Raw genomic sequence first — 227,275 nt, forward strand, 5'->3', positions numbered from 1 at the left:
GCGACGCCGGCCTGACCGGCCGCAAGATCATCGTCGACACCTACGGCGGCTACGCCCGTCACGGCGGTGGCGCCTTCAGCGGCAAGGATCCGAGCAAGGTCGACCGCTCGGCCGCCTACGCGATGCGTTGGGTCGCCAAGAACATCGTCGCCTCGGGTCTGGCGACCAAGGCCGAGGTCCAGGTCGCCTACGCGATCGGCGTCGCCCGCCCCGTCGGCTTCTACGTCGACACGTTCGGTACCGAGACCGTCCCGGTCGACACCATCCGCGACGCCGTGCTCGAGGTCTTCGACCTGCGTCCGGCCGCGATCGTGCGCGACCTGGACCTGCTGCGTCCGATCTACGCCGCGACGGCCGCCTACGGTCACTTCGGCCGCCCGGGCCTGCCGTGGGAGAGCACGGACCGCGCCGACGCCCTGCGCGCGGCAGCCGGCCTCTGACCGGAGTGAGTCCCGCCCAGCGGCGTGTCGCGAGAATCCTCGTCGACACGCCGCTGTCGCATCTGGACCGCCCGTTCGACTACGCCGTCCCCGACGACCTCGAGGTCGTGGCGGGGTGCCGCATCAAGGTGCGGTTCGCCGGGCGCCTCGTCGACGGCTACGTGCTCGAGCTCGCCGACGACACCGCCCACGAGGGCAAGCTGGCGACGATCGCGAAGGTCGTGTCGCCCGAGCCGGTCCTGACGCCCGAGATCGCGCGGCTGGCCCGTGACGTGGCCGACCGGTACGCCGGCACGATCGCCGACGTGCTGCGCCTGGCGATCCCGCCGCGGCACGCCCGCGCCGAGGCCCATCCCGGCGGTGCGACGCCGCCCGAGCCGCCCGACATCGGTGACGCGTCGTGGCACGCCTACGTGCACGGCGCGGCCTACGTACAGGCGCTCGCGGCCGGCCAGTCGCCCCGCGCCGTCCTCAACGCCCTGCCGCGCCACGAGCCCGAGCGCGCCGTCGCCGAGGCGGTGTCCGCCGTCGTCCGGGCGGGCCGCGGCGCCGTCGTCTGCGTGCCCGACGTGCGCGACGTCGCGCGCTGGGACGCAGTCTTCGCCGAGGCGCTCGGTCCCGGCGCCCACGTGACCTTGACCGCCGCCGACAAGCCCGCGGCGCGCTACCGCAACTTCCTGCGCGTGTCCCGCGGCGAGGTGCACGTGGTGTTGGGGACCCGAGGCGCCGCCTACGCGCCGGTCCACGACCTCGGTCTCGTCGTGATCTGGGACGACGGCGACGACCTGTACGCCGAGCCGCGCGCTCCCTACCCGCACACCCGCGAGGTGCTGCTGACCCGCGCCGTCGAGACCGGTGCCGCCGTCCTGATCGCCGGACACGCCCGCACGGCCGAGGCGCAGTCGCTCGTCGAGCAGGGCTGGTGCGCCGAGATCGTGGGCGACCAGCCCGCCCGCCGGCGGGAGTGGCCCGTGGTCGACGTGACCGACGGGACCGAGCACGGCGCCGCGCCGGCACGGCTGCCCGCCGCGGTCTTCGAGATGGTCCGAGCCGCTCACGGCCCGGTGCTGATCCAGGTGCCGCGGCGCGGCTACCGGACCTCACTGGTCTGCGACCGCTGCCGCACCCCGGCCCAGTGCCCCGCGTGTGCCGGACCGCTCGTGCAGCACCGTGCCGACGCACCCCTGGCCTGCCGCTGGTGTGCCACGACGGTGGCGCAGTGGCAGTGCGGCGAGTGTCACGGCACGCGGCTGCGCGCCCCCGTGGTCGGGCAGCTGCGCACGGCGGAGGAGTTCGCCGCGGCGTTCCCCGGCCGCGCGATCGTCACGTCCGGCGGGCAGACGGTGCTGGACCGCATCGAGCGCGACGAGACGGCTCTCGTGCTGGCCACTCCCGGAGCCGAGCCGGTGGTGCCCGGCGGCTACGCCGTGGTCGTGCTGCTCGACACCTGGCTCATGCTGGCGCGCGACGACGTCCGGGTCTTCGAGGAGTCGCACCGGCGGTGGTTCAACGCCCTCGCGCTGGCCGCGTACGGCGCCCGAGCGGTCGCGGTGGGCGACAGCGGCATTCTGCAGGGACTCGTGCGCGCCGACCCGGCGGGTGTCGCGGCGCGCGAGCTGGCCGACCGCGCCCAGACCCACCTGCCTCCGGTCGGTCGGCTGGCCACGGTCGACGGTCCCGCAGACGTCATCACCGGGCTCTCGACGCGCGAGTGGCCGCCGTTCGTCGACGTGCTGGGTCCGGTCCCGGTCGAGCCCGGCCGCGACCGACTCATTCTGCGCGTGCCACGACGCGAGGGCCTGGCGCTGGCGAAGGTCCTCAAGGGCGTCGCCGGCGAGCGCAGCGCGGCCAAGGAACCGCCCGTGCGGATCCAGGTCGACCCCGTCGCCTTCTGAGCCCCGGGTGCCCACGACCTAGACTCGGCGGGTGAAGATCGTCTTCGCCGGCACGCCGGCCACCGCAGTCCCGACGCTCGAGGCGCTCGTCGCCAGCCGCCACGAGGTCGCCGCCGTCATCACCCGTCCCGACGCGCGCGTCGGCCGGGGACGGTCCCTGCAGCCGTCGCCGGTCGCCGTCGCCGCCGAGGCCCACGGCATCCCCGTCCTGAAGCCCACGTCGACGTCCGACCCCGAGTTCCTCGACGAGCTCGCCGCGACCGAGGCGCGGGTGGGCGTGATCGTCGCGTACGGCGCGCTGCTGCGCCGCGACGTCCTGGACGCGCTCGAGTTCGGCTGGATCAACCTGCACTACTCGGTGCTGCCGTCGTGGCGCGGTGCCGCGCCCGTCCAGCGGTCGATCATGGCCGGCGACGAGGTCACCGGCGCCACCGTCTTCAGCCTCGTCGAGGCGCTCGACGCCGGTCCGGTGCTGGGCACGATCACCGAGCGCATCCGCGAGGACGACACCACGGGCACCCTGCTGGGCCGGCTGTCGGACCAGGGAGCGCGGCTCGTGGTGGACGTGGTCGACCACATCGAGGACGGCGACATCGGCGCAGTGAGCCAGCCCGAGGACGGCGTCTCGTACGCCCACAAGCTCAGCACCGAGGACGCCCGCATCGACTGGCGGCGTCCGGCGTTTGCCATCGACCGGCACGTGCGCGGGTGCACTCCCGCGCCGGGCGCCTGGACCGAGGTCGACGGCGCCCGTCTGAAGGTCGGGCCGCTCACGATCGCCGAGGACTCGACGCTCGAACCCGGTGTCGCGGCGATCGGCAAGCGCGAGGTGCGCGTCGGCACCGCCACCACGGACGTGATCCTGGGAGAGGTGCAGCCGCACGGCAAGAAGGCGATGAACGCGGCCGACTGGGGCCGAGGACTCGGCGGAGCCACGGAGGTGGTGTTCGCATGAGCAACGCCATCACCGATCCCCGCGAGGTCGCCTTCGAGGTCATGTCGGCGGTCCGGACGCGTGAGGTCTACGTCAACCTGCTGCTGCCGACGCTGCTGGGCGGACTGTCCGAGCGGGACGCCGCGCTGGCCACGGAGCTGACCCACAACACGATCCGCAACCAGGGCACGTACGACGCGATCATCGACCGCGTCGCGACCGGCACGGTCCACCCGGCGGTGCGCGACGCGTTGCGGCTGGGCACCCACCAGCTGCTGGCGATGCGCGTGCCCCCGCACGCCGCCGTGGACACCACCGTGAACCTGGTCCGTCGCCGGATCGGGCACCGGCCCGTCGGGTTCACCAACGCGGTGCTGCGCAAGATCGGGCAGAAGGACCTCGGCATGTGGATCAACGAGGTCACGGCAGGGCTGAGCCGGCTCGACGCGCTGGCCGTCCGGTACTCGCATCCCACATGGGTCGTCGAGGCGCTGGAGCAGGCGGTCGGTGCGGACCAGCTCGAGGACCTGCTCGAGGCCGACAACGTGCCGCCGTACGTCACGCTGGTCGCCCGCCCGGGCCTCGTCGACCCGCGGTCCCTGCCCGGTGAGACGGGACAGCTCAGTCCGTACGCCCGGGTGATGACCGGTGGCGGCGACCCCGGCTTCGTCCCGGCCGTGCGCGACGGCCGCGCGGGCGTGCAGGACGAGGGCTCGCAGATGGTCGCGATCACGACCGCCGAGGCCCCGATCGAGGGCTACGACACCCACTGGCTCGACCTGGCTGCCGGTCCCGGCGGCAAGGCCGCCCTGCTCGGCGCCCTCGCGGCGCAGCGCGGGGCCACCCTGGTCGCCAACGAGATGCAGCCGCACCGGGCCGAGCTGGTCCGTCAGTCGGTGAAGGCGCTGAAGAACGTCGAGGTCACCGTCTTCGACGGCCGCGAGGGTCCGTGGGAGGAGGAGTCCTTCGACCGCGTCCTGCTGGACGCCCCGTGCACCGGGCTCGGCGCGCTCCGCCGGCGTCCGGAGGCCCGCTGGCGTCGCAAGCCTGAGGACGTCCCCGAGCTCGTGACGTTGCAGCGCGAGCTGCTGGGCCGCGCTGTCGACCTCGTCCGTCCGGGCGGCGTCGTCGGCTACGCGACGTGCTCGCCGCTGCTGGCCGAGACCCGCGAGGTCGTGGACGCTGTTCTCGCGGACCGTCCCGATCTCAAGCTCGAGTCCGAGCACCACTGGTGGCCGCACACCGACGGCACCGACGCGATGTACCTCGCCATCGTCCGGCGCTCCTGATCTCGGTACCCTCGCCCCATGCGCATCACCCCGAGCCTGCTGAACGCCGACTTCGCGAACCTGGCGGGGGAGGCGGCACGGATCCCCAGTGCCGACTACCTGCACATGGACGTGATGGACAACCACTTCGTGCCGAACCTGACGCTCGGCGCTCCGGTGATCGAGGCGCTGGCGAAGGCGGCCCCGCAGCCGATCGACGCGCACCTCATGATCGAGGAGCCCGACCGCTGGGCCCCGCAGTTCGTCGAGGCCGGGGCGTCCAGCGTGACGTTCCACGTCGAGGCAGCCCAGGCTCCCGTACGGCTCGCTCGTGAGATCCGTGCCCAGGGTGCGCGTGCCTCGATGGCGCTCAAGCCCGCGACGCCGATCGAGCCCTACGAGGACCTGCTGCCCGAGCTCGACATGGTGCTGATCATGACCGTCGAGCCGGGATTCGGCGGCCAGAAGTTCCTCGACCTGTGCCTGCCCAAGATCCGTCGCACCCGCGCGCTGCTCGACAAGGTCGGCGGCGACATCTGGCTTCAGGTCGACGGGGGAGTGTCGCTGGAGACCATCGAGCGTTGCGCCGAGGCCGGCGCCGACACGTTCGTGGCGGGCTCCGCGGTCTACGGCGCGGACGACCCGGGCGCGATGGTCGAGCGTCTGCGTGAGACGGCCGCCGGCGCTTGTCACTGAGCCGGTAGACTCTCCGCAGAACGAGCTAACGCTCGCGTGCTCCGGGGTCGGTGAAAGTCCGAACCGGCGGTGACAGTCCGCGACCCGAGGCCCTCCGGGGCTGAGGTTGAACCGGTGGAACTCCGGTACCGACGGTTAAAGTCCGGATGGAAGGTGCACGCTGCTCGGGCGCGACGCGTCCGAGCCGTCCCCGGTGTGTCGTGAGCCCGACCGCAGGGGGCCCGGTGGCCAGTCAGACCGAGATCGACGCGATGCGTCGAGCGATCGACGCCGCACGCACGGTGGGCCGCACGCTGCCCAACCCTCCGGTCGGCTGCGTGCTGCTCGCGCCGGACGGCACCGAGCTGGCGGTCGGCGTCCATCGTGGCGCCGGCACCGACCACGCCGAGGTCGACGCCCTCAAGCAGGCCGGCGACCGGGCCCGCGGCGCCACTGCCGTCGTGACGCTCGAGCCCTGCGACCACACCGGCCGGACCGGCCCGTGCACCCGCGCTCTGCTCGACGCGGGTGTCGCCCGGGTCGTCCACGGCTCCAGCGATCCCGCGGAGGGCGCCGGGGGAGCGAAGGCGCTGATCGACGCCGGGGTCGACGTCGAGAGTGGTGTCCTGGTCGACGAGACCGACGAGCTGATCCGGTTCTGGGCCTTCCGTCACGTCCACGGCCGGCCGTTCGTGACCTGGAAGTACGCCGCCACCCTCGACGGGCTCAGCGCGGCGCCGGACGGCACGAGCCAGTGGATCACCAGCCAGACGGCACGCCGCGACGTGCAGCAGTTCCGGGCCGAGTGCGACGCCATCATGGCGGGCACGAACTCGGTGTTGACCGACGATCCCCGGCTCACGGTGCGCGATGACGACGACCGGCCCCTGCCGTACGACCGCCAGCCGCTGCGGGTCGTGGTGGGGGAGTCGAAGATCCCGCAGTACTACCGCGTCCTCGACCGCGTGGCTCCCACCCGGCTGATCCAGTCCCGTGACCCGCACGAGGTACTGGGCCTGCTGAACGAGGCCGGCATCCACCACGTGTGGCTCGAGGGCGGACCGCGTCTGGCGGGCGCCTTCTGGGGCGCAGGCCTGATCGACCGCGTCATCGGCTACCTGGCGCCGGCGATGCTCGGCTCCGGCCGTGCCGCGCTCGAGGGCGAGGCCACGACGCTGGCGGACATCCGCCCCATCGCCATCACCGACCTGAGCATGGTCGGCCCCGACATCCGCATCATCGGCACGCCCGGCCGGGCGCCCAGAGAGGACATGGACTGATGTTCACCGGACTGGTGGAGGAGAAGGGCACCGTCGTGGCCCTGGACGACCTCGGCGACTCCGTGAGGATCACGATCCGCGGACCCGTCGTGACCTCGGACGCCGCCCACGGCGACTCGATCGCCGTCAACGGCTGCTGCCTGACGGTCGTCGACCCGACGCAGGACACCTTCAGCGCCGACGTCATGCGCGAGTCGCTCGACCGGACCAGCCTGGGCGACCTGACGCCGGGCGCCGAGGTCAACCTCGAGCGCGCGATGCAGGCCGGCGCCCGCATGGGCGGCCACATCGTCCAGGGACACGTCGACGGCACGGCGACGTTGCTGGACCGCACCCCCAGCGAGCACTGGGAGGTCGTCCGCTTCAGCCTGCCGCCCGAGCTCGCCCGCTACGTCGTCGACAAGGGATCGATCACCGTCGACGGCACGTCGCTCACGGTCGTCGAGGCCGGCGACGACTGGTTCAGCGTCTCGCTGATCCCCACCACCTTGGCCGACACCGTGCTCGGCACCCGTCAACCCGGCGACCGCGTCAACCTCGAGGTGGACGTCATCGCCAAGTACGTCGAGCGGCTGCTCGAGAAGGGAGCTCACGCATGAGCGAGCAGTACTCCGGAGTCCGCCTCGACAGCATCGAGCGCGCGATCAACGACATCCGCGAGGGCAAGGCCATCGTCGTCGTCGACGACGAGGGCCGCGAGAACGAGGGCGACATCATCTTCGCCGCATCCAAGGCCACGCCCGAGCTCATGGCCTTCCTGGTCCGTTACTCCAGCGGTCTGGTCTGCGCGCCGGTCACCGGCGAGATCCTCGACCGGCTCGCGATCCCGCTGATGACCCCGCACAACCGCGACCGGTTGCGTACCGCGTACACGGTCTCGATCGACGCCCGCGACGGCGTCACCACGGGCATCTCGGCCTCCGACCGCGCCCGCACCTGCCGCGTCCTGGCGGACTCGGCGACCGAGCCGTTCGAGATCACCCAGCCCGGCCACATCGTGCCGCTGCGCGCGAAGGCCGGGGGAGTGCTGGAGCGTCCCGGTCACACCGAGGCCGCCGTCGACTTCGCCCGCCTCGCGGGCCTGACGCCCGCGGGCGTGATCGGCGAGGTCATGAACGACGACGGCACGCTCAAGCGCGCGCCCGAGCTGCGCGAGTTCGCCGACGAGCACGGGCTGGCGCTCGTGTCGATTGCGGATCTGCAGGTGCACCTGCGGCTGCACGAGTCGCAGATCGACCGCCTCGCCGAGACCCGGCTGCCCACCGAGTTCGGCCAGTTCCGTGCGCTCGGGTACCGCGACCGGATCGACGGCGCCGAGCACGTCGCGCTGGTCCACGGCGACCCCGGCACCGAGGACGTGCTGGTGCGCCTGCACTCGGAGTGCCTGACCGGCGACGTCTTCGGCTCGCGCCGCTGCGACTGCGGACCGCAGTTCGAGGCGGCGATGGCCGCCGTCGTCGCCGAGGGCGCGGGCATCGTGGTCTACCTGCGCGGCCACGAGGGCCGCGGGATCGGCCTGCTGCACAAGCTGCAGGCCTACGAACTGCAGGACGAGGGCCAGGACACGGTCGACGCGAACCTCGCGCTGGGATTCGGCGAGGACGAGCGCGACTACGCCGCGGGCGCCCAGATCCTGCGCGACCTGGGCATCACCTCGGTCCGGCTCATGACGAACAACCCCGACAAGTCCACCCAGCTGGAGCAGTACGGCGTCAAGGTCGCCGAGCGTCTCCCGGTGGTCATCGCGCCCACCCCCGACAACCTGCGGTACCTGCAGACCAAGGCCGCGCGCATGGGTCACGACCTGCCCGACCTGCACATCGACGAGGAGAGCTGACATGGCCGGACACGGCGCCCCCGAACTGACGGTCGACGGGGCCGGCGCGAAGGTCGCCATCGTGGCGTCCAGCTGGCACACCGAGGTCATGGACGGCCTCGTCGCCGGTGCCGAGCGCGCCCTCAAGGAGGCCGGGGTCAGCGACCCCACGCTCGTGCGCGCCGCCGGCTCGTTCGAGCTGCCGATCATCGCCCAGGGCTGCGCGAAGGCCGGGTACGACGTGGTGGTGGCGCTCGGCGTCATCATCCGCGGCGGCACGCCGCACTTCGAGTACGTGTCGGCCGCGACCACCGACGGACTGTCGCGCGTCGCGCTCGACACCGGCGTCCCGGTGGGCTTCGGACTGCTCACGTGCGACGACGAGCAGCAGGCGCTGGACCGCGCCGGACTGCCCGGATCGAACGAGGACAAGGGCCGTGAGGCCGCCGAGGCGGCGCTCGCGGCATGGGTGACCCTCCGGGGTCTGACCCCTCGCCGATAGGATCGACGCGATGAAGACGTTCGATGGCCTGTTCGCGGAACTGTCCGAGAAGGCCGCCACCCGCCCCGAGGGCTCCCGCACCGTCGCGGAGCTCGACGGTGGCGTGCACGCGATCGGCAAGAAGCTCGTCGAGGAGGCCGCCGAGTCGTGGATGGCCGCCGAGCACGAGGGACCTGCGCGTGCGGCCGAGGAGATCAGCCAACTGCTGTACCACGCGCAGGTGATGATGATCGCCGCTGGCATCTCGCTCGATGACGTCTACTCACACCTCTAGGAACCACATGCTCAAGGTCGCCGTCCCCAACAAGGGGGCCCTGTCCGAGGCTGCTGCCGAGATGCTGGCCGAGGCCGGCTACCGCCAGCGCCGCAACGCCAAGGACCTCGTCTGCGTCGATGCCGACAACGACGTCGAGTTCTTCTACCTGCGTCCGCGCGACATCGCGATCTACGTCGGCGAGGGCACCCTCGACGCCGGGATCACCGGCCGCGACCTGCTGCTGGACTCCGGCGCCAAGGCCGACGAGGTCATGACGCTGGGCTTCGCCGGCTCGACGTTCCGCTTCGCGGCACCTCGCGGCACGCTGACGTCCGAGGCCGAGCTGGCCGGTCGTCGCATCGCCACCTCGTACCCGGGCATCGTCCGGGCGCACCTCGAGACCCTGGGCATCGACGCCCAGGTCGTGCGCCTCGACGGCGCCGTCGAGACCTCGATCCGGTTGGGCGTCGCGGACGCGATCGCCGACGTCGTCGAGACCGGCACCACGCTGCGTCAAGCAGGGCTCGAGGTCTTCGGCGAGCCGATCCTGCAGTCCGAGGCGCTGATGATCACGCGGTCCGCCGCCGAGGCTCCCGCCGGCATGGAGGTCTTCCGCCGTCGCCTCGAGAGCGTCATCGTCGCGCGCACCTACGTGATGATGGACTACGACATCCGCGTCGAGAACGTCGAGAAGGCCGTCGGCCTCACGCCCGGCATCGAGTCGCCCACGGTCTCGCCGCTTCATCGTGAGGGCTGGGTCGCGGTGCGGGCGATGGTTCCGCGCGACGCCAGCCAACGGATCATGGACGACCTCTACGCCCTCGGCGGTCGCGGCATCCTCGTCACCGACATCCTGTCGTGCCGGATCTGATGGATATGACCACGCGCCGCACCTTCCGTCCCACCGGTGTCATCGTCGTGATGTGGGCGATGGTGGTCGTGCTGACCGTCATGGCCTTCGTCATCGGCACCCGACTGCCCGAGGGCTACCAGTTCCGCACGTCCGAGACGGTCACGATCGGCGCGCTGATCTGCGCCGTGGCGATCTTCGCGCTGGCCTGCACCCTGAGCCGGGCCAGCGGCGACGAGGAGTCGCTGACCTTCGTCAACGGGTTCCGCAAGCACGTCCTGCGCTGGGACGAGATCGCCGTCATCTCGATGCGCGCCGGTGCGCCGTGGCCCACCGTCGAGACCAAGGACGGCCGGCGGCTGCCGGTGTTCGCGATCCAGGGCAGTGAGGGCGGCTCCGCGCGCGACGCGGTGTCGTGGCTCGTCGGGCACCTGCGATGAGCGTCCACGGCGGAGGCCGTTCGCTCGCCTCGCCGGCGTTCCCGGACGACGACGGCTCGACCGATCCGACGCTGGACCTCACGGACGACACGACCGTGCTGGCGACCCTCGGCACGGCCCGGGTGTTCGTCCCCGTGGTCGCGGTGCTGGGGGAGCAGGCCACCGACGGCAGCGACAAGAACTCCGACATGGCCGCGGTGCTGATGACCGGAGCCGACGGCCGCACCGCCCTGCTGGCGTTCAGCTCGATCGAGACGATGACGCGCTGGAACCCGAACTCGCGCCCCGTCCCCGTCTACGGCCGGGACGCCGCGCGTGCCGCGATCTCGGAGGGCGCCTCGGCCCTGCTGCTCGACCTGGCCCAGCCGTCGTTCAGCGTCGTCGAGACCGAAGACCTCGAGCACCTCGCCGCCGAGCACGTCCTCGTCACGACGCCCGCCGGCACCGCCTGGGTCGAGCCGGCCTAGTCCTGATCGATGCGCGTGGCCGGCAGATTGACGAGGTTCACGTCGGCCTCGTACGTGATTGCCGAGGCCGGTAGACCCGCGAACCGCGCGAGCTCCCGCTGCTCGTCCTGACTCGGCACATCGGCGGTCACGCCGACCCGCACGCCCGATCCGTCCGAGTTCACCGAGACCTCCGTGAGGCCGAGGGCTCGACCCTCTGTCGAGTCGGCCAGCCTCCGCGCCACCTCCTGCAGCTCGGAGCGGGTGTAGGCGGCTTGGGACGTCGCGACGATCCGGATGCCCCCTGGAGTCTCGGCCGCGTACTCCGTCACCCTGGCCGGTACCGACCCGTGCCATCTGGCGGTGATGACCTTCTGGTCGGCGATCTCGGCGATGCTGGAGGGAGGCGTCGCATGGGAGGCACCCGCTTGGGCGACGCCGAACCCGCCGGCCGCCACGGCGAGAGCGCCAACGGCGAGCGAAGTCATCGTGCGAAGAGCGCTCATGGTCAGGTCAGCTGAACAGGTCGCCGATGATGCCGCCACCGCCGCCGGAGGACCCGCCGGACGAGCCGCTGGCGCCGCTGTCCCACTCGCTCGGCTGGACGACCACGAAGCCCTGACCGTGGTAGCGGTACTGGAACGCCTCGCCCGATCCGCCGCGCAGCATGGAGCGCACGTTCATCGAGTTGACCAGCTGCGGCTGCAGGTGCGACGACCAGGCGACCGCCGCGTTCACGTCGACGTGGGTGGGCTGCTGGGCGCAGTCGAGCACCACCGGCTGGCCGACGGCGTGCAGCGCCACGGTCCCGGTGCCGGAGAGTTCCATGTTGAACAGGCCGCCGGCCATCATGCTGCCGGCCTTGACCCGCTTGATGTCCCACTTCAGGGACGAGTCGAACGCCAGCAGGTTGCGGCCGCTGACGCTGAGCGCGTCACCGGTCAGCTGGACGAGGAACACGTAGCCGGCGGTGTCGGCGAAGAAGACCTCGCCCTGACCGGAGACCCGCATGAGCGGCACGTCGTCGCCGCTGACGGCCTTCTTCAGCAGGCGGCCCATCGAGCCCGCGCTCTCGTGGTTGAACGTGACCGCACCCTGGTACGCGACCATCGCGCCCTTGACGGCCAGCACGTCGTCACCGAGGGAGACGCGCAGCATCTGGGGGTTCTGGACGACGAAGCGCTCGTTCGTCTGCTTCTCGAGGTTGGCCTGGCTGAACAGTTCGCTCTGCATGGGCACAGCCTAGGGGGCGTCAGCCGTCGAAGTGGTGCATGTCGGAGCGGCCGTACGACCAGCGGAACCCGTGCTTGCGCATGAGCTTCACCACGGGGTCCGACGAGCTGCGCCACGTGACCCGTGCCGGACTGGCGTGCGTGACGAACCATTTGTTCGGGACCCACCCGCCGGAGGAGCGGAACGGGTTCTCCCACGGGTTCACGTCGATGGCGCGGCCGGAGGCGTGCGGGCTGCGCACGGACCGGCCGACGACCTTGCGGCAGTTGAACCCCGAGGTGTTGTCCGCCCGCATCGACTTGCGGTCGTCGGCGCCCTTCAGTGACTTGGACCAGCCGAACCGGTCGACGCGGTACATGTGCCGGATCGGGTGCCGGCCCTTGAACATGGCGGTGAAGGCGCGCGCGGTCTTGCCGGCGACCTTGCGGTGGACGACGATCTCGCCGCGCCGCACGTACCCGTCGAAGGCCCAGTAGTTGACCCGCACGATCCGCAGGTCCGAGCGGCCGACGGGGCAGCCGGCGTGCCAGCTGCGACCCTTCATCGACTTCCAGACCGAGTCCGAGAGCTTCGAGATTCTCGCATCGGCGGCCTGACGGGACGCCCGGGGCTGGGCCGGGAGGCTGCTGGGCCGGGGAGCGCCCCGGGGGAGCACCACCTTGGCGCCGGGCGGGACGTTGTCGAGAGCCCTGGTCGGCGACGTCGCCCGGGCGTAGGTCCGGGTTCCGGCGAACCGCAGCCGGTACCGGCCGTCGTCACGGGGCGCGAAGGTGACCGAGCCCGTTCCCTTCCGGACGCTGATCGTGCGGGCCTTGCGCCAGGTCTTCGTTCCGGCCTTGCGGAACTCGAGCCGCACGGATCCCGTGGGCGCCGGGCCGTGGGCGGCCCGCCAGGTCGCGACGAAGCGCGCCTTGCGGTGGTCGACGACCCGTTTCGGACTCTGCAGCCGCAGGGACGTGGCGATCGCGGTGCCCGTGACGGTGGCCGTGCCCGAGGTCGCCACGACCGCTCCGGCCGCATCGACGACCTGCAGGCGCAGCCGCACGGGATCCACCGCGGTGCGCACGCGCACGGTGACGCGAGGCCCGTCGACGCTCAGCGCGCCGGTTCCCTCCAACCGCACGGTCGCACCCTGCGGCAGGTCGGCAGCCGTGCCGGTGAGGGTGACGTCGGTGCCGATGGGACCCGAGGCGCTGGCACGAGCCCACGCGATCGAGGGAGCCGCAGGCTCCTCGGCCCGTGCCGTCGCCGCAGAGCCCAGCACGAGTGCGCCGAGCACGGCGGGCAGGACGAGTCGACCGGTCCACCGCGCGATTCCCGGGGTCACGGGCTCAGGGTAAGTCAGACACGCAGGGGAGTGCGATTTCCGTTGGGAAGGATCTGGCTGCTAGCATGGTTGATCGAAGTGGAGGTCACTCCCACCTGCCGGGTTTTTGATCCGGGGGTCACCCATTGCGGGTCGTCTCTGACGATCGTGCGGTGTGCGGCACCGTAGGGTGCGTGTGGTGACTTTCGCTTCGACGGAGGTCACCTTTTTTCGTGTCCTCCACCACCGATCTCAGGAGGATCCATCAGCACAGATCTGCGCGTCAACGAGCGCATTCGCGTACCCGAGGTCCGGCTCGTCGGACCCAGTGGTGAACAGGTCGGCATCGTTCGTATCGAAGATGCCATGCGCCTGGCTGCAGAAGCCGATCTCGACCTGGTCGAGATCGCGCCCCATGAGCGCCCCCCGGTGTGCCGTCTCATGGATTTCGGAAAGTTCAAGTACGAATCGGCGCAGAAGGCTCGCGAGTCCCGTCGCAACCAGACGAACACGGTCATCAAGGAGATGAAGCTCCGCCCCAAGATCGACCAGCACGACTACGCCACGAAGAAGGGCCACGTCGTGCGGTTCCTGCAGGCGGGCGACAAGGTCAAGATCACGATCATGTTCCGCGGCCGCGAGCAGCACCGTCCCGAGCTCGGGTACCGGTTGCTGCAGAAGCTGGCTGCCGACGTCGAGGATCTGGGCTTCATCGAGTCCAATGCGCGCCAGGACGGCCGCAACATGACGATGGTGCTCGCTCCGCACAAGAAGAAGTCCGAGGCGCAGGCCGAGGTCAAGGCCGCCAAGGCCGTGACCACCGCCGCGCGTGAGGCTGAACGCGAGGCCGAGGCCGAGGCCGAGAAGGCGCATCGCGAAGAACACAAGAAGACCGCGACGGCGAAGAAGCCCCGTCGTCGCTCCGAGAACCTCGACCCAGACATGGAGGCATAACCGTGCCGAAGTTCAAGCCCCACTCGGGCATGAAGAAGCGCATCAAGGTCACCGGCAAGGGCAAGCTCCGCCGCGAGCAGACCAACCGCCGCCACCTCTTGGAGGTCAAGTCCTCGACCCGGAAGCGCCGCCTCGCCGGCACGACCGAGGTGTCGAAGGCTGACACCAAGGCGGTCAAGAAGCTGCTCGGTCTCTGAGCGCCCCACCCCCCAAAGATTTGAAGGAGTAACACTGTGGCACGCGTCAAGCGTTCAGTGAACGCGCAGAAGAAGCGCCGCGAAGTCCTCGAGCGGGCCTCCGGCTACCGTGGCCAGCGCTCGCGGCTGTACCGCAAGGCCAAGGAGCAGGTCACCCACTCGCTGGTCTACTCGTACAACGACCGCAAGGCTCGCAAGGGCGACTTCCGTCGTCTCTGGATCCAGCGAATCAATGCCGCGGCTCGCGCCCAGGGCATGACGTACAACCGCTTCATCCAGGGCCTCAAGGCCGCCGAGGTCGAGGTCGACCGCAAGATCCTCGCGGATCTGGCCGTCAACGACATCGCCGCGTTCAACGCTCTCGTCGAGGTCGCCAAGGCGAACCTGCCCGAGGACGTCAACGCCCCCAAGGCCGACCAGGCCGTCTGAGCTCCGGCTCAAACTCTCACTCGTGGCGAGCCCCGGCGATCTCACCGTCCGTTCCGGACGGGTCAAGGTCGCGCGGCGGCTCGCCACGCGTGCGTTCCGGGTCAAGACCGGCGAGTTCCTCGCCGAGGGACCCCAGGCCGTGCGTGAGGCTCTCGCAGAGCCCGGCGTGGTGATCGAGGTCTTCGCGACCGTCGACGCCACCGAGCGGTACCCCGAGCTCGCGGACATGGCCGAGACGTGGCACGTCGTCACCGACGACGTCGTCGCCGAGATCGCCGACTCCGTCACGCCCCAGGGCCTCGTCGCCCGCTGTCACTCGGTGCTGACCACGATCGAGGACATCCCCGAGGACGCGCGCCTCGTGCTGGTCTGCGCCGAGATCCGCGACCCGGGCAACCTCGGTGCGGTCATCCGCTGCGCCGACGCGGCCGGGGCCGCCGGCGTCATCGTCGCGGGCGAGAGTGTCGACCCGCTCAACCCCAAGGTCGTGCGCGCCACCGCCGGCTCGCTGTTCCACCTGCCGATCGCGGTCGAGGACGACGTCGAGGCCGTCATCGCCGAGCTGCAGTCCCGCGGCGTCCAGGTGCTCGCCGCCGACGGCGCAGGGGAGACGGGCCTGTTCGACGCCGATCTCGACCTGACGGCGCCCACCGCCTGGATGATGGGCAACGAGGCCCACGGACTGCCCGACGAGTGGTCCGCGCTGGCCGACCGGGTCGTCCACGTGCCGATCCTGGGCCGGGCCGAGAGCTTGAATCTTGCCACCGCCGCAGCGGTCTGCCTCTACTCCTCAGCCCGCGAGCAGGGTTAGGCTCTGGCCCGTGCCCTCAGACGAGTACCCCGACGGCATCATCGTCGCCGACGCCGACGGGCGGGTGACGTACGTCAACGAATGGATCAAGTACTGGGCCCGCGCCGAGGGCGACGAGATGCTCGGCATGCATCTGAACGACGCCGTGCCGTTCGACGATCTCGCGGGCAACAGCTGGTTCGACTCGGTCCACCCGTACGACGGGCTCGCGATCCGCACCCGCATCAGCGAGGCGTCCTGGTACTCCCCGCGTGGCAGTGAGTACCTGATCACCGCCGCCCTCGTGCGCGACCGCCCGGCCGGCAAGGTCATCAAGGTCGTCGTCTCGGTCCGCAACGCCCGCGTCCGCCTGCAGCGCGACCGCGAGAAGTCCGACATGGTCGCCACCGTCGCCCACGAGCTGCGGTCCCCGCTGACCGGCATCAAGGGGTTCACGGCCACGCTGCTGAGCCGCTGGGACGCGTTCACCGAGGAGCAGCGCCTCTTCATGCTGCAGACCATCGATGCGGACGCCGACCGGTTGAGCCGCCTCATCACCGAGCTGCTCGACGCCGCCCGGATCGATGCGGGTCGCCTGTCCCTGCGCACCGAGCCCGTGCGGCTCGACGAGCTGGCCACGCGGGTCCTCAAGTCGGTGTTCTCCACGGCGGACGACGTGCCGACGCCCCGGGTCATCGGCGATGTCCCGGTCGTGTGGGGCGACGCCGACCGCGTCACCCAGGTGCTGACCAACCTCATCGAGAACGCCATCCGCCACGGCGAGGGCCTGCGCGAGGTCGTGATCTCGCCGGAGGGTCGCGGTGACACGGCGGGCGTGGCCGTGCGCATCGTCGACAACGGTCCGGGCATCCCGGAGGAGTCGCGGGTGCGCATCTTCAGCCGGTTCTGGCGCTCGGGTCCCGGCGCCGGCAGCGGCCTGGGCATGTTCATCGTGCGCGGTGTCGTGGACCAGCACGGCGGCTCGATCTCGATCGAGGACGCCGACGGCGGGGGAGCCTCGATCTGCGTGTGGTTCCCGGTCAACGAGCCGGACTCCCTGACCTCCTGACCCGCCGATAGACTCGAGGGCGTGTCTGCGCCCAATTCCGACTACGACCCGGTCGAGGTGACGCCTCTGCGCGCCGACGAGGTCGAACGCATGCGTGACGAGGCCCTCGCGGCCATCGCCGCGGCCGACTCCCTCGACGCCATCAAGCAGGTGCGCATCGACCACACCGGCGACCGCTCGCCGCTGGCGTTGGCCAACCGCGAGATCGGTGCGCTGCCGCCTGCCGCCCGCAAGGAGGCCGGCAAGCGCGTCGGCCAGGCCCGTGGCGCCGTCAACCAGGCGCTGGCCGCCCGCACCGCCGAGGTCGAGGCCGTCGAGTTCGAGCGTCGCCTGGCCGCCGAGACGGTCGACGTCACGCTGCCGACCGACGTCGAGCCCGTGGGGGCCCGTCACCCGATCACCACGATCCAAGAGCACGTCGCCGACATCTTCGTCGCGATGGGCTGGGAGGTCGCCGAGGGTCCCGAGGTCGAGGCCGAGTGGCTCAACTTCGATGCGCTCAACCTGGGTCCGGACCATCCCGCCCGCACGATGCAGGACACGTTCTGGCTCTCGCCGGAGTCCGCGGCGATGGTGCTGCGCACCCACACCTCGCCGGTGCAGGCCCGCACGATGCTCACGAACGAGCCCCCGATCTACATCGTGTGCCCCGGCCGCGTCTACCGCACCGACGAGGCCGACGCGACGCACATGCCCGTCTTCCACCAGGTCGAGGGCCTGGCGATCGACAAGGGCCTGTCCATGGCGCACCTCAAGGGCACGCTCGACCACTTCGCGCGCGCCATCTACGGCACCGAGATCACCACCCGGTTCCGCCCGTCGTACTTCCCGTTCACCGAGCCCAGCGCCGAGGTCGACCTGCTCTGCTACGTCTGCCACAACGATCCGGCCGAGGTCGCCTCGTGCCGCACGTGCGGCGGCGAGGGCTGGGTCGAGTGGGGCGGCTGCGGTGTCGTCAACCCGCGCGTCCTGATCGCCTGCGGCGTCGATCCCGAGGAGTACTCGGGCTTTGCGTTCGGCATGGGCTTGGACCGCACCATCACCAGTCGTTACGACATCGCCGACCTGCGCGACCTGTGGGACGGCGACGTTCGCTTCACCGAGCCCTTCGGAGTTGGTCTCTGACATGCGTGTCCCCGTGGAGTGGCTGCGGTCACTCGTCGAGTTGCCCGATGCCGTCACGACGGAGCAGTTGGCCGATCGCCTGACGATGTACGACCTCAAGCTCGAGGAGATCGTCGGCGGCGGCCTGTCCGGCCCGCTGACGGTCGGCCGCGTGCTGGCGATCTCGCCCGAGGAGCAGAAGAACGGCAAGACGATCAACTGGTGCCGCGTCGACGTCGGTGCGCACAACGAGCCGTCGGTGCCCGACGCCCCCGGTGACGACGTGCCCTCGCGCGGCATCATCTGCGGCGCGCACAACTTCGGTGTCGGCGACCTCGTCGTCGTGTCGCTGCCGGGCACGTACCTGCCCGCGCTCGGCTTCGAGATCGGCTCGCGCAAGACCTACGGCCACGTGTCCGACGGCATGATCTGCTCGACCACCGAACTCGGTTTGGCCGAGGACGAGTCGACCGCCCACGGCATCGTCGTGCTCGAGCCCGGCTCCGCGGAGCCCGGCGACGACGCGATCGCGCTGCTGGGCCTGGCCGACCAGACCCTCGACCTCGAGGTGAACCCCGACCGTGCCTACGCGCTGAGCCTGCGTGGCGTCGCCCGCGACGCCGCCCTGGCGTTCGACGTGCCGTTCACCGACCCCGCCGACCGTCCCGTGCCGTCCACCGATGCCGCGGCCTACCCGGTCCGCGTCGAGGACCCGATCGGCTGCCCCGTCTTCACGACGCTCGTCGTCGAGGGCATCGACCCGTCCGCGAAGACTCCGGCGTGGCTGGCCAAGCGGATCACCGACGCGGGCATGCGTCCCATCTCGTTGACCGTCGACGTCAGCAACTACGTCATGCTCGAGCTCGGTCAGCCGAACCACTGCTACGACCGCGCCAAGCTGAGCGGCGACATCGTCGTCCGCCGCGCGCACGAGGGCGAGACCCTGCGCACGCTCGACGACGTCGACCGCAAGCTGAGCACCGACGACCTCCTCATCACCGACTCCGCGGGCCCCATCGGCCTGGCCGGCGTCATGGGCGGCGACCGCGTCGAGATCGACGCCACCAGCACCGACGTCGTCATCGAGGCCGCGCACTTCGACCCCGTCACGATCTTCCGCACCCAGAAGCGCCACAAGCTGCCCACCGAGGCCGCCAAGCGGTTCGAGCGTGGCGTCGACCCCGAGCTGCCGCTGCGCGCCGCCACCCGGGTCGCCGAGCTGCTGGTCGAGTTGGCCGGCGGCACCCTGGTCCCCGGCGCCACCGTCGTCGGCACCGCTCCGGAGCGGAAGCCGGTCACGTTCTCGACCGAACTGCCCGCCCGGATCAGCGGCCTTCCGATCACCGCCGAGCAGGCGCGTGACACGTACGAGCGCAACGGCTGCCTCGTCGAGGTGGCCGGTGACCGGTTCACCGTCACGCCGCCGTCGTGGCGCTTCGACCTGAACGACCCCTACGACTTCGTCGAGGAGGCGCTGCGCACCGCTGGGTACGAGAACGTCCCCTCCGTGCTGCCCACGCCGACCGGCGGTCGCGGACTCACCCGCTCGCAGGAACTGCGGCGCCGAGTCGGCCACGTGCTGGCCGGTGCCGGCCTCGTCGAGGTCACGACGCTGCCGTTCGTCGGCGACGCCGACCTCGACCGGCTCGCGCTGCCGCAGGGCGACCCGCGACGCGACCTCGTCCGCCTGGCGAACCCCCTGTCGGCCGAGGAGCCGGGCCTGACCCCGACGCTGCTGATCGGCCTGCTGCGCGCGGCCTCGCTCAACATCGGTCGCGGTCACGACTCCGTGCAGATCAGCGAGATCGGCCGTGTGTTCCACCCGCGTTCCGGCGATGCCGTCGCGCCCATCTACGGCGTCGACCGTCGTCCGACGGCCGAGGAGCTGGCTGCCCTCGACGCCGCCCTGCCCGAGCAGCCGCGCCACGTCGGCTTCGTCCTGGTGGGCGAGCGCGAGCGCTCCGGCTGGTCCGGCCCCGGCCGACCCGTCGCCTGGACCGATGCTCTGGAGATCGCCCGGCTCCTGGCCCAGAACCTGCACGTCGAGCTGACGGTCGAGGCGGCGCAGTTGGCGCCGTTCCACCCCGGCCGCTGCGCGCAGCTGAGCGTGGGGGAGCAGGTCGTCGGTCACGTCGGCGAGCTGCACCCCAAGGTCGCCGAGGCGTACGGCCTCCCGGGCCGGGTCGCCGTCGGCGAGCTCGACCTCGATGCGCTGATCGACGCGGCGCCGCTGGTCGGCCCCAAGCCCGACTTCTCGGCCTTCCCGGTCGCGAAGGAGGACTTCGCGTTCATCGTCGACGAGGCGCTGCCCGCGGGTGAGCTGGAGTCGGTCATCGCCGGTGCCAGCGACCTCTTGGAGTCGGTGCGACTGTTCGACGTCTACACGGGCGACCAGGTGGGCGAGGGCAGCAAGTCCCTGGCCTTCAAGGTGCGCCTGCGTGCGGATGACCGGACGCTCACCGAGGCTGACATCAAGGCTGCGCGCGACCAGATCGTGGCGGCTGCCGCGACACTCGGAGCGCAGCTGCGCTGACCGGCACCCGGGTGGTCGGTCTGGTTACATGGCACCATGACCGACCACGAGCGCGTTCGGACCGAGCATGACCTGCTGGGGGAGCGCGAGGTACCGGCGGACGTCTACTGGGGAGTGCACACCCTGCGCGCCCTGGAGAACTTCCCGATCACCGGTGTGCCCATCGCCATCAGCCCGTACCTCCCGCAAGCCCTCGCGGCGGTGAAGGAGGCGGCGGCCGAGGCGAACCACGACCTCGGCCTGCTGGACGACGAACGCCATGCGGCGATCGTGCAGGCCTGCCGCGAGATCCGGGCCGGCGAGCTGCACGACCAGTTCGTCGTCGACGTCATCCAGGGTGGCGCCGGCACGTCGACGAACATGAACGCCAACGAGGTCATCGCCAACCGGGCGCTGGAGATCCTCGGGCACCGCTTCGGCGACTACGACCGCCTGCACCCGAACGAGCAGGTGAACCTGAGCCAGTCGACGAACGACGTCTACCCGACGGCCGTCAAGATCGCGGTCATCAACGCGACGTACGACCTGATCGACTCCATGGGTCGCCTCGAGGACGCCTTCGCCGAGAAGGCGGTCGAGTTCCACGAGGTCCTCAAGATGGGCCGCACGCAGCTGCAGGACGCCGTGCCGATGACGCTCGGCCAGGAGTTCGGCACCTACGCGCTGATGATCGGCGAGGACCGCGAGCGCCTGCGCGAGGCCGTCCTGCTGCTGCACGAGATCAACCTCGGTGCCACCGCGATCGGCACCCAGCTCAACGCCCCGCAGGGGTACGTGCCCCGCGCCCGCGAGCACCTGTCGCGCATCACCGGCCTGCCCCTGCGCACGGCCGTCGACCTGATCGAGGCGACGCAGGACTGCGGCTCCTTCGTGCAGATGTCCGGTGTGCTCAAGCGCGTCGCGGTGAAGCTCTCGAAGATCTGCAACGACCTGCGTCTGCTGTCGTCCGGCCCGCGTGCCGGCCTCGGCGAGATCAACCTGCCCGCGCGCCAGGCCGGGTCCAGCATCATGCCGGGCAAGGTCAACCCGGTCATCCCCGAGGTCGTCAACCAGGTGGCGTTCCAGATCATCGGCCACGACGTCACGGTGTCGATGGCGGCCGAGGCCGGACAGCTGCAGCTCAACGCCTTCGAGCCGGTGATCTGCTACTCCCTGTCGGCCGGTCTCTACCGGCTGCGGATGGCGATCGAGTCGCTGACCGAGCACTGCGTCCGAGGGATCACCGCCAACCGCGAGCACCTCGCGGCCGAGGTCGCCAACTCCGTCGGCCTCGTCACGGCCCTGAACCCGTACCTGGGCTACCAGACCGCCACCGAGCTGGCCAAGGAGGCGTTGCTCAGCGGGCGCGGCGTCGCCGAGCTCGTGCTGGAGAAGGGCCTGCTGCCCGCGGACGAGCTCGAGCGGATCCTGCGGCCCGAGACGCTGGCCCATCTGGGGCCCAAGCCGGCGGACCGCTCCGGCGGCGTCTGAGGCCTCGCGGGGTGGCCGCAGCGTGCGTGTACGCTGTGGCCATGACCACATCGGTGATCATCATTGGAAAGCGCGTCTGAAGCACCATCTCAGACGCGCCGCCTCCCGTACCCGGGGGGCTTTTTTTGTGAACGAACAGTGTGTGGAACGAACAGAGCAGGACAACCATGAGCACGAGCTTCGGCAAGCACGACCCGGCGGACTTCCACGTCTATGACACGACGCTGCGTGACGGCGCCCAGCAGGAGGGCCTGAACCTCTCCGTGCAGGACAAGATGGCCATCTCCCAGCATCTCGACGAGCTGGGCGTGGGCTACATCGAGGGCGGCTGGCCCGGCTCGAACCCCAAGGACACCGAGTTCTTCGCCCTCGCGGCCAAGGAACTGGACCTCAAGCACGCGACCCTGGCCGCGTTCGGCTCGACCCGCCGCGCCGGTGCGGTCGCCGCCGACGATCCGCAGGTCGCCGCGTTGCGCGACTCCGGCGCGTCCGTCGTGACCGTGGTGGCCAAGAGCCACGACCAGCACGTGCTCCGCGCCCTGCGCACCACGCTGGACGAGAACCTCGCGATGGTCCGCGACACCGTGACCCACCTGCGCGAGGAGGGCCAGCGCGTCTTCCTGGACTGCGAGCACTTCTTCAACGGCTACATCGACAACCGCGATTACGCGATCGAGGTCGTGCGCACCGCCGCCGAGGCGGGTGCCGAGGTCGCGGTGCTGTGCGACACGAACGGCGGCATGCTGCCGCACTGGGTGAACGAGATCGTGGCCGATGTCCTCGCCTCGACCAACATCCGCTTGGGCATCCACGCCCACAACGACACCGGCTGCGCCGTGGCGAACTCGATCGCCGCCGTGCAGGCCGGCGCGACCCACGTGCAGGGCTGCATCAACGGCTACGGCGAGCGCACCGGCAACGCCGACCTCGTCACGTGTGTGGCGAACCTGGAGTTCAAGCTGGGCATGAGCGTCATGCCCGAGGGCGTGCTGGCCGATGCCACGCGCATCTCGCACGCGATCAGCGAGATCACGAACTACCCGCCTGTCGCCCGTCAGCCGTACACGGGAGTGTCGGCGTTCGCGCACAAGGCCGGGCTGCACGCCAGCGCGATCCGGGTCGATCCGGACCTGTACCAGCACATGGATCCGGCCCTGGTCGGCAACGACATGCGGCTGCTGGTCTCGGAGATGGCCGGTCGCGCGACGATCGAGCTCAAGGGCCGCGAGTTGGGCTTCGACCTCTCGGGCGACAACGAGCTGCTGACCCGCATCACCGACCAGGTCAAGAAGATGGAGCAGGACGGCTACACGTTCGAGGCGGCCGACGCCTCGTTCGAGCTGCTGCTGACCGAGGCGGTCACCGGCGTGCGCCCGGCCTACTTCGACGTCGAGTCCTGGCGCGTGATCGCCGGCTCCGCCGGTGACGGTGGTGCCGAGGCGATCGTCAAGGTCGTCGCCGGCGGCCGCCGGACCGCCGTGGTGGGCGAGGGCAACGGCCCGGTCAACGCGCTCGACCACGCATTGCGTCAGGCAATCGAGCGGATCTACCCCGATGTCGCCCAGTTCCACCTGATCGACTTCCGCGTGCGCATCCTCGACCAGGGGCACGGCACGGACGCCGTGACGCGCGTGCTGATCGAGACGACGGACGGCAAGAGCTCGTGGGTCACCGTGGGGGTGGGGCCGAACATGATCGAGGCCTCCTTCGAGGCGCTCGTGGACGCGCTGACCTACGGTCTGCGCTCGCACGGGGTCGAGACGCCCTAGTCTTCGGCGCATGAGTGACGCGCTGCAGGGGTTGAGAGAGCTCGCCAGGGTCGAGGTCGAACGCGACGGTCTGCAGCAGCAACTGCAGGCAGCCCGGCAGCAGGTGGACGAGGCGACCCGCCGTTACGTGGACGCCGCGGCGAAGCTGGAGCAGGAGAAGTCGGACGTCGCGGAACTCGAGTCGTTCTCGATGGCCCGCATCCTGGCCGGGCTGCGCGGCACCCGCGACGTCGACCTGTCGCGTGAGCAGGCCGAGTACCTGGCCGCCCAGTACGCGACGTCGGATGCCGAGGCGCGCTTGGCTGCTGCGCGACGTGAGGTCATCGACCGCGAGACACGGCTGGACGCGATCGGCGACCTCGAGGCTCGCCGCGTCGAACTGCTCAACCAGCGCGAGCGAGAGCTGGCGGCCGATCCGGGATCGCTCGCGGTCTCGACCGAGTTGACCGAGCTCGCTGCCCGGCAAGGGGGCCTCGAGGCCGAGGTCGTCCAGCTGCAGGAGGCGATCACCGCGGCAAGCCAGGCGAGCGAGGCGCTCCGTGAGGCGTCTCTCCACCTCGGCAACGCCGGCAGCTGGGCGACGTACGACACCTTCTTCGGCGGCGGGCTGGTGGCCGACCTCGCGAAGCACAACCGTCTGGACAAGGCTGGTGAGCTGATGCATCGGGCGGACGCGGCGCTGGCGCACCTGTCGGCCGAGCTCGCTGACGTGCGCGTCGACGCGGTCGGGTCGGTGGGTGTCACGGAGCTCGCCCGCACCTTCGACATCTGGTTCGACAACATCTTCAGCGACCTGCAGGTCCGGGGTCGGATTCACGACGCGGCGGCTCGGGTGGACGGGTTGCTGCGGGACGTCGAGTCGGTCGGGCGCGATCTGACCAGGCGGCTGGCGGATGCCGAGCGGTCCGTGAGCGCGGTGGAGGACGCGCGTCGCGATCTGCTCGTCACGTGAGCGAGGCTGACGCGGGCATCGCGTACTGCTCGCTCCACTGAGCGGGCGGAGCGAGGTGGCGCTCGGCGAGGTGGCCGTGCGACTTCATGTTGTGGTGCTTGCGACACAGGCACCGCAGATTGTCTCCCGAGGTCTGGCCGCCGGAGTCGTAGGCGACGGCATGGTCCTGATCGGTCCCCGAGGCGGGAGCACGACACCCCGCAACTCTGCAGGTGCCGTCTCGCCATCGGAGCGCCTGACGTAGATCCTCGGTGGGTCGATATCGCAGGACCGTGGTGTCGAGCACCCGACCCCTCGGGTCGAGGACGAGCCGGCGGAACAGCGTGTGCTCGGACTGAGCCAGTTCGCGGACCCACTCGCTGCCGATCGGCTCGCCGTCGAGCGCGATCCCGGGCCCGTCGGTGAGCCCGATCAGATCGGTGGCCGCGATCGAGATCGCGATCTCGGCGCGGACGTCGGTCCCCGTGCCGGTGCAGGACGTGAGCCAGTGCGCGACCAGGTCGGCCTGCTTCTGGTCGCGGGTGCGGCGGTCCCGCTCGTCGGTCTCGGGGTCGATCGCGGGCAGTGCCTTGGCCGCCCGTCGGAGCCGCTCGCCGACGGCGATGGCGACGCCAGTGGGCAGGAGTGCGTTCAGCCAGGAGGTGCCGTCGTCGTTGTGGGTGATGGAGACGCGCCGCTCCTCGAGGGCACGCGCGCGCTCGATTGCGGTCTGCTCGGGTTCGAGGCGCTCCCGCAGGCGGCGTAGCCACGAGCGCAGCTCACCGACGGTGTGGGTGGCGGCGTACTGGACCGCGGAGCGGGCAAGAGCGAGCCAACTCTCGGCCCTGGTGAGGCGTTCGGCCGTGTAGGCGATCGCGCTGGCCCGGCCAGCGTCGAGGTCGCCACGTCCGAACGCCTCCCACACCTCGGGTGTCCGCTCGCGGAGGGTTTCGGTCTCGGAGACGATCGCCCACACGTGACGCTCGGTGACCCGCAGGGCCTGGGCGATCTCGAGCGTGACCTCGCGCCGGGCCAACTCCTTGCTCAGGACGATGTCGTCGGAGCGATCGATCTCGGCGACCCGGCGGTCGTGATGCCGGGCGATCAACTGCCACTCCGCGAACTCCGCGATCGCCCGGGCGCGACGGACCTCGTCGAACGCACCAGCCGTGGTCTCGAAGTTCATGCACCCAACCTAGTGGGCGCCACCGACACTTCCGATGGGCCGCTGCATCAGCCCTTCGACGTCTCAATCGGCGGTCATCGGTGGTGAGGATGCCGGAGGCGTTGACGGACGATGCGCTGGATCATGATCGGATACGCGTGAAGTGGGAGACCGACCAGAATGATCTGGACGGCTCCGGCGACATGCGCTGTGCCGACAGCCGCCGCGGCCAGCAGAAGCGTCGCCACTCCCGCGATGATGTGCCCCGTTTCGGAGAGTTCTGTGCCTCGGAGCAGGCGAGTCCGGCGTGTGTGACCCTCACCGTGTTCACGCGGGCTGTCGATGACCGAGTTCCAGCCGATGCGTCCGAGTAACCGACGCAGCGCGTCGGCCCCGAGCAGTGCATGGATTCTCGGTTCCGCGCTGCTGACCGCGTATCGGCGGCGTGCGGTGTCGACGAACAGTGGCCCCGCGAGCAGTCCCAGGAAGGTGAATCCACCCTGTACGACCACCGCGTAGACGATGTGGTCCGGCCCGATGAAGCGCCATCCTGTGACCGCCAGACCGGCCGCCACGATGGCGCCGATCGCAGCCGCCACGCCGGGTTGAGCAGCTGTCTCGCTCGTTCCCTCGCCGCGCGATCTCACACGTCACAGGCTAGTCGTGAGGCTGAACGGCTCCGGCGCGGATCAGGACTTCTGGAGGGCCTCGGCGAGCATCACGATGATGCCGCTGGGCCCGCGGACGTAGGTGAGCTTGTAGATGTCCTCGTAGGTCGCGACCCCGCGCAGCGGGTGGCACCCATGCCGCGCGGCGATCTCGAGGGCCTCGTCGATGTCGTCGACGGAGAAGGCCACGCGGTGCATGCCGATCTCGTTCGGACGGGTCGGCTCGGTCTCGATCGGGTCGGGGTGGATGTACTCGAACAGCTCGAGGCGGCCGTGGCCGTCGGGCGTCTGGAGCATCGCGATGCGCACGCGGTTCCCGTCGAGGCCGACGGCGGTCTCGGCCCACTCGCCGCTGACGGTGTCACGACCGAGTTCCGTGAGCCCGAGGTCGGTGAAGAAGGCGATGGCGGCGTCGAGGTCGCGGACGGCGATGCCGACGTTCTCGAGCGTGATGGGCATGCGTGAACACTAGGCAAGACAGGAGTCGGAGGCCATGGCCCGAAGCGATCCCAGCGTCATCAGCATGTGGAATGAACGACGATCTTCAGTGCCGGAGGGAAACCGGTCCAGGTGCGGGAGCAGGCGGGTCCAGTTACTGGGGCCGAGTCACTCACGGTGTGTCTGGTTGCGGCGCGTATGCCAAAGCTGCCGACGATTCGGCCGGCGTGCCACTCGGGCCTACCCGTCGAGTCCGTCCGAAGCTGCAATCGATCGGTCGGGGGCCTCATCGCGAACTGCGAACTGGAGGCGCTCGGACTCGGGAAGCATCATTGACTGCGCCAATATCGCTGCGAACGCCTCGAGGTCGGGCGTTCCGATCTGAGGCGAGAAGAACCACTCGTGATTCTTCACGCGCGTAATGAGATCGATCCTGCTTTCCTGAGACTCACCCTCACCCGCGATGGCTCGTACGTAGCGAACCTCGTCGAGCCTGGTGTCGTCTTGGAAGACAGCTTCCTTGAAAAACTCGGTCGTGCCACCAGTCAGGATTCGACGGTCGGTGACGGCGACCATGACCCGGTTCGGGTCCTTGTCGAGAGTCGAGCCGATCTTCTCCTTCGCCGCGCTCACGACAGCACCAACCCTGCCATGGGCAGGGTTCTCAGCAGCCAAACCGATGGCGCGTAGTTGTTCGTCGGGTTCCAGCAACCAGCGCAAGAGCTCCCAGTACGGTTCAAGGACCACGTCCGGTGGAGCACACACCACTTCAGGTCTCTCGAGAGGTGCCGAAGGCGCGAGAAACGTGTCCCCCAGTGGGGCGATGGCTTCGAGGACGCTCGACGCAAGCTTTCGAGTGGTGTCGATGTCTTTTCGCTTCGAAGACAACTTGAGCGAGCTGGGTCCCGGCATCGCGACGATGATCCGTAACTCTCGCGTGAGCGAACCCAACAGGGTCGCAATGTCGTCGAGGTCGGAGGTGAGCTCGCGCTGAGTGTTCTCGACGATGGACTCGAAGTGCTTTGCTTCGGCGGGGTCTGTTGCGCCCGCCTCTCGCGCGACGGCACCCGCGAGCGCTTGGAATCCGGTCCACGCCTTCACTGCAGCCAAGAGGGCGAAGGCGTCGAACGCGATCGTTTGCGCATTCGACTGCAGGAACTCCCGCCGCTGGCGAACGTTCAGTTCGGTGATCTTCCGAAGATGGTCCTCGATACTTGAACGGTACTTGTTGCGTTCCGTACCTATGTCAGTCTTCTTGCTCGCGATCGTGTCCCACAGTGACGCAGGCACTGAACCTGCGATCTGAGCAGCTTCGAGCGCCTGGTCGACGGACTCGATGAGACTCATCAGCCGCGCTCGTTCGTCTCGGCGGTTGCTCTCGATCACGCTTTGCGTCAGATCGATGTTCCTCCGGACTAGTGCGCTGACCTCGTTCAGTTGAGTCTGTAGCGCAACCATCGCGAGGGCGGGACCGAGCGCGACGGCCGTCTGGGCAACGCTTACACCTGCCGCGGGAGTAAATCGTGCTTGGGCGAGCGTTTTTGTCGAACCTTTCGGGAGCAGGATGGTTCCGAGGTTCTTGCCGTCCTTGACCGCGAGCCGCCCGCCTGCATTCAGCAGGGCTCGGCTCTCCTCCGAGAGTCGGTAAAGCCCCTGCATGCTTGCGGCGCCCTGAGCGAGGTTTCCACCCACCGTGGCGGCGGTACCTGCGGCCGCAACGACGCTGGCGATGTGCGTGTGATCGCGCGTTGAGAGCAGCCCCGTGTTCAGTCGTTCGAGGGAGTTTTCCAGCTCCTCGGGGAGCTCACCGAAAACGGCAACGACGTTAGGGAGCACCTCGACGAGTTCCGGTGCCGTCTCGTTCGCCCGCGATTCGTCTTCGTTGGGAAGCCCCGGTCTACCGGGGCCGGACTCCTGGCCATCGATAGGCTCATCGGTGCCGTCCGAGACGTTCTCGGGCATTTTGTCTCCTGGCGAGTCGGGTGGTGCGGCGGTGCCCGGACGGTCCGTCACCCTGCAGGGAGTGTAGATCTCCGCGGCCACCCGTTTGAGGCAAACGACGAACGACTAACGACCGCAACGTCTCACGGCTCGTGGTTGGCCAAGCGTTCGCTGGGCTCGCACGTGACGTGAATCCAGCCCTCCCTCCGCGCTGCAGCGGCGTCTTCGCCAGGCGGGGGGATGGTCAGGTCGAGATCGCGTGCTCGTGCGACGAGCGCACACACTACGGCGTCGCACACGTCGTCGCTCTTGAAGAACCTTGAGACCAAATCCTGGTCTGCGGTCAGGAACGGAAAGTTCGACTGCAAGGCGGGCCACGCAAGCTTCGACTTGCCGAACTCCCAAGCCGAGAGCGCTGCTGCGGGATAGGTCTCGCACACCGTTCCGTCCGACCCGGACCGATCGACAGCGACACCGAGACGAAGCAGTTCTGCCTCAACCAGCACCCACATGGCAGCGGTCGCCCCGAGCATCTGGAACGACGCGGGGAGCGGACGAGTTCTGATCGCAGGATGTTCCGTGAGGAACCGGTCGGTGCGTCGTTGGGCGACCTGCTTGGTGCGCCAGACGCTCCAGTCACCCGGGCGAGGCAAGTCATCATCGGGCAGAGGCTGGTCGTGCCGTTTCGCCATCAGAGCGACGAACAGATCCGGCCATCCGAATGGGACGTCGACGGCCCAGGTGCTTTCCCGGTGCTCAGCGATCAGTGGTGCGATGGCGATGGCTTCGAGTGGGTGACGCACGTCGACAACCCGAGCCTCACCTGGAACTGACCAGTCGATGGCGACGGCCGCGGTCTTCTTCTTGTTGGTCGAGACGTCGAGGCCCCAGGTCACGTGGTTCACCGGGACATCCTCGCGTGGATCTCGGTCCGAGAGCCGTGGTTCGGACGAATGAGTTCGTCTGGGTTGCGTCCTTGCAGAGGACCAGAGCATGGAAACCTGAGCGGTGCGTCGCGTGTCGTGGCAGACCGTGTCAAGCATGGGAGGCGTGGGGTCCGGAGGGACGTGACGATGATGTCGTTCACCCCTTCGCCCTCACATGCCGAGGGCGAGAAGTCCACGGTGGTCGACTGGAGTCGAGAGTTGCGGCGTCCACGGACGTCTGCCGGAGGCCCTGCACATCGCGCGCCAAGCATTGGCGGACGGTGATGCCGCCGAAGCCGCGAGCCGTGACGCGTTTTCGTTCTGTCACGGGTTCTGCACCGCGCTGACGCAGCACCACGAAGGTGAGGACCGCCTGCGTCGACAGTCACCTCGAGGGTTTCGCCGCCGTCATGCAGTCGCACCTCCGCTACCAGAGCGACAACTGCTGGTGGTGCTCGAAACCCTCGAGTTGGATGCGCAGGTCGACGCAGTCTTCGGTCCGCTGTGATGGAAAGGTGGGGGAGTGATGGACGAGTACACGCTGATCGAGTCGGCCCCCGACGTGACGGACTACCTCCACCTGCGGCGCGCGTCGGGGCTCACGCCCAAGTCGCTCGAGCAGGCCCGACCGGCGGTCGCGGGAGGGTGGGCCGCCTGCCATGTCCGGCACTCCAGTGGCCGGACGGTGGCGATGGGGCGCGTCATCGGCGACGGTGGCTGGTACTTCCACATCGTCGACATGGCCGTGCTGCCGGACCACCAGCGGCGAGGGCTCGGTGATCGTGTCCTCTCGCATCTGCTGGACGTGATCCGCCGGGACGCCCCTCCGGGTGCCTACGTCTCTCTGATGGCCGATCCGCCGGGGCGACGACTCTACGAGCGTCACGGCTTCGTCGAGAGTGCGCCGCACTCGGTCGGGATGGTGCTGGCCCCGGGGACCTGACCCTCGTCTCGTCAGGTGGCGATCAACGGCGGATGAGCCGCGTCCACCGGGACGATGTCCCGACCCAGGGGCCACAGCGAGACGGGGATCAGCTTGAAGTTCGCCAGGCCCAGCGGGATGCCGATGATCGTGATGCAGAGCAGAGCCCCGGTCACGGCGTGCCCGATCGCGAGCCACAAGCCCGAGAAGATGAACCAGATGACGTTGCCGACCCCAGAGCCGACGCCGGCGGTGGGCTTGGTGACGACCGTGCGCCCGAACGGCCAGAGGGCGAACAGGCCGATCCTGAACGACGCGATGCCGAACGGGATGCCGATGATCGTGATGCACCAGAGTGCTCCGGCGACCATGTAGCCGAGGAACATCCAAAAGCCCGAGACGACGAGCCACAAGATGTTGAGCAGTAGTCGCATGGTTCCCCCACGTGAGTTCGGACTCTCAGAATCTCACGCATGAGGTCGATTCAACCGTAATAGGTGGCGATCAGCTGGCCGTCGAGCTCGTGCACGCGGACCGGCAGGCCGTAGATCTCCTCCAGCAGTTCGGGGCGCATGATGTCGGCGGGAGACCCGCAAGCAGCGACGGTGCCGTCGCGCATCGCGACGATCGTGTCGGCGTAGCAGGACGCCACGTTGATGTCGTGCACGACGACCACGACGGTCCGGCCCAGTTCGCGCGCGGCGTCGCGCAGGCGCCCCATCATCGAGACGGCATGGCGCAGGTCGAGGTTGTTGAGCGGCTCGTCGAGCAGGACGACGTCGGTGTCCTGGCACAGCACCATCGCCACGAACGCCCGCTGACGCTGACCGCCCGAGAGCTGGTCGAGGAAGCGGTCGGCGAGGTGGTCGAGATCCAGGTAGTGCAGTGCCTTCTCGACGTGCTCGAGATCGTCGGCCGTGGGCCGTCCCTTGGAGTGCGGGTAGCGGCCGAAGGTGACCAGGTCGCGCACGGTGAGCCGGATGTCGAGGTGGTTCTCCTGGCGCAGCACCGCCATGCGCTTCGCCAGCTCGTCGCTGCGGGTGGTGGCCACGTCGAGGCCGGTGACGGTGACGCGGCCTCCGTCGGCGGTCAGCAGCCGGCCCACGATCGAGAGCAGGGTCGACTTCCCGGCGCCGTTCGGTCCGATCAGCGCGGTGACCCCGCCGAGCGGCAGGTCCAGGTGCACGTCGTCGACCACGACCGTGCGGCCGTACCGCTTGGTGACCCCCTCGGCGCGGATGGCGGGGTGGTCGGTGTCGACGCAGGCACGAGTGTCGGCGGCGGGCGTGAGGGTCATGCGAGGTTCCTCCTGGCGCGACGGATCAACAGGGCGATGAAGGTGAGGCCGCCGACGAGCTCGATGACGACGGACAAGGTGGTGGTCACCTCGAGCAGGCGCTCGAGCACGAACTGCCCGCCCACGAGGCAGATCACGGCGGACAGGCCGGCCATCGGCAGGACGACGGCGTGCCGATGGGTGCCGGCCAGCTGGTAGGCGAGGTGGGCGACGAGCAGGCCGAAGAAGGTGATCGGGCCGACCAGCGCCGTCGAGCCCGAGACGAGGACGGCGACGAGCGCCAGCACCCGCGTGGTCTCGCGGCGGTGGTCGACGCCGAGGCTGGTGGCCGGTCCTGCTCCCAGAGCGAGCACGTCGTAGACCCGCAGCCGGCGGACCACAAGAACGGTGGCGACGGCGACGACCGCGGCGGTGACCCACACCAGGTCCTCGTCGACGGTGGTGAACGAGGCGAACATCAGGTTCTGCAGCACCTGGAACTCGCTGGGATCGATCAGTCGCTGGAGGAAGGCCGCGATGCTGCGGAACAACGTCGCGAAGACCATGCCGACCAGGATCAGCACGTGCAGCTCGTAGCGTCCGGACGAGAACAGCCAGCGGAACAGGGTCAGCGCGAAGCCCAGCATCAGCAGCGTCTCGAGGACGAACTGCAGGCGCGTGTCCGTGGCGTTGAGCAGCGAGGCGGAGAACGCGAAGACGACGACCGTCTGGACCAGGACGTAGAGCGCGTCGAACCCCATCAGTGCCGGGGTGAGGATGCGGTTGCCCGTGACCGTCTGGAACAGCACGGTCGACAGGGCGATCGCCCAGCCGACCAGGACCAGCGCGACGAGGCGCCGCACCCGCAGCGGCACGACGAAGTCGGCGTAGCCGTGAGTGTCGGCGAACAGGAAGCCCGCGATCACGGTGAGGGCGATGGCCCCGGCGATCGCGACCCGGGTCCACGGGTTCAGTCCCGGGGAGACCCGGGTGGCTGTCTCAGTCGGCACGGGGAGCACTCCTCAACAGCAGGAACAGGAAGAAGCCCGCGCCCAGCACGCCCATGACGGTGCCGACGGGGATCTCGTAGGGATAACGCACGACCCGCCCGACGATGTCGCAGGCCAGGACCAGGCCCGAGCCGAGGACGGCCACCCAGGGCAGTCCGCGCCGGGCATTGTCGCCGACCAGCGTGCTGACGATGTTCGGGACGACGAGGCCAAGGAACGGGATGACCCCGACGGTCACCACCACGACGGCGCTGACGACCGAGACGATGGTCAGGCCGACCGCGACGACCGTGCGGTGGTCGAGGCCGGCGTTGGTCGAGAAGGTGTCTCCCATGCCGGCGACGGTGAAACGGTCGGCCGCCAGGAACGCGATCACGACCAGGCCGGCCACCAGCCAGAGCAACTCGTAGCGGCCCCTCAAGACGCCGGAGAAATCGCCGGTCATCCAGCTGTTGAGGGTCTGGAGCAGGTCGTGGTGGAAGGCCAGGAAGGTCGTCATCGCGGCGATCACGCCACCGAGCATCAGCCCGATCAACGGCACGAGGATCGTCTCGCGCACGGGCATCATCCGCACGACGCGCAGGAACAACCAGGTGCCGGCCAGGGCGAAGAGCGCGGCGGTGATCATCTTCACCATCAGTGGCGCGCCGGGAGCGAGGAGGGTGATGGCGATCAGTCCCAGGCCGGCGGCCTCGGTGGTGCCGACGGTGGAGGGCTCGACGAAGCGGTTGCGCACCAGCAACTGCATCAGCAGGCCGCAGACGGCCAGGGCCGCGCCGGCGAGTACGAGCGCCACGGTGCGGGGGATCCGCGAGACCCAGAGGATCTCCCACGAGATCTCGGCGACGCCCACCATCGTGCTGATCACGGCCAGGACGACCAGCCCGACGACCCCGCCGGCCAGTGCGGCCGGCGGGGTGGTGCGGGTGGTGTGACGGGTGACCGTCATGGTCAGGCCAGGCTCTTCTCGACGTCGTCGATCAGGGTGCCGAGGCTGGTCAGGCCACCGATGACGATGTACCAGGCCTCCGCGTCGACGTAGGTGACCTTCTCGTTCTTCCAGGCGTTGGTCTTCTTCACGAGGGCGTTGTCGAGGATCTCCTCGGCCGACTTGCCGTCCTCGCCGATGGCCGAGTCGCGGTCGACGACGTAGAGCAGGTCGGGGTTGACCTTGCGGATGAACTCGAAGGAGACGGCCTCGCCGTGGCGGGACTCGCTGTCACCCAGCTCGCCGGTGGCGGCGGGGACGCCGAAGACGTCGTGCACGAATCCGAAGCGCGAGTTGATGGAGTAGGCGGTGACCTCGCCGCCGCTCGTCAGCAGGACGAGGCCCTTGCCGGCGCTGCTCGCCTGCTTCTTGACCGCGGCGATCCGCTCGTCGTAGCCGGCGAGGATCTCCTCGGCCTGCTTCTCCTTCTCGAAGATGCTGGCCAAGGTGAGGATGTTCTTGCGCGAGCTGTCGAGGTAGGCGTTCTGGTCGACCGACATGTCCAGCACGGGGACGCCCTCGAAGGTGTCCTCGAGGGTGTCGTGCATGGAGGCCGAGCGGCCGCCGACGATGATCAGGTCGGGCTTGGCGCGGGGGATGGCCTCGAGGTTCGGCTCGAAGAGGTCGCCGACCGCGACGTAGTCGTCGCCGTCGTACTTCTTCAGGTAGGAGGGGGTCGCGCCGCCCTTGGCGACGCCCGTGACCGCGTCGACACCGAGCGTGTCGAGCGTGTCGAGAACGCCCATGTCGAAGACCACGACGCTCTTGGGGTTGAGCGGGACCTCTTCATCGCCGAGGGCATCGGTCACGGTGATCGTCTCGGTGTCACCACCGGACGCGGACTCGTTCTCGTTGCCGCACGCGCTGAGCGCGAGGCCGAGGAGGGGAAGAGTGAGAACTGCCGCGAAGCGACGGCGCAGGGACATGAGTAGTCCTTTCGAACTAGTTGGTTAGGTAAGGCGACACTAACCAATAGCTCTCCCGAGTCAGTCGTCGGGCCAGTCGTCCGCCTCAGGTGAGGCCTCGAAGCTGCGCGGCCCGGACGCGAGCAGGCTCCTCGTGAAGGAGTCCTGGTCGGACAACAGCTCGTCGAGCGCAACGGTCAGATCCGCGTCGCCGGGCGGCCGGTGGGCGATCGCGGCCGACAGCACCGCGCGTCGGACCAGCTCCTTCGCGAAGGACGCCGTCACGCCCTCGGCCCGGTCGGCGGCGAGGTCGAGCGCCTCGGCCGAGAAGCCCAGGCCGTCGGCGTACAGGGCGAAGAGCGCACGGCGGGCGTCGAGGTCCGGAAGGGGGATCTCCACCGCCAGGTCGATGCGGCCCGGACGCTGCGACAACGCCCGCTCCAGCAGGTCGGGTCGGTTCGTCGTCATGAGGAAGGTGACGTCGGCGTCCCCGTCGAGTCCGTCCAGCGCTTCGAGCAGCTCGAAGAGCATCGAGTCGGGCGAGTCGACCATGTCGCGGTCCTCGGCGACGAGGTCGCAGTCCTCGAGGACGACGATGGCCGGTTCCATCGCGCGGGCGATCTGCGTCGCCTCCTTGACCAGGCCCAGGGTGTTGCCGCTGAGCAGGATCGCGGTGATGCCGGGGGAGCGACTCAGCAGGTGCCTGACGGTGTGGGTCTTGCCCGTGCCGGGCGGGCCGTAGAGCAGGATGCCGCGCTTGAGGTGCTGGCCGGCGCGCAGCAGCTCGTCACGGAACTCGCCCATCGCCAGGGCGTGCCGCTCGATCCTGCGCAGCGACTCACCCGGCAGCACGACGGCGGACGCGGGAACGGTGGGTCGCTCATGGAACGTCACCCCGCCCAGCGACGAGCCGTACTCGTCCCCGGCGAAGGACAGGACCTGCCCGCGCAGCACGCTGTTCTCGCGCATGAGCGTGCGGAGGCGAGCCAGGAACGCGCTGGTGGTCTCGCGGTCGGCCGCCATGATCTCGAGGGTGGGGGACGAGCGGCCCCATTCGGGGTTGGCGTCCCGTTGGAGCAGCGCGAGCGCCGTGCCCTCGAAGGTCAGCAGCCGAACGGCGCTCGCCACGACCTGACGATCCTGGTTCGGGCCGACCGGCGAACTCACGTACTCGACCGGTCCCAGGTCGACCGGGCCGTGCTCGCCGCGCACGAGGCCGAGGAACCCGAGGTCGTGTCCACGGCCGCCGAAGCCGATCACTCGAGCCTCCGGGTCGATGAGATCGAGCGCGATGTCCGCGTCGACCAGCTGGGCGCGGCTCAGCCGCTCGGTGACGGCCGTCAGCTCTCGGGCATCCACGCCGAGGTGCTCGGTCAGGGCCGTCGTCAGCTCGCCCGGGCCGTGAGGCGCCGCACCGTGCTGCTCGACCACGTCACGCAGGAACGCGGTGAATGTCTCGATGAAGTCGGTCTGCTCGGTCACGCAGACACCTTCGCAGAGCGGAGTGCTCCGCGCGGCCGTTCGACCGATCGCGTCACGTGGTCGCGAGGTCCTCGATCAGGTCCTGGGACGGGTCCCACCAGCGGAGGCGGTCGCAGGTCAGCTCGACCGGCGCCTCGGTGGACTCCAGGACCTCGAGGGCAGCCGGCAGCAGGCGCCGGGGGACACGTCGCGCCAAGGTGACGTGCGGAGTCCAGACGGGATGCCGCCCGGTCGGGACCAGCTCGCGGATGCGTGCCGTGGCAGCCGCGAGTGCCGGATCAGGCTCGATCAGGTGGGCGATGGTCACGCGAGGGCCTTGGCCGAACAGGACGAGTCCTCGCACTCCGATGCGTGCTGGCAAAAACGGTCCGATCGCGTCGCGCGCGGCGTCCACCACTGCCGGCGCGATCCCGACGGCTGCCACCAGCGTGAGGTGCGGCGCATTGGTCATCGACCGGTGGTCCGCCTGCGACGGGATGCCGGCCGCCTTCAACGCCTCCCACTGGGCCACGACCGCAGCATCGGACGAGGGCTCGAAGCTGAGTTCGAGGGCTTGGTCGGGCACACGTGGAGGATAGGTCAACCTCGGTCACGACTCATGGCGCCGGCCGAGTGATCCGGTAGAGCACGTGGCGCACCGGTGGGCCGTCCGGGGCACTCGCGTCGTCGAAGTCGTCGGCCGGATCTCGGGTCATGCCGATGCGCTGCATCACGAGCTGCGAACGGACGTTGTCCACGGTGGTGATGGCGAGGACCTCACGCAGGTCGAGGGACTCGAAGGCGAAAGTGAGGGTGGCGATTGCGGCTTCCGTGGCGTAGCCCTGGCCCCACGCGGAGCGGGCCAACCGCCAACCGATCTCGACGCCGCTGAACGGCAGGTGCTCATCGACCTGATCCAGTCCCGCGAAGCCGATGAACGCACCGGTCGCCTGCTCCTCGACCGCCCACCAGCCGTAGCCGCGCTGAGCGAAGTCGGCTTGGAACCTCGCGACCGAGGAGTCGCTCTGAGACCGGGTCAACGGGCCGCCGAGGTGTTCTCGAACCTCGGGGTCGGCGTTCATGGCGGCCCACGGCTCGAGGTCGGACTGGCGCCACGGGCGCAGCAGCAGGCGAGTCGTCCGGATGTCGGTCATGGCGCTGCGGTCGGGCACACGTGGAGGATAGGCCCGAGCGTGGTCGAGCCGTGCGGATGGGCGCAGCGACGCACGTCAGAAGTCAGGCATGAAGAACAGGTACCAGACCACGGCCGCGCCCAGCAGCGCGCCGAGCAGCCAGGTCATCAGCTGACGGGCCGAACCTCGATCCCACCCGTGTCGTTGCGGGGACATCGTCCAGAACACGAAGAGCGCCAGAGCGACGAGCGCCGAGCCCAGTGCCAGTTCGAAGAAGGGGCCGGCCAGGAGCGCGCAGACGGAGGCGAGGACGACCGACCCGAAACCGCTCGCGAACAGGTGCCATCCCTCGTCGAACCGGACACCACGACGGTGAGTATCGCCGCGGTCTTCCTCGCTGTCGTGCATTCCGTCTCCTACGCGATCATCGTGCGCGGCAGCGTACTCCCTCGCGGACCGGCTGGAAGTCCCTGTGACTGCGGGGTTGACTCGAAGGTGTGGCGCCGCTCGGTGTCGCGCGGGCGGGAGCCACGATGCGGGGTGCGGCGATGCATGAGTCGGGGAGAGTCACGCAGTGAGGACCATCGCGGTCAGTCGCGTGGCGGTCCTCGTTCTGGCGGCTGTCGCCCTGCCTGCGGTGGTGGCGGCGTGCGGGACGTCCAACGGGACGCCGGACGGGACGAACAACAGCGCTGCGGAGCGTTCCACCGCCATCCGCACTCCCACCACCGAAGCCCAGGAGAACATCATGCAGATCCGCATCACCATCGGCGACGAACGATTCACCGCGACCCTCGACGACAGTGCAGCAGCGGACGATCTGCTGGCCCAGCTGCCCGTGACGATCGACATGGTCGACCACGGTGGTGTGGAGAAGACCGGTCCGCTGCCGTCGCCGCTGTCGTTGGCCGGCCAGCCCGAGGGAGCGGACCCGGACGTGGGGGACCTCGGCTACTACGCGCCCGGCCGTGACCTGGTCCTCTACTACGGCGACCAGTCCTACTTCGACGGCATCGTGGTCCTGGGGCGCCTCGACGGTGACGCCGCGAAGCGGATCGCGCAGCTCGACGGCAATGTCACCGCCAGGGTGGAAGCCGGGTGAGCCGGAAGGACCGGGGAGCGTTCCTCTGTCGAATCCGGGTACTCCTCATGACATGGAGCAGAAGACGATCGTCATCACCGGAGCCAGCGACGGGGTCGGCGCCGCGGCCGCTCAAGCTCTCAGCGATCACGGTCATCGGGTGGCCATCGTGGGACGGGACCCGGACAAGACGCGCACCGTGGCCGAGGAGTTGGGAGTCCCGTTCCATCTCGCCGACTACGCCGACCTGGCCCAGGTCCGACGCCTCGGGGCAGAGCTCGCCGAGGCCTACCCGCGCATCGACGTCCTGGCGAACAACGCCGGCGCGTTGACGGACCACCGGACCATGACCGTGGACGGGTTCGAGAAGACCTTCCAGGTGAACCACCTCGCCGGGTTCCTCCTGACGCAACTGCTGCTTCCACAGCTGATCGAGAGCCGCGCCACCGTCATCCAGACCGCGTCGATCGCGGCGAGACTTTTCAGTGACTTCGACATCGACGACCTGCAGAACACGAGGCACGACGGAGGCCAGCGGGCGTACGGGAACACGAAGCTGGAGAACATCCTGTTCACCCGAGAGCTGGACCGGCGCCACCGCGACCAAGGGATCTCGGCCGCGGCGTTCCATCCCGGCCTGGTCGGCTCCAACTTCGCCCACGGCACGAAGTCGCCGCTGAACTTCGTCTACCACACGCCGATGGTGAGCAAGCTCTTCACGATCTCGCCCGAGCGCGGGGCGGAGCAGCTCGTCTGGCTCGCCACGTCGACGCCCGGCACGGACTGGGAGCGCGGTCAGTACTACGAGAAGAAGAAGCCCGCGAAGTCGGCGCCCGAGGCCCACGACGGCGAGCTCGGGCGGCGACTCTGGGATGAGTCGATGCGGATGGTCGCGCCGCTCTGAGTCGCCCGCCTCGCCACCTCACTCCGGGGGAGCGGCGCGGGTGAACCGCACCTCCTCGATGTCCAGTCGGGCCTGCACCTGACGCAGCACGATGTCGTCGATCCGCCGCTCGTCGCGCAGCTGCAGGAGCGCGTCGCGCCGCAGCGCGAGCAGTGCGAGCGACAGGCTGGTGTACTCGCTGGTGTGCTGGACGAGCGGGTCGTCGCCGGCGCCTTCGGCGTCCACGAGTCGTCGCTGCTTGTCGAGCTCCTTCCGGACCCGCTCGGTCACGTGCCCGTCGACGCCGAGATCGGCAGCAGCGTCGTCGAGGGCCTCGATCGCCGCGTCCAGGGTGAAGACCTCGGCGAGCTGGATCTCGTCGATCACGGACTGGTCGCTGGGCAACCGGGCGTAACGGACGACGGCGGGCAGCACCAACGCCTGCAACAGGCTCAGCACGATGACGCCGCAGGCGATCACCACGATCAGGTCGCGGTCGGGGAAGGGCGCACCGGACTCGAGGGTCCGAGGGACCGCCAGCACCGCGGCGAGGGAGATCGCTCCGCGGAAGCCGGCAGTTGCACTGACCGTGCGCTGGCGCGCGCTGACCCGACGCTCGCGCTGGGAGGGACGCCGGTCGACGGCCCGGATCAGGTACGGGGTCGTGTAGATCCATGCCCAACGCACCCCGATGACGACGGCGGTGACCAGCAGGATGTCCAGCCACGCGCGTTGCAGGGTCGTGCTCGACAGGCCACGGAAGGCGGACTGGGCCTCGAGCCCGATCAGCACGAACAGGGCGCTGCTCAGCACCGTCGTCGAGAGTGTCCAGAACGGGGTCACGAGGTGCCGGGTGGCCGCTGTCGTGATCCGTGGCGCGACCTGGCTGATGAACAGGCCGCAGGCCACGACGGCCAGCACGCCGGACGCCTCGATGAGCTCGGCCGCGAGGAAGGCGGCGAACGGCGTGACGAGCATCGCGATGCCCTCGAGCATCGGGTCGTCCATCCGGCGGCGGATCTGCCAGCTGAGCAGGCCGACGACACCGCCGGCCAGGACGCCGCCGCCGTAGGAGACCACGAGCAGCCACGTGACGTGCCAGCCGGTCAAGGTCTCCTCACCGACGGTGACGCCCACGGCGAGTCCGTAGAGCACCAGCGCCGTGCCGTCGTTCACGAGGCTCTCGGCGCGCAGTGTCGTGACGGTCCGGCGCGGCAGGTTGCGCGCCAGCACGCCCACCGCAGTCGCGTCGGTCGGGGCGAGTGCGGCGCCGAGCACCCACGCGGGACCCCACGGCATGCCCAGCGCGTGAGCGGTCGCTGCGACCGCTCCTGCGGTGGCCAACACCAGCGCCGTGCTGGTGAGCACCACCACCCGCAGGTTGTTGCGGATCTCGCGCAGCGAGGTGGTCAGGCTCTCCCAGTAGAGAATCGCGGGCAGGAAGACCAGGAGGATGACCTCGGGCGGCAGATGGGCATGACGTAGGTGGGGCACGAACCCGATGAGGATGCCGGCGATCACGAGCAGGATCGCCGGGGCGATCGGGTAGCGGCGGGCGAGCGCGCCGCACACCACGAGGGCGATTCCCAGCAGGACGACCATCTCGAGTCCGAGCACGGGTCAATCTTCGTCTCGGTGCTGCAACTCGACCACCCCTCGACACTTCGCCGGGCATGATGAGCAGGTCGACGGGAGGGGGAGAGAATGGCGCGTCATCGCCTGTCCGTCAGGTTCGTCCCGGACTGGTCGGCCCGGGGCGGCCAGTGGGTGGCCACGCCGCCTGAGCGATCAGGCGGCGCTCGTCGCCGTCGGTTGGCGCGACGAGCCCAGTCGGCGCGAGTTCCTCGCAGTCCTCGATCGCATCGAGATCTCACTGCGCCTTCGTCTCGGCGGGGAGTGGGATGTCGTGGTGCAACGCAGCCCCGGCGTCAACGAGGTCAGGCTCATGGGGGAGTACGGGTGCGACTGGCCGCTGTGGACCGATGACGGCGGCAGCGACCGCAGCGACTGGCCGATGCTGTCCGATGCGATGGCCGAGCGGCTGCGCGCATGGGCGGTCGAGGCCGAGCCGGACCACCGGGTGAATCACCTGCCGGGGCCGGACCCGGAGGTGACCCAGAGACTGCTTCGCGATCTGCGCCGCGAGCTGGGCGACCGGTACAGGATCGTCACCGTCCTCTAGGCCGGCCGGTGGAGCGGACGCGAGGATTTGAACCTCGACCCATTCCCTGGAAGGGAAGCATGCTGCCACTACACCACATCCGCGACGCCGGTCTCTGCCGAGACCGACAGGTGCCAGTATGCCGATCTCCGGGACCACTCGGATGCCCGGGGTGAGTTCTAGCCGGCCGCCAAGTCCTGGGAGGCGAGCCTGATCCCGCCGCCGGAACGGGGGTGAGGATCGTCTTGGCTCTCGACCCGGAACGAGCCGTCGAGGACCTGTTGGGCCAGCACTCGGAGCTTGACGTTGCGATGCTGCGAGTTGCGTACGAGAAAGCCGAACGCTCGGTCCCAATCGAGTCCGTAGCGTTCCATGAGGATGCCGACCGCGGCGCCGATGTCCTGCCGAGAGTCGACGGCCCTGCTCAGGTGCTCCACCTGGTGCGCCGAACGGAGCAGGACGGCGCCGTAGCTGGCGAAGAGCTCGACGAGGTGCGTGGTCAACTCGTCGAAGGCGCCACGTCGGCGGGAGTAGAGGTTCAGCCCGGCGACCTGATCGGTGTGGGTGAGCTGGACGGCGGCCTGGGAACCGACGCCGCGTCTGGCTGCGAGCGGGCCGTAGTGGCTGAAGGGCTCCGCATGGACCAGGTCGTTGACCAGGACCAGGCGTTCGTGGGTGACCGCAGCGACGCAAGGGCCCTCGCCGACGTCGTACTGGAGCTGGTCGCACTCGTTCGCCAACGCATCGGTGGCCGCGACGGTCCGAAAGCCACCGTCGACGTGGACGGTGATGCTGGCGAAGTCGACACCGGGGATGCTCTCTGCGGCCAGGGCAGCCAATGACGTGAGTGCCGCCGCCCGCGCCGAGGGCGCGGGGGAGCGCATCGTGTCAGCCGCCATGTGGCGTGTCTCCATCCGATCGACGTCCGAAGCCGACGTCGAGCCTCTCGAGGCTGGACCGTGGCGTCCCATCAGGCGAGACCGGGAGCCGCAGTTGCGGCCCCTCCGCGCATCACCGGTGCCAACCTAGGCTTTCGCGCCGGGCCCACACCTCACCCTTAAGGGTGAATCACTGCCGGAGGCGGGCGGGGTGGATCACTCGCTCGCTGCGTCAGGCCGTGCGGCCTTGATGGCGTCAGGTCGAAACCCGTGATCGACACCCCAGAGGACCGCCCGAGTCCGACTGTCCACGCCGATCTTGCGATAGGCCGTCCGGATGTTCGTCTTCACGGTGTTGATGCTGGTGAAGGTGCGTGCGGCGATCTCCTCGTTGCCGAAGCCCTGGGTGATCAGCGCGATCACCTCGGACTCACGGGCACTCAACCCGTACTCGCGGCCGGGCCACTGTCCGAGGTCCGCGTCGGGCGACGCCGGATAGTCGGAGCTGACGACGCCGCTCTCGCCACGAGCGATCCGCTCGAGCGCGTCGGCCAGCTCCTCGGCCGTCAGTCTCTTGTCGAGGAAGTCGATCACCCCGAACCGTGACCACGTCTCGATGAGCTCGGGTTTCAGGCTCCAGCTGTAGAAGACGTACCGCTCCGCGTTCGCGGCGGCCAGGACCTCGTTGATGTCGCGCGTCTGTGCGAACGAGTCGATGAGCGCGATGTCCACCCGTTCGCGGCCGGGCTGATTGGTGGAGACCTCCACCACCTGGATCCGATCCTTGAACGGCTCGAACATGCGCGCCAGGCCCTGAACCACCACGTCGTAGTCGTTGACGATGGAGATGCGGACCGGCGTCTGGGGCTTCACCACCCCACGGTACGGGACCGGGCTGGTCCGAGGCGGCCGCGACCTCGGTGGCCGAGAGTGAGACGTGCTGTCCCGGGTACACGAGCACCATGAGCCTCTCCATCGGATGCACCCTCATGTGCGAGCAGTCCCCGCCGACGAAACTGGTGTCGTACGCCCAGGCCGCCGAGGAGGCGGGGTTCCCCTTCGCCGTCATGAGCGACCACTTCAACCCGTGGCTCAAGGAACAGGGTCACAGCCCGAACGCGTGGGTGACCCTCGGAGCGGTCGCCCAGGCGACGCAGACGCTCGAGCTGATGACGTACGTGACGTGCCCGATCGGGCGCTATCACCCGGCGGTGGTGGCGCAGCAGGCCGCGACCCTCGGGGCTCTGAGCGAGGGACGCTTCTCGCTGGGCCTGGGTGCGGGGGAGAACCTCAACGAGCATGTCGTCGGCGAGGGCTGGGACCCGGTCAACGTGCGCCACGAGCGGTTCTCCGAGGCGCTCCAGATCATCAGTGCCCTCCTCGACGGCGGGTACGTCAACTTCGTCGGTGACCACTACCGGGTCGACTCGGCGAAGCTCTGGGACCTGCCGGAGTCGCGGGTGCCGATGGGCGTCGCGGTCAGCGGGCCCCAGTCGATCGAGGTCGCTGCTCCGTGGGCCGATTTCATGATCGCGGTCGAGCCCGACGGCGATGCGGCCACGGCGTTCGACGAGGCGACCCGCGCGATGACGCCGGCTCGCAAGGTGGGTCAGCTGCCGATCTCGTGGGACACCGACGCCGACCGGGCCGTCGCTCGGGCCCATGAGCAGTTCCGGTGGTTCGCCGGTGGCTGGAAGGTCAACGCCGAGCTCCCGGGACCGTCGGCGTTCGACGCGGCCACCCAGTTCGTCCGGCCCGAGGACGTGGCCGACCAGATCCCCTGCGGCAACGACATCGACGCGGTGATCGAGGCCGTGCGGCCGTTCGCCGAGGCAGGGTTCACCGACCTCGCGCTGATCCAGATCGGCGACGAGGGGCAGGACCCGTTCTTCGAGGCTGCGCCCGACATCCTGGCGGCGTTGGAGCAGGAGTTCGGGGCCTGAGCGAGCGGGGGCGGGCTCGGACGGTCGGAGGTCCTCGCCGTGATCCCGCTGCTCAGCGGTCCGCTGACGATGCTCCAGGTGCGGCGCGCCGTGCTCGGGTCTTGCGACCCGACGACGCAACAACGGCGAACATCACGAGTTGGGCGGCCAGGACGGTCATGCCGGCCACCACTTCGCCGCGACCGAAGCTCAAGCCTGCATCGATGCTGCCGATCCCCGAGCTGATGGCCCAGGTCAACGGCCACATCGACAGCAGGTTGTTGGTGAGGGCGAAGACCGCGCCCAGGACCAGTCCGACCGCGGCGAAGCCGAGCGCGGTGCCCACGGGTACGGAGCCCAGGTGATAGACGCCGAACGCGAGGGCGGTCAGCACGGGAGCACACAGGTAGCCGAACGCTCGCTCGAAGCTGAGCTGCAGCCAGCCGAACAGGAAGAGCGGTTCCCACAGGACGGTGAGGTTGTAGAGCAGGTGCGTGACCGGATCCACGCCGGCGCCGCTGGCCCGGTCGAGCAACGCAGGCAGGCTGCCCATCGAGACCACGGCGATCAGCAGCGCCCAGCGCCACCGGTGGCGCGTGATTCCCAGGCCCGCGAGGTTGCTGCCATCGGCCCGGTTGGCCATCAGCGGCAACAGCGTTGCCACGAGCAGACACGCGCCGCCGAGGAAGAGCAGGAGCGACAACGGGACGGACCAGTCCCGCACGACTGACTCGCCCCAGTAGAAGAGCCACATCGCCGGAACCGAGGCGATGGCGAGCCACGTCCGGCGGGTGGGTTCGAAGGCGGTCGCACGACGCACGGCGACCGGCGCGTCGTCGGTGATGAAGTCCGTCATGGTGGCACGAACCTAGCCGAGGCTCTGCTGGCGGCGGCTCACCTTCGAGCGCGGGGCGTGTTGGTCCGTCGGGTGGCGGGAGCGCTGCGGGGATCGTCGGGCCAGGAGTGCTTGGGGTACCGCCCGCGCAGGTCTGCGCGCACGGCCGGGTAACCGGTGTCCCAGAAGGAATCGAGGTCGGCCGTGATCGCTGCCGGGCGGCGGGCGGGGGAGAGCAGGTGCAGCAGGAGCGGCACCCGGCCACCGGCGAGGGCGGGCGCCGAGGACCAGCCGAAGACCTCCTGGAGCCTGACCGCGAGCACCGGTTGCTCCTGGGAGTAGTCGATCCGCACGACCGATCCGCTGGGGACCTCCACGCGCTCCGGCGCCAACTCGTCGAGCCGGCTCGCCTCGGGCCATGGCAACAGCGCCCGCAGGGCGCCGAGGATGTCGATGCGGCGGAGGTCCTGCGCCGATCGGACCCGCGCCAGCTGCGGTCCCAGCCACGACCGGAGGTTCTCCGTCAGCGCCTCGTCGCTCACGTCGGGCCACGGGTCGCCCAGTGCGCGGTGAAGGAAGTCGAGACGAGCACGCAGCGCCGTGGCCGCCTCGGACCAGGTGAAGAGACCGATGCCTTCTGTCTCCAGTGCCTGTCGGATGGCCTCGGTCACGGCCTCGGCTGGCGGGTCGCTGAGCCGGACGGAGCCGAGCTCGATCGCGCCCAGCAGCGTGCGTCGGCGCGCCAGCACCCGCCCGCCGGTCCAGCTGACCTCGTCCACCTCGGTCCACAGCGAGCCGGCAGCCTCCAGCGCGAGGTCCTCGGTCAGCGGGGCAGCCGACCGGATCCGGGCCTCACGCTGCCCGGACCGGCGATCGGCATCGCCGATCGCGAGCCACTCCAGGCCGGCCAGAGGACCGGGGTCGCGCTGATCGAGCGCCGCGCCCGTGCCGGAGGTCATCAGGTAGCTGGAGGAGCCGGAGCGCTTCCGCGCGATCCGGTCCGGGTGTGCCAGCGCGACCACCAGACCCACCGCCACGTCATCGGTCAGTGCCGCGCCGCGCTTCTCGGCGCCATGCTCCTTCGCGATGGCCTCGAGCCGGGTCACCTGGGTGCGCCACCCGCCCGCCCGGTGGCCCGCGCGCAACGAGCGGAGCGCAGCCACCAGGTCGGCGCCGGGAGCCCGGACGTCCTCGCTGAGCATCGCCACGACCTCGGCGGCCCGCCTCGTCCCGACGAGGCCGGCACCGTCGATGAGGGCCCGAGCCAACCGGGGGTCGACGGGCACGCCGGCGATGACCCGGCCTCGGGCCGTGGCGCGTCCGTCCTCGGTGATCGCTCCGAGGTCCAGCAGCACCTGCCGAGCGGCCGACATGGCGTGCTCCGGCGGCTGGTCGAGCAGCGCCAGGTCGCGCACGTCGTCCGTTCCCCAGCACGCCACCTCGAGAGTGAAGGCGGTCAGGTCGGCGGTGGCGATCTCGGGCTCGGGGTGAGCGGCCAGGTGCGCGTGCTCCGCCTTGGACCAGCACCGCAGCACGGCGCCCGGACCCAGGCGGCCGGCGCGGCCCGCGCGCTGCTCGGCCGCTGCCCGGCTCACGGCGACGGTGACGAGGGAGGCCAGTCCGCGACGGTGGTCGGTGCGGGGCTCGCGCGAGAATCCGGCATCCACCACGACACGCACGCCGGGCACCGTCAGCGACGACTCGGCGACGGCGGTCGAGACGATCACGCGGCGACGTGGGCCCTCGGTGAGCGCACGGTCCTGCTCGGCGCCGGACAGACGTCCGTGCAGGGGATGCACGTCGGCGTCGACGCCGGTGAGACGACGCATGGTCGCGTCGACCTCGGCGACACCCGGCACGAAGACCAGGACGTCACCCTCGTGCTCGGCCAGAGCCCGGCGCACGGTCGCGGCGACGTGGTCGTGGAAGGCGGGAGTGATGCCGCGATCGTCGGTGCGGCGCGATCCCGGCGGCAGCGGACACCAGACCGTCTCCACGGGGTGCAGGGCACCGGGGACGCTGATCACCGGAGCGCCACCGATCAGCGCGGCCGTCCGTTCGGCCTCGATGGTGGCCGACATCGCCACCAGGGCGAGGTCCTCGCGGAGGTTGGCCCGGATGTCGACGAGCAGGGCCAGGGTCAGGTCGGCGTCGAGATGGCGCTCGTGCACCTCGTCGAGGACGACGGCGCCCACGCCGGCCAACTCCGGATCGTGCTGGATCCGCCGCAACAGCAGTCCGGTCGTGACGATCTCGACCCGCGTGCGTCGACTGGTGCGCCGGTCTCCGCGGACGGAGTATCCGACGGTCTCGCCGACCTGTTCACCCAGCAGGTGCGCCAACCGGCGGGCAGCGGCGCGGGCCGCGATGCGACTCGGTTGCGTGACGACGACCCGTCCAGCGACGACGTTCGCGACCGCGGGCGGGACCAGGGTCGTCTTGCCGGTGCCGGGGGGAGCGTGGACCACGGCGATGCCGCTGGCGCGGAGCGCCTCGTCGAGAGCGGGCAGGCCCGCAGTGACCGGGAGGTCGGGCGGTGCGGCGAGCAGACGGCTCAGCGGGTCGGACACCCCTGCAGTCTGCCTGCCTCAGTCGAGCAGGTGCGCCATCACCCGCTCGACGAACTCCGCCCGTTGCGCGGCGGTCTGGAGCCCTTCGGCGCCGAAACCGGTGAACACGGTGTCCTTGGTCAGTGTCGCCGAACCCTCTTCGAACGCCCGCTGCGAACGCTCCCAGGTGTTGGTCTGGCGGGATCCCTCGGGCGCCGGCGGGGTGGTCCAGCCGCCCAGGTCGGTCTCGAAGGACGTCGCCGTCGTCTCGGCGCCGTCCACGATGACGTGGGCATCGTCGACGAACACGCCGAGACCCTGGGTGACCCAGTCGCTGATGTAGCTGATCGACACCTCGACCTGCTTGCCGGCGAACGGCGTCAGGTCGAGGTTCCAGTCCTGCCAGCCGTTGCTGCTTCCGGTCGCCGCGTTCCACTCCCCGGTGGAACCCGTCGGCGAGCAGTCCGCGCCCTGGTAGTGCGCGACCTGCGGGTGGATGTCCACCCAGCCCTCCGGGCACGCTGCGCCCGTGGACTGTGTCGTGTGGCCGTTGGTCTCCGGGAGCGTCGTCCAGTTCTCGGTGCCGACCTCGCGGGCCTCGACGACGAGGAAGTCCCAGTCGGTCTCGGTGTCGTACGAGACCTGGAACTGCAGCGCACCCGACGTCGCACCGGTCAGGTCGACCGTGCGGGCGAGCCGCTTCCAGCCTTGGTCCGCCACCTGGCTGAAGGCGTACCAGTCGCCGTCGACCGGATCGAACGGAGCCGCTCCGGGCCGGTCCCATTTCAGCGGAGCGGAGCTCCTGAACTGGGGGAACTCGTCGGGGGGCAGGAAGCTGGACGTGGACAGCAACGAAGCCGTGTGCTCCTGGTTGTCGGGGGAGTCCCCGCCGTTGAGGGCGCTGGCGAAGCCGGCGAACGGTCCGCCGTCCTCACCCCGCACGCCGTACGGTCCGTCCTCGCCGGTGGCACCGTCGCTGACGTAGTTGTAGGCGCCGAGCCAGTACTGCTGGAAGTCGTTCTCCAGCGTTAGGCAGGGTTCGGCGCGCACGGTGCACTCCGGTGGTGCGGTCGGACTGAAGAAGTACGACGCCGCGGTCGCCTGGCCGTATTGGTTGTACTGGCCGGTGACCAGCGCCTTGCCACCCTCGTTGAGGTAGTCGCGGACGGTCAGCTCGAGGTCGTTGGCCAGCTTGGCCGCGGTGCCGCCGGGTTGCTCGACGGCGCGGGTGATGATGTCGTCCCCGGACTCCCAGACGATCGCGTCGTAGTGGGACAGCACCCCGAGGTGATGGGGAGCGACCCGGCCGTTGACGTCCACGTCGTAGACGTCCGAGGAGTACCCGGCGGCGGTGAGCGCAGCGGCGTACTCGTCGGCGTACTTCGCGCTGGCGACGCCTTGGACCGGACTGATGCCGGTGACGTCCTCGGCGGCCAGGATCAGCACGTCGCCTCCGATGTCGTTCGCCACTCGATAGGTGAACGGCGTGCTGCTGACGCTGGTGCCCTTCCCGCCGCCGTGCCTGCCGCGGCTGCCGTGGTGACGGGAGCGCGGCTCGGTGCCGGTGAACCACACCTCGACCGAGTCACCCGGACGGGTACGCTCCACCTTCCCGCGGAACTCCGCGTAGTAGTCGTCGTGGGTGTCGCCGTAGCGCTCGCCGCCCCTCCACTCGCGCACCTTCACCGACTGCGTGCGACCACGGTTGATCCGGTAGCGCAGCCGCAGATCCTTGAGGGCGCGCTTCGCGGTCACTGCAACCGGCTGCGTCCTGCCGTGCGACACGGAGAAGGGGTCGGCCACCAGCGCCGGGGTGTCACGTCCGACGACCGAGACCGGGTCGTCCGGATCCTGGGCCGAGGCGGCCGTGGCCAGTGCGAAGGGGATGTTCTTCTCGAACTCGGCCTGGATGAGCTCCTCGTCGTCGGGGAAGTTGAAGCCGCTGACGCAGTCCTCACTCACCCACTCGTCGTCCGGGACCGAATCGGAGACCGTCTCGCAGGTCGTCATCTCGGGGGTGAAGCCGAGGGTTCCGTACTTCACGGTCGCGTGCGTGTCGGTGTCTCCGTTGGTGGTGTAGAGCTCCGCGGAGATGTCCGGGTCGTAGCCCGGGACGGCCGGCTCGGCGTCGTCGCCGGCCATGGCCACGTTGATCACGTCGTCGGGGGATGGAGTGGAGACCTGCCAGCCGATGCCGTAGAGGAGGAGCTCGGCGGCCGAGTGGTAGTTGATGTAGAACTCGAAGCCGACTTTCCTGAACAGTGAGTCGAGCGCCTTGGTCTCCGGCTCGGAGCCGGCGCTCGGCCCGCGGTACGTCTCACTGGTCGGGTCGGGGGAGGAGCCCTCGTTGTCCCAGCCCCACTTGGTCTTGAAGTTGCGGTTCGGGTCCACGCCGTCGCCGGGCGTGATGGCGCCGTCGCCGTTGTTGTCGCGCACGTTCTTGCGCCACAGGCGGTTGCCCTCGGTGAAGGTGAGGTCGTAGCCGTCGGGGTTGGACACCGGCAGGAACCACAGCTCGGTGGTGTTCACCAGCCGGGTGATCTGCGCGTCGGTGCCGTAACCGTCCAGGAAGTGGTGCATCAGCCGGCGCACCATCTCGGGGGTGATCCACTCGCGGGCGTGTTGTGCGCCGCCGTACAACACGGCCTTGCGCGAGCCGTCCCTCATGTTCCGGGCGTTCTTGGTGACCTTGAGGGCGAGGATCTCCTTGCCCTGGACGGTCCGACCGATGCGGACGAGCTTGGCGATGCGGGGATTCGCGGCCGCGGTGGCGCGAAGCTCGTCCGCGATGCCGCCGTCCTCGCTCCAGGAGCGGTAGACCGAGTAGCCGGCCCGCTGCTGGGCGCGGGCAGCCTGCGAGGCCTTCTTGCCGTCGACTTGCTTGACCTTGGCCTGGAAGCCCGCGTCGCGGACCTTGGCCGCCTGGCGGCCCGTGACGATGAGCTCGAGGCGTACCTTCCCGGCCCCGGCGCTCTCCTGCATCACGTGCTGGGTGTCGATGCCCAGCTCACCGAGTTGCCCGAGGTTCGCGGTGGGGCCTTCGACGACGTACACCTCGAGGGCGTCGCTCTGTGGTGGGGCTGCCGCGGGTTGGCTCGCCGCGGGCAGGGTGGAGAGACTGAGTCCGGCCACCAGGACCAGGGCACCGAGGGGAATGGTCAGGGATTTCATGGGGCCCTCCGGGGAGCGATGTTACGTTCCAACTTGATGTGAGCCCGGTCACACGTCAAGAGGTCAGAGGATCCGGATTCAGGCGCCTTCCTCGGTCAGGGTCGTGGGCGGGAGCCAGTCGGCCCCGAGCAGCTCGGCGAGTTCGGACAGGCCGGTGGTGTCGCTGCCGGCCGTGTCGGAGGCGGCGGCGATCCGCTCGACCATGACCTTGCCGACCTGTTCCTCGACGGTGCCCTCGGCGTAGGCGATGTGCCACGGCGAGACCTGGTGGTCGCGGTGCGTCCGTCCGGTCACCTGGCGTCCGGCGATGCCCGAGAAGCGCGCCTGGTGGAAGACGCCGACCCGTGGGTCCGTGCTCGCCTGGCTGCCGTCGGCCAGGGTCTCGCCGGCGTGCAGGCTGATCGAAGCGACCGTCGTGAACACGCAGACCTTCGCCTGCCCGGTCTGGAACCGGAGCCGCTCGGCCTCGACGTCGAACCGGTCGCGGCCGTAGATGGTGGCGACCTCGATGCCGCTGTCGCGCAGCCGGTCGGCGATCGGGTCGGCGGCGGTGGCGACGAACTCGACGGAGCACGCGACCTGGCGCTCGGCCTCGACCTGCTGGGCGATCCAGGCGACGGTCGAGTCGACGCGGATCAGTCCGGCCTTCTGCCGGAAGCGCAGCAGCGCGGAGCGGCCCTTCGCGACGCTGCGGCCGCGTCGGGCGATGTCCATCTCGCGGCAGAACTCGCCCCACTCGGCCTCATAGGCACTTCGCTCCGTCGGGGTGAGCGTCACGGGCATGCCGGAGATCGGCACCGGTCCCCACGGCGCGGCGCGGTGCAGCATCGCGGGCGGCTGCTCCTCGGCCAGCCAGCCGCGCACGAGTTTGAGATCGGCCGCGCGCCGGGCCGGATCGGTGGTCCAGGTCGCGCCGTAGCGTCCACGTTCCACCCCGACGCCGTGGCGCTCGAGCGCGGTGGCGAACGCGGCTCCGGGCTGTGTGGCCGAGGTCCACTCCTTCATCGGCTCACCGAGCACCTGCGCGTAGGCCGGAGCGAGGTAGGGCAGCTCGAGCGGCGTGTGCCCGGGTGTCGCGGTCGTCGCGATGACGAACGGCGCCTGGTCGTGCGGCCGCCCGTGCCCGGAGATCCGCGCCCAGAGCTTCCACCGCTTCGTCGTCGTGCGTCGCAGCGCGTGGGCCTCGTCCGCGATGATGACGTCCCAGGGGTGGTCCTTGACCTTCTCCAGACGGTCCCAGGTGATCACCACCCACTCGAGGCCGCCGTCGCCCAGTGCTGTGATGGTGCGGCACCAGTGGCCGATGGTGATCGCAGCGGGCCGGTCGGCCACGACGAGGACCCGCTGAGCACCTCGGAGGTCGCCCACCGCCGTCGCGCCGAGGACGGCCGAGATCGTCTTGCCGACACCCGGCTCGTCGGCGAGCAGGAACTGCCGCCCGCCCGCTGCGGCCCGCGCGGCGATCGCGTCGGCTGCTTCGTACTGAATCTGCCGGGGCTCCAGGTCACCCGTTGCCTCGGGCTGAGGCGTCGGATCGCCGGGGTTCAGCGAGTTCTCGATGAATCGACCGAGCGTGTACGGCCCGGGGGAGTAGGGCGCGAGGTGCGCGGGCAGCCCGCGCCCGACGTGGAGATGGGTCTTGACCGCCGGATGCCACGTGGCACCGTCGACCTGGGTCCCGTAGGGGACGTCGAGCACCCATACCCGCTCACCCGGTCCGGCCGCCGGCAACGGGCGCGGTTGCTGCCGCGGCTTGCCACGTCGGGTCGAGGGGCTGCGCCGACGAGCACTGGATCGGCGAGTAGTGGCCACCCTCGGACGCTACCGGGGCGCCCGCGGTGAGGAGAGTTGGCTCGCCCGAGTCCGCTGCCCGGTGACCCAGGCGCGGACGTGCCGCGCCACATCCCGTTGCGAACGCATCTTTGTGGGGGTCACGGGTACAGAGACCTCGTGACTGACACCAAACACGGCTTTCTCACGATGATCGGCGCCCCTTCCCCTGAGGCAGCCGACGGACAAGCGACGTTGACGATGGATGCCGATGAACGTCATCTCAATCCGGCTGGCACGGTTCACGGCGGCATGCTCGCCACCTTGGTCGACACGACGATGGGCGCAGCCATCCTCAGCGTCGTGGAGGACGAGACGCCCGCCACCAGTCAGCTCACGGTCACCTACCTCCGGCCCGGGAAGCCTGGTCCGCTCACGGTCACTGCCACGGTGCGCAAGCGCGGCGACAGGCTCACCATCTGCGAAGCCGAGGTGGAGCAGGATGGGAAGTCGCTCGTGCACGCGCTGGCCACCTTCGCACTCAAAGAGACCTGACAGGCCGACACGCGGTGGAATGGGCGACCGTTGGTCGTTTCAGTTGTCGGACATGGAGGCGAAGTCGCCGCTCCTCGTCATGGCCGTACTCCACGACGAGGCCAGACGAATGCAGTGCGGTCTGAAGAACGATGTGCGTACAACTGTTCCGCGCGGACACCCGCTCGCGACACTCGCGGTGGTAAGACGCAGATCCTGGAGTGCGCGACTTGCGGCAGATGCGGGCGCGCCACTGAGCCTGGGCCTCGGGACATGTCTGCGCACATCCGTCTTGCGGTTCCGCGCGGCTGAAGGGGCGACATCTGCTTGCTTCGTCAACTCGGATAGTTGATGGTCGAAGTCACAGCAGATAGCCGCCGCTTCCGTGGCAGAGGAGTACACGATGACCGCGACCTACACCTGGGACGTCTTCTCCACACTGGACGGCTATGGCTCGTTCGGCCCGGAGGGCGACTGGGGCGGCTACTGGGGCAAGCAGGGACCTGAGCTGCTCGACCACCGCGCCGCTCTCTTCGACGCCGAGCAACGGATGATCTTTGGAGCCACCACCTTCCGGGAGAACGCCGAGATTCTGTTTCGCGCCGACGACCCGAACAATCAGGACGAGTGGAACCTTCGGATGCTGCGAATGCCCGCCACCGTCATCTCCTCCACCCTGCATGACACCCTCGGCTGGCCGAACGCCACCATCGTCAGCGGCGACGCTGTCAACATTGTCTCCAGGCTGAAGGACGAATCAGACATCCCTCTGCGCTCACAGGCCAGCTTGTCGCTGAACTGGTCGCTGATGGCCGCAGGTCTGGTCGACCGCCTTCAAGTCACGATCTTCCCTGCGATCTCAGGGCGGACCGGAACCAGTCCCATCCTCAAGGGAGCGGGCGATTTCGACCTGGAGCTGCTGGAGAGCCGCACCTTCGACCGGCGCACCCAAGAGCTGGTCTACCGACCTAGTCGCCGCTAACCACATACAACCCAGGCAACTTCCGCCAACTCCGCCAGTGAGAGGTGATGAACATGTCTGACAATGACGAGATCGGAAAGCTCTCGGCTACGCAGCCGAACACCGATCTGAAGACGCTCGACAAACTGGTAAGCACCTGGACCGTGTCGGGTGGGGCTGAGGGCACGGTCATCTACGAGTGGACCGAGGGAGGGTTCTTCCTGCTGCAGCACGTCGACCTGGGCGGCAACCAGGGCCTCGAAGTCATCGGTCACGAATCCAAGTACGGCGAGGAACCGAGCGTCGACATCCGGTCTCGTTACCACGGATTCTCGGAGGGAGAGACCCTCGACTACACCTATGAGGTCCTCGACGACACGCTCGCGATCCGGATGGGCGAACGCGGATCGCTGGCGTACTACCAGGGCACGTTCGATCAGGAGGGAAACACCCTCACGGGCGCGTGGCACTATCCGGACGGTGGCGGATACTCGACGATCTCGACCCGCGTGGTCGACTGAAGATCGAATCTCGGCATGAGCGGATGTGCACCTGGCGTGCGTGCCCATAAGCGGTGTTATGACGCGAGGCCTTCGGCGAGCGTCCCGTCGCGCAATGATCACGCGGGCGGGAGTGTGGACGGCCTCGTCCGGAACACATTCGACGGACATCGGGCGGCACACGAACCTAAGGTGGCCGTGTGACGACCGCCCGTGTCCTGACTGGTCTGAGCCGCACGGTCCCTCCGGGCGTGGGCCTGGGTGTGTGCGTGGCGCTCAACTACGTGGTCGCGTACGCGATCCTCGAGTCGCGCTACGGGTCGGTGTTCTTCATGTCGGACGACACCCGCAGCAGCGTCGTGTGGGTCCCGCTCCTGGTGGGCGTGGTGGTGGGCTGCGCCCAGTCGTTGTCGTTCGGCTTCCGTGTCGCGGCGGGTGCTTCGGTTCTCACCGTTGTTCTCAGCTATGCGTTCCTCTTCACACGCCTGGGTCTGCTTTCGGGGACGCTGATCCTGTGTGCCATGGGTACTGCCGCGGGATGGGCAGTGGCATGGGCTCTTGCCCGGTTGACCTCGAGGCTCGTGCCGGCGTCGCGCCTTCTCCTGGCGGCCGTCGTGGTGGCCTCGCCGGTCAGCGTCGTCGTTTCCAAGGCGACTGCCGCTGGTGATGAGGACTTCGCTCGCGTCCACACGTCGTCAGATGGGCCGGCCGTGCTGATCCGGGTAGGGGGCGACGCCCATCAGCACGCCGTCACCGGACGACTGGCCGACGTCGACGGCTGCCTGGGGATCGTCGACGCGGCTCCCGTGCCCGTCCGTGGCCGCGATCCCCGATCCCTGATCGAGGCAGCCGAGTCAGGCAGGGCCGTGGTGATCTGGCCGTCGGGGACGACTGTCGGGTCCGATCCGTACACCGTGTCCAGCGAGGGACGCACCTATCAACTTGGCGACCACGTGACCGTCGGTGGGTGGTGGGTCCGACTTGACGAGGACGACCCGTTCTACAGCCAGACACCCGAGGCCTGTCTCGCGAACCCCTTCATTTCCTAGCTCGGCGCCGTCTTGTCTCGGGTCCTCCTGCGTATGCGCACGCTCGGCGAAGCGACGCGCTTTTGAGGTGCGGCGCGTCAGAGGCAGATGGGTGCGGTTCCATCTCTGAGGCAGCGGCTCGTGGACGATGATGTTCCAGTGATCGATGGAGACTTGACTGGCTGGTTACCCGCCTAACGGTCCCTGCCCATTCGCCGACTGACATGACAACGGCTCCGAGAACGATGCTCACGATCAGCGACTGCCTCATGAGGACTCGTCCACGGCCCGAGTTTTGGGATTGGCACGCGAACGTCGATGAGACCACCCTCGCCCGATTGGAGCTTGCACCCGAGGCGAACGTCACCCCAGTCGCGCTTCGTACCGCTGATGCGAACTCACTAGTGCTCGCGATGGGTGAGGTCTACCAAAGTATCGGCCGTCCCTTGTCGCGGCTTTCCAGTGGCGGGTTACACCTGGTTAGCAGGGCGGGCACAGCGCGAGTCTCCTGCGGCAAGGAGCTGCGACGTACTAAGGTCGCCGCAAACACCTGCCGCGAGGCCGTACCTCAAGAAAGTGACCGATGGACTACGTGGATCTGCCAGTGCCGCCTGATGGCGCTGAAGGACCAGTAGTTCCCCGTCTTTCTCCTCGCCAACTCGTCGCTGTCTACGAGCCAGGAGACTGGGAGTCGTTTGTCCACGAGTGGCTCCAAACGCGAGATGGCTACGCGCGGCTCGTACGCCCTTCCGGGCCAGGCGACGAAGGGATCGACGTCGCCGGGCTGGCCGACGCGGATGGGTTAGAAGGAGTCTGGGACAACTACCAGTGCAAGCACTATCAGGCTTCCCTTACGCCAAGTGACGTCTACCCCGAGGTTTACAAGGTGCTCAGAGGGGTTATCAAAGGGGCCTACGTGATGCCGCGAAAGTACTACTTCGTGGCACCAAAGGGATGCGGCACCAAGCTTGGGAAGTTGCTCAGCAGTCCAACAAAGTTTCGAGAATCATTCCTCAAGCTGCTTGAAGATGACCCGCCGGCTTGGTTATCAACGAAGCCCGAAGAGGAGCGGAATGAAGTCGCCGAACTCGCGGCGACGACGAACTTCCAGCTCTTCAACGAGATTCCGGTCGCAGACGTCGTCAAGGAACACTCGAGCCATCCCAACCACGCCGCGCGATTCCAAGTCGCCCTCTCGCGCCGTGGTCCGGCCGAACGGCCGCCCGCGGAACCGGCAGCGCTGGAAAGTCGATACGTCGAACAACTCGTCGACGTCTACTGCGAACGCTTCGGCTTGCCGGCCCCGGGCACGCTTGAGGATGTAGTGGGCCATGACCAAGCGCGGGAGCACCTCCAGTGGCAAAGGGTTGCCTTCTACAGCGCCGAGGCGCTCAAGCGGTTCGCCCGCGATGAGGTTCCGGACGGAACGTTCGAGGCTCTTGCCGATCAGTTGCATGCAGGCGTCGTAAATGTGCATGACGATGACTACTCCTCGGGGTACGCCCGTCTCTTGGCTGTGCTCAACACGGCTGGAAACCTTGCGCTAGGTGCCAACGCGCTGCTTCCCCGTGTCGAGATTCAAGATCGCCACGGCATTTGCCACCAACTCGCCAACGTCGACCGTCTGGTGTGGGTGCGGCCATGATCCAGGTACTCAACGGCCCGATCGAGATGGCACTTCGTGTCATCGCTCTGCTGGACGCCTACGAGGATGTTCCGCTTAGTCGGGAACAGCTGATCCTTCTGGACCACGCATTGATTCACAGTGCCGACTACGACGGTCCTCCCAGTCTGCACCCACCCTTGCCGGCGCGCGAAAGTGAACTCTCGGTGAAGCGCAGCCAGGTCAACGCTGCCCTGCAACTGCTCGTACGAGCCGGCCTGGCCGATATTCAGAGCCGGGGACCGGAAGTTGGCGTCCGGGCGGCCGACGGCGCGCGGCCCTTCCTGCAGCTCCTCGAGACTCCCTACGCACGTCGCTGCGGCGAGCTCGCCCGCTGGACCCGAGAGGTGTTCGGCGAAGCAAGTGTCATAGACCTGGATCGCCGGATCGGGCTGCTCGCGGCCAGAAGCGTCCCGAACCGCCGCGATGCCGAAAATCGCGACTCAACTACGGAGGATTGATGACCAGCATCACGCTACGGTCGCTCGCTGTGGTCGGGAGCGGAGTCCCTCCGGCGGTCGTCGAGTTCGGTGACGACCTCACTGTCGTCCACGGTGCGAGCGACACAGGAAAGTCATTCGTGTTTAACGCCATCGACTACATGCTCGGCGGGAAGTCGATTAGGCACGTAAGGGAACTCGACGCCTACGACACCGCACTCCTCGCTCTAACCCTTGCGGATGGCACCGAGTGGACGCTGTCCCGGGGGCTGAATGGCGGAGCATTCCAGCTTTACAACGGCCTTCACTTGGTCGAGCCCACAGCCGGGGGTGAGAAGTTGGCGGCAAAACATCATTCGGAGAACGATGAGAACGTCTCGGCTTGGCTCTTGGCCAAGAGCGGCATCGGTCGCCGACGAATCCGCAAGAACGCGAGCAACGCGACAGTCGGTTTGAGTTTCAGGGACGTGGTTCGCTTATGCATGGTGGACGAGGTTGAAGCAATCTCCACGCACTCGCCTGTAGAGACTGGTCAGTTCACCAGCCGCACGAAAGAGCGGTCAGCATTTCGAGTGATTCTTGAGGACTCCGACGACGCTTCCCTTGTCGACATTTCCTCGGCCAGCGACAGGACCAAAAGCACGAAGTCGCAGCAAGATGCACTCGGGCGCCTGCTTGGTCGCCTGCAGGAAGAGACCGGCTCAAGCCTCGAGAGACCTCAGGTTGAGGAACAGCTTGAGCGGCTCGACCTAAGCCTCACAGACGCGATCGGGAATCTGACAAGCGCGGCAACGGAAGCAGAGCGGATACAAACCGCGCAGGCCCAATTGTCCAGGACTCTGCGCGAAGTCGGCGACTCCATCTCGGACCGACAGACCCTCATCGCGCGCTTTTCTCTGCTGGGTGAGGCGTACCAGTCCGACCTGGAGCGGTTGGACGCGGTGGAAGAACTTGGCTCGCTACTCGGCTTCTTCGGTGAAGACACCTGTCCGTTCTGTGGCGCGCCCTCAACCGCCTGGGAGCACGCTGAAGTCGAGGGAGATGTACTTCGCGGCTTGGTTGAGTCCGAGAGGGACAAGATCCGTCTCCTCGGATCGCAGTTACAGGACACGCTCCGTGCCATGCAGGTCGACCTGGCCGCCGATGAGGAGAACCTCGCCAACCTGCGAGCGTCGCACGACGCGCTGGTCGCGGAACTGGCGGAGTTGAACGGACGAGTGTCGCCGATCAGCGTAGAGATGCGCGAAGTGATGGACTTGCAGAACCAACTCCGCGAGCGCGTCGCGCGGTGGGACCAGATAGCCGAGATCGAAGAGTTTCGTGACACTCTGGGCGAGACGGAGTCCCCTGAAGCTGAGCCGAGCTCGTCGCCGTTGGGTTCGCTTTCAGAGTTCGAGCGGCAGATGGAGTTGGTCCTTCGGGCCTGGGAAGTACCTGGCGTGGACTCGGTGGCCTTTGACCAGACGAACTGGGACTTGGTCGTTGGCGGCCGTCCGCGTGCAGAACGCGGGGCTGGCATGCGAGCTCTGCTGCACGCTGCGTTTACGGTCTCGTTCGCTGAGTTCTGCATAGACAACGAGCGTCCGCATCCAGGATTTGTCGTGCTTGATTCGCCATTGGTCACCTACCGGGATCCCGAGGACGAAACAAGCGTCGACTTCGTTGGTGGACAGGTCGCCGATGCGTTCTATAGCTACCTTGGCAATCAGTTCTCGGGACAGGCGATCGTTTTCGAGAACACGCAGCCACCGGGCGCTGGCCTCGGAAGTGCGTTGCTGCACACCTTCACTCGTTCAAAGAAGAAGGGGCGGTACGGCTTCTTCCCGTTGTCTGCGGAGGACTGACGTCGCTGGCGTCGTTCTGGGCGGAAGGACGCAACCTGGAGGCTGCGGCGGGAGGTCTGCAGGGACCGCCGGTCCCTGCAGAATGGCGAACCGCATCGCCTCACCGATCTGGGCCCGGCCCTTGCGCGACGACTGGCCGGTCGTCCACGCGCTGCATGCATGGAGGACCGACCACTCAGCCGCATCCACCGTCAGTCGGCGGTGGCTTTGGCGGCCTCGTCGATGACCAGCGCGACGGTCTCGGGTCGTGAGACCGTGACGGCGTGCGAGGCGTCGACCTCGACGTTCTTCGAGCCGGCGCGGTCGCCCATGAACCGCTGCGACTCGGCCGGGACGGCGAGGTCCTGGAGCGTGACGATGTTCCATGTCGGGACGTTCCTCCAGCCCGCCTTCGTGGCCTTCTCCTCGAGGGCGTCGCCGATGATCGGCCGCTGGGTGACGGCCATCAGCGCCGCGTCCTCCTCGGGGACGTCGGCGGCGAAGACTGCATGGAACTTCTCCTGTTCGATGTAGAGGTCGACGGCCTCCGCGTTGTCCGGCGTCGCCACCGGCACGGGGTGCAGCGCCGACCCCAGCTCTGCGCCGGGGAACTTGGCCGAGAACTCTCCGGTGCTCTCACCCTCCTCGAGGATGAAGCTGGCCACGTAGACCAGCGCCTTCACGCCGGGGTGACCGTCGATCGCCTGGCTCATCACGCTGCCGCCGTAGGAGTGGCCGGCGATGACGATCGGGCCCTCGATGCTGTCGAGGACGGTGCGCAGGTACTCGGCGTCGCCGTGCAGGGTCCGCAGCGGGTTCGCCGCCGCGATCACGGGGTAGCCGTCGCCCCGCAGGGTCGCGATCACCTCGTTCCAGCTGGAGGAGTCGGCGAAGGCGCCGTGGACCAGGACGATGGTGGGTTGGGTGGTGGCCATGATGGGTTCCTTTCGGTGGGTCAGCTCTGGGTGAAGGCGAGGAGGTCGGCGTTGATGACGTCGGCGTTGACGGTCGCCATGCCGTGGGGGAAGCCGGGGTAGACCGTGAGCGTCCCGTTCGGCAGCAGCTTGATCGCGACCTCCGCCGAGGCGCCGATCGGCACGACCTGGTCGTCGTCGCCGTGCATGAGCAGTGTCGGCACGTCGATGGCACGCAGGTCCTCGGTGAAGTCGGTCTCGGAGAAGGCCTTCACACCGTCGTAGTGCGCCTTCGCGCCGCCGGCCATGCCCTGTCGCCACCAGTTCCAGACGATCCCCTCCGAGGCGTTCGCGCCCGGCCGGTTGAACCCGTAGAAGGGACCTGAGGCGACGTCGAGATAGAACTGCGACCGGTTGGTCGCGACGCCCTCGCGGAAGCCGTCGAAGACCTCGATCGGCAGGCCGCCCGGGTTCGCCTCGGTCTGCAGCATCAGCGGAGGAACGGCGCCGATCAGCACGGCCTTCGCCACGCGGCCGTCACCGTGTCGAGCGACGTAGCGCGCGACCTCGCCGCCGCCCGTGGAGTGCCCCACGTGCACGACGTCGTGCAGGTCGAGGTGCCGGACCACGTCGGCGGCGTCGGCCGCGTAGTGGTCCATGTCGTGCCCTTCGGCGACCTGGCTGGACCGGCCGTGGCCGCGCCGGTCGTGCGCGATGACGCGGTAGCCGTGCTGGACGAAGAACAACAACTGGGCGTCCCAGTCGTCCGAGCTCAGCGGCCAGCCGTGGTGGAACATGATCGGCTGCCCCGATCCCCAGTCCTTGTAGAAGATCTCGGTGCCGTCGTCGGTGGTGATGGTCGCCATGGCGGACTCCTCGCAGGTGGCGACCGGCGATCTGCCGGTGTCCCACCACGGTGGTCCGGTGCGAGGCTGACAGCGTCAGTCAGATGACTGCACGTCCACTCGGCGATGACTGCAGTCGTCAGTGACGGGCTGCGTCGCCGAGGGCGTCGCGCAGTGCCGCCCGGCTGGTGATCCCGAGCTTGGGGAAGATCCGATAGAGATGCGCCGACACGGTACGCGGGGAGACGTAGAGCCGGGCCGCGATCTCGCGGTTGGTCAGGCCGCTCGCCGCCAGCTCGGCGACCTCGAGCTCCTGCGGCGTCAACGAGTCCGCACCGGTCACCGTGGCGGTGCCCCGGCTGACGCCGGTCGCGCGCAGCTCGGTCGCCGCTCGGTGCGCCCACGGTACGGCGCCCAACCGCTCGAACCCGGCGCGGGCGGCGTCGAGCTGCACGCGCGCGTCACGCGTACGGCGCAGCCGACGCAGGCGCTCACCGAGGGCCAGGCGCACCCTGGCCAGCTCGAACGGCCACGACTCGACAGCCGGGAGGGCCACCGCCCGTTCGAACAGCCCGGGCGCCTCAGCGTCGGGGGCCACCATCGCCGCCGCCGCGGCCGTGGTGAACGCGAACCGCGGGGTGATCCGGCCGAGATCGGCCTGCTGCAGGACGGCCGCGTGATGGCGTGCCTGAGCCGTGCGGCCCGTGTGGTGCGCTGCCTCCACCAGGTCGAGTCCGGTCCAGACCGCCTCTGGGTTGTGGGTGCCGAGGCTGCCCGGCTCCGTGATGCTCACGGCGTGGGCGTAAGCGGTCTCGAAATCACCGTGTGCGAGGGCGGCTTCGGTCAGCGCGTGCCGGGCCCAGTTGGCCACCCATCCGAACTGGCGCGGCTCGGCCCAGTCGAGCATCGCCCGGCACTGGGCGATGCACGCGTCCCGGTCGCCCCGATTGGCCGCGACGAGAGCCAGGCCGTACAGCGGGCCCCAGGTGTAGAGCCGGTACCCGAGGTCGGCGCACAGGTCCTTGGTCTCGTGAGCCGCCCGAGCAGCTGCGTCCCACCGTCCCGACCGGTAGTCATCGAACGCCACCATGGTCAGGGCCAGGACCGCCGAGCCGGCGGCACCGCCCTCCCGCCCGTCGTGGACGACGCGGTCCAGCGCACCTCGGCAGCCGGCCAGACGGTCCACGTTGAAGGCGGCGATCACGGTACGGACGATGTGCGCGACGTCCATCGAGTCATCGAGCCCCGTGATGGCCCGATCGAGCTTCTCCAGCGTGGCGGGGGGTACCACCAGCGGGTCACCCTGCGCCGCGGCGATCACGACCGCGTCGGTGATCGCGGAAGGGGGGAGGCGCGCGACGATCTCGCGCAGGCTCTCCCAGTAGTCCGCGCGTCCGGCGAACTGGCACACGGAGGACAAGGTGTAGACGGCCTGGGTGAGGTCGTCCCCGCATGCTTCCGGCCGATCCAGCGCGGAGCGGATCGCATCGGTCAGCAGTTGGTGGGCCGTCGTGACGTCGGCCTCGCTCGTGAGCAGCAGGTAGCTGGCCGTGACCGCCGCCTGCAGCGTCTCGGCCGCCGTCGGGTCGCCGCGCGTCACGTCGCGCAACAGCCGGGACGCGTCCTCGAGCCGGCCCGTGGAGAACGCCCCGATGAACGCGGCGTCCGCCAGCCGACGGTTGCGCTGGGTGCGGTCCGGGCTCAGGTCGGCGGCCCGCATCAGTCGGGTGACGGCTCCGACGACGTCACCGCGCTGGAGCGTGCTGCGAGCGCCGGCCTCCACGGCCGCCGCCGTGTCCTCGTCCGGGCAGAGCGCGGCCTCGGCCAGGTGGTGTCCGCGTCGCTCGGGGTCGGTGAAGACCTCGGCGAGTGCCAGGTGCACGCCGCGGCGTTCCTCGAACGTGGAGCGGTCGACCATGACGCTCTTGATCAGGGGATGGCGGAAGGTCATGTGGCCCGCCGCGTCATCCACGAGGACGAGATGGTCGAGCTCTGCCGGAGCGAGGTCGTCGAGGGTGCCGGTCAGGCTGGCTGCGGCGATGACCGCCAGGTCACCGGACCCCTCGAGCGCGGCGAGCAGCATTAGCGAGCGCGTCGCGCTGGGCAGCACGGCGATCCGGGCGTTGTACAGCGCCTTCACCTCGCGCACCGTCCCGTCGACCTGGCCGCCGGTCCCGGTGGGTCCTCGTCCCGCCGAGGCGAACTCCAACAGGGCCAGCGGGTTCCCTTGGGTCTCGTGGGCGATCTCGCGGTGCACCCTGATCGGGAGGTGCGCGAACTGGTGCGCCAGCAACTCCAACGACTCCGCGTCCGCCAGCGGCGGGACGACGACGTCGCGCCAGCCGGTGCGGTCGAAGAACCCGCCGGCACCGGGACGCGCCGCCGCGAGCAAACCGAGCCGGGAGTCGTCCAGGCGCCGTCCGACGAAGCCGATGACCGACGCGCTGGCTCGGTCCACCCAGTGCATGTCGTCGATCACCACCAGCAGAGGCAGCTCGGCGGCGGCCAGGCGGAAGAGAGTCAGGGCGGCGTCGAACACGGCCAATCGGTCGGGGATCGGCGCGGACCCGATGCCCAATGTCGTCTCGAGGGTCGCGCGGGTCGCGTCCGGCAGCCGGGGCAACCAGGCGGCGAGCGGGACGACCAGCTGGTGCAGGGCGGAGAAGCTGACATCGGACTCGTACTCGACACCGGCGCCGCGGACCACCCGCATCTGCTCGGCGTCGGCGACATCACAGGCAGCGTGCAGGAGGGCTGACTTCCCGACGCCCGGTTCGCCCGTCAGCAGCAGGGCACCGCCGTCGACCGCGGCCTTGCGCACGAAATCGGTGAGGGCGGCTACCTCGCGCGCGCGTCCTACGAGGCGGGGCGTCGGCGGATGCGCGTTGGCCATGATGCTCCAGGAGCCCGCGAGTCGCGGGACGGCGTTGGATGCTGCTGGTCAGTGAGCTCAAGGCTAGAGGCTCGACGCTTCGGAGCGCACCCCATTTCTCGCTCTCTGGCCAGAGCGGGGAGGTGGGCCGGCAGGGGGTGACCCTTGGCGGTGTTTGCATGATGAACTCTGGTGCGGTGATCGCCATGGTGTCGCCGCGAGCGGGACTCCACAGGGGCAGACCATCGAGAACTCGAGCACCGGACCTCATTGCTACGCCTGAGGCCCACGACCCCAGATGTCCGTTCTTGCTGGCGGGGCTTGATGCGTCACGGGGCATGAGAGGTTTCGAATCCCGCTCGATTCTCTCTTTGCGGGACTAGCATCCAGACACCGGCATGCACTACGCGACAAGACCGGCGACTAAGAACAGGGGGGAATGGGTGACCCTTGGGATCGGCCTTCTTGCTGCGGTGCTCGCGATCGCCCTGTTAGTGGTGCTCCTGCGCGGGAACGATGCTCGTCGAGCAACGATTCAGTCGCTCCCCAGGTACGCGACTGATGAAGCTGAGGTACTTCAAAGCGCGATCGCAAAACACGGCGCTCCGCGACTGGCCTCTTCAGATGATTCAGTCCCGAAGTTTGTGGTGATTGATCCTCCCCGGGGCGTGGACGACTTCCGTGGGGAGATGGGACTGTCTCAGGACTCCCGCGTAACGCCCCTGGTGAGGTGGCGTCGCTACAAGGTGAGGCCTGCCCGGCCGAAGCCGATGACCGCGCCTAAGCCGCGGCCCGGCCAAGCCCCTCCGCGCCTTCTCCTGGTGGAGGCCGATAGATGCCGAATCTGCGGTCGGATGCTGTCCAATACTGAGAGTCGCAAGAGAGGCGTCGGCCCAGATTGTTACCGAAACTACGGACCGCGTGTCGTGCATCGACCAAATCCCGCGTTCGCCGTCTGGTCGGAGCGCCGAGGGGTCATGTACGACCAGCATGACGCGTGGCAAGCGCTTCTCGACGCGATGTATGAGCAACTCTTGGAACGCTTCGAAATAGAGTTCAGCAACTGGGCCGAGGCAGGGAAGCTCGATAAGTGAGGCGTGCTGTGCTTGTACGAGCGCTTACCCGCCGTTTGTACGAAGGCTTAACCGCCGCACGCCTGTCGCACCATGGGGATGTGGTCGATGCCGGCGTCCAGGTAGTGGGGGCCGGAGGTGACGAAGCCGAAGGTGCCGTACCAGTCCTCGAGGTAGGCCTGGGCGCCGATGTGGATCTCCTCGGTGCCCCAGCGGTCCAGGACCTCACGCAACAGCGAGCCCGAGAGCCCTTGTCCGCGGGCTTCCTTGAGCGTGGCGACGCGGCCGATCTTGCGGTGGCCGTCGGCCACGTAGGTGCGCAGGTACGACTGGATGATCCCGTCGTCGTCGGCGATCCACAGGTGGATGCAGTCGTCGCGCAGGTCGACACCGTCGACGTCCGGCTCGTCGCACTGCTGCTCGACGGCGAAGACGACGTCGCGAATGCGCCAGATCTCGTAGACCTCGCGGGCGGTCAGCTCGGCCGCGGGCCGGACGGTGATGCTCACGCGTCGACTGTAGTGAGCAGTCCCTCGACCAGCTCGAGCAACCGGGCGCGCAGGGGAGCGGCGGCCTCGGTGAAGCCGCGCTGGCGGCGCACGTACTCGGCCTTGCCCTCGGAGGTCTCGATAGCGATCGGCTCGTAGCCCAGACTCGCGAGGTCGTAGGGCGAGGCCATCATGTCGACCTCGCGGATCGCCAGAGCCAGCTCGAACGTGTCGAGCACGATCGTGGCCTCGATGAACGGCAGGAGCCGGAAGGCGATCCGGTACAGATCCATGTTCGCGTGCAGACAACCCGGTTGCTCGCGGTCGAGCTGGTGCTCGCGGCCGAGCTCCTCGATGTTGAGCGGCCGTGCCTCGTCGGTGAAGAACCGGAACGCGTCGACGTGGGTGCACGTCAGCTTGTGCGACTCGACGACCTCGTCGGTGCCGGCGGCACCGAGGCGCAGGGGAGCGGGGTGGCGGCGGTCGTCGGCGTCGCGGTAGACCATGGCCCACTCGTGCAGGCCGAAGCAGCCGGTGCGGGCGGGACGCGACGCCGTGCGTGAGAGCAGGTCGCGGGTCCACTTCAGGCCCGGCAGCCGCTTCCCGAGCCGAGCCTCATCGACCGAAGCGACGCCGTCGGACTCGACGTAGGCGCCCAGGGCGGCGTACTCCGGCGCGTCGGCCAGGCCCACGCCGAGGCCCGGGTGCCAGCGCTCGAGCTGACCGGGGGAGAGGTTGTAGTACTCGAACAGGAAGTCGGCGACGGGGTGCTTCTCGCCGTCGGCACGCCGCGCCAGATGAGGACGCGTGTGAACCTGCGCCCGCTCACGGTGCGCCTCGGCCAGCGGCAGCCACTCGGAGCGGCTCAGGACCTGCATGATCCGCAGGTGCCGAAGATCTCGAGCGTGTGCGAGACGTCGGCGAATCCGTTCTCCTCGGCCACGCGGTCGGCCCAGCGCTCGACCGTGGGGCCCTCGACCTCGACCGTGCGGCCGCAGTCGCGGCACACCAGGTGATGGTGATGACCGTGGCTGCACCGGCGGTACAGCGTCTCGCCGTCGTCGGAGCGCAGCGCGTCGATCTCGTCGGCGTCCGCCAGCGCCTGCAGCGTGCGGTACACCGTCGACAGGCCCACGTTCTCGCCACGCGACGCCAGCATCGCGTGGATCTGCTGCGCCGAGCTGAACCCGTCGAGGTCCTCCATGAGGTCCGCGACGGCGCGACGCTGACGGGTGTTGCGGGGGGCCTCAACCACGGGGTGCCTCCTGGCGGGTGCGGATGTGCGACAGCGCATGGACCAGCGCGGTGACGATGAAGACGGCCAGCGCGATGACCACGATCGTGGGTCCGGGCTGCGTGTCGATCTGGTAGCTCGCCAGCAGGCCCGCGACCGCGGAGAACAGACCGATCGCCATGGCCGCGAGGTGCGTCGAGCGGAAGCTGCGCGTGACCTGTTGGGCCGCCGCAACCGGCACCACCATCAGTGCCGACACCAGCAGTAGTCCGACGGTGCGCATCGCGACGGTGATCGTCACGGCCGCCAGGACCGCGATGAGCATCCCGTACAGCCGCACGGGGATGCCCATGACGCGCGCCTGCGCCTCGTCCTGGCACAGCGCGAACAGCTGCGGCCGCAGGGCGATCGTCGTGACCACCACGACCAGCCCGAGCACGGCCACGATCGTCAGATCGGTGGGGCTCATCGTGATGATCGATCCGAACAGGTACTGGTTCAGGGCGGCGGCCGACTCGTCGGCGAGGTTCGCCAGCAGGACGCCGCCGGCGATGCCGCCGTAGAACAGCATCGCCAGGGCCAGGTCGCCGCTGGTGCGGCCGACGCTGCGCAGCACCTCCAGCAGGATCGCTCCGGCGACGGCCACGATGATCGCCGTCGTGAGCGGTGCGACGCCGGTGAGCATGCCCAGCGCGACACCGGTCAGCGCCACGTGGCCCAGGCCGTCGCCGAGGAGGGCCAGCCGGCGCTGCACGATGAAGGTGCCGACAGCCGGGGCCGACAGCCCGGTGATGATCGCCGCGGCCAGCGCGTACTGCATGAAGGGGTAGGACAGGACGCTCATGCGTCGCCTCCCGGGAGCGGCCCCTGCGAGGGGACGGGGCGCGTCACGGCGGGCTCGCTGCTGTGCGCGTGGTCATGGGCGTGCTCATGGGTGCCCGGCCCGTGCGCCGGACCCTCGTACTCCACGAGTCCGGCGTCGAGGTGGACCGCCCGGTCGACCAGCGGTGCCAGCGGGCCTAGCTCGTGCGCCACCATGACGATGGCGGTGCCGCGCTCGTCGAGCTCGCTCAGCAGGCCGGCGAACACCTCGGCGCTGTGCGCGTCGATGCCGGCCATCGGCTCGTCCATCACGACCAGGTCGGGATCGGCGACCAGAGCGCGGGCGATGTGGGCCCGCTGCTGCTGTCCGCCGGACAGGTGGGTGATCGGTCGCTTGGCGAGGCGCGCCAGGCCGACGCGCTCGATCAGCTCGGCGGCGGCGGCGCGGTCGGCGCGTGTGGGCCAGCCGAAGCGGGGTCGGCGGGACAGGGCACCGCTGACGACGACCTCGGTCACGGTGGCCGGCACGCCGGAGAACACCTCGGGGCGCTGGGCCATGTAGCCGACGCGCTGGTGGTCGTGGAAGCGGTCGAGCGGCGTGCCGAACAGCTCGATCGAACCGCGGTGCGGGATCAAACCCACGAGCGCCCGGACGAGGGTGGACTTGCCCGAGCCGTTGGCGCCCAGGATCGTCACGAACTCGCCGGGCATGACCCGCAGGTCGACCCCGCGCAGCACCGGCGTGCCGGCGAGGTCGACCATGACGCCTTCGGCGTCGATGACGGGGGTGGTGGTCATGCGCAGCCGTTCGCCTTCTGCAGCGCGGCCAGGTTCTGTCGCATGAGGGAAACGTAGTCCTCGTCGGCGGTCTCGTCCGAGAGGCCCTCGATCGGATCGAGCACCGCGGTGGCCACGCCCGTCTCACGGGCGACGGTCTCGGCCAGCGCCGAGGAGGCGAGTCGCTCGGTGAAGACCGTGGTGATCCCGTCGCGCTTGACCAGGTCCGTGATCTCGGCCAGCGCCGCGCTCGACGGCTCGGCCGTCGGGTCGATGCCGCTGATCGCGATCTGCTCGAGGTCGTAGGCGTGGGCGAGGTAGGCGAAGGCGGCGTGCGAGGTCACGAAGTCACGGCGCTCGCAGTCGGCCAGACCGCTCTCGAAGTCGGCGTTCAGCGACTCGAGCTCGGTGACGAGCGCGTCGGCGTTGGCCTCGAACTGGTCCCGGCGATCCGGGTCGGCGGCGATGAGGGCGTCACGGACGTGGCCTGCCGCGATGACCATGTTGGCCGGGTCGAGCCAGACGTGCGGGTCGTCGCCGCCGTGGTCGTGGCCGTGGTCGTCCTCGTGCGCGTCGTCGTCCTCGCCCTCGTGCAGCTCGGGCACGCCCTCGGCGATGTTCACCGTCGTCTTCGCGTCGCGGTCGGCGTCCTCCAGGGCCTTGTCGACGGCCGGCTGGAAGTGGTCGAGGTACACGACGACGTCGGCCTCGTTCACCTTGACGACCTGCTTGGCGGTCAGCTCCAGGTCGTGCGCCTCGACACCGGGGGAGGTCAGCGTCGTGACGGCGACGTCGTCGCCGCCGACCCGCTCGGCCAGGAACGCCGCGGGGTAGAAGGAGGCGACGACCTGGGTGTGGCCGTCGTCCTTCGCGTCGGTGCCGCAGGCGGACAGGGACAGACCGGCGAGCAGGCACGCGGCGGCGACGAGGGGGAGACGCTTCATGAGAATCATTCTCAACTCGATTGAGAACGATTGTCAAATCCTGCTGCGGTAGAGTGGGCGGTTGATCTCGGGCGCGCCTCGTCACGACGACGCGCAACGGCCCGCCGACATCCAGCCGGACAGGAATTCCCCCCATGGCCTCAGTCATCGACACCGTCATCAGCCTCTGCAAGCGCCGCGGCTTCGTCTACCAGTGCGGAGAGATCTACGGCGGCACCCGCTCCGCCTGGGACTACGGCCCGCTGGGCGTCGAGCTCAAGGAGAACGTCAAGCGCCAGTGGTGGCGTTCGATGGTGCAGAGCCGTGACGACGTCGTCGGTCTCGACTCGTCGGTCATCCTGCCCACGCAGGTCTGGGAGGCCTCCGGCCACCTCAACGCGTTCGTCGACCCGCTGGTCGAGTGCCTGAACTGCCACAAGCGGTACCGCCAGGACCACCTGCAGGAGGCCTACGCCGAGAAGCACGACATCGCCGACCCCGACTCGGTCGAGATGTCGCTGCTGGCCTGCGCCAACTGCGGCACCCGCGGCGAGTGGACCGAGCCGCGCATGTTCAACGGCCTGCTCAAGACGTTCCTCGGCCCCGTCGAGTCCGAGGAGGGCCTGCACTACCTGCGTCCCGAGACGGCCCAGGGCATCTTCGTGAACTTCGCCCAGGTGATGAACTCCTCGCGCAAGAAGCCCCCGTTCGGCATCGGCCAGATCGGCAAGAGCTTCCGCAACGAGATCACGCCCGGCAACTTCATCTTCCGCACGCGCGAGTTCGAGCAGATGGAGATGGAGTTCTTCGTCAAGCCCGGCGAGGACGAGGAGTGGCACCAGTACTGGATCGACACCCGGCTGAAGTGGTACACGGACCTGGGCGTCAACCCCGACAACCTGCGCCTCTTCGAGCACCCGGCCGAGAAGCTCTCGCACTACTCCAAGCGCACCGTCGACATCGAGTACCGCTTCGGCTTCGCCGGCTCGGAGTTCGGTGAGCTCGAGGGCGTCGCCAACCGCACCGACTTCGACCTGTCGACGCACGCCAAGCACTCGGGTCAGGACCTGTCGTACTTCGACCAGGCCAACAACGAGCGCTGGACGCCGTACGTCATCGAGCCCGCAGCCGGTGTCAACCGCTCGCTGATGGCGTTCCTGGTCGACGCGTACACCGAGGACGAGGCCCCCAACGCCAAGGGCGGCGTCGACAAGCGCACCGTCCTGCGCCTGGATCCGCGCCTCTCGCCGGTCAAGGCCGCCGTGCTGCCGCTCTCGCGCAACGAGGCGCTGTCGCCCAAGGCGCGCGACCTCGCTGCCGAGCTGCGTCAGAACTGGAACGTCGACTTCGACGACTCGCAGGCGATCGGCAAGCGCTACCGCCGTCAGGACGAGATCGGCACGCCGTACTGCATCACGGTCGACTTCGACACGCTCGAGGACGACGCCGTGACGATCCGCGAGCGCGACTCGATGTCGCAGGAGCGGATCGCCCTGGACCAGGTGAGCGGCTACCTGGCGTCGCGTCTCATCGGTTGCTGAGCATGCGCGCGCTGGCCGCCGCCGTCCTGCTGTTCGCGCTGACCGCGTGCTCGGGCGGGGACACCGAGGAGTCGTCGGACACCAAGCCGGGCTTCGACGTGCCCACCGGTCTCACGCTGTCCGATCCCGGCACCGAGAAGAAGGTCGGCGAGAGCCTCGCGATCGGCTACCCGTCCGCCGAGGACGAGGCCGGGACCGCGTTGGCCCTCGGTGTCACGAAGGTGGTGCCAGCGCCGCGCAAGGACCTGTCGCTCTACCGGATCCCGGCCGGGATGCAGCCGTACTACGTGCGCGTCATGGTCGGGAACCGTGGCCCGGCGGAGGCCTCGTTCCCCGAGGGCCTGCCGTGGTGGCTGCACGTCGCCGGCGACACGCTGATCCCCGCGACCCCGACGCCCGGCGGCTTCTCGAAGTGCGCGCCGCCGCAGGTGGGTCGCACGATGGCGGCCGGCACCACGGCCAAGGGCTGCCTGCTGTTCCTGGTCCCGCGAGGGACGGCGGTCGAATCGGTCGACTTCCAGCCCGGCGGCGTCGCGACGGCGGTGCGGTGGCGACCGTGACGGCGGGGCTGGACCTGGGGCGCGTCCACGTGGACGTGCCGGTGGTGCTCGCCCCGATGGCCGGCGTCACCAACGTCGCGTTCCGCCGGCTGTGCGCCGAGCAGGGCGCGGGTCTCTACGTGTGCGAGATGATCACCAGCCGTGGCCTGGTCGAGAACGACCGGGTCAGTCTCTCGATGCTGACGTTCGCCGAGGGCGAGCAGGTGCGCTCGGTGCAGCTCTACGGCATCGACCCCGAGACCGTCGGCAAGGCCGTCGAGATCCTGTGCGCCGACCACGGTGTCGACCATGTCGACCTCAACTTCGGCTGCCCCGTCCCCAAGATCACGCGCAAGGGCGGCGGGTCCGCGCTGCCGTGGAAGGCGACGCTGCTCGGCCAGATCCTCACCGAGGCCGTCCGCGCCGCCGAGCCCTACGGCGTCCCGGTCACGATGAAGACCCGCAAGGGCATCGACGAGGATCACCTCACCTACCTCGACGCCGGACGCATTGCCCAGGACACCGGCTGCGCCGCGATCGCCCTGCACGGTCGTACCGCCGCCCAGCACTACAGCGGCCAGGCCGACTGGAACGCGATCGGCGAGCTCAAGGCCGCCGTCGACATCCCGGTGCTGGGCAACGGCGACATCTGGGAGGCCGCCGACGCCCTGGCCATGGTCGAGCAGACCGGTTGCGACGGCGTCGTCGTGGGACGCGGCTGCCTCGGCCGACCCTGGCTCTTCCGCGACCTCGCGGCCGCGTTCGAAGGGCGCACGGTCGCCACCTTGCCGAACCTCGGCGAGGTCACCGCGGTGATGCGGCGGCACGCCCAGCTGCTGGGGGAGTGGCTCGGCGAGGAGCGCGGCTGTGTCGAGTTCCGCAAGCACGTCGCCTGGTACCTCAAGGGGTTCCCGGCCGGCTCCAGCGTGCGTGAGCGACTGGGTCACGTCAGCTCCTACCGGGCCCTGGACGAGCTGCTCGAGGACCTCGATCCCGACGTGCCGTTCCCGGTCAGCGAGCTGGGTGTCCCGCGCGGGCGTCAGGGCTCGCCGCGCAAGGTCGTGCTGCCCGAGGGCTGGCTGGACTCGCGCGAGATGGTGGGCGCGCTCGACGCGGCCGCCGAGGACGCCGTCAGCGGCGGCTGAGCCGCCGGGCCAGCCGGGCCCGCTCGACCTCGTCGAACGTCACGTCGCGCGCGACGGGCGCGTCGAGGTGCTTGATCTTGGCCGAGACGGGGCCGTCGGGCGTGTGCACCTGCACCGTGGCCACGCCGCGCCGCCGCTGCAGCGGCCCCTGCGACAGCCCCACCGACTGCACCTTGTGGTGCGGCACGATCGAGCGGTGCCGGGTGATCCAGCCCGTGGTGGTCGTGACGGTGTGCAGCGTGGCCGCGAACGACCGGAACTTCCAGCCGATCGGCGCGAAGATCCAGGAGCGCCGCGTCGGGCGGACCTCGGGCGCCGTGCCGCGCTCCGGGTCGGGGATGAGCTCCTCGACGATCCGGCGGGCGACGTCGTCGTTGGCGATCGGCAACAGCGTCGTCGACGCCACGCCACCGCTGTCGTCGCTGGCGTTGCCGTAGCCGGCCACGTCGACGTCCAGTCGCGACCAGCCGAACCGGCGCCACACGATCGGCTCGACCACGCCGATGCCCTGCACCCGGTCGTAGGGGATCGTCTGGGAGCTGCGGCTCAGCAGGCCGCGCTCGATCCGCACGCCGCGCTCGCCGCGCGACACCGTGAAGTTCCACTGGGCGATGATGCGGGTCATGATCATCTGCGCGACGGCCCAGGACGAGGGGATGATCAGGCCGAGCAGCGCCCAGCCGCCGTCCTCGAGCAGCACCGCCGCGACGATCGAGCCGACGGTGGTCAGGACCGTGGCGGCGAAGTCCAGCGACAGCAGGGTGCCGATGATGATCTGATCGGGCGTCACGACGTGCAGGATCGTGCGGTGCTCCTCGACGAGCGACTCGCCGGACTCGTCGGTCGCCTCGGTGCCCTGGGCGCGCGCGAGCAGCAGGCGGCGCAGCCGCCGGGACTCCACGAGGGTCAGGAAGCGCAGCGTCGTGCGCGAGTCCGACCCGCCGGCCATCTCGATGGTCAGCTCGGACAGGCCGACGACACGAGCGATGAGCGGCTCGTTGATGTCGACCGACTGCAGACGCTCGAAGGGGATCCGGCGCGACGAACGGAACAGCACGCCGCGCTCGATGCGGATCTCGGCGTCGTCGATGACGTAGCGCGTGAACAGCCAGCTGACGTAGCCCGCCAGCACGCCGACCACGAACCCGCCCGGTACCGCCAGCAGCTTCCACCACTGGGGGTCCTGGACGTCGAAGACCTGCCAGGCGACGGCCACCGCGACGCCCGCACCCCAGATGAGCCCTTGCAGCAGTGCGGTCAGGGGGTGGGTGCGGTGCGCGTCAGACGCCGGCGCCATGGCTCTCGCCCAGATCGGTGAGCCGGTCACGCAGGCGGGCCGCCTCGTCCAGGGGGACGCCGGGGATCGCGGCGGCCGTGGCGGTCGAGGCGGTGTGCAGGGTGACCGTGCCGAACCCGAACCAGCGCGCGAGGGGACCGGACTCGACGTCGACGAACTGCATGCGGCCGTAGGGGACCACCACGAGTCGGCGGAACATGATGCCGCCGCGCACCAGGAAGTCGTCCTCGGCCTCGGCGTAGCCCCAGCTGCGACGGTTGCGCGGCGCCCACCACCAGACCCATGCGGTCAGACCGACGCCGATGACGGCCGGGACCCACAGCACCGGCTCCCACGCGCCGGCGGCGTCGGCGAACACCAGCCACAGGCCGAGCGACACGAGCACCAGGACCACTCCCGTGATGGTGCCGATGAGACCGCGTACCGTCGCGAGTCGGGACGAGACCGGGGTCCACTGACCCTCGGTGCTGGTGAACAGGTCCTGACGCATGACGTACACCCTAGGGGGCGCGACGCGCGAGGGCGGTTGACCCTTCCGTATGGGCGGTGAGACACTGATAGACGCAGCCTTCGGGCTGCAACACCACCTGATTTCCCTGCTGAAGGATCACCATGGCCAAAGCCCTGTACGGCTACCTCGGCGGCCCGTCCCCGGAGCACGCCCACGAGGTCGCAGTCCTGCGCCGCCGCATCGGAGACCTCGAGAACGAGGTCCTGCGACTGAAGGCCGAGAACGACGGCCTGCTGGCTCGCCTCGCCGAGACCGCCCACGACGGCGATCTGGCCGAGCTGCTCGAGTCCGCATCGCGCTGACCTGCGGCGTTTCCCCTGCGGTGGCCCCCACCGCAGGCACTAGGCTGACGTCGTGTACCTGAAGACCCTGACGCTGCGGGGATTCAAGTCGTTCGCCTCGTCGACGACTCTGGCCCTCGAACCGGGCATCACCGCGGTCGTCGGCCCCAACGGCTCCGGCAAGTCCAATGTCGTCGACGCCTTGTCCTGGGTCATGGGCGAGCAGGGCGCCAAGACCCTGCGCGGCGGCAAGATGGAGGACGTCATCTTCGCCGGCACCGCCGGTCGCGCCCCGTTGGGCCGCGCCGAGGTCGTGCTGACGATCGACAACACCGACGGCGCGCTGCCGATCGAGTACTCCGAGGTCACGATCAGCCGCACGATGTTCCGCAGCGGCGGCTCCGAGTACGCCATCAACGGCAACACCTGCCGGCTGCTCGACGTCCAGGAGCTGCTGAGCGACTCCGGCATCGGCCGCGAGATGCACGTCATCGTCGGCCAGGGACAGCTCGACTCGGTCCTGCGGGCCACGCCCGAGGAGCGCCGCGGCTTCGTCGAGGAGGCCGCCGGCGTCCTGAAGCACCGCAAGCGCAAGGAGAAGGCGCTCCGCAAGCTCGACGCGACGCAGGACAACCTGACCCGCCTCAACGACGTGCTGACCGAGCTGCGCCGCCAGCTCAAGCCCCTGGGTCGCCAGGCCGAGGTCGCGCGCCGGGCCGCCGGCATCCAGGCCACCGTCCGTGACGCCCGCGCCCGCCTGCTGGCCGATGACATCGTCGCCGCCCGCACCACCATCGAGACCGAGCTGGCCGACGAGCACGCCCTGCGCACCCGCCGCGAGGAGGTCGAGAAGGCTCTCGCCGAGGCCCGTCAGGTCGAGACCGAGCTCGAACAGGCGCTGGCCGCTGACGCCCCGTTGCTGGCCCGCGCCCGTGACACCGTCTACGCGCTGGGCAGCCTGCGCGAGCGGTTCAACGGCACCGCCAACCTGGCGCGCGACCGCATCCGGCTCGCTGCCGACGCCACCGACGACCGGGTCGACGGCCGCGACCCCGAGGAGCTGGAGGCCGACGCGCGGCGCGCCCAGGAGCGCCTCGTCGAGCTCGAGGCCGACGTCGCGACGTCCGGCGAAGGACTGAAGGAGGCCGTCGCCGCCCGTGGCGAGGCCGAGCAGGCGTACTCCACCGAGGAGCGGCGCATCGCCGGGCTGCTGCGCGCGGCTGCCGACCGTCGTGAGGGCTTGGCCCGGCTGCACGGCCAGGTCAACGGTCTCAAGAGCCGCGCCGCCGCGGCCGACGAGGAGATCGGTCGACTGACGGCTGCCCAGGCCGAGGCCCGCCAGCGCGCCGACGACTCCCAGCACGAGTTCAGCGCTCTCGAGAGCACGATCGCGGGCCTGAGCGCCGGCGAGTCCGGCCTCGACGAGGAGCTGGAGGACGCCGAGGAGGTGCTCGCCCGCGCCGAGGCCGAGGAAGCCGAGATCGCCACCCGCCGGGGCGAGCTGGAGCGTCGGCTCGCGACGGCCACCGCCCGCAAGGAGGCGCTCGAGCTGGGCCTCAACCGCAAGGACGGGTCCGGTGCCCTGCTGGCCGCGTCCGACCGGCTCAACGGCGTCCTGGGTTCGCTCGCCGCGCTCATCACCGTCACCGGGGGCCATGAGGCCGCGGTCGGTGCCGCGCTCGGCTCGGCCGCCGATGCCGTGGCGGTCGACCGCGTCGACTCCGCGATCGACGCTCTGCACCTGTTGCGCGAGGAGGACCTGGGCCGGGCCGGCCTGCTGCTGGGCTCGGGCGACGTCTCCACCGACGACTGGCCGGCGCTGCCCGCCGGCGCCGTCTACGCCGAGTCGCTCGTCGAGGCGCCCGCCGAGCTGCGCGGCTCGATGCGTCGGCTGCTACACAAGGTGGCCGTCGTCGAGGACCTCGCCGCCGCGAAGCGTCTCGTGGCCGACCTGCCCGACGTCACCGCGGTCACCGCCGCCGGCGACCGGATCGGGGCGCACTTCGCCGAGGGCGGCTCCACGTCGACGCCCAGCCTGATCGAGGTCACGGCCGCGATCGACGAGGCCACCGACACGATCGAGCGCACCGGACGCGAGCTGGAGACGCTGCGCTTCGAGACCGAGAAGGCCAAGGCGGCCACCCAGGCTGCCCAGGACCGCGTCGACGCCGCGCTGGCGCGCCTGCACGAGTCCGACGCGTCGATGTCTGCCGTCGCCGAGAAGCTGGCCCAGCTGGGCACCACGAGCCGCTCGGCAGCCGCCGAGGCCGACCGCCTGCAGGCCGCGATCGTCGCCGCCGAGGAGGCGCGCGACCGCGACGTCGCCGGTCTCGCCGAGCTGGAGGAGCGCCTGGCCGCCGCACAGGAGGCGCCCGACGAGGAGCCCGACACGACCGAGCTCGAGCAGTTGGCCGAGCGCGCCTCGGCCAGCCGTCGGGCCGAGATGGACGCGCGGCTGGCGCTGCGCACCGCCGAGGAGCGGGCCAAGGCACTGACGGCGCAGGTCGCCTCCCTGCTGCAGGCCGCCGAGGCCGAGCGCGAGGCGCGGGAGCGTGCCCGACTGCGGGCCGAGCGACGTCGTCGCGAGGCCGAGACGGCCACGGACGTGCTGCGTGCCGCCGAGATCACCATGCAGCGGCTGCAGCAGTCGCACGACGAGGCCACCCGCACCCGCATCGAGATCGAGCAGTCGCGGGCCGACCGCGAGCAGCGCCTCAAGGAGGCCCGCTCGACCGTCCGTGGCCTGTCGTCGGACCTCGAGGGCCTGACCGACTCGGTGCACAAGGACGAGATGGCCCGTGCGCAACTGCGGCTGCGCCTCGAGGGCCTGCAGGAGCGGGCCCTGGAGGAGCTGGGCATCGATCCCGACACCCTCGTGGCCGAGTACGGACCCGACCAGCTGATCCCGCCGATCGGTGGCGACGACACCGACGAGGCCCCGTCGATCCCGTTCGACCGCGCCGAGCAGGCCAAGCGCCTCAAGACCGCCGAGCGTGAGCTGGCGATGCTGGGCAAGGTCAACCCGCTGGCGCTCGAGGAGTTCTCCGCGCTGGAGGAGCGCCACCAGTTCCTCTCCGAGCAGCTCGATGACCTGAGGAAGACCCGCGAGGACCTGCTGGGCATCGTCTCGGACGTCGACGCCCAGGTCGAGCGCGTGTTCACCGAGGCGTGGGCCGACGTCGAGCGCGAGTTCGACGACGTCTTCTCGCGGCTGTTCCCCGGTGGCGAGGGCCGCCTGATCCTGACCGATCCGTCCGACATGCTCGCGACCGGCATCGACGTCGAGGCGCGGCCGCCGGGCAAGAAGGTCAAGCGGCTGTCGCTGCTGTCCGGTGGTGAGCGCTCACTGGTCGCCGTGGCGTTCCTCGTGGCGCTGTTCAAGGCCCGGCCCAGCCCGTTCTACATCCTCGACGAGGTCGAGGCCGCCCTGGACGACACCAACCTGGGCCGCCTGCTGGAGATCTACGAGGAGTTGCGCACCAACTCCCAGCTCATCGTCATCACCCACCAGAAGCGCACGATGGAGGTGGCCGACGCGCTCTACGGCGTCTCGATGCGAGGCGACGGCGTCTCGGCCGTCATCAGTCAGCGCATGCGCGAGGAGGCATCAGCGTGACCCTGGCCGAGTATCGCGGCACCTACACGATCTCGACCCGTTGGGAGGACGAGGACGTCTACGGCCACGTCAACAACGTCAAGTACTACTCGTACTTCGACACGGCCGTGAACGGCTACCTGATCCGCGAGACCGGGATCGACATCCGGACCCTGCCGGCCTACGGCATCGTCGCGGAGTCCTCGTGCCGGTTCCAGCGTGAGCTGAAGTTCCCGCTCGACGTCGTCGCGGGCCTCAAGGTCACCAAGCTGGGCAACTCCAGCGTCGTGTACGAGATCGCCCTGTTCCAGGGCGACGAGCCCGAGCCGGCTGCCGTCGGCCGGTTCGTGCACGTGTACGTCACCGGGTCGGACCGCAAGGTCACACCCGTTCCCGCGCAGATCCGCGCGGTGCTGGAGCCGCTCGCCGGCTGAGTCAGCCCGCGGTCGTGCGGTAGTGCAGCCAGCTGCGGCGCAGCCGCCGGGCGACCTCCTCGATCGTCTCGACATCGGTCAGGTGCTCGCGCGAGAGGTCGGCGCGGACCGCGTCGACGTGATCGAACTCGCGGGCGGTCTCGAGGGTCTCCTCGCACTCGCCGGGCGAGCGGTTGAGCGCGATCTCGTCGTGGCTGCGCACGTCGAAGCCCGTGCGGTGCGAGTCGGCCAGCAGGCGCAACCGCTCGGGATCCATCGTGACGAACGGGTCGAGCGGACGCGGGTTGCCGGCCCGGTCGCCGCGATTGCCCAGGGTCAGCACCGCGGGCTCGTCGGGAGGTGTCACCTCGTCGTGGAGGGTCACCGCCGTCAGGGTCCGCATCGGGCGGTTGCCGCGCGCCAGCACCAACCGGCGCACCAGCTCGAGGCGCGTCGCGCGATAGACGTCGGCGCCCCGGGCGGCGACCTCGGCCACGACGTCCGGGTCGGGGGAGAGCAGGACGGTCGGGTCGGGGTGCGAGACGACGCGCGGGTGCGGGTTCTCGATGTAGATGACGGTCGGGTCGATCGTCGCCCAGCGGCGAGCGACGAGCCGAGCACGACCGCTGGCGACGTCGTCCTGACGGCGCCGGGTCAGGGTGGGAGAGACCCACGGCTCGAGCTCGGCCGGCCACGGCGCGGTGGCGTCCGGACAGGTCACCAGCACCTCGGCGTCGGCCACCGCGTCGGCCAGCGATCTGTGCCGTGAATCAGCGAAAAAAGTGATGTCAGCCACATCAAAGGCGGCTCCCGCGGTGATGTACGCCACTGCGTCCTCGTGCACCCCCTCACGGTAGTGCTCAACGGTCGTTTCGTGACCCCTGCGCGACCTACCATCACCGTGGAGTCACAACGTCGTGACTCATGGATCTGAAGGGACCAGTGTGGATACAGCACTCGACCTCGCGCGGTGGCAGTTCGGCATCACGACCGTCTACCACTTCCTCTTCGTCCCGATGACGATCAGCATGGCGTTCCTCGTCGCCATCATGCAGACCGTCTGGTGGAAGACCGGCAACGAGCGGTGGCTCAAGCTGACCCGCTTCTTCGGCAAGCTCTTCCTCATCAACTTCGCCATGGGCGTCGTGACCGGCATCGTGCAGGAGTTCCAGTTCGGCATGAACTGGAGCAGCTACTCCCGCTTCGTCGGCGACATCTTCGGTGCGCCGCTGGCGATCGAGGGCCTGCTGGCCTTCTTCCTCGAGTCGACGTTCCTGGGCCTGTGGATCTTCGGCTGGGACCGGCTCAAGCCCGGCCTGCACCTCATGACGATCTGGATCGCCGCGATCGGCACCGCACTGTCGGCCTACTTCATCCTGGCCGCCAACTCCTTCATGCAGAACCCGGTCGGGTTCACGATGAACGAGGAGCGGGGCCGCGCCGAGCTGACCGACTTCATGGCGGTGCTGACCAACAAGGTCGCCCTGATCACCGTGCCGCACACCCTGTTCGCGGCCTTCATGGTCGGTGGCGGCTTCGTCGCGGCCGTCGCCATGTGGCACCTGCTGCGCCGGCCCGAGCAGGACGTCGAGGCGTTCCGCAGTGCCGCCAAGCTCGGTGCGGTCACCCTCCTGATCGCCGGCATCGGCGTCGTCCTCACCGGCGACATCCAGGGCAAGATCATGACCGAGGTCCAGCCCATGAAGATGGCGGCCGCCGAGGCGCTCTACGAGGACGCCGACTCGAACGCGCCGTTCTCGGTGTTCACCGTCGGTACGCTCGACGGCACCAAGCCGCTGTTCAGCATCGAGGTGCCGGGCCTGCTGTCGCAGCTGGCCACGGGCAGCTTCGACGGCGAGGTGCGCGGCATCAACTCCCTCAACGAGGAGTACGCCACGAAGTACGCCGACTCCGGCATCACCGACTTCGCGCCGAACATCCCCGTCACGTACTGGAGCTTCCGCCTGATGATGGGTCTGGGCTTCGCCGCGATGGCGGCCAGCGCCTGGATCCTGTGGGTGCTGCGCAAGGGCCGCGTCCCGAACCCCGCCGCGCGCTCGACCCGTTGGCTGCTCTGGACCGCGCTGGTGCTGCCGCTGATGCCGCTGTTCGCGAACTCCTTCGGCTGGATCTTCACCGAGATGGGTCGCCAGCCGTGGGTCGTCTTCGGCCTCATGTCCACCGAGACGGGCGTCTCGCCGTCCGTCTCCTCCGCCCAGGTCTGGACCTCGATGATCGGCTTCACGCTGCTCTACGGCGCCCTGGCCGTCGTCGAGGTCAAGCTGCTGCTGACCTTCATCGGCAAGGGCCTGCCGGAGGCGAACCCGCCCCAGCTCGACGACGACTCCGACGCCCCGCTGGCGTTCGCATACTGAGGAGCACGACATGGAACTCACCACCGTCTGGTTCATCCTGATCGGCGTCCTGTTCGTCGGCTACTTCGTCCTCGAGGGCTTCGACTTCGGGGTCGGCATGCTCGTCGGCCTGCTGGCCAAGGACGAGAAGGAGCGCCGCGTCCTCATCAACACCATCGGCCCCCTGTGGGACGGCAACGAGGTCTGGCTCCTGGTCGGCGGCGGCGCGCTGTTCGCCGCCTTCCCCGAGTGGTACGCCACCTTGTTCAGCGGGTTCTACCTGCCGCTGTTCCTCATCCTCGTCGCGCTGATCATCCGCGGCGTGGCCTTCGAGTACCGCGGCAAGCGCGACGACCAGGCCTGGCGTGACCGCTGGGACTGGGCCATCATCATCGGCTCGTTCCTGCCCGCCCTGCTGTGGGGCGTTGCCTTCGCGAACATCATCCGTGGCGTCCCGATCGACTCCTCGCACGAGTACGTCGGCGGGTTCTTCAACCTGCTGAACCCGTACGCGCTGCTCGGCGGCCTGCTCACGACCACGGTCTTCCTGGTCCACGGTGCGGTCTTCGTCGCACTCAAGACCGTCGGCGACATCCGCGAGCGCGCCCACGTGTTCGCCCAGAAGGTCGGCGCCGTCGCAGCGGTCCTCGCCGTGCTCTTCATCGGCTGGACGGCCATCCGCGACGGTGACCTGGCGGTCTGGTTGATCGGCGCCGTGGCGGCGGTCGCGTTCCTCGGCGGGCTGGCGGCCAGCCGGGCAGGCCGCGACGGCTGGGCCTTCATCGGCACGGCGGTCGCGATCGCCGGGGTCGTCACGATGCTGTTCGTCGCGCTGTTCCCCGACGTCATGCCCTCGAGCCTGGACGCCGCGTACAGCCTGAACACCGAGAACGCGTCTTCGACGCCGTACACGCTGAAGATCATGACCTGGGTGGCCGTGGCCTTCGTGCCCATCGTGCTGATGTACCAGTCCTGGTCGTACTGGGTGTTCCGCAAGCGCATCGGCGTGCAGCACATCCCGGCATGAAGCCCCTGGACCCCCGGCTGGTCCGCCGTTCGAGCACCGTCCGCACCCATCTGGTGTGGTCGGTGCTCCTCGGCGTCCTGACGGCCCTGCTGGTCATCGGCGTCTCGTGGTGTGTCGCCGAGGTCGTCGCCCGGCGCTTCGACGGCGACGAGGTGCTGCTGTTCCCGATCGCCATCGCGGCTGCCTTCGGGCTGCGTGCGGCGATCGCCTGGGCGCACGGGGTGGTCAGCGAGCGCGCTGCCATCCGGGTGAAGGCCGAGCTGCGGGCCGAGGTGGTCGACGACCTCCTCGACCCGCGGCGGGTCGGCCCGCGCCCCGAGAGCGGTCGACTGGTGGCCCTGCTCGGACCGGGCATGGACGCCTTCGACGGGTACGTCGGGCGTTTCCTGCCGCAGCTGGGGCTCGCCGCGATCGTGCCCGCCGCCGTCGTGGCGTCGATCGCGTGGGTCGATCTGCTGTCGGCCGTCATCATCGTGGTGACGCTGCCGTTGATCGGGCTGTTCATGTGGCTCGTCGGCGTCCTGACCCGGGACCGGGTCACCCGCCGGTGGGCCGCGATGGAGCGCCTCGCCCGGCACTTCACCGACGTGCTCGACGGCCTGGTCGTGCTCAAGGTGTTCGGGCGTCGCCAGGAGCAGGGCATCCGCGAGGTCGGGGACCGGCATCGCGTCGAGACGATGCGCGCCCTGCGGCTGGCCTTCCTGTCCTCGCTCGTCCTCGAGCTCATCTCGACGATCTCGGTCGCGCTCGTGGCCGTCAGCGTGGGGCTGCGCGTCGTCGACGGAGGACTGGGCCTGCGTGACGCGATGTTCGTGCTGCTGCTGGCGCCGGAGGCGTACCTGCCGGTGCGCCGGGTCGGGATGATGTTCCACGACAGCACGGAGGGCGCCACCGCGACCGCCGAGCTGCTGGACCTGCTCGACCACGACCGCCACCACGGCACCGTCGCCCCGCCGACGGCACCTGCACCGATCGCGGTGCGGGGAGCCCGCCTGACGCATCCCGGCCGCACCGCCGTGTCGCTGGCCGTGGACGACCTGCACGTCGCACCGGGGGAGTTCGTCGCGGTCGTCGGTCCCTCCGGTGGCGGCAAGTCGACCCTGTTGGACGTCCTGCTGGGCTTCGAGCGCCTGGACGACGGTGAGGTCACCGTCGGCGGCACGTCGCTGGCCGACCTCGACGTGGCCGCGTGGCGCGAGTCCGTCGCCTGGGTGCCCCAGACGCCGCATCTGGTCGGTGGCACCCTCGCCGACAACGTCGCCCTCGGCCAGCCCGGCGCCGATCGCGCCGAGATCGCCGCCGCGACGCGGGACGCCGGCCTGGACCTGGATCTCGATCGGGTCGTCCGCGAAGGCACGACCGACCTGTCGGCGGGGGAGCGTCGCCGTCTCGCCGTGGCCCGGGCCCTGTTGCGGGTCCGCCGTCGTGGAGCGTGGCTGGTCCTGCTGGACGAGCCCACCGCCGGGCTCGACGCCCACCACGAGGCCCAGGTGCTCGAGGCGCTGCGTGCCTCGGGCGGAACCGTCCTGGTGGTGACACACCGGCCCGAGTCGGTCGCCGCCGCCGATCGCGTCGTGGAGGTCGCGTCATGAGCCGCACGTATCCCCGCCGGGCGCGCCTGGCGTACGGCGTCACCATGGGAGTCGCCGCCCAGCTGGCCGCCGTCGGCCTGCTGCTGGCCTCGGCCTGGCTCATCGTCCGCGCGGCCGAGCAGCCGCCGGTCCTGTACCTCATGGTCGCGATCGTCTCGGTGCGCTTCTTCGGCATCTCGCGCTCGGTGCTGCGGTACCTCGAGCGGCTCGCGACCCACGACGTCGCTCTGGCCGACGCGGTCGAGCAGCGCGTCACGACGTACGTCGCTCTGGACCGTGCGGCTCCCGCCGGTCTGGGCGGCCTGCGCCGGGGCGACCTGGTCAGCCGCGTCGTCGCCGATGTCGCCCGGATGCAGGACCGGCTGCTGCGTCTGCGCGTGCCGTGGTGGGTCGGCCTCGTGGCGACCCTCGTGGTCGTGGGCGTGGTGGGCGTCCTCGACGCGCGCTCCGGCCTCGTGATCCTCGCCGGCGTCGCCGTCTGCGCGATCGCCTTGCGCCGCCTCGTGCCGCTGGTCGGGGCTCGCCGCAGCGGCCGGGCCGAGGCCCAGGGCCGACTGTCGGCCGAGGTCGCGGCGTCGGCGGTCGCAGCCCGCGAGCTGGTCGCGTTCGGTGCTGCCGACGAGGCGCGCGCCAAGGCCCGGGCCGCCACGCAGGACGCGCAGTCGGCACAGTCCGGCGGTGCGAGCGTCGCCGGGATGGGCTCGGCGATCGTGCTGGCCGTCGCCGGCCTGACCGTCGCCCTCCTGGCCGCGTGGTCGGCCGGGATCGACCCCGTCGTCATCGGCGTCATCCTCCTGGCGCCCATCGCGCTGGTCGAGCCGTGGGACGGTTGGTCCGAGGCCGAGCGGCTCCGACCCGAGATCGCGGCCGCGGGGGAGAGGCTGGCGGCACTGGCCGCGCTGTCGAACCCGGTCGTGGATCCCGAACGCCCCGCGGATCTGCCCGACGCCTACGACCTCGTCGTGGACGACGTCGTCGTCGGCTGGGAGGGGCCGGTGACCGCACCGATCTCGTTCCGCGTGGGCGAGGGCGAGGTCGTCGCCGTCACCGGGCCCAGCGGGGTCGGCAAGTCGACACTCGCCTACGCGCTGGCGCGGCTGCTGCCGACCTGGCAGGGCGACATCGTGCTGGGCGGGGTGCCGACGCGCGACATCCTCGCGGCCGACGTGCGTCGTCGGGTGGGCTACCTCGGTCAGGACGATGCCGTCTTCGACACGTCCGTCCGCGAGAACCTGCGGATCGCGGACCCCGACGCGGACGACGACCGGCTGCGTGCCGCTCTGGCGTCCGCCGGGCTGCTGGCCGCGGTCGACGCCATGCCGCAAGGGCTCGACACCTCGGTGGGCGAGCACGGCGGGCGCCTCTCCGGGGGCGAGCGCCAGCGTCTGTGCCTGGCGCGGCTGCTGCTGGCCGACCACCGGGTCCTGGTGCTGGACGAGCCGACCGAGCACCTGGACGCTCCGACGGCCGCGGCGTTGATGGACGACGTGCTCGCCCTGGCGGGTCCGGGGGGTCGCAGTCTCGTCGTCATCAGCCACAGCCCCAGCGTGCTGGCGCGGTTCGCGTCGGTGATCGAGGTGCGACCCGCCGACAGGCCCGTCGTGACCCACGCGGTCCCTGTCTAGGGTGGACCCGTGACCAACGAGAGCCTTGTCCTGCTTGTCGTCCTGATCGCCGCGGCCGTCGTCGTCCTCGGCGCCGGCATCGCCTATCTCGTCGCGCGCCGGCACCGGGAGCTGCCTCCGCCGGACGTCATGGACGAGCTGACCGAGCGGGAGATCGAGCATCCCGAGCTGCGCGAGGTCGACCTCGACGAGGTCGAGGAGCTCGAGGCCGGTGTCCTCGAGGAGGAGCCGGTCGCCGAGCCCGCGCTGGCCACGCCCACCATCGAGCGTCCCGAGACCCCGCAGGGCCGGCTCGCACGGCTGCGCTCGCGGCTCTCGCGCTCGCAGTCCAGCCTGGGTCGCGGCCTGCTGACCCTGCTCGGCGGTGGCGACCTCACCGAGGACGAGTGGGAGGAGATCGAGGACACCCTGCTGGCGGCCGACGTCGGCGTCGGCCCCACCACCGAGCTCGTCACCAACCTGCGTGCCCGGCTGGCCGCGGAGGGCGCCAAGGACCCCGCCCGCGCGAAGGCGGTGCTCCGCGAGGAGCTGCTCGGCCTCGTCGGCCCCTCCCTGGACCGCACCCTGCACGCCACCGGCGACGACGACAAGCCCGGCGTCGTCCTGGTGGTCGGCGTCAACGGCACCGGCAAGACCACGACCGTCGGTCGCCTCGCGCGTGTCCTGGTGGCCGAGGACCGCTCCGTGCTGCTCGGCGCGGCCGACACGTTCCGCGCCGCGGCCGCCGACCAGCTCGAGACCTGGGGCGGGCGCGTCGGCGTGCCGGTCGTCCGCAGTCACGAGGGCGCCGATCCGGCCAGCGTCGGCTTCGAGACGGTCAAGCAGGGCATCTCCGACGGTGTCGACGTCGTCCTGGTCGACACGGCCGGCCGCCTGCACACCAAGTCCGGCCTGATGGACGAGCTCGGCAAGGTCAAGCGCGTCATCGAGAAGCAGGCCCCGGTCACCGAGGTGCTGCTGGTCATCGACGCGACCACCGGCCAGAACGGCCTCACCCAGGCCCGCGTGTTCAGTGAGGTCGTCGACGTCACCGGCATCGTCCTGACCAAGCTCGACGGCACCGCCAAGGGCGGCATCGTCATCGCCGTCCAGCGCGAGCTGGGCGTCCCGGTGAAGTTCGTCGGCCTGGGGGAGGGCCCCGACGATCTGGCTCCGTTCGAGCCGGAGGACTTCGTCGACGCCCTCCTCGACTGAGCTCCCGCCGCTGTCGCGGCGTCTACCGTACGGACGTCTCCGGTTGACGAAACATTCGTGAAATCTGCGCCGAAACACGAAACGGAGACGAAATCCGGTGGCGCCGTTCCGCGAAATCCACGTCCGCCACAGTGACGCTCATGGATGGTTACTACGCCTGGATGCTCATGGCCACAGCCATGGTGCTCCTCATGACTGTGCCCGCGCTCGCCCTCTTCTACGGCGGCATGACCCGAGCCCGATCAGTGCTCAACATGATGATGATGTCCTACGCCGCCGCGGCGGTCGTGGGCCTCGTGTACGTGCTGTGGGGCTGGTCGATGTCGTTCGGCACGCAGAGCGCCGGCGGCTTCTTCGCCAATCCCTTCGAGCTCTTCGGCCTCGAGGGAGTCGAGTGGGGCGACTACATCTCCGTCGCGTTCCAGATGACCTTCGCGATCATCACCGCCGCCCTCATCTCGGGCGCGATCGCCGACCGCGTCAAGTTCTCCGCCTGGCTGGTCTTCCTGCCGCTGTGGGTCACGTTCTCGTACTTCCCGATCGCGCACATGGTGTGGGGAGGGGGCTTCATCCACGAGCACTTCCCGGCGCAGGACTACGCCGGCGGCACCGTCGTTCACATCAACGCCGGCATCGCGGGCGGCATCCTCGCCCTGATCATCGGCAAGCGCATCGGGTGGCCGCGTGAGCAGATGCGCCCGCACAACCTGCCGCTGACGATGATGGGCGCGGCGCTGCTGTGGTTCGGCTGGTACGGCTTCAACGTCGGCTCCATCGTCTTCGCCGAGGGTGCCTCCGACGCCGAGATGACGGCTCAGTTCATGACCGAGACCGGTGTCACCTTCATGAACACCACGGTCGCCACGATGGCCGCGATCCTGGCCTGGCTGCTGGTCGAGAAGCTGCTGCACGGCAAGGCGACCTCGCTCGGTGCGGCCTCTGGCATCGTCGCGGGCCTGGTCGCGATCACCCCCGCCGCCGGTGCGGTCAACATCGTCGGCGCCATCGCGATCGGTGCGATCTCGGGCGGTCTGTGCGCCTGGGCCGTCGGGCTCAAGTTCAGGTGGGGCCTCGACGACTCGCTCGACGTCGTGGGCGTCCACCTCGTCGGCGGCCTCGTCGGTACGCTCCTGATCGGCTTCCTGTCCACCTCGTCGGCTCCCGGTGGCATCGACGGCCTCCTCTACGGCGGCGGCTTCGATTCGCTGTTCAACCAGACGATGGCCGTGGTCATCGCGGTGATCTGGACCGGCGTCTTCACCACGCTGATCGCCCTGGCGATCAAGCACACGATCGGCTGGCGCGTCGAGGACGAGGACGAGGTCACGAACGGGATCGACTTCTCCGAACACGGCGAATCCGCCTACGACATCGCCGGGTCCTCCGGCACGATCCTCTGAGAACGGGAGAATGAACGCATGAAGCTCGTCACCGCAGTGATCAAGCCGCACAAGTGGGAAGAGGTCCGCGAGGCGCTCGCCGCCTCGGGAGTCGCCGGGATGACCGTCACGGAGGCCAGCGGCTACGGCCAGCAGAAGGGGCACACCGAGGTCTACCGCGGCGCCGAGTACGACGTCTCGCTGGTTCCGAAGATCCGCCTGGAGGTCGTCGTCGACGACGCCGACGTCGAGGGGGTCGTCTCGACGATCGTCTCGGCCGCCCAGACGGGCAAGATCGGCGACGGCAAGGTCTGGGTCATGCCGGTGGACTCCGTCGTGCGCGTGCGCACCGGCGAGACGGACGAAGCGGCACTCTGAGCCCCACGCTGGACCTGGCCCGCCGGGGCCGGGCCGAGGAGATGGACCGGCTGCTGCGCGACGCGTTCGCGGCAGTGGCCGGTGACATCGAGACCGGCCTGGCCCTGGCGGCCGTCGGCGGTTACGGGCGTGGTCGGCTGTCGCCGCACAGTGACGTCGACGTGGTCCTGATCCATTCCGACCAGCTCGATCCCGCCGAGGTGGACACCCGCGCCGCGCAGCTGTGGAGCCGGTTGTGGGAGGCGAAGGTTCCCCTGGACCATGCTGTCCACTCGATCACCGAGGCCGAGCACCTGGCCTCGACCGACCATCGCGTGGCGGTCGGTGTCATCGACGCCCGTTGCGTGGCCGGGGACGCCGGCGCGGTCGTCGCGATGCGCTCCACGGTGCTGGCCGGCTGGCGGCGTGAGGCGCGCCGCCGGTTGGTCGCCGTGCGAGAGGACCGCGATGCCCGGCTCGAGCGTTCGGGCCAACTGGCCTACGAGGCCGTGCCCGACCTGAAGAACTCCGGCGGAGGGCTGCGCGACACCGTGCTGCTGAAGGCGATCGCGGCCACCTGGCTGGTCGACGTGCCCACCCACGAGGTGTCCCAGCTGACCGACGAGCTCCTCGACGTCCGCGACCTGCTGCACGAGGTCGGCGGGCGCCGCTCCGACAAGCTGCTGCCCGAGCTGGTGCCGGACATCGCCGCTCGGCTGGACCGGTCGCCCGTGGACCTCGACGTCCACGTCCGGGACCTGGGCCGCCGGATCGACCACCTGGTGGCGCGTGCGTGGCGCCGCCTCGACGAGCTCGACCGCGACCCGCACCGCTCGGTCGGCAGCCGAGGCCCGGTGATCGAGCGGATCGTTCCGGGCGTGGGCCTCCTCGACGGTGAGATCGTGTTGACGGCGGACGCCAAGCCGGCCGAGGATCCCGAGCTGCTGTTCCGGGTCGCGACCTCGTCGGCGCGGCGCAACCTGCCGATCAACCAGGCGTCGCTGGACCGGCTGGCCCGCGACATCCGGTGGCCCGACGAGCCGATGCCGCCGTCGACCCACCGCTGGCTGCTGGAGTGGCTGACGGCGGGCCGCCGCCTGGTGCCGGTGTGGCTGCAACTGGACTTCGCCGGCCTGATCGACTCCTTCTGTCCCGAGTGGGCGGGCATCCGGCTGCGGGGCTCGTCGTCGCCGATCCACCGGTTCACCGTCGACCGCCACAGTCTCGAGGCGGTCGTGAACGCCGACGAGCTCAACCGCGACGTCGCTCGTCCGGACCTGCTGGCGGTGGCGTGCCTCCTGCACGACATCGGCAAGGGAGTCGAGGGCGATCACAGCGAGGTGGGCGAGCCGATGGCCGTGGCCATCGCGCGGCGCTGGGGCTTCGACGACGAGGACGCGCGGACGGTCGGCTGGCTGGTCCGGCGGCACCTGTTGCTGCCCACGATCGCGACCCGGCGCGACATCGAGGACCCCGTCACGGCGGCCAACGTCGCCGAGTTCATCGCGGACGAGGGCGCGCTGGACCTGCTGGCCGCCCTGACGGCCTGCGACGCTCGAGCCACCAGCGCCGGGGCGTGGAGCGATTGGCGCCGGAGCCTGATCGAAGGGCTCGTCGGCAAGGTCCGCGACCAGCTCTGCGGGCGGGCGCCTGTCGAGGAGGTGGAGTATGCCGGCTGGCCGGCGCACGTCCCGGTCCCGCAGATCCAGTCCGTGGCCCCCGACGAGCTCATCGTGACCGCTCAGCCGCACCACGACGGCTCGCTCATCACCATCGTCTCGGCCGATCGCCGCGGCATGCTCGCGGACCTGGCCGGTGGGCTGACGGTCGCCGGGCTGAACATCCGGTCCTGTCGCAGCGTCACGATCGGCAGCGTGGCGGCGACATTGTGGGAGGTCTCCCGGCCCCAGGTCGACACGGCGGCGCTCACCCAACGGCTGAAGCCCGTGCTCGAGGGCCGGATGGACCTGTCGCAGCGTCTCGCCTATCGCCTCGAACGCGACGAGTACGAGCCGCGCGTCAGCGTGCTGGACACCTCCGAGCAGTCCGCCACCCTGGTGCAGGTGCGCACGCTGGATCGCCGGGGTCTGGTGTGGACGGTGTGTCACACGATCGCGTCGCTGGGGCACCACATCCGCTCGGCGCACCTGTCGACCTACGGCGACGAGGCCCGCGACGTCTTCTACGCGACGGACGACGACAACCGGGCCCTGACGGACGAAGCGGCGCAGGTGTTGCGCCAGGCGGTGAGCGACGCCCTGTCCTGACGAGTGCTCGGCTACTCTGGGGACCTATGTTCGATTCGCTGCAGGACCGGCTCCAGTCGGCATTCAAGGGACTCCGCGGCAAGGGCAAGCTGTCCGACGCCGACATCGACGCGGTCGCCCGCGAGATCCGCGTCGCTCTGCTCGACGCCGATGTCGCCGTGCCGGTCGTGCGCGAGTTCATCTCCAACGTCAAGGAGCGCGCCCGCGGCGCCGAGGTGAGCCAGGCGCTCAACCCGGCGCAGCAGGTCATCAAGATCGTCAACGACGAGCTCGTGCGCATCCTCGGTGGCGAGACGCGTCGCATCCGCTTCGCCAAGAACCCGCCGACCGTCATCATGCTGGCCGGCCTCCAGGGCGCGGGCAAGACGACCCTCGCGGGCAAGCTGGGTCGCTGGCTCAAGGCCCAGGGCCACTCGCCCATGCTGGTCGCGGCCGACCTGCAGCGCCCCAACGCCGTCACCCAGTTGAAGGTCGTCGGCGACCAGGCCGGGGTCACCGTCTTCGCGCCCGAGGCCGGCAACGTCGGCGGGGTCCAGACCACCTCGGGCACCCAGAGCATCGGCGACCCGGTCCAGGTCGCGCGCGACGCCATCACCGAGGCCAAGCGCACGCTGCACGACGTCGTCGTCATCGACACCGCCGGCCGCCTGGCGATCGACGCCGACCTGATGAAGCAGGCCCGGGACATCCGCGACGCCACGCAGCCCGACGAGGTGCTGTTCGTCATCGACGCGATGATCGGCCAGGACGCGGTCGGCACGGCCGAGGCCTTCCTCGAGGGCGTCGACTTCACCGGTGTCGTCCTGTCGAAGCTCGACGGCGACGCCCGCGGCGGTGCCGCGCTGTCGGTCCGCTCGGTCACCGGCCGGCCGATCATGTTCGCCTCCACGGGCGAGAAGCTCGACGAGTTCGACGTCTTCCACCCCGACCGCATGGCCTCGCGCATCCTCGACATGGGCGACGTCATGACGCTCATCGAGCAGGCCGAGAAGGTCATGGACGCCGAGCAGGCGGCCGCCGCGGCCGAGAAGGTCGCCGGCGGGTCGTTCACGCTGGCCGACTTCCTCCAGCAGATGGAGGCCCTGTCGAAGATGGGGTCGATGACCAAGATGCTCGGGATGCTCCCGGGCATGGGTCAGTTCAAGGACCAGCTCGCGAACTTCGACGAGAAGGACATCGACAAGATCAAGGCGATCATCCGCTCGATGACGCCCGCCGAGCGCGACAATCCCAAGATCATCGACGGTTCGCGCCGCGCCCGGATCGCCCGCGGCTCGGGCACGCAGGTCAGCGACGTCAACCAGCTGGTCACCCGCTTCTTCGAGGCGGCCAAGATGATGCAGCGCATGGCCAAGGGCGGCGGAATGCCCGGCATGCCCGGTATGGGTGGCATGCCCGGGATGCCCGGCATGGGTGCGGGCAAGCGCGCCGGCGCCAAGCAGCCGAAGCAGGCCAACAAGAAGAAGGGCAAGCGCGTGTCGGGCAATCCCGCCAAGCGCGCCGCCGCGGCCAAGGCCGAACCGACCAAGCCCGCCGGTGCGGGCGCGTTCGGGTTCGACGCCAACTCCGCCGACGACTTCGAGTTGCCCAAGGAACTGCGCGACCTGCTCTGACGCGACGGTCGCCGCGTTGCGGCGTAAGGTTCTGGCCATGAAACCGGTCCTGGTCGTGGTGATGGGGATCTCCGGGGTCGGGAAATCGGCGGTCGGTCATGCCGTCGCCGACCGTGCCGGTGTCCCGTACGCCGACGGAGACGATTACCACCCGAAGGCCAACATCGAGAAGATGTCGGCCGGCCAGGCGCTCACCGACGAGGACCGCTGGCCCTGGCTCGAGTTGATCGGCCAGTGGCTGGCCGATCACGACGCGACCGGCGGCGTGGTGAGCTGCTCGGCCCTGCGCCGGGTCTACCGCGAGGTGCTGACCCAGCACGCGCCCCGCACCGTCTTCCTGCACCTCGTCGGCGACCACGCGCTGATCCAGTCGCGCATGGAGGCGCGCGACCACTTCATGCCCGTGTCGCTGCTGGAGTCCCAGGAGGCCACCCTCGAGCCGCTCGAGGCCGACGAGAACGGCGTCGTCTTCGACGTCACGGAGACGCCCGATCGGATCGCTGCGGCGTTCCTGGTCTGGCTGCGCAGCCAGGAGGACCGGCATGAGTGACTCGACCCAACTGATTCTGGCGGCGCTGCTGGGCATCACCGTCATCGTCGTGCTGATCACGGTGGCCAAGCTGCACCCGTTCCTGAGTCTGACGCTCGGCTCGCTCGTGGTGGGCGCCGCGGCCGGCATGTCGCTGACCGACACGGTCGAGAGCTTCAGCGCCGGTGTCGGGTCGACCGTCGCCGGAGTGGGCATGCTGATCGCGCTGGGCGCGATGTTCGGCAAGCTGCTGGCCGACTCCGGGGGAGCGGACCAGGTCGTCGACACGATCATCGGCAAGTCGCCCGAGAAGCTGCTGCCCTGGGCGATGGCCGCGATCGGAGCGATCATCGGCCTGCCGATGTTCTTCGAGATCGGCCTCGTGCTCCTGATGCCGGTCATCTTCCTGGTCGCGCGCCGATCGGGTCAGTCGCTGATCGCGTTGGGAATCCCCGCGCTGGCCGGCCTGTCGGCGATGCACGGCTTCGTGCCCCCGCACCCGGGTCCGCTGATCGCGGTGGACGCGCTGGGGGCCGACCTCGGCCTGACCCTCGGCCTGGGTGTCCTGGTGGCGATCCCGACGATCATCGTGGCGGGCCCTCTGTTCGCCCAACTCGCGACCCGCTGGGTCGACGTCCCGACGCCGACGCTGTTCGAGGCCGAGGAGCCGCGCAAAGCAGAGGACCGTCCCTCGTTCGCCATCACGCTGGCCACCGTCCTGCTGCCCGTCGTGCTGATGCTGGCCAAGACCGTCGCGGACATCGTCGACGCCCAGGGCACCGTTCGCGCGGCGCTCGACTTCATCGGCACGCCGCTGATCGCGCTGCTGATCTCGGTCCTGGTCGCCCTGTTCACGTTCGGCAAGGGCGGCCGGATGAGCTGGCAGAGCATCAACGACAGTGTCGCCAACTCCCTGGGCCCGATCGCGGGCATCGTGTTCATCGTCGGCGCCGGCGGCGGCTTCAAGCAGACGCTCGTCGACACCGGCATCGCCGACGTGATCGCGGAGTGGGTCGAGGGGACGGATCTCTCGGTGCTGCTGGTGGCCTGGCTCGTGGCCGTGCTGATCCGGCTCGCCACCGGCTCGGCGACCGTGGCCACGGTGACCGCCGCGGGCATCATGGTGCCGCTCGCCGAAGGGCTCAGCACCCCCGAGACCTCGCTCATGGTGCTGGCGATCGGTGCCGGATCGGTCTTCTTCAGCCATGTCAACGACGCGGGCTTCTGGTTGGTCAAGGAGTACTTCGGCATGACCGTGGGCCAGACGATCAAGACGTGGTCTCTCATGGAGACGGTGCTCTCGGTGTCGGGACTGGCGTTCGTCATGTTGTTGAGCCTCGTAGTGTGACCACGTGCTGATCGCGCTCCTGCGCCACCACCTGCGCCCCTACCGGGTGTCAATCCTGGTGGTCTGCCTCTTCCAGTTGATCCAGACCGTCGCCACGCTCTACCTGCCCGGCCTGAACGCCGACATCATCGACGAGGGCGTGGCCCAGGGCGACGTCGGGCACATCTGGCAGGTCGGTGGCCTGATGCTGGGCGTGACGGTGCTGCAGGTCGTGTGCAACGTGGTGGCCGTCTTCGTCGGTTCGCGGGTGGCGATGGCGGTCGGCCGGGACCTGCGCCGCGAGGTCTTCGGCAAGGTGCAGTCGTTCGGCAGCCGCGAGGTCGCCTCGTTCGGACCGCCGACGCTCATCACCCGGAACACCAACGACGTCCAGCAGGTCCAACTGCTGCTCTTCATGGGCCTGACGATGATGGTCGCCGCGCCGATCACCGGCATCGGCGGGCTGGTGCTGGCGTTGCGCGAGGACGTGCCGCTGTCGGGCGTCTTCCTCATCGTGCTGCCGGTGCTGGCGATCTCGTTGGGCCTGATCATCGCCCGGATGCGGCCGCTCTTCCGGCTGATGCAGGTCCGGATCGACACCCTGAACCAGATCATGCGCGAGCAGATCACCGGCGTACGTGTCGTGCGCGCGTTCGTGCGTGAGGACCAGGAGGCCGCCCGCTTCGCCGAGGCCAACGAGCTGAACCGCCAGGTCGCCGTCGGCGCCGGTCGGCTCATGTCCTCGTTCTTTCCTCTGCTGATGGGAATCATGAATCTCTCGGTCGTCCTGGTGCTGTGGTGGGGCGGCTCGCGGGTGGGCGCAGGGGACCTGCAGATCGGTCAGCTGACGGCGTTCCAGCAGTACCTGATCCAGACCCTGATGGCCGTCATGATGGCGACCTTCATGTTCATGCTGTGGCCGCGCTCGGAGGTCTCGGCCGAGCGCATCACCGAGGTCCTGAGCACCGAGCCCGCGATCGACCTCGATCCCGAGGTCCCGAGCGTCGACCTCGTCGGTGGGCGCGTCGACGTCGAGGGTGCGGCGTTCGCCTACCCGGGCGCCGAGCACGCCGTGGTCGAGGACGTGTCCTTCATCGCCCGCCCGGGCCAGACCACCGCGATCGTCGGGTCGACCGGCAGCGGCAAGACGACCGTGCTGGGCCTCGTCGCGCGGCTGTTCGACGTCACGGCCGGACGGGTCCTGATCGACGGCCTCGACATCCGCGACGTGCGACCCGCCGACGTGTGGCGGGCGGTCGGACTCGTGCCGCAGAAGGCGCTGCTGTTCAGCGGCACCATCGCGGACAACCTGCGGTTCGGCCGCGCCGACGCCACCGACGACGAGCTGTGGGACGCGCTGCGGATCGCCCAGGCCGAGGACTTCGTGCGCGCGATGCCCGACGGCCTGGAGTCGTCGGTGTCCCAGGGCGGCTCGAACTTCTCCGGCGGCCAGCGTCAGCGCCTCGCGATCGCCCGGGCCGTGGTGAAGCGACCGCGGATCTACCTATTCGACGACTCGTTCTCGGCCCTGGACTACGCCACGGACGCCGCCCTCCGCTCCGCGCTCAAGCCGGTGACGGCCGACGCGGCCGTGCTGATCGTCGCCCAGCGGATCAGCACGATCCGTCAGGCCGAGCGCATCGTGGTCCTCGACGAGGGTCGCGTCGTCGGCACGGGCACGCACGACGAGCTCATGGACGACTGTGAGGTCTACCGCGAGATCGTCCTGTCGCAGCTCTCGCCGGAGGAGGCCCGATGAGCTGGCACGGGTCGCCGCAGAAGCCGGCGAAGGCGAACAACTTCCGTGCGACGTCCGGCCGGGTCTTCCGCCGACTGTTGCTCGATCGCACGATGGTGCTCTCGCTGGGCCTCTTCGGACTGATCGGTGTGACGCTCTCGGTCATCGGGCCCAAGGTGCTCGGTCACGCGACGGACATCATCTTCGACGGCTTCATCTCGAGCCGGTTCCCCGAGGGCATGACGAAGGCCGAGGCGGTCGCGTCCCTGCGTGCCGACGGGCAGGACCAGCTGGCCGAGCTCGTCGGAGCGCTGGACCTGCGCCCGGGCGAGGGGATCGACATGCGCGAGCTGGGCACGGTCCTGGCGATCGTCGCCGTGATCTACCTGGTGTCGTCGCTGTTCATGTGGCTGCAGGGCGTCCTGGCCACCACGGTCGTTCAACGCATGGTCGCCGACCTGCGCAACGACGTCGAGGACCAGTTGAATCACCTACCGCTGGCGCACCTGGACGGCCAGGAGCGCGGCGAGATCATGTCGCGGACCACGAACGACCTGGACAACCTGGCCCAGTCGCTGCAGCAGACGCTGAGCCAGATGATCACGAGCATTCTCATGGTCATCGGCACCCTGGCGATGATGTTCTGGATCTCGCCGCTGCTGACGATCATCGCGCTGGTGACGATCCCGGTCGCGCTGGTCATCACCGGTGCGGTGATGAAGCGCTCGCAGCCGCAGTTCGTGGCCCAGTGGACGCAGACCGGACGGCTCAACGCGATCGTCGAGGAGTCGTTCACCGGTCACGAGGTCGTCAAGGTCTTCGGGCGTCAGCAGGCCGCCGAGGAGGAGTTCGCCACCACCAACGATGCGTTGTTCGGGGCCGCGTTCCGCGCGCAGTTCATCTCCGGCGTCATCCAGCCCTTGATGATGTTCGTCTCCAACCTCAACTACGTGCTGGTCGCCGTCGTGGGCGGTCTGCGCGTCGCCTCCGGATCGTTGTCGCTGGGCTCGGTGCAGGCGTTCATCCAGTACTCGCGCCAGTTCACCCAACCCCTGACACAGGTGGCCGCGATGGTGAACCTGCTGCAGTCGGGGATGGCCTCGGCCGAGCGCGTCTTCGCCTTCCTCGACGAGGAGCGCGAGCGCCCCGACCGCGAGGACGCCCCGGCGCCCGATCCGCTGCGCGGCCGCGTCGTGTTCGACCACGTCGACTTCTCGTACAGCGACGAGCCGCTGATCGAGGACCTGTCGTTGGTCGCCGAGCCGGGTCAGACGGTCGCGATCGTGGGTCCCACGGGCGCGGGCAAGACGACGCTGACCAACCTCGTGCTGCGCTTCTACGACGTCGACGCCGGGCGCATCACGCTCGACGGTGTCGACATCGCCGAGATGAGCCGCCGCGAGCTGCGTGACGACTTCGGGGTCGTGCTGCAGGACACGTGGCTCTTCTCGGGGACGATCCGCGAGAACATCGCCTACGGCGCCGACGACCCCACGGAGGAGCAGATCCTGGCCGCCGCGAAGGCCGCCTCGGTCGACCACTTCGTGCGCACCCTGCCCGACGGCTACGACACCGTGATCACCGACGACGGCGGGGGAGTGAGCGCCGGTCAGCGGCAGTTGCTCACGATCGCCCGCGCGTTCCTGGCTGATCCGGCGATCCTCGTGCTGGACGAGGCGACCAGTTCGGTGGACACCCGCACCGAGGCGCTGGTGCAGGCGGCGATGAACGATCTTCGCTCCGGTCGCACCAGTTTCGTGGTGGCGCACCGGCTCTCGACCATCCGCGACGCGGACCTGATCGTGGTCATGGAACAGGGCCGGATCGTCGAGCAGGGGACCCACGACGAGCTCATCGCGGCCGAGGGTGCGTACCAACGGTTGTACTCGGCCCAGTTCGCCTCCACGACGTTCACACCGCCCCGATAGGCTGGGGTGGTGTCCACCCAGCCTGTTCTCGCCGTCATCGGCCGTCCCAATGTCGGTAAGTCGACTCTCGTCAACCGCATCATCGGTCGCCGCGAAGCCGTCGTGGAGGACGTTCCCGGCGTGACCCGCGACCGCGTCCCCTACGACGCGATCTGGAACGGCCGTTCCTTCACGGTCGTCGACACCGGCGGCTGGGACCCCGACGCCAAGGGCATGGCCGAGCGCATCGCCGCCCAGGCCGAGGTCGCGATCGCCGTCGCCGACGCCATCTTGTTCGTCGTCGACGCCACGGTCGGCGCCACCGACATCGACGACAAGGTCGTCAAGCTGCTGCGCGCCTCCGGCAAGCCGGTCGTGCTGGCCGCCAACAAGGTCGACGACCAGAAGGGCGAACTCGAGGCGGCCTCGCTGTGGAACCTCGGACTCGGCGAGCCGTACGCCGTCTCGGCCCTGCACGGCCGTGGCAGCGGCGACATGCTCGACGCGATCCTCGACGCGCTGCCCGAGGCCCCGAAGGAGGACTTCGACGCCCCCCGCGGCCCGCGCCGGGTCGCGATCGTCGGCAAGCCGAACGTGGGCAAGTCCAGCCTGCTGAACAAGTTCGCCGGTGAGGACCGCGTCGTCGTCGACAACGTCTCGGGCACGACCGTCGACCCCGTCGACGAGCTGGTCGAGCTCGGCGGCCGCGTGTGGACCTTCATCGACACCGCCGGCATCCGCAAGCGCGTGAAGACCGCGACGGGTCACGAGTACTACGCCAGCCTGCGCACCTCCGCCGCGATCGAGCGCGCCGAGGTCTGCGTCATGGTGATCGACGCCAGCGAGTCCATCAGCGAGCAGGACCTGCGGATCATCAACTCGATCGAGGAGACCGGCCGCGCCGTCGTGCTGGCCTTCAACAAGTGGGACCTCGTCGACGACGAGCGCCGCTTCTACCTCGAGCGCGAGATCGAGCGCGACCTCGTGCAGATCCCGTGGGCGCCGCGCATCAACGTGGCGGCCCGCACCGGCTGGCACATCGACCGCCTCGTGAAGGCGCTCGACGCCGCCCTCGAGGGCTGGGAGACCCGCGTGTCCACCGGTGCGCTCAACTCGTTCCTCGGCCGCCTCGTGGCCGAGCACCCGCACCCCGTGCGTGGCGGCAAGCAGCCGAAGATCCTGTTCGGCACGCAGGCCTCCACCGCGCCGCCGACCTTCGTGCTGTTCACCTCGGGCAAGCTCGAGGCGGGCTACCTGCGATTCATCGAGCGCCGCCTGCGCGAGGAGTTCGGCTTCGTGGGCAGCCCGATCCACCTGACCCAGCGCCCCCGCAAGAAGCGCGAGCGCCGCTGATGCGGTCGCCGGTTCCGGAGTATCTCGACGCGGTCCTGCGCGACTGCGCCCAGGACGACTCCGAACCGGCGGCCATCGCGATCACGACGATCGACGACTCCCACCATGCGGCCGGCGATGTGGAGCAGCGCTTCACCATCCAGTCGATGTCGAAGCCGTTCGCGTACGCCCTGGCGATCGAGCGGCTGGGCTGGGAGGCCGTGCACGACAAGATCGACGTGGAGCCCTCCGGTGAGGCGTTCAACGAGATCTCGCTGGATTCGGAGACCGGGCGTCCGCACAACCCGATGATCAACGCCGGCGCGATCGCCACCGCCGGGCTCATCGGATCGTTCGAGACGTTCGCCGAGTTCGCCTCGAAGCTGGCCGGCCGCGAGCTGGAGATGGACGAGGCGGTGTTCGAGTCCGAGATGGACGACGCGCATCGCAACCTCGCCCTGGCGCACCTGCTGGCCGCCTACGAGATCATCGACGACCCGGTGGAGGCGGTCGACCACTACCTGCGCCAGTGTGCGCTCTCGGTGGACGTCCGCGACCTCTCGACGATGGCGTCCGTGCTGGCGAACGGGGGAGTGCACCCCGACTCCGGTGAGCGGCTGATGGCCGAGCAGACCGCCATCCAGGTGCTCAGCGTCATGGCGACGTGCGGCATGTACGACGACGCGGGGGACTGGCTGGCCTCGGTCGGCATCCCGGCCAAGAGCGGCGTGTCCGGCGGGATCATCGGGGTGCTGCCCGGACAGGTCGGTGTGGCTGTCTTCTCGCCCGGCCTGGACGACCACGGCACCAGCACCGTGGGTGTGCAGATGATGCGCAAGCTCTCGAGCGACATGGGCATGCATCTGATGAACCCCGGCCGACCGTCGCGATCGGCGCTGGCGGAGGTCAGGGTCGACGATGACGAGACCGTGTACGTGCTGACCGGCGATCTGCTCTTCTCGAGTGCCGAGTCGCTCTTCCGGCGCCTGCTGGCCGAGCCACCCGAGACGGAGACGGTCGTCCTGGAGATCTCGCGGGTCGGCGAGGTCAGCGACGTCGGTCGCCGCATGGCCTTGGAGGCGAAGAGCCGCCTGGAGGAGGACGGGTTCACCGTTCGGGTCAACGACGGGGACGAGACGAACCGGCTCGACTAGCCGGCGCACAGGTCGACCTCGATCACCAGGGGCGAGGGCAGGTGCCATCGTTCGCGATGCTCGATCGGCGGTGCGATGTACTTCTCGGGCAGTCGTCCGTGCGACTTCATGTTGTGGTGTTTGCGGCACAGGCAACGCAGGTTCGCCGCGGTCGTGCCGCCCCCTCGGTCGTAGGCGAGCTCGTGGTCGAGGTCGGTCTCTGATGCCGGTGCCCGGCAACCCGCGACGCGGCAGGTGCCGTCACGCCAGTGCAGCGCGGCCCGGAGCGCGCCGGGCGGTTGATACCCCAGCGCCGTGGTGTCGAGGACGTTGCCCACGGGGTCGAGCACGAGGCGGCGGAAGAGGGTGGTGTCAGAGGCGGCCAGTTCACGGACCCACTCGGGCGGGACCGGATGCTCGCCGTCGCGGGTGATCCCGGGGCCGTCGGTGAGGCCGACCAGGTCGGCGGCATCGATCGCGATGGCGATCTCGGCGTGGATCTGCGTCTCGGTGCCGGTGCACGACGTGAGCCAGTGCCCGACGAGGTCGGCCTGCTTCTGGTCGCGAGTGCGGCGGTCGCGGTCGCCCGTGTCGGGGTTGTACTTCGGCAACGCCTTGGCAGCGCGACGCAGACGTTCACCGGCCGCGATCGCGACAGGCGTGGGGAGCAGTGCGGACAACCAGGACGTGCCGTCGCCGTTGTGGTTGATGTCGACCCGGCGTGTCTCGACTGCCTGGTCGGCCTCGGCCTGGACCTCGGCCGGCTCGAGCCGGGCGCGCATGCGATTCAGCCAGCTGCGCAGCTCTCCCACCGTGTGGGTGGTGGCGTAGGAGACCACACTGGCGTCGAGTGCCTCGACCGAGGCGGTCGCGGTCAACCGGTCGATGGTGGCGGCGATCTGGGAGACGCGTGCGGCATCGAGGGAGCCGTCATGGAAGGCGATCCAGACCCGGGGCGCTCGATCGCGCACGGTGCGGGCGTCGTTGACGATGGCCCACACGCGGTTCTCGGTGACGTGGAGGGCTTGGGCGATCTCGAGGGTGACCTCGCGGCGGCCGAGTTCCTTGCCGATCGGCGGCGCGTCCTGTGCATCGACCTCGTCGGTGCCGAGCGTGTGTGCGGCCAGGATCATCGACCACGTCGCGTACTCCGCACGCGCCTGCACCCGGGCCGCGTGATGCAGCATCAGGGTGGTCGAGGTGTCCATGCAGACAACCTACGAAGGACCTCCGACACTGCCTCGGGGCCGTTGCACCACCGACGGGCGCGTCAGATTCCGAGGTCCTCCTGGACCTTCTTCAGTGCCTCGGCCGAGGCGTGCAGGTGCCGATCCTCCTGCGCCGACATGCGCACGTCGAGGACCTGGGCGACGCCGCGGGAGTTCACGACACTCGGTAGGGACAGGGCGACGCCGTCGATGCCGTGGTGGCCGCGGTGGACGATGCTCACCGGCAGGACGGCGTTCTCGTCGTTGAGGATCGCCTCGACGATGCGGGCAGCCGAGATGCCGATCGCGTAGTTGGTGGCCCCCTTGCCCTCGATGACCTTGTACGCCGCGTTGCGGACGGTGTCGGCGATCTCGTCGAGCTCGGCGTGGGTGAAGGGGCGACGTTCGGGGGCGGTGCTGGAGGGCTGCCAGTCCAGGATGGGCACGGGGCCGATGCGTGCCTGGGACCAGAGGGCGAACTCGGTGTCGCCGTGCTCACCGACGATGTCGGCGTGGACGCTGTTGGGCGCGATACCCGCGCGGGTGGCGAGCAATTGGCGAAGTCGTGAGGTGTCGAGCACGGTGCCCGACGCCATCACCCGCTCGTCGGGAAGTCCCGTGATCTGCTGGGCGGCCACGGTCAGGACGTCGCATGGGTTGGTCACCAGCATGTAGACGGCATTCGGGGCCTGCTCCATCAGGACGGGCAGCAGGCTCTCGAGGATCCGGACGTTCGTCCCCGCCAAGTCGATGCGCGACTGGCCCGGGTCCTGCTTCGCGCCCGCCGTGATCACCACGAGATGCGCGCCGGCGACCACGGAGGGGTCGGCGCCGCCAATGATCTGGCTGCTGCCCGTGTAGAGCGCACCATGCTGCAGATCGAGGACCTCTGCCTCGACCTTCGCCTGGTTCACGTCGTACAGCGCGATGGTGCGCGCCGATCGACGGATCAGGCAGGCGTACGCGATCGCGGTGCCCACACTGCCGGCTCCGATGACGGCGACCTTGGAGTTCTCGATGACGGCCATGTCTCCAGTGTGTGCGCACCAGGGCCCTTGCGCTGGGTCAGCCCCCGTACGGCTCCTCGTACCACGGAGTCACGGCGACGAAGGAGATCCAGTCCCGCGACGCCACGTAACCAGCTCCGAACAGCGCGTTCCCGGTGAGGAGAGCCCGTCGTGTCGGCCGGTCCGCCCGCCAGGCGGCGATCCGACCGCGCGCTCCGGATTCGGCGCTTTCGTGCGCGGCACGCAAGGTGACGCCGTCAGGGATGTAGTCGTGCGGCTGAGGATCCGGCGCCGCGACGGCGAGGTCCCTGACCCAGAGCTGGGCACTGCGGTTGAGCGAAGGGATCAGCGCGATCGGGCCGCGCCCGTGCTTCTTGCGGTACGCGTTGACGTCGCGCTCGATGATGGCGCGCGCCTTCTCACCCTCGGTGCGTGCCTTCGCCGCCCTCACGATGACGCGGCGCGAGTACGCAGTCCTCACCTTCTTCGTGGCATGGAGCTTGACGCGGTACGTGGACTTCCTCGCGGTGACCCGGACGGTGGCGGAGTACCTTGACCACCGATCGACCTTGGTGGTCTTGACGGTTCGCCAGCCCTTGGCCGTCTTCCGCTGCAGGGCGACCTTGGCCCCGATGGCCTTCTTCGAGCCGACCCGTCCGGCGAACATCGACTGGGAGCCCAGCGTGACCTTGGCGATGTGGAAGGACAGCTCGACCTTCGGCTTCGTCCTGGCCTCGGCCGCGCCGGGCGCGAGTGCGACCATGAACGCGGCGAGCGCCGCGACAACGGCGGTCATTCTGGGGGTCATGGAGTTCCTTCCGTCGGACACCTCACTATCCACCCGGCTCGGCGGATGGTCCAGTGAGAACGGCCACCACGGTGCGGGGTCCGTAGCGGGAGTCGGCGAGGCGTGGGGTAGGATCGGAGAGTTGTCACGGGCTGTAGCGCAGCTTGGTAGCGCACCTGACTGGGGGTCAGGGGGTCGCACAGCCGCTACTCGAAAATCACTGCTATTTCAATGTTTTCCTGTGTCGCGAAATTCGTAACTGGCCGTTCTCACCAGATACTCACTCGTAACGACGAATCCTCTTGGGTCAACGACCGGTAACTGATGAGAGTGGGCTACGTTTCGGGATCCCCCAGGAGGCCCTCGACCCAGCGGTCGACATCTTCTCGGCGGAACCGCACATGCCTACCCACTTGGAAGCCTCGCGGGCCGAGTTGAGGTCGAACGGATCGCCAGTTGTAAATGGTTTTCTTCGGTATCTGGAGCTCATTCGCGAGATCGTCGATGCTCAGGTACCGGGGGCGTTCACTGTTCATAACCGCACCCGCTCGCGCTGGACGTGCTTGGTCTACGCATCTGCCACCCCCGCTCCCGGTTAACTGGCGAGACCCACCGGTGAGGGAGCCGGAGCCGGATGTCTCGGCGGCGCCAGGTCTCCGATCTGAAGACGGTCGATCGTCGCTCCAGCGCCTCCTGAAGTCAAGATGCGCAACCGGGCTCGAAGCGCGTTGGCCTCGACTTTGTTCGTCGCGTTCGATCGGGCTTTGCGTTTGGCGCCGTTCGGTCGTACGGCTGTGAAGCAGACGCGTTCCTGTGCGGGCGGGCAGGTTGCCAGGAGCCTGACGGCGGGTCTGCTGCACGAACTGGGCTTAGGGGCTCAGCCGTGCCGCGCTACGGCGAGCAGCGTTGATGACGCGCTCGACTTCCCCCGCTGCCAAGAGTCGCGAGGCTACGTCGTCACTCAAGTCCGCGTTCGGGACATTGAGCCACTTGGCGACGCTCCAACCCCCGTGAAGGCCAATCTCTCGAAAGATCCCGATGACCTCGGGGATGCCTCGGTGAACGTTTCCTGCGGCGTCGAACTGCCATGTGGGGAACCGCCGGTGGTTGTCAGACGTAACGCACATGAGGAGTTGGCCCGTGCTGACTCGGTGGTCTATCGCCTCTTGGGAGATGTCGAGCCAACGCTCGAGGCCAGCAATGTTGTAGAACGGACCAGTCGCCTCGGCCATCGGGCTTCGCCGACGGGGCGGGGATGTCTCTCGCCCGTCGTTCCACGAGTCGCGACGCCGGCCCGTCATCCTCGTACCTCGATCACTGGTCGATTCCCTAGTTCGATCCCACATGCCACTTGCAGTCACCATACGGCGAATCTCGCTGGCGCCACCACGCATGGCGTTGCTGACGGTGTGCGGAATGTGCCTGCGCGACTGCAGTGCTCTTGTCTCTGGACGCACGGGTGTGCTGTTACGGGGGTCTGGAACATCGGGGCAGGTCGCTTCATCCTGGGCGCCGGAAGCCGTTGATAACTTCTAGTTATCGGAGGTCCAGCCCATAAGGGCGGCTGACCGAAGTTGGGCTGCTCGCCGGACAGGATCGACTCGGCGAGCGCGTTGGCGTCACGGTCACGTTGGCGTTCTGCCTCGGCGCGGCGCGCGAGGTTCGGGTCTACCTCGTCAGGGGAGGGGAACGACGTACCGAAGGGGCTCTTCGGTGGGACGTTCGAAGGGGCATCGCTCATGACCTGACTTATGCGACGAAAGAACTCTCACAGCCGCACAAGCCAGAGCGAGTGTCTTACTACCTCTTGAACGTCACCGTCGCGATGTACGTTCCGGACAGGTCAGAGTTACGCACATTCACACCGATAGCGTCCCAATCGGGGCGCATCATGGCCGCGTTGTGAGTTGGAGATGATTTCCACCCACTGATCCACGTGTGTACCTGTTCGAGGTTGAACAAGGTGTTGCGTCGGTTCCCACCCACGGGGGTTGACTCGGTGAGGATCTCTCCCGCTGTTCGAACGGGAGCCCCGCATCGGCGAGCCGTCTCAGCCTTCGCGGCATCTTCATTCAGGTGGACGAATCCACCCATGTGTGCGGCTGAAAGGGCTCCGTCCATCGTGAAGTGGGCGCCGTAGAACAGGATGGACCCATCGGCTTGACGGTCCAAGCATTCCTCGCGGGGGAGACGCGAGAGCCCATGCGATGCCCGGTAGTCATTGACAGCCGCGATGGTCGCGTCTTCCATCTCGGTGATCTGGTTGCGGTCGAGACGGTTGGTGTCGCCCGGCTTACCCGCGAACGCGATGTAGGTCCACACGTCTCCACGGAAGTCCCGGTAGGAACGGAAAGTCGCCGTGTACCCGCGCGCCAGATGCGTCGCGACCGCTCCTTCTGCCGCCCAGTTCTTCGCGTACTTGGATGTGATTCCACCCTCGGTTCGGGTTTCGAGGACTGGCTCGTTGAACAATTCGTTCACGATGGCGTCGGCTGTGCCGCCCTTGGACGCAAGTACGAAGCCTTCCTCGTACCCCTCTTCGCAACCACTGTTGGCGAACGCTTCGTACTTGCCGCCCCACATGGTGTTATCCCGGGAGGGGCTGGCTGCGTAGAAGTTGTAGATGGACTTGTTCTTGGTGCGGTCTTCGGCCTTGGACTTCGCCCACCTCTCAACGGCATCTTGGAGGCACGCATCGGCCTCGGTCCACACGGGGTCACCCTCGGTCCAGAATCCCTCCTCACGGCGGGTGTCGATGAACGTCGATGAACGGGCAAGTATCTTGGCTCGCACGTCTGCCGCGAGGTTGGTGACCTCCACGGGGGCCTTGTACGGCATGTCGTCGAGGATGACGCCAGCGTACGTCCACACATTCCCTCGGTAATCACGGTAGGAGCGGGTGACGATGCGGCCCTCGTCGTGGGTGAGGGCGTAGTTGATGCGGTCCTTGGCGGTGGTTCCGCTGTCCCCGCGAAGGACACCGGTCGTCAGGTCGGCGGCGATCTGCTCGGGTGTCTTGGCGTTGGAGTAGGTGAAGAACTGCTTGTAGAGGTTCGGGCAGTCGAGTGGTTTGGTCGTCCACTGACGTTCGTCGGGGTTGGTCTGACCGGTTGCCATCGTCTTGGCGCGGGCGTCGATCTCGGTGGTGATGCACGCGTCGGCGGTCTGCACGTTCGCGCCAGTCGGAGTGGTCTTGGCGGCCACCGCGTCGGTGACCTGCTTGTCGAACGCGTCGGTGCGCACCGGTGTGGTGTAGCGGGGGTGCTCGAACGTGACGACGGCGACGGCCCACAGGGAACCGTCGTGGTTCCGGTAGACGCTCAGGGCGACTCGGCCGCTGCTGGCTGCGAGCGCGTCAGCGATGGTGCGAGGTCCGGTCGTGGTGGGTCCGGTGACACCGTTCAGCAGTTCGGTGGCGATGTCGAGGGGCGGGTTCATGGGCCATGCGTCGGTCGCGGCGGACAGGACGAGAGACTCGTTGTACGGGTCGCAGGTCGTGACGTCGGCGGGAACACCGGTCAGGGTCCGGGTGGTCGCGATGTTCTTGGCCCACTGGTTCGCGAGCCCGGCCACGCACGAGTCGCCGTCAACCCAGCCGGACGGGCCGGGGATGGTCAGTTCGTGACGGAGCCAATCCTTGACGCCCAGCAGGACGTTTGGGTCAGCAGGAACCGGCGGCGGGGGAGGAGTGGGAGTCGGGACCGTGGTGGGGACCGTGGTGGGAGCGGTCGTCGGGGCGGGCGTGGTCGGTGCCGTCGTAGGAACCGTGGTGGGCGCGGGAGTGGTCGGGACAGTGGTGGGGGCCGGGGCAGTCGGGACAGTGGTCGGGGTCGGCTTGGGTGCCGGGGCGGGCTTCTTCACGACAGGCTTCTTCTGCCCGACGAACAGGACCGTGTACGTGCGACCCTTCTTCTTGTCCCGGTACGTTGCCGCGCCGTACACCTTGTGCTTGGCCGAACGGATCGACTTCTTGTACTCGTGTGTGCGGCGAACCCGCTTCACGACACGGGACTTGGTGCTCTTGGACGACTGCTTCACGAACACCATGTGCACGTGGGCGAGTCCGCACTTCTTCGCGACCGTCTTGCGGTTCACCTTGTAGAAGTTCTTGCCCCGCTTGGCTGAACGGTTCGCCTCGTACCTCGCCTGCTTGCGAAGGCACGAGTTCGCCGTTTCCTTGCCCTTGGTGCGGTTCTGGGAGACGAACGACTTCTCGACCGTCTTCGCGATCGAGGACACCTGTGAAACCTTGCGCCACTTGACAGCATTCGACGCTCCAGCCGTAGCAACCACCATCGCCAGAACTGTCGCCATTACGACGACGAACTTCACTGATGCCCGAGCCATACTGTTCTTCCCCCTGCACGCGGTGTGGCGTCTGAGCCTAATGCGTCCAAAGTAAATCAAGGGGCTTAACGTTCAATCGCACGTTTCTACGGTTTGCCCTCGACGAGCCGTCGGTACCCTGTGACCCCACGAAAAGTACGTCAGGCCATCTGAATGCGGTGCGAACGGCCAGGTGCCTCTTGGCTCGACGAGTTCCTTGCACGAGTCGTTCGTTGTCTGGTGGTGAACCTGGACGGACGGGTTCATCAGAAGCTCGGCCATTTCCCGACGGTGCGTCGACATCGATGATGGACTGAGCGATCGCCCGAGGCGCCACGGTCTTCACGCTGGGCTTGCTGCCGGTGCCGATCGAGGACGTCCTCAGACGACGGGGGAGCGGGCGCGAAGACCGGCGGCGCCACCGGTGGGACAGCACCGAACGGGGGCGCGGGTGGTCGTGGAGTCTGGGCATCGCTCATGCCCTCCCTATGCGACGAACGAATCGTCACATGGCGTACCGCCGCGTTGGCGGCTCCCTAGTTCAGTCGGTCACGCTGGCGGTCACCACGTAATACCCGGCGCGGTCACTGTTGCGAACCTCGAGACCGATCCGCTTGGCGTCCCGGCCTCGAAGGTACGGGTCGTGGGAGCCGGACTCCTTCCAGTTCTGCACGAACCGCTGCGCGAGTTCACGAGCGAACTGGTCTGACCCGTTGTTGTACTTGCCCGAGGAGGTGGTCATGATCTCGGCGGCGGACTTCACATTGCACCGCTTGAACACCTCAGTAACCGTCTTGTTCCCGGGGTCGCGGTGCTCGATGTCTTGGAACCCGAACGAACCATCGACACGGAATGTCCCAGCGAACATGATCGATCCGAGGACCGCTTCGCGGATACAGGAGGAGTTCGTGAGCGGGGTCAGACCGCCAGATGTGGTGCGGTAAGCGTTGATCTCGCTGACGACCGATTCTTCGGCGATCTGGATCTGACGCGGGGTGAGGCGAGTGACGCCCGGCTCACCATCGAAGTCGTGCACGGCGATCATGTACGTCCACACGTCGCCGCGGAAGTCACGGAACGACGCGACGGAGATGGGGCGAGCCGAAGTGAGAGTGTCATCGACGGTGCGGCGCGCTCCCCACCCGCGGGCGTAGAGGTACTTGCCCTCCTGAGTGAAGGTCGGAGACTTGTAGATCTCGTCGGCGATGCTGACGACGGAGTTCGATTTGGTCGCGATCACGTAACCGGCGTGGTGACCGTCGGCGCAGCCGCTCGACGCGAAGGTCTCGTCCATGCCGCCGTAGGTTCGCAGAAGGGGTTTTTCTTCAATGCGAGGAGCCGAAGCGGCCTTCCAGTCGTCGTAGTAGTCCTTGTTCTTCGCCTTGGACTCAGCGATCGACTTCGCCCAATCTGCGGCCTTGGACTCCATGCAGGGATCAACGCTCGGCCACGATGAAGCGCCGGAGCGGGTCAGCAGTTCAGTCTTCAAACCGGTTTCGATGTCGGTCGCTCGCGTCGGCGCCTTGTACGGGTAGTCGTCGAACACGACAGCCATGCCGGTCCAGATGCGACCGCGGTAGTCCTTGTACGAACGGACCGCGATTCGACCCTCCTCGGTGGTGAGCGCCTGACGGATCCGGTCGGCGGCATCGTTACTGCGATCGGTGTTGCGAACGACGCCCGTAACAGTGCCGGTGTGCAAAGCGGTCGCAATGGCCGTCGGGGTGTCGGCCGTGCTGAACTTGTGGAACTGCTCGTACAGGTCAGGGCAGGCGAAGTTACTGTCGTCCCACTGGCGACCGGTGTCGGTCTCACCTGTGGCGATCGACTTCACGCGGCGGTCCATCTCGTTGACGATGCAGTCACCCGGGGCGCGGACCTGCGCCTCGGGGCCACCGTACGCCTCGACGTTGTTCACGATGGTGTTCGTGGCCGGGTTAGTGACCGGGGCCGTGTAGACGGGGTGCTCGAACTTCACGACGAGGTGCGCGACGTACTTGCCGTCACGGGTGGGCGTCTCAGCGACCTTCACGAACACAGTGTCGCCTGTCTTCACATCGGCGAGTGAGCGAGAACCGGTCAAGCCGGTGTTCGGGTTCGTCTCGGTGTGCTTGCGGTCGAGCCGGAGCCCGTCCATGAGCGCCCCGGCGGCCAAGGTGACCATCGCGTCGGTGTCACCGAGGAACGGCTTGTTGAACTCGGCCGTGGTGACGAACCCGTACGGTCCGCACCCGATGCTGGCGAACGTGGCGGGGTTCGTGCCGAGGTTCTCAGCGCACGCCGGGAGCGGGGTCGTGAGGGTCACGCCGTGGTTGCGGCTGATCGCGTCACGCAGCGACTCCTGTACCCGCCCAGCGGGCGGCGCTGCAGGGATCGGGGGAGCGGTCGGCTCGGTGGTGGGAATCGTGGTGGGGACGGTCGTCGGCACCGTTGTCGGCGTGGTTGTGGGGACCGTGGTCGGCACGGTAGCCGGGGTGGGCTTCGGCGTCGGCTGGGGAGCCGGGGGCTTCGGTGCAGGCTTCGGCTTCACGATCGGGCGACCCGCGAGCATGACGGTCCACGCACGCTTCGTCTTCTTGTCCCGGTACGCGCCCGCCCCGTACGAACGGTTCGCCGAACGGATCGCCTTCTTGTACTCGGCGTTCTTGCGGGTCGTCTTCACGATCTGCGACTTCGACTTCACGTTCTTCTTCGACACCCGGACGATGTAGACGTGCGAGACCTTGCACTTCTTCGCCCACCCGGCGCGGTTCGTCTTACCCCACTTGCCGTTCTTGGCCGAGTTCTTGGCGTGCGAGGTCGCCAAGGATGTGAGGCACTTGTTCTTGGCTTCGGCAGGTGAGACCCGGCGGTCCTTCTTGAACTGCTTGGCGACAGCGTTCGCGGCGGACCCGTACGAGGAGACCGGGTGCTTCGAGGCAGCCGTCGCCGCCCCAGTGGCCAGGCTCAAGAGCACAGCCAGGGTTGCAATGATGATTGCCAATCGTGCCTTGAGTTGGTTCACCAATGCCCCTATGTCCGCGATCGCAAAGGGTCACGACGTTTGCGTCGCGCGCTGATCGCCAGACCCCGAGAACGTGCCAACAGTAACGTGAGAACCACTGGCCACTAGGGGAAAATGTTCAGCCTTCCGACCGATCCCCCGGAAACAGACGCCGATCCGAACCATGAAGACCGGGCGAGCTCCGACTCGAGACTGGATGAAGCGATCCAGACGCTGGCGCTGAACGCGGCGATGTCCTTGGCAACTTCGACGACATCCTTGCGATGGTCGAAACCGAGCGTCGCCTCGTAATCGAGGTTCGCGTTCAGCTCCGTGCGCAATAGGCTCATCAGTTTCTCGTGCGATACCACGGGTTCGGCGGCGATCGCAGATACGTCTGAAGCCTCGCTCACGCTGTCATCCCGCTTCTTCGTCCAGCACCCAAGCGCGCTTCATGGGGATGAGGCGTTGCGTCTCCTCTGGCAAGACGTCGTACGTTTCAAATAGTTGGTCCAGCACCTGTTCGGCCTCCCATACGCGAATTGAGAGGCGGTTCGTACGGATCTCACGCCGTGCCGCTGCGTTTAGGCCGCCCCACGCGACGAGAAGTCCTTGCGACGCGCCTTGTGTGGAGATTGCGCCCTGCAGCCCGCGCACCACGAGGGCGCTCACCTGAGACTCTTCTGACTTGACTTCGACGACGACTCTGGGGTCATCGAGTCCGAGCGGGCCGCTGCCAGCGAGGATGTCGACTCCGCCGTCTGGACCTTCGGGCGACACCTCACAGGTGAAGCCTTTGGTTCTGAGGATGTCAGCGACGAGGTGAGTCAACTTGTGGCCCTTGAAGTTCTCGATGAGGTGTGTCTGGACACGATCACGTACCGCCTGCAGAGTTGGTGTCGCCACCGGGTCCGTGACGTCTTCGGTGTCACCGTCGACGGGTTCTACATTGCCAATTCGTCGCGGTCCGGGCACGCCTGAGGCTCCCGGGTCGATTCCGGTCTCGAGGACTGAGCGGAGGCGGTTTTCGGCGGAGTTCCTCACGGCCCGGAAGATCGTCATCGCGCCGCCCAAGGTGTAGAGCAGGTCGTCCTTGATCGCTGCCCGCGCCACGTCTGTGCGTCTCCAATCGACGCCAACTTGATGTCGCCGGCTGGGGTCCGGCTCAGCAGCGTCGTAGGAGTACGACGAGGTGCAGATTCCAATCGCGATCTTCTTCGTCGTCTTCATCGGCATGACGACCACGTCGCCCGGCTTGATGGTGTTGCGGAGTGCATTCAGTTGGCCGGTGAAGTTGTAGATCTTGCCTTGAGCCTCACCGGGGTACCCGTCCTCGACCGCAGCCTGAATCTCGGCGCGGGTCGTCAGAGACTGGAGCGACCCGACCTCATGAAATCCGCCACCTGCGCGCCCTCCGTCGAGGCCCCACTGTTCGCGTTCCCCGGCAACTCCGGCTCTGACAATCCATGCGGTCACTAGTAGTTCTCTCTGTTGTAGACGTACGCCTTCGTGGAACACGGTGCCACCAACAGGAATCCATTCTTCTTCAACACCGTGCGGAGTCCCTTGCGGGGGACGACCTTGTCGCCCGGTTTGCTTTTCGGCCCATCCGGCGGGGGCCACCTGTTTGACGATGGTGTCAACGTCGAGGCCCACCTGTTCAACCACCTCTGTGGACGGAGACTTCGATAAATACTAGTTATCACAGGCAATGTCCCGTCTCGGCGCGCCGGTCGAGGATTGTGGCTCGGGCACAAGGCATGATGCTGTCTTGTCCGCGTTGAAGGGATCCTGCTCGATGTACAACCTGCTAGTCGGCTTCCCTGAGGGCTCTGCCCACGCAGGACGCGTCTTCGAGTACACCCCTGACAGTGTGAAGGCGAAAGTGGCTCCGGGCGGTGTGCCAGATCTGACGGCGTTGATGGGACTGCCGACGTTGGTGATGCCCGAAATCAGAGAAGGTGAGCCGGAGGTGGCGCGTCTGGGGCGGATCCTCAATCTCGCACGTCATGGATCCACTTACACCTTCCAATTCGTGCCCGACGCCAATGTGACACCTTTGCCGCTCGAGAAGATGCTGGCAAACGCTGACCGCTGGGGCATGCAGGATTTCGAGTTCTACCGCACCCACTGGGCCGTGAAGGACGTCGATGCATACGCCGCAATGTGGGGCACGGTGGCGGGTCAGTCGATGCCGGGCCCGAAGGCGTTTCAACTGCCAACCGACAAGCTTCAGTCTCATGACCTGGTCGCTGTCATGATGCCGTTCGACGCGAAGTTCAATTCGGTCTATGAAGCGTTGCGCGGAGCGGCAGCCGAAGCGGGGATGCAGTGTCAGCGGGCCGATGACATCTGGAAGAACGAACACATCTTGGACGATGTGCTGGAGCTCATCTGGACTGCACGGGTAGTAGTGGCTGACCTGACTGATCGCAACGCAAACGTCTTCTACGAAACCGGTATCGCTCACACCATCGGTCGAGACGTCGTGTTGATAACTCAGAACATGGAGCACGTGCCGTTCGACCTGCGAGCGATTCGAGCGCTGAACTACTACCCCAATAGTGAAGGCTTGGACCACCTGAAGGACGGGCTGCGAACGAGGTTGAAGACGATTCTCGCTAGTTCCTGAGGTCGCTTGGACTGCAGCATTCGCAGGCTACGGCGAGGCGATGTTGATGGGTCACAATGTGCGGGTGAGTACGATGACCGCGTCCCAAGCCCGTGAACTTTGGTTGGCTCTGGTGGATAACGCATCGCGACTAATCGCAGATGCGCACCTCCTTCTGAAGCAATCGCCGGGCCGGGCTCGCTCCCTCACGGTCTTGGCTGAGGAGGAGTTGGGTAAGGCGCTTTGGCTCTATGACGAGTTCAATTCGCTCTGGAATGTCGGGTCCAGTGAGCAGCGCACGGTCGAGCGGTTCAAGGCAGACGGTCGCAACCACGCTCGCAAGTATTTCGAAGCGATCGTGTTCGGGCGTGAACTCGCCATGTTCTGGGGGGACTTCTCGGACATTCCCGGGCCGGGAGATGGCGAATCGATCGAAGAGTTCCAAGCCCGAGAGGCCGTCGAGGCGGAGAAGGGGGCGAAAGCAGCCAACTTAGCCAAACAGGCTGGCTTCTACGTCGATGTTGCACCTGACGGCTCGGTTACGTCGCCTGCCTCGATCGAAGGCATCGGAGTAGCAAAAGACCTCGAGCGGGCGGCCAAAGTTGTCGAGATGCTCCTGATACGGGACCACAGCCGAATGAAGTTCGAGGCAGAGGTGCCCTACGAGGGCACTCACGAGCAGCAGTTCCGTCTGCTGCCGGTCTCGCATCCCGAAGAGTTCAGCGCGGCGAGAGAGACCGCCTGGCCGGGCAGCCACGAGACGCCCACGCCCGACTCGGAGTCCGAGTCGAACCAGAACTAACGACGTTTCCGCCCACTCGCACTCATTTGAAGTGACCGTCGGACGGTCGAACAGGAGAGTTCCGTCGCTGCGGGTTGTTAGCGCGGGCTGACGGGCACACCGGGTTTGAGGCTTCCCCCGCGATCCGTCCGAGGGGTCTGCGACGCTTCCACCATGGAAGCCCCAGAACCCTCCGCCAGTCACGATCTGTTCGCGGACTTTGGCGGTGTCCGTCGACGAGTCTTGGCGGGCACGACAAGGAGCGCGATCCGCGAGGCAGCCTCAGCCGACATCACCTTGGAGTCGTCTTCGCAGCAGCCGCCCGTCGACTTGGCTGGGGAGTTCGCTCTCATCGTCTCGACACCCGAAGCGGGGGCCGCCGAGGCGTATGACGAAGTCATATTCACGGGCCACGTGTTATCGGCTACTCCGGAAGCCGGACAAGTCCGCCTCCGTGCTGAATCTGGACGCGCGCTCGCCGAGTCTCGGCTAGGGCTGTTCGGTCACGCGAACGTGCCTCCGCTTGAGCTGATGCACTTTCTCGTCCGCCAAGGCGGACTTCCCGAGGAGCGAGTCCGCATTGGTGGGCTGGACCTGACGCGCGAAGAAACCTACTCCGTCGAGCAGTTCCTCCAAGGCGTTCACGTAGATGGCGCCGTTCAAGGTCCCGACGTCGATATCGCTCCAGTGACGCCGGACCTCAACCCGGATGATGTCCTCGGTCACTCACTCAACAAAGTGTCCGAGCGTTGGGGACGCCCAAGCGCACGGGTCAGGACTCAAGTGCGAGCCACTTCGATCTTTGCGGCCTACGAGGCTGGCATGGCGAAGATCGAGGTCGCGCTCGATTCGTTGCTGGCAACGGCTGTGTACGGGCTGACTGAGGACCCTTGGGGTCGCGAGATCGCGTTCGCAAGAGAAACGCTCTTGGCCAAGCCGGTGGTCATCCCATTCGTGGCCGTCGCTGGCGTCGAGACTCCAAAGCGAATCTGCGTCTCTAGTGGGACGAGTTCGATTGAGACTTCATTTAGTGTTGACGGGGCTCTTGAACGTTGGTCTGAGATCTTGCACAAGGGCCCGAGCGATGCGGTGGCTCGCGGCCTGCGGGCTCTTCGGGACGCGGCGGATGAGAGCCGTGACGTATTCGACCGAGCCCATGCCATCTCCACGGCGCTCGAGTACTACGCCGCCAGTAGCCGCCCTGCTCGGGTAGTCAGTAAGAAGGCCAGGACCGCTGCGGTCGATGGCCTGAGGAAACTGGACATCTTGGATGGCGAGCGCGAGCGTCTCATGGCCCTCGTCAATGCCGTGAACAATCCGCCACTCATGGCCAAGGTTCGACACCAAGTGAATATCGACGAGGTGCCCGTGAGCGAAGCGGAATGGGCGCTCCTGAGGGAACTTCGGACTTTGAGAAACCGGACCGTTCACGGCCACGTGCCGACGCAAGACATCCCCGATCGAGGTGCGCTGCGGTGGGCTGTCAGTGTCACGGCCCGTTTGCTTCTGTTCCGGTGGGCTGCGAGCATCACGGCCGCTCATTCGGATCGATAGATCGGAGGTCCTGCTGTGGCGATCGAGACCCATGCAGACTGCGTCGGCCGAAGTCGCACACCGCATGTATTTAGTCCTGTGTGGCCACAGCTCGAGCCCGCAGCAGGTGGGCGAGGCCAATCTGCCGATGACAACTTGAGTCTCGACCGGGGCTGTAGAACACAAGCGTGCCCGCACGTCTTGTAGGGGATTGACCCCTCGTCTTGCCGGTCTCGGTGGGTCATTTTCCGGCGGTGGCTCATTTTCGTCCATCGGCCCATTCCGAGTCAGACGTCCGCGCGATCCGCCGACGGCGACGCTGCACGGGCGGCGAATATCGGCAACGGATGGGCACCGCCTGGGTGCCCGTCCCCATTTACTCCCCCGAAACGATCAGTGTCGACATGAAGTATCCGGAGACAACAGGGAGGGCACCGGAACAGAGGGTCCTCGGGTCCGGGACCCTTAGTAGTCCGGAGAATCGTTGGGATTCCAGCGAACAACCTCTATCGCGGTCAGAAAATGAACCTGCGACCGTTTGACGATGGGTCAATAACGGAAGGGGACCCAACACCCCATGATGACGATGAAATTGACCCATACTCATCCGCGCGGATCCTCGTCCGACTGGCAGCGTCGCCCCATCTGCGGCGGCGTCGTGGGCTCGATCAACCCGTAACCTCTGCAATGCAAGGCAATATCGACGGTCTGTCCAGTTCCGAAGGGGTTCGTCATCGGCGCGCGGGGGAGTCGTCGACGAGGGCTGCGAAGGGCTGCGCTAGACTCGTTCGAGTTGTCACGGGCTGTAGCGCAGCTTGGTAGCGCACCTGACTGGGGGTCAGGGGGTCGCAGGTTCAAATCCTGTCAGCCCGACAACGGAAAGCCCCGGGAGACCGGGGCTTTCGTCATTTCCGGACACCGGAGCAGACGAAAGTCGGCAGCGGGCAGCGGGTGTGCAGGCCGTTCATCATGTGCCCACGTGGTCACCCAAGGTTCGGCTGCGAGGCCTCCGGCCTGGCCGCCAGTCCGTCGCGCACGATCCGCATCGCGCGCGTGATCAGCTCCTCGGGTTCCCGGTGGCTGGACAGGGTCATGGCGCCCACGATCATCTCGATGGCGAGAAGCAGGTCTTCCTCATCAGTCGAATCGGCCAATCGGCCGTCCCGTCTGCCCTGAGCCACCGGACCGCTCAGCAGGTTTCTCGTGCGGAGCCTGATCGATTCAACCTCTTCGACACGGTCGTCATCGAGCGCGGCCAGCACCCGACTCGATCCGGCATGAAACGAGATGATCTCGTTCAGGATCAGCAGTGCCGCATCCGGTTCATCCGCCACCGCGTGGGCCAGGTCCTCGACGCGGGCGAGATTCTCGAGATAGATGGCGGCTGCAAGATCGTGTCGATGAGGGAAGTTTCTCTGCAGCGTTGCGCGGCCGACGCCCGCCCGCTCGGCGATGCGTGCGAGAGGCACGTCCGCGCCCTCGGAGGCGAAGAGGTCGCGAGCAGCATCGAGGATGGCGGCGCGATTCTGTACCGCGTCGGACCTCTTCTTGGACGGCATCGCGGACTTCCTCCGGGTTGGTGCTGCTGCAGTCTAGTAGGGCACGCCAGGGCGTCGGCGCCCACGCCGGACGCGCTCTCCTGTTGCTTTCCCGCGTATTGCCTGCCGGGCGCACCAGGGCTACGTTAAGTGGGCATCAATGCCCACTTAACTCAGTGACCCGAGAGGTCGAGATCATGGTTGAAGAGCTTCGGTACGACGGACGAGTAGCGATTGTCACGGGAGCAGGTATCGGAATCGGCGCGGCGCACGCTCGTCTCCTGGCTTCGCGCGGAGCGCGTGTGGTCGTGAACGAGCTGCCGCGGAACATCGAGCGTGCCGAACTCGTGTGTGAGCAGATTCGGTCTGCCGGGGGAGAGGCCATCGCGGTTGCCGGTGAGATCGGGATCGACGACGACGCACGCGCGTTGGTCGACGCAACGATCGCGAAGTATGGACGGGTCGACATCGTGATCCACAACGCCGGCGTGCCGTTGGGGCGCGACATGGATGGTTCCGGCTTGGTCCAGGAGGCGCCGTCGCCGAGGTTCGACAGGTACATGGACGTCAACGTGCGCGGGTCGTTGCAGCTGAACCGCGCTGTCTGGCCGCACTTCGTCGCGCAGAAGTACGGGCGCGTCCTGTTCACCTCGTCCGCAGTGGGAACCGGGTTCTGGTACAGCCCGACCGGGTATGAGCTCGACTACGCCACGTCGAAGTTGGCGGTCTTCGCCCTGGCCAGGCAGGTGTCCGCAGCAGGCCAGGAGCACGGCATCATCGCCAACACCGTGATGCCGTGGGCCTTCACCGAGACAGTCGGCGACAGTGCCGACGGCGAAGAGACGGAGTTGATCACCTTCATGCGCGCGACGCTCCAGCCGGAGAAGGTGGCGATCGCCGTCGCCCCGCTGCTCCACGAGAACGCGCCCACCACGGGCGAGGCCTTCACCGCCGGGGGCGGCCGGATCGCCCGAGTGTTCCTCGCGGGCGTCCGTGGCTACTTGAACCCTGAGCTCACGCCGGAGGATGTCGTCGAGAACTGGACACAGGTCTTCGGCGAGACGGGTGCCTCGGGCGAGATGCTCGACGTCTTCGAGCAGAGCCAGCCTCGCGAGGAGCGCATGTTCATGAAGACGCTCGAGACGCAGACGATGCCCGACCTCGCCTGGATCGCGGAACAGTCGGTCAAGGACTCCACTCGCTCGGCTGCGTTGTAGGCGCCGAGGGTCGCGCAACACCAGACGTGTCGTTTGCGGGCCTCCCGCGTTCGCAGCAAGCGGACGCGGGGTGCCCCGTCACCGCCGGTCGCGCGGGTGAAGTTGAGCGAACGCCCAACGCAAGGGGCCATCCACGTCGATACTCGGGTCGAGCATCTGCCGGATCATCAGTCCCTCGTTCAACGCGAGCAGTCCGCGGGCGGCGTCGATGCAGTCGAGGTCGGCAGCGATGACGCCCTCGCGCTGGGCGCGATCGAACAGGTCGACCAGTTCCTGCTCCCAGGCTTCGACCCGACGGCGAACGTGGTCCGCTGCGATGTGCTCCGGTTGCGCGGCGACACTCAACTTGAGGCTGATCCAGAGCCGGACCCAGGCGGGGGTGGATCGACGGCGCTCAGCGACACGCGTATATGCGTCGATGAGGTCGTCGACGTCGAGCGGAGCGTCCGCATCGAAGAACTGCCGGTCAGCCTCCTCTTGAGCCAACAGCACGCCAAGCAGCAGGTCGTCCTTGGACGCGAAATGGTGCTGCAGTCCGGCGTGGGTGATGCCCACCCGGGTGGCGATCGAGCGCAGCGAGGCCGCCTCGAACCCCACGACCGAGAACTCCTGGAGAGCCGCGTCGAGAATCTCAGCGCGCTTTGCCAGTCCGACCTTGTACGGCCCACGTCCAACCTTGGTCACCGGACCACTATCTCCCACCCCCACGCGGCGGCGTCGAGGTGTGGGTGGATCGCCGTGCCGCGAAAACCTGCCATGTGATAGGTATTAGTCCGCAAACGGAGGAGTGTGAGATGGATAACAAGTCATTCGACCTGGTGGTCGTGGGAACTGGCACAGGGATGCTGGCCGCGCTTGCGGCGGCGGAGGCAGGACTGTCGGTTCTCCTGGTGGAGAAGTCGGAATACGTCGGCGGTTCGACCGCCCTGTCCGGCGGTGGTTTCTGGGTTCCGAGCAACCCGATGCTGACCGAGGCCGGCGCGGAGGACCCGATGTCCGAGGCGACCAAGTACCTGGCTGCGGTGACCCGCGGGGAGGCACCCGAAGCTCGCTGGAAGTCGTTCCTGTCACACGGCGCCGAGGCCGTGAAGGCGCTGGCGCGCCTGACGCCGCTGAAGTTCGGTCACATGACCGACTACGCGGACTACTTCCCCGAACTCCCGGGCGGATCGACGGCCGGTCGGGCCATGGAACCGAAGCCGTTCAACGCGCGCAAGCTCGGCGCCGACCGGGGCAAGCTGCGTCCGCCCGCGCTGGAGGCACCGTTCCCGATGCCCGTGAGCGGCACCAGCTACAAGTGGCTCAACCTCGTGGCGCGCACCCCGCGCGGCATCTTCGTCGCCGCGCGCCTGCTGGGGATGGGCGTCGGAGGTCTGGCCATCAAGCGCGAGTACATCGCCGGGGGCGGCGCGCTGGCCGCCGGGCTGTACGCCGGGGTCCGGGCTCGCAACATCCCGGTCTGGCTGGAGTCCCCGCTGAAGGAACTGATCGTCGAGGACGATCGAGTCGTCGGCGTCGTGGTCCAGCGCGACGGCAAGGACATCAGCGTCCGGGCCAAGCACGGCGTGATCCTCGCGGCGGGCGGTTTCGACCGCAACGAGGCGATGCGGCACGCCCACCAGTCCGAGAAGCTGGACACGGACTGGGCGCTCGGCAACCCCGCCAACACCGGCGACGCGATCACCATCGCCCAAGGGATCGGCGCGGACCTCGCCTTCCTCGAAGAGGCCTGGTGGTTCCCGGCGGTCCCCATCCCCGGCCCCATGCCGGGCACGCTGCTCGCCGAGCGTTCGCTGCCCGGCCAGATCATCGTCAACCAGGCCGGCGAACGCTTCATGAACGAAGCTGTCAACTACATGTCGGCCGGCAAGGACCTCCTCGCGCAGGACCTGCCGGTGTGGATGATCTTCGACCAGCGCTACCGCAACCGGTACGTGTTCGGCGGATCCATCTTCCCTCGCCAGTCCTTCCCGAAGGAGTGGTACGACGCGGGCGTGGTCAAGAAGGCCGACTCGCTCGAGAAGCTGGCCGCCGACCTGGGCATGCCGGCCCTGCCGCAGAGCGTCCAACGCTTCAACGACCTGTGCGCCTCCGGGCACGACGACGACTTCGGTCGCGGCGACAGCGCCTATGACCGCTACTACGGAGACCCCGGCATCAAGCCGAACCCGTGCCTGGGCCCGATCGACAAGGGTCCGTACTACGCGGTCCAGGTCGTGCCCGGCGACCTCGGCACCTGCGGTGGCGTGAAGGCCGACGAGTTCGGCCGCGCCCTGCGCCCCGACGGAACGACCATCGAGGGCCTGTACGCCATCGGCAACGCGGCCGGCAACGCCTTCGGCCGGGTCTACCCCGGACCGGGTGCGACGATCGCCCAGGGCCTCGTGTTCGGCTACATCGCCGCCAACCACGCCGCCGGGCGGTTGCCGGACTGACGTCCGCCCGACGACGTGAACAGCGGAGTCGTCGCCGCGGATCAGCGTTCGCGCTGGGCCGCGGCGGCGACTCCGTGGTGGCGTTCGTCGGGACAGCCAACGACGATGAGGGGGAGATCCGCCTGATGCCGGGATTCACGACCAGCACGTTCACCACAGCGGGGCTCCTTGCGGCTGCCGTGGTGCTCGCGGGGTGTTCCGCGGCATCCGGGCCGACCCGTGAACCGTCGAGCGCTCCCACGACGTCCGCGTTGCCGGGTAGCGCCCAGATTGCTGATCGGCTCGCAGCGCTGGAGGAGCAGCACGACGTGACGATCGGCGTCAGCGCCGTCGACGTGCAGGGGAAGCGCGTGGAGTACCGGGCCGGCGACCGATTTGGCTACGCGTCGACGGTGAAGGCGTTCGCCGCCGCGACGATGCTGGCCGAGAAGACACCGCAGGAGCGTGCGAAGACGGTGCGATGGACGCAGGCGGACATCGACGCTGCCGGATACTCGCCCGTGACGTCGGAGCACCCGGAGCGCGGTCTGACCCTGGACGAGCTGGCCGAGGCCGCCGTGCGGGACAGCGACAACACGGCGATGAACCTCGTGCTCCGGTCCGTGGGCGGCCCTGAGGCGGTCGAGAAGTTCCTGCGAACCCTGGGCGACGACCGCACGCAGCTCGACTCCTACGAGCCGGACCTGAACACCGTCACGCCGAGCCAGGTCGCGAACACGACGACGCCGACCGCGTTCGCGACAGCGCTGCAGGCGGCGGTGGAGACGAAGGCGATCGCGCCTCGGGAACGTCGCACCCTGCTGGACTGGATGGGCGGCAACAGCACGGGTGACACGCTGACCCGTGCCGGCCTCCCGGCCGGGTGGGAGGTCGCCGACAAGTCCGGTGGTGCCGGCGGCCTGCGCAACGACATCGGCGTGGTCACCGGCCCCGACGGTCAGACGGTCTACCTCGCGGTGTTCACGTCGACCAACGATCCCGAGGCCGAGTACGACGACGTCGTGGTCGAGGAGGCCGCGCGCGCGGTGCTGGCCGAGTACTCCTGACCAGGCCGCTGCGGCACGCCGGCCTGCTCGGCGAGACGCCGCAGCAGGGGAGCGAGTTGGCGCTCGGCCACCGCAGGATGCTCGGGGTGCCACTGGATCCCGGTGATGGGTGCGCTGTCGTGGACGACCGCCTCCACCACGCCGTCGACGCCGTGCGCGACCACGCGGAGTCCGTCGCCGAGCCGGTCGACGGCCTGGTGATGGCTGCACAGCACGTCCCGGGCGACATCGACCGACGAGGCCAGCGTCTCACCGCGGAGCTCGACCCGATTCGGGACGAAGGGGTCGTCGCCGTCGGCTCGGTGCGCGTGGCCGGTCTCGAGGTGGGGCACGAGCGTGCCGCCCAGCGCGACGTTCAGGAGCTGCAGTCCCCGGCAGATGCCCAGCAGCGGGGTCCCGGAAGCCAGGCACCGGCGCACGGCCTCGATGTGGGCGCGGTCGGCCTCGGGCTCGTGGTGGCCCGCCCCGGGGTAGTCGGTGACGCCGTCGTAGAAGGTCGGGTCGACGTCCTCACCACCCATCAGCACGACCGCGTCGGCACGCAGGACGGCGGCCATCGTCACCTCGGGCTCGACCTCCGCCGAGGCGACGGCCCGGACCCGCCATCCGAGGCCCCGCGCCACCGCCGCGGTGGCGTCGTTGAGGGCGTCCAGCTCCTGCTGGAACCGGGCCGCGTGAGGGCGGCTCGTGCGCAGGTGCAGGAGTGCCAGCGTGGGGCGCGAGGTGGTGGTGGGGGAAGACATGCCCCGAGCCTAGAGATCACGTGTGACGCACATGTTTCAGATTCGTGGCCTCCAGACGGCTGGGGTCGGGTCCCGTAGGTCGCCCCCTCTAGACTCATGCTTCACACTGCGGCGCCCGTCGCGATCCTCGACCAAAGAGAGACATGGACATACACAGTACGAACCCCCTGCCTGCAGCTGAGCGACACGCGGTCGGGGGGAGTGGGAACTGATGTGGTTGCTGACTCTGCTGCTGGGTGTCCTGGTGGTGTTGCTGATCACCGCGGTGACCGGCTACTTCGTCGCCCAGGAATTCGCCTACATGGCGGTCGACCGGGCCCGGTTGGGCTCGCTGGCCGAGCGCGGTGACCGCCGCGCCAAGCGCGCGCTGTCGGTGACGGGCCGCACCTCCTTCATGCTGTCCGGCGCCCAGCTGGGCATCACCGTGACCGGCCTGCTCGTGGGTTACGTGGCCGAGCCGTTGATCGGTGCGTCGCTGGGCACCGCCCTGGGCGGCGTCGACGTGCCGACGGGTGTCGGCATCGCGATCGGCACCGTCCTGGCCCTGCTGTTCTCGACCTTCGTGCAGATGATCTTCGGCGAGCTGTTCCCGAAGAACCTGGCGATCGCGAAGCCCGAGCCCGTCGCCTTGTGGCTCGCTCGCTCGACGACCCTCTACCTCGCCGCGTTCGGCTGGCTGATCACGCTGTTCGACGCGGCCTCCAACGCGCTGCTGCGCGTCCTGAGGATCGAGCCCGTCCACGACGTCGAGCACGCCGCGACCCCGCGCGACCTCGAGCACATCGTCGAGCACTCCGGACGCAGCGGCGACCTGCCGCACGAGCTGTCGACGCTTCTGGACCGGGTGCTGGACTTCCCCGACTCCGACGTCGAGCACGCCATGATCCCGCGGTCGCGGGTCGACGTGCTGCGCGCCGACGACACGCTGGCGGAGGTGCGCGCCGTGATGGCGTCGGGCCACTCCCGGTACCCGGTCCTCAGCGAGGACGAGCAGATCCTGGGCATCGTCGAGCTGGCCGACGTCCTCGTCGCGGACGACCCCGGGCGCACGGCAGCCACGCTGGCGCGTCCCGCGCTGATCCTGCCCGCGACGATGAACCTCCCGATGGCCCTGCGAGAACTACGGGGGTCCAGGCGTCAGCTGGCCTGCGTCGTCGACGAGTACGGCAGTTTCGACGGTGTCCTGACGATCGAGGACATGGCCGAGGAGCTCGTCGGTGAGATCACCGACGAGCACGACCCGGCAGATCCTTCCGTCGAGTCGATCGACGACGACGGCACCTGGGTGATGGGCGGCGACGTCCACATCGACGAGGTCGAGCGCGCCGTGGATCGCGAGTTGCCGCACGGCGACTACGAGACCATCGCCGGCCTCGTCATCGCCGAGCACGGCACGCTGCCCGACGTCGGCTCCACGATCGAGGTCGACCTGCCGGTGGACCCGGCGACCCTGGCCGAGATCGGTGCACCGGCCAGGACGCGGATGCGCGTGGAGGTGCTCGAGATCGACCGGCACGTCCCCGCGCTCGTGCGCATCACGTGCCCGATCGACATCACCGACGAGAACGAGGAGAACGACCGATGAGCGACCCCTGGCTGATCGGTCCGGCGACCGTCGCGCTCATCGCACTGAGCGCCTTCTTCGTCGCGGTGGAGTTCGCCTTGCTGGCCGCCAAACGGCACCGGCTCGAGGACGCCGCCGCCACGAGTCGCTCCGCGCGCGCCGCCCTGCGCAGCTCGGGCGAGCTCACACTGCTGCTCGCGGGATCGCAGCTGGGGATCACGGCCTGCACCCTGGCGCTCGGCGCCATCACGAAGCCGGCCGTCCACCACTGGCTGACACCGTGGTTCGAGACCTGGGGCATGGCGCTGTGGGTCGCGGACGTCGCCGGCTTCGCGCTGGCGCTGGTGATCGTGACGTTCCTGCACCTCGTGGTGGGGGAGATGGCGCCGAAGTCCTGGGCGATCGCGCACCCGGAGCTCTCGGCCACCGTGTTGGCGATCCCGATGCGCGGGTTCATGTGGCTGACGCGTCCGCTGCTGATCGGGCTCAACGAGATGGCGAACTGGTGCCTGCGGAAGGTCGGCGTCGAACCGGCTGACGAGCTGTCGGCAGGGCAGAACTCCGACGACCTCCGGCACCTGGTGGCCCACTCGGCCACCGCCGGCACCCTGGACCCGACCTACTCCAGTCAACTGGCGATCGTCCTCGAACTGGAGTCGCTGACCGTGGCGGACCTGGTCGAGCCGGGGACACGGCCCACTGCTGTGGCGACCGACGCCTCGGTGGCGGAGGTGCGGCAGGCGGCCCTGCACTCGGGCCACCTGCGGATCCTCCTGGCCGATGACGAAGGAGCCCGCGGCTTCGTACACGTGCGCGACACCCTGCTGCACGCCGACGACAGCAACGCCGATGCGCTGCTGCGGCCGGTGTTGGCCCTCGAGCCGTCGACGCCGGTCTACCAGGCGTTGACGTCGATGCGCGAGACCCGGAACCACCTCGCCGTCGTGGCCGCAGCGGGCGAGGCGACCTACGGCGTGATCACGATGACCGACGTCCTGGACCGGCTGTTCCCGTCCGCGCCGGTCGGCGCGGACGGGGCAGCGAACTAGGTGCCGGTGCCGCCGGGCGTCGCCGTTCCGGCGGTCGTCGTCTGCGCTCCGGTGGCGGGTGGCGGGTTGACCAGCACGGTGTCGGCCGTCGCCCGCTCGGCGTCGGTGCGCTGGTCCCAACCGGGCCGTCGCAGCGCGTAGAAGATGAGCGGTGGAGCACCGAGTCCGATCACGACCAGGAGCACCACGAGCGGGTACCCATATTCGGACAGTCCGCTGAAGCCGGACGGACGGACGAAGGCCAGGATGAACGCCACGGCGCAGGCCACGAAGCCCAGCCCGCCGACGAAGGTCATCGCCGGCGTCCGGTAGGTCCGCACGACGTCGGGCTGGGACTTCCTCAGCTTCAGCGCCGCCGCGAACATCAGCATGTACATGATCAGGTACAGCGCGGCCGCCATGTCGACCAGTGCGATGAACGCCGTGTTGCCGTTGGGCAGGAGCACGAACAGCAGCGCCAGCAGCGTCACGATGAGCCCCTGGACGCCGAGGATGCCGACCTGGACGCCCGCCTTGTTGCGGCGCTGCAGCAGCGGCGGCAGCAGGCCCCTCCGCGCCGCGGCGAGCAGACCACGCGAGGGACCGGCGATCCACGTCACGACGGACGCGAACGCGCCCAGCGCGATGAGCGCGGAGATCACCGGGGTGCCCCAGGACATGTCCCAGTGGTCGAAGAACTCCTGGAACGCGAGGTTGATGCCGTTCGTCAGCCCGAGCTCCTTCTTGGGCACGGCCAGGCTGATCGCGATCGTCGGCAGGATGAACACCAGCAGGATCAGCCCCGTGGCCAGCGCGATGGACTTGGGGAACCCGCGACCGGGGTCCTTCATGTCGTTCGCGTGCACCGCGTTGACCTCCATGCCGGCGTACGCCAGCACGTTGGAGACGATCAGCACGATCGACGCCAGCCCGGTCCACGGCGGGATGACGGCCTCGGCCTCCAAGGGCGTCTGCGACTTCTCTCCGGTGGTGAGCCACACGATGCCGAAGATGATCAGCAGCGCCGCCGGCAACAGGGTGCCGAAGATGCCGCTCCACGAGCCCACCTTGGCGAACAGGTTGCCGCCGGCCAGGGTGATCATCGTGGATCCCCAGTACAGGACGAGGATGACCGCCGCGGTGTAGAGGCCCTTGTTCGCGAGCCCTTCGTCACCGATCACGAACGACAGGCTGGCCGCGATGAACGCGATCTGGGTCGGGTACCAGACGACGTTCTGGATCCACTGCAGCCAGATCGCCAGGAATCCCGCCCGGTCGCCGAACGCCTCGCGCACCCAGGTGAAGACGCCACCCTTCCAGCCGGTCGCGAGCTCGGCCGCGACGAGCGCCGTCGGCACGAGGAACACGATCGCAGGCACGATGAACAAGAAGATCGACCCGAGCCCGTAGAGGGCCATCGCCGGAAGGGAGCGCAAGGACGCCACGACGACCACGGTGAGCATCGCCAACTGGGCGACGGACATCGCGACGTTCGCGCTGGCCGCCGGCGCGCCGATCGCCGGACCCGAGTGCTCCGGTGGGTTGCGGTGCCCCGGCTCCCCGTAGGGATGAGGCTTGACGTGCTCCGCCGACGGAGCGTGTGTCCCGTCGGCCCGGACATGCTGCCCGGTACCGCTGTTCGTGTTCGCTGTCCTATGCCCTGTCGCCATGGTCTCGCCCCATCAGTCGGTGCTCGTGCAACTCGGTCAGTGGTGGAAGCCGGAACGCTGCCCCTCGGTGGGCATTGGACCGGTGAGGGCGTCGAGGTAGGCCACCTCGTCACGCAGATCCGCGAGGAACGCCGCCGCGAGATCATGGCTGAAGCCGTTGCGCACCACGATGCGCTGCACCGTGAGCTCGGGCAGGTCGTCCGGCATCGGGTAGGCCGGAACCAGCCAGCCCTTCGTCCGGAGCCGGTCCGACAGGTGATAGAGGTTCCAGTTCTGGGTGTGCCCCTCGCGCAGGGCCCAGGCGAAGACCGGGATGTCGGACCCGTCGTTCCAGAGCTCGAACGCCGGCATCTTGGCGATCTCGCCCGAGAGGAAGAGCGCGACGTTGCGGGAGTTCTCCTGGACCGCCGTGTAACCGGTCCGGCCCAGGCGCAGGAACATGTAGTACTGCAACAGCACCTGCGAGCCCGGCCGCGAGAAGTTCAACGCGAACGTCGGCATGTCGCCACCGAGGTAGGACACCCGGAAGATGAGTTCCTCGGGCAACGACTCCAGATCGCGCCACACGACCCAACCGAGACCGGGGTACACGAGTCCGTACTTGTGACCCGAGGTGTTGATCGACACCACGCGCTCGACCCGGAAGTCCCAGGCGAGGTCGGGCTGGACGAACGGTGCGATCATGCCGCCGGAGGCTCCGTCGACGTGGATCTTGACGTCGAGCCCGGTCGACTCCTGGATCCGGTCGAGTGCCTCGGCGATCTGGGTGACCGGCTCGTACATGCCGGTGTAGGTGACGCCCATGATCGCCACGACGCCGATGGTGTTCTCGTCGACGTAGGACTCCAGGTCGTGTCCGTCGAGCACCTTGTGCTCGAGCGAGATCGGGACGTAGCGGGCCTCGACCTCGAAGTAGTTGCAGAACTTCTCCCAGCAGACCTGCACCGCCGTGGAGAGCACGAGGTTCGGCCGGTCGGTCGACTTCCCCTCAGCGCGGCGGGCGGTCTGCCACCGGCGCTTGAGCGCCAGTCCGCCGAGCATCGCGGCCTCCGACGACCCGATGGTGGACGTACCGATCGTGTGCTCGTGGTCCGGTGCGTGCCACAGGTCGGCGAGCATCGTCCAGCAGCGAGTCTCGACCGCCGCGGTCTGCGGGTACTCGTCCTTGTCGATCATGTTCTTGTCCGCGGCCTCGCTCATCAGGCGCACGGCGTGATCGTCCATCCAGGTGCCGACGAAGGTCGCGAGGTTCAGTCGCGCGTTGCCGTCGAGCATCGCCTCGTCGTGGACGATCTGGTAGGCGGTCTCGGGAAGGGACTCGCCCGGTGGGAAGTCGTACTTCGGCAGTTCGGTGGCCTCTCCGGGCCTGGCGAAGATCGGATTGAGCTCGACAACTCCCGGCTCTTCGGCGCGGTGTGCTGCTCGGGTGGAATTCGTAACCATGACGCCCCCGTGGCGAGTCGGTACCTCCGGTGAGGGGGACCTTTTTCAGGTTAAGCCCGACTCGATGAAGTGCAAAGCCGAACACGGGAGAACGGTGGAATTCGCAGTGATCGCAGGGTTATTACACGAGGGCCGACGCTCGCTCAACCGCCCATGGGACCCGGGTCGCGTACATCTCGTCACGGCATGCGGTGAGCGCGGGGCCCTGCCTCCCGCCGTGAAGAGTCTCACCAGTGAGCACCCACGACGTCCGGGTCGGAAGGGCTGCTCTGGCAGCATGGAGCCCGTGTCCGAGCCCCGTGTCGTCGCCGTCAGCCGCGACGACCGGCACCGCTTCAGCAAGGTGCCCGCCACGTTGATCCACCTGCTCGCCGGCCACGGGGTGGACGGTGATGTCCATGCCGGAGCGACGATGAAGCACCGGTACGGGCCACACCGTGGACAGACGCTCCCGAACCTGCGCCAGGTGCACCTGCTGGCCGCGGAGCTCTTCGACGAGGCGCGCTCCGCGGGCTACGAGCTGGGTCCGGGCGATCTCGGCGAGAACGTGCTCACGGAAGGCGTCGACCTCCAGGTCCTGCCGGAGGGGACCCTGGTGGACCTCGGCGGGCCCGTCGTGCGGCTCACTGGCTTGCGCAATCCGTGCGTGCAGATCAACCGGTTCAAGCCGGGCCTGATGAAGGTCGTGCTGTCGAAGGCCGATGGCACGCCGTCGGAGCGTCCCGTGCCGCTGAGCCGGGCGTCGGCCGTCCGCAAGGTGGGCGTGATGGCCGTGGTCGAGATCGGCGGCGACGTCGCTGCAGGTCAGCCGATCGCCGTGACGCTGCCGGACGGTCCCCACATGCCGCTGGCTCCGCTCTAGTCCTGGACCAACCGCGCCGGGAAGCCGCCCGTGGCGACCGGGCCCCACGAGGTCGGGGTGATGCGGATGATGCTCTTGCCCTGGTCGAGCATCGCCTGGCGGTACTCGTCCCAGTCGGGATGCTCGCCCGAGATGTTGCGGAAGTACTCGACGAACGCGTCGAGGGCCTCGGGAACGTCGAGGACCTCGGCGGTCCCGTCGACCTGGACCCAGGCGTCGTTCCACTCGTCCGACAGGACGACGACGCTGACCTGCGGGTCGCGACGGGCGTTGCGGGTCTTCGCTCGCTCGGGGTAGGTCGAGATCACGAGACGTCCGGAGTCGTCGACGCCGCCGGTGACGGGCGAGGCCTGGGGGCGTCCGTCGGCGCGGCGCGTGATGAGGATGAACCGATGACGCGGCCGGACGAACTCCAGCAGCTCGTCGAGGTCGACGTGGGTGTTCGTGGCGATGGAGCGAGGCATGGGCTCACGCTACGCCCGGGGCATCATGGACGGCATGTCCGAACCCACGGTCCTGGCCGCCGGCGCGGTCATCGTGGACCCCGCCGGCCGTCTCCTGCTGGTCCGTCGCGGCCACGATCCGGGACGCGGACTGTGGTCGGTCCCCGGAGGAAAGGTCGAGCCGGGGGAGACCCTCGCCGAGGCCACCGCGCGCGAGGTGCTGGAGGAGACGGGACTGGACGTCACCGTCGGCCGCGAGCTCTGGGTGGCCCGGGTGCCCACGGGCGACGGACGTGAGTACGAGATCCACGACTTCGTCGCCAGGGTCGTCGGCGGGACGCTGCGCGCCGCCGACGACGCCGACGACGCGGCGTGGTTCGAGCCCGGACAGCTGGAGCGACTTCCCCTCGTGGACACCCTGCTCGACCACCTGCGCCGGGCCGGATTCGTCGCCGACGGCTGATCGCGCTCAGGGGTCGCGCGGGGTGAAGTCGCCCATCACGTCGTCGCCGGGCTGCACGATCCCGAAGCTGGACTCGGGGAAGGGATGCCACACGCCCGACAGGGCGCCGACGGGCTCGGACACCACGACGCGCGTCTCCTCGGAGAGCCCGACGAACGCGGGATTGTCCGGGTAGAGGGAGCGCAGGGTCGCCATCGCGGTGCTGACGTACAGCGTCCGGCTCTGGCGCTCAGTCGAGTATCGGAAGGCCCACAGGCTCTCGCCGTCGGACGTCGCGACCGTCATCTGCATCGGGTTCTCGACCCCGTGACGACGCCCCGTCGCCTCCACGAAGCCGACCATCCGCTCGACCGCCGCGACCGGGTCGTCCTCGAGCCCGAACGTCAGCGCGAGGTGGAACATCACCTCGGAGTCGGTCGAGCCCTCGACGCTGGAGAAGAGCCCGGGGTCGATCGCCAGGAACAGGTCGCGCTTCATCCGCCCGAACTCGCGGATCGCGCCGTTGTGCATCCACAGCCAGCGACCGTGACGGAAGGGGTGGCAGTTCGTCTGCTGCACGGGCGAGCCGGTGCTGGCTCGCAGGTGCGCGAAGAACAGGCCCGACGAGGTCGATCGCGCCAGCTCGCGCAGGTTCTGGTCGTTCCACGCCGGCTCGACGCCGCGGAACAGCACCGGGACCTCGGGACCCCGCGTGTTGGGCATGGACCGAGTCGTCGTGTCCAGGCCGTACCAGCCGACTCCGAAGCCGTCCCCGTTCGTCGCCTCGGCCCCCATCTGCGCGTGCAGGCTCTGGTCGATGAGGGAGGGCGACGGCCGGTAGAGCAACTCCTCGAGCAGGATCGGACTGCCCGAGTACGCCAGCCACCGACACATCGTGAGCTCCTCCCGCAGGCCATGCCACGGGCAGCGTCTCCCAGATCGCGAGCCGGCGCATCATCCGCTGGGGATGAGGCGGATCGGCGCAGTTCGGCGTGGACTCGGGATGTCACACCCGTACCACCGACAAGGAGACCGACGATGGCGCAATCGACATTGACCGTCTGGAAGTTCAACACCCCCGAGGGAGCGGAGGAGGCCGAGCGCACGTTGCAGGACCTGAGCAAGCAGAACGTCCTCAACCTGCTCGACGCCGCGACCGTCTCCTGGCCCGAGGGCAAGAAGAAGCCGAAGACCAAGCAGCTCTACTCGACCACCGGCGTCGGGGCCCTCGGTGGGGCCTTCTGGGGCCTGCTCTTCGGGATCATCTTCTTCCTGCCGGTCATCGGCGCGGCCGTCGGGATGGCGGCCGGAGCCCTGGCGGGCGCGCTGACCGACGTCGGGATCGACGACGACTTCATCAAGAAGGTCCGAGACAAGGTGACGCCCGGGACGTCGGCGCTCTTCGTGCTGACCTCCGACGTGGTGCTGGACAAGGTCAAGGACGCGTTCGCGAGCCACGAGCCCGAGGACCTGCTCTTCACCAACCTCAGCAGCGACCAGGAGGCCGCGCTGCGGGAGGCCTTCGGCACCGAATGAGCCACGCCTGAGACCGGCCGACGCGCGACGCACGAGGGGGACCGATGGACGACAACAACACCGGCGTGGCCGAAGGTCACCCGTCACGCGGCCGATCGGCGGCGGCGGTGCTGTGCCTGGTCGTGGCCGCCCTGCTCACGATCCCCGCGGGCGTCTCGTACTGGGGGCAGCGGACGCTGAACGACACACAGCAGTACGTCGACACGGTGGGCCCCCTCGCGAAGTCGCCCGAGCTGCAGGACGTGATCGCGAGCACCGTCACCGGCGCGATCGAGAAGCAGGTCGACGTCCGGCGCCTGCTGGACGACGTGTTCGCGCGGACCGGCACGGAGGCCGCGCGCCTCGACCTGCTCGCCGGACCGCTGGCCGCTGCGATCGACGCGGCGGTCGACCGCGAGGTGCGGGCGGTCCTCGCGTCCTCGACGTTCGACGAGATCTGGGTCCGCGTGAACACCCGCGTCCAGCAGCTGGTCCACCGGCTGCTGGCCGGAGGGGGCGGGGGCCTGGTCTCGCTCCGGGGCGATGACGTCGTCCTCGATGTGGGCGAGATCATCGACGAGGTCAAGTCCCGGCTCGCCGCGCGTGGGCTGACCTTCGTGCAGGACGTGTCCGTCCCACGCGAGGACCGCGAGGTCGTGCTGATGAAGGCACCCCGGCTCGAGGAGGTCCGGACGATCTACGCGTTCGCCAACCCGGTGGCCCGCTGGATGCTCCCGGCGGTCGCGGTGCTCTTCCTGGCCGCCTTCGTCCTGGCGGGCCGCCGGGCGCGGATGGCCGTCGCGATCGGGATCGCGGTGGCGCTCAACGCCCTCCTGCTCGCGCTGGCGCTGTCGGTCGGGCGCCAGCTGTTCGTCGACGGACTCTCCGACACCTCGTTCGGCCCGGCCAGCGGCTCCTTCTACGCCACCTTGCTCGCGTACCTCTACCGCGGCCAGACGGTCGTGCTGTGGCTGGGGATCACCCTCATCGTGGCCGGCTGGTTCGCGGGACGGAACCGGTACGGCACGGCCGTGCGTGAAGCGGTCCGCGATGGGCTGGAGCGGGCGGGCTCGACCGTGCTGGGCCGGCAGGGACACGAGGCGGGGAGCTGGGTCGCGGCCAATGCGGCGTGGCTCCGTGTCACGGCGGTCGTCGTGGCCGCGGTCGTCCTGCTGTGGGGCGGCGATGTCGACCTCACCCGGTGGTGGTGGTCGCTCGCGCTCGCCGTCGGGTTGCTCGCGGTGGTGCAGTTCCTCATCGGCGCCGCGCGCCCAGGAGCCCGGTCGGCGGCGCCGACCGCCTCGACCGATCCGCTGCCGGCCCCGTCCTCGAGGTGACCCGGGACCATGACCCAACAGCCCCAGCCCCGCCAGGTCTTCGAGATCCGCATCAGCGGCGCCGTTCCCGACGCCGTGATCGCCGAGGTCGGCGGGATCGAGGTGGTCAACCGCGAACTGCTCACCGCGGTCCGGACCCGGCTGCGCGACCAGGCCGACCTCCACGGATTCCTTGCGACCCTGCGCACGTACGGTCTCGAGGTCGTCGAGGTCCGCCGACTCGCTCCGGCGGCCGATGACGCGGACGCACCATGAGCACCCCCGAAGACGGCGAGGAGTACGAGTTCACGATCGTCGGCGACCTGGGCCCGGTGTTGCGGTGGGCCCTGCGGCCCGGCCGCGTCGTGGAGTCGCACCCGTGCACGACCTTCGTGACGGTCACATCGGCGGACCTGGGGGCCATCGTCGCTCGGCTCGATCCGCCGGGACTGCGGCTGGAGAGCGTACGCCTGCTCCGCGGCGCGAGGACCGGCTGACCGTCGGCCCGGGGCTCGTCCCCGGTGGCACGAGCCGGATGTCGGTGTTTCATTGGAGACCAAGGACTCGGCGCGCGTCGCGCGTCGCTCACCGGGGATTCGGGGAGGTGGACACCGTGTCCGCGTCATCGGCTCCGCGCCCGTCAGCGGACGACCACGCATGGCCCGGCGCCACCGCGCCGCACGGCTGGCACGGCGTCCCGGAGCTACCCCGCCAGTTCCATCCGCGGCCCGACCTGCTCACGCGGCTCGACGCCGAGCCGGGGTGCCGCCTGGTCCTGGTCAGCGCTCCGGCCGGCACGGGCAAGACCGCACTCGTGACCGACTGGGTGAGGACGCGCCGGCCTGCGCAAACCGCGTGGATCACGTTCGACGAGGACGATGCGTTCTGGCCCGGACTGGGCGCCGCCCTCGCGCGGCTCGGACTGGACGTCCCGGTGGCCGCGCTGCCCACCGCGGAGGTGGCACTCGACCTGGACGTGCGGCGTCGCCTCGCTCTCGCGGTGGCCTCGTCCGCGCACCCGGTCACCGTCGTCGTCGACGGGTACGAGGTCGACTCCGCCGCCGTCGCCGGCGATCTGGACTATCTGCTCAAGCACAGCGGGCGCCGGCTCCGGCTCGTCCTGCTGACCCGTGCCGACCCGGTGCTGCCGCTCTACCGGTACCGACTCGACGAGACGATCGTGGAGCTCAGGATGGCGGACCTGGCGTTCACCGATCACGACGCCGAGGCGTTGTTCGAGGCGATGGGGGTGCCGCTCGGGCGTGCCGACGTGCGGCTGCTGAACGACCGTGCGCGCGGCTGGGTCACGGGGCTGCGACTCGCGGCCAAGTCGTCGGCCGGGCCGGCGGACGCGACCGAACGGCTCGCCGGCGCCCAGGGCAGCATCGCGGAGTACCTCGTGGGCGAGGTGCTGCAGGCCCATCCGCCGCGGGTGCGCGACCAGCTGATGGCGCTCAGCGTCCCCGACACCATCGAGCCGGGACTCGCCGAGGAGTTGGTCGGCCAGCGGGCGGGCCGGACCCTGGCGGCCCTCGAGCATGTCAACGTGTTCATCGAGCCCGTCCCCGAACAGGCGGGGCACTACCGGTTCCAGCCGTTCTTCCGGGACCTGCTGCGCGCGGAGCTGGCCTACCGGGCGCCCGCGACCCTGCTCGATCTGCACGTGCGGACAGCGGCGTGGTTCGCCGGCCGGGGCATGCTCGGCCCCGCGGTGCACCACCACGGCGCCGCGGGTCGTTGGGACCTCGCGGCCGAGGCCGTCGTGCGTCAGGCGATGATCGGGCGGTTGCTGGCGGACCCCGGTACGAGCGCTCTGGTTCAGACGCTGCGCGCGATCCCCGACGACCTCGACCACGACGCCGCGGCCGTCGTGCGTGGCGCGCTGGCGCTCATCGACGGGGACGTCCAGCGGGTCGACGTCGAGCTGACCCGGTTCGAGGGACGTCGTGAGCCGCGCGACGAGAGCATGCGACACGCGGTCGTCACGCTCCAGGCTGCCCGGGCACGCAGGACCGTCGATCCGGTCGTGTCGCTGGCTCTGGCGCGCCGCGCCGCGCGCCTGATCGGGACGGAGCAGCCGGCTCCCGGCCGGTGGGGCGCACTCCGGGCTCTCGTGGCTTTGGTCGAGGGCCACGCCGAGCTTCGCCTGGGTCGTCCCGGCCGTGCCGAGGACTCCCTGCGGCGCGCCTCGTCGGTGAGGGAAGCCGGCACGGTGCGGGTGGAGAGCCTGGGACTGCTCGCCCTGCTCGCTGGCCTCTCGGGCGACCTCGTACGCGCTGACGCGCTCGCCTCCGAGGCGATCGCCGCCGGTGAGAACGAGGGTGCGGGACCGGGGGAGCGGCCGGCCTACGGCGACCTCGCACTGGCGTGGCTGGCCACCGAGCGGTCGGATCCACGCACCGCGGGTGAGCACCTCCGGGCCGCCCGGAGGACCGACCTCATCGCATCGGATCCGGTGGCACGGGCGGTCGCGACATGGGTCGACACCCGGCTGGGGCAGACCCGCGCAGAGACGTCCGGCGCCCTCGCCGCGCTCCGCGAGCTGGTCGCCGGGCTCGCGGCCGCCGACGTGTGGATCGCCGCCCGGACCCGTGAGGAGATCGTCCGCCTGCTGCTGCTCAGCGGCGATGCGCCGGGCGCGCTGGCAGAGCTCGACGGGCGTCCCGTTTCACCGTCGACCGCGCTGTTGACCGCTCGGGCCAGGGCCGATCTCGGCGATGACGAGGGCGCCACCCGGGCGCTCGTGCTGGCGTGTTCTGCCCGTGCGTCGCTGCCGGTGCGCGTCGGCGCGATCCTCGTGCGGTGCGAGCAGTTGCTGGGCCAGGGCGATGCGACGCGTGCGCGCGAGTGCCTGGGGACGGCGGTGACGCTGGCGCGGCGTTCCGGCCTGAGGCGCCCGTTCCGCGAAGCGGCTCCCGCGGTTCGACGCCTCCTGGCGCGTGAGGAGTCGGCGCCGGTCCCGACCGCCCTGCCTTCCGGCGGTCCGCTCGAGGATCTGACCGCCAAGGAGCTGGAGGTGCTCGAGCACCTCGGCGAGCTGCTGACGACGGAGGAGATCGCCGCGGCCATGTACATCTCGGTGAACACCGTGCGGACGCACGTGCGCCACATCCTGCGCAAGCTCGGGGTGTCGCGCCGCAACGCGGCGGTCCGGGTCGCCCGGCAGTACGAGCTGCTGGGCCACTGAGACCTCAGTCCTCACCCTCGGGCGACCCGCGACGGTCCGTGCGAGCCCATCGGACCGCTGAGACGAACAGCTTGACGACGACGCCGAGCAGGATGAGGTTCAGCAGGATCTGGGCCGTCACCAACAGCCGCATCGACTGGGTCACCGGGACGATGTCGCCGAAGCCGACCGTGGCCAGACAGGTCACCGTGAAGTAGAGCGCGTCCGTGCGGGTCAGCGGCTCGTTGAACGCCGCCGGGTCGCTGGTCGACGCGGCGAGATAGGTCCGCGCGAAGATCACGAGGAAGACGGGCACCACGAGCGCGAGCGCCTCCACCGCCCGGATGGTCGGGTGGCTCGAGCGCACGATGAGGGGGACCTGGACCGCGGCCACGGCACCGAACGCGACCAGCGCCACGGCCAGCCCCGTGAACTCCGTCCCGGCGGACCGCAGGGGCACGAGGCAGTAGGCGGCAGCCAGGGCGGCGAGTGAGACCGCGACGCGCACGGCGGCGATCCAGCCGAGCCGGCGCACGGAAGGGGACGACCGCGGTTCGCTCATGTGATCGCGCCTCCTGCGGGCCGAGGTGTCCTGCGACGGGGTGCGCTGCCGGGGAACTGTGGAAACGCTGGCTCGAGCGTAGTCAGAACATCCGCCCCTCCCGTGGCACGGTCCCTGAGGCGGCGATCCTGTCCTCCACGGCGTTCTCGGGCCTGCACTGGCAGCCGCTGATCGCCATGGTGATCGGACTGCCGGCGCTGGTCTCCGTCCTGAGCCTGCGGTTCGAGCCCTCCGCACCGCCATGGCGCCGCACCGGCTGAGTGGTCAGCCGTTGCCGCGGTTCTTGCCCTTCGCCTTGCCCTTGTCGCTGTTGCCCTGCCCCCGGTTCGCGGGGGTGGCGTCCTTCGGGGCACCCGGGGAGGGAGGCCGCACGGCGCCGCCCGAGCGGGCGATGGTGATCGAGGGGGCCACGGCGACCGACAGCGTGATCGTGGCGCCGTCGGGGAGCCGGCCGGACTTGTCCACCGCCACGACCTGGCCGATGTCGCTCGGCCGCGTGACCTCCTTGCGTCTCACCACGAACCCCTGCTCCTCCAGCTCGGCCGCCGCCTTCGCGTAGCCCTTGCCGATGACCGAGGACGCCGACACGGGCACCTTGCCTGAGGCGACCGAGATCTCGATCGCGGTGTCCTCCGGTGCCTCGTCACCCGGCTCGGGGGACTGCGCGATGACGTTGCCCTGCGCCCGGGTGGCCACGTCGACCACGACGGCTCGCGGGATGAGACCGGCGGCCCGGATCTCCTCGGCCGCGTCCAGCGCGCTCATCCCGACCACGTCGGGCACCTCGGGATCTCCGCCCAACAGCTGCCGCGCGCCCAGCACGACCACCAACGCCAGGACCACCGCGATCGCCGCATAGGCCGGGACGGGCCCCCCGCGCCGCCGCGGTGCGTCGCGTGCCGGGCCGGGAGTGGGAGCCGTGTTGAGGTCGGCCGTGGAGTGCCAGGGCTGGGGCAGCGAGATCTCGAAGGTGGCCGGCAGGTCGATCGACTCGGCAGCGCCTAGCGCGGCCGCCTGGTGCGCCACGTCGGCGGCCGTGGCCGGTCGGTCGGCCGGCTTCTTCGCGGTCATCGCGCGGAGCAGCCGCTCGACGCCGGCCGGGACGGGCGGCTCCAGCGCCGGGAGCTCGTCGTGCAGTTGCGCCACCGCCGTCGCGACGGGGGTGGCGCGGCGGAACGCGGAGCGGCCGGTGAGGCAGTGGTACGCCACCAGGCCGAGGGAGTAGAGGTCGGACTGCGGGCTCGCGGCCTGACCGCGCACCTGCTCGGGGCTGATGTAGTCGGTCGTGCCGACCAGCGCGTCGGTGTCGGTCAGCGGATCGCTCGTGGCCGCCTGGGCGATCCCGAAGTCGACCAGCACCGTGCGGCCGGCCGGCGTCAACATGATGTTCGCGGGCTTGAGGTCGCGGTGGACGATCCCGGCGTCGTGCGCGGCCTGCAGACCCGCGGCGACCTGCTGGACGATCGACATCACCTGGTCGGGGTGAAGAGGACCCCGCTCCTTGAGCAGTTCCGACAACGAACGACCCTCGACGTACTGCATGACGATGTACGTCGAGCCGTCCGACGACGGGTCGTCCTCCTCGAAGTCGAAGACCTGCGCGACACCGGGATGCTGGATCGACGCCGCCAGGTGCGCCTCGCTGCGCAACCGCGCCCGGGCGACCTCGTCGGCGCTCCGGTCCGCGCGCAGGACCTTGACGGCCACCGTGCGGCCCAGTCGGGTGTCCGTCGCGCGGTACACGGCTCCCATTCCCCCGGAGCCGACCACCTCGTCCAGCGTGTACCGCCGGTTGTGGACCGCCATGCTTGAACTCTAATTCCGCAGACAGGGGCCCGCATGACATGAGCGCCCCCGCGGACGCCGGGTTAGAATCGCAGGTCGCCCCCACGATCGCCGCCCCCCCGAACGGAACCGCATGTCCCTGCCCGCGCCCGCCCACGTCCCCGAGTCCGACCAGGTCCACTCGGTCCGCGCGGCGCTGAAGTCCCCGAGGATCCTGCGCACCGAGGTCCTGGCCGGACTCGTCGTCGCGCTGGCGCTGATCCCCGAGGCGATCTCCTTCTCGATCATCGCGGGCGTCGATCCCCAGGTGGGTCTGTTCGCCTCGTTCACCATGGCGGTCACCGTCGCGATCCTCGGCGGCCGGCCCGCCATGATCTCGGCGGCCACCGGAGCCGTTGCACTGGTCGTGGCCCCGGTCATGCGCGACCACGGCTTCGACCACCTGATCGCCACGGTGCTGCTCGGCGGGCTCTTCCAGATCGTGCTGGCGATCGGCGGCGTCGCCAAGCTGATGCGCTTCATCCCGCGCTCGGTGATGGTGGGCTTCGTCAACTCCCTGGCGATCCTCGTCCTGCTGGCGCAGCTCCCGCACCTGATCGACGTGCCGTGGCTGGTCTACCCGATGACCGCCTTCGGCCTGCTGGTGATCGTGCTCCTGCCCCGGATCACGAACGTGGTGCCCGCACCGCTGGTGGCGATCGTGATCCTGACGTCGATCACCGTGGTCGCCGCGCTCAACGTCCCGGACGTGGGTGACGAGGGCGAGCTGCCCAGCAGCCTGCCGGCGCTCTTCACGCCCGATGTTCCCCTGACCTTCGAGACCTTGAGGATCATCGCGCCGTACGCGCTGGCGATGGCCCTCGTGGGGCTCATGGAGTCGCTGATGACGGCCAAGCTGGTCGACGACGTCACCGACACCCACTCGGACAAGACCCGTGAGGCATGGGGCCAGGGCGTGGCCAATGTCGTCACCGGCCTCTTCGGCGGCATGGGCGGCTGCGCGATGATCGGCCAGACGATGATCAACGTGAAGGTCTCGGGAGCCCGGACGCGGATCTCGACCTTCCTCGCGGGCGTCTTACTGCTGATCCTGGTCGTCGGCTTCGGCGACGTCGTCGCGACGATCCCGATGGCCGCCCTGGTCGCCGTCATGATCATGGTGTCGGTCGGCACCTTCGACTGGCACAGCGTCCGGCCGTCCACGCTGCGGCGCATGCCCCGCAGCGAGACCCTCGTGATGCTCACGACCGTCGCGGTGGTCGTCGCCACCGAGAATCTCGCGATCGGCGTCGTGACCGGCGTCGTCGTGGCCTCCGTCATGTTCGCGCGGCGCGTCGCGCACTTCACCCAGGTGATCGACGTGGCCCATCCCGACGAGGACACCCGCGTCTACAAGGTCGTCGGAGAGCTCTTCTTCGCCTCGAGCAACGATCTGGTCTACCAGTTCGACTACGCCGGCGACCCGCGTCACGTCGTGATCGACCTGTCGGACTCGCACGTCTGGGACGCCTCGAGCGTCGCCGCCCTGGACGCCATCGAGACGAAGTACGCCGCCAAGGGCAAGACGGTGACCATCGAAGGGCTCAACGAGGCCAGTCGCACCCGGCACGAGCGCCTGGCCGGCCGGCTCGACGGCGGTCACTGAGCGCCACGCCACGGCCGCGGCCCCTAGAGTCGAGGCGTGACTCTCGACCTGCCCGCCGTCGGCTTCGGCACCTACAAGCTCAACGGCCTCGCCGGTGTCGAGACGATCCGTTCGGCGCTGGACGTCGGCTACCGGGTGCTCGACTCGGCGATGAACTACGAGAACGAGGGCGCCGTCGGCGCGGCGGTCCGCACGTCGAACGTGCCTCGCGACGAGATCGTCGTGACCTCGAAGCTGCCGGGACGCCACCACGGGTACGAGCAGGCGATCACCTCGATCGAGGAGAGCCTGCTGCGGACCGGTCTCGACCACCTCGACCTGCACCTGATCCACTGGCCGAACCCGTCGCACGGGCTCTACGTCGAGGCGTGGCAGGCCCTGATCGACGCCCGGCGCCGCGGGCTCGTCCGCGAGATCGGCGTCTGCAACTTCCTGCCCGAGCACCTCGACCGGCTCGAGGCCGAGACCGGGGTCCTGCCTGCGGTCAACCAGATCGAGGTCCACCCGTACTTCCCGCAGGTCGGGGCGCTCGCCGACCACCGCGCCCGGGGCATCGTCACCCAGGCGTGGAGCCCGCTCGGGCGCAAGAGTGATCTGCTGACGAACCCGGTCGTGACGGAGGTGGCGCACCAGCACGGCGTGACACCGGCCGAGGCGGTGCTGGCGTGGCACGCCGCGGTGGGCACGCTTCCGCTGCCGAAGGCGTCGACCGCCAAGCGGCAGCGCCAGAACCTGGCGGCCGTCGAGATCGAGCTGGACCCGGCGTCGGTGGCCCGACTCACCGCGCTGGGCCGCGCCGACGGGCGATTGTTCGACGGCGATCCCGCCGTGTGGATCGAGGACTGAGAATCGGTCGGGGGACCATGGGCACGACGAGAACCGTACTGCTCGCCGTCGCGGTGGCGATCGCCCTGCGCCTGCCGTTCCTGGGCGTCCTGCCGAGCCCCGACGAGGCCGGTCTGCTGATCGTGGGCGGGCAGTGGGGCCCCGGAACGTCGCTCTACGGCGACCACTGGATCGACCGCCCGCCGATCCTGCTCGCCTGGGCCTGGCTGGCGGCGCACACCGGGGGAGTGGTGGCGCTGCGGGTCCTGGGTCTGATCCCCGTCGTCGTCACGATCGTCGCCTGCTCCGCCGCCGCGGGACGGATCGGCGGCGGCCGTGCCGCTCGGTGGGCGGCCGTCGCGGCGGCCGTCCTGACCGTCAGTCCGTGGGTCGGCGCCGACCGGGTGAACGGCGAGCTGCTCGCCGCTCCGTGGCTGGCGGTGGGGGTGTACGCGGCCATCCGCGCGGTCGAGACCCCGACGGCACGGTGGGGACTCGCGACGGGTGCGGCGGTCGCCGGCGCCGTCCTGACGAAGCAGAACCACGGCGACGCCGCGGTCTTCGCGGTGGTGCTGCTGGCCGGTTGCCTGATGACGGGTCGGCTGCAGCCTGCCGCCGCGCTGCGACTGGCGGCCTCGGCCCTGCTCGGCGCCCTCGCGCTCACCGCCGTCGTGGTGCTCGCGGCGTGGACCCGCGGAACCACCCCGGGCGAGCTGTTCGACGCGCTCTTCGCGTTCCGGCTGCGGGCCGCGGAGGTGATGGGCGCCGACCCCGAGGGTGCGCGGGACGGGCGCCGGGACGAAGTGCTGCGGCGCGCCGTACTCGGTGGACAGGTGCTCCTGGTCCTGATCGTCCTGGTGATGCCCGTGGCGCGCCGATTCCGCTCACCCGTGCACTGGGCCCTGGCGGCGATGGCGGCATTCGGCTGCCTCTCGGTGATCGGCAGCGGGAGCTGGTGGAACCACTACCTCGTCGAGCTGGCGGTGCCGGCGGCGGTCGGTGCCGGAGTCATCGCCGCGCGCACGCGGGTCGTGGTCCCGCTGGTCGTCGGTTACGCGGCCGTGGCCGCGGTGGTCGGGGCGTACTTCCTGCTGCCGGCCATCGGCGCCGTCGACGCTCCGGCGGCGGTCGGGCGCGCGATCGCGGACGCCGCCGAGCCCGGTGACTCGGTGGTCAACGCCTGGGGCCGGGCCGACCTGGTCTACGCGACGGGCCTCGACTCGCCCTATGAGCACCTGTGGAGCCTGCCGGTGCGCACGGACGACCCGCGACTGGCATCGTTCGCCGCGCTCGTCGCGGGGCCGAAGGCGCCCACGTGGCTGGTGGTCCGTCGGCACCTGGAGGGCTGGGGCATGGACGCCGCCGGCACGCAGGCGCTGGTGGATCGCCGGTACCGGCAGGTCGCCACCTTGTGCGACTACCGCGTCTACCTGCTCGGCGGCGTCGATCGCCGCGCGCCGAAGCCGCCCCCGGTCGATCGCTGCAAACCGTCGACGTCGCTGCGGCCGACCGCCATGATGGAGCCATGACGGGCGGACCGGTGGTGCGCGCGGCCGGTCTGACCCGCGTGTTCGAGGGTCGCGTCGCCGTGGCCGCCCTGGACCTGACGGTCGAGCGGGGCCGCGTGCTCGGCGTGCTCGGACCGAACGGCGCCGGCAAGTCCACCACCGTCCGCATGCTCACCGGACTCCTGCGGCCCACGTCCGGGACGGTCGACCTGTTCGGCGAGCGCGTCACGCCGCGCACGGCTCCGCTGCTGCGCGCCCGGGTCGGTGTGCAGACCGAGGCGAACCTCTACCACCGGCTGACCGTCGCCGAGAACCTGCGCACGTGGGGCGACCTGCACGGCCTGCCCCGCCGGACGACCGAGCGCCGCCTGACCGAAGTGCTCGAGATCCTGGGCCTGGCCGATCGTCGCGACACGCCGGTCGGCTCCCTGAGCAAGGGGCTGCGCCAGAAGGCCAAGATCGGTCGTGCGCTGCTCGCCGAGCCCGAGCTGATCTTCCTGGACGAGCCGACGGCGGGGCTCGACCCCGCATCGGCACTCGACGTGCTCGACCACCTGGCCAAGCTGCGCGCCGAGGGCGGCACCACCATCGTGCTGTGCACCCACCAGTTGCACGGGCTGGAGTCGCTGTGCGACGACGTCGTCATGCTCGATCGAGGTCGCGTGGTCGCGGCCGGGCAGGTCGACGACCTGCTCGCCAGGCACTGGCCCACCCGCGAGTACGTCATTCGCGTGGGTGATCGCGCCCTCGCCGACAGCGTCGTCGCCGATCTGCGTGCGTCCGGGCACGCGGTGGAGGAACCCGAGAGTGCCGATCCGTCGCTGCACGACCTGTACTTCCGCATGCTGGCGGGGGAGCAGCAGTGAATGCCGGCCGCGTGCGTGCGCTGATCGTCAAGGACTGGATCGAGCTGAGCCGCAATCGCCAGACCCTGGCGCCGGTCATCATGCTGCCGATCGTCTTCGCCGTGCTGCTGCCGACGACCATGATCGCGGCGACGAGCCGTCCCGAGGCGCTCGCACGACTGGACTTCATCAACTCCTACCTCGAGAGCCTGCCGTCGGCCATCGCCGCCGATCCCACCCGCGCGATGGTCGAGTACTTCATGGCGCCGATCTTCCTGATGATCCCGGTGGTGGTCGCGACGGTGCTCGCGACGGCCGCGTTCGTGGGCGAGAAGGAGCGCGACACGCTCGAAGGGCTGCTGTTCACGCCCCTGACCGACCGCGAGCTCGTCGTCGGCAAGATCCTCGTCTCGTGGGTGCCCGCCGTCCTGGTCACGTGGCTGTCCACCGCGATCTACGCGGTGGTCGTCGCGGTGTTCGCCCGCCCCTGGCAGGACGGGTGGGCGTTCCCCAACGTCACCTGGCTCGCCCTCGTGGGCATCATCGCGCCGTTGGTCTCGTTCTTCGCCATCGGCTGCATCGTGCTGATCTCGCACCGTGCGTCGACGTTGCAGGGCGCGCAGGCCGTCGCGGGTCTGCTCGTCCTGCCGGTCATCGTGCTGATCATGTCCCAGGCGTCCGGCGCGATGGCGTTCGACCGCGGGGTCGTCGTGGTGGTCGGAGTCGTGGCGGCGATCGGTGATCTGATCGTCTTCCACCTCGCGGTCCGGCGCTTCGATCGCGACCGTGTCGTCACGCGACTGTGAGCGCAGCGTCACACGCCTGTGACCGTCTTAGGCTGTGGCATATCCCACAGGGGCGCACGGAGCGTGGCCCCTTCGGCGCGGTAAGGTCGCGGTAATCTCCGGGATCGTGCCGTCGGGAACTTCCGTCGGCACGCGACGGAACATCGACGTGACCGGACCAGCCGGCGGGCTGGTCCAGGAGAGGAACAGGCAGACCGATGGTCGACGTGGACAAGGTCCTGGATGACGCGGGGTTGAACAACCCTCACGTCCATGAGTTCGTGAAGCACTGGGCGGGAGTCACCCAGCCCGATCGCATCGAGGTCGTCAGCGCCAGCGACGACGCTCGGCTGCTGCAAGAGGCGCTCGACGCCGGCGAGCTCGAGCCGGCCGGCGAGGGTCTCTACTACTCGCAGAGCTACTGGAAGGACACGGCCCGCTCCGAGGAGCGGACCATCGTGGCCACCAGCAACCCCGAGGACAAGGGCGTCTACAACAACTGGCGCCACGCCGACGAGATCAAGCCGGTCGTCATCGGCAACATGACGGGTGCCTCGCAGGGCAAGACGATGTACGTCATCCCCTACCTGATGGCCGCTCCCGGCTCGCCGCTGGAGGCGTACGCCGCCGGCGTCGAGCTGACGGACAACCGCAACGTCGTGCTGCAGATGATCCGCATGGCCCGCGTGGGTGTCGACCTGTTCGAGGACCTCAAGGATCCCGAGAGCTTCGTGCGCGCGGTCCATGTCACCGGTGACCTCGAGAACCTCGGTCAGGGCACGCCCGACGACAAGCGCTACTTCGTGACCGTCGCCGACGAGCGCACCATCTTGCACTTCGGCTCGTCCTACGGCGGAAACGCGCTGCTGGGCAAGATCGCCCACGGCCTGCGCCAGGCGAACTGGGACGGCTGGGCGTCGCGCAAGTTCCTCGCCGAGCAGTACATGCTCATCGCGATCCAGGACAAGGAGACCGGCAAGAAGTACCACATCGCCGGTGGCTTCCCGAGCGCTTCGGGCAAGACCAACCTCGCCATGATGGTCGCGCCGGAGGCTCTGGGCGACCGCTACTACGTCGAGTTCTTCGGCGACGACATCGCGTGGCTGTGGGTCGGCGACGACGGCAAGCTCTACGGCATGAACCCCGAGTTCGGTGTGTTCGGCGTGGCGATCGACACCAACGCGATCACCAACCCGAACGCCCTCGCGGCGGTCGAGGCCGGCACCGGCGCCATCTTCACCAACACGGCGTACAACGTGAACACGCACGAGACCTGGTGGGAGGGCAAGACGCCCGACTACCCCGAGGACGTCGAGGGCTGGCGCGACTGGAAGGGCCACCTGATCTCGGAGCGTCCCGTCGAGGAGCAGCGTTCCAAGGACCACGTGTGGGCCCACCCGAACTGCCGCTTCACGTCGACGATGTCGAACGTCCCGAACGAGTCGCCCGACTACAACGACCCGGCGGGCGTCCCGATCGACGGCATCATCTACGGCGGCCGCACGCGTGACCGCGAGCCGCTGATCCGCGCGATCGAGGATCCGGCCGAGGGCGTCTACGACGGTCTGACGCTGGGCGCCGAGGCCACGGCCGCGGCCGAGGGTGTCGCCGGCCAGCTGCGCTACGACCCGATGTCGATGCGTCCGTTCCTGGCGCTGCCCGAGGGCCGCTACGCCCAGCACTGGCTCGACATCCTCGACCAGGTCGAGGACAAGCCGCTGTTCGCGCACGTGAACTGGTTCCAGCGCGACGCCGACGGTGGCTACCTGTGGCCGGGCTACAGCGAGAACCTGCGCGCCCTGCTGTGGATGATGGACTACCGCGAGGGTCGTGTCACCGGCACGAAGACCCCCGTGGGCGTCGTCCCCACCAAGGACGAGCTGAACCTCGACGGCCTCGAGATCGACGACGCCGTGCTCGAGCAGCTGCTGGCGATCGACGTCGAGCGCTGGAAGCAGGAGATCGACCTGCGCGAGGCGCACCTCAAGGCGTTCGACAACCTGCCCGAGCGGATCTGGGAGGCGCACCGCCGCGTCGCCCAGGACCTCGACCAGGCCTGACGCACCGAACGAAGGGGCTCACCGCGCGAGCGGTGGGCCCCTTCGTCGTGTCCGGGGAGCCGGCGCCGGGCCTCATCGACGGGCGGGCCGCTCGGCCCGGACCACCAGGGCGACGCCCACCACGACGATCGCGCCACCGGTGAGGATCGCGGTGGTGATCGGCTCGGCGAGGATGAGAGCGCCGAGGAACACCGCGACGACGGGGTTCACGTAGGCGTAGGTCGACACCAGCGACAGCGGTGCGTTCTGCAAGAGCCACACGTACGCCGAGTAGCCCACGATCGACCCGAACACCACGAGGTACCCCAGCGCGATCCAGGAGGACGTCGAGGCGTCGCCGAAGTCGCTCGGCCGCTCACCCCGCGCCGTCCCGAGGACCAGGAGCACGATCGCGGCGGCCAGCATCTCCCAGACCGTCGCGACGAACGGGTTCGTCGGCATCGCCATCTGCTGCGACATGAACGAGCCGACCGACCAGCTCAACGACGCACCGACGATGAGCAGGATGCCGGTCGCCGTGCCGCCGGCGCCGCCGCCGGGGAGCACGAGCACCCCCAGCCCCACGAATCCGAGGAGGACTCCGGCCCAGGTCAGCAGCCGCGGACGGGCCCCACTGGCGAAGCGGAGCAGGATCAGCCAGAGCGGGACCATCGCGACGAGCAGTGCGGCCAGTCCGGAGGGGACCGTGCGCTCGCCGAGCACCACGCCGCCGTTGCCCCCGGCGAGCAGGAGGATCCCGACGACTGCTGCTCCACGCAGCTCACCGGGCCGGACCCGCAGGGACCGTGGACCCGACCGGGCGGCCAGGAGCGTCCCCATCAGCACGGCGGCGGTGAGGAAGCGGGCACCAGCCGAGATCAGCGGCGGCATGTCCTCGACGACGACTCGGATCCCCAGGTAGGTCGACCCCCAGGCGATGTACACCACGACGAGCGCCAGCCACAGTGCGCCGGTGCTGACGTCGGCCCGGTGGCCGGTAGCGGGCTGGGCTGTCATGAGCGTCCTGTCCTCGTGGTCCTGACACCCATCGAACCGGGACGCACCCCGGCACGCCAGCAGATCCCCGCCAGCACCCGCAGGGTTCCCGCCGAAAACCCGCAGGGGGCGTCAGGCGGTGGGCAGGGACCAGCTCAGGTCGCCCTCGGGCTTCAGGCCCAGCCCTCGGGCGCGGGTCTCGACCCACGCCTGCTGGGCCTTCGAGAGCGAGCCGACCGTGAAGCGCGTGCCCCAGCCGAACGGCGACGTGCCCGGGATGTCGACCAGGGTGCCCTCGGGGCTGCGTTGGATCTGGCCCACGATGTCGCGGTAGCCGGCGGTGAACTCCAACGGCGCGCCGAACTTGCGGTTGAAGGCGACCGACAGCTGCTTGGCCCGCTTGGCCACGTCGCAGCGCAGCAACGTGTCGCCGGTGGCGCACAGGACGCCGCGGGGGACCTGACCGTTGCTGTAGCCGCCCCAGCCCGTGCCGGCGCCCTTGTTGGTCAGGTACTGCACCAGCACCGGCATGGGATCGATGAAGCGACCGGCGACCATGATCTCGAAGTGCAGGTGGGGGCCGGTGGAGTTGCCGCGCGACCCGACCAGGGCGATCTCGTCGCCGGAGTTCACGGTCTGGCCGTCCTGCACGAGGACCTTGGAGGAATGGGCGTAGCGCTCGGCGGTGCCGTCGGGGTGCGAGATGGTGATGAGGGTCCCGGCCCAGCCGATCTCCTGCAGGCTGACGACGCCGCCGCGGGAGGCGTAGATCGGGGTGCCCATGGGCGCCGCGAGGTCCTGCCCGGTGTGGGTCGACTGCCACATGCCGCCGCCCATGCCGAAGCCGGCCGAGATCGAGTAGCTGCCCTGCTTGAGCGGGAACGTCCATCCCTGTCGCGTGGCGGCGATGGGCTTGGTCGCGTTGCAGACGGTGGTCGGCGCCTTGGCCGTGCCGCGGGGCAGCACGTTGTTCGCCTTGCCGAGAGCCGGACGCGTGACGGCGAACGGCTTGGCCGGCACCAGCGAGACGCCCACCTGGGCACGGGTGCCGGGTGCGTCGATCATCTTGCCGTCGCCGATGTAGACGCCCACGTGGTGGACGCCCGACTCACGGTTCGCGGTGAAGACGAGGTCGCCACGTCGGGGCTTGGCCGGATCGACCTTGACCGTTCGGGCGTAGATCTGCGCGGGGGTGCCCGTGAGGTCGTACGAGCCCTTGACCTGCACGAGGCCACCGCAGCTCCAGGCGCCGCGGGTGTTCTCGGCGGCGTAGTCGTCGCCGATGCGCTCCACCACGGCGTCGAGCAGGCGGATCGTCTGCACCGGGAGGACCTCGACCGTCCGCGACCCGACCGTGGCCTTGCCGACGCCGCCGGTGGCCTTCAGGCGGCGGGCACCGGGCGCCTTGACGCCCAGTCGTGCCAGCTGCTTGCGGTAGCGCGTCCAGGACGTGGCCGCCGCGGCGTTCCACGAGTCCTGTTCGGTGCGGGTCTGGGGGAGTCCCTCGGGGGTCGACGACGCGCCCAGACCGAGCTGCTCGGCGAGCTCGCCGATCTGCTTCAGCTGGCGAGCCGCCGTCTCCTCGGCCTTCTCGGCTGCGCGGGTGGCGCGGTCGGCCCGGGCCTGAAGCTCCTGCGCGGCGTCGAAGGCGCGCTTGGCGTCGCTGAGGTGTCCCTCCTGGGCGTCGGTGACCTGCTCACTGCTGAACATGCCGGTGATGAGGTCCTCGGGCTCCTCCGCGGCCGCGAGCGCGGTGAGCTTCTGGGCGAACGGATCGCCGCTGGGCGACATCGCGTACTCGACGACCTGGTCCACGTACGCACGGGCGATCCGGCGCTGGCGGTCGGCGTCACGCTTGCGCTCGGCTGCCTCCCGGCGCCGCTCCTCGGCCACGCTGAGGTTGGCCTCGTAGCGCAGCGCCAGCGTCGTGAGCTCGGTGATGGCGCTGGGCGCGATGGCCAGCGGGTCCGGCACGTCCACGCTGGGGGAGGACGCCGTGGGGGAGGACGCCGTGGGGGAGGACGAACTGGCGGTGGGGACGCCGCTGACCGGAGGCGTGGTGGGGTCGGCCCCATGGGCGGCGGTCGGGAACGCCAGCGTGGCGACCAGGACCGACACCCCAGCGAAGACCCGAGTCCTACGCATCAGTGCGACACCTCCAACCGCGAGTGAACCATGCCGCCCCACCGACCGCTCACCCAATGCCCACAAGTCACTCCTGTTAAGCCATCGGCCATGGTGCCGATGGGCCACGCGGCCTGCGAACAGGCGCCGGATACGCTGGAGTGGTGCGTCTGACTCGTCTTGTTCTCCTCGTCACTGCCGTACTGGTCGGGTGGTCGATGCCTGCCCAAGCGCACACCTCCCTGGTCTCGTCCGACCCCGCTCAGGGGGCGCGGCTGGAACAGGCTCCCGAGCGGATCGTCCTCACCTTCACCGAGTCGCTGCGTCAGCCGTCCGAGGCCAGCCTGCTGGTCGACGGGACGGCGCTGACCGCCGAGATCGATGTCGACGGCCCGCGTGTCGTCGTGACCCCGCCGGCCGATGCGGCCGACGGCAACTATGAGGTCAACTATCGCGTGGTCTCGGCAGATGGGCATCCCGTGACCGGCACGATCGAGTTCGCGGTCGGCGACGCCGATGCCGTCGGCGCCGACGAGCCGACGGCCGGTGCACGCTCCGATGCCGGCGATTCTGACACGGACGACGGATCCGTCTGGACCTCGCCGCTGCTGCTGGGCGTCCTCGTGGCCGCGGTCGCCCTCGGTGTTGCCGTGCTCCTGCTGGTGCGGGGTCGTTCCCGCACGTCGGGCCATGAGCGTTCCTGAGCGCACGGCCCGGCCCGGCGTCGCCGGCCTGGGTCTGGCCGGACTGGTCGGCGTGGGCCTCATCGCCGTCGTCGGACTCGTCGTGGGCACCGGTGCGACGCCCGAGCCGCCGCCGGCGGGCCTGCCCGATCCGGGGGTCTTCGTCGCGTGGGCGTTGCCGATCGGCCGCTTCCTGTCCCACCTGCTCGCCACGGTCACGGTCGGCTTCCTGCTGGTCGCGGTCGTGCTGCTGCCCTCGGGGGACCGTCTCGAGGGCCTGGCCGTCCAGGCGGTGCGGATCGCCTCGCGTGCCGCGTGGGGCTGGTTCGCGGCCGTGGCGCTGTTCTACTGGGCCAACGTCGCCGACCTCTATGCGCGTCCGCTGAGCGACGTGGGCCTGGGACAGCTCGTCGACTTCGCGTCCGTCTTCGCCACCGGCCGAGGACTGCTCGTCCAGGCGATCGCCGCCCTCGTCGTCGCCCTGTGGTCCCACTGGACCTTCTCGGTGCGCCAGCTGGCGATCTGCGTGCCCGTCGCGGTGGTCGGTGTCGCGGCCGTCGGCCTGACCGGCCACTCGGCGTCGGCCGGCTCCCACATGCTCGCCACGACGAGCCTGGTCCTGCACCTGGTCGGCGTCGTCGTCTGGGTCGGCGGGCTGATCGCGCTCGCGTGGGTCGCCCTGCGGCGCAGCCGCCGGCTCGACGACGCCGTGGCGCGCTACTCGACGCTCGCGGCCTGGTGCTTCGCCATCGTCGCGATCTCCGGCATCATCAGCGCCGGCGTCAACCTCGGCTCGTTCGGGGGGATCGACTCCACGTACGGAGCGCTCGTGATCGTCAAGGCGCTCGCGCTGGTCGGGCTGGGCGCCTTCGGCGTCGCCCAGCGCCGCCGCCTGCGACTCCAGTCGGCCGGGTTCACCCGATTCGCGGTCTCCGAGGCCGTCCTCATGACGCTCACGATGGCGGTCGCGGTCGTGCTCGGTCGTACGGCCACGCCCGTGGGCGAGGACGTCCTGACCAGCCCCGCCGAGCTGCTGCTGGGCCGCGAGCTGCCGCCCGAGCCGACCGTGGGCCGGGTGCTGGTCGGCTTCTATCCCGACGGCATCGGCCTGGCCGTGGTCGCCCTGGGAACGGCGCTGTACATCACCGGCCTGGTCATGATGCGCCGCCGCCACGACCGCTGGCCCGTCGGCCGGACGATCAGCTGGTTCTTCGGCCTGGCGATCGTCGGCTGGGCGACGTTCGGGGGACTGGGCGCCTACTCCAGCGTCACGTTCAGCCTGCACATGGTGTCGCACATGATGCTGTCGATGATCGCGCCCATCTTCCTGGTGCTCGGGGCTCCGATGACCCTGGCGCTGCGCACCCTGCCGGGTCCGCGCCGGCCGGGCGAGCACTCGCCGCGATCGCTGCTGCGCGACGCACTGCACTCGCCGGTGTCGAAGTTCTACACGAACCCGATCGTCGCCGCCGTGATCTTCCTCGGCACGCTGTACGCGGTCTACTACAGCGGCTTGTTCGAGTCGATGATGCGCACCCACTCCGGGCACGCGTTCATGGAGCTGCACTTCCTGATCTCGGGATTCCTCTTCTACTACGTGATCATCGGCATCGACCCGTCACCGAAGCGGCTCAGCCCGCTGGCCCGGTTCGGCGTGCTGATGCTGTCCGTGCCGTTCCACGCCTTCTTCTCGGTGGCGCTGATGTCGTCGAGCGTCATCATCGCGGAGTCCTACTACCAGGCGCTGGACCGTCCGTACGCCACGGACCTGGCGCAGGACCAGTACCTCGGCGGCGGCATCGCCTGGGCGATGGGCGAGGTCCCGCTGCTGCTGGTCATCGGCGCGATCTTCATCCAGTGGTTCCGGTCGGACGCGCGCGAGGCCACGCGGAGCGACCGGGCGGCCGACCGCGACGAGGACGCCGCTCTGGCGAAGTACAACGCGTACCTGGCACGGCTGGAGGACGACAGTCCCGCACCCCGTTGAGAGCCGGTGAGACGCCACTGCCCGGTCACCGTGAGGTGACCGGGCAGTCGTGTCTGTCTCGCCCGAGGGCGAGGACGGATCTCAGAACAGGATCTGTCCGCCGCTGGTGGCGGCGGTGAAGCGCTCCTGCGCGTCGGCCCAGTTCGCGATGTTCCAGAACGCCTTGACGTACTCGCCCTTGACGTTGAGGTAGTCGAGGTAGAAGGCGTGCTCCCACATGTCGAGCTGGGAGATCGGGATGAGCGTCGCGGGGATGTTCGACTGCTGGTCGTAGAGCTGGACGATGACCAGCCGCTGACCGAGCGTGTCCCACGCGGTGATGGCCCAGCCCGAGCCCTGGATGCCGAGGGCGACCTGCTCGAACTGCGCGCGGTACGCGTCGAACGAACCGAAGTTGTCCTCGATGGCGGCCGCCAGCTCGCCGGTCGGCTTGTCGCCGCCGTCCGGCGAGAGGTTCTTCCAGAAGATCGAGTGGTTGATGTGACCGCCGAGGTTGAACGCGAGGTTCTTCTCGAGCAGGTTGATCGTGTCGAACTCCTGGACCGAACGCGCCTCTTCGAGCTTCTCGAGGGCGGTGTTCAGGCCGTTGACGTAGTTCTGGTGGTGCTTGGTGTGGTGAAGCTCCATGATCTTGCCCGAGATGTGGGGATCCAATGCCCCATAGTCATAGGGCAGTTCCGGCAGCGTGTAATCGGCCACTGGTCCTCCTGGTCGTCGTAGGTGATCGTCTTCAGGGTCAAGTCTCAGTCTGTCAGTTGAATTCCCTCGGGCAAGGTCGGGCCGGATCGCGGGACACCCGGCAGTAGGCTGTTCCCGTGGCAGGCAAGCGGATCCGCCGGGTCGAAGGCTCGGACGACGTCGAGGCCACGACGCCCTCCGAGGACGTCGTGGTCTCTCAGGCCGCGCCTGCTCCGATCGCCGAGCCCCGCCGTCCTGCCGCCCCCGCGGCCTCGAAGCCGGCCGCACCCGCCGCCGAGGAGAGGGAGCCCCAGCCGTCGCTGAAGGACGAGCTGTTCACGATCCCCAACCTGCTCAGTGCCGTCCGGATCGTCCTGGTCCCGGTCTTCCTGTGGCTCGTGCTGGTGCCCGAGGCAGACCTGCTCGCGATCGGCGTGCTCGTGGTCTCGGGGATCACCGACTACCTCGACGGCAAGATCGCCCGCGCCACGGGTCGCACCACGCGGCTGGGCGCTCTCCTGGATCCGGTCGCCGACCGGCTCTACATCCTCGCCGTCGTCGTCGGTCTCGGTCTGCGCGACATCATCCCGTGGTGGCTCGCGGTGATCCTGCCCCTGCGGGACGTCGTGCTGTTCTCCCTCGTGCCGTTCCTGCGCACCCGCGGCTTCAGTGCCCTGCCCGTGCACTTCCTGGGCAAGGCGGCCACCGCCGGCCTGTTGTACGCCTTCCCGCTGCTGCTGCTGGGCGACGGGGACGGAGCGGTGGCCAACCTGGCCCGGGTCTTCGGCTGGGCGTTCACCATCTGGGGCGTGGCGCTGTACTGGTGGGCCGGAATCCTGTACGCCGTGCAGGTGCGCCGCCTGCTGGCCTCGACCCCGCGGACGCCGTGAGTCGCCAGTCCGTCTCCGGCTCGTCGGTCGAGGAGGCCGAGTCCATCCTCGAGCGGTTGGCCGCCACGGCTCTCGACGACGACTACTACGTCGCCCACGACACCCCGCCGCGACCCGTCGCCAAGGTGCTCACCGCGGTGATGGCGGGCGTCTTCGGTCTGCTGGTCACGGTCGCCGCGGTCCAGACGCGCATCGACCGGCCGGCGACCGAGGCCGAGCGGAACGCGCTGATCGAGAACATCCGCGTGCGTGAGGATCTCGTCAAGAGCAAGCAGGAGACGGTCGTGGGTCTCCAACAGCAGATCGCCGACCTGCAGGCCGAGTCCGTCGTCGACGGCCCGGGAACCGCCGGGCTGCGGGTCGCCGCCGGTTCCGTCGCCGTCGAGGGACCGGGTGTCGTCCTCACGGTCGAGTCCTCGGCGAACGAGGACCGCCCGGGTGGGCGACTCACCGACACCGACCTGCAGTTGGTCGTCAACGGACTGTGGCTCGCGGGCGCCGAGGCCGTCTCGGTCGGAGGGCACCGGCTGACCGCCACCTCCGCGATCCGTTCGGCGGGGGAGGCCATCACGGTGAACTACCGGTCCGTGACCGAGCCGATCGTCGTCGAGGCGATCGGTGACGAGGACGTGCTCCGCAGCCGGTGGGAGGAGGGCCCGTCAGGTCGGTATCTCGCCGCGCGGGCCGAGGCCGATGGCATCGGGTACGACGTGCAAGGATCAGACGACGTCGAGCTGGACGCCGCTCCCGAAGCGCGGTTGTCCGTCTCGGCCGAACCACTCAGGAGGAGCGAGTCGTGATCCCGGTCATCGGTCTGGTCGTCGGCGTCACGATCGGCCTGATCCTGCAGCCGACCGTCCCCACGAGCCTGCAGCCCTACGTGCCGATCGCGATCATCGCCGCGTTGGACGCCGTGCTCGGGGCCGCGCGGGCGTTCCTGGAAGGCCGCTTCGACGACCGGGTCTTCGTGATCTCGTTCGTCTCGAACGTCGCCATCGCCGCGGTGATGGTCTTCGTCGGCGACCAGCTCGGCGTGGGCTCGCAGCTGTCGACCGGTGTCATCGTCGTCCTGGGCATCCGCATCTTCGCCAACGCCGCCGCGATCCGCAGGTTGATCTTCCATGCCTGAGACGTTCTCGTTGCGTACCGCCCTGCGCCGTCGGTCGAGTTGGATCGTCGGTCTGTTGATCGGCCTGCTCGCCTTCACCGTGACGGTGCAGTGGCGCGAGGGCGACGAGACCGACGACTTCAGCGGCGTGCGCGGTATCGAGCTGGCCGAGCTGTTGAAGTCGCTCGACGCCACGAACGCACGGCTCACCCAGCAGATCGAGACCCTCGAGGCGTCCCGCGACGACCTGCGCGACTCGACCAAGAGCACCGCTGAGGCGCGCGAGGCCGCGGTCCTGCGCGCCAACGCCCTGGCGATCCTCTCCGGCACGGTCGGCGCCGAGGGCCCCGGCATCGAGATCACGATCACCGCGCCTCCCGGGGCGGTGACGGCGTCGGTGCTGCTGGACGCCGTGCAGGAGATGCGCGACGCCGGCGCCGAGGTGATCTCGCTGAACGGGGTCGCCCGCGTGGTCGCCCAGACCTGGTTCCTCGACGACGACGCCGGCGTGCGGGTCAGCGGACGCCTGTTGAAGCCGCCGTACGTCATGGAGGTGATCGGCGACCCCGACACCCTCGCCGACGCGGTGACCTTCCGCGGCGGCCTGGCCGACCGCGTCGAGGGACGCGGGGGAGAGGTCGGCGTCGAGGAGCGTCGCCGGATCCGGATCACCGCCGTGGCCGATGACCCCGAGCCCCAGTACGCTCGACCCGCGAACGACTGACGCGTGACGATGGAGGAGCCAGCGTGATCCCTGAGGACCTGTTCTACAGCGCAGAGCACGAGTGGGTACGCCTGGAGGGCGATGTCGCCATCATCGGCATCACCGACTTCGCCCAGGACCAGCTCGGCGACATCGTGTACGTCGATCTGCCCGCCGAGGGCGAGTCCCTCGAGTCGGGCACCGTGGTCGGCGAGCTCGAGTCCACGAAGTCGGTCTCCGACGTCTTCACGCCCGTCTCCGGCGAGGTCATCGCCCGCAACGACGCCCTCGAGGCCACGCCCGAGGTCATCAACTCCGACCCCTACGGCGAGGGCTGGCTGATCAAGGTCCGTACCAGCGGCGAGGACCCGACCGACGGACTGCTCACGGCCGAGGCGTACTCGGCTGTGGTGAGCGCCTGACCCTGCCCATGGGCGGGTGTTAGGTTGGGGGCGAACGAACCTTGAACCCCGACTTGAGCGAAAGCCTCAAGTTGTACTTGAGACGGAGTTGATCGCGGTGACGACGCCGGACGGTTTCGACGACACGAACTTCATCCCGGTCATCGACGCCGACACCGAGGAGATGTCGGCGGGCGACGTGTTCGCCGTCGAGAACCTCCCGGTCGGCAACGCGATGCTGCTCGTCCAGCGCGGACCGGACGCCGGCTCACGCTTCCTGCTCGACCAGGACGTGGTCTCGGCGGGACGTCATCCCTCCAGCGACATCTTCCTCGACGACATCAGCGTCTCGCGCCGGCACGCGACCTTCTCGCGTCGTGGCGGCGGCTACGTCGTCACCGACCTGGGCAGCCTCAACGGCACCTACGTCAACCGCGACCGCATCGACGGCGACATCCCGCTGGCCGGCGGCGACGAGGTCCAGTTGGGCAAGTACCGCCTCATCTACTTCCCGGGCACCGTCGTCTCCGAAGGTGGTCAGTGAGCGGCAACGAGGCCGCGCGCGAGCAACTGCTCGGCATCGGCCAGGTCATCGCCGAGCTCTCCGAGGAGTTCCCGGACATCTCCCAGAGCCGGATCCGTTACTACGACGAGCAGGGTCTGGTCGAGCCGCGGCGCACGCCCTCGGGCTACCGCAAGTTCACCTACGGTGACGTCGAGCGGCTGCGGTTCGTGCTGCGGATGCAGAAGGACCGCTACTGGCCGCTGAGCCACATCCGTCAGGTCCTGGACCAGATGGACTCCGGCGAGGTCCCCGACACCGAGCTGCGCGCCACGTTGCGCGTGCCCCAGGTGACGCTCGCGGCCGACGGCACCCCGACGGCGCAGTCGATCACCGAGGGCGCCGGATCCACCCGCATGACCCGCGACGAGCTCCTCGACGCCGCCGGCATCGACGCCGCGACGCTCGACGAGATCGAGCAGTTCGAGCTGATCCGCCGACGCCCGCAGCAGCGGTACTACGACACCGACGACCTCGTCGTGGCCTCCCTCGTGGGCGAGCTGGCCAAGCTGGGCCTCGAGCCGCGACACCTGCGCGGCTTCCGCAGCGCGGCCGACCGCGAGCTCGGCCTGCTCGACCAGGTCATTCCCCCCGCTGCCCGCCAACAGTCCGGCGCCGCCGCCGAGCTGGCCGAACTCGCCGCGTTGGCCGTGCGCCTGCACACCGTGCTCGTTCGCGCCGGCTTGCGCAGCTGAACGGAGCCACCGATGCGTGAACTGCAGATCGTCGGAGTCCGGGTCGAGATGCCCACGAACCAGCCCCTGGTGCTGCTGCGTGAGCTGGAGGGCACCCGGTACCTGCCGATCTGGGTGGGCGCGATCGAGGCCTCGGCCATCGCCTTCGCCCAGCAGGGCACGGTGGCGCCGCGGCCGCCGACGCACGCGCTCATGGCGTCGATCATCGAAGGGCTCGGCGACGAGCTCCTGGAGGTCCGCATCGTCGACGTGCGCGACGGCGTCTTCTTCGCCGAGCTGGCGTTCGCCGGGGGAGCGGTCATCGACGCCCGGCCGTCGGACTCCATCGCCCTGGCGCTGCGCACGGGCGTGCGCGTCGTGTGCGCCGAGGACGTCCTGGACGTCGCGGGCTTCGCCCAGACCCCCGACGAGGACGAGGAGATCGCGAAGTTCCGCGAGTTCCTCGATCACGTCGATCCGGAGGACTTCGAGAAACCCTCAAGTGAAGGTTGAACGTAATAGGCGGGCCGACACGCGCGTCGGTGCGTGCGTCGAGAGACTCTCACGTCTAACTTGAGGGTACGCAAGACCACAGCGGTGTGGTTCTCTTGTTGTGGGAGGCCGGTCCAACCGGTCGCCAGGAAGGCGTGATCATGATCGATCCTCGTGACGAGGCAGCAGAGGCACAGGCGCAGGCCAGTGCCCAGGGCCTGTTGTTCGACGACGACCTCGCGCCCATGCCCCAGGACACGGGATTCCGCGGGCCGACGGCCTGCAACGCCGCCGGCATCACGTACCGCCAGCTCGACTACTGGGCCCGCACCGGCCTGGTCGAGCCCACCGTCCGCTCGGCCACCGGCTCGGGCACGGCACGGCTGTACTCCTTCAAGGACATCCTGCTGCTCAAGATCATCAAGCGTCTGCTCGACGCCGGTGTCTCGCTGCAGCAGATCCGCACCGCGATCGACCACCTGCGCGAGCGCGGCACCGAGGACCTGACCCAGGTCACGCTCATGAGCGACGGCGCCAGCGTCTACGAGTGCCGCTCCGCCAACGAGGTCATCGATCTCCTCCAGGGTGGACAGGGCGTCTTCGGCATCGCCATCGGCGGTGTCTGGAAGGAGATCGAGGGCACGCTGCACGAGCTGCCCACCGAGCGCGCCGAGGCGGCCGAGCCGCTGGCCGGCGACGAGCTCGCCGCGCGCCGCGCCGCCCGCAAGGCCAACTGACCTGTCGTCAGCCGTTCCGGCTCCGGTCGGGGTAGGCTGACGACTGCCGTTTGAAACGTGCGGGAGAGTCCCGTTCAGGGCGCCGAAGGGGCAATTCCTCCCCGGAACCTCTCAGGCCACCGGACCGCACGTCACAGGCGACTCTGAAGGCATGCCGACACCATCGGCACGACGACAGAGGGGGAGGGCCCTGTTCGTCGAGCCCTCGGAGTGACCCCATGTCGCAGCACGACCGCCAGCCCGCCACCCGCTTCGTCGACCGTCACATCGGTCCACGCGCGACCGACCAGGCCGCGATGCTCGAGCGGCTCGGGTACGACAGCCTCGAGGCGCTGATGCAGGCCGCCGTTCCGGTCGGCATCCGCTCGGCGCTGGACGGGCTGCCCGCCGCCGCCAGCGAGACCGAGGCCACCGCCCGCTTGCGCGAGCTGGCCGACCGCAACCATCCCGGCGTCTCGATGATCGGTCTGGGCTACCACCCCACGACCACGCCCGCGGTCATCCGCCGCAACGTGCTGGAGGATCCGGCCTGGTACACCGCCTACACGCCGTACCAGCCCGAGATCTCCCAGGGCCGCCTCGAGGCGCTGCTCGCCTTCCAGACCATGGTCGAGGACCTGGTCGGGCTGCCGACCGCGAACGCGTCGCTGCTCGACGAGGCGACCGCCGCCGCGGAGGCGTTGACCCTCGTGCGTCGCGCCGACCGCAAGCGCACCGACCTGCCGGTCGTCGTCGACGACGGGCTGCTGCCGCAGACGCTCGCCGTGCTGCACACCCGCGCCGAGGCGGTCGGTCTGCCGCTGGTCGAGGCAGACCTGCGTGAGGGCCTGCCGCAGGGCGACTTCAGCGGCGTCATCATCGCCTACCAGCGTGCCGACGGCGCCGTCATCGACCTGGCCCCGGTGATCGAGCAGGTCCACGCCGCCGGTGCGCTCGCCGTGGTGGTCACGGACCCGCTGGCGCAGGTGCTGCTGCGATCGCCGGGCAGCCTCGGTGCCGACGTCGTCGTCGGCTCGACGCAGCGGTTCGGCGTCCCCATGTTCTACGGCGGGCCCCATGCCGGCTTCATGGCCGTGCGCGCGGGCCTGGAGCGTCACCTGCCGGGTCGTCTCGTCGGAGTGTCCGTCGACTCGGCCGGCCGACCGGCCTACCGCCTGGCGCTGCAGACGCGCGAGCAGCACATCCGCCGGGAGAAGGCCACCTCGAACATCTGCACCGCGCAGGTGCTGCTGGCGGTGGTGGCGGCCATGTACGCCGTCTATCACGGGGCCGAGGGCCTCCGGGCGATCGCCCAGCAGGTCAACGGCCACGCCACCCGGCTGGCCGACGGCCTGCGCGCCGCGGGCATCGAGTTGGCGTCGGACCGGTTCTTCGACACGGTCACGGCGATCGTGCCCGGGCGCGCCGACGAGGTCGTGGCGGCTGCTCGCCGGTCCGGGATCCACCTGTGGCGCTTCGACGCCGACCGGGTCGGCATCGCCGTCTCGGAGCCGACGACGATCGACGACCTGAACGCCGTCCTCGCCGCGTTCGGCGCCGGCGAGCTCCCGGCGCAGGGGGAGACCTCCCTCGACGCCGACGGGCTGCGCGACGACGAGATCCTGACCCACCCCGTGTTCGTCGAGCACCGGAGCGAGACGCAGATGCTGCGTTACCTGCGTCGGCTCAGCGATCGTGACTACGCCCTCGACCGCGGCATGATCCCGCTCGGCAGCTGCACGATGAAGCTCAACTCCACGACCGAGATGGAGCCGATCAGCTGGCCCGGCTTCGCGGACCTGCATCCCTTCGTCCCGGCCGAGGACGCCGCCGGGATGATCGAGCTGGTGGAGACGCTCGAGTCCTGGCTCGCCACGGTGACCGGGTACGCCGCCGTCTCGGTGCAGCCCAACGCCGGCTCGCAGGGCGAGTTCGCCGGATTGCTCGCGATCCGCGAGTACCACCGCAGCCGGGGCGAGCAGGCCCGTGACGTGTGCCTGATCCCCAGCTCGGCGCACGGCACCAACGCCGCGTCGGCCGTCATGGCCGGGATGCGGGTCGTCATCGTCAAGGCGACCGACGCCGGCGAAGTCGATCTGGACGACCTGCGCGCCCAGTGCGAGAAGCACGCCGACGACCTCGCCGCGATCATGGTGACCTACCCCTCGACGCACGGGGTCTACGAGCACGGCATCGGCGAGCTGTGCGACATCGTCCACGAGCACGGCGGGCAGGTGTACGTCGACGGTGCCAACCTGAACGCCCTGCTCGGCCATGCCCAGCCCGGCCGGTTCGGCGGCGACGTCTCGCACCTCAACCTGCACAAGACGTTCTGCATCCCGCACGGCGGTGGCGGCCCCGGCGTGGGCCCGGTCGCGGTGGGGGAGCACCTCGTGCCGTTCCTGCCCAAGCACCCGTTCCACCCCGACGCCGCCCGGCGCGGCAGCGCGGGCACGATCAGTGCGGCCCCCTACGGATCGGCCGGCATCCTGCCGATCCCGTTCGCCTACGTCGCGATGATGGGCGCCGACGGCCTGACCGACGCGACGTCGGTGGCCGTGCTGGCGGCCAACTACGTCGCGGCGCGACTGGGCGACGCGTTCCCCGTGCTCTACACCGGCGACCACGGCCTGGTCGCCCACGAGTGCATCCTGGACCTGCGCGAGATCACCAAGAACGCGAAGCTCTCGATCGACGACGTCGCCAAGCGACTCATCGACTACGGGTTCCACGCACCGACCATGAGCTTCCCGGTGGCGGGGACCCTCATGGTCGAGCCGACGGAGTCCGAGGACCTCGCCGAGCTCGACCGGTTCTGCGAGGCGATGCTGGCGATCCGCTCGGAGATCGACCGGGTCGCGGCGGGCGAGTACGACGACCGGGACAACCCGCTGACGAGTGCGCCCCACGCCGCGCACGAGCTGGTGGACTGGACGCACCCGTACCCGATCGCCGAGGGCGTCTTCCCCGCCGGGACGACGCAGGACAAGTACTGGCCGCCGGTGGGACGCATCGACAACGCCTACGGCGACCGGAACCTGGTCTGCTCCTGCCCGCCGGCCGAAGCGTTCGCCTGATCGGCCCACCAGCAGTGGAGAAGCCGTCCCCGGCCAGCTGCACGGACGCGGCAGGCGCCGTGGCCCGGCGGCCGACCTCGAAGGCCTCGACGAGCGGGGCGTAGAAGGGCGACGGGACCGCCATGGCGGGCGAGATCAGGACGATCGGGGTGCTCGCCGGGTCATTTTGGCACCGTGAAAGACTCGGCTCTGACATGCCTGACGCACTGGTGTACGTGACCTCCGCCGCCGCCTTCGTCGCATCGTTGTTCGCTGCGTGGCACACCGCGAAGTCCTACCGCTTCAGCAACCCGCTCTTCTACGCCGTCGCGCTGGTGGAGGCGCTGCTGGTCGTGGCGCTGATCTGGGGGATCGTGGCCGTCTCCGGCACCGATCGCGACATCGAGAAGGCGCTCTACCTGTCCTACCTGGTGACGACCGTGCTGATCCCCCCAGCGGCCGTCCTGTGGGGGGTGGGTGACAAGACGCGCTGGGGCACGGGCGTGGTCGCCGTCGCCCTCTTCACCGTCTCGGTCATGCTGATCCGGACGCACCAGATCTGGCAGGGACATGGCTGAGCACGCAGGCGACACCCAGCACGGGTTCGGGCGCGCGCTGGTCGCCGTCTACGCCGTGTTCACCGTCGCGGCCACGGCCCGGTCGGTCTACCAGCTCATCGTGAAGGCCGACGAGGCGCCGGTCGCGTACGCGCTCTCGGCGGTGGCCGGTGTCGTCTACGGCGTCGCCACGTGGGCGCTGGCGACGGGCAACCGCCGCGTCGCCACCGCAGCCGTCGGCTTCGAGTTGGTCGGAGTGCTGACCGTCGGCGTGCTGAGCCTCGTCGACGACGGGCTCTTCCCGGACGCCACCGTGTGGTCCGGGTTCGGCGCGGGATACGGCTACGTCCCTCTGGTCCTGCCGTTCATCGGGCTGTGGTGGCTGCGGCGGACTCGCCGATGACCCGCCTCCGGGACCAGAAGAGCCCCGCACGCTCATACCGTGCAGGGCTGGCTCCATTCAATCCCCGCGCCGTCGCGTTCCCCGGCACCGACACGGCCCCATGAGCGACCGATCGTACGAGTTCCGGTCGGTCTGGGACGTGGCGGAGCCGCCCGAGCGGCTGTGGCACACCCTGGAGCAGTTCCTCGAGCAGGACGACCCGCTGCCGTGGTGGGACGCGGTGCGCGTCACCGCGCACCACGGTGAGGAGATCGACCTCGTCGCCCGGAGCGTGTTCGGGTACCGACTGCGATTCACGGTCTACGACCTCGAGCTCGAGCCGACCAGCGCGATGCGCTTCCGTTCGCGCGGGGACCTCGAGGGGAGCGCGGCACTGTCGTTCGAGCCCGGACGGCCCGGCCGCACCGACCTCACGATCGACTGGCGGGTCGACGCCACGGCGCCGTGGATGCGCCGCTCGGAACGGGTGCTGCGCCCGGTCTTCGTGCTGGCACACGACCTGGTCATGAGGTCTGGCGAACGCCGACTGAACCGGTGGTTGCAGCAGCGAGGCTGACCACGTCGCCGATCACGGTGATCGCGGGCGACACGGCATCGGACGCCCGGTCGGCGATCGTGCCGAGCGTCGCGATCGTGGTGCGTTGATCGGGGGAGAACCCTCGCTCGATGACCGCGGTCGGCGTCTCGGGGTCGTGTCCGGCGGCGATGAGCTCGTCCGCGGTGCTGCGCAGGCGCTTGACGCCCATGAGCATCACCAGCGTGTGGTCGCCCCGCCGCGGGAGCTCGCCGAGTGACTCGTGCCCCGTGACGACCGAGAAGCCTCGCGCGACTCCGCGGTGGGTCACGGGGATTCCGGCGGCCGCCGCCACGGCGATCGCCGACGTGACGCCCGGAACGACCTCGACCTCGATGCCGGCCTCACGGCACGCGAGCAACTCCTCCCCGCCGCGTCCGAAGACGTACGGGTCTCCGCCCTTGAGGCGGACGACGACCTTGCCCTCGCGGGCGCGGTCGACCAGCAGCGCGTTGATCTGCTCCTGAGGGATCGGGTGGTGGTCCGGCTGCTTGCCGACGTCGATGACCTCGACATCGGCCGCCAGCTCGGCCAGGACCGACTGGGGTGCCAACCGGTCGAAGACCACCACGTCGGCCTCCGCCAGCAGGCGACGTCCGCGAGCGGTCAGCAGCCCGGGGTCGCCGGGACCGCCGCCCACGAGGGCCACCAGGCCGCGCGGATGCGTGCGGTGCCGCAGGGGGAGGTCGCCGGTCTGCAACGCCGTGGCCAGCGCGTCGCGCAGCGCGGAGGCGCGGCCGGCGTCACCGCCCCCGCTGACGGCGATCGTCACGTCGTCGACCCGCGCGACGGCCGGGGTCCACGCCGTGGCCCGCTCGGGGTCGCCGCCCTTGAGGCAGAAGATCTGGCGCGCCTCGGCGTCGTCGGCGACGAGGTCGTCGACCGCCGGGACACCGGTCGCGGTCTGCACGAGCCACGCGCCGTCGAGGTCGCCGCAGTGATAGGCGCGCTCGTGCCAGGTGATCGTGCCGCGGCCGATGGCCGACGCGAGGGAGTCCGAGACGGCGGGGGAGACGACGTGGACGTCGGCGCCGGACTCGACCAGCGCGAAGGCGCGGCGGGTGGCCACGTGACCACCCCCGACCACGACGACGCGGCGTCCTTCCAGGCGCAGTCCGAGAGGGAAGATGCTCACGTGTGCAGGCCACACTCCGACTTGTCCAGACCGGCCCACCGGCCGGCCCGGGGATCCTCTCCCGGTGCGACGCGGCGCGTGCACGGCGCACAGCCGATCGACGGGTAGCCGTCGTTCAGCAGCGGATTGAGGATCACGTCGTGCTCCGCCGCGTAGTCGAGCACCCGGTCGAACGTCCAGTCGGCCAGCGGGTTGATCTTGACCAGGCCGTTCTTCTCGTCCCACGTCACGAACGGCGTGTCGGCGCGCAGCGGGCTGTCGTCACGACGAACCCCGGTGATCCAGGCCTCGTACCCGCCGAGCGTCTCGGTCAGCGGCTCGACCTTGCGCAGCTGGCAGCACAACGCGGGATCGCGCTCGAAGAGGCGCTCGCCGTACTGGGCGTCCTGCTCGGCGACGCTCTGGCGGGGCTGCACGTCGACGATCGTGAGCTGCATGGAGGACTCGACCGCGTCTCGGGTGCCCACCGTCTCGGCGAAGTGATACCCCGTCTCGAGGAAGAGCGTGTCCACCCAGGGGATGTGTCGGGCGACCACGTGGGGGAGAACGGCGTCGGCCATCGAGCACGCGACGGCCGTCAGGTCACCGAACTCCTCAGCCACCCAGGACAGCAGGGTGTCGGTGTCGCCGTCGGCGAATCGATCCTCGGCCTCCAGGGCGATCACGCGGAGCTCCGGTGTGGTGCGTCGTGTCCTGGAGATCTCCGCACGCTGGGCCAGATGGGCCGCGCGATCCCGCTCGTGCGCGAGCTGGCGCTCGCGCCGCTCGGCCAGGCTGGGGGTGCTCACGAAGCCGACACTAATGCGCGCGGGAGCACGGAGCGGTTCCGTCCAAAATGCGAACACCGGGAACCTACGGCAGGGTAGGGGCGAACCTATTGAAGGGAGTCACCCCATGTGGGACACCATTTTGTGGATTGCCGCCGTGATCATCGCGATTTTCGGCATCCTCCGGCTTGTCCAGCGCGACTTCGTGATGGGCGCCGTGCTCATCGTCATCGCACTGCTCGTCGGCCCCGGCGGCGTCAGCCTCTTTACCTGATCGACTGACGTCACGGATGGCGAACGAGGTTCGCTACACATCGACATCCATCCCGTCGGCTCTCGGCCCCGCATCGTCCTCGGACGATCGTGGAGCCAGGGGCCGGCGGGATGGTCGTTGGTGGGGCACCTCCACGCGCGCGATGCAGGGCCGGGCCGCCGACGTCTAGGGTGGCCACATGGTCCGCTACATCGACATCCACCCCGTCGACCCCCAGCAGCGCACTGTCGACCAGGCGGTCCAGGTGCTACGCGACGGTGGACTGATCGCCTACCCCACTGATTCGGGTTATGCGCTCGGCGCCCAGATCGGCAATGCCGACGCCCTGCAGCGCATCCGCACCATCCGCCAGCTCGACGACAAGCACCACTTCACGCTGGTCTGCTGCGACTTCGCCCAGCTGGGCCACTTCGTCAACGTGGCCAACACGGTGTTCCGCGCGGTCAAGGCCGCCACGCCCGGGCCGTACACGTTCATCCTGCCCGGCACCCGCGAGGTGCCCCGGCGGCTGCTGCAGGCCAAGAAGAAGACCGTCGGCGTGCGCATCCCCGACCACAAGGTCTCCTTGGCCCTCGTCCAGGCACTCGGCGAGCCGCTCTTGTCATCCACCTTGATCCTGCCCGGCGAGACCTCGCCCATGACCGAGGCATGGCAGATCGGTGAAGCCCTCGGCGACCAGATCGACGCCATCGTCGACTCCGGTGTCGAGGTCATCGGTGAGCCCACCACCGTCGTGGATCTCTCCAGCGGCTATGCCGAGGTCATCCGTGTCGGCGCAGGCGATCCCACGCCCTTCGAATGACGCCCCCGCGGGGACGGTTCAGGCGCCGGCACCGACGTCGCCTGAGTTCTGCGCCCTCGGCGCGCTCGCCAGGCAGCGACCTCGACCTCGATGTCGCGCAACTGCGTCACGACCGGCGGACCACCCTGCAACTGGCGACGCGCCGCCACGATCCGACGATCGAACTCCTCGACGGCCTCGCGCACGGCACGCTCGGACCGCAGGCTGTCCAGCTGCTCGTCCAGGATCGCGTCGTCCTTGCGCAGTTGCAGCGCCTCGGGCAGGACTCCGGTGATCTGCTCGCGCTCGATGAACCGCTTGAGCCACCAGTCGGGCTCGGCGGCCGTGTCGATGTGGGGGAGGGGTTTGCCTGCGTGGGGCAGGTCGTCGAACTCGCCTCGCGCCATCGCTGCGCGGACCTGCTGGTCGACCCACAGCGTCTGGTCCTCGGGGCGGCGCGGCGGCGGGGCCGGCGCTTCGTCGTCCGCTGACTCATCGACCCGCTCGGCGTCCGGATCCATCCGGTACCGGGCGGCGCGGTTGCGGGCGTCCTCGTCCATCGGGTCAGCGGTGTCCTGTGATGCGGTCCACGTCGGCAGTTTACGACTGGACCGACAGGCGCACCCGGAGCCGATCGCCCGCCTCGCACGCCTCCGCGACCCGGACGGAGCGCTTCACCGGCATCACGAAGGACCGCTGCTCCTTGCTGGGGAACAGGGACGTCCGCCACGAGGTTCCGCCGACCGTGACCTCGACCTTGACCGAGCCGAACCCGCCGCGCGGGCCGGCCAGGTCCTCGATCTCGTCGCTCACGGCCGCCGGGACCGTGAGGAAGTGCCACGAGCCGTCCTCACGCCAGAGCCACAGGTCCGCGTCGAACTCGAACACCCGTCCGTCGTCGCGCACGCTCAGAACTCGAACAACGCGATCGGGTCCTGGGTCGGCTCGTCGACGTCGGGGTTGGACTCGACCGTGACGCCGGCCGCCGAGGCGGTCGCCGCGTCACCGGAGAGCAACACCGTCTGGTCGGGGCTCTGGGCCATCGCTCCGGCGTTCACCATCGCATCGCCCTGCTGCAACCACACGACGTACGAGTGGCCCTTGGGCGGGGGCGGCATGTCACGCGTGACCAGCACCGCTCGGCCGACCGAGGGGGAGCGGACCACGGTCGCCTTGGCACCGCCTTCGAACTCCAGGGTGATGCGCTGGGCGTCGGCGGCACGCATCACGCGGTCGGCCACGCTGACGGTCTGGCCGGAGCCCGGGTCGTCCTGCCAGGGGCGGGCCACGCCCACGCCGACTCCCACCACCACGACGGCCGCGGCGGCGGCCACGAGCAGGCGCCGGGGAGACCGGCGGGCCGGCGCGGGCCGGTGCCGGACCACGGGGGGCAGCTGTCGCACCTCGGACAGGGCGGAGAGGACCGAGCCACGCAGCTCCCGCGGCGGTTCCTCCACCGTGAGGGCGGAGAGCTCTGCCGCAGCCTCACGCAGCGAGGCGACCTCCTCGGTGCAGATGTCGCACCCGGCGAGATGGCGTTCGAACTGTTGGCGCTCGATGTCGGTGACCGCGTCGAGCGCGTAGGCACCTGACAGGGCATGCACGTCGCTCATCGTTCACCTCCGATCGTGTCGCGCAGTCTGATGAGGCCGTCGCGGACGCGGGACTTCGCCGTGCCCAGCGGCACTCCCAACATCGTGGCGACCTCCGTATGGGTACATCCCCGGAAATAGGCCAGCTCGATGGCTTGGCGTTGCGTGTCCGTCAGGCTTCCCATCGCCTTGCGGACCCGCTGTGCGTCCATCCGGGACTGGACCACTTCACTAGTTGAATCGTATTCCACGGCCTGATGACGGTGGCCGTATTCCACGTCACGCGTGCTGGTGGCCTCGACGCTGCGGACCCGGTCGACGGCGCGGCGGTGCGCGATCGTCATCATCCAGGCGAGCGCCGAGCCCCGCGCCAGGTCGAACCGGGCCGCCTGACGCCAGATCTCGAGGAACGCCTCCTGGGTGACCTCCTCGGACTGGGCCGGGTCGCGGATGATCCTCTTGACCAGACCGAAGATGCGCGGTGAGACCTGGTCGTACAGGTCGGCGAACGCATACTCGTCGCCCAGTCCGCACCGCTTGAGCAGCGGCGCGAGCGCCTCGGGCGGCGAGGTGTCGCCGCCCGAGGTCGCTGCACGCAGTTGATTCACCAGTTCATCGCCCTCGTGGGATGGATGGTCAGGGCATCAGCACGGAGTCGACCACGTACACCTTGGCGTTCGCCGTGTCGACGTTGCCGCAGATGACGCTGGCCTCTCCGACGGTGAACTCCTCGCCGGAGCCCTCCACGGTGATCGTGTCACCCGCGAGCGTCTTGTGCTCGCCGGCCACGTCCTCGGGCGACAGCTCGCCCTCCACCACGTGGTGCGTCAGCACCTTGGTCAGCGCAGCCTTGTCGGCCAGCAGGGCGTTCAGGTCGGCGGCGGGGATCTTGGCGAACGCGTCGTTGGTCGGCGCGAAGACCGTCAGCGACTCGGCGCTGTTGAGGGTGTCACCGAGGTCGGCGGCCGTGACGGCCTTGACGAGCGTGGTGAGCAGCGGGTTGTTCGAGGCGGCGGTCGCGACCGGGTCGTCGGCCATGCCATCGACGGAGCCTTCACCCTCGGTGGGGACGGCGGAGCAGCCGGCGCCGAACGGGCCCATGGCCTCGTCCATCTCCTCGGTCGCGGAGCTGGAGGGAGTGCTGGCGCTCGAGTCGCTGGACGAGTCGTCGCTGCTGCTGCAGGCAGCCAGACCGAAGCACATGACGATGGCGGCGGTGGCTGCGGCGGCGCGGTGGGGGAGCAAGCGGTTCATGGTCGTGCCTCTCATTGGTGACGATGTTGCAAGTGGTTCGACACCGTCGGGAGATCGGATGGGTCTGATCACCGAACGTTCACGACGATCTGCTGCAAACCACTGGAACCGTCGGGGAAAGGCGGCTCGCGATCATCGGTCTGGACCTCGCCGTCGGGGGTGCGGGCGCGGACGGTCAGGGTGTGCCGGCCGGAGTCGGCGTCCCACAGCAGGTACCACTGACGCCAGTAGGCCACGCCCGCATCGGGTCCGAACTGCGCCTCCTGCCAGGGACCGTCGTCGACCCGGACCTCGACGGCGGAGATCCCGCGTCCCGGGGCCCAGGCGACGCCCGCGACGACGACGCGACCGGCATCGACCGCCTTCAACGCGGCGGGGGTGTCGATGCGCGACGCGATCTTGATCGGACCGTCGGTGGCCCACTCGCGATCGGTCCAGTACGCCTTCTCCTCGCGATAGGTCGTCACCGTCATCCTCGTGAGCCACTTGGTGCTGCCCACGTAGCCGTACAGGCCGGGCGTCACGAGGCGGGCGGGGAAGCCGTGCTCGCGCGGCAGCGGGTCGCCGTTCATCCCGACGGCGACGATCATGTCGCGGCCGTCCTGAGCCGCGGACAGGGGAGTGCTGATGGTGAAGCCGTCGGTCGCCGTGCTGAGGATCTGGTCGGCCCCCGAACGCACGCCGGCCCGCTCCAGCAGGTCCGAGACCCGCACCCCGAGCCAGCGGGCACCGCCCAGGTACGGGCCACCCACCTCGTTGGAGACGCAGCACATCGTGACGTCGCACTCGATCATCGGCAGCTCGAGCAGCTCGTCGAACGTCAGCTCATAGGGCCGGTCGACCATCCCGTCGATGCGCAGGGTCCAGCTCTCGTGGTCGACGATCGGGACGGTGAGGTTGACGTCGACCCGGTAGAAGTCCTCGTTCGGCGTCTGGAAGCCGGTGACACCACGGAAGCGGCCCTCGAGGCCCCGCGGCAGCGGTGGCAGGGGACGACGAGCCCGGGGGAGCGCGATGTTCTTGACGTCCTGGACCCGCGCGACCAGCCATTGTCCGGCGGTTCCGGCGACCAGTGCCCCGCCGGCGATCACTCCGGCACGCACCAGCAGTCTTCGCCGGCCCATGCCGTCGACGACCTCGCGCGGCCCCGACGCATCGGGGGACAGCCAGCGCAGCGCCCCCAGCGCGACGGCCGCGGTCACGATCGCGGGGATCACGTCCACGGGCCGAGCGGCCGGACGAGAGAGAGCGGCCCAGCCGGCCACGGCGACCAGCAGCAGGACCACGCCGGCGCCGACGGGGAACGACCGGCGCGCGACCACGCCGCCGAGCGCCGCCAGCAGCAGGGTTCCCGCCAGGACGCTGCCCAGCAGGACCGGCTTGTCGGCGTTCCCGAGCGTCTCGACCGCCCATTGCTTCAGCGGGGTCGGCGTCCGGTCGATCACCACGCTGCCCACCGCCAGGACCGGCGAGGCGGCCGGACCGATCAGTGCGGCGACGAGGTGTCCGGCGGCGAGCCCGGCAGCGGCCGAGAGCAGGCCTGCACCCGCCCCGAGAGCGAGATCATGGCGATTCATGCGTGTGGTTCGTTGCGAGACTGCCGCCGGATGGGTTCGCGGGCGCGAGCGTCCTCAGTCCCTCACGTCAACGGCTTCAATCGCATGGCCGGCAGCCACCCGGTGTGCACGACGCCGTCCGGTGAGGCCCAGGTGCACAGCGCCTCCCACCCCTTCACCACGGGGCGCCACTCCACGAGCACACCCGGGTACACCGCCGAGGCGTGCTGGACGGTCGAGAGATTCACCCAGACGTGTTGCGGACGGATGCGGGGCGGGGGAGCGACGGCCGGAGGATCCAGTGCCGACAGGCGGTCGCCGTACCTGCGGTTGTGGCCCATGGGACCACTGTAGAACGTGTGTTCGACAACCGAGGGATACGGCCCGACTCATCGGTCGATGTGGCGGGCCCATGCGAAGCAGAACAGTCCGAACGCGACGAATCCTGCGCCGACGAGTGCGGTCACGACGGGCCCGAACGGCTGGTCCAGCACGGTGAGCAGTGCCTCGTCGATGCCCCCGGACTTCTTCGGCTCGTGCGTGACCGCGGCATAGCCGAAGAGCGCACCGACACCCACGATCGCCACACCCTTGGCGACGTACCCCACGGTGCCCAGCCAGACGTAGGCCGTGCCGACCCGGCCGCTGGCACCGCCGGCCTCGATGTCCTTGAGGAAGCGCTGGGTCGCGCCCTTGTAGATCAGGTAGACGCCGACGGCCGCGATGCCGAGAGCCACGAGGCCGACGATGATCTGTCCCATGGGCAGGTCCATGAGCTTCACGCTCACCGGGGTCGTGCCGTCCTTCTTGGACGAGCCCGAACCGGTGACCACCTTGATCGCGCTGATCGCGATCGCGAGGTAGATGACGACCTTGCCCAGGCTCGTCAGTCGCTTGCGCAGCCGTGTGGTGCCATCGTCCTCGCGGTGTCCGACGGCGGCCTCGATCGCCTGCCAGACGGCGAGCAGGATCATGCCGACGGCGACGGCCCACACGATCGCCCCACCGAAGGGCTGCTCGGCCAGCTCCTGCACGGCACCGGTGCTGTCGGCCTTGTTCTCGCGGTCCCCGAACGCGAGCTGCAGCGTGAGCCAGCCCATCACCACATGAACGACGCCGAACGCGACCAGTCCGGCCCGCGCCACGTAGTCCATGGCGGGATGCTGGTCGACGGCGCGCGCGGCAGAGGGTGCAGATCCGGGGGTCATGGCGCGAGCCTACGGCTTCTGCGGCCCCGCGGCCCGTTCACGGCTGACGCCTCCGCGCTTGCGGTTCTCCTGTGACCGTGACCACACTCGAATACCGGGATCCCCGTCGGGGAGCCAGGTGAACCGGACCCTGGGGGGACTCGATGACCGAGACCAGTGGAGTGACCAACCGCGGTCGTCGGGGTGCGGCCGGGCTGCTGGTCCTGACCCTGCTCGCGGGCCTGCTGTTCGCGATGACCCCGGCCCAGGCTCAGCCGATCATCGGTGGTGAGGACGAGCCGTTCCCAGTCGGCTCTCCGTTCACCGAGCTGCAGATCGGACCGCTCACCGGAGAGCTCGGCGTGCTCGACGTTGACGGCTACACCGGACCCTCCACCTTCGATCCGGTGACCGAGGGTTACCCGGCCGCGACCGACGTCCCGACCACGTGGCCCACCCGCAACGACGGCTATGCCGGCGTCATCCCGGCCAACGATGCCGAGGGCAACGAGGTGCTGACGTACTGCATCGACGTCTTCACCTCGACCCAGACGGGCATCCCGTACGAGCGAGGGGAGTGGAACGAGTCGAACGTCAGGAACCTCGGCTACGTCGCCTACATCCTGCAGAACTACTACCCGACCGTGCCCGACGTGCCGGCCGGAGTCGCCGACAACGTCCGGGCCGGTGCGGTCCAGTCGGCGATCTGGTTCTTCAGCGACAGCTTCGTGCTCGATCCCGACAACAACCGCCAGCTGTTCGACCTCACGTCGGAGATCGTCGCGGACGCGATCGCGAACGGGCCCTTGGCGGAGCCCGCGCAGCCGGACCTCAGTGTCTCGCCGCAGACGGCACAGGCACCCGCCTCCGGCGAGCTCGTCGGACCCTTCACGGTCACGGCGGACGGTCCGTCGACTTTGCGCCTCGAAGGTGTGGAGGTCTTCGCCGACGCCGCGGGCACCCAGCCGCTCGCCGAGGGCGCGACGGTCCAGCCCGGCGCACAACTGTGGACGCGAAGCGCCAGCACGGCCGCCTCCCAGGGCTTCTCCTTGCAACGCGAGGTGCCCGTGCGGGAGAGCACTGTCTATCTCTACGACGGTTCGATCCCGGGGCGGAACTCTGCCCAGAGCCTGATCCTCGCCGAGAACAGCACCATCGCGGCGGTTGCCAGCGTGCGCATCACGCGCGTGGCCAGTGGCGGCATCGAGGTCACCAAGACGATCAGCGGCGACGCAGCGGGACTGCAGAGCGCGGTCGAGGTCCTGGTGACCTGCACCCCCCGGGGCGGCGGTCCCGTCGTCGAGCGGACCCTGACGGTGCCGGCCGGAACGGCCGCCGGGTCGCAGGCGGAGACGTTCACCGGACTGACCGCAGGGTCGTCCTGCGTCGTCACCGAGCCCGAGGACGGCGACAACGGGCTGGTGACCGTGACCGCCACGTCCATCGAACCCGAGACCGTGTCGGTCGTGGCCAATCAGACCGCGTCCGTCGCGGTCACGAACGAGTACGCGCGCGCCACCGGCGGGGTCCGGGTCACCAAGACGATCACCGGCGAGGCGGCGGGTCTGCAGGGTCCGATCGAGGTCCTCCTGACCTGCACTCCACCAGACGGGGGCGCCGAGATCCAACGAACCCTGACGATCCCGGCCCAGTCCCCAGCGGGCTCGCAGTCGGAGGACTTCACCGGCCTGCCCTCGGAATCGGAGTGCGTCGCCACGGAGCTCGAGAACGGTGACAACGACCAGGTGAGCGTCACGGCCACCTCGATAGAACCCGGGACCGTGACCGTGCTCGAGGGCGCGGGCACACCGGTGACGGTCACGAACGAGTACGCGCGGGCGACCGGCGGACTCCAGGTCACGAAGACGATCACGGGCGACGGCGCGGGCCTGCAGGGTCCGATCGAGGTCTTGGTGTCGTGTACTCCCGAGGGCGGGGGCACGGCACTCGAGCGGACCCTGACGATCCCCGCGGAGAGCCCGGCAGGCACGGTGTCGGACACCTTCTCCGGGCTTCCGGTGGGTGCGACCTGCGCCATCACCGAGCCGGAGGACGGTGACAACGGCCGGGTGACCGTGACAGCCACGTCCATCGCCCCAGCGACGGTCACCATCGCCGAGGGCGCGACCCCTGCCGTGGCCGTCACGAACGACTATGACGCCACGGTCGGCGGGATCACCGTCACCAAGACGATCAGCGGCGGGGGAGCCGGCCTCCAGGGGCCGGTCGAGATCCTCGTCGCCTGCACCGACCCCGAGGACGGCAGCACGATCGAACAGGCCGTCACCATCGCGGCCGGCACCGGCGCGGGGATCGAGACGACCACCCTGACGGCATTCCCGGCCGGCTCGACCTGCACGATCACCGAGCCCCAGGACGGCGACAACGGACTCGTCAGCCTGACCGCCTCGTCCATCGACCCCGCGACCGTCACGGTCGTGGAGAACGCGAACGAGCCGGTCGCCGTGACGAACGAGTACGCCCGCGCCGTCGGAGGGCTGCAGGTCACGAAGATCATCGGTGGACCGGCCGCAGGGGAGCAGGGCGAGGTCGTCCTGGACATCGACTGTGACGATGCGGACAACGCCTTCGACCAGCAGTTCACCATCGCGGCAGGCTCGCTCGCGGGCGGCTACGTCGAGACGCTGGAGGGCATCCCGGCCGGCACGAACTGTGAGGTCACCGAAACCGCCACCGGCGAGACGGACACCGTCGTCCTCTCGACGCCGGTGACGATCACGCCCGGACCGGTCACGATCGTGGAGGAGCTCGTCGGCGAGGTCGTGGCCACGAACACGTACCGGACGCAGGACCAGGGTGGCGACGATGAGGAGCAGGGCGGCGGCGGTGGCAGCGACTACGGCGGCTACTACGACGACTTCCTGGCCAGCACCGGCGGTCCGTGGGGTCCGGCCTGGGGCATCGGCGTCGCACTGCTCGTCGCCGGAGGCGCCGCGCTGATCGTGCATCGTCGCCGCAGCATGTGAGGTCAGGCTCGCCCGCGGACGCGAGTGATGGTGGCGCGGCCCATGCTCGGCCGATTGCTCGTCGGCAGCGTCAGTGAGCGTTGACGGGGGGTCCAGAGCCGTCGATCTCGGGGGGTCTTCCGCGTAACTGACATAATGTGCATTATCGGACAAATAGGCAGACCGGGAAATCAGTGAGTCGGGGCCAGCGGATCGTCCCACAGTGTCAGGCAGAACGGATGCCCGACCGGGTCGGCGTAGACCAGGCAGTGATCGGCGTTCGGTTGCCACTGGAAACGCGTCGCACCGGCGGTGAGCACTCGTGACTCGGTGGCCACCAGGTCGTCGACCAAGAAGTCCAGATGCATCTGCATCGGCACGGCGCCGTCGGGCCAGGTCGGCGGCCTGAAGTCGGCGACCTGCTGGAACCCGATCTGTCCGCCCGGGCCGGTGACCCGGGCCCAGGCCGACGTGCCGTGCGCCTCGCCCCGAGTGATGACGGCGTAGAACCGTGCCAGCGCGAACGCGTCGGGTGCGTTCAGCGTGATGTCACTCAGGGTGATCGCGTCAGACGTCACGACACGTCGGCGTTCTTGAAGGACGGCGCCAGCTCGGTCCAGCGGCGTCGCCAGTGCGGCGACGGTTCCGTGGCGGACCAGCCGTCAGGATGCGCCGTCCCATCGAGCTCGAGCGACCGACCCAGATCCTCGAGGTGGGCCTGCCAGCCCGCCCCGTGAACGTGGAGCTCGTCCAGCGGCAGGCCGCGTTCCTCCACGACCAATCGAGTTCGCTCCCCCTCGGCGGTCAGCCACGCCTCGATCTCGCACTCCTGGTCGGTGCCGGCGGAGGTGGTGACGAGCAGATGATGCGGCCGGTCGCAGACGTCGATCCGGCCGGGGCCGCTCCACGTGCTGGTGAACGTCATCTCGACCGTGCCGCCGACCCGCAGGTCACCGGACACGTGCGCGATCCATCGCGCGAGCCGCTCCGGCACCGTGCACGCGTCCCACAGGTCGTCGATGTCGGTGTCGTAGACGTCCTCGACCCGCACCGCGCCTGTCGTGGCGTCCAGTGCGCGCATCGTCGTCGTGGTCATGAGCCCGCCTTCTTCCCTCGAGCGATCTCGGTGTGCAGGGCGTCGAGGCGGTTCTGCCACAACGCGCGGTAGTCGTCGAGCCACTCGTCGACCTCGATCAGCGCCTCCGGCCGCAGGCGGTAGATCCGCCGCTGCGCCTCCTGGCGTGCCTCCACCAGGCCGGCCTCACGCAGCACGCGCAGGTGCCGCGACACTCCGGGGCGGGCGATCGGCAGAGCGTCGGCCAACTCCCCCGCGGTCGCCTCGTGGTCGCGCAGGATCTCGAGCACGGTGCGCCGACTCGGGTCGGCCAGCGCTTGCAGTACGGCGTCCATGAAGCGAACGTACCAAGACAGTTACGTAACGTCAAGGGTACTTACGGGACGCGGAACGGAACCTCGCGGCCGGTGAACGCCGCGAGCCGCTCGTACGGGTTCGCGCCGTCCGGTGCCGGCTGCCGGGGCCCGAAGGCCCGGCCGCGCTGCTCGTCGGTGAGGGCCGCCGACATGAAGTCGTAGCCCGTCTCGGCGATCTCGGGGTCGAATCCCGACGTGTCGCCACCCACCGCGGAGGCGAGGTCCCAACTGTGCACCGAGAGCTCACCGGCCAGCATCCCCTCCGGAACGGACTCGGGGTGCTGACCGAGCGTCGCGAGCAGCCGGTTCGCGTGCGCGTGGAAGACCGCGGTGGGGTCGTCATGACGGGGCGTCGGAGCGGACCAGTCGACCGACTCCCCCGCCGCCATCGTCGAGAACTGCGCGGGGAGGTTGACCAGATGGTCCACGAGGTCGCGGACGGTCCACTCGACGCAGGGAGTCGGCGCGTCCCACGCGTCCTCGGGGACGTCGGCCAGCAGTGCCTCGGCCTGCTCGAGGGCTCGGGCGATGACGGAAGAGCTCATGGCGCCACTCAACCCCGGTGCTCCGACAGTTCCTCGGCCGTCGCCGACCACAGGTGTCCGTCCGGGTCGGCGAAGGTGCCGGTGTAGCCCCACGGCTGCGCCGCCGGCTCGCTGACGATCTCGGCGCCCGCGGCCCGGGCGCGAGCGATGAGCTCGTCGACCTCGGAGCGGGTCGTGGCCGACCAGGTGAAGAGGCACTCGTGCTGCTCGACCGGCGCCACCGGGCGCCCGCCCGTGACCCAGCCGAAGCCGCCGGACGGGATCAGCATCAGCTTGACGGTCTCGGACAGCGAGAACTGCAACGGCTCGGGCACACCGTCGTCGGCCGGCTCGCCCGGCGCCGTCAGGTCCAGGACGCGCTCGTAGAAGTCGCACGACGTCCTGCGGTCGGAGATCGGCAACGAGATCACGACGTTCTGGTGGGCCATGGGTCCAGCGTGGCCCACCCGACCGCAGGTGGGAACCCGTGACCGGTGCTGTTGCCGTGCCGGCGAGAACTGTCGGCGCGTTCTCCTAGCGTCGGGACATGGCCACTCACGAGTACTCCACGCGGCTGGCATGGGCGGGTTCCACCGGCGACGGCTACCGAGCGTACGACCGAGCACACGAGGTCGAACTCGCCGGCGGCACGCTGGCCGTCAGCGCGGACGCGTCGTTCCGTGGTGATGGAAGCCTCACGAATCCCGAGCAGTTGCTGCTCGCCGCAGCCAGCTCGTGTCAACTGCTGTCGTTCCTGTCCGTCGCCGCGCTGGCCAAGATCGACGTACTGGCATACGAGGACGACGCGACCGCCCTCATGCCGCAGACCTCCGGCCCGATGCGCATCACCGAGATCGTCCTGCGGCCACGCATCACGGCGCGTGGCGCGGACGAGTCCACGCTGGCGCAGCTGGTCGAGACGGCGCACCGACAGTGCTTCATCGCGAACACCCTCAACGCCACCGTGCGCGTCGAGCACTCGGTCGAGTGGGCCTCCTGATGCGCGACATCGCCATCCCGGCGCCCGACGGTGCGGCGTCGCTCGAGCGCATCGGCACGATCCTGGGCGCCGCCGGCGTGGACCTCCTTGGCGGTGGGATGTGGGAGCACACGGCCCACTACCTCGTGGCGGACGCCGAGGCCGCGACCCGCGCGTTGCAGGACTCGGGCCTCGACGTCGTCGCGGTCCGCGAGGTGCTGCTGGTCCCCCTCGATGCCGACGTCCCCGGCGCCCTCGGACGGCTCATGCGCCAGCTCGCCGCCGCCGACGTCCGACTCGACGTCCAGTACACCGACCACCACGGGCGCAAGGTCCTCGTGGTCGACGACCGGTCCCGCGCCGCCCACGCCGTGGGGCTGACCGACGGCTCCGCTCCGACGTAACGTGGCTCACATGACCAGTCGATTGGAAGCCCTTGTCGTCGACGCGAACGATCCCGCGCGGCTGGCGGCGTTCTGGGGCAGCGTCCTCGAGCGCAACATCGTCGAGAGCCCGGACGACGACGGCGTCCTGACCCTGACGGCGCCGGACGACGTCTCGTTCCCGATCGACATCGAGCCGACACGCCATCCCAAGACCCTCCTGAACCGGATGCACTTCGACCTCACCAGCTCGTCCCCCGAGGATCAGCAGGCGACGGTCGAGCGTGTGCTGTCGCTCGGCGGCAGTCACCTCGACGTCGGGCAGCTGCCGACCGAGCCTCACATCGTCCTCGCCGACCCCGAGGGCAACGAGTTCTGCGTGCTGGGCCCCGACAACCGGTTCACCGCGGGGTGCGGACGCATCGGCGCGCTCTCGTGCGACGGCAGTCGGGCCACCGGCGAGTTCTGGCAGGCGGCGCTCGACTGGCTCATGGTGTGGGACGAGGGCGACGAGACCGCGATCCAGTCGCCGCACGGCGGGACGAAGATCTCGTGGGGCGGACCGCCCCTGATGGAGAAGCCGTCGAAGAACCGCTGGCATCTCGACATCCGCCCCTACGGCGACCAGGCGGCCGAGGTCGAACGGCTCGAGCAACTGGGTGCCGCCCGCACCGACATCGGCCAGGGAAAGGTCAGCTGGGTCGTGATGCGCGATCCGGACGGCAACGAGTTCTGCGTCCTCAGCGGAGCACGACCGGCTTGACCCACCGGCTCCACTCCCCCTGCGGTGCGTAACCGGCGGAGCGCCACAGTCCGGCGCCCGGGTCGTTCTCGTCGAGCACCATCGCGCACATCCGCGTGGCACCGAGGGCGGTCAAACGGCGCTCGGCCTGGTCGAGCAGCCGGGAGCCCACTCCCCTCCCCCGCTGCTGCGGGTGCACCGTCAACCGGTAGAGGTTCGCCCGCCACCCGTCCCAGCCCGCCACGACGCAGCCCACGATCTCGCCCGCCTGCTCGGCCACGATGACCGCCGCCGGGTCGCGCGCCAGCAACTGCGCGACGAGGCGGGCCTCATCGGCCGGCCGCGCGGCGTTCTCGGCCGAGATCGCCCAGAACGCCAGGAGAATCTCGATGTCGGCGACCTGCGCGTGGCGGAGCTCCAGATCCCCATCGCGAACGCGCAGGGGGTGCTCGGCGAAGGTCGGTACCTCGAAGCCGTCGATGTGCGCCACGACCTGCTCGTCGGAGAGCTGCAGGTCGTCCGCACCTGATCCCGTGCGGGTGCGGACGCGGGCCAGCGCGGTCTGGCGATCGACGGGGAGGAACACCGTCTCGGCCAGGACGCCGATCTCGGCCGCCAGCGCGCGGTAGGCGTCGCGCAGGGCACGGGTGCTGAACGAGAAGTCGACGACCACGTCCTCGCCGTGGATGACCGACTCCACGAGTTGTCCGCGCAGGTCCTGCTCGATCTCGACCAGGACGTCCTGCGGCACGTCCAGGCTCCGGAACCCGTGCCGCCACGTCTCGGCGTCGAACGAGAGTCGCAGCCAGCCCGCAGCCTCGAGGTTCCGGGCGTACGTCGACTTCCCGGCGCCCGTCGCACCACACATCAGCACCACCGTCACGGCGGGCTACTCCTCGATCGCCGTCGACGCGATGAAGTCGGCCAGCACGTCGGCGAACCGGTCGGGGTCGTCGAGGTGCGGGAAGTGGCCGGCACCCGGGAACAGCTCGACGCGGCAGCTCGGTACCGACTTCTGGGCATTGATCGCGTGCCAGGCGGGGATCATGCGGTCCTTGGTCCCCCACACCAGCAACACCGGGATCGGCCGCACGTGGGCGAGGTGGTCGTGGGCACTGATGGTCTGCCCCCCGGGATCGACCACGGCGCGGGTCGTGGCGAGGAAGGCCTTGCGGCTCTCGCGATCACCGAGCGACGTGAACCCGCGCCAGATCGCCCCGACATCGGCTCCGGGCTTCCAGCCGATCCTGGCGGCCGTGCGGCCGACCGACTCGACCTTTCCGAGCACCCAACCCGACGCGACGACGCTGAGCACCTGCTCGGCGCCGGGCAACGTCGCGGACCGCAACAGCGGGCTGACCTCGCGACCGAGCCCGCCGCTGGCGACCAGCACGAGCCGCTCGACACGCTCGGGGAACAGGTAGAAGAACTGCATCGCGATGCCGCCACCCAGGGAGTGCCCGACGACGGTGACGGTGTCGATCCCGAGGCGGTCGAGCAGATCGCGCAGCGTCGCGGCGTGGGAACTGAGCGAGTAGTCCCCCATCGGCTTCGCGGACGCCCCGTGGCCGAAGAGATCCGGCACGATCACCCGTTGGGTGTCGTCCATCCGGTTCACGAGGTGCTTCCAGTTGTGCTGCGAGCCCAAGATGCCGTGGATGAACAGCACGACGGGACCGTCGCCGCGATCGAGGTACGAGAGTCGATGGCCGTGCAGGACCATCGTGTGGGGCGAGCTCGGCACAGGGCCTCCTAGACCTGGAACGGTCGGGTTACCCCACGGTAACCCTGTTTGGCGGATGCGTGCGGCCGATCCGCCGCACCGGTGACGCAGATCGCGCCGGGAGCGAGGCATTCAGGGCCCGACGTAGGCCGCCAGGTGCTCTCCCGTCAGGGTCGACCGCTGGGCCACGAGATCGCTGGGCACGCCCTCGAACACCACCCGTCCGCCGTCGTGACCCGCGCCCGGGCCCAGGTCGATGATCCAGTCGGCGTGGGCCATGACGGCTTGGTGGTGCTCGATGACGATGACGGACTTGCCCGAGTCGACGAGGCGGTCGAGCAGGCCCAGCAGTTGCTCGACGTCGGCCAGGTGGAGACCCGACGTGGGCTCGTCCAGGACGTACGTGCCGCCCTTCTCACCCATGTGGGTCGCCAGCTTGATCCGCTGGCGCTCGCCGCCGGACAAGGTCGAGAGGGGCTGGCCCAAGGTCAGGTAACCCAGCCCGACGTCCTCGAGCCGCGCGAGGATCCGGGCGGCCGCGGGCACGTTGACGCCGTCCTTGGCGAAGAAGGCGTGGGCCTCGGCCACGGGCATGGCCAGCACCTCGCTGATGTCACGCTCGCCGAGCTTGTACTCCAGCACCGCGGCGTCGAACCGCCGTCCCTCGCACACCTCGCAGGGCGACTCGACCGTGGCGAGGATGCCCAGGTCCGTGAAGACCACGCCCACGCCGTTGCAGTTGGGGCACGCCCCCTCGGAATTGGCCGAGAACAACGCCGGCTTGACGCCATTCTCCTTCGCGAAGGCCTTGCGGATCGGGTCGAGCAGGCCGGTGTAGGTGGCGGGATTGCTGCGCCGCGATCCGCGGATCGCCCCCTGGTCGATGGCGACGACGTTCTCGAGCTTCGCGACCGAGCCGTGGATCAGCGAGCTCTTGCCCGATCCCGCGACGCCCGTCACGACGACGAGGACGCCCAGCGGGATGTCCACGTCGACGTCCTGGAGGTTGTGGCTGTTCGCGCCCCGGATCTCGAGCTGGCCGGTGGGCTTGCGGACCTCGTCCTTGAGCGAGGCGCGGTCGTCGAGATGCCGTCCCGTCACGGTGTCGCTCGCACGCAGGCCGTCGACGGTGCCCTCGAACATGATCTGTCCACCTCCGCTGCCGGCGCCCGGGCCGAGATCGACGACGTGGTCGGCGATCGCGATCACCTCGGGCTTGTGCTCGACGACGAGCACGGTGTTGCCCTTGTCGCGCAACTGCAGCAGCAGCTGATTCATGCGGTCGATGTCGTGCGGGTGCAGCCCCACGGTGGGCTCGTCGAAGACGTACGTGACGTCGGTCAGGGACGACCCCAGGTGGCGGATCATCTTGGTGCGCTGCGCCTCGCCACCGGACAGGGTGCCGGCCGGACGATCCAGCGACAGGTAGCCCAGCCCGATCTGCACGAACGAGTCCAGCGTGTCGGACAGCACCTTCAGCAGCGGCGCCACGGACGGCTCGTCGAGGTCGTGGACCCAGGCCGCCAGATCGGTGATCTGCATGGCGCCGGCGTCGGCGATGCTGATGCCCCGGATCTTCGAGGAGCGAGCTCCCTCGTTCAGCCGGGAGCCGTGGCACTCCGGACACGTCTGGAACGTGATGGCCCGGTCGACGAACGCCCGAATGTGGGGCTGCATCGACTCGCGGTCCTTGGAGAGCATCGACTTCTGGATCTTGGGGATGATCCCCTCGTAGGTGACGTTGATGCCGTCGACCTTGATCTTCGTCGGCTCCTGGTGGAGCAGGGCGTCGAGCTGCTTCTTCGTGAAGTCCTTGATCGGCTTGTCGGCGGGGAAGAAGTCGCCGTTGCGGAAGATGCGGCCGTACCAGCCGTCCATCGTGTATCCGGGGATCGTCAGGGCGCCGTCCTCGAGCGACTTCGTCTCGTCGTACAGGGCCGTCAGGTCGAAGTCCGAGACGGCGCCTCGCCCTTCGCACCGGGGGCACATGCCGCCGGTGACCGAGAACTCACGGCGCTCCTTGACGGTGCGCCCGCCGGTCTCGAACGACACGGCTCCGGCGCCGCTGATCGACGCCACGTTGAACGAGAACGCCTGCGGCGAGCCGATGTGGGGCTCGCCCAACCGGCTGAACAGGATCCGCAGCATGGCGTTCGCGTCGGTGGCGGTGCCCACGGTCGACCTCGGGTCGGCGCCCATGCGCTCCTGGTCCACGAGGATCGCGGTGGTCAGTCCGTCGAGGACGTCGACGTCCGGGCGCGCGGTGGTGGGCATGAAGTTCTGCAGGAACGCGCTGTACGTCTCGTTGATCAGCCGCTGGGACTCGGCCGCGATCGTGCCGAAGACCAGCGAGCTCTTGCCTGAGCCCGAGACTCCGGTGAAGACGGTGAGCCGCCGCTTGGGCAGTTCGACGTCGACGTCCTTGAGGTTGTTGACGCGAGCGCCGTGAACACGGATGAGGTCGTGGCTGTCGGCTGGATGGGGCACGCGGTGGTTCCTCCCGGTGAGCAGTTCCTGAACGATAGTCGCGTCAGTACGGTGAGGGGAACGACCGAAGGCGTCCGGATCCGGACCCGCCTCAGAAGTCCCGCGACGGTGTCGATCCCGGCCGACGCCGTTCGACGTCATGGTGAGAGGGCGCACGAGGCGCCCGGCGGAAGGGGACCACGATGACCAAGTACATGCTGATCATGCGCACGACGGACGCGGCACTCGAGGCCACGAAGGACGTCGACTTCGAGGAGATCATCAACGCGATGGGCGCCTACAACGAGGCGATGATGAACGCCGGGGTGCTCATCGGCGGCGACGGCCTGACCGATCCGTCCGAGGGGTTCGTCGTGGACTTCTCCGGTGAGGAGCCGATCGTCACCGACGGCCCTTACGGCGAGACGCACGAGCTGTTCAACGGCTTCTGGCTGCTGCAGGTCGGCTCCCGTGAGGAGGCGGCCGAGTGGGCCAGGCGCTGCCCCCTCGGGCCCGGCTCGAAGTTGGAGGTCCGCCGGGCGACCGACGAGTCCGACTTCGCGGACTACGCCGACAACGAGTACGTGCAGAAGGAAGCCGGCTGGCGCGAGCAGCTCGGCACCGCCTGAGATGGACGACGTCGCCGGGACCCTCGATGCGCTGTGGCGCATCGAGGGCTCGCGGGTCGTCGCCACCCTGGCCCGCGTCACGGGCGACCTCTCCGAGGCCGAGGACCTGGCGCAGGAGGCGCTCGCCGAGGCCCTGCGGTCGTGGCCGACCGCGGGCATCCCGCGGAACCCTGCGGCCTGGCTGACGACGGTGGCGCGACGCCGCGCGATCGACCGGTGGCGCCGGCGCGAGGCTCTGGACGACCGCCATCGCCGACTCGCCCGGGACCTCGAGTCACTGACGGACGACGCCTGGCAGCCGATCGAGGACGACCTGCTGCGGCTGGTCTTCACGGCGTGCCATCCGGCCCTTCCCCGTGAGGGACAGGTCGCGCTGACGCTGCGCGTGGTCGCCAGTCTCTCGACCACCGAGATCGCGCGTTTGCTGGTGGCCTCCGTCCCGGCGGTCCAGCAGCGCGTCGTCCGGGCGAAGCGGACGCTGACCGAGGCCCGGGTCCCCTTCGAGGTTCCCGACCACACCGAGTGGAAGCTGCGGCTGGACGCCGTTCTGACCGTCGTCTACCTGCTCTTCACCGAGGGCTACGCAGCCACGAGCGGCGACCGGTGGGTGCGGCGCGACCTCGCCGACGAGGCGCTGCGCATGGGGCGCGTCCTGGCGCGGCTGCTGCCCCGCGAGCCCGAGGTGCACGGCCTCGTGGCGCTCATGGAGCTGCAGTCGTCACGGTTCATGGCGCGGACCGATGCCGCGGGCGACCCCGTGATCCTGGCGGACCAGGACCGGCGGCTGTGGGACCACGGCCGGATCCACCGCGGTCTCGCCGCGCTGAATCGGGTCGACGCCCTCGGCCGCGGGCGCGGCCCCTACGCGCTGCAGGCGGCGATCGCGGCCTGTCACGCCACCGCCGCGTCCTTCGCCGACACGGACTGGGACCGGATCGTCGTCCTGTACGACGCGCTGCTGGCCCTCTCCCCCGGTCCCGTCGTCCGGTTGAACCGCGCCGCTGCCCTGTCGATGACCACCGACGGGACGCGGCCTGCTCTGGCCGAGGTCGAGGCGATCGCGGCCGGCGGCGACCTGTCCGCCAGTCATCTGGTCGCGAGCGTCCGGGCCGAGCTGTTGCTGCGCCTGGGCCGCACCGCCGAGGCCCGTGGACAGTTCCTCAGTGCCGCCGAGCGGGCCGCCAATGACCGTGAGCGGGCCTGGCTCGAGGCCAAGGCGGCGTCGCTCGCCACCTCGTGATCGCGATGGATCGCGGTCAGGAGCGGTCCAGGACGGTGCACAGGCATGCCTTGTTGCCCTCGGCATCCTCCAGGACGACGAACGACGGCGACTCCGAATCGTCGACGACGCGGCCCCCGGCGGCGACGGCCGCCTCGATCCGGGCCGGCAGCTGACCGGCCGGGATCCAGATGTCGAGGTGGAAGCACATCTGCGGGACGTCGTCGCGTGGCGGCGTGGGCTGGAACCACAGCAGCGGCACCTGCTCGGTCGGATCGGCGACCTGATTGCCGTCGTAGGCCTGCGCCTCACCCGTCAGGACAGCGCCCCAGAACGGCCCGATCGCGTCCTTGTCGGCGGCGTTGAGGGCGATCTCGAGCCGGGTCAGCCGGCCGGGATCGGCCTCGAGCCCGCGCTCGGCCGCCAGATCGCTGATCGTCCGCGCCATCTCGAGATCACGGTCGGTCACGGCTCCCGCGTCGTGACTGGTCAGCGTGATGTCGACGTGGGTGTACGTCAGATTCACGTCGGGGTGGTGGTTCGCGGCCTCCGCGGCCGCCCCGACGTCGACGAGGAAGTCCAGTCCGGTGGCGAAGTCTCCCGTGCGGAACCGGGCGTGCAGGCTGTGGACCAGCGGCCGCCAGTCGTCCAGACCGGCAGCGATGATCGTCGGGGCGTCAACCGTGCTCATGGAGCCAATATCACCCCGCCGTCCGCTGCGCGCCAGCCCAGCGTGTTCGGCTCTTCCAGACACCCCGACACCGGTTGTAGCCTCAGAACCCGGTCCACACGGGGGTGCGGCATGCGCAAGGTGATCTTCTCGATGGGCGTCTCGCTGGACGGCTACGTCTCCGGACCGGACGGCACCTTCGACTGGCCCGGGTTCGGTGAGGAGGTCTTCGCCTTCAGCATCGAGGAGATCCGCGGGGTCGGCGTGCACCTGATGGGCCGCAGGCTCTACGAGACCATGAACTACTGGGACGATCCGGCGCAGCAGGCCGGATTCGGCGAGGCGGAGTGGACCTGGGCGCGGCTGTGGAACCCGCTGCCGAAGGTGGTCTTCTCGCGCACCGTGTCGAGCGTGGGCGCAGCCGCCACGCTGGCGACGCGCAGCCTCTCCGACGAGATCGCGGCACTGAGAGCCGAGCCCGGCGAGGGCGACATCGCCATCGGCGGTGCGACCCTCGCCAAGCAGGCTGCCGAGCTCGGACTGATCGACGAGTACCGGATGCGGGTGTTCCCCGTCCTGGTCGGCGGCGGCAACACCTTCTTCCCGCACGACCGGAGGCGCGTCGACCTGGAGTTGCTCCAGACGCACACGTTCGCCTCCGGCGTGCAGTTCCTGCGCTACGGCGTCGTGCGCTGACTGCCGCTCAGCGCCAGCCCAGCGCGGGCGCGACGTGCGTCAGCAGGCTCTCGATCACGTGGGCGTTGTAGTCCACGCCGAGCTGGTTCGGCACGGTGATCAGCAGCGTGTCCGCAGCGGCGATCGCCTCGTCCTCACGCAGCTCCTCGATCAATCGGTCGGGCTCGGCGGCGTACGTGCGGCCGAACCTGGCCGACCCGCCCTCGAGGAACCCGACCTGGTCGGTGCTGCCCGACTCACGCCCGAAGTAGGCGCGGTCCACGTCCGAGACCAGGGGGAAGATGCTGCGGCTCACCGAGACCCGCGGCTCGCGCTCGTGGCCGGCGGCCGCCCACGCGTCACGGAATCGCTGGATCTGCTCGGCCTGCAACTGGTGGAACGGCACGCCGGTGTCCTCGGTCAGCAGGGTGGAGCTCATCAGGTTCATGCCCTGGGCGGCCGTCCACTCGGCGGTCGCGCGCGAGCCCGCGCCCCACCAGATGCGGTCGCGCAGCCCCGGCGAGCGCGGCTCCAACGGGAGCCGTCCCGGCGGATTCGGGAACATCGGCCGCGGGTTCGGCTCGGCGAAGCCGTCGCCCTTCAGCACCTCGAGGAGCACCTGCGTGTGGCCACGAGCCATGTCGGCGTCGGACATGCCCTCGGGCGGCTCGAAGCCGAAGTACTTGTACCCGGCGATGACCTGCTCCGGTGATCCTCGACTGATGCCCAGTTGCAGCCTGCCACCGGAGATGAGGTCGGCAGCCGCCGCGTTCTCGGCGAGATGGAGGGGATTCTCGTACCGCATGTCGATGACACCCGTGCCGATCTCGATCCGCGAGGTCCGTGCTCCGATCGCGGCCAGCAGCGGTAACGGCGAGGCCAGCTGCCGGGCGAAGTGGTGCACCCGGAAGTACGCGCCGTCGGCTCCCAGCTCCTCGGCGGCGACGGCCAGATCGATGGACTGGAGCAACGCGTCGGCACCGGAGCGGGTGGCCGACTGCGGCGAGTCCGACCAGTGGCCGAAGGACAGGAACCCGATGTTCTTCATGTCCGGGTCAACGTCCTCGCGCGGGAATCATTCCGTCACCACGAGCAACTCGCCCACTTCGCAGTCCAGCGCGTCGCAGATCGCGGTGAGCGTCGTGAACCGGATCGCCTTGGCGCGGTCGTTCTTGAGGACGGAGAGATTGACGACGGTGACGCCCACCAGCTCGGCCAACCGCGTCAGGGTCATGCCGCGCTCGGCCAGCAACTCGTCCAACCGGCAGTGCACGCGGTGCTCGTCCTCCCGGGGCGGCATCAGACCAGGCCCTCGGAGTCGCGTTGCATCCGCTCCCCCGTGTGGAACGTGGCGGCGATGCACCCGGCGACCATCGCGGCGAACAGGTACAGGAAGGAGATGTTCATCGAGATCTCGAAACCCGAGGTGTCGTCCGTGGTGAGCGTGGCGAGCGCGCCGTTCGCGGCGCCGGTCGTCGCCACCGTCGTCAGCAGCCAGCCCACGACGGCGGTGAGTGCCGCGCTGGTGACCAGGCGGGTGTTCGTCCGGCTGAAGAACTCCCCGGCTCCGATGTTGCGCAGCAACCAGGTCAGGCACACCAGCACGACGATGATGCTCACCGCAGGCACCACGATCGATGCGATCACGGCGCCGTACGAGGCCGGCGGCAGGTCGCTGACGTGCACCGTGACGCGGTCGATCTCGACCGGGACTGCATCGCCGACACCGGCGATCGCGATCGGCTGGGTCGAGGCCGGGAGATCGACGTCCACCGGGACCTCCCGGTTCGGCAACACCTGCGTCAGTCGCACGACGGCGTCGACGAGCGTGCCGACGATGCCGACGAGCGCGAGTGCTGCGGTGAACCAGACGTCCGCGCGGGTGGCCGTGCCGAAAGGTGCCCTCATGGTCACTCCGTCATTTCATATCGAATGTCGATGTTATCGAAACACGATATGCCGTCGTCGTCAAGACGCTCCCCGCGTGCGCACGGGGCTGCCAGACTGGGCCCATGGCCGTCACCCGACTCGTCGCCACGACCGACGCCGAGCCGCTGGCCGACGTCCTGCGCCGGAACCGCAAGGCGATGGCCGAACTGGAGCCGAACCGGCCCGAGGTCTACTTCAGCGCCAAGGGACAGCGCGCGATCATCCAGGATGCGCTGCGGCGCTACGAGGACGGTGTCTCGTTCCCGCGCGTCATCATCGGCCCGGACGACGAGGTCGTCGGCCGGATCAACCTCAACGAGATCGTCCGGGGCCCGTCGCTCAAGGGCGTCCTGGGTTATTACGTCGACGCCGCCCACCAGGGACGCGGGTTGGCCAGCGCGGCCGTGGGCGAGATGGTGAACCTCGCGTTCCTGCGACTGGGACTGCACCGGATCGAGGCGGCCACCCGCACCGACAACGCGTCGAGCCAGCGCGTGCTGGAGAAGAACGGATTCACGCAGTTCGGCGTGGCCCGCGACTACCTGCGTCTCGCCGGGCAATGGCACGACCACGTGCTCTTCGAGCGCATCATGGGCGACTCGCCTAGCGTCGGAGCATGAAGACGATCGGCCGGATCCTGCTCGGAGCGATGCTCGCGTTCGCGGGAGTCGGTCACCTGACCTTCGCCCGCGACGAGTTCGACGCCCAGGTCCCGAACAGCATCCCGCTCGACGAGGAGTTCGTGGTCGTGGCGTCCGGCGTCGTCGAGATCCTCCTGGGCGCCGCCTTCATGGCCCTGCCGCGGCAGCGGCGGATCGTCGGCCTCATCGGCGCGGCCTTCTTCGTCGCGGTGTTCCCCGGCAACGTCTCGCAGTACCTCAACGGGGTGGACGCGTTCGGCCTGGACAGCGACCGCTCGCGCCTGATCCGGCTGTTCTTCCAGCCCGTCCTCGTGGTGTGGGCGCTGTGGTCGACCGATGCGCTGCAACTGGTCAGAGAACGCCGGCAACGCGGAACTGCACGCTGATCCTGGGGCCCACGGCGCGCGCGGTCTTCAAGATCGCGTGCTCCCACGTGCGCTGACAGCTGCCGCCCATGACTGACAGGTCACCGTGACCGAGACTGAATCCGGTCTGGGGTCCTCCGCCGGCGGGGCGCAGACTCAGCTTGCGCTCGGCGCCGAGCGACAGGATCGCGACCATCGTGTCCTCCGTGCGGCTGCGGCCGATCCGGTCGCCGTGCCACGCCACCGAGTCGTTGCCGTCGCGATAGAAGCACAGGCCGGCGGTGACGAACGGCTCGCCGAGCTCGTCGGCATAGTGCGCCGAGAGGGCGTTCCGCGCCTCCTCCAGTGCGGGGTGGGGCAACGTGCGACGCGACCCGTAGAAGCACAGCAGTCGCGGGACGTCGACGACCCGCTCGTACATCTCACGGCGCTCCTCGCGCCACGGGACCTCGGTGCGCAGCACGTCGAACAACTCGTCGGATCCGGTGACCCAGCCCGGGAGTGTGTCCACCCAGGCGCCGTCGGAGAGTTCGTGACGCCGCACTCCGTCGAGCGGACCGACGCGCACCCCGGCGTCACCGTCGAGCAAGGATCCCTGGAGCCACATGACTGCCACTCTACGACGAAACCAGAACAGGTGTTCGATCACGCCGCGCGGCGTGTCACGCGTGGACGGCTCGCCAGAACGCGTCGAGATACTCGGGCGGCTCCGGCGTACCCATCCCCTGGCGCGTCAGCAGCACGCCGCCCACGCCCGCCTCGGGATCGACCCACAGGCTCGTCCCGGTCCCGCCGTCCCAGCCGAAGCGACCGGGATGCGAGGACGGGTAGCGCGCCGTGTTGTCGACGCCGACCCCCAGCCCCCAGTCGACGCCGGGCTCCAGGAACTCGTGGGACATGGCGCGCGCCGACTCCCCCAGCGTGACGGTGCGCAGGGCGTCGAACGACGCCGCGGAGATCACCGGCCCGCGGGGTCCGCGCCCGCCACGCAGCAGCATGCGGACGAACTTCGCGAGGTCGTCGGCCGTCGACAGCAGCCCCGTCGCGGCTGACCGGAAGACCGGCACGTTCATCAGCCGCGGGTCGGCGATCGGCGCGACCTCGACGAAGTCGCCGCGGCGGTTCGGGAACCACGACGACGGGACCCGGTCGACGCTCTTCATCGGGACCGCATAGCCGGTGTCGTGCATGTCGAGCGGAGCGAGCACCTCGTCCCGCAGCACCAGGTCGAGTCGCCGTCGGGTGACCCGCTCGAGGAACACGGCCAGCAGATCGAAGGAGAACTGGTAGAGCCAGCCCTCCCCCGGCTGGTGGGCCATCGGCAGCGGTCCGGCGAGCTGGGCCCACCGGTCCGGGCGCACCACGGGCGGCTTCCAGGTCGAGACCAGGCCGCGGCGCTCGAACTCGCCGGCCAACGGATCCGTCGCGGTCGCCGTCATGTCCCAGCCGAACCCCGAGCCCATCTGCAGCAGGTCACGGACCGTCGTCGGGCGCGCCGCCGGGACCGTGTCATCGAGGGCGGCGCCACGGGCGCGGAGCACTCTTCGGTCGGCGAACTCCGGCAACCACCGGTCGATCGGCTCGTCGAGGACGAACAGCCCTCGCTCGGCCAGCCGCAGCGTGAGGACCGCGACGATCGGCTTGGTGACCGAGGCGATCCGGAAGATCGAGTCGCGGCCCAACGGTCCGGCGGAGCCGATGCCGATCGTCTGGCGAGGACCGCTGACGACCGCCCACGTCATCCCCGGGACGGACATCCGGCCGACGACCTCCCGCAGGTGCGGGGCGAGGTCGACAGCGGTCATGTCCGGTCCCTCATGCGTCGACGACGCCGGTGCGCGGCGTGATGACGGCTTCGCTGGACCACGGGAAGTTGATCCACCGGTCGGTCTTGCGCCAGACGTAGTCCGGCTTGATGACCGAGCGCGGCTTCTCGAAGATCACGGCCGACCGCACGTCACCGGCGTGCTCCCAGCAGATCCGCGCGACGAGCTCGAGCGTCTTGCCGCTGTCGGCGACGTCGTCGACCACCAGGACCGAGAGGTCGTCAAGCTCGGCGAGGTCGAGGAACGGAGGCAGCAGGGTCGGCTCGTCGCGGGTCGTTCCGACGCCGGTGTAGAACTCGACGTTCATCGTGAACAGGTTCTTGCAGTCCAGCGCGTAGGCGACCGAGCCGGCGGGGATGAGCCCGCCTCGGGCGATGCCGAGCACGATGTCGGGCCGGAAACCGGAGTCCGCCACGGTCTGGGCGAGCTCGCGGATCGCCGTACCGTAGGTCTGCCAGGTCAGGATCTCGCGCTCGTCCATGGGCCCATCGTGGCACGATGACGAGCATGGACGTCACTCGATTCGGTCACGCCGCCGTGCTCGTGGAGGTCGCCGGCACCCGCATCCTCATCGATCCGGGCAACTTCAGCACCGCCGCCACCTTCGAGCTGACCGGGCTCGACGCGATCATCGTCACCCACCAGCACCCCGATCACCTGGACCGCGACCGCGTCGGTCCCCTGCTGGCGGCCAACCCGTCGGCGCGCCTGCTGGCCGAGCCGGAGACGGCCGCGACCCTGGACGGCTGGGACGCGACCGCGGGCGACGCGACCTTCGAGATCGGTGACGTCACCGTGACCGGCGTCGGCTCCCGCCATGCCGAGATCCTCCCGACCATCCCCCGCGTGGGCAATGTCGGCGTGCTCGTCACGGCGCCGGGCGAGCCGACCCTCTTCCACCCCGGCGACACGTACGAGTACCGCCCGGACGGGGTCGACATCCTGGCGCTGCCACTCTCGGCACCGTGGGCGAAGCTCAGCGAGACCGTCGACTTCGTCCGGGCCATCGCCCCGCGGACGGCTTTCCCGATCCACGACTGCACGGTCTCCGAGGCCGGCTACCAGATCTACTGGACGCAGCTGCAGAACCACGCCGGGGTCGAAGACCTGCAGCGACTCCCCCAGGACGGCGCCCTCAGACCCTGAGCCCGGGGTGTCGGTATTCACACCCGCGACACCGGGCGGGAACTGGCTTTATCTCACAACTGATATACGCTGGAGTGCATGACTCAGAACGACTCCTACCTCTCGCGGATCGGCACCCTGATCCGCGACGCGCGCCAGCACTCGGGCCTCACCCAGGCTCAGTTGGCGGCCGAGTTGAAGACCAGTCAGAGTGCGATCAACCGCATCGAGAAGGGTCAGCAGAACCTGACCCTCGACACGCTCGCCCGCATCGGAGCGGCCCTGGACTCCGAGCTCGTCAGCGTCGCCACGGCGACCGGACCGAGCCACCTGCGCGTCAAGGGCGGCACCACGTTGTCGGGCAGCATCGACGTGAAGTCGAGCAAGAACGCGGGCGTCGCGCTGTTGTGCGCCGCCCTGTTGAACACCGGCACCACGGTCCTGCGCAAGGTCGCGCGCATCGAGGAGGTCAACCGCCTGCTCGAGGTCCTGGAGTCCATCGGTGTCCGCACCACGTGGCTCAACGACGCGAACGACCTCGAGCTCGTCGTCCCCGAGACCCTCGACCTGGCCAAGATGGACGCCGAAGCCGCCCGCCGCACCCGCAGCATCATCATGTTCCTCGGCCCGCTGATGCACCGCATGGAGGAGTTCGACCTGCCGTACGCCGGTGGATGCGACCTCGGTACCCGCACGGTCGAGCCGCACATGACCGCCCTGCGCCCCTTCGGACTCAAGGTCCTGGCCACGGAGGGCAGCTACCACGCCTCCGCCGCCCGCGGCGTCGTGCCGGAGCGGCCCATCGTCCTGACCGAGCGCGGCGACACCGTCACCGAGAACGCGCTGCTGGCCGCGGCTCGGAACGAGGGCGTCACCGTCATCCGCAACGCCAGCCCCAACTACATGGTCCAGGACCTGTGCTTCTTCCTCGAGAAGCTCGGCGTCGAGATCGAGGGCATCGGCACCACCACGCTGCGCGTCACCGGCAAGCGCGAGATCCGCGGCGACGTCGACTACGCGCCCAGCGAGGACCCGATCGAGGCGATGAGCCTCATCACCGCCGCGATCGTCACCGACTCGAACATCACCGTGCGCCGCGTCCCGATCGAGTTCATGGAGATCGAGCTGGCACTGCTCGAGGAGATGGGCTTCCGCTACGACCGCTCCGAGGAGTACCTCGCCGAGAACGGTCAGACGCGCCTCGTCGACATCACGACGCACCCGTCGAAGCTGCGCGCGCCGATCGACAAGATCCACCCGATGCCGTTCCCGGGCCTCAACATCGACAACCTCCCGTTCTTCGCCGTCATCGCGGCGCAGGCCGAGGGTCAGACGATGCTGCACGACTGGGTCTACGAGAACCGCGCGATCTACCTGACCGAGCTGAACAAGCTCGGCGCCCAGGTGAAGCTGCTCGATCCGCACCGGGTCCTGATCGAGGGACCCACCCGCTGGAGCGGTGCCGAACTGGTCTGCCCGCCGGCGCTGCGGCCCGCCGTGGTGATCCTGATCGCGATGCTCGCGGCCAAGGGCACCTCCGTGCTGCGCAGCGTCTACGTGATCAACCGCGGTTACGAGGACCTGGCCCTGCGGCTGAACGCCCTCGGAGCCGAGATCGAGACCTTCCGCGACATCTGAGTTCCACGGCGGCGGGCCCGCCGTGGCCTAGGTTGGTCGCGTGAGGACACCGCCGTACCTCGAGCACCCGCCGCCCATCGCCTTCGCCCACCGCGGAGGCGCCAAGGTCGAGGTGAATCTCGGGATCGAGAACTCCCTGGCCGCGTTCACCCACGCCTACGAGCAGGGCTATCGGTACCTGGAGACCGACGTGCGCTGCAGCCGCGACGGGGTGGTCTACGCGTGCCACGACGAGAAGCTGGACCGCCTCCTGGGGACCGAGGACGCGATCGCCGACCTCGACTCGGCCACGATCGACGGGGCTCTGCTCGGCGACCGTGAGCCGATCGTCCGGCTCGAGACGCTCGTGGAGGCGCTCCCCGACGCCCGCTGGAACATCGACGTGAAGGCCGACGACGCGGTCGACGCCACCACCGACCTGGTCGAGCGACTCGGCATCCTCGACCGGATCTGCCTCGCGTCGTTCTCGCACGCACGCCTCGTCCGCATGCGCGCCCGCCATCCCGAGGTCGTCACCTCCGCCTCGTCGCGCGAGGTCGCCCAGATGGTGCTGACCCGGCGGGTGCCGGCCGCTCCCCTGATCTTCCAGGTCCCCGTCCGGCACGGGTACGCCCGCATCATGACGCCGGGCTTCCTGCGCCGGGCGCACCGCGCCGGCAAGCACGTGCACGTCTGGACGGTGGACGACCCGCAGGAGATGCACCGTCTCGCCGAGCTGGGAGTCGACGGGATCATGACCGACCGCACGGACGTGCTCAAGTCCGTGCTGCAGGACCGAGGCCAGTGGAAGGAACCCGCATGACCCACGAGCTCGTCGCTACCGAGCGCAACCGAGGACGCGTCGTCGCGTGGGGGCTGTGGGACTGGGGCTCGGCCGCCTTCAACGCCGTGATCGTGACGTTCATCTTCTCGGTGTACCTCGTCGAGGGCGTCGGCGACGACGTGCCCGGGCCGTTCCGTGCCAGCACGTGGCTGGGCCTCTCCAGCGCCACCGGAGCGGTGCTCATCGCCGTCCTGGCGCCCGTCCTGGGTCGGCGGGCCGATGCCGGGGGCGCCCGCAAGAAGACACTGTTCTGGCTCACCCTCGCGGTCGTGGTCATCACCGCGTCCCTGTTCTTCGTCGAGAGCGACTGGCACTTCCTGTGGCTGGGACTGGTCCTCCTGGCCGCCGGGTCCGTGATCTTCGAGCTCACGCAGGTGCCGTACTTCGCGATGCTCCGACAGGTCTCGACCCCCGACGACGTGGGTCGGGTCTCCGGATTCGGCTGGGCGATGGGCTACTTCGGCGGCATCGTCCTGCTGCTCATCTGTTACTTCGGCTTCGTCGCCGGGAGCGGTGACACCCGGGGCTTCCTGGGCGTGTCCACCGAGAACGGCCTCAACATCCGGCTCATCGCGCCGCTGGCGGCCGGCTGGTTCCTGCTCTTCGCCATCCCGCTGTTTCTCAAGGTGCCCGAGCTGCCCGCCACCGCGAACGACGACGCCCCCAAGGTCGGCATCGCCGACTCCTACCGGGGCGTCTGGAACGACATCACGCAGATGTGGCGCGAGGACCGGTCCACGCTCAAGTTCCTCATCGCCAGCGCGTTCTTCCGCGACGGACTGGCCGGCGTCTTCGCCTACGGTGCCGTCCTGGCCGTGTCGGTCTACTCGATCGACAAGGACGACGTGATCCTCTTCGGCGTGGCCGCCAACGTCATCTCGGCCGCCGGCGCTCTCCTCGCGGGACGGTGGGACGACTCGATCGGGCCGCGTGCGGTCATCGTGTTCTCGCTGGTCTCGATGATCGTGTGCGGCACCGTGCTGCTGTTCGTCGACGGCCCCCGCATGTTCTGGATCTTCGGGCTGGGCCTGTGCCTGTTCGTCGGCCCCGCCCAGTCGGCCTCGAGGACATACCTGACCCGCATCACGACACCGGGCCGCGAGGGTCAGAACTTCGGGCTCTACGCCATGACCGGACGCGCCGTCTCGTTCATGGCGCCGCTGATGTTCGCCCTCACCATCTGGGCGGGCAACCTCGTCCTGGGCACCGACACCGACCGCTGGGGAATCGCCGGGATCATGGTGATTCTGGCGATCGGGCTGCTCCTGCTGCTGCGAGTCCCCCGGCACGTCGAGGATCGCGCCCGGGCCATCGTGGGCTGAGTTCCGAAAAGCCGCTCTCAGGGGAATCTCACGAGATTGGCGTACGTTGGAACGGACGGAGACCTTCAGAAGGGGGACCGACAATGGCAGAACGAGCCTTGCGCGGAGCGCGGCTGGGAGCCCAGAGCTTCGAGGACGAGCGCGGAGTCGAGATGGCGCCGCGACAGCAGATCGAGTACGTGTGCGCCGACGGCCACACCTTCACCGTGACGATGTCCGACGAGGCCGAGGTTCCGGCCGAGTGGGAAGATCCGAAGACCGGTCAGATGGGACGCCGGGTCGGCGGAGCCGAGCCGGACCGCAAGGAGGAGAAGGCCGTGCGCACGCACTGGGACATGCTCCTGGAGCGTCGTTCCGAGGCCGAGCTCGAGGAGATCTTGACCGAGCGGCTGGAGATGCTGCGTGGTGGCGAGATCGGCCCCCCGCACCTGCACCGCAAGAGCAAGTCGCGGAAGAAGTCCGTCAGCGCCTAGCGGCGAACGGATTCATCCGCTGGAGGCCCCACACGGTGACCCGTGTGAGGGCCTCTTTCACGATGTCGAGGCTCATCTTCGACTGACCGTGCACCCGTTCGACGAACGTCACGGGAACCTCGGCGACCTCGAGGCCGGCGAGCCGGGTCTGGCGCGTCATGTCGATCTGGAAGCAGTACCCCTGCGACTCGACCGCGTCGAGGTCGATCGCCTCGAGCGTCTCGCGGCGGAAGGCCCGGAAGCCCGCCGTGGCGTCCTTGACACCGAGGTTCAGCATGAGGCGGGCGTAGAGCGACGCCCCCCGCGAGAGGGCCTCGCGCCGCTTGGGCCAGTTGACGACCGAGCCGCCGGGCACCCACCGCGACCCGAGCGTCAGCGGCACGCCCGACCGGGCCGAGTCCAGGAGCTTGCCGAGGTCCTCGGGACGATGGGAGCCGTCGGCGTCCATCTCGACCAGCACGTCGTAGCCACGCTCCAGGCCCCACGCGAAGCCGGCGCGGTACGCGGCGCCGAGCCCTTCCTTGCCCTGCCGGTGCAGGACGTGGATGCGGGGATCGTCGACCGCGAGCTTGTCGGCGATCTCACCCGTGCCGTCGGGCGAGTTGTCGTCGGCGACCAGGATCTCGACGTCGGGCTGCGCCTGGAGCACGCCCTGACAGATCCAACCGACGTTGTCCGCCTCGTTGTAGGTCGGGATGATGATCAACGTCTTCATGGCCGCTCCAGTCGTAACTTCCGTTTACCGAGGGCCCATCCTGCCACGGACATGACGTAGATCACCACCGCCCATCGGGGCCCCCACTCGGTGGCCGGGGTGGTGCCCTGCGCGGCCTGGACCTCGGCGATCACGGTCGCCGGCTCCTTCGGCTCGGCCCGGCCCTCGACGCGACCGCTCGGGTCGACGATGCCGGTGATGCCGTTGGTCGATGCGACCGTCACCCAGCGCCCTGTCTCGATCGCCCGCAGGCGCGAGATCGCCCACTGCTGCTGGGGCTGCACGCCGCGCCCGAAGTCCATGAAGCTGGCGTTGCTGGTCTGAACCGCGAGGATCTCGGCACCCCGCTCGACGGCACCGTGGACGGCTCCGTCGTAGGCGATGTCCCAACAGATCGTCAGCCCGATGGCCAGGTCGTCGAGCGTCATGACGCCGGGCTCGTCACCGGCGAGGATGTCGCGCGGGATGTCGCGGTCGAACCGCGGGACGATCGACCCCAGCTGGTCGCGGAACGGCACGTACTCGCCGTAGGGCACCGGGTACTGCTTGAGGTACACGTCGTCGCGGGGGCCGTTCTCGTCGATCAGGACCGAGGCGTTGTACGCGGTGTCCTCGCGCGGGCCGTCCAGCAGGGCGCCCACGAGGATGGGTGCGTCGAGGCGCGCCGACAGCTCCATCAGCTCCTGACGCGCCCAGGGGTTCTTGATCACGTCGAGGTCGGAGCCGTTCTCGGGCCAGATCACGATGTCGACCGGCCGGTCGATGCGCTCGGTCTCGGCCAGGTGGAGACGGAAGATCTCGGCGCGCGGCCACTGCAGGAAGGGGCCGGGCGTGTTGCCCTGCACCACCGCGACGGTGCGGGACTCTCCCCCGTCGGCGATCCCCACGGGCAGGACGAGCCCGATCGCGGGGATGGCGATCGCGGCTGCCAGAGCCGTGAGCCGGCGATCCTTGACGGCCACCACGAGCAGTCCCGCGACCACCGCCATCAGCCACGACGTGGCGGGCAGCGCCACCAGACGCACCCAGCCCTCCAGGGGCGTGTCCAGCGCCGTGTGGGCCAGCCGGCCCCAGGGGAACCCGCTCAGCGGGAAGGCGCCCCGCAACTGCTCACCGGCGACCCAGACGGCCGCGGCCCAGACGGGCCAGAACGGAGCCCACACGGCCGCGCGGAGTGCCCACGTGATGACGGCGAGGAACAACGCCTCGATGGACACGAGGGCCACCCAGGCCCACGGGTCGACAGCGTTCATCCACCAGATCAGCGGCCCCATGAAGGCCAGCCCGAACACCAGGCCGGTGGCCAGCACCCGCCACACGGACGCGTCGCGCAGCGTCCGGACGACGGCGAAGTAGCCGGCCAGCGTCAGGACCATCAGTCCCGGGACGGCGAGCGGCTCGAAGGCCGCGGCGGACGCGGCACCGAGCAGGGCGGCCGCGAGGACCTGTCTCACAGGCGAACGAGATCGCGCGGGGTGTTGTTGAGCACCTCGAGACCGTCCTGCGTGCACACGACGATGTCCTCGATGCGCGCACCCCACTGACCCTCGACGTAGATGCCCGGCTCGATGGAGAAGGCCATGCCCGGCTCCAACACCGTCCGGTTGCCCTCGACGATGTAGGGCTCCTCGTGCGTCTCCTGGCCGATCCCGTGACCGGTGCGGTGAATGAAGCGGTCGCCGTACCCGGCGTCGGCGATGATCTGCCGGCCGATCGCGTCCACCGACTCGGCCGTCACGCCGGGTCGCGCGTACTCGCGCTGGGCCTGTTGGGCCTGCTTCAGCACCTCGAGCATGGCGATGTAGCCCGGATCGGGCTCGCCGCCCGCGACGTAGTTGCGGGTGGAGTCCGAGCAGTACCCGGCGGCGTTCGTGCCGCCGATGTCGACGACCACGGGCTCCCCGGCGCCGATCACGCGGTCGGAGACCTCGTGGTGCGGCGATGCGCCGTTCGGCCCGGAGCCGACGATGACGAAGTCGACCTGCTCGTGGCCCTCCTCGACGATCGCACGGGCGATGTCGGCACCGACCTCGCGCTCGGTGCGGCCCGGGCGCAGCCACTCCCCCATCCGTGCGTGGACCCGGTCGATCGCGGCGCCGGCGTCGCGCAGCGCCTGCACCTCCTCGTCGTCCTTGACCGCGCGCAGGGCCGACACGAGCTGGCCGCCCAGCACGAGGCTGGCCTCGGGCAGCGCCTCCTGCAGGGCGAACACGCGCGACGCCCACATCTGGTCGTCGACGGCCACGACGTCGGCGTCACCGACCAGGTGGGCGACGATCGCGAAGGGGTCGTCGAGCTCGTCCCAGGTGACGATGGGCATCGACACGCCCGCGGCCTCGGCCGCCGATCGCTCGAGTCCGGGGACCACCAGGTGGCTGCCCAGCTGGGTCACCACGAGACAGGTCAGCCGCTCCAGCGGCTTGGCCGCATAGCCGGTCAGATACCGCAGATCCGCCCCGGGAGTCACGAGCAGGGCGTCGACGCCGTTCTGGCTGGACAGGATGCGGGCACGATCAAGGCGTTCGGTCACACCACGAGGCTATCTGGCGGAACCCGATCGGATGTGTGAGCGTAGGGCGTATCTCTCAACACACCCACAGGATCGGGGGATCCATGAAGAAGGCAGTCATCGCCGTGTCCACGGCGGTCCTCACCGCCGGCCTCGTGACCGCGTCACCCGCGGAAGCGAAGCCGGGTCCGGCGGCACCGAAGGGTCAGACCACCAAGCTGACCGAAGCCGTCACCGTCAACGGAATTCTCAAACACCTGCGCCAGTTCCAGTCGATCGCCAACGCGAACGGCGGGAACCGTGCATCGGGACTGCCGGGATACGAGGCGTCCGTCAACTACGTCACCCGCGAGCTCGAGCGGTCCGGGTACGACGTCACGAAGCAGGCGTTCACCTTCCCGTTCTTCCAGGAGCTCAGCCCCACGGTGCTCACGAGCGGGGGCGCGACGATCGAGAACTCGATCTTCACGTACTCCGGCAGTGGCAGCGTGACCGGACCCATCGTTCCGACGAACGACGTCCAGGTCCCGCCCGGCGCCGAGGCGGGAAGCAGCAACTCCGGTTGTGAGGCCGCCGACTTCGACGCCGCGCCCGCCGAGCCCGCGATCGCGCTCGTCCAGCGCGGCACGTGCGACTTCGCGGTCAAGGTCCAGAACGCGGTGGCCGCCGGCTACGACGCCGTCATCGTCTTCAACGAGGGTCAGCCGGGACGCACCGACATCATCGCGGGCACCCTCGGCGTTCCGCAGGACGTCCCCGTCACGGGCGTCACCTACGAGCAGGGCGCCGCCTTCGTGGCGGCCGGCACGCCCACGGGCACGCTCACGACCGAGGTCGAGGCCGACCTGGACCGCACGACGTGGAACGTCATCGCGGACCTGCCGAAGTCCAAGCTCAAGAAGATCAAGAACGACGACCAGGTCGTGGTCGTCGGCTCGCACCTCGACAGCGTCACGGAGGGCCCGGGCATCAACGACAACGGCTCCGGCTCCGCCGGCACGCTGGAGATCGCCAAGCAGCTCTCCAAGACGGGCCTGGACAAGAAGCTCCAGCGTCCGGTCCGCTTCGCCTTCTGGGGCGCGGAGGAACTGGGCCTGCTCGGTTCGGAGCACTACGTCGCCAGCCTCGATTCCGACGAGCTCTCGGAGATCTACGCGAACCTGAACTTCGACATGATCGGCTCGCCGAACTACGCGCGGTTCGTCTACGACGGTGACGGCTCCGACGGCGAGGCCGGCCCGGCCGGGTCCGGTGAGATCGAGAAGATCTTCACGGACTACTTCGACAGCAAGAAGCTCGCCAGTGAGCCGACGGCGTTCGACGGCCGGTCCGACTACGGTCCGTTCATCGCGGTCGGGATCCCGGCCGGTGGACTGTTCAGCGGTGCTGAGGGCGTCAAGACGCCCGAGCAGGTCGAGCTGTACGGCGGCACCGCCGGTGTCGCCTACGACCCGTGCTACCACCAGGCCTGCGACGACACGACCAACATCAGCGTGAAGGCGCTGAACGAGTTGGGCGACGCCGCCGCCTTCGCGGTGGCCAGCCTGGGTCTGTCGAAGTCGGGCCTGTACCCCGACGGCAGCCGCAAGGCCGCCAAGAAGATCACGGGCAAGGCCTTGGCCAAGGCTCATGGCAAGGCCCACGGTCACGCGGGCGCCGCTCGCTGATCACCCGCGCTCGTCCCCGTCACCGCTCGCGGTGGCGGGGACGACGCATGTCCGGGCGTGCCATCATGGCGCCATGTCCTCGCGACTGCTCCTGCTCGACACGGCCAGCCTCTACTTCCGCGCGTTCTACGGCGTGCCGGACTCGATCAAGGCCGCCGACGGCCGCCCGGTCAACGCGGTGCGCGGCATCGTCGACTTCCTGGCGACGTTGCAGTCGCGCTACGAGCCCGAGGTGGTCGTGGCCGCGTGGGACGACGACTGGCGTCCGGCGTGGCGCGTCGAGCTCCTCGACACGTACAAGACGCACCGGGTGGCCGACGCCGAGGCCGGCATCGAGGAGACGCCGGACCTGTTGACGCACCAGGTGCCCCTCATCGCCGAGGTCCTCGCCCTGGCCGGGGCCACGGTCGTCGGTGCGCCCGATGCCGAGGCCGACGACGTGATCGGCACCCTCGTGCGGCGGTGGGACACCGGCGTCGACGTCGTCACGGGCGACCGCGACCTGTTCCAACTGGTCGACGACGCGCGCGACGTCCGCATCCTCTACACCGCCCGGGGCGTCAGCAAGCACGACGTCGTCGATGCGGCATGGGTCCGCGACAAGTACGGCATCGAGCCGAGCCAGTACGTCGACTTCGCGGTCATGCGCGGCGACGCGTCCGACGGTCTGCCGGGCGTCGCGGGGATCGGGGACAAGACCGCCGCAACGCTGCTGGGCGAGTTCGGCGACCTGGCCGGGATCCGCGCGGCGGCTGCGGACCCCGAGTCCTCGCTGCGCCCGCGGATCCGCCAGTCGCTGCTGGACTCAGCGGACTACATCGATGCGGCGGTCAAGGTCGTCACGGTACGACCCGATCTGGACCTCGCCGATCCCGTGGCCGGCGCGATCGACGTCGACGGCCTGCGCGCCTTCGGCGAGCAGTGGAACGTCGCGGGCCCCGTCGAGCGGCTGCTGGAGTCCGTCAGGACGTGACGCTGGAGTAGGCGACCACACCGGTCCGCAGCTCGTCCAGGGCCGCACGCGCCGAGTCGCGCACCGGACCGGGTCCGGCCGCGTCGGCGATCTGGGCCACGGTGTCGATCAGCTGCTTCATCGCCCGCACGAAGTCCCCGGCCGCCATTTCGGCGGTGCCCAGCACCAGGTCCAGGCTCGTGCCCTCGCACCACATCCAGACCGCGTACGCGAAGCCGAAGTCCGGCCGGCGCAGGAACTTCAGCCGGTGCTCGCGCTCCAACTGGTCCAGCTCCAGCCAGAGCATCCCGAGGGACTCCGCCGCCTGGGCGACGGCCTTCGTCGGGAAGCGGGGCGGCGGCGCATCATCGGAGTTGCGCGCGGTGTAGGTCAGGCCGCTGGCGACCGCGGCGAACTCCGGGGGCGACAGCCCTTCCCAGACGTCGATACGCAGCGACTCGCTGACGATGAGGTCCGACTCGCCGTAGATGCGCTGCAGGCGGCGACCCTCCTCGGTGACGTCGTCGCCCTCGAGGTAACCGAGCGCGTCCAGCACGACGCACACCCGGTCGAACTGACGCGCGACGCTGTTGGTGCGCTGTTCGACCCGGCGGCGCATGCTCTCGGTCTCGCGGTCCAGCGCGATCATGCGCTCGGCCCAGCGGGCGTGCGACTCGCGGTCGGGACAGCTGTGGCACGGGTGGTCGCGCATCTGGCGCCGCAGCTCGGCGATCCTCGGGTCCTCGACCGTCGGACCGTCCCGGTACGCCCGCGGGTGGTCCGCCAGGTGTCCGGCGCGGTCACGCAGCGCCGACGCGAGGTCGCGCCGCGACTGCGGGTCCCGCGGGTTGAAGGTCTTGGGGATGCGCATCTGCGTCAACGGCTCGACCGGGCTCGGGAAGTCGACGGCGGCGAGCCGTCGCGCGTGCCGGTTCGCCGTCAGGACCATCGGGCGGGGCCCGTCGCGGTTGCCGGCGTCGGGATCGAGCACGATCGCCAGTCCCGAGAACTTGCCCGCCGGGACGTTGATGACGTCGCCACGCTTCAGCCGGCCCAGGGACTCGAGCGCCTCCTCGCGCTTGGCGGCACGGCGCGACTTCGAGCCCGCCGACTCGATGTCGCTGAGCTGGCGACGCAGGCTCATGTACTCCATGAAGTCGCCCTGCTCGCAGGTCGCGGACTCGCGGTACCCCTCGATCGCCTCGTCCGCCTTGCGGACCTTGCGGGCCAGCCCGACCACGGCGCGGTCGGCCTGGAACTGTGCGAAGGACATCTCCAGCAGCTCGCGGGCGCGCTCGCGACCCACCTGGTGCACCAGGTTGACCGCCATGTTGTAGGAGGGCCGGAAGGACGAGTTGAGCGGATACGTGCGCGTCGATGCCAGGCCGGCCACGTGCCGCGCGTCCAGCCCCGGTTGCCACAGCACGACGCCATGGCCCTCGACATCGATCCCGCGGCGGCCGGCGCGGCCGGTCAGCTGGGTGTACTCCCCCGGCGTGACGTCCACGTGGTTCTCGCCGTTCCACTTCGTCAACCGGTCGATCACGACGGAGCGGGCGGGCATGTTGATGCCCAGGGCCAGGGTCTCGGTGGCGAAGACGACCTTGACCAGGCCGGCGCTGAAGAGGTCCTCGACGCACTCCTTGAAGGTCGGCAGCATGCCGGCGTGGTGCGCCGCGATGCCGCGTCCGATCCCCTCACGGAACTCGTGGAAGCCGAGAACCGCCAGGTCCTCCTCGGGCAGGTGGGCGCAGGCGGCGTCGACGTGGGCGTGGATGGCCTCGCGCTCCTCCTGCGAGGTGAGGATCAGGCGGGCCGCCAGACACTGCTCAACGGCGGTGGCGCAGCCCGCGCGGCTGAAGATGAAGACGATCGCCGGCAGCATGCCCTCGGACTCGAGCTTGAGGACGATGTCGATGCGGTCCGGCGTGCGGTGGCGACTGCGCGGCCGTCGGCCGCCCTTCTGGGGGCGGCGCGAGCGGTTCTTGGCGAACGCCCGGTTCCACTGCGCGTCGTCGCGGGCCATCTGCTCGAGGGTGTGGTTGACCTCGGTGCTGTTCGGCTCGAACAGGTCGAACATCTTGCGGCCGACCAGGACGTGCTGGTGCAGCGGAACGGGCCGCTTCTCCTCGACGATCGTGTCGGTCTCGCCGCGCACCTCGTGCAGCCAGGCGCCGAACTCCTCGACGTTCGAGACGGTCGCCGAGAGCGAGACGATCGACACCGAGGGAGGCAGGCCGATGATGACCTCCTCCCACACCGCGCCGCGGAAGCGGTCGGCGAGGTAGTGCACCTCGTCCATCACGACATGCCCCAGGTTCTTCAGCGTCGAGGAGCCCGCGTAGATCATGTTGCGCAGCACCTCGGTCGTCATGACGACGATCGGGGCCTCACCGTTGATGGTGTTGTCGCCGGTCAGCAGGCCGACGTTCTCGGCGCCGTACCGATCGGCGAAGTCACTGAACTTCTGGTTCGACAGCGCCTTGATCGGCGTGGTGTAGAAGCACTTGCGCCCGGTGGCCAGGGACAGGTGCACGGCGAACTCGCCGACCAGGGTCTTGCCCGAGCCCGTGGGGGCCGCGACGAGGACGCCGTGCCCGTCCTCGAGCGCCTCGCACGCCCGGACCTGGAACTCGTCGAGGCCGAAGGGGTAGAGGTCTCGGAAGGCCGCGACGTGGGGGTGCTGGCGGTCCTTGCGGAATCGGGCGTACTGCTCGGCCGGGGTGGACATGCCTCCAGCCTACGGAGGATCAGTCACCGAGGCCTTCAGGCGCCTCCAGCGGCGAGGCCTCCTCGTCGCCCCACGCCTGCGTGGCCCGTCCGCGCCGTCGGTCGGTGACCCGCGCGATGATCTCGGAGACGAAGTACAGGACGCTCATCGGGATCGCCAGGAACAGGAACGTCACGGGGTCGACGGTGGGCGTCGCGACCGCAGCGAAGACGAAGATGCCGACGATGATCCACGGTCGGGCCCGGATCAACTGGGCACCGCTCACCGCGCCGATGCGGTTCAGGATCACCACCACGACGGGGATCTGCGCGCCGACTCCGAACAGGATGATCATCCGCGTCGCGAAGCTCAGGTAGTCGGCGCCGTTGAGCAGGTTCGTCCACCCCTCGGGGGCGAAGCCGACCAGCAGCTCGATCGCCTTGGGGAACGTCCAGTAGCCGACCCAGGCGCCGCCGAGGAACAACGGCAGGCAGGTCGCCGTGAGCAGGAGCGCGGCGCGCTTCTCGTTCCGGTGCAGGGCCGGCAGGACGAACGCCCACAGCTGCCACATCCAGACCGGGCTCGAGAGCACCAGGCCCGCGAGGACGCTGGTCTTGAGCTGGAACTGGAACGCCCCGCCGATCCCGCTGACGACCAGCTCGGTGTCGATGTCCTTGGCCTCGAGCGCGGGGCGCACCTGCTCATAGGGAGCGGTCAGCCACTCGAGGATCTCCGGGTAGAAGTACCACGCCACGCCCACGCCGAGGGCGATCGCGGCGAGCGCCTTCACCAGCCGCGAGCGCAGCTCCGCGAGGTGATCGAGCAGCGGCATCTCGCCGCCGGGTCCCGGACGGCGGCGCGCCGCCCCGAATCCGATGACCACCCCGGTCAGGGAGTCTGGTCGTCGCGGCGCTCGACAGCGGCGGGATCGATGGCCCGAGCGGTGGGATCGGCCTTCTTCTCCTCGTGCTCGCTCTCGCGGATCTCGGACTTGAAGATGCGCAGCGCACGGCCGGAGCCGCGGGCGAGCTCGGGCAGCTTGCGGCCGCCGAACAGCAGCAGGACGATCCCCAGGATGATGAGGATCTCGGTGGGGCCGAGGTTGGGCATGGGGAACTCCTTAGACGGAACTTGTTCCATCGTACGCGGCCAGCGCTGAGCGGGCGGCATCCCGTACCTCCGCGGCGAAGCCGGCCGGCTCCACGACGTGCACGCCGCCACCCGCGCGCATCACGACGCGAAGCAGCCACGAGGGGTCGCTGCCGAACAGTCGCGCGCGGACGGAGCCGTCGGGACGCTCCTGCAAGACGTCCATGCGGTACTGCTCGAGCACCCAGACGGCGCTGGGCTCGATCTCGACCACGATCGACGGCGTGTCCGGGCCCTGGGGGAAGAGATCCTCCAGGCGCGTGCGGTGACCGGCCTCGGTCGTGACCGGCGCGTCGAGCACCGTGGCGGCGACGATCCGGTCGACCCGGAAGAGTCGGTCGGCCTCGACCTTGTGGCACCAGGCGGACAGGTAGCGATGGCCGTCCTGGGTGAACGCGCGGTGCGGGTCGACGGTGCGCTCGGTCTGCTCGTCGCGCGTCTCGTTGGCGTAGACCATCTGCAGCTGGCGCTGGCCGGCCAGGGCCTCGGCGACGGCGGTCTGCACGTCCGGGTCGACCTCGGGCAGCAGCACGTCGACGGACGTGGCGACATCGGTGCCTGCGGCCTCGGCGAGCTTGGCCAACGCCGAGTCGATGAGGGCAGCCTGGTCGCCGGCCGCCGACTGACGCAGGGTGCGCAACGCGACCATGAGCGCCGCGGCCTCGCTGCGCGAGACGCGCAGGGGCCGGGACATGAACTCGGCGTCGCGGATGTAGACGACGCCCTCGTCCTGCAGGGCGGTGACGTCGAAGTCGATGAGCTCGCCGTGGAACTCGCCCCAGCCGGTGAGCATCATGATCTCGAGCTCACGCTGCGCCTGCGCCGGCTTGATGTTGAACTCGCGCGCCAGGTCGGCCAGCGGGATCCCCTGGTTGCTCTGCAGGTACGGGACCATCGCCAACATGCGGACGACCTGCTTCAGGGACGGGTTCACGCGTGGGCCTCCGCGATCGAACGAAGTCGGTCGATGACGGCGTCCCGCAGCTCCGGCGGCGACACGACGACCACGTCGGGGCCGTACGAGGCCACCTCGGCCGCGAGGTCGTCCAGCGCGGCGTAGGCGATCTCGACCTCGTCGGTCGTGCCGTCGACCGGGTCGATCCGCACCGCGTAGCGCCGCAGCGACTGGCCCCGGCCTGCGGTCACCCGCAGGACGGCGGACGCGGTCGGCTCGGGCGGGTGGAGGGCGCGGGCGACCTTCTTCAGGTCGGCGTCCGCGGGAACCTCGTACTCCCCCGGCTCACCGTCGGGCTTGACGTCTCCGACGATGCGCGACAGCCGGAACAGGCGCGGGCGCCGGCGGTCGCGGTCGAAGCCGCCGACGTACCAACGCTCGCGGAACGAGGTCATGCCCCACGGCTCCAGGTGCCGCACCGTGGTCTCGCCGTCGGGGCGGCGGTACTCGAAGGCGATCGGCATACGGCGGCCGGTGGCGTCGAAGACCGCGTCGAAGGACGGCTCCTCGGCGCTCAGCCGTGCCTCGGTCATGCGCAGCACCGACGGGTCGAAGTCGTTGCCGATGGCCTTGAGCTTGGCCAGGGCGGTCGTGGTCTCGGCGGCCATGCCGGCGTGATCCCACAGCTGACCCGCCAGACCGATCACGGCGGCCTCCTCGACCGTCAGGTCGATCTGCGGCAGCTCGACGTCGGCACGCAGGAGGCGGTACCCCGGCACACCGCCGAGCGCGTCGTAGGTGCCGGTCTCGATCTCGAGGCCGAGGTCGCGCAGCTCCTGCTTGTCACGCTCGAACTTTCGCTCGAACGCCACGTCCGTGTCCTCGCGGTACTCCGCGATGGACGACCTGATCTGGTCCTTCGTCAGGTACTGGTTCGTCGCCAGGAGGGTGAAGACGAGGTTCATCAACCGCTCGGTCTTCCGCTGCGCCATGAGCGACAGACTAGCTGGCGTCGAGCAGGTCCAGGACGAAGATCAGCGGGCCCTCGGGCTGACCGTTCTTCTTGGCGTCCTTGCCGTAGGCGTCGTCGGTGGTGCAGGTCACGACGATCCGGCTGCCGACGGTGTGCCCGGGCACGAGGTCGGTGAGGCAGGGAACGGCCGAGCCCTCGGCGATCGAGATCTGGCGCGGCCCCGTGGACCAGGACTCGTCGAAGACGTCACCGGCGGGGTACTTCTGGCCGACGTACTGGACGCTCAGCGTGGCGCCCTTCTCGATCGGGTCGCCGGCGCCCTTGATCAGGACGTGCGACGCGGACTTCGTGAGCTTGGTCGCGGTCTTCTTCGTCGTGGCGAACTTGACCGGCTGCTGGTCCTTGCCGTACGTCAGCTTCGGCACCGAGGCCGGCGCCTTGACGGCCTTGCCCTCGGCCTTCGGCGGGATCTTGGCGACCAGGTCGAAGAGGAAGACCATCGTGTCGTCCTTCTCGAGGCCGAGGGACTCGACGCTCTGCAACAGGGACGCGCCGTCCTCGGAGGGAACCGACACCAGCACGCGCGAACCGACGTCCTGGCCGACGAGGCCCTTGTAGAAGCCCGGCAGCGCCGTCTTCTCGTTGAGCGTCAGCGTCATCGGCGTCTCGTTCTTGAAGGAGTTGTCGAACTCCTTGCCGGTACGGCCGTTCACGGCGACGTAGTTGATCTTGATCGTGTCACCGGCCGAGATTTCCTCGCCGCCGCCCTTGGAGACGACCTTCGACTCGGTCTTGTCGGTCGTGTAGTCCTTCTCGACCTTCACCTTCGGCGTGCCGGACTTGCTCACCTCGATCCCCTCGAGGTCATTGCCGCCGCCGCAGCCGGTGAGGACGATGGATGCGGTGGTCATGGCAACCACGAGAGCGGTACGACGCACGATGAGGTTCCTCCTGAGGATCGATGCCGTGCCCACAGTAACGGCCGATTCCAAGGAAGAACTGAGAGGTCACATCGAGTCGATGAGGCGCTGCACGCGGTCGTCCTGTGACCTGAACGGGTCCTTGCACAGCACCGTGCGTTGGGCCTGGTCGTTGAGCTTCAGGTGCACCCAGTCGACCGTGAAGTCGCGGCGTCGTTCCTGCGCCCGCGCGATGAAGTCGCCCCGCAAGCGGGCCCGCGTCGTCTGCGGCGGGACCGACTTGGCGGCGAACACGTCCAGGTCGTTCGTGACCCGAGCGACCGCGCCCTTGCTCTCGAGGAGGTAGAACAGGCCCCGGTCGCGGCGGATGTCGTGGTAGGCCAGATCGAGCTGGGCGATCCGCGGATCGGACCACGACAGCCCGCGTTGCGTCCGGTAGCGATCGAGCATCCGGTACTTGATGACCCAGTCGATCTCGCGCTCGACCAGGCTCAGGTCCTCGCTCTCGACCGCCTTGAGCGTGCGCTCCCACAGGTCCATCGTCCGGTCGATCGTCGGTGTGCGGAGCCCGTTGCGGTCGATGTACTCGGCCGCCTTCGCGAAGTACTCGGCCTGGATCTCCAGCGCGGACAGCTCGCGCCCGTTGGCCAGCTGGACCTTGCGGCGGCCGGTCATGTCGTGCGAGATCTCGCGGATGGCCCGGATCGGGTTCTCCAGGGTCAGGTCGCGCATCGCGACGCCCGCCTCGATCATCTTGAGCACGAGATCGGTCGTGGCGACCTTCAGCATCGTGGTCGTCTCGCTCATGTTCGAGTCGCCGACGATGACGTGCAGGCGGCGGAAGCGCTCGGCGTCGGCATGCGGCTCGTCGCGCGTGTTGATGATGGGCCGCGACCGCGTCGTGGCGCTGGAGACCCCCTCCCAGATGTGCTCGGCGCGCTGGCTGACGCTGAACACCGTGCCGCGGGGCGTCTGCTGCACCTTGCCGGCGCCGACGATGATCTGGCGGGACACCAGGAACGGGATCAGGACATCGGCGAGCTTGCTGAACTCGCCGCTGCGGCCCACGAGGTAGTTCTCGTGGCAGCCGTAGGAGTTGCCGGCGGAGTCGGTGTTGTTCTTGAACAGGTAGATGTCGCCCTCGACGCCGTCCTCGGCGAGCCGGTCCTGGGCGTCGAGCATGAGCCCTTCGAGGATCCGCTCCCCCGCCCGGTCGTGCGTGACCAGGTCGACGATGTCGTCGCACTCGGGGGTCGCGTACTCGGGGTGGCTGCCCACGTCCAGATACAGCCGCGCACCGTTGCGCAGGAAGACGTTGCTGCTGCGTCCCCACGACACGACGCGCCGGAACAGGTAGCGCGCCACCTCGTCCGGCGACAGACGGCGCTGCCCACGGAACGAGCAGGTCACGCCGTACTCGTTCTCGATTCCGAAGATCCGCCGGTCCATGTCGCCAGCCTAGACCCGTGAGCGCCAGGCGCACGTGACGCAGGTCACGGGCGGGACGCCCGCGCCCGCGCGGTCAGCCGAGCAGCTCGGCGACCCGTGCCTCAGTCAGTCGCTTGAACTTCCGCGGCTGGCTGCGGGTGCGGTCCAGGACCGCCACCTCGAGGTCGCCCGGAGCGATCGTGCGGGCCGGCTCGGTGTCGTTGCCCAACGCGGTCAGGGCGAGCCGCAGCGCATCCGCCAGCGGCAGCTCCGGCGTGTAGTGGGTGCTCAGGTACTCCTCGACCTTGTCGCTCTGGCCGCCCATGACGCCGTAGCTCGGGATGTCCGCGACGGAGCCGTCGTACGTGAGGCGGTAGATCTGGTCGGTCTCGGGCGTCGTCCCGACCTCGGCGACGAAGATCTCGACCTCGTAGGGCTTCTCGCCGCCGCTGGAGAAGATCGTGCCGAGGGTCTGGGCGTAGGCGTTGGCCAGGCCGCGTCCGGTGACGTCGCTGCGGTCGTAGGAGTATCCGCGCATGTCGGCCAGGCGCACGCCGGCGATGCGCAGGTTCTCGAACTCGTTGTACCGACCGACCGCGGCGAAGCCGATGCGGTCGTAGATCTCGCTGATCTTGTGCAGCGCACGCGAGGGGTTCTCGGCAACGAAGACGATGCCGTCGGCGTAGCGGACGACCGCGACGGAGCGGCCCCGGGCGATGCCCTTGCGGGCGAAGTCCGCCCGGTCCTTCATCAGCTGCTCGGGCGAGACGTAGAAGGGGGTGGTCATGGGGGCGCTCCTAGGTCAGCGGGGCGGACGGGCCGTCGGGCGACTGCATGCGGCCGCCGATCACGGCGTCGGCGACGGCGGCGGTCCTGGACTCGTCCCAGGCCCGATACCCGTCGCGCGTGATGACCGAGATCAGGGGGAAGATCCGACGCGTCAGGTCGGGGCCGCCCGTGGCGGTGTCGTCGTCGGCAGCGTCGTAGAGCGCCTGGATGACGGCCGTGACGGCGTCGGACTCGCTCATGCCGGCGCGGTACAGCTTCTTCAGCGAGCCGCGGGCGAACGTGGAGCCGGAGCCGACCGAGTGGAAGGTGCGCTCCTCGTTCTTGTTGCCCGTGACGTCGAAGGCGAAGATGCGGCCGCACTGCTGCTCGAGGTCGTAGGCCGCGAAGAGCGGCACGACCGCCAGGCCCTGCATGGCCATGCCGAGGTTGCCGCGGATGAGCGTCGCCAACCGGTTGGCCTTGCCGTCGGTCGAGAGCGTGATGCCCTCGATCTTCTCGTAGTGCTCGAGCTCGACCTGGAACAGGCGGGTCATCTCGACGGCGATGCCGGCCGTGCCGGCGATGCCGACGCAGCTGAACTCGTCGGTCGGGAAGACCTTCTGGATGTCGCGCTGGGCGATGACGTTGCCCATCGTGGCGCGGCGGTCGCCGCCCATGACGACTCCGCCGTCGAACGTCGCGGCGACGATGGTCGTCCCGTGCGTGACGTCGAGACCGGACACGGACCCTGCGGAGGCGTTCGGCAGCAGATCGGGTGCCTGGGTGGCGAGGAACTCGGTGAACGAGGAGGATCCGACGGCGCGGAAGCCTCCATCGAGCATCACTGGCCGCCCTTCTGGACGAAGCTGCGGACGAACTCCTCCGCGTTCTCCTCGAGGACGTCGTCGATCTCGTCGAGGATGGAGTCGACGTCGTCGTCGAGCTTCTCCTTGCGCTCGGTGTCGACCTCGGGCGCCTCGACCTGCTCGTCGTCGACGTCGCTCTTGCGCGTGCTCCGGTGCTGTTGCTCGGCCATGATCACACCCTAGCGACCCGTGATGGCCCGGAAGAGGTCTGTGGCCGAATGGATTTGGCCGAACAAACCGTCGACATGCTCGGCCGTGCCCTTGAGCGGCTCCATGGTCGGGACCCGCTGCAGCGAGTCGTATCCCGGCAGGTCGAAGATGACCGAGTCCCAGGAGGCGGCGGCGATGTCGCCGGCGAACCGCTGCAGGCACCGGCCCCGGAAATAGGCCCGCGTGTCGTGGGGCGGCTCGGTGACGGCCTCGGCGATCGTCTCGTCGTCGAGGAGTCGGTCCATGCGTCCCCCGGCCACGAGCCGGTGGTAGAGCCCTCGCTCGGGCCGCACGTCGTGGTACTGCACGTCGATGAGGTGGAGCTTGGCGTTGTCCCAGTCCAGCCCGTCACGCTCGCGGTACTGCTCCAGCAGCGCCAATTTGGCCACCCAGTCGAGCTCGCGGACGAGGTTCATCGGATCGTCGGCCAGCCGGGTCAGCGCCGACTCCCACCGCTCGAGGACGTCGTCGGTCTGCCCGTCGCTGCCCTCGGACTCGACGAACTTCTTCGCGTGCTCGAGGTAGTGCCCCTGCAGCTCCAGCGCGGTGATCGTGCGGCCGTCGGCCAGCTTGACCGCGGTCCGCAGCGTCGGATCGCAGGAGATCCGGTGCAGCGCACGGACGGGGTCGGCCAGCTCGAGCGGCGCCGGCAGCGCATCGGCCTCGATCATCGCCAGGACCAGTGAGGTCGTGCCGTGCTTGAGGTAGATCGACGTCTCGGACAGGTTCGCGTCGCCGATGATGACGTGCAGGCGGCGGTACTTCTTGGGATCGGCGTGCGGCTCGTCGCGCGTGTTGATGATCGGGCGCTTGAGCGTGGTCTCGAGGCCGACCTCGACCTCGAAGTAGTCCGACCGCTGGCTGATCTGGAACGCGTGGACGCTGCCGTCCTGGCGCTGGCCCACCCGGCCCGCGCCGGTGATGATGTTGCGGCTGACGAAGAACGGGGTCAGCTGCTGCACGATCGACAGGAACGGCACGTCCCGACGCATCAGGTAGTTCTCGTGGGAGCCGTAGGCCGCGCCCTTGTTGTCGATGTTGTTCTTGTAGAGCATGATCGGCGCGACGCCGGGAACCCGCGCCGCCAACCGGGCGCCACGGGCCATGACCAGCTCTCCGGCCTTCTCCCACCGGACGACGTCGAGCGGGTTCGTGACCTCGGGACTCGAGTACTCCGGGTGGGCGTGATCGACGTACAGCCGGGCGCCGTTGGTCAAGATGATGTTGGCCAGGCCCATGTCCTCGTCGGTCAGCTGCGACGGGTCGGCGACATCGCGGCCGAGGTCGAATCCGCGCGCGTCGCGCAGCGGGCTCTCCTCCTCGTAGTCCCACCGTGCCCGGCGGGTCAGCCCGTTGGCGGCCGCGTAGGCGTTGACCACGTGGGTCGCAGCGACCATCGGGTTCGCCTGGGGCTGGCCCTGGACGGCGATCCCGTACTCGACCTCGGACCCCTGCACACGTCGGACGCTCACATCTTCACCCTACGTCGTGTGACCTGCGGCACCGTCCGACGCGACGCGACGCCGAGGCCCGGACTCAGAGGAACTTCCCGAGATGGACGGAGTCGTCGTAGCCGGCGTAGTAGCCGAAGGGATCGACGTCCACGTAGCCCGCCGACCGGTACAGCGCGATCGCCTCGGGCTGCTCGGTGCCGGTCTCGAGGACCAACCGCGAGACACCCTGGCGGGCGGCGCTGCGCTCGAGCTCGTCGAGGACCTGACGCGACAGGCCCTGACCACGATGGGAGTCCAGGACGAACATCCGCTTGATCTCGCCGTCGGTCTCGCCGTGGGGTCCACCGCGCCGCCAGCCGCCCATCGCCACCGGCACCTCGTCGACGTAGCCGATGAAGAAGATCCCGTTGGGGTGATCGAACTCGGACGGGTCCATGGGCGAGGCGTCGCCCACCTCGCTGGAGTAGCGCCGGACGTACTCGGCCTGGACCAGCTCGGTGAGCTTCACCGCATCCGGGTGGTCGTAGCGGACCACACGCAATTCGAGTGTCAGAGGTACTGTCCCGTGTTCGCGACGGTGTCGATCGAACGACCCGGCTCGTTGCCACCCTTGCCCGTGATGAGGGTGCGGATGAAGACGATCCGTTCGCCCTTCTTGCCCGAGATCCGTGCCCAGTCGTCCGGATTGGTCGTGTTGGGCAGGTCCTCGTTCTCCTTGAACTCATCGACGCACGCCTGCAGCATGTGCTGGACCCGCAGCCCCTTGCTGCCGTGGTCGAGCAGGTCCTTGATCGCCATCTTCTTCGCGCGGTCGACGATGTTCTGGATCATCGCGCCGGAGTTGAAGTCCTTGAAGTACAAGATCTCCTTGTCACCGCCGGCGTAGGTGACCTCGAGGAACTGGTTCTCCTCGCTCTCGGTGTACATCCGCTCGACGGTGCGCTGGATCATGGCGTGGACGCAGGCCTGGCGGTCGCCGCCCCACTCGCGCAGATCGTCCTCGTGCAGCGGCAGCGTCGTGGTCAGGTACTTGCTGAAGATGTCGCGGGCGGCCTCGGCGTCGGGGCGCTCGATCTTGATCTTCACGTCGAGGCGCCCGGGTCGCAGGATGGCCGGATCGATCATGTCCTCACGGTTCGAGGCGCCGATGACCAGCACGTTCTCGAGACCCTCGACGCCGTCGATCTCACTGAGCAACTGCGGGACGATCGTGTTCTCGACGTCGGAGGAGACGCCGGACCCGCGGGTGCGGAACAAGGAGTCCATCTCGTCGAAGAACACGATGACCGGTGTGCCCTCGTTGGCCTTCTCCCGAGCCCGCTGGAACACCAGGCGGATGTGCCGCTCGGTCTCGCCGACGTACTTGTTGAGCAACTCGGGGCCCTTGATGTTGAGGAAGTAGGAGCGTCCCTCCTCCCCCGTCCGCTCGCTGACCTTCTTGGCCAGGCTCGCGGCGACGGCCTTGGCGATCATCGTCTTGCCGCAGCCGGGAGGCCCGTAGAGCAAGATGCCCTTCGGCGGCTTCAGCTCGTGCTCGATGAAGATCTCGGGGTACAGGTACGGCAGCTCGACGGCGTCCTTGATGATCTCGACCTGGTTGCCCAGGCCGCCGATGCTCGTGTAGTCGATGTCCGGCACCTCTTCGAGGACCAGCTCCTCGACCTCGGACTTGGGGATGCGCTCGTAGACGTAGCCCGCGCGGCTGTCCAGCAGCAGCGAGTCGCCGGCGCGGAGCCGCTCGTCCGCGAGGGTGTCGGCGAGACGCACGACCTTCTCCTCGTCGGCGTTGCCCAGGACGAGCGCACGGTCGCCGTCGGCCATCAGCTCCTTGAGCATGACGACCTCGCCGATCTGCTCGAACTCGAGCGCCGCGACGACGTTCATGGCCTCGTTGAGGATGACCTCCTGGCCCTTGCGCAGCGAGTCCTTGTCGACCGCAGGGCTGACGTTGACGCGCAGCTTGCGGCCGCCGGTCATCACGTCGACGGAGTCGTCGTCGTTGCGCTTCAGGAACGTACCGAACCCGGTGGGCGGCTGGGCGAGCCGGTCCACCTCCTCCTTGAGGGCGACGATCTGGTCGCGCGCCTCTCGCAGCGTGGAGGTGAGCCGCTCGTTCTGCGCGGCCGTGTTGGCGAGCCGGGACTCGACGTCCGCAAGGCGGGCCTCGATGAACCGATCGGTGTGCTCATTGCCGTTCATGTGCACCTCCTGGAGGGTGATGTCCACGACCCTACCCGCCGGGGACGCCCGTAACACCCCATCGTGAGATGGCCGCGCTGCGATCGTGTCGCCCGCCGGACGCGCACCCTCTTGCGGGGCGCGGTGCGTCTAGCATGTCGCCATGAGTCGAGGGAGCCTGCTGACCGTGACGTGTGCCCTGACCCTGGGCCTGGCGCTGGCCGGGTGCGGGAGCGAGGCCGACGAGGGTCCGGGCAAGCCCGCGAGCCCCAGCGCCTCGGCCACCGCCGACGCGGACGAGGTCGCCGTGATCGACGCGTACACCGCGTTCCTGACCGAGAAGCGTGCCATCGAGAACTCCGGCAAGGTCCCCGCTGACGCCTACGTCGCGACGCTCTCCCAGGACCGCATCGAGAAGGAGCGGGCGCTCGCGCGCGGGTACGCCGAGTCGGGACTCGTGCGCGTGGGCCGGTCCGAGGTCAAGGACGCCGAGGTCGTGGACCTCAGCGGCGACAGCGCGACGCTGCTCGTGTGCGAGAACGAGGACGGCTGGGGCTTCAAGCCGAAGGGCAAGGACGTCCAGTACCCGAAGGCCGGCTGGGGCCCGCGCGGCATGAAGGTCGTGCGCGAGGGCGATCGCTGGGTCGTGGCCGAGGCGATCGACCAGCAGCGCCTCCCCGCGAAGGACTGCACGGAGTGAGGACGGCGGCACGGCGATTCGGGACGGCCCTCGCGCTCGCGCTGGTGGGCTCGTTCCTCATGATCGCGCCGGCGTCGGCCGAGCGTGAGTGCCTCAGGGAGGGCATGGTCCAGCAGCCCGACGGTTCCATGGTCTACGGCTGCGTCGAGTGGTCGGCCGGCTCCCCCGGCGACTCCGGCGGCGGCTCGGGAGGTGGGGGCGACACCGCTCCCGCCTGCACCTTCCGCGGGTCGATCTACAACGAGTTCTGCATCGGCGACCGTGCGTGCTTCATGAACGACCCGGCGGCCTACCAGGACGTCGAGGCGATCCGCGAACGCGGCGGCACCATCTCGGACAAGCCCGACGACGCCGACCACATCATCCACGTGGGCTGCATCGGACCGGACGACACCGAGTACGAGAACTGGTACTGGGACTCCGAGTTCGAGACGGTCTCGGTGCGCGACCGCCTCGTCGCCGCCTATGGCCGCATCGTCCTGCCGGACGTGACGCCGGTGTTCAACCCGCCGAACCGCACGCTGGTCAACCTCGAGACGTGGTTCTGGGCCCAGGGGGCGTCCGCCACGCCCGTCGTCGGGTCCGAGGCCCTGGGCCTCGTGGCGATCGCCGAACCCCGGGCGATGGTCGTCACCGCCGCGGGCCAGTCGGTGACCTGCCCGGTGGTGACCAGCCGCTCGGACGCGTGCTCGATGACGTTCGGCCGCGCCGGAACCCACACCGCCTCGATGCGGATCACCTACGACATCCGCTTCGAGCTGGACGGCTCGCCCTTCACGGTGCCGCCCGGGAACGAGCAGTTCCTGACGATGGAGTCCACCGACTCGGTCACGGTGCCCGTGATCGAGGTCCAGTCGCTCGTGACCGAGTTGGGCTGAGCCTCAGACGTCCGCGGGGCGCGGGCCCACGTAGTCCGGTCCGTAGGCGCCCGGCGCGGGGCGACGCGTCTTGGGCATCGGCCGCTGACCGGGGGCCAGGCGACGTGCGGTGACGAGGAACGCGGTGTGCCCGTTCATCTTGTGGTTGGGGCGAACGGCCAGTCCCTCGAGGTGCCAGTCGCGCACGAGGGTCTCGAACGCGTGCGGCTCGGTGAAGCCGGCCGACTCGCGCAGCGTCTCGACGAAGCGCGACAGCTGGGTGGTCGTGGCGACGTAGCCACAGACGATGCCCCCGGGCACGAGCCGGTTCAGGGCCAGCGGGATGCAGGTCCAGGGATCGACCATGTCGAGGATGATGCGATCGACCTCGGGCCCGTCCGCGGCGTCACGCAGGTCGCCGACGGTGAGGGACCAGGTGTCGGGCGCCCCACCGAGGGCCAGCTCGACGTTCTTGCGGGCCGTCTCGGCGAAGTCCTCGCGCAGCTCGTGGGACTCCAGGTGACCCTCGGGGCCGATCGCCCGCAGCAGGTAGGTGGTCAGGCTGCCCGATCCGGCGCCGGCCTCGATGACGCGGGCGCCGGGGAAGATGTCGGCCTGCACCAGGATCTGGGCGGCGTCCTTCGGGTAGATGATCGCGGCGCCGCGGGGCATCGAGACGACGTACTCGAACAAAAGGGGCCGGAACACCTGGTAAGGGAACTCCAGCGAGGTCTCGACGACGATCCCCTCGGGGCGTCCGATGATGTCGTCGTGGCGGATCTGCCCCTTCTTGGTGCTGAACTCCTTGCCCGCGACGAGTTGGATGTTGTGCTTACGGCCCTTGGGGTCGGACAGGCGGATCCACTCGCCCTCGACGAACGGGCCCGTGCGTTGAAGATTCATCCAGCCTCACGATAGGCGCGGTCCACGGTGGACGCGAAGAGGGTGCCCACCACGAACCCGCCGTCGTCGACGAGCGCATAGGCATCCGAGGGATTCTCGGCCATCGCCAGCAGCAGATCACGGCCCGAGAGCTCGACCGAGATCGGGACGGCACCGGCCGGCGGCGCATCCTCGCGCATGAGCGAGGAGGCGGACAAGGAGCCGATCCGGGCCAATGCCACCCCCTGCTGCAGCGCGTACGACGCGCCCTGCCACAGGAAGAGGGCGACGGCGAGCAGCAACAGGGCTCGACCGATCGCGAACGCGTCCTCGCCGAACATCATCGAGATCGCGATCCCCACGAGTCCGAGGGCGGCCAGGCGGCCGATCCATCCGGCGACGCGCACGCCCTTGGACTCGCTCCCCGTGACGGCCCAGATGAGGGCGCGCAGCACGCGTCCGCCGTCCAGGGGCAGGCCCGGGAGCATGTTGAAGATCGCGATGAGCACGTTGATGAAGCCCACCGACCACAGCACCGAGCGCGTCGCGCCCTCCGTGGCCTGGGCACCCCAGAGCGCCGCGATGCCCACGACGAACGAGGCGATCGGACCGACGACCGATGTCGCCAGCTCCTGCCAGGGGTTCCGCGAGTCGCCCTCGATGTGGGTCTCACCGCCGAGCAGGTGCAGCTCGACCATCGGCACCCGCATGCCGAACCACCGGGCGACACCGAGGTGCGCGAGCTCGTGGAGGAACACCGACACGTAGAGGCTGAGGACGAACACGATGGAGGTCAGGTACGGGTTCGGCCCGGCCCCCAGGGAGTCGAATTGCGGCGCGAAGACGATCACCAGGATGACGCCCATCACCAGCAACGAGGGACGCACGCGGATGTCCGCGCCCGCGATGCGCGCGATGCGCCAGCCACCACTCATGCGTACAACCTACTGGCGGGTGACGAGGAGATCACTGGTCATTCGTGACCGAGCCCGGCCAGTCGCCCCAGGTGGTCCGCCGTCAGTCCGGCCAGGGTCGGGACGACCGCCCGGAACGGTGCCTCGGGGACGGCGACGGCGTGCGGCACCGCGATCACGAAGCAGCCCGCGGCGTTGGCCGACGCGGCACCGGTGCGCGAGTCCTCGATGGCGATGCAGTCCTCGGCCCGCACCCCCAGCAGCTCGGCGGCCTTCAGGTACGGCTCGGGGTGCGGCTTGCCCTGCGTCACCGAGTCGCCCGTCACCACCGCCTCGAACCCGAGCGCGTCGACGACCGGTTCGGCGATGTAGCCGTACGACATCGTGACGAGGGCCTGCGGCACGCCCGCGGCGCGGTACTCCTCGATCAGCTCCCGGGCACCGGGACGCCATTCCTGCTGCTCCCGCAGGGCGGTGGCCACGCGACCGCCCAGGAAGTCGACGATGTCCTCCGGCGTCATGTCACCGCCGATCCGCTCCTTGATGTAGCGCGCCGCCACCAGCAGGTCGCTGCCGACCAGGTGCAGCGAGTCCTCCTCGGTCCACACCGCGCCGTGGTCCTCGGCGAGCTGGTGCTCCCCCGCGATCCACATCGGCTCGGTGTCGACGAGCGTGCCGTCCATGTCCCACAGGACGGCTTTCGGGTGCTTCGAGGGCGAATTCATGCTCTGACCTGCAGTTCTCTCGAGAAATGGCGGCACGCAACATGGCCTCAAAACCGTCTGATGCGACTATCCACCCTAGATCGGGGGCCCACGGCATAGAAATCCGGCGTGGCGCACGTCCCGCGTCCAGGTGCTTTCAGCACCGCCGGAGGGGTCCCGGCGCCCACCTGTCGGGTATGACGAACCACACCATCGCAGCCCCGATCCGCACCTGGGCCGAACTCCTGAACACCGATCGCGAGGTGCTGACCCGGACCGAGGTCGCGAGCCTGCTTGACGTCGACCCGCGCACCGTCGACCGCGCCATCGAGGACGGCACCCTCTTCGGAAGTCTCCTGATGAGCCCGCGGGCCAAGCCCACCGCCGCGCGCGCTCGACGCGAGAAGGGCACCGGCTCCATCAGCACCTACCAGACCAAGTCCGGTCCGCGGTGGCGCTACGAGATTCAGGTCCCCGTCGAACCGGGCCACCCCGAGGCCGGCACCCGCGTCCACACCTGCGCCGGCTTCGCCAGCTACGAGGACGCCGACGAGGCGCTCACCTTGGTGCGCGCCGACGTGATCCGCAAGATCCCCCAAGCCGTCGGCCGGGACACCTTCACGCCGTATGCGCGGCGGTGGCTCGACGGGCACTCCGTCGGCAACGGCACCCGGATGTACATCCAGCGCGTCATCGACGCGATGGATCCCTACATCGGCCACCTGCAGCTGACCGACATCCGTCCGACCGACCTCGCGGCGGCCTACCGCGGCCTGGAGCGCGGCACGAGACAACCACCGTCGCCGAAACGCCCGCGCAAGGGCCTGGCAACCTCGACCGTCGCCAGGTACGCGAACTGGGTCAACACGATCTTCCTGGCGGCGCTCGACGAAGGCCTGATCGTCAAGAATCCTGCGAACTCCAAGCACGCGGGACGTCCCAAGGGTGAGGCAGCTAAACGCGTCAAGCCGTTCGTCATCTGGAACGTCGAGCAGCTGACCCGATTCTGCGACTGGCACTGGCCGAGGACGAAGCTCGCGCCACCGAGTGGGTGCTCCTCGCACGGACCGGCATGCGATCGGGCGAGTTGCTCGGTCTGCGGTGGGGCGACATCGACGTCGCCAAGTGGCAGCTGCGCATCGAACGCGCCCTCCACTACGACGAGACCCTGCCCCGCGGCGAGCGCTACGTCATCGGCCCGGTGAAGGGCGGACGGCCCCGCACGATCACCTTCGATGCCACGTGCGAGCACCTGCTCCAAGCCTGGCGCCGCGAGCTGCCCGGCCTGCTCACCGGCGACGGCAACGTGACACCCCTGCACGGCCTTCGCAGCGGTGACCCGGTGTTCCCGTCCCGACCGAGACGCGCGGCGACCCAGTCGGGTCTGCCCTCGCGCTTTCAGAGGGTCCAGAAGCTCTATCGGGAAGCTCACCCAACGCAGGACCTGCCGACGCTGAACGTGCACGAACTGCGCCACACCCACGCGTCGCTGCTGTTCGAGGCCGGCCAATCGGTGAAGGTCGTCCAGGAACGACTGGGCCACGCCAGCGCACAGGTCACTTTGGACACCGGGAGCGCGGGTGACGATCGGCACTCCACTTAGCCACGGGGGCCGTCCTCGCATAAACAGGCTTGGTCGTGCCATCACCCGCCAACTGCGGTCCGCGTGTCGTGCGGCCTTCGCAACGCGGCCTTCGTCATCGCATACGCCGTCCTTCAAGGGAGCGTCGTCCGGTGACGACGGGCTCGACGATGCAGTCTCGACCTCGCGCAGCTCGAGCGCAGGGGGATGCCCTACGAGTTTGCCCCGTTGAGCGCGCGTACGAGTTAGCCTCGCTCCGTGCTCCGTTTGCGACGCGTCGCCCACACGGCCTGGCTCCGCCTATTGGACTTCGCGTACCACTCCAGGTGGTTGCTGCTTAGCCTGACACTCGCGCTCGTCGGAGTGTCGGCAATCTGGATTGACGTCCCGATCGCGGTGAGCGCCATTTTGGCCTTCATCTCGCTCGGGTTGTTGTGGCTCGAGTGGCGCCGCCACGTGGGGGAACTCCAAGCACTTTCCTTCATCGCTCGTGATGGCGACAGATACGACGATGTTGCAGCCGCGTACCTCGACTCCTCAAGATTTACGTTCGTTGCGGCAAACAACCAGCATGTGTTGCTTGACCGATCAGTCACGCGGGCGATTGCCGGTGGCGGGGTCACTGGAAGAATGGCGTCGGCCAGCTACCTGTTGCCCCACGAGCTCAAGGCGGGCACCCGTTTTCGGAGTTTGCGGATCAAACGCCGTGACACTTACAACGGCCACCTCCTGGGTCTGGATTCGAATCTCGACTCCGCTATCGACGTTTCCAAGGAGTGGCGACTCGCGCCAGCACGCTATTGGGATCACCTCGCGTCCGACATCATGGCGACCAAGATTGCCCTCCGAAACGGCGAACCCGACGCGACTCTCGGCCGGGCACTCTACGTCGACCGGTATGGCCGACTTCGCGATTTCGGCGACAGTTGGCTGTTGAACGCTCTAGGCACTTCACTCCTTGCGATAACAACGGACCAGAAGCTTGTGATCGTCGCTCAGTCGAAGTGGAACGAGTCGAGCGGAGAATTGCTGGCCCCATCCTCAAGCGGATCGCTCGAGCCACAGGACTTCAGGGGTGCAGCGAGGCTGGACATAGCCGTTCTTGCCGCCAACGGTGCTCTTCGAGAATTGGAGGAGGAAACGGGCATCCGCGAGTCTGATGTCGCCGAGACCGCCTTTCTGGGATTCGGGCGGTGGATCGAGAAAGCCGCGAAGCCCGAAATGTGGACGTTGGCCCGGCTGGACATCGACTCCCATGAAGTAAAACGACGGCGGCTACTGAGCCACGAGAGGGTCTACACGAAAGGCGTTAACACCGTTCGACTTAGCGAGCCGGCGCGTTGGGATGTACTCAACCCGCATTATGTCCTCGAGGGGACAGATCCTGTGATGCTATCGGTCCCCTTGATCGTCGGTCTCCGACTCCTGGTCGAGGAGCGAGCTCGCCCTCAATCGATCGCGGGCGAGATACTCCGCAGATCGATCGACGCTAGATAGCCTCCCGTTCGGCAAGAGGACGACGTCCAAAGGTGCGGAGGGGACTGCGCAACATCGGATCTCACGTACTCGTGGAGCAGCCTGAGTCATTCTCCCTGTCGACCACGCTCGGATTCGATGCCGATCCGACGGTTGAATTCGAGGCCAATGGTTCGTGGTTTTAGGCTGCCGAGCCTTGGTTCTGATGCTGGGCAGGCTGCCGCGGCCTCGGCCTCGGCCTCGGAGGGAACTGGGCGCCCTTCATCGTGAGGACGTCGGCTCGGTAGAGGATTCGGTCGATTGAACCGGATGTAACAAGCGTCATCCTTCACGTCCATGACACTCTCAGATCCGGATCACCCGGAACGAATCCTCGAATCAAGTGGAGAATCCAAGGCCGGGCGGCAGGGCAGCCACCGCCCCCAGCGACTTCCGCCCATGACCCCAGCGTCGAACTCGCTGCGGGCGAAACGCATCCCTCAGCCGTCACCGTGCAAGCCTGCGCCTAAGAAAGGGCTCAGCCGCGGGAGATCGGTGATTTTCGAACTTGGGCCGTCACACGGCCTTACATTGAGATGACCGACCGGAAGACAAGCTGAATCATGACACTCACATCGCGTTCGCGCGTCCCGGCCAGAACGATGCCGGAGAGCTGGTCGCTCCAGGCGATGGCAGCGAGTTGCGACGCCGCCGATCCCAGCACTCTAAGACCATCCTCAATCGCGGCCTTCGACGCTTCCCAAGGGCTGGCAGGCAGCGCCTCCGTGCTCGGAGCACTCGGAGCACTCGGAGCACTCGGAGCACTCGGAGCACTCGGTAATGAGTAAGCCGATCACGCAGTTCTGCGGGACGTGCAGGACGCGAAAGCCCATCCGAGGATTCAACATCAGTCGCGGAATCTGCGCCGGCTGCAGGGGCGCCGGAGGCAAACGCACAGTCCTTAAGATGGGCAAGCGGGAATCGGGACGACGGAAATCTGTGCCACCCAAGAGCGCTTCGCCCAAGAGTTGGAAATGCCCGCACTGCCTGCAGCGCGTCAAGGTCAAGAAGTCACTGATCGTTGATCACGAGAACGCCCGAGGCCTCACGTGTCGTGGGTCTGGATACGTGCCACCGCAGCGCAGTGTCGATGCCTTCGACTATCGCCTGCCGGGGAACTTCGAGGGTGGCGCACGACGCTAGTGAGCAGACCGTCTTCGGGCACGATCACGGAGAGCGGGTTCAGAGGCCACGCACGCGCACATGTCCTGCCGACTGGCTGCTGTGCGATGCGCTGCGACCTCCTGCTGGCGTGCGAACTTGGCACGAAGGCTGAGGGCTCCGATGGTCTCCCGATGAAGAAAGTGCCCTGAACGCCCCCGGAGATTGAGATGACCATTCTGGGCATCTCGCAACTGCGCATAGGTGATGGGCTCGATCTCCACCGGTGGGGTGAAATAAGCCCACCATTGCTTGTCGCCGACCGGACTGTCGGCGTTGACCTCGATATCGTCACGCCAGAAAGCGCGGGACGCCGCCCTCGCGACGTAATGGACGGCCTTGACGGGACTGACGAAGTAGAACAACACCAGGTCGCCGACCTCGATGTTCCTGGGGGCCGTCCACATCGCGTTGTAGATACCCGCCCGACCTTCTCTCTGAAACTCCCACGACTCTTCGTCGCTCAGACGAGACGCAGAATCACCCATCAGAAGCCACGCATTTTTCGGCTCGACGAACGGTCGCTGCGATGGCGGGAACCGGTAGTCACGCAGCACCATCGGGTCGTGCTCGGTCGAGTCCGCGATCTCGCGCCCGCGCCACGCCACACCGAACTTGGCAGTCTCCCCGTGATGGTTCTTCCAGATTCCCGAGAGGGTGGTGTACTCCCCAATCGGCGTCTCGAACACAATCCGCGGGCTGAGGACGGCCCTGTCCTCGTCCTGGTGCACACACGCCTGAAGGATGCCGCCGACGACGTCGGGCTGCTTCGTCACCCAATCGATGACTGCATCCTCGGCGACGGCCTCCGGCGTCGTCGACGAGATTGACCCTGATCCGGACGGTATCTGAACCTTCCTTAATGTCGGCATCGACGAACCCCTCCGCAATGTCGAAGATCACGTGGTACGGGCTCATCACGTCGACGTCGGAGCCATCGAGATAGGTCACAACCTCTACCAGCGCAGGATGCAGGTCACCCACGGTGATCCCGTCGATCTCAGTCATTACTCGAAGCTCTCTCGTCTTTGTGGAGAGAAACGTATCGGTCAGCGCCGACACGTTTCGCGTTCCCAAAAAATGGGGACTTGCGAGCCGGCAAGCACGTGGGACGGTCGGACGAATCGACAAATTTGGAGCCTTGGTGGCATGGACGACAGACACTCACTGGTTCAGCCGATTCTTGCGGGTATCAAGACAGGCTGGCGCCTGCTCAGAGCTTCCACGTGCGGTCGGACTGCTTGAGCTCGTTGACCACGTGGTCGACGTTCCCGATGTCCTTGAAGGGACTCACCTTTGCGAGGTCCGTGATGGATTCCAGCAGGCTGGCAGCTGTCGCCGCGTCGTCCTTGCGCATCGCCAGGTCGAGGTTCTCGAACAGCTGGCGGAAGTTCTCTCGTCGCTCGTCGTGAGCAAGTTCCAGCCCGCGCAGCAAGACATCACGCTTGGCCACGATGCGTTCGCGTTCCACCCCCTCCCACGCGCGGACCTCCTCACGCCGAGTCGACTCCTCCTGGACCACCTTCACCCAGGCGTCTGCGGCATCGACCACTTGGGAGAAGACCTCTCCGAGGTTGGCGGCCTGCGCGAGCCCGCCCACGGAAGATGCCTTCTTGCCGAGGGACGTGATGTCGGGAATCTTGCTCATGAGTACTTCTCCACAATCTCGATGGACACGTCGGTCACCTCTCCAGACTCGGGGTCGAGAACTGGCGTCTCGATGACCTCGCCGATCGCGGTCACCAGTTGGAGTGCACGGACGAACTCAGCGCCGTGAGCATCCGGATCGAACTCAAGTCCTTCGAGCTCCGTGAGTGCGTCGTCTGCCCTTGTGACGAGTGAACTCAGGACGTCGGCGAGCTCGCCGATCCGGACCTCGACACTCACCAAGACCGCCTTGGCCGTTTCCATGTTCTCGATCGAGGCCGCGACCTGCGCCGCGTACTCGATCGCCTTCGTCTTCTTCTTGGCGCCCATGATGCCGACGGTGAGCCCCGCGACGAGCACAGCTGGCGCGACCATGACCAGATTCAGCACAAGGGCGCCGGCCGCCATCCCGCCGCCGCCGGCGGCGATCGGGCCTCCGCCGAGCCACGCGAGAGTGGCGTTGGTGGCAGCTGCCCCGGACAGGCCGCTGATCGCGGTGCCGGTGCTGGCGGTGGCGAACGAGCTTACACCCCACAGGGCGGCGCCTTGGGCACTGGCCGCGGCGCCCATCGCGCCGAATCCACCCTTGAGGCCCGTCTTGGCCTGCTCGACGTCGAACTTGAGCTTCGGAAGCGATGGAACCACCACATCGACCCCACCGACGACCTTGCGGTCGAGTTGCTCGACGAGGTGCTCGTGCTTCTCCAGCCACGCCGCGAATCGCCCGATCGTTTCGGCCTGCGCGTGCAGTTGGCTCCGACCATATGCCTCGGCAACTGCGTGCGTCCGCTCCTGTCGAGCACTCACCGTCTCGAGCACTGTCTCATGACGACTCAGGGCCGCTCGAGCGATTCCCTTCGCTTGGACGAGGTCCGTCACGCCCTTTCCTGCTGCCGCAGCTCCCACCACGATCACGGCACCAAGCGGGTAAAGCAGCGGTGCTACCAAGGTTCTCTCCGATCACATCTGGATGGGTCGGACGTTACAGGTGGTACTGGGTGGGAAGGAGCGAAACCGTATGAGTCACGCGTACTGAGAAGCAAGAGTCATACCCTAGAAGCCGAAGACCTTGCCGAGCGACGAGAAGATGCTGTTGAAGACCTTCCCGAGCGGGTTGCTGGTTCCGTCCGAGGTCGACTTCTGCCAGAAGATCGGATGGTCGCCCGTGTATGCCTCATCGACGAGCGGTGTCCGCCCAGCCAAGTAGGGCCAGAAGACCGTCGTTCGAGTGATGCCGACGGTCAGGCGCGTGTCGAACCCCATCACCAGGTTCTGCTCGATCCGCTTCGGCCTGGCACCGGGCACGTCCGCGATCACATCGCCAGTCCCCTCGATGATGAGGCTCCCGGTGCCCGTGAACAGGACGTAGCGCACCTGCCACGTCGCCAGTGCGTGAATCCCCCATTTCCAGCGCGACCTGAGTTGCGGGTTCCCGATGACGCCGACGACGTGGCGCGGACGTATCGACAGTCCGGGATGGTTCTCGAAGTCGATGCGCATCAGGTAGGCATCAGGATTGTCCGGCGCCGCCAAGGTCGCGTCGGCGCCCTGCTCGTCACCTGTGAGCTGAGTGAGCCCATGGAGACCCGCCGCATAGCTGACGGCCGGCGCGCGCCAGTCGTAGAGCAGGCGACCACTCGCAGGCCCGCTGACAGGCCTCATGTGCACGGACCGGGCCGACAGCAGATCGCTCGGTGACAGGCTCACGCGCAGCGTCCTCTCAGCGGGCCCGACGAGCAGCCGAGCGCCGTCGTGGTCGGTGCCGGCGAGTTGGAACGGCTTGTGTGCCCGAACGAGTAGCGGCATGAACACGAAGTAGTTGAAGGTGCGCAGGAGCAGCGGCACGAGCAGCACGATCGCAGCGATCTTCACGAGCCATGGCCACACGAGCATCCACCGAGTCATGACCCAGCCGGCCGGCGAATCCTGTGCCTTCTCCCATCTGACGACCTCATTCTCGGCGTCGGCGAGAGCCTTCGCGGATGCCTCGTACTCCCGTTCTGCCTTGTCCAACCTGCGCTGTGCGTCCTTGCAGTAGTTGCCAGGCAGGACCTTCGCTCCCGCCCTCTCCCAGAGGTTGCAGATCTGGTCCCGCCGCTTCTCCAGAGCAGTTTCCGTCTTCTTCGCGTCCGCGGCGATCGCTGTTTTCGTCGCAACGGCCGACTCCAGCTTCTCGGGAGCCGAGGCCGCCGACAGCACCGAAGGAATCACGGTCTCGACCACGAGGTAGGCGGCGAACGAAGTCAGGACAAGGGCGATGAAAATGCCGGTCTTCCGCAGGAAGAAGCCGACAATGGCG

General features: G+C 69.1%; 220 protein-coding genes, 3 tRNA genes, 1 pseudogene and 2 riboswitches (2 of these 226 cut by a window edge). Of the genes and pseudogenes, 119 read left to right on the forward strand and 105 right to left on the reverse strand.

Annotated elements, in window-relative coordinates; genetic code table 11:
* From metK to H9L21_RS07165, 13 genes are all read left to right on the forward strand, one after another.
* Window positions 1–440, forward strand: partial view of a methionine adenosyltransferase gene (gene metK / locus H9L21_RS07105; protein ID WP_187411895.1) — the final stretch only. Its footprint begins 748 nt before the window's first position; only the last 440 of its 1,188 coding nucleotides appear in the window; its start codon lies beyond the left edge, outside the window; it ends in the stop codon at window positions 438–440.
* 5 nt (window positions 441–445) lie between these two features.
* Window positions 446–2,335 (forward strand): primosomal protein N' family DNA-binding protein, encoded by a 1,890-nt coding sequence (locus tag H9L21_RS07110; protein ID WP_255467397.1) that lies wholly within the window; start codon window positions 446–448, stop codon window positions 2,333–2,335.
* Between the two features lie 31 nt (window positions 2,336–2,366).
* On the forward strand, window positions 2,367–3,290 hold the full coding sequence (gene fmt / locus H9L21_RS07115) for a methionyl-tRNA formyltransferase (RefSeq protein ID WP_187411896.1): 924 nt from the start codon (window positions 2,367–2,369) through the stop codon (window positions 3,288–3,290).
* On the forward strand, window positions 3,287–4,558 hold the full coding sequence (locus tag H9L21_RS07120; RefSeq protein ID WP_154595106.1) for an RsmB/NOP family class I SAM-dependent RNA methyltransferase: 1,272 nt from the start codon (window positions 3,287–3,289) through the stop codon (window positions 4,556–4,558). The genes fmt and H9L21_RS07120 overlap by 4 nt, the downstream gene beginning before the upstream one ends.
* 18 nt (window positions 4,559–4,576) lie before the next feature.
* Window positions 4,577–5,233, forward strand: coding sequence for a ribulose-phosphate 3-epimerase (gene rpe / locus H9L21_RS07125; RefSeq protein ID WP_154595105.1), 657 nt, complete (start codon window positions 4,577–4,579; stop codon window positions 5,231–5,233).
* A 33-nt stretch (window positions 5,234–5,266) separates the two neighbouring features.
* A riboswitch (FMN riboswitch) is annotated at window positions 5,267–5,395 on the forward strand.
* A gap of 89 nt (window positions 5,396–5,484) precedes the next feature.
* A complete protein-coding gene (ribD, locus tag H9L21_RS07130; RefSeq protein ID WP_230081373.1) occupies window positions 5,485–6,492 on the forward strand; it encodes a bifunctional diaminohydroxyphosphoribosylaminopyrimidine deaminase/5-amino-6-(5-phosphoribosylamino)uracil reductase RibD in 1,008 nt (335 codons plus the stop codon).
* The gene (locus H9L21_RS07135) at window positions 6,492–7,091 is read left to right on the forward strand and encodes a riboflavin synthase (protein WP_154595103.1); all 600 of its coding nucleotides are present in this window, start codon (window positions 6,492–6,494) and stop codon (window positions 7,089–7,091) included. The genes ribD and H9L21_RS07135 overlap by 1 nt, the downstream gene beginning before the upstream one ends.
* Window positions 7,088–8,329: a bifunctional 3,4-dihydroxy-2-butanone-4-phosphate synthase/GTP cyclohydrolase II gene (locus H9L21_RS07140; protein ID WP_154595102.1), complete on the forward strand. Its 1,242-nt coding sequence runs from the start codon at window positions 7,088–7,090 to the stop codon at window positions 8,327–8,329. Before H9L21_RS07135 ends, H9L21_RS07140 begins: the two co-directional genes overlap by 4 nt.
* 1 nt (window position 8,330) lies before the next feature.
* Window positions 8,331–8,810: a 6,7-dimethyl-8-ribityllumazine synthase gene (gene ribH, locus H9L21_RS07145; RefSeq protein WP_154595101.1), complete on the forward strand. Its 480-nt coding sequence runs from the start codon at window positions 8,331–8,333 to the stop codon at window positions 8,808–8,810.
* Between the two features lie 10 nt (window positions 8,811–8,820).
* Complete coding sequence (locus tag H9L21_RS07150) at window positions 8,821–9,084, forward strand: phosphoribosyl-ATP diphosphatase (RefSeq protein WP_154595100.1); 264 nt, start codon at window positions 8,821–8,823, stop codon at window positions 9,082–9,084.
* Between the two features lie 7 nt (window positions 9,085–9,091).
* On the forward strand, window positions 9,092–9,937 hold the full coding sequence (hisG, locus tag H9L21_RS07155; RefSeq protein WP_154595099.1) for an ATP phosphoribosyltransferase: 846 nt from the start codon (window positions 9,092–9,094) through the stop codon (window positions 9,935–9,937).
* A gap of 5 nt (window positions 9,938–9,942) precedes the next feature.
* Complete coding sequence (locus tag H9L21_RS07160; protein WP_187411897.1) at window positions 9,943–10,356, forward strand: PH domain-containing protein; 414 nt, start codon at window positions 9,943–9,945, stop codon at window positions 10,354–10,356.
* The gene (locus H9L21_RS07165; protein ID WP_154595097.1) at window positions 10,353–10,823 is read left to right on the forward strand and encodes an SseB family protein; all 471 of its coding nucleotides are present in this window, start codon (window positions 10,353–10,355) and stop codon (window positions 10,821–10,823) included. The genes H9L21_RS07160 and H9L21_RS07165 overlap by 4 nt, the downstream gene beginning before the upstream one ends.
* On the opposite strand, the gene H9L21_RS07170 is transcribed toward H9L21_RS07165, so the two are convergent.
* From H9L21_RS07170 to H9L21_RS07180, 3 genes are read right to left on the reverse strand one after another with little or no spacing between them, the layout of a single operon-like run.
* Window positions 10,820–11,308: a hypothetical protein gene (locus H9L21_RS07170; RefSeq protein ID WP_154595096.1), complete on the reverse strand. Its 489-nt coding sequence runs from the start codon at window positions 11,306–11,308 to the stop codon at window positions 10,820–10,822. The two genes, H9L21_RS07165 and H9L21_RS07170, sit on opposite strands and share 4 nt — an antisense overlap.
* Before the next feature lie 7 nt (window positions 11,309–11,315).
* Window positions 11,316–12,035 carry an AIM24 family protein gene (locus H9L21_RS07175; protein WP_154595095.1) on the reverse strand — a complete coding sequence of 240 codons (720 nt, stop codon included), beginning with the start codon at window positions 12,033–12,035 and terminating at the stop codon, window positions 11,316–11,318.
* A 19-nt stretch (window positions 12,036–12,054) separates the two neighbouring features.
* Entirely contained in the window at window positions 12,055–13,362 is a 1,308-nt protein-coding gene (locus tag H9L21_RS07180) for a M15 family metallopeptidase (RefSeq protein ID WP_154595094.1), read from the reverse strand.
* A 273-nt stretch (window positions 13,363–13,635) separates the two neighbouring features.
* On the opposite strand from H9L21_RS07180, the gene infC reads away from it, so the two are divergent.
* From infC to H9L21_RS07230, 10 genes are all read left to right on the forward strand, one after another.
* Complete coding sequence (infC, locus tag H9L21_RS07185; protein WP_255467505.1) at window positions 13,636–14,295, forward strand: translation initiation factor IF-3; 660 nt, start codon at window positions 13,636–13,638, stop codon at window positions 14,293–14,295.
* Between the two features lie 2 nt (window positions 14,296–14,297).
* Window positions 14,298–14,492: a 50S ribosomal protein L35 gene (gene rpmI, locus H9L21_RS07190; protein WP_187411898.1), complete on the forward strand. Its 195-nt coding sequence runs from the start codon at window positions 14,298–14,300 to the stop codon at window positions 14,490–14,492.
* Window positions 14,493–14,528: 36 nt separating this feature from the next.
* Complete coding sequence (gene rplT / locus H9L21_RS07195; protein WP_146825451.1) at window positions 14,529–14,921, forward strand: 50S ribosomal protein L20; 393 nt, start codon at window positions 14,529–14,531, stop codon at window positions 14,919–14,921.
* Between the two features lie 22 nt (window positions 14,922–14,943).
* Complete coding sequence (locus H9L21_RS07200) at window positions 14,944–15,732, forward strand: TrmH family RNA methyltransferase (RefSeq protein ID WP_187411899.1); 789 nt, start codon at window positions 14,944–14,946, stop codon at window positions 15,730–15,732.
* 10 nt (window positions 15,733–15,742) lie between these two features.
* Window positions 15,743–16,780, forward strand: coding sequence for a sensor histidine kinase (locus tag H9L21_RS07205; RefSeq protein WP_187411900.1), 1,038 nt, complete (start codon window positions 15,743–15,745; stop codon window positions 16,778–16,780).
* Between the two features lie 21 nt (window positions 16,781–16,801).
* Complete coding sequence (pheS, locus tag H9L21_RS07210) at window positions 16,802–17,905, forward strand: phenylalanine--tRNA ligase subunit alpha (protein WP_187411901.1); 1,104 nt, start codon at window positions 16,802–16,804, stop codon at window positions 17,903–17,905.
* A gap of 1 nt (window position 17,906) precedes the next feature.
* Entirely contained in the window at window positions 17,907–20,417 is a 2,511-nt protein-coding gene (gene pheT / locus H9L21_RS07215; protein WP_154595091.1) for a phenylalanine--tRNA ligase subunit beta, read from the forward strand.
* A gap of 36 nt (window positions 20,418–20,453) precedes the next feature.
* Window positions 20,454–21,887, forward strand: a complete 1,434-nt coding sequence (locus H9L21_RS07220; protein WP_154595090.1) for an aspartate ammonia-lyase — start codon at window positions 20,454–20,456, stop codon at window positions 21,885–21,887.
* A gap of 167 nt (window positions 21,888–22,054) precedes the next feature.
* The gene (gene cimA, locus H9L21_RS07225; RefSeq protein WP_154595089.1) at window positions 22,055–23,656 is read left to right on the forward strand and encodes a citramalate synthase; all 1,602 of its coding nucleotides are present in this window, start codon (window positions 22,055–22,057) and stop codon (window positions 23,654–23,656) included.
* A 10-nt stretch (window positions 23,657–23,666) separates the two neighbouring features.
* On the forward strand, window positions 23,667–24,608 hold the full coding sequence (locus tag H9L21_RS07230) for a hypothetical protein (RefSeq protein WP_154595088.1): 942 nt from the start codon (window positions 23,667–23,669) through the stop codon (window positions 24,606–24,608).
* Here the strand turns inward: H9L21_RS07230 and H9L21_RS07235 are convergent.
* The 5 genes from H9L21_RS07235 to H9L21_RS07255 all read right to left on the reverse strand — a co-directional run bounded on the left by H9L21_RS07235 (window position 24,601) and on the right by H9L21_RS07255 (window position 29,704).
* A complete protein-coding gene (locus H9L21_RS07235) occupies window positions 24,601–25,773 on the reverse strand; it encodes an HNH endonuclease signature motif containing protein (RefSeq protein ID WP_154595087.1) in 1,173 nt (390 codons plus the stop codon). The two genes, H9L21_RS07230 and H9L21_RS07235, sit on opposite strands and share 8 nt — an antisense overlap.
* 74 nt (window positions 25,774–25,847) lie before the next feature.
* Entirely contained in the window at window positions 25,848–26,399 is a 552-nt protein-coding gene (locus H9L21_RS07240) for a glycosyl-4,4'-diaponeurosporenoate acyltransferase CrtO family protein (protein WP_154595086.1), read from the reverse strand.
* A gap of 42 nt (window positions 26,400–26,441) precedes the next feature.
* A complete protein-coding gene (locus tag H9L21_RS07245; protein WP_154595085.1) occupies window positions 26,442–26,879 on the reverse strand; it encodes a VOC family protein in 438 nt (145 codons plus the stop codon).
* A 219-nt stretch (window positions 26,880–27,098) separates the two neighbouring features.
* Window positions 27,099–28,820: a hypothetical protein gene (locus H9L21_RS07250; protein WP_154595084.1), complete on the reverse strand. Its 1,722-nt coding sequence runs from the start codon at window positions 28,818–28,820 to the stop codon at window positions 27,099–27,101.
* A 122-nt stretch (window positions 28,821–28,942) separates the two neighbouring features.
* Entirely contained in the window at window positions 28,943–29,704 is a 762-nt protein-coding gene (locus tag H9L21_RS07255) for a DUF429 domain-containing protein (protein ID WP_187411902.1), read from the reverse strand.
* A 547-nt stretch (window positions 29,705–30,251) separates the two neighbouring features.
* Here H9L21_RS07255 and H9L21_RS07260 point away from each other — a divergent pair.
* On the forward strand, window positions 30,252–30,668 hold the full coding sequence (locus tag H9L21_RS07260) for a GNAT family N-acetyltransferase (protein WP_154595082.1): 417 nt from the start codon (window positions 30,252–30,254) through the stop codon (window positions 30,666–30,668).
* A gap of 11 nt (window positions 30,669–30,679) precedes the next feature.
* Here the strand turns inward: H9L21_RS07260 and H9L21_RS07265 are convergent, their stop codons facing one another.
* From H9L21_RS07265 to H9L21_RS07305, 9 genes are read right to left on the reverse strand one after another with little or no spacing between them, the layout of a single operon-like run.
* Entirely contained in the window at window positions 30,680–31,081 is a 402-nt protein-coding gene (locus tag H9L21_RS07265) for a YccF domain-containing protein (protein ID WP_154595081.1), read from the reverse strand.
* 50 nt (window positions 31,082–31,131) lie between these two features.
* Window positions 31,132–31,944: an iron ABC transporter ATP-binding protein gene (locus H9L21_RS07270; RefSeq protein ID WP_154595080.1), complete on the reverse strand. Its 813-nt coding sequence runs from the start codon at window positions 31,942–31,944 to the stop codon at window positions 31,132–31,134.
* Window positions 31,941–32,933: an iron chelate uptake ABC transporter family permease subunit gene (locus H9L21_RS07275; RefSeq protein ID WP_187411903.1), complete on the reverse strand. Its 993-nt coding sequence runs from the start codon at window positions 32,931–32,933 to the stop codon at window positions 31,941–31,943. The genes H9L21_RS07270 and H9L21_RS07275 overlap by 4 nt, the downstream gene beginning before the upstream one ends.
* Window positions 32,923–33,882, reverse strand: a complete 960-nt coding sequence (locus tag H9L21_RS07280) for an ABC transporter permease (RefSeq protein WP_154595079.1) — start codon at window positions 33,880–33,882, stop codon at window positions 32,923–32,925. The genes H9L21_RS07275 and H9L21_RS07280 overlap by 11 nt, the downstream gene beginning before the upstream one ends.
* A gap of 2 nt (window positions 33,883–33,884) precedes the next feature.
* Window positions 33,885–34,847: a siderophore ABC transporter substrate-binding protein gene (locus H9L21_RS07285; RefSeq protein WP_154595078.1), complete on the reverse strand. Its 963-nt coding sequence runs from the start codon at window positions 34,845–34,847 to the stop codon at window positions 33,885–33,887.
* Between the two features lie 60 nt (window positions 34,848–34,907).
* Window positions 34,908–36,308, reverse strand: a complete 1,401-nt coding sequence (locus H9L21_RS07290) for an AAA family ATPase (RefSeq protein ID WP_154595077.1) — start codon at window positions 36,306–36,308, stop codon at window positions 34,908–34,910.
* Between the two features lie 52 nt (window positions 36,309–36,360).
* Complete coding sequence (locus tag H9L21_RS07295; RefSeq protein ID WP_187411904.1) at window positions 36,361–36,873, reverse strand: 2'-5' RNA ligase family protein; 513 nt, start codon at window positions 36,871–36,873, stop codon at window positions 36,361–36,363.
* Window positions 36,874–36,904: 31 nt separating this feature from the next.
* Entirely contained in the window at window positions 36,905–37,459 is a 555-nt protein-coding gene (locus H9L21_RS07300; RefSeq protein ID WP_255467425.1) for a GNAT family N-acetyltransferase, read from the reverse strand.
* Between the two features lie 57 nt (window positions 37,460–37,516).
* On the reverse strand, window positions 37,517–37,828 hold the full coding sequence (locus tag H9L21_RS07305) for a hypothetical protein (protein ID WP_154595075.1): 312 nt from the start codon (window positions 37,826–37,828) through the stop codon (window positions 37,517–37,519).
* 166 nt (window positions 37,829–37,994) lie between these two features.
* Between H9L21_RS07305 and H9L21_RS07310 the strand changes: the two genes are divergently transcribed.
* Window positions 37,995–38,522 (forward strand): cyclophilin-like fold protein, encoded by a 528-nt coding sequence (locus H9L21_RS07310; RefSeq protein ID WP_255467428.1) that lies wholly within the window; start codon window positions 37,995–37,997, stop codon window positions 38,520–38,522.
* A gap of 52 nt (window positions 38,523–38,574) precedes the next feature.
* Entirely contained in the window at window positions 38,575–39,405 is an 831-nt protein-coding gene (locus H9L21_RS07315; RefSeq protein ID WP_154595074.1) for an SDR family NAD(P)-dependent oxidoreductase, read from the forward strand.
* A gap of 18 nt (window positions 39,406–39,423) precedes the next feature.
* Here H9L21_RS07315 and H9L21_RS07320 read toward each other — a convergent pair whose 3' ends face one another.
* Complete coding sequence (locus H9L21_RS07320) at window positions 39,424–41,001, reverse strand: Na+/H+ antiporter (RefSeq protein WP_187411905.1); 1,578 nt, start codon at window positions 40,999–41,001, stop codon at window positions 39,424–39,426.
* 289 nt (window positions 41,002–41,290) lie between these two features.
* Here H9L21_RS07320 and H9L21_RS07325 point away from each other — a divergent pair, with 289 nt between their 5' ends.
* Window positions 41,291–41,566, forward strand: a complete 276-nt coding sequence (locus tag H9L21_RS07325; RefSeq protein ID WP_154595073.1) for a hypothetical protein — start codon at window positions 41,291–41,293, stop codon at window positions 41,564–41,566.
* A gap of 9 nt (window positions 41,567–41,575) precedes the next feature.
* On the opposite strand, the gene H9L21_RS07330 is transcribed toward H9L21_RS07325, so the two are convergent.
* From H9L21_RS07330 to H9L21_RS07340, 3 genes are all read right to left on the reverse strand, one after another.
* A tRNA-Gly gene (locus tag H9L21_RS07330) sits at window positions 41,576–41,649 on the reverse strand.
* Window positions 41,650–41,724: 75 nt separating this feature from the next.
* On the reverse strand, window positions 41,725–42,444 hold the full coding sequence (locus tag H9L21_RS07335; RefSeq protein ID WP_187411906.1) for a GAF and ANTAR domain-containing protein: 720 nt from the start codon (window positions 42,442–42,444) through the stop codon (window positions 41,725–41,727).
* Between the two features lie 195 nt (window positions 42,445–42,639).
* Window positions 42,640–43,296 carry a response regulator transcription factor gene (locus H9L21_RS07340; RefSeq protein WP_255467441.1) on the reverse strand — a complete coding sequence of 219 codons (657 nt, stop codon included), beginning with the start codon at window positions 43,294–43,296 and terminating at the stop codon, window positions 42,640–42,642.
* A gap of 89 nt (window positions 43,297–43,385) precedes the next feature.
* Between H9L21_RS07340 and H9L21_RS07345 the strand changes: the two genes are divergently transcribed.
* Window positions 43,386–44,366 carry a TIGR03557 family F420-dependent LLM class oxidoreductase gene (locus H9L21_RS07345; RefSeq protein ID WP_154595071.1) on the forward strand — a complete coding sequence of 327 codons (981 nt, stop codon included), beginning with the start codon at window positions 43,386–43,388 and terminating at the stop codon, window positions 44,364–44,366.
* Window positions 44,367–44,418: 52 nt separating this feature from the next.
* On the opposite strand, the gene H9L21_RS07350 is transcribed toward H9L21_RS07345, so the two are convergent.
* The 4 genes from H9L21_RS07350 to H9L21_RS07365 form a co-directional block, all read right to left on the reverse strand.
* Entirely contained in the window at window positions 44,419–45,201 is a 783-nt protein-coding gene (locus H9L21_RS07350; protein WP_154595070.1) for a CPBP family intramembrane glutamic endopeptidase, read from the reverse strand.
* Window positions 45,202–45,239: 38 nt separating this feature from the next.
* A complete protein-coding gene (hrpB, locus tag H9L21_RS07355; protein ID WP_222865874.1) occupies window positions 45,240–47,750 on the reverse strand; it encodes an ATP-dependent helicase HrpB in 2,511 nt (836 codons plus the stop codon).
* A gap of 18 nt (window positions 47,751–47,768) precedes the next feature.
* Window positions 47,769–50,900, reverse strand: a complete 3,132-nt coding sequence (locus H9L21_RS07360) for a M14 family metallopeptidase (RefSeq protein WP_154595069.1) — start codon at window positions 50,898–50,900, stop codon at window positions 47,769–47,771.
* Between the two features lie 78 nt (window positions 50,901–50,978).
* Window positions 50,979–52,598, reverse strand: coding sequence for a DEAD/DEAH box helicase (locus H9L21_RS07365; protein ID WP_222865875.1), 1,620 nt, complete (start codon window positions 52,596–52,598; stop codon window positions 50,979–50,981).
* A 252-nt stretch (window positions 52,599–52,850) separates the two neighbouring features.
* On the opposite strand from H9L21_RS07365, the gene H9L21_RS07370 reads away from it, so the two are divergent.
* The 7 genes from H9L21_RS07370 to H9L21_RS07400 all read left to right on the forward strand — a co-directional run bounded on the left by H9L21_RS07370 (window position 52,851) and on the right by H9L21_RS07400 (window position 59,640).
* The gene (locus H9L21_RS07370) at window positions 52,851–53,225 is read left to right on the forward strand and encodes a PaaI family thioesterase (RefSeq protein ID WP_222865876.1); all 375 of its coding nucleotides are present in this window, start codon (window positions 52,851–52,853) and stop codon (window positions 53,223–53,225) included.
* 382 nt (window positions 53,226–53,607) lie between these two features.
* Window positions 53,608–54,186, forward strand: coding sequence for a dihydrofolate reductase family protein (locus tag H9L21_RS07375; protein WP_154595068.1), 579 nt, complete (start codon window positions 53,608–53,610; stop codon window positions 54,184–54,186).
* Between the two features lie 53 nt (window positions 54,187–54,239).
* The gene (locus H9L21_RS07380; protein ID WP_187411908.1) at window positions 54,240–54,686 is read left to right on the forward strand and encodes a hypothetical protein; all 447 of its coding nucleotides are present in this window, start codon (window positions 54,240–54,242) and stop codon (window positions 54,684–54,686) included.
* 248 nt (window positions 54,687–54,934) lie between these two features.
* Entirely contained in the window at window positions 54,935–55,714 is a 780-nt protein-coding gene (locus H9L21_RS07385) for a hypothetical protein (RefSeq protein ID WP_154595066.1), read from the forward strand.
* A gap of 562 nt (window positions 55,715–56,276) precedes the next feature.
* The gene (locus tag H9L21_RS07390) at window positions 56,277–57,338 is read left to right on the forward strand and encodes an ABC-three component system protein (RefSeq protein ID WP_154595065.1); all 1,062 of its coding nucleotides are present in this window, start codon (window positions 56,277–56,279) and stop codon (window positions 57,336–57,338) included.
* Window positions 57,335–57,817, forward strand: a complete 483-nt coding sequence (locus H9L21_RS07395) for an ABC-three component system middle component 2 (protein ID WP_154595064.1) — start codon at window positions 57,335–57,337, stop codon at window positions 57,815–57,817. The genes H9L21_RS07390 and H9L21_RS07395 overlap by 4 nt, the downstream gene beginning before the upstream one ends.
* Window positions 57,817–59,640: an ATP-binding protein gene (locus H9L21_RS07400; RefSeq protein WP_154595063.1), complete on the forward strand. Its 1,824-nt coding sequence runs from the start codon at window positions 57,817–57,819 to the stop codon at window positions 59,638–59,640. The genes H9L21_RS07395 and H9L21_RS07400 overlap by 1 nt, the downstream gene beginning before the upstream one ends.
* Window positions 59,641–59,831: 191 nt before the next feature.
* Here H9L21_RS07400 and H9L21_RS07405 read toward each other — a convergent pair whose 3' ends face one another.
* The 3 genes from H9L21_RS07405 to H9L21_RS07415 form a co-directional block, all read right to left on the reverse strand.
* Window positions 59,832–60,554, reverse strand: coding sequence for an alpha/beta fold hydrolase (locus tag H9L21_RS07405; RefSeq protein ID WP_154595062.1), 723 nt, complete (start codon window positions 60,552–60,554; stop codon window positions 59,832–59,834).
* A 20-nt stretch (window positions 60,555–60,574) separates the two neighbouring features.
* Window positions 60,575–61,399, reverse strand: a complete 825-nt coding sequence (locus H9L21_RS07410; RefSeq protein WP_154595061.1) for an alpha/beta fold hydrolase — start codon at window positions 61,397–61,399, stop codon at window positions 60,575–60,577.
* Window positions 61,400–61,517: 118 nt separating this feature from the next.
* The gene (locus H9L21_RS07415) at window positions 61,518–64,271 is read right to left on the reverse strand and encodes a helix-turn-helix transcriptional regulator (protein WP_154595060.1); all 2,754 of its coding nucleotides are present in this window, start codon (window positions 64,269–64,271) and stop codon (window positions 61,518–61,520) included.
* Window positions 64,272–65,020: 749 nt separating this feature from the next.
* Here H9L21_RS07415 and H9L21_RS15605 point away from each other — a divergent pair.
* A pseudogene (locus H9L21_RS15605) lies at window positions 65,021–65,152 on the forward strand (DUF6011 domain-containing protein); the annotation flags it as partial.
* A gap of 239 nt (window positions 65,153–65,391) precedes the next feature.
* Here H9L21_RS15605 and H9L21_RS07420 read toward each other — a convergent pair.
* From H9L21_RS07420 to H9L21_RS07445, 6 genes are read right to left on the reverse strand one after another with little or no spacing between them, the layout of a single operon-like run.
* Window positions 65,392–65,832 carry a GNAT family N-acetyltransferase gene (locus H9L21_RS07420; protein ID WP_222865880.1) on the reverse strand — a complete coding sequence of 147 codons (441 nt, stop codon included), beginning with the start codon at window positions 65,830–65,832 and terminating at the stop codon, window positions 65,392–65,394.
* On the reverse strand, window positions 65,829–66,689 hold the full coding sequence (locus H9L21_RS07425) for a 3-methyladenine DNA glycosylase (RefSeq protein ID WP_154595059.1): 861 nt from the start codon (window positions 66,687–66,689) through the stop codon (window positions 65,829–65,831). The genes H9L21_RS07420 and H9L21_RS07425 overlap by 4 nt, the downstream gene beginning before the upstream one ends.
* Window positions 66,677–67,066, reverse strand: coding sequence for a Fur family transcriptional regulator (locus H9L21_RS07430; protein ID WP_255467461.1), 390 nt, complete (start codon window positions 67,064–67,066; stop codon window positions 66,677–66,679). Before H9L21_RS07430 ends, H9L21_RS07425 begins: the two co-directional genes overlap by 13 nt.
* On the reverse strand, window positions 67,059–67,889 hold the full coding sequence (locus tag H9L21_RS07435) for a metal ABC transporter permease (RefSeq protein WP_154595057.1): 831 nt from the start codon (window positions 67,887–67,889) through the stop codon (window positions 67,059–67,061). The genes H9L21_RS07430 and H9L21_RS07435 overlap by 8 nt, the downstream gene beginning before the upstream one ends.
* Window positions 67,886–68,665 (reverse strand): metal ABC transporter ATP-binding protein, encoded by a 780-nt coding sequence (locus H9L21_RS07440; protein ID WP_154595056.1) that lies wholly within the window; start codon window positions 68,663–68,665, stop codon window positions 67,886–67,888. Before H9L21_RS07440 ends, H9L21_RS07435 begins: the two co-directional genes overlap by 4 nt.
* Window positions 68,662–69,588, reverse strand: a complete 927-nt coding sequence (locus H9L21_RS07445; protein ID WP_222865882.1) for a metal ABC transporter substrate-binding protein — start codon at window positions 69,586–69,588, stop codon at window positions 68,662–68,664. Before H9L21_RS07445 ends, H9L21_RS07440 begins: the two co-directional genes overlap by 4 nt.
* Window positions 69,589–69,722: 134 nt before the next feature.
* Here H9L21_RS07445 and H9L21_RS07450 point away from each other — a divergent pair, with 134 nt between their 5' ends.
* Genes H9L21_RS07450 through dusB form a run of 3 tightly spaced genes read left to right on the forward strand, consistent with a single transcriptional unit; the run spans window position 69,723 to window position 72,792 of the window.
* Window positions 69,723–71,108, forward strand: coding sequence for a glycine--tRNA ligase (locus H9L21_RS07450; protein ID WP_154595054.1), 1,386 nt, complete (start codon window positions 69,723–69,725; stop codon window positions 71,106–71,108).
* 2 nt (window positions 71,109–71,110) lie between these two features.
* Window positions 71,111–71,668, forward strand: coding sequence for a hypothetical protein (locus tag H9L21_RS07455; RefSeq protein WP_154595053.1), 558 nt, complete (start codon window positions 71,111–71,113; stop codon window positions 71,666–71,668).
* Window positions 71,665–72,792 carry a tRNA dihydrouridine synthase DusB gene (dusB, locus tag H9L21_RS07460; RefSeq protein ID WP_309221717.1) on the forward strand — a complete coding sequence of 376 codons (1,128 nt, stop codon included), beginning with the start codon at window positions 71,665–71,667 and terminating at the stop codon, window positions 72,790–72,792. The genes H9L21_RS07455 and dusB overlap by 4 nt, the downstream gene beginning before the upstream one ends.
* Here the strand turns inward: dusB and H9L21_RS07465 are convergent.
* Window positions 72,779–74,089: a PH domain-containing protein gene (locus H9L21_RS07465; RefSeq protein WP_154595052.1), complete on the reverse strand. Its 1,311-nt coding sequence runs from the start codon at window positions 74,087–74,089 to the stop codon at window positions 72,779–72,781. The genes dusB and H9L21_RS07465 overlap by 14 nt on opposite strands.
* A complete protein-coding gene (locus tag H9L21_RS07470) occupies window positions 74,073–74,579 on the reverse strand; it encodes a PH domain-containing protein (protein ID WP_154595051.1) in 507 nt (168 codons plus the stop codon). The genes H9L21_RS07465 and H9L21_RS07470 overlap by 17 nt, the downstream gene beginning before the upstream one ends.
* 122 nt (window positions 74,580–74,701) lie before the next feature.
* Between H9L21_RS07470 and H9L21_RS07475 the strand changes: the two genes are divergently transcribed.
* Genes H9L21_RS07475 through H9L21_RS07485 form a run of 3 tightly spaced genes read left to right on the forward strand, consistent with a single transcriptional unit; the run spans window position 74,702 to window position 78,910 of the window.
* The gene (locus H9L21_RS07475) at window positions 74,702–74,902 is read left to right on the forward strand and encodes a hypothetical protein (protein ID WP_154595050.1); all 201 of its coding nucleotides are present in this window, start codon (window positions 74,702–74,704) and stop codon (window positions 74,900–74,902) included.
* Between the two features lie 52 nt (window positions 74,903–74,954).
* A complete protein-coding gene (smc, locus tag H9L21_RS07480; RefSeq protein ID WP_187411909.1) occupies window positions 74,955–78,497 on the forward strand; it encodes a chromosome segregation protein SMC in 3,543 nt (1,180 codons plus the stop codon).
* The gene (locus H9L21_RS07485) at window positions 78,494–78,910 is read left to right on the forward strand and encodes an acyl-CoA thioesterase (RefSeq protein WP_255467484.1); all 417 of its coding nucleotides are present in this window, start codon (window positions 78,494–78,496) and stop codon (window positions 78,908–78,910) included. Before smc ends, H9L21_RS07485 begins: the two co-directional genes overlap by 4 nt.
* 1 nt (window position 78,911) lies before the next feature.
* On the opposite strand, the gene H9L21_RS07490 is transcribed toward H9L21_RS07485, so the two are convergent.
* Window positions 78,912–79,733 carry a hypothetical protein gene (locus tag H9L21_RS07490; protein ID WP_154595049.1) on the reverse strand — a complete coding sequence of 274 codons (822 nt, stop codon included), beginning with the start codon at window positions 79,731–79,733 and terminating at the stop codon, window positions 78,912–78,914.
* 100 nt (window positions 79,734–79,833) lie between these two features.
* Here H9L21_RS07490 and H9L21_RS07495 point away from each other — a divergent pair, with 100 nt between their 5' ends.
* From H9L21_RS07495 to glsA, 15 genes are all read left to right on the forward strand, one after another.
* A complete protein-coding gene (locus H9L21_RS07495; RefSeq protein WP_187411910.1) occupies window positions 79,834–81,264 on the forward strand; it encodes a cytochrome ubiquinol oxidase subunit I in 1,431 nt (476 codons plus the stop codon).
* Between the two features lie 10 nt (window positions 81,265–81,274).
* A complete protein-coding gene (gene cydB / locus H9L21_RS07500) occupies window positions 81,275–82,270 on the forward strand; it encodes a cytochrome d ubiquinol oxidase subunit II (protein ID WP_154595047.1) in 996 nt (331 codons plus the stop codon).
* Window positions 82,267–83,862 carry a thiol reductant ABC exporter subunit CydD gene (gene cydD, locus H9L21_RS07505; RefSeq protein WP_154595046.1) on the forward strand — a complete coding sequence of 532 codons (1,596 nt, stop codon included), beginning with the start codon at window positions 82,267–82,269 and terminating at the stop codon, window positions 83,860–83,862. Before cydB ends, cydD begins: the two co-directional genes overlap by 4 nt.
* The gene (gene cydC, locus H9L21_RS07510; protein ID WP_154595045.1) at window positions 83,859–85,487 is read left to right on the forward strand and encodes a thiol reductant ABC exporter subunit CydC; all 1,629 of its coding nucleotides are present in this window, start codon (window positions 83,859–83,861) and stop codon (window positions 85,485–85,487) included. The genes cydD and cydC overlap by 4 nt, the downstream gene beginning before the upstream one ends.
* A 9-nt stretch (window positions 85,488–85,496) precedes the next feature.
* On the forward strand, window positions 85,497–86,681 hold the full coding sequence (gene ftsY / locus H9L21_RS07515) for a signal recognition particle-docking protein FtsY (RefSeq protein ID WP_187411911.1): 1,185 nt from the start codon (window positions 85,497–85,499) through the stop codon (window positions 86,679–86,681).
* A 140-nt stretch (window positions 86,682–86,821) separates the two neighbouring features.
* Entirely contained in the window at window positions 86,822–88,081 is a 1,260-nt protein-coding gene (locus tag H9L21_RS07520; protein ID WP_154595044.1) for an ammonium transporter, read from the forward strand.
* 18 nt (window positions 88,082–88,099) lie between these two features.
* Window positions 88,100–88,438, forward strand: a complete 339-nt coding sequence (locus H9L21_RS07525; RefSeq protein WP_154595043.1) for a P-II family nitrogen regulator — start codon at window positions 88,100–88,102, stop codon at window positions 88,436–88,438.
* A 14-nt stretch (window positions 88,439–88,452) separates the two neighbouring features.
* Window positions 88,453–90,684 carry a [protein-PII] uridylyltransferase gene (locus tag H9L21_RS07530; protein ID WP_255467506.1) on the forward strand — a complete coding sequence of 744 codons (2,232 nt, stop codon included), beginning with the start codon at window positions 88,453–88,455 and terminating at the stop codon, window positions 90,682–90,684.
* A 26-nt stretch (window positions 90,685–90,710) separates the two neighbouring features.
* Window positions 90,711–92,297 (forward strand): signal recognition particle protein, encoded by a 1,587-nt coding sequence (gene ffh, locus H9L21_RS07535; RefSeq protein ID WP_154595041.1) that lies wholly within the window; start codon window positions 90,711–90,713, stop codon window positions 92,295–92,297.
* 37 nt (window positions 92,298–92,334) lie between these two features.
* Entirely contained in the window at window positions 92,335–92,847 is a 513-nt protein-coding gene (locus H9L21_RS07540; RefSeq protein ID WP_154595040.1) for a gluconokinase, read from the forward strand.
* The gene (locus H9L21_RS07545; protein WP_154595039.1) at window positions 92,840–94,174 is read left to right on the forward strand and encodes a GntP family permease; all 1,335 of its coding nucleotides are present in this window, start codon (window positions 92,840–92,842) and stop codon (window positions 94,172–94,174) included. The genes H9L21_RS07540 and H9L21_RS07545 overlap by 8 nt, the downstream gene beginning before the upstream one ends.
* A 4-nt stretch (window positions 94,175–94,178) precedes the next feature.
* Window positions 94,179–95,912, forward strand: coding sequence for an ABC transporter ATP-binding protein (locus H9L21_RS07550; protein WP_187411912.1), 1,734 nt, complete (start codon window positions 94,179–94,181; stop codon window positions 95,910–95,912).
* On the forward strand, window positions 95,909–97,819 hold the full coding sequence (locus tag H9L21_RS07555) for an ABC transporter ATP-binding protein (RefSeq protein WP_154595038.1): 1,911 nt from the start codon (window positions 95,909–95,911) through the stop codon (window positions 97,817–97,819). The genes H9L21_RS07550 and H9L21_RS07555 overlap by 4 nt, the downstream gene beginning before the upstream one ends.
* A 9-nt stretch (window positions 97,820–97,828) precedes the next feature.
* Entirely contained in the window at window positions 97,829–99,151 is a 1,323-nt protein-coding gene (der, locus tag H9L21_RS07560; RefSeq protein WP_255467485.1) for a ribosome biogenesis GTPase Der, read from the forward strand.
* Window positions 99,151–100,284, forward strand: coding sequence for a glutaminase A (glsA, locus tag H9L21_RS07565; RefSeq protein WP_154595036.1), 1,134 nt, complete (start codon window positions 99,151–99,153; stop codon window positions 100,282–100,284). The genes der and glsA overlap by 1 nt, the downstream gene beginning before the upstream one ends.
* Here glsA and H9L21_RS07570 read toward each other — a convergent pair.
* The 3 genes from H9L21_RS07570 to H9L21_RS07580 form a co-directional block, all read right to left on the reverse strand.
* Window positions 100,281–101,471 carry an HNH endonuclease signature motif containing protein gene (locus H9L21_RS07570; RefSeq protein ID WP_154595035.1) on the reverse strand — a complete coding sequence of 397 codons (1,191 nt, stop codon included), beginning with the start codon at window positions 101,469–101,471 and terminating at the stop codon, window positions 100,281–100,283. The two genes, glsA and H9L21_RS07570, sit on opposite strands and share 4 nt — an antisense overlap.
* Before the next feature lie 62 nt (window positions 101,472–101,533).
* On the reverse strand, window positions 101,534–102,499 hold the full coding sequence (locus H9L21_RS07575; RefSeq protein WP_154595034.1) for an L-lactate dehydrogenase: 966 nt from the start codon (window positions 102,497–102,499) through the stop codon (window positions 101,534–101,536).
* 37 nt (window positions 102,500–102,536) lie between these two features.
* A complete protein-coding gene (locus H9L21_RS07580; RefSeq protein WP_154595033.1) occupies window positions 102,537–103,274 on the reverse strand; it encodes a CAP domain-containing protein in 738 nt (245 codons plus the stop codon).
* Between the two features lie 139 nt (window positions 103,275–103,413).
* Here H9L21_RS07580 and H9L21_RS07585 point away from each other — a divergent pair.
* Window positions 103,414–103,497: transfer RNA gene (locus H9L21_RS07585), tRNA-Pro, on the forward strand.
* Window positions 103,498–103,600: 103 nt separating this feature from the next.
* Here the strand turns inward: H9L21_RS07585 and H9L21_RS15610 are convergent.
* The 3 genes from H9L21_RS15610 to H9L21_RS07600 form a co-directional block, all read right to left on the reverse strand.
* On the reverse strand, window positions 103,601–103,801 hold the full coding sequence (locus H9L21_RS15610; RefSeq protein ID WP_154595032.1) for a helix-turn-helix transcriptional regulator: 201 nt from the start codon (window positions 103,799–103,801) through the stop codon (window positions 103,601–103,603).
* A gap of 1,264 nt (window positions 103,802–105,065) precedes the next feature.
* Window positions 105,066–107,597: a CAP domain-containing protein gene (locus H9L21_RS07595; protein ID WP_187411914.1), complete on the reverse strand. Its 2,532-nt coding sequence runs from the start codon at window positions 107,595–107,597 to the stop codon at window positions 105,066–105,068.
* A 535-nt stretch (window positions 107,598–108,132) separates the two neighbouring features.
* On the reverse strand, window positions 108,133–109,755 hold the full coding sequence (locus H9L21_RS07600) for a hypothetical protein (RefSeq protein ID WP_187411915.1): 1,623 nt from the start codon (window positions 109,753–109,755) through the stop codon (window positions 108,133–108,135).
* A 274-nt stretch (window positions 109,756–110,029) separates the two neighbouring features.
* Between H9L21_RS07600 and H9L21_RS07605 the strand changes: the two genes are divergently transcribed.
* Complete coding sequence (locus H9L21_RS07605) at window positions 110,030–110,302, forward strand: hypothetical protein (RefSeq protein ID WP_154595030.1); 273 nt, start codon at window positions 110,030–110,032, stop codon at window positions 110,300–110,302.
* A gap of 397 nt (window positions 110,303–110,699) precedes the next feature.
* Here H9L21_RS07605 and H9L21_RS07610 read toward each other — a convergent pair whose 3' ends face one another.
* Window positions 110,700–110,987: a hypothetical protein gene (locus H9L21_RS07610; protein WP_154595029.1), complete on the reverse strand. Its 288-nt coding sequence runs from the start codon at window positions 110,985–110,987 to the stop codon at window positions 110,700–110,702.
* A gap of 4 nt (window positions 110,988–110,991) precedes the next feature.
* Entirely contained in the window at window positions 110,992–112,230 is a 1,239-nt protein-coding gene (locus H9L21_RS07615) for a restriction endonuclease (protein WP_222865884.1), read from the reverse strand.
* A gap of 115 nt (window positions 112,231–112,345) precedes the next feature.
* Here H9L21_RS07615 and H9L21_RS07620 point away from each other — a divergent pair, with 115 nt between their 5' ends.
* The 4 genes from H9L21_RS07620 to H9L21_RS07635 all read left to right on the forward strand — a co-directional run bounded on the left by H9L21_RS07620 (window position 112,346) and on the right by H9L21_RS07635 (window position 116,372).
* Window positions 112,346–113,206, forward strand: coding sequence for a hypothetical protein (locus H9L21_RS07620; protein ID WP_154595027.1), 861 nt, complete (start codon window positions 112,346–112,348; stop codon window positions 113,204–113,206).
* Between the two features lie 73 nt (window positions 113,207–113,279).
* Window positions 113,280–113,987 (forward strand): AbiV family abortive infection protein, encoded by a 708-nt coding sequence (locus H9L21_RS07625; protein WP_230081359.1) that lies wholly within the window; start codon window positions 113,280–113,282, stop codon window positions 113,985–113,987.
* Between the two features lie 153 nt (window positions 113,988–114,140).
* Window positions 114,141–115,520: a hypothetical protein gene (locus H9L21_RS07630; protein WP_154595026.1), complete on the forward strand. Its 1,380-nt coding sequence runs from the start codon at window positions 114,141–114,143 to the stop codon at window positions 115,518–115,520.
* A gap of 778 nt (window positions 115,521–116,298) precedes the next feature.
* Window positions 116,299–116,372 (forward strand) — tRNA-Pro (locus H9L21_RS07635).
* A gap of 110 nt (window positions 116,373–116,482) precedes the next feature.
* Here the strand turns inward: H9L21_RS07635 and H9L21_RS07640 are convergent.
* Window positions 116,483–117,058 (reverse strand): TetR/AcrR family transcriptional regulator, encoded by a 576-nt coding sequence (locus tag H9L21_RS07640; protein WP_154595025.1) that lies wholly within the window; start codon window positions 117,056–117,058, stop codon window positions 116,483–116,485.
* A 20-nt stretch (window positions 117,059–117,078) separates the two neighbouring features.
* On the opposite strand from H9L21_RS07640, the gene H9L21_RS07645 reads away from it, so the two are divergent.
* Window positions 117,079–118,254, forward strand: coding sequence for an SDR family NAD(P)-dependent oxidoreductase (locus tag H9L21_RS07645; protein WP_154595024.1), 1,176 nt, complete (start codon window positions 117,079–117,081; stop codon window positions 118,252–118,254).
* 78 nt (window positions 118,255–118,332) lie between these two features.
* Here H9L21_RS07645 and H9L21_RS07650 read toward each other — a convergent pair whose 3' ends face one another.
* Window positions 118,333–118,938, reverse strand: coding sequence for a TetR/AcrR family transcriptional regulator (locus tag H9L21_RS07650; RefSeq protein WP_154595023.1), 606 nt, complete (start codon window positions 118,936–118,938; stop codon window positions 118,333–118,335).
* A gap of 110 nt (window positions 118,939–119,048) precedes the next feature.
* Here H9L21_RS07650 and H9L21_RS07655 point away from each other — a divergent pair, with 110 nt between their 5' ends.
* Window positions 119,049–120,689, forward strand: coding sequence for an FAD-binding protein (locus tag H9L21_RS07655; protein ID WP_154595022.1), 1,641 nt, complete (start codon window positions 119,049–119,051; stop codon window positions 120,687–120,689).
* A gap of 308 nt (window positions 120,690–120,997) precedes the next feature.
* Window positions 120,998–121,735, forward strand: coding sequence for a class A beta-lactamase (gene bla / locus H9L21_RS07660; protein WP_187411916.1), 738 nt, complete (start codon window positions 120,998–121,000; stop codon window positions 121,733–121,735).
* Here bla and H9L21_RS07665 read toward each other — a convergent pair.
* Window positions 121,636–122,478, reverse strand: a complete 843-nt coding sequence (locus tag H9L21_RS07665; protein ID WP_154595020.1) for a gamma-glutamyl-gamma-aminobutyrate hydrolase family protein — start codon at window positions 122,476–122,478, stop codon at window positions 121,636–121,638. The genes bla and H9L21_RS07665 overlap by 100 nt on opposite strands.
* A gap of 211 nt (window positions 122,479–122,689) precedes the next feature.
* On the opposite strand from H9L21_RS07665, the gene H9L21_RS07670 reads away from it, so the two are divergent.
* A complete protein-coding gene (locus tag H9L21_RS07670) occupies window positions 122,690–124,063 on the forward strand; it encodes a hemolysin family protein (RefSeq protein WP_222865887.1) in 1,374 nt (457 codons plus the stop codon).
* Entirely contained in the window at window positions 124,060–125,091 is a 1,032-nt protein-coding gene (locus tag H9L21_RS07675) for a CNNM domain-containing protein (RefSeq protein ID WP_154595018.1), read from the forward strand. Before H9L21_RS07670 ends, H9L21_RS07675 begins: the two co-directional genes overlap by 4 nt.
* Here H9L21_RS07675 and gadC read toward each other — a convergent pair.
* Together gadC and gad are read right to left on the reverse strand one after the other, a co-directional pair.
* Complete coding sequence (gadC, locus tag H9L21_RS07680; protein WP_187411917.1) at window positions 125,088–126,554, reverse strand: glutamate/gamma-aminobutyrate antiporter GadC; 1,467 nt, start codon at window positions 126,552–126,554, stop codon at window positions 125,088–125,090. The two genes, H9L21_RS07675 and gadC, sit on opposite strands and share 4 nt — an antisense overlap.
* Before the next feature lie 222 nt (window positions 126,555–126,776).
* Window positions 126,777–128,183, reverse strand: a complete 1,407-nt coding sequence (gene gad, locus H9L21_RS07685; RefSeq protein WP_154595016.1) for a glutamate decarboxylase — start codon at window positions 128,181–128,183, stop codon at window positions 126,777–126,779.
* A 286-nt stretch (window positions 128,184–128,469) separates the two neighbouring features.
* Between gad and H9L21_RS07690 the strand changes: the two genes are divergently transcribed.
* A complete protein-coding gene (locus H9L21_RS07690; RefSeq protein WP_255467487.1) occupies window positions 128,470–129,045 on the forward strand; it encodes an MOSC domain-containing protein in 576 nt (191 codons plus the stop codon).
* Here the strand turns inward: H9L21_RS07690 and H9L21_RS07695 are convergent.
* Window positions 129,042–129,509: a PPOX class F420-dependent oxidoreductase gene (locus H9L21_RS07695; protein ID WP_154595014.1), complete on the reverse strand. Its 468-nt coding sequence runs from the start codon at window positions 129,507–129,509 to the stop codon at window positions 129,042–129,044. The two genes, H9L21_RS07690 and H9L21_RS07695, sit on opposite strands and share 4 nt — an antisense overlap.
* Here H9L21_RS07695 and H9L21_RS07700 point away from each other — a divergent pair.
* Window positions 129,508–129,951 (forward strand): NUDIX hydrolase, encoded by a 444-nt coding sequence (locus H9L21_RS07700; RefSeq protein WP_230081286.1) that lies wholly within the window; start codon window positions 129,508–129,510, stop codon window positions 129,949–129,951. The two genes, H9L21_RS07695 and H9L21_RS07700, sit on opposite strands and share 2 nt — an antisense overlap.
* A 6-nt stretch (window positions 129,952–129,957) precedes the next feature.
* On the opposite strand, the gene H9L21_RS07705 is transcribed toward H9L21_RS07700, so the two are convergent.
* On the reverse strand, window positions 129,958–130,824 hold the full coding sequence (locus H9L21_RS07705; protein WP_154595013.1) for a class II glutamine amidotransferase: 867 nt from the start codon (window positions 130,822–130,824) through the stop codon (window positions 129,958–129,960).
* A gap of 144 nt (window positions 130,825–130,968) precedes the next feature.
* Between H9L21_RS07705 and H9L21_RS07710 the strand changes: the two genes are divergently transcribed.
* The 5 genes from H9L21_RS07710 (at window position 130,969) to H9L21_RS15555 (ending at window position 135,948) form a co-directional block, all read left to right on the forward strand.
* Complete coding sequence (locus H9L21_RS07710; RefSeq protein ID WP_154595012.1) at window positions 130,969–131,466, forward strand: DUF1269 domain-containing protein; 498 nt, start codon at window positions 130,969–130,971, stop codon at window positions 131,464–131,466.
* A 44-nt stretch (window positions 131,467–131,510) separates the two neighbouring features.
* Window positions 131,511–132,782, forward strand: a complete 1,272-nt coding sequence (locus tag H9L21_RS07715; protein WP_154595011.1) for a hypothetical protein — start codon at window positions 131,511–131,513, stop codon at window positions 132,780–132,782.
* A gap of 9 nt (window positions 132,783–132,791) precedes the next feature.
* A complete protein-coding gene (locus H9L21_RS07720) occupies window positions 132,792–133,037 on the forward strand; it encodes a DUF8691 family protein (protein WP_154595010.1) in 246 nt (81 codons plus the stop codon).
* Window positions 133,034–133,258: a hypothetical protein gene (locus H9L21_RS07725; protein WP_154595009.1), complete on the forward strand. Its 225-nt coding sequence runs from the start codon at window positions 133,034–133,036 to the stop codon at window positions 133,256–133,258. Before H9L21_RS07720 ends, H9L21_RS07725 begins: the two co-directional genes overlap by 4 nt.
* A 116-nt stretch (window positions 133,259–133,374) precedes the next feature.
* Window positions 133,375–135,948, forward strand: coding sequence for a winged helix-turn-helix domain-containing protein (locus H9L21_RS15555; protein ID WP_304518652.1), 2,574 nt, complete (start codon window positions 133,375–133,377; stop codon window positions 135,946–135,948).
* 4 nt (window positions 135,949–135,952) lie between these two features.
* On the opposite strand, the gene H9L21_RS07735 is transcribed toward H9L21_RS15555, so the two are convergent.
* Both H9L21_RS07735 and H9L21_RS07740 read right to left on the reverse strand, forming a co-directional pair.
* The gene (locus H9L21_RS07735; RefSeq protein WP_154595008.1) at window positions 135,953–136,489 is read right to left on the reverse strand and encodes a potassium channel family protein; all 537 of its coding nucleotides are present in this window, start codon (window positions 136,487–136,489) and stop codon (window positions 135,953–135,955) included.
* Between the two features lie 264 nt (window positions 136,490–136,753).
* Complete coding sequence (locus tag H9L21_RS07740; RefSeq protein WP_154595007.1) at window positions 136,754–138,295, reverse strand: protein kinase domain-containing protein; 1,542 nt, start codon at window positions 138,293–138,295, stop codon at window positions 136,754–136,756.
* A gap of 112 nt (window positions 138,296–138,407) precedes the next feature.
* Here H9L21_RS07740 and H9L21_RS07745 point away from each other — a divergent pair, with 112 nt between their 5' ends.
* From H9L21_RS07745 to H9L21_RS07770, 6 genes are all read left to right on the forward strand, one after another.
* Window positions 138,408–139,919, forward strand: a complete 1,512-nt coding sequence (locus tag H9L21_RS07745) for a SulP family inorganic anion transporter (protein WP_154595006.1) — start codon at window positions 138,408–138,410, stop codon at window positions 139,917–139,919.
* A 36-nt stretch (window positions 139,920–139,955) separates the two neighbouring features.
* Window positions 139,956–140,765, forward strand: coding sequence for an aldo/keto reductase (locus H9L21_RS07750; RefSeq protein WP_187411918.1), 810 nt, complete (start codon window positions 139,956–139,958; stop codon window positions 140,763–140,765).
* Between the two features lie 17 nt (window positions 140,766–140,782).
* A complete protein-coding gene (locus H9L21_RS07755; RefSeq protein WP_154595005.1) occupies window positions 140,783–142,273 on the forward strand; it encodes a hypothetical protein in 1,491 nt (496 codons plus the stop codon).
* A complete protein-coding gene (locus H9L21_RS07760) occupies window positions 142,270–143,118 on the forward strand; it encodes an ABC transporter ATP-binding protein (protein ID WP_154595004.1) in 849 nt (282 codons plus the stop codon). Before H9L21_RS07755 ends, H9L21_RS07760 begins: the two co-directional genes overlap by 4 nt.
* Entirely contained in the window at window positions 143,115–143,903 is a 789-nt protein-coding gene (locus H9L21_RS07765; protein WP_154595003.1) for an ABC transporter permease subunit, read from the forward strand. Before H9L21_RS07760 ends, H9L21_RS07765 begins: the two co-directional genes overlap by 4 nt.
* A gap of 197 nt (window positions 143,904–144,100) precedes the next feature.
* The gene (locus tag H9L21_RS07770; protein WP_154595002.1) at window positions 144,101–145,942 is read left to right on the forward strand and encodes a phosphoenolpyruvate carboxykinase (GTP); all 1,842 of its coding nucleotides are present in this window, start codon (window positions 144,101–144,103) and stop codon (window positions 145,940–145,942) included.
* Between the two features lie 72 nt (window positions 145,943–146,014).
* Here the strand turns inward: H9L21_RS07770 and H9L21_RS07775 are convergent, their stop codons facing one another.
* The gene (locus tag H9L21_RS07775) at window positions 146,015–146,938 is read right to left on the reverse strand and encodes an EamA family transporter (protein WP_154595001.1); all 924 of its coding nucleotides are present in this window, start codon (window positions 146,936–146,938) and stop codon (window positions 146,015–146,017) included.
* Between the two features lie 111 nt (window positions 146,939–147,049).
* Complete coding sequence (locus H9L21_RS07780; RefSeq protein ID WP_154595000.1) at window positions 147,050–149,062, reverse strand: peptidoglycan DD-metalloendopeptidase family protein; 2,013 nt, start codon at window positions 149,060–149,062, stop codon at window positions 147,050–147,052.
* Window positions 149,063–149,259: 197 nt separating this feature from the next.
* Here H9L21_RS07780 and H9L21_RS07785 point away from each other — a divergent pair, with 197 nt between their 5' ends.
* The gene (locus tag H9L21_RS07785) at window positions 149,260–149,745 is read left to right on the forward strand and encodes a copper resistance CopC family protein (protein ID WP_154594999.1); all 486 of its coding nucleotides are present in this window, start codon (window positions 149,260–149,262) and stop codon (window positions 149,743–149,745) included.
* Window positions 149,732–151,711 (forward strand): bifunctional copper resistance protein CopD/cytochrome c oxidase assembly protein, encoded by a 1,980-nt coding sequence (locus H9L21_RS07790; protein WP_187411919.1) that lies wholly within the window; start codon window positions 149,732–149,734, stop codon window positions 151,709–151,711. The genes H9L21_RS07785 and H9L21_RS07790 overlap by 14 nt, the downstream gene beginning before the upstream one ends.
* 81 nt (window positions 151,712–151,792) lie before the next feature.
* On the opposite strand, the gene H9L21_RS07795 is transcribed toward H9L21_RS07790, so the two are convergent.
* On the reverse strand, window positions 151,793–152,410 hold the full coding sequence (locus H9L21_RS07795; RefSeq protein WP_187411920.1) for a superoxide dismutase: 618 nt from the start codon (window positions 152,408–152,410) through the stop codon (window positions 151,793–151,795).
* A gap of 299 nt (window positions 152,411–152,709) precedes the next feature.
* Between H9L21_RS07795 and clsA the strand changes: the two genes are divergently transcribed.
* From clsA to H9L21_RS07860, 13 genes are all read left to right on the forward strand, one after another.
* Window positions 152,710–153,279, forward strand: a complete 570-nt coding sequence (gene clsA / locus H9L21_RS07800; RefSeq protein ID WP_154596173.1) for a cardiolipin synthase ClsA — start codon at window positions 152,710–152,712, stop codon at window positions 153,277–153,279.
* Window positions 153,276–154,079: a DUF881 domain-containing protein gene (locus tag H9L21_RS07805; RefSeq protein ID WP_154594997.1), complete on the forward strand. Its 804-nt coding sequence runs from the start codon at window positions 153,276–153,278 to the stop codon at window positions 154,077–154,079. Before clsA ends, H9L21_RS07805 begins: the two co-directional genes overlap by 4 nt.
* A complete protein-coding gene (locus H9L21_RS07810; protein ID WP_187411921.1) occupies window positions 154,076–154,408 on the forward strand; it encodes a small basic family protein in 333 nt (110 codons plus the stop codon). Before H9L21_RS07805 ends, H9L21_RS07810 begins: the two co-directional genes overlap by 4 nt.
* Window positions 154,401–155,111, forward strand: coding sequence for a DUF881 domain-containing protein (locus H9L21_RS07815; protein ID WP_154594996.1), 711 nt, complete (start codon window positions 154,401–154,403; stop codon window positions 155,109–155,111). The genes H9L21_RS07810 and H9L21_RS07815 overlap by 8 nt, the downstream gene beginning before the upstream one ends.
* 23 nt (window positions 155,112–155,134) lie before the next feature.
* Window positions 155,135–155,512 (forward strand): glycine cleavage system protein GcvH, encoded by a 378-nt coding sequence (gene gcvH / locus H9L21_RS07820; RefSeq protein ID WP_187411922.1) that lies wholly within the window; start codon window positions 155,135–155,137, stop codon window positions 155,510–155,512.
* Window positions 155,513–155,609: 97 nt separating this feature from the next.
* A complete protein-coding gene (locus H9L21_RS07825) occupies window positions 155,610–156,035 on the forward strand; it encodes an FHA domain-containing protein (RefSeq protein WP_308209230.1) in 426 nt (141 codons plus the stop codon).
* The gene (gene ftsR, locus H9L21_RS07830; protein ID WP_187411923.1) at window positions 156,032–156,748 is read left to right on the forward strand and encodes a transcriptional regulator FtsR; all 717 of its coding nucleotides are present in this window, start codon (window positions 156,032–156,034) and stop codon (window positions 156,746–156,748) included. Before H9L21_RS07825 ends, ftsR begins: the two co-directional genes overlap by 4 nt.
* Before the next feature lie 12 nt (window positions 156,749–156,760).
* Entirely contained in the window at window positions 156,761–157,240 is a 480-nt protein-coding gene (locus H9L21_RS07835; protein WP_154594994.1) for a bifunctional nuclease family protein, read from the forward strand.
* A gap of 140 nt (window positions 157,241–157,380) precedes the next feature.
* Complete coding sequence (locus H9L21_RS07840; protein ID WP_154594993.1) at window positions 157,381–157,956, forward strand: MerR family transcriptional regulator; 576 nt, start codon at window positions 157,381–157,383, stop codon at window positions 157,954–157,956.
* A 50-nt stretch (window positions 157,957–158,006) separates the two neighbouring features.
* A riboswitch (glycine riboswitch) is annotated at window positions 158,007–158,093 on the forward strand.
* An 81-nt stretch (window positions 158,094–158,174) separates the two neighbouring features.
* Complete coding sequence (gene gcvP, locus H9L21_RS07845; RefSeq protein ID WP_154594992.1) at window positions 158,175–161,012, forward strand: aminomethyl-transferring glycine dehydrogenase; 2,838 nt, start codon at window positions 158,175–158,177, stop codon at window positions 161,010–161,012.
* A gap of 194 nt (window positions 161,013–161,206) precedes the next feature.
* On the forward strand, window positions 161,207–161,569 hold the full coding sequence (locus H9L21_RS07850) for a hypothetical protein (RefSeq protein WP_154594991.1): 363 nt from the start codon (window positions 161,207–161,209) through the stop codon (window positions 161,567–161,569).
* Window positions 161,562–161,951, forward strand: a complete 390-nt coding sequence (locus tag H9L21_RS07855) for a hypothetical protein (RefSeq protein WP_154594990.1) — start codon at window positions 161,562–161,564, stop codon at window positions 161,949–161,951. Before H9L21_RS07850 ends, H9L21_RS07855 begins: the two co-directional genes overlap by 8 nt.
* 100 nt (window positions 161,952–162,051) lie before the next feature.
* Complete coding sequence (locus tag H9L21_RS07860) at window positions 162,052–162,507, forward strand: SRPBCC family protein (RefSeq protein ID WP_154594989.1); 456 nt, start codon at window positions 162,052–162,054, stop codon at window positions 162,505–162,507.
* Here the strand turns inward: H9L21_RS07860 and cobA are convergent.
* Window positions 162,455–163,660: a uroporphyrinogen-III C-methyltransferase gene (gene cobA, locus H9L21_RS07865; RefSeq protein WP_187411356.1), complete on the reverse strand. Its 1,206-nt coding sequence runs from the start codon at window positions 163,658–163,660 to the stop codon at window positions 162,455–162,457. The genes H9L21_RS07860 and cobA overlap by 53 nt on opposite strands.
* On the reverse strand, window positions 163,657–164,448 hold the full coding sequence (locus tag H9L21_RS07870) for a phosphoadenylyl-sulfate reductase (RefSeq protein ID WP_187411357.1): 792 nt from the start codon (window positions 164,446–164,448) through the stop codon (window positions 163,657–163,659). Before H9L21_RS07870 ends, cobA begins: the two co-directional genes overlap by 4 nt.
* 106 nt (window positions 164,449–164,554) lie before the next feature.
* On the opposite strand from H9L21_RS07870, the gene H9L21_RS07875 reads away from it, so the two are divergent.
* Window positions 164,555–164,701, forward strand: coding sequence for a GPGG-motif small membrane protein (locus H9L21_RS07875; protein WP_187411358.1), 147 nt, complete (start codon window positions 164,555–164,557; stop codon window positions 164,699–164,701).
* Window positions 164,702–164,879: 178 nt separating this feature from the next.
* Entirely contained in the window at window positions 164,880–165,503 is a 624-nt protein-coding gene (locus tag H9L21_RS07880; protein WP_154594988.1) for an L-threonylcarbamoyladenylate synthase, read from the forward strand.
* Here the strand turns inward: H9L21_RS07880 and H9L21_RS07885 are convergent.
* The 8 genes from H9L21_RS07885 to H9L21_RS07920 all read right to left on the reverse strand — a co-directional run bounded on the left by H9L21_RS07885 (window position 165,452) and on the right by H9L21_RS07920 (window position 171,092).
* Entirely contained in the window at window positions 165,452–166,042 is a 591-nt protein-coding gene (locus H9L21_RS07885) for a DnaJ family domain-containing protein (protein ID WP_154594987.1), read from the reverse strand. The genes H9L21_RS07880 and H9L21_RS07885 overlap by 52 nt on opposite strands.
* 40 nt (window positions 166,043–166,082) lie before the next feature.
* Window positions 166,083–166,388 carry a DUF1905 domain-containing protein gene (locus tag H9L21_RS07890; protein WP_255467007.1) on the reverse strand — a complete coding sequence of 102 codons (306 nt, stop codon included), beginning with the start codon at window positions 166,386–166,388 and terminating at the stop codon, window positions 166,083–166,085.
* 2 nt (window positions 166,389–166,390) lie between these two features.
* On the reverse strand, window positions 166,391–167,095 hold the full coding sequence (locus H9L21_RS07895; RefSeq protein WP_154594985.1) for an anti-sigma factor: 705 nt from the start codon (window positions 167,093–167,095) through the stop codon (window positions 166,391–166,393).
* Window positions 167,092–167,682, reverse strand: coding sequence for an ECF RNA polymerase sigma factor SigK (gene sigK, locus H9L21_RS07900; protein WP_255467008.1), 591 nt, complete (start codon window positions 167,680–167,682; stop codon window positions 167,092–167,094). Before sigK ends, H9L21_RS07895 begins: the two co-directional genes overlap by 4 nt.
* A 28-nt stretch (window positions 167,683–167,710) precedes the next feature.
* Complete coding sequence (locus tag H9L21_RS07905) at window positions 167,711–168,328, reverse strand: fasciclin domain-containing protein (RefSeq protein WP_154594984.1); 618 nt, start codon at window positions 168,326–168,328, stop codon at window positions 167,711–167,713.
* A gap of 68 nt (window positions 168,329–168,396) precedes the next feature.
* Window positions 168,397–169,905: a molybdopterin-dependent oxidoreductase gene (locus tag H9L21_RS07910; RefSeq protein WP_154594983.1), complete on the reverse strand. Its 1,509-nt coding sequence runs from the start codon at window positions 169,903–169,905 to the stop codon at window positions 168,397–168,399.
* Between the two features lie 62 nt (window positions 169,906–169,967).
* A complete protein-coding gene (locus H9L21_RS07915; RefSeq protein ID WP_154594982.1) occupies window positions 169,968–170,225 on the reverse strand; it encodes a hypothetical protein in 258 nt (85 codons plus the stop codon).
* 48 nt (window positions 170,226–170,273) lie between these two features.
* Window positions 170,274–171,092 (reverse strand): DUF1206 domain-containing protein, encoded by an 819-nt coding sequence (locus H9L21_RS07920; protein WP_154594981.1) that lies wholly within the window; start codon window positions 171,090–171,092, stop codon window positions 170,274–170,276.
* A 143-nt stretch (window positions 171,093–171,235) separates the two neighbouring features.
* Here H9L21_RS07920 and H9L21_RS07925 point away from each other — a divergent pair, with 143 nt between their 5' ends.
* Window positions 171,236–174,058 (forward strand): thioester domain-containing protein, encoded by a 2,823-nt coding sequence (locus H9L21_RS07925; protein ID WP_154594980.1) that lies wholly within the window; start codon window positions 171,236–171,238, stop codon window positions 174,056–174,058.
* Between the two features lie 170 nt (window positions 174,059–174,228).
* On the opposite strand, the gene H9L21_RS07930 is transcribed toward H9L21_RS07925, so the two are convergent.
* Genes H9L21_RS07930 through H9L21_RS07950 form a run of 5 tightly spaced genes read right to left on the reverse strand, consistent with a single transcriptional unit; the run spans window position 174,229 to window position 176,441 of the window.
* Entirely contained in the window at window positions 174,229–174,615 is a 387-nt protein-coding gene (locus H9L21_RS07930) for a VOC family protein (RefSeq protein WP_187411359.1), read from the reverse strand.
* The gene (locus H9L21_RS07935) at window positions 174,612–175,133 is read right to left on the reverse strand and encodes an SRPBCC domain-containing protein (protein ID WP_154594979.1); all 522 of its coding nucleotides are present in this window, start codon (window positions 175,131–175,133) and stop codon (window positions 174,612–174,614) included. Before H9L21_RS07935 ends, H9L21_RS07930 begins: the two co-directional genes overlap by 4 nt.
* Window positions 175,130–175,447, reverse strand: coding sequence for an ArsR/SmtB family transcription factor (locus tag H9L21_RS07940; protein WP_154594978.1), 318 nt, complete (start codon window positions 175,445–175,447; stop codon window positions 175,130–175,132). Before H9L21_RS07940 ends, H9L21_RS07935 begins: the two co-directional genes overlap by 4 nt.
* Before the next feature lie 41 nt (window positions 175,448–175,488).
* Window positions 175,489–176,013, reverse strand: a complete 525-nt coding sequence (locus tag H9L21_RS07945; protein WP_154594977.1) for a maleylpyruvate isomerase family mycothiol-dependent enzyme — start codon at window positions 176,011–176,013, stop codon at window positions 175,489–175,491.
* Between the two features lie 8 nt (window positions 176,014–176,021).
* Entirely contained in the window at window positions 176,022–176,441 is a 420-nt protein-coding gene (locus tag H9L21_RS07950; protein ID WP_154594976.1) for a VOC family protein, read from the reverse strand.
* A gap of 98 nt (window positions 176,442–176,539) precedes the next feature.
* On the opposite strand from H9L21_RS07950, the gene H9L21_RS07955 reads away from it, so the two are divergent.
* Genes H9L21_RS07955 through H9L21_RS07965 form a run of 3 tightly spaced genes read left to right on the forward strand, consistent with a single transcriptional unit; the run spans window position 176,540 to window position 178,117 of the window.
* Complete coding sequence (locus H9L21_RS07955) at window positions 176,540–176,992, forward strand: OsmC family protein (RefSeq protein ID WP_154594975.1); 453 nt, start codon at window positions 176,540–176,542, stop codon at window positions 176,990–176,992.
* Window positions 176,992–177,375, forward strand: a complete 384-nt coding sequence (locus H9L21_RS07960; protein ID WP_154594974.1) for an amino acid-binding ACT domain-containing protein — start codon at window positions 176,992–176,994, stop codon at window positions 177,373–177,375. Before H9L21_RS07955 ends, H9L21_RS07960 begins: the two co-directional genes overlap by 1 nt.
* 10 nt (window positions 177,376–177,385) lie before the next feature.
* A complete protein-coding gene (locus H9L21_RS07965) occupies window positions 177,386–178,117 on the forward strand; it encodes a VOC family protein (protein WP_154594973.1) in 732 nt (243 codons plus the stop codon).
* Here the strand turns inward: H9L21_RS07965 and H9L21_RS07970 are convergent.
* From H9L21_RS07970 to H9L21_RS07980, 3 genes are all read right to left on the reverse strand, one after another.
* Complete coding sequence (locus H9L21_RS07970) at window positions 178,095–178,964, reverse strand: GNAT family N-acetyltransferase (RefSeq protein ID WP_154594972.1); 870 nt, start codon at window positions 178,962–178,964, stop codon at window positions 178,095–178,097. The two genes, H9L21_RS07965 and H9L21_RS07970, sit on opposite strands and share 23 nt — an antisense overlap.
* Before the next feature lie 21 nt (window positions 178,965–178,985).
* Complete coding sequence (locus H9L21_RS07975) at window positions 178,986–179,840, reverse strand: alpha/beta fold hydrolase (protein ID WP_222865741.1); 855 nt, start codon at window positions 179,838–179,840, stop codon at window positions 178,986–178,988.
* Window positions 179,841–179,951: 111 nt separating this feature from the next.
* Window positions 179,952–182,306 carry an ATP-binding cassette domain-containing protein gene (locus tag H9L21_RS07980; protein WP_255467009.1) on the reverse strand — a complete coding sequence of 785 codons (2,355 nt, stop codon included), beginning with the start codon at window positions 182,304–182,306 and terminating at the stop codon, window positions 179,952–179,954.
* Between the two features lie 182 nt (window positions 182,307–182,488).
* On the opposite strand from H9L21_RS07980, the gene H9L21_RS07985 reads away from it, so the two are divergent.
* Both H9L21_RS07985 and H9L21_RS07990 read left to right on the forward strand, forming a co-directional pair.
* Window positions 182,489–182,914, forward strand: coding sequence for a YciI family protein (locus tag H9L21_RS07985; protein WP_154594970.1), 426 nt, complete (start codon window positions 182,489–182,491; stop codon window positions 182,912–182,914).
* A gap of 1 nt (window position 182,915) precedes the next feature.
* Window positions 182,916–184,154, forward strand: a complete 1,239-nt coding sequence (locus H9L21_RS07990; RefSeq protein WP_154594969.1) for an RNA polymerase sigma factor — start codon at window positions 182,916–182,918, stop codon at window positions 184,152–184,154.
* Between the two features lie 16 nt (window positions 184,155–184,170).
* On the opposite strand, the gene H9L21_RS07995 is transcribed toward H9L21_RS07990, so the two are convergent.
* Window positions 184,171–184,824 carry a 4a-hydroxytetrahydrobiopterin dehydratase gene (locus tag H9L21_RS07995; RefSeq protein ID WP_154594968.1) on the reverse strand — a complete coding sequence of 218 codons (654 nt, stop codon included), beginning with the start codon at window positions 184,822–184,824 and terminating at the stop codon, window positions 184,171–184,173.
* A 111-nt stretch (window positions 184,825–184,935) separates the two neighbouring features.
* Here H9L21_RS07995 and H9L21_RS08000 point away from each other — a divergent pair, with 111 nt between their 5' ends.
* Window positions 184,936–185,499 (forward strand): dihydrofolate reductase family protein, encoded by a 564-nt coding sequence (locus H9L21_RS08000; RefSeq protein WP_154594967.1) that lies wholly within the window; start codon window positions 184,936–184,938, stop codon window positions 185,497–185,499.
* A gap of 7 nt (window positions 185,500–185,506) precedes the next feature.
* On the opposite strand, the gene H9L21_RS08005 is transcribed toward H9L21_RS08000, so the two are convergent.
* Genes H9L21_RS08005 through H9L21_RS08015 form a run of 3 tightly spaced genes read right to left on the reverse strand, consistent with a single transcriptional unit; the run spans window position 185,507 to window position 187,386 of the window.
* Window positions 185,507–186,526, reverse strand: a complete 1,020-nt coding sequence (locus tag H9L21_RS08005; RefSeq protein ID WP_154594966.1) for an LLM class flavin-dependent oxidoreductase — start codon at window positions 186,524–186,526, stop codon at window positions 185,507–185,509.
* A gap of 27 nt (window positions 186,527–186,553) precedes the next feature.
* Window positions 186,554–186,778 (reverse strand): helix-turn-helix domain-containing protein, encoded by a 225-nt coding sequence (locus H9L21_RS08010; protein WP_154594965.1) that lies wholly within the window; start codon window positions 186,776–186,778, stop codon window positions 186,554–186,556.
* A complete protein-coding gene (locus tag H9L21_RS08015) occupies window positions 186,778–187,386 on the reverse strand; it encodes a DUF2975 domain-containing protein (protein WP_154594964.1) in 609 nt (202 codons plus the stop codon). Before H9L21_RS08015 ends, H9L21_RS08010 begins: the two co-directional genes overlap by 1 nt.
* Window positions 187,387–187,490: 104 nt before the next feature.
* On the opposite strand from H9L21_RS08015, the gene H9L21_RS08020 reads away from it, so the two are divergent.
* Window positions 187,491–188,027, forward strand: a complete 537-nt coding sequence (locus H9L21_RS08020) for a GNAT family N-acetyltransferase (protein WP_154594963.1) — start codon at window positions 187,491–187,493, stop codon at window positions 188,025–188,027.
* Window positions 188,024–188,434: a DoxX family protein gene (locus tag H9L21_RS08025; protein ID WP_154594962.1), complete on the forward strand. Its 411-nt coding sequence runs from the start codon at window positions 188,024–188,026 to the stop codon at window positions 188,432–188,434. The genes H9L21_RS08020 and H9L21_RS08025 overlap by 4 nt, the downstream gene beginning before the upstream one ends.
* Here the strand turns inward: H9L21_RS08025 and H9L21_RS08030 are convergent.
* From H9L21_RS08030 to H9L21_RS08040, 3 genes are read right to left on the reverse strand one after another with little or no spacing between them, the layout of a single operon-like run.
* Window positions 188,400–189,020 (reverse strand): alpha-ketoglutarate-dependent dioxygenase AlkB, encoded by a 621-nt coding sequence (locus H9L21_RS08030; protein WP_154594961.1) that lies wholly within the window; start codon window positions 189,018–189,020, stop codon window positions 188,400–188,402. The genes H9L21_RS08025 and H9L21_RS08030 overlap by 35 nt on opposite strands.
* 55 nt (window positions 189,021–189,075) lie before the next feature.
* Window positions 189,076–190,218, reverse strand: a complete 1,143-nt coding sequence (locus H9L21_RS08035) for a serine hydrolase domain-containing protein (protein ID WP_154594960.1) — start codon at window positions 190,216–190,218, stop codon at window positions 189,076–189,078.
* A 10-nt stretch (window positions 190,219–190,228) separates the two neighbouring features.
* On the reverse strand, window positions 190,229–190,720 hold the full coding sequence (locus H9L21_RS08040; protein ID WP_154594959.1) for a phosphoribosyltransferase: 492 nt from the start codon (window positions 190,718–190,720) through the stop codon (window positions 190,229–190,231).
* Window positions 190,721–190,746: 26 nt separating this feature from the next.
* Between H9L21_RS08040 and H9L21_RS08045 the strand changes: the two genes are divergently transcribed.
* From H9L21_RS08045 to H9L21_RS08065, 5 genes are all read left to right on the forward strand, one after another.
* Complete coding sequence (locus H9L21_RS08045) at window positions 190,747–191,385, forward strand: MBL fold metallo-hydrolase (protein WP_154594958.1); 639 nt, start codon at window positions 190,747–190,749, stop codon at window positions 191,383–191,385.
* A gap of 78 nt (window positions 191,386–191,463) precedes the next feature.
* Entirely contained in the window at window positions 191,464–193,002 is a 1,539-nt protein-coding gene (locus H9L21_RS08050) for a UDP-N-acetylglucosamine 1-carboxyvinyltransferase (protein WP_154594957.1), read from the forward strand.
* Window positions 193,003–193,042: 40 nt separating this feature from the next.
* A complete protein-coding gene (locus H9L21_RS08055; RefSeq protein ID WP_187411360.1) occupies window positions 193,043–193,804 on the forward strand; it encodes a glycerophosphodiester phosphodiesterase family protein in 762 nt (253 codons plus the stop codon).
* Window positions 193,801–195,147 carry an MFS transporter gene (locus tag H9L21_RS08060; RefSeq protein WP_154594956.1) on the forward strand — a complete coding sequence of 449 codons (1,347 nt, stop codon included), beginning with the start codon at window positions 193,801–193,803 and terminating at the stop codon, window positions 195,145–195,147. Before H9L21_RS08055 ends, H9L21_RS08060 begins: the two co-directional genes overlap by 4 nt.
* Window positions 195,148–195,230: 83 nt before the next feature.
* Complete coding sequence (locus H9L21_RS08065) at window positions 195,231–195,620, forward strand: RNA polymerase-binding protein RbpA (RefSeq protein WP_154594955.1); 390 nt, start codon at window positions 195,231–195,233, stop codon at window positions 195,618–195,620.
* Here H9L21_RS08065 and H9L21_RS08070 read toward each other — a convergent pair.
* Genes H9L21_RS08070 through H9L21_RS08080 form a run of 3 tightly spaced genes read right to left on the reverse strand, consistent with a single transcriptional unit; the run spans window position 195,610 to window position 198,865 of the window.
* Entirely contained in the window at window positions 195,610–196,335 is a 726-nt protein-coding gene (locus tag H9L21_RS08070; protein WP_154594954.1) for a polyprenol monophosphomannose synthase, read from the reverse strand. The two genes, H9L21_RS08065 and H9L21_RS08070, sit on opposite strands and share 11 nt — an antisense overlap.
* Entirely contained in the window at window positions 196,332–197,789 is a 1,458-nt protein-coding gene (gene lnt, locus H9L21_RS08075; protein WP_154594953.1) for an apolipoprotein N-acyltransferase, read from the reverse strand. Before lnt ends, H9L21_RS08070 begins: the two co-directional genes overlap by 4 nt.
* Window positions 197,786–198,865: a M24 family metallopeptidase gene (locus tag H9L21_RS08080; RefSeq protein ID WP_187411361.1), complete on the reverse strand. Its 1,080-nt coding sequence runs from the start codon at window positions 198,863–198,865 to the stop codon at window positions 197,786–197,788. The genes lnt and H9L21_RS08080 overlap by 4 nt, the downstream gene beginning before the upstream one ends.
* An 83-nt stretch (window positions 198,866–198,948) precedes the next feature.
* Between H9L21_RS08080 and H9L21_RS08085 the strand changes: the two genes are divergently transcribed.
* Both H9L21_RS08085 and H9L21_RS08090 read left to right on the forward strand, forming a co-directional pair.
* Complete coding sequence (locus tag H9L21_RS08085) at window positions 198,949–200,511, forward strand: M28 family metallopeptidase (protein WP_154594952.1); 1,563 nt, start codon at window positions 198,949–198,951, stop codon at window positions 200,509–200,511.
* Window positions 200,512–200,584: 73 nt separating this feature from the next.
* Window positions 200,585–201,484, forward strand: coding sequence for a 5'-3' exonuclease (locus H9L21_RS08090; protein ID WP_154594951.1), 900 nt, complete (start codon window positions 200,585–200,587; stop codon window positions 201,482–201,484).
* Here the strand turns inward: H9L21_RS08090 and H9L21_RS08095 are convergent.
* The 13 genes from H9L21_RS08095 to arc all read right to left on the reverse strand — a co-directional run bounded on the left by H9L21_RS08095 (window position 201,474) and on the right by arc (window position 215,035).
* Window positions 201,474–204,194 carry a DEAD/DEAH box helicase gene (locus H9L21_RS08095; RefSeq protein WP_154594950.1) on the reverse strand — a complete coding sequence of 907 codons (2,721 nt, stop codon included), beginning with the start codon at window positions 204,192–204,194 and terminating at the stop codon, window positions 201,474–201,476. The two genes, H9L21_RS08090 and H9L21_RS08095, sit on opposite strands and share 11 nt — an antisense overlap.
* Window positions 204,195–204,213: 19 nt before the next feature.
* Window positions 204,214–205,056 carry a twin-arginine translocase subunit TatC gene (gene tatC / locus H9L21_RS08100; protein ID WP_255467010.1) on the reverse strand — a complete coding sequence of 281 codons (843 nt, stop codon included), beginning with the start codon at window positions 205,054–205,056 and terminating at the stop codon, window positions 204,214–204,216.
* 5 nt (window positions 205,057–205,061) lie between these two features.
* Window positions 205,062–205,283, reverse strand: a complete 222-nt coding sequence (gene tatA / locus H9L21_RS08105; protein ID WP_154594949.1) for a twin-arginine translocase TatA/TatE family subunit — start codon at window positions 205,281–205,283, stop codon at window positions 205,062–205,064.
* A 10-nt stretch (window positions 205,284–205,293) separates the two neighbouring features.
* Window positions 205,294–206,256, reverse strand: coding sequence for a helix-turn-helix transcriptional regulator (locus tag H9L21_RS08110; protein WP_154594948.1), 963 nt, complete (start codon window positions 206,254–206,256; stop codon window positions 205,294–205,296).
* Entirely contained in the window at window positions 206,253–207,209 is a 957-nt protein-coding gene (locus H9L21_RS08115) for a helix-turn-helix transcriptional regulator (RefSeq protein WP_154594947.1), read from the reverse strand. The genes H9L21_RS08110 and H9L21_RS08115 overlap by 4 nt, the downstream gene beginning before the upstream one ends.
* A 10-nt stretch (window positions 207,210–207,219) precedes the next feature.
* On the reverse strand, window positions 207,220–208,101 hold the full coding sequence (locus H9L21_RS08120; RefSeq protein ID WP_154594946.1) for an FKBP-type peptidyl-prolyl cis-trans isomerase: 882 nt from the start codon (window positions 208,099–208,101) through the stop codon (window positions 207,220–207,222).
* A gap of 96 nt (window positions 208,102–208,197) precedes the next feature.
* Entirely contained in the window at window positions 208,198–209,559 is a 1,362-nt protein-coding gene (gene pafA / locus H9L21_RS08125; RefSeq protein WP_154594945.1) for a Pup--protein ligase, read from the reverse strand.
* Between the two features lie 73 nt (window positions 209,560–209,632).
* On the reverse strand, window positions 209,633–210,325 hold the full coding sequence (prcA, locus tag H9L21_RS08130; protein ID WP_154594944.1) for a proteasome subunit alpha: 693 nt from the start codon (window positions 210,323–210,325) through the stop codon (window positions 209,633–209,635).
* 10 nt (window positions 210,326–210,335) lie between these two features.
* Window positions 210,336–211,148, reverse strand: a complete 813-nt coding sequence (gene prcB, locus H9L21_RS08135) for a proteasome subunit beta (RefSeq protein ID WP_154596162.1) — start codon at window positions 211,146–211,148, stop codon at window positions 210,336–210,338.
* Window positions 211,148–211,342 (reverse strand): ubiquitin-like protein Pup, encoded by a 195-nt coding sequence (locus tag H9L21_RS08140; RefSeq protein WP_154594943.1) that lies wholly within the window; start codon window positions 211,340–211,342, stop codon window positions 211,148–211,150. The genes prcB and H9L21_RS08140 overlap by 1 nt, the downstream gene beginning before the upstream one ends.
* 9 nt (window positions 211,343–211,351) lie before the next feature.
* A complete protein-coding gene (gene dop / locus H9L21_RS08145; RefSeq protein WP_187411362.1) occupies window positions 211,352–212,854 on the reverse strand; it encodes a depupylase/deamidase Dop in 1,503 nt (500 codons plus the stop codon).
* 64 nt (window positions 212,855–212,918) lie between these two features.
* Window positions 212,919–213,344 carry a GNAT family N-acetyltransferase gene (locus H9L21_RS08150; RefSeq protein ID WP_187411363.1) on the reverse strand — a complete coding sequence of 142 codons (426 nt, stop codon included), beginning with the start codon at window positions 213,342–213,344 and terminating at the stop codon, window positions 212,919–212,921.
* 41 nt (window positions 213,345–213,385) lie between these two features.
* Window positions 213,386–215,035 carry a proteasome ATPase gene (gene arc / locus H9L21_RS08155; protein WP_154596161.1) on the reverse strand — a complete coding sequence of 550 codons (1,650 nt, stop codon included), beginning with the start codon at window positions 215,033–215,035 and terminating at the stop codon, window positions 213,386–213,388.
* Between the two features lie 142 nt (window positions 215,036–215,177).
* Here arc and H9L21_RS08160 point away from each other — a divergent pair, with 142 nt between their 5' ends.
* Both H9L21_RS08160 and H9L21_RS08165 read left to right on the forward strand, forming a co-directional pair.
* The gene (locus H9L21_RS08160) at window positions 215,178–215,714 is read left to right on the forward strand and encodes a hypothetical protein (RefSeq protein ID WP_154594941.1); all 537 of its coding nucleotides are present in this window, start codon (window positions 215,178–215,180) and stop codon (window positions 215,712–215,714) included.
* Complete coding sequence (locus H9L21_RS08165; RefSeq protein ID WP_154594940.1) at window positions 215,711–216,592, forward strand: hypothetical protein; 882 nt, start codon at window positions 215,711–215,713, stop codon at window positions 216,590–216,592. The genes H9L21_RS08160 and H9L21_RS08165 overlap by 4 nt, the downstream gene beginning before the upstream one ends.
* Before the next feature lie 3 nt (window positions 216,593–216,595).
* Here the strand turns inward: H9L21_RS08165 and H9L21_RS08170 are convergent, their stop codons facing one another.
* From H9L21_RS08170 to H9L21_RS08180, 3 genes are read right to left on the reverse strand one after another with little or no spacing between them, the layout of a single operon-like run.
* The gene (locus H9L21_RS08170; RefSeq protein ID WP_154594939.1) at window positions 216,596–217,474 is read right to left on the reverse strand and encodes a tRNA (adenine-N1)-methyltransferase; all 879 of its coding nucleotides are present in this window, start codon (window positions 217,472–217,474) and stop codon (window positions 216,596–216,598) included.
* The gene (locus H9L21_RS08175; protein ID WP_154594938.1) at window positions 217,471–218,388 is read right to left on the reverse strand and encodes a M50 family metallopeptidase; all 918 of its coding nucleotides are present in this window, start codon (window positions 218,386–218,388) and stop codon (window positions 217,471–217,473) included. Before H9L21_RS08175 ends, H9L21_RS08170 begins: the two co-directional genes overlap by 4 nt.
* 38 nt (window positions 218,389–218,426) lie before the next feature.
* Window positions 218,427–219,092, reverse strand: coding sequence for an HAD family hydrolase (locus H9L21_RS08180; RefSeq protein WP_154594937.1), 666 nt, complete (start codon window positions 219,090–219,092; stop codon window positions 218,427–218,429).
* Window positions 219,093–219,268: 176 nt separating this feature from the next.
* Here H9L21_RS08180 and H9L21_RS15480 point away from each other — a divergent pair, with 176 nt between their 5' ends.
* The 3 genes from H9L21_RS15480 (at window position 219,269) to H9L21_RS08190 (ending at window position 222,150) form a co-directional block, all read left to right on the forward strand.
* Window positions 219,269–220,276, forward strand: a complete 1,008-nt coding sequence (locus H9L21_RS15480) for a hypothetical protein (RefSeq protein ID WP_230081283.1) — start codon at window positions 219,269–219,271, stop codon at window positions 220,274–220,276.
* The gene (locus H9L21_RS08185; protein ID WP_230081343.1) at window positions 220,159–220,674 is read left to right on the forward strand and encodes a site-specific integrase; all 516 of its coding nucleotides are present in this window, start codon (window positions 220,159–220,161) and stop codon (window positions 220,672–220,674) included. Before H9L21_RS15480 ends, H9L21_RS08185 begins: the two co-directional genes overlap by 118 nt.
* Before the next feature lie 237 nt (window positions 220,675–220,911).
* Entirely contained in the window at window positions 220,912–222,150 is a 1,239-nt protein-coding gene (locus H9L21_RS08190) for a hypothetical protein (RefSeq protein WP_154594935.1), read from the forward strand.
* Window positions 222,151–223,307: 1,157 nt separating this feature from the next.
* On the opposite strand, the gene H9L21_RS08195 is transcribed toward H9L21_RS08190, so the two are convergent.
* The 4 genes from H9L21_RS08195 to H9L21_RS08210 all read right to left on the reverse strand — a co-directional run.
* Window positions 223,308–224,105: a hypothetical protein gene (locus tag H9L21_RS08195; protein WP_154594934.1), complete on the reverse strand. Its 798-nt coding sequence runs from the start codon at window positions 224,103–224,105 to the stop codon at window positions 223,308–223,310.
* A 437-nt stretch (window positions 224,106–224,542) separates the two neighbouring features.
* The gene (locus tag H9L21_RS08200; RefSeq protein ID WP_154594933.1) at window positions 224,543–224,977 is read right to left on the reverse strand and encodes a TroA family protein; all 435 of its coding nucleotides are present in this window, start codon (window positions 224,975–224,977) and stop codon (window positions 224,543–224,545) included.
* The gene (locus H9L21_RS08205) at window positions 224,974–225,855 is read right to left on the reverse strand and encodes a hypothetical protein (protein ID WP_154594932.1); all 882 of its coding nucleotides are present in this window, start codon (window positions 225,853–225,855) and stop codon (window positions 224,974–224,976) included. Before H9L21_RS08205 ends, H9L21_RS08200 begins: the two co-directional genes overlap by 4 nt.
* Window positions 225,856–226,029: 174 nt before the next feature.
* On the reverse strand, window positions 226,030–227,275 hold the 3' portion of the coding sequence (locus H9L21_RS08210; protein WP_154594931.1) for a hypothetical protein. The gene runs 14 nt beyond the window's last position; the window shows 1,246 of its 1,260 coding nt (coding positions 15–1,260); the start codon falls outside the window, past its right edge; the stop codon is at window positions 226,030–226,032.

The sequence above is a fragment of the Aeromicrobium senzhongii genome, assembly GCF_014334735.1.
Taxonomy (GTDB): domain Bacteria; phylum Actinomycetota; class Actinomycetes; order Propionibacteriales; family Nocardioidaceae; genus Aeromicrobium; species Aeromicrobium senzhongii.

Excerpts from the sequence above, each read along its gene's own strand:
- H9L21_RS07455 (WP_154595053.1), top strand. The coding sequence starts at position 71,111 with ATGCGCGCGCTGGCCGCCGCCGTCCTGCTGTTCGCGCTGACCGCGTGC.
- H9L21_RS07720 (WP_154595010.1), top strand. The coding sequence starts at position 132,792 with ATGACCCAACAGCCCCAGCCCCGCCAGGTCTTCGAGATCCGCATCAGC.
- H9L21_RS08060 (WP_154594956.1), top strand. The coding sequence starts at position 193,801 with ATGACCCACGAGCTCGTCGCTACCGAGCGCAACCGAGGACGCGTCGTC.
- H9L21_RS07140 (WP_154595102.1), top strand. The coding sequence starts at position 7,088 with ATGAGCGAGCAGTACTCCGGAGTCCGCCTCGACAGCATCGAGCGCGCG.
- H9L21_RS07280 (WP_154595079.1), bottom strand. The coding sequence starts at position 33,882 with ATGACGGTCACCCGTCACACCACCCGCACCACCCCGCCGGCCGCACTG.
- H9L21_RS07725 (WP_154595009.1), top strand. The coding sequence starts at position 133,034 with ATGAGCACCCCCGAAGACGGCGAGGAGTACGAGTTCACGATCGTCGGC.
- H9L21_RS07905 (WP_154594984.1), bottom strand. The coding sequence starts at position 168,328 with ATGAACCGCTTGCTCCCCCACCGCGCCGCCGCAGCCACCGCCGCCATC.
- H9L21_RS07950 (WP_154594976.1), bottom strand. The coding sequence starts at position 176,441 with ATGGCCCACCAGAACGTCGTGATCTCGTTGCCGATCTCCGACCGCAGG.
- H9L21_RS07415 (WP_154595060.1), bottom strand. The coding sequence starts at position 64,271 with ATGGCCAACGCGCATCCGCCGACGCCCCGCCTCGTAGGACGCGCGCGC.
- H9L21_RS07840 (WP_154594993.1), top strand. The coding sequence starts at position 157,381 with ATGATCGATCCTCGTGACGAGGCAGCAGAGGCACAGGCGCAGGCCAGT.
- H9L21_RS07375 (WP_154595068.1), top strand. The coding sequence starts at position 53,608 with ATGACCGCGACCTACACCTGGGACGTCTTCTCCACACTGGACGGCTAT.
- H9L21_RS07575 (WP_154595034.1), bottom strand. The coding sequence starts at position 102,499 with ATGGCCGTCATCGAGAACTCCAAGGTCGCCGTCATCGGAGCCGGCAGT.
- H9L21_RS08040 (WP_154594959.1), bottom strand. The coding sequence starts at position 190,720 with ATGGACGAGCGCGAGATCCTGACCTGGCAGACCTACGGTACGGCGATC.
- H9L21_RS07600 (WP_187411915.1), bottom strand. The coding sequence starts at position 109,755 with ATGGTCACCTTGGCCGCCGGGGCGCTCATGGACGGGCTCCGGCTCGAC.
- H9L21_RS07135 (WP_154595103.1), top strand. The coding sequence starts at position 6,492 with ATGTTCACCGGACTGGTGGAGGAGAAGGGCACCGTCGTGGCCCTGGAC.
- H9L21_RS07305 (WP_154595075.1), bottom strand. The coding sequence starts at position 37,828 with ATGCACGACAGCGAGGAAGACCGCGGCGATACTCACCGTCGTGGTGTC.
- H9L21_RS07640 (WP_154595025.1), bottom strand. The coding sequence starts at position 117,058 with ATGCCGTCCAAGAAGAGGTCCGACGCGGTACAGAATCGCGCCGCCATC.
- cydB (WP_154595047.1), top strand. The coding sequence starts at position 81,275 with ATGGAACTCACCACCGTCTGGTTCATCCTGATCGGCGTCCTGTTCGTC.
- H9L21_RS08085 (WP_154594952.1), top strand. The coding sequence starts at position 198,949 with ATGAAGAAGGCAGTCATCGCCGTGTCCACGGCGGTCCTCACCGCCGGC.
- gcvP (WP_154594992.1), top strand. The coding sequence starts at position 158,175 with ATGTCGCAGCACGACCGCCAGCCCGCCACCCGCTTCGTCGACCGTCAC.
- H9L21_RS08070 (WP_154594954.1), bottom strand. The coding sequence starts at position 196,335 with ATGAAGACGTTGATCATCATCCCGACCTACAACGAGGCGGACAACGTC.
- H9L21_RS08160 (WP_154594941.1), top strand. The coding sequence starts at position 215,178 with ATGAGTCGAGGGAGCCTGCTGACCGTGACGTGTGCCCTGACCCTGGGC.
- H9L21_RS07910 (WP_154594983.1), bottom strand. The coding sequence starts at position 169,905 with ATGAATCGCCATGATCTCGCTCTCGGGGCGGGTGCAGGCCTGCTCTCG.
- H9L21_RS07995 (WP_154594968.1), bottom strand. The coding sequence starts at position 184,824 with ATGAGCACGGTTGACGCCCCGACGATCATCGCTGCCGGTCTGGACGAC.
- cydD (WP_154595046.1), top strand. The coding sequence starts at position 82,267 with ATGAAGCCCCTGGACCCCCGGCTGGTCCGCCGTTCGAGCACCGTCCGC.
- H9L21_RS07705 (WP_154595013.1), bottom strand. The coding sequence starts at position 130,824 with ATGTGTCGGTGGCTGGCGTACTCGGGCAGTCCGATCCTGCTCGAGGAG.
- H9L21_RS07540 (WP_154595040.1), top strand. The coding sequence starts at position 92,335 with ATGAAACCGGTCCTGGTCGTGGTGATGGGGATCTCCGGGGTCGGGAAA.
- H9L21_RS08180 (WP_154594937.1), bottom strand. The coding sequence starts at position 219,092 with ATGAATTCGCCCTCGAAGCACCCGAAAGCCGTCCTGTGGGACATGGAC.
- H9L21_RS07250 (WP_154595084.1), bottom strand. The coding sequence starts at position 28,820 with ATGCCCGAGAACGTCTCGGACGGCACCGATGAGCCTATCGATGGCCAG.
- H9L21_RS08175 (WP_154594938.1), bottom strand. The coding sequence starts at position 218,388 with ATGAGTGGTGGCTGGCGCATCGCGCGCATCGCGGGCGCGGACATCCGC.
- H9L21_RS07990 (WP_154594969.1), top strand. The coding sequence starts at position 182,916 with ATGGACGACGTCGCCGGGACCCTCGATGCGCTGTGGCGCATCGAGGGC.
- H9L21_RS07380 (WP_187411908.1), top strand. The coding sequence starts at position 54,240 with ATGTCTGACAATGACGAGATCGGAAAGCTCTCGGCTACGCAGCCGAAC.
- H9L21_RS07235 (WP_154595087.1), bottom strand. The coding sequence starts at position 25,773 with ATGAACTTCGAGACCACGGCTGGTGCGTTCGACGAGGTCCGTCGCGCC.
- H9L21_RS07120 (WP_154595106.1), top strand. The coding sequence starts at position 3,287 with ATGAGCAACGCCATCACCGATCCCCGCGAGGTCGCCTTCGAGGTCATG.
- H9L21_RS07780 (WP_154595000.1), bottom strand. The coding sequence starts at position 149,062 with ATGCGTAGGACTCGGGTCTTCGCTGGGGTGTCGGTCCTGGTCGCCACG.
- cimA (WP_154595089.1), top strand. The coding sequence starts at position 22,055 with ATGAGCACGAGCTTCGGCAAGCACGACCCGGCGGACTTCCACGTCTAT.
- H9L21_RS07710 (WP_154595012.1), top strand. The coding sequence starts at position 130,969 with ATGGCGCAATCGACATTGACCGTCTGGAAGTTCAACACCCCCGAGGGA.
- H9L21_RS08115 (WP_154594947.1), bottom strand. The coding sequence starts at position 207,209 with ATGGCGCAGCGGAAGACCGAGCGGTTGATGAACCTCGTCTTCACCCTC.
- H9L21_RS07880 (WP_154594988.1), top strand. The coding sequence starts at position 164,880 with ATGGTCCGCTACATCGACATCCACCCCGTCGACCCCCAGCAGCGCACT.
- glsA (WP_154595036.1), top strand. The coding sequence starts at position 99,151 with ATGCGGTCGCCGGTTCCGGAGTATCTCGACGCGGTCCTGCGCGACTGC.
- H9L21_RS07715 (WP_154595011.1), top strand. The coding sequence starts at position 131,511 with ATGGACGACAACAACACCGGCGTGGCCGAAGGTCACCCGTCACGCGGC.
- H9L21_RS07445 (WP_222865882.1), bottom strand. The coding sequence starts at position 69,588 with ATGAAGCGTCTCCCCCTCGTCGCCGCCGCGTGCCTGCTCGCCGGTCTG.
- H9L21_RS08050 (WP_154594957.1), top strand. The coding sequence starts at position 191,464 with ATGACTCAGAACGACTCCTACCTCTCGCGGATCGGCACCCTGATCCGC.
- H9L21_RS07935 (WP_154594979.1), bottom strand. The coding sequence starts at position 175,133 with ATGACCACGACGACGATGCGCGCACTGGACGCCACGACAGGCGCGGTG.
- H9L21_RS07270 (WP_154595080.1), bottom strand. The coding sequence starts at position 31,944 with ATGACCCTCACGCCCGCCGCCGACACTCGTGCCTGCGTCGACACCGAC.
- H9L21_RS07835 (WP_154594994.1), top strand. The coding sequence starts at position 156,761 with ATGCGTGAACTGCAGATCGTCGGAGTCCGGGTCGAGATGCCCACGAAC.
- ribH (WP_154595101.1), top strand. The coding sequence starts at position 8,331 with ATGGCCGGACACGGCGCCCCCGAACTGACGGTCGACGGGGCCGGCGCG.
- H9L21_RS07850 (WP_154594991.1), top strand. The coding sequence starts at position 161,207 with ATGCCTGACGCACTGGTGTACGTGACCTCCGCCGCCGCCTTCGTCGCA.
- H9L21_RS07360 (WP_154595069.1), bottom strand. The coding sequence starts at position 50,900 with ATGAAATCCCTGACCATTCCCCTCGGTGCCCTGGTCCTGGTGGCCGGA.
- H9L21_RS07655 (WP_154595022.1), top strand. The coding sequence starts at position 119,049 with ATGGATAACAAGTCATTCGACCTGGTGGTCGTGGGAACTGGCACAGGG.
- arc (WP_154596161.1), bottom strand. The coding sequence starts at position 215,035 with ATGAACGGCAATGAGCACACCGATCGGTTCATCGAGGCCCGCCTTGCG.
- H9L21_RS07150 (WP_154595100.1), top strand. The coding sequence starts at position 8,821 with ATGAAGACGTTCGATGGCCTGTTCGCGGAACTGTCCGAGAAGGCCGCC.
- H9L21_RS07450 (WP_154595054.1), top strand. The coding sequence starts at position 69,723 with ATGGCCTCAGTCATCGACACCGTCATCAGCCTCTGCAAGCGCCGCGGC.
- H9L21_RS07675 (WP_154595018.1), top strand. The coding sequence starts at position 124,060 with ATGAGCGACCCCTGGCTGATCGGTCCGGCGACCGTCGCGCTCATCGCA.
- H9L21_RS07525 (WP_154595043.1), top strand. The coding sequence starts at position 88,100 with ATGAAGCTCGTCACCGCAGTGATCAAGCCGCACAAGTGGGAAGAGGTC.
- H9L21_RS07735 (WP_154595008.1), bottom strand. The coding sequence starts at position 136,489 with ATGAGCGAACCGCGGTCGTCCCCTTCCGTGCGCCGGCTCGGCTGGATC.
- ribD (WP_230081373.1), top strand. The coding sequence starts at position 5,485 with ATGCGTCGAGCGATCGACGCCGCACGCACGGTGGGCCGCACGCTGCCC.
- gadC (WP_187411917.1), bottom strand. The coding sequence starts at position 126,554 with ATGTCCGTCGCCCAGTTGGCGATGCTCACCGTGGTCGTCGTGGCGTCC.
- H9L21_RS07875 (WP_187411358.1), top strand. The coding sequence starts at position 164,555 with ATGTGGGACACCATTTTGTGGATTGCCGCCGTGATCATCGCGATTTTC.
- H9L21_RS07435 (WP_154595057.1), bottom strand. The coding sequence starts at position 67,889 with ATGAGCGTCCTGTCCTACCCCTTCATGCAGTACGCGCTGGCCGCGGCG.
- H9L21_RS07470 (WP_154595051.1), bottom strand. The coding sequence starts at position 74,579 with ATGCGTCAGGACCTGTTCACCAGCACCGAGGGTCAGTGGACCCCGGTC.
- H9L21_RS07965 (WP_154594973.1), top strand. The coding sequence starts at position 177,386 with ATGACCAGTCGATTGGAAGCCCTTGTCGTCGACGCGAACGATCCCGCG.
- H9L21_RS07695 (WP_154595014.1), bottom strand. The coding sequence starts at position 129,509 with ATGCCTCGCTCCATCGCCACGAACACCCACGTCGACCTCGACGAGCTG.
- H9L21_RS08065 (WP_154594955.1), top strand. The coding sequence starts at position 195,231 with ATGGCAGAACGAGCCTTGCGCGGAGCGCGGCTGGGAGCCCAGAGCTTC.
- H9L21_RS15480 (WP_230081283.1), top strand. The coding sequence starts at position 219,269 with ATGACGAACCACACCATCGCAGCCCCGATCCGCACCTGGGCCGAACTC.
- H9L21_RS08020 (WP_154594963.1), top strand. The coding sequence starts at position 187,491 with ATGGCCGTCACCCGACTCGTCGCCACGACCGACGCCGAGCCGCTGGCC.
- H9L21_RS07465 (WP_154595052.1), bottom strand. The coding sequence starts at position 74,089 with ATGGCGCCGGCGTCTGACGCGCACCGCACCCACCCCCTGACCGCACTG.
- H9L21_RS07160 (WP_187411897.1), top strand. The coding sequence starts at position 9,943 with ATGACCACGCGCCGCACCTTCCGTCCCACCGGTGTCATCGTCGTGATG.
- H9L21_RS07230 (WP_154595088.1), top strand. The coding sequence starts at position 23,667 with ATGAGTGACGCGCTGCAGGGGTTGAGAGAGCTCGCCAGGGTCGAGGTC.
- H9L21_RS15610 (WP_154595032.1), bottom strand. The coding sequence starts at position 103,801 with ATGAACAGTGAACGCCCCCGGTACCTGAGCATCGACGATCTCGCGAAT.
- H9L21_RS08030 (WP_154594961.1), bottom strand. The coding sequence starts at position 189,020 with ATGTGGCTCCAGGGATCCTTGCTCGACGGTGACGCCGGGGTGCGCGTC.
- ffh (WP_154595041.1), top strand. The coding sequence starts at position 90,711 with ATGTTCGATTCGCTGCAGGACCGGCTCCAGTCGGCATTCAAGGGACTC.
- H9L21_RS07755 (WP_154595005.1), top strand. The coding sequence starts at position 140,783 with ATGGGCACGACGAGAACCGTACTGCTCGCCGTCGCGGTGGCGATCGCC.
- H9L21_RS07570 (WP_154595035.1), bottom strand. The coding sequence starts at position 101,471 with ATGGACACCTCGACCACCCTGATGCTGCATCACGCGGCCCGGGTGCAG.
- H9L21_RS08170 (WP_154594939.1), bottom strand. The coding sequence starts at position 217,474 with ATGAATCTTCAACGCACGGGCCCGTTCGTCGAGGGCGAGTGGATCCGC.
- H9L21_RS08010 (WP_154594965.1), bottom strand. The coding sequence starts at position 186,778 with ATGCCGCCCCGGGAGGACGAGCACCGCGTGCACTGCCGGTTGGACGAG.
- H9L21_RS07350 (WP_154595070.1), bottom strand. The coding sequence starts at position 45,201 with ATGACGGACTTCATCACCGACGACGCGCCGGTCGCCGTGCGTCGTGCG.
- H9L21_RS08140 (WP_154594943.1), bottom strand. The coding sequence starts at position 211,342 with ATGGCCGAGCAACAGCACCGGAGCACGCGCAAGAGCGACGTCGACGAC.
- H9L21_RS07770 (WP_154595002.1), top strand. The coding sequence starts at position 144,101 with ATGGTCGACGTGGACAAGGTCCTGGATGACGCGGGGTTGAACAACCCT.
- H9L21_RS08015 (WP_154594964.1), bottom strand. The coding sequence starts at position 187,386 with ATGAGGGCACCTTTCGGCACGGCCACCCGCGCGGACGTCTGGTTCACC.
- H9L21_RS07670 (WP_222865887.1), top strand. The coding sequence starts at position 122,690 with ATGTGGTTGCTGACTCTGCTGCTGGGTGTCCTGGTGGTGTTGCTGATC.
- H9L21_RS07920 (WP_154594981.1), bottom strand. The coding sequence starts at position 171,092 with ATGACCCCCGGATCTGCACCCTCTGCCGCGCGCGCCGTCGACCAGCAT.
- H9L21_RS07475 (WP_154595050.1), top strand. The coding sequence starts at position 74,702 with ATGGCCAAAGCCCTGTACGGCTACCTCGGCGGCCCGTCCCCGGAGCAC.
- H9L21_RS07885 (WP_154594987.1), bottom strand. The coding sequence starts at position 166,042 with ATGGACGAGGACGCCCGCAACCGCGCCGCCCGGTACCGGATGGATCCG.
- H9L21_RS07955 (WP_154594975.1), top strand. The coding sequence starts at position 176,540 with ATGGCCACTCACGAGTACTCCACGCGGCTGGCATGGGCGGGTTCCACC.
- H9L21_RS07745 (WP_154595006.1), top strand. The coding sequence starts at position 138,408 with ATGTCCCTGCCCGCGCCCGCCCACGTCCCCGAGTCCGACCAGGTCCAC.
- gad (WP_154595016.1), bottom strand. The coding sequence starts at position 128,183 with ATGGTTACGAATTCCACCCGAGCAGCACACCGCGCCGAAGAGCCGGGA.
- H9L21_RS07925 (WP_154594980.1), top strand. The coding sequence starts at position 171,236 with ATGACCGAGACCAGTGGAGTGACCAACCGCGGTCGTCGGGGTGCGGCC.
- H9L21_RS07625 (WP_230081359.1), top strand. The coding sequence starts at position 113,280 with ATGACCGCGTCCCAAGCCCGTGAACTTTGGTTGGCTCTGGTGGATAAC.
- H9L21_RS07970 (WP_154594972.1), bottom strand. The coding sequence starts at position 178,964 with ATGTGTGGTGCGACGGGCGCCGGGAAGTCGACGTACGCCCGGAACCTC.
- H9L21_RS07630 (WP_154595026.1), top strand. The coding sequence starts at position 114,141 with ATGGAAGCCCCAGAACCCTCCGCCAGTCACGATCTGTTCGCGGACTTT.
- H9L21_RS07265 (WP_154595081.1), bottom strand. The coding sequence starts at position 31,081 with ATGCGACTACTGCTCAACATCTTGTGGCTCGTCGTCTCGGGCTTTTGG.
- H9L21_RS07860 (WP_154594989.1), top strand. The coding sequence starts at position 162,052 with ATGAGCGACCGATCGTACGAGTTCCGGTCGGTCTGGGACGTGGCGGAG.
- H9L21_RS07425 (WP_154595059.1), bottom strand. The coding sequence starts at position 66,689 with ATGCAGGTCCTGAGCCGCTCCGAGTGGCTGCCGCTGGCCGAGGCGCAC.
- H9L21_RS07165 (WP_154595097.1), top strand. The coding sequence starts at position 10,353 with ATGAGCGTCCACGGCGGAGGCCGTTCGCTCGCCTCGCCGGCGTTCCCG.
- H9L21_RS07895 (WP_154594985.1), bottom strand. The coding sequence starts at position 167,095 with ATGAGCGACGTGCATGCCCTGTCAGGTGCCTACGCGCTCGACGCGGTC.
- H9L21_RS07960 (WP_154594974.1), top strand. The coding sequence starts at position 176,992 with ATGCGCGACATCGCCATCCCGGCGCCCGACGGTGCGGCGTCGCTCGAG.
- H9L21_RS07700 (WP_230081286.1), top strand. The coding sequence starts at position 129,508 with ATGGGCTCACGCTACGCCCGGGGCATCATGGACGGCATGTCCGAACCC.
- H9L21_RS07220 (WP_154595090.1), top strand. The coding sequence starts at position 20,454 with ATGACCGACCACGAGCGCGTTCGGACCGAGCATGACCTGCTGGGGGAG.
- H9L21_RS07245 (WP_154595085.1), bottom strand. The coding sequence starts at position 26,879 with ATGCCCATCACGCTCGAGAACGTCGGCATCGCCGTCCGCGACCTCGAC.
- H9L21_RS07260 (WP_154595082.1), top strand. The coding sequence starts at position 30,252 with ATGGACGAGTACACGCTGATCGAGTCGGCCCCCGACGTGACGGACTAC.
- H9L21_RS07545 (WP_154595039.1), top strand. The coding sequence starts at position 92,840 with ATGAGTGACTCGACCCAACTGATTCTGGCGGCGCTGCTGGGCATCACC.
- H9L21_RS07945 (WP_154594977.1), bottom strand. The coding sequence starts at position 176,013 with ATGAGCTCTTCCGTCATCGCCCGAGCCCTCGAGCAGGCCGAGGCACTG.
- H9L21_RS08095 (WP_154594950.1), bottom strand. The coding sequence starts at position 204,194 with ATGTCCACCCCGGCCGAGCAGTACGCCCGATTCCGCAAGGACCGCCAG.
- H9L21_RS07520 (WP_154595044.1), top strand. The coding sequence starts at position 86,822 with ATGGATGGTTACTACGCCTGGATGCTCATGGCCACAGCCATGGTGCTC.
- H9L21_RS07335 (WP_187411906.1), bottom strand. The coding sequence starts at position 42,444 with ATGGCGGCTGACACGATGCGCTCCCCCGCGCCCTCGGCGCGGGCGGCG.
- H9L21_RS07400 (WP_154595063.1), top strand. The coding sequence starts at position 57,817 with ATGACCAGCATCACGCTACGGTCGCTCGCTGTGGTCGGGAGCGGAGTC.
- pheT (WP_154595091.1), top strand. The coding sequence starts at position 17,907 with ATGCGTGTCCCCGTGGAGTGGCTGCGGTCACTCGTCGAGTTGCCCGAT.
- H9L21_RS07580 (WP_154595033.1), bottom strand. The coding sequence starts at position 103,274 with ATGACCGCCGTTGTCGCGGCGCTCGCCGCGTTCATGGTCGCACTCGCG.
- H9L21_RS07815 (WP_154594996.1), top strand. The coding sequence starts at position 154,401 with ATGCCTGAGACGTTCTCGTTGCGTACCGCCCTGCGCCGTCGGTCGAGT.
- H9L21_RS07940 (WP_154594978.1), bottom strand. The coding sequence starts at position 175,447 with ATGGACGCCGTACTGCAAGCGCTGGCCGACCCGAGTCGGCGCACCGTG.
- H9L21_RS07440 (WP_154595056.1), bottom strand. The coding sequence starts at position 68,665 with ATGACCACCACCCCCGTCATCGACGCCGAAGGCGTCATGGTCGACCTC.
- H9L21_RS08005 (WP_154594966.1), bottom strand. The coding sequence starts at position 186,526 with ATGAAGAACATCGGGTTCCTGTCCTTCGGCCACTGGTCGGACTCGCCG.
- H9L21_RS07665 (WP_154595020.1), bottom strand. The coding sequence starts at position 122,478 with ATGTCTTCCCCCACCACCACCTCGCGCCCCACGCTGGCACTCCTGCAC.
- H9L21_RS07405 (WP_154595062.1), bottom strand. The coding sequence starts at position 60,554 with ATGGCCACCACCCAACCCACCATCGTCCTGGTCCACGGCGCCTTCGCC.
- H9L21_RS07985 (WP_154594970.1), top strand. The coding sequence starts at position 182,489 with ATGACCAAGTACATGCTGATCATGCGCACGACGGACGCGGCACTCGAG.
- tatA (WP_154594949.1), bottom strand. The coding sequence starts at position 205,283 with ATGCCCAACCTCGGCCCCACCGAGATCCTCATCATCCTGGGGATCGTC.
- H9L21_RS07175 (WP_154595095.1), bottom strand. The coding sequence starts at position 12,035 with ATGCAGAGCGAACTGTTCAGCCAGGCCAACCTCGAGAAGCAGACGAAC.
- hisG (WP_154595099.1), top strand. The coding sequence starts at position 9,092 with ATGCTCAAGGTCGCCGTCCCCAACAAGGGGGCCCTGTCCGAGGCTGCT.
- H9L21_RS07285 (WP_154595078.1), bottom strand. The coding sequence starts at position 34,847 with ATGTCCCTGCGCCGTCGCTTCGCGGCAGTTCTCACTCTTCCCCTCCTC.
- H9L21_RS08200 (WP_154594933.1), bottom strand. The coding sequence starts at position 224,977 with ATGAGCAAGATTCCCGACATCACGTCCCTCGGCAAGAAGGCATCTTCC.
- pafA (WP_154594945.1), bottom strand. The coding sequence starts at position 209,559 with ATGGACCGGCGGATCTTCGGAATCGAGAACGAGTACGGCGTGACCTGC.
- H9L21_RS08025 (WP_154594962.1), top strand. The coding sequence starts at position 188,024 with ATGAAGACGATCGGCCGGATCCTGCTCGGAGCGATGCTCGCGTTCGCG.
- H9L21_RS08045 (WP_154594958.1), top strand. The coding sequence starts at position 190,747 with ATGGACGTCACTCGATTCGGTCACGCCGCCGTGCTCGTGGAGGTCGCC.
- H9L21_RS07775 (WP_154595001.1), bottom strand. The coding sequence starts at position 146,938 with ATGACAGCCCAGCCCGCTACCGGCCACCGGGCCGACGTCAGCACCGGC.
- H9L21_RS07170 (WP_154595096.1), bottom strand. The coding sequence starts at position 11,308 with ATGAGCGCTCTTCGCACGATGACTTCGCTCGCCGTTGGCGCTCTCGCC.
- H9L21_RS07785 (WP_154594999.1), top strand. The coding sequence starts at position 149,260 with ATGCCTGCCCAAGCGCACACCTCCCTGGTCTCGTCCGACCCCGCTCAG.
- H9L21_RS07915 (WP_154594982.1), bottom strand. The coding sequence starts at position 170,225 with ATGGGCCACAACCGCAGGTACGGCGACCGCCTGTCGGCACTGGATCCT.
- H9L21_RS07855 (WP_154594990.1), top strand. The coding sequence starts at position 161,562 with ATGGCTGAGCACGCAGGCGACACCCAGCACGGGTTCGGGCGCGCGCTG.
- H9L21_RS08035 (WP_154594960.1), bottom strand. The coding sequence starts at position 190,218 with ATGACCGCTGTCGACCTCGCCCCGCACCTGCGGGAGGTCGTCGGCCGG.
- prcA (WP_154594944.1), bottom strand. The coding sequence starts at position 210,325 with ATGACCACCCCCTTCTACGTCTCGCCCGAGCAGCTGATGAAGGACCGG.
- H9L21_RS07740 (WP_154595007.1), bottom strand. The coding sequence starts at position 138,295 with ATGGCGGTCCACAACCGGCGGTACACGCTGGACGAGGTGGTCGGCTCC.
- H9L21_RS07395 (WP_154595064.1), top strand. The coding sequence starts at position 57,335 with ATGATCCAGGTACTCAACGGCCCGATCGAGATGGCACTTCGTGTCATC.
- H9L21_RS07345 (WP_154595071.1), top strand. The coding sequence starts at position 43,386 with ATGAGCCTCTCCATCGGATGCACCCTCATGTGCGAGCAGTCCCCGCCG.
- rpe (WP_154595105.1), top strand. The coding sequence starts at position 4,577 with ATGCGCATCACCCCGAGCCTGCTGAACGCCGACTTCGCGAACCTGGCG.
- H9L21_RS08090 (WP_154594951.1), top strand. The coding sequence starts at position 200,585 with ATGTCCTCGCGACTGCTCCTGCTCGACACGGCCAGCCTCTACTTCCGC.
- cydC (WP_154595045.1), top strand. The coding sequence starts at position 83,859 with ATGAGCCGCACGTATCCCCGCCGGGCGCGCCTGGCGTACGGCGTCACC.
- H9L21_RS08000 (WP_154594967.1), top strand. The coding sequence starts at position 184,936 with ATGCGCAAGGTGATCTTCTCGATGGGCGTCTCGCTGGACGGCTACGTC.
- H9L21_RS07390 (WP_154595065.1), top strand. The coding sequence starts at position 56,277 with ATGGACTACGTGGATCTGCCAGTGCCGCCTGATGGCGCTGAAGGACCA.
- H9L21_RS07555 (WP_154595038.1), top strand. The coding sequence starts at position 95,909 with ATGAGCTGGCACGGGTCGCCGCAGAAGCCGGCGAAGGCGAACAACTTC.
- H9L21_RS07315 (WP_154595074.1), top strand. The coding sequence starts at position 38,575 with ATGGAGCAGAAGACGATCGTCATCACCGGAGCCAGCGACGGGGTCGGC.
- H9L21_RS07790 (WP_187411919.1), top strand. The coding sequence starts at position 149,732 with ATGAGCGTTCCTGAGCGCACGGCCCGGCCCGGCGTCGCCGGCCTGGGT.
- H9L21_RS08120 (WP_154594946.1), bottom strand. The coding sequence starts at position 208,101 with ATGACCACCGCATCCATCGTCCTCACCGGCTGCGGCGGCGGCAATGAC.
- H9L21_RS07760 (WP_154595004.1), top strand. The coding sequence starts at position 142,270 with ATGACGGGCGGACCGGTGGTGCGCGCGGCCGGTCTGACCCGCGTGTTC.
- prcB (WP_154596162.1), bottom strand. The coding sequence starts at position 211,148 with ATGCTCGATGGAGGCTTCCGCGCCGTCGGATCCTCCTCGTTCACCGAG.
- H9L21_RS07410 (WP_154595061.1), bottom strand. The coding sequence starts at position 61,399 with ATGGCGACCATCACCACCGACGACGGCACCGAGATCTTCTACAAGGAC.